This window comes from Luteimonas sp. A611 (assembly GCF_054072715.1).
On sequence record NZ_JBSVRP010000001.1, the window covers coordinates 621,867 to 850,100 of the forward strand.

198 protein-coding genes, 1 tRNA gene, 1 pseudogene and 2 riboswitches (2 of these 202 running past the window's edge) are annotated in these 228,234 nt (G+C 69.1%); of the genes and pseudogenes, 106 read left to right on the forward strand and 94 right to left on the reverse strand.

Annotation, left to right across the window (positions count from 1 at the left end):
- The 7 genes from ACW5EG_RS02730 to ACW5EG_RS02760 form a co-directional block, all read left to right on the forward strand.
- A protein-coding gene (locus ACW5EG_RS02730; RefSeq protein WP_457017234.1) for a D-alanyl-D-alanine carboxypeptidase family protein crosses the window boundary here: on the forward strand, positions 1-464 show its 3' end. Its footprint begins 763 nt before the window's first position; 464 of the gene's 1,227 nt are visible here — the last part of the coding sequence; its start codon lies off the left edge, out of view; the stop codon is at positions 462-464.
- Between the two features lie 173 nt (positions 465-637).
- A complete protein-coding gene (locus ACW5EG_RS02735) occupies positions 638-1,600 on the forward strand; it encodes a CsgG/HfaB family protein (RefSeq protein ID WP_457017236.1) in 963 nt (320 codons plus the stop codon).
- A gap of 104 nt (positions 1,601-1,704) precedes the next feature.
- Entirely contained in the window at positions 1,705-1,983 is a 279-nt protein-coding gene (locus ACW5EG_RS02740; protein WP_457017238.1) for a DUF493 family protein, read from the forward strand.
- On the forward strand, positions 1,971-2,663 hold the full coding sequence (lipB, locus tag ACW5EG_RS02745) for a lipoyl(octanoyl) transferase LipB (protein ID WP_457017239.1): 693 nt from the start codon (positions 1,971-1,973) through the stop codon (positions 2,661-2,663). Before ACW5EG_RS02740 ends, lipB begins: the two co-directional genes overlap by 13 nt.
- A 6-nt stretch (positions 2,664-2,669) precedes the next feature.
- A complete protein-coding gene (gene lipA, locus ACW5EG_RS02750) occupies positions 2,670-3,677 on the forward strand; it encodes a lipoyl synthase (RefSeq protein WP_457020787.1) in 1,008 nt (335 codons plus the stop codon).
- A 208-nt stretch (positions 3,678-3,885) separates the two neighbouring features.
- Positions 3,886-6,072: a carboxy terminal-processing peptidase gene (locus ACW5EG_RS02755; RefSeq protein ID WP_457020788.1), complete on the forward strand. Its 2,187-nt coding sequence runs from the start codon at positions 3,886-3,888 to the stop codon at positions 6,070-6,072.
- A 74-nt stretch (positions 6,073-6,146) separates the two neighbouring features.
- Positions 6,147-6,833, forward strand: a complete 687-nt coding sequence (locus ACW5EG_RS02760; RefSeq protein ID WP_457017244.1) for an ion channel — start codon at positions 6,147-6,149, stop codon at positions 6,831-6,833.
- Positions 6,834-6,854: 21 nt separating this feature from the next.
- Here ACW5EG_RS02760 and ppa read toward each other — a convergent pair whose 3' ends face one another.
- A complete protein-coding gene (gene ppa / locus ACW5EG_RS02765) occupies positions 6,855-7,400 on the reverse strand; it encodes an inorganic diphosphatase (protein WP_457017245.1) in 546 nt (181 codons plus the stop codon).
- A 205-nt stretch (positions 7,401-7,605) separates the two neighbouring features.
- On the opposite strand from ppa, the gene ACW5EG_RS02770 reads away from it, so the two are divergent.
- Positions 7,606-9,186, forward strand: coding sequence for a M91 family zinc metallopeptidase (locus tag ACW5EG_RS02770; RefSeq protein WP_457017246.1), 1,581 nt, complete (start codon positions 7,606-7,608; stop codon positions 9,184-9,186).
- Between the two features lie 197 nt (positions 9,187-9,383).
- Positions 9,384-9,947, forward strand: coding sequence for a hypothetical protein (locus tag ACW5EG_RS02775; RefSeq protein ID WP_457017247.1), 564 nt, complete (start codon positions 9,384-9,386; stop codon positions 9,945-9,947).
- A 524-nt stretch (positions 9,948-10,471) separates the two neighbouring features.
- Here the strand turns inward: ACW5EG_RS02775 and ACW5EG_RS02780 are convergent.
- From ACW5EG_RS02780 to rph, 7 genes are all read right to left on the reverse strand, one after another.
- The gene (locus ACW5EG_RS02780; protein WP_457017248.1) at positions 10,472-12,502 is read right to left on the reverse strand and encodes a sodium-translocating pyrophosphatase; all 2,031 of its coding nucleotides are present in this window, start codon (positions 12,500-12,502) and stop codon (positions 10,472-10,474) included.
- A gap of 459 nt (positions 12,503-12,961) precedes the next feature.
- Complete coding sequence (gene pepQ, locus ACW5EG_RS02785) at positions 12,962-14,290, reverse strand: Xaa-Pro dipeptidase (protein WP_457017249.1); 1,329 nt, start codon at positions 14,288-14,290, stop codon at positions 12,962-12,964.
- 160 nt (positions 14,291-14,450) lie between these two features.
- Entirely contained in the window at positions 14,451-14,798 is a 348-nt protein-coding gene (locus tag ACW5EG_RS02790; protein WP_457020789.1) for a PilZ domain-containing protein, read from the reverse strand.
- On the reverse strand, positions 14,795-17,107 hold the full coding sequence (locus tag ACW5EG_RS02795) for a DUF1631 family protein (protein WP_457020790.1): 2,313 nt from the start codon (positions 17,105-17,107) through the stop codon (positions 14,795-14,797). Before ACW5EG_RS02795 ends, ACW5EG_RS02790 begins: the two co-directional genes overlap by 4 nt.
- A gap of 61 nt (positions 17,108-17,168) precedes the next feature.
- The gene (gene hemW / locus ACW5EG_RS02800; RefSeq protein WP_457020791.1) at positions 17,169-18,452 is read right to left on the reverse strand and encodes a radical SAM family heme chaperone HemW; all 1,284 of its coding nucleotides are present in this window, start codon (positions 18,450-18,452) and stop codon (positions 17,169-17,171) included.
- Positions 18,430-19,080, reverse strand: coding sequence for an RdgB/HAM1 family non-canonical purine NTP pyrophosphatase (gene rdgB / locus ACW5EG_RS02805; protein WP_457020792.1), 651 nt, complete (start codon positions 19,078-19,080; stop codon positions 18,430-18,432). The genes hemW and rdgB overlap by 23 nt, the downstream gene beginning before the upstream one ends.
- Positions 19,077-19,802 (reverse strand): ribonuclease PH, encoded by a 726-nt coding sequence (gene rph / locus ACW5EG_RS02810; RefSeq protein ID WP_457017254.1) that lies wholly within the window; start codon positions 19,800-19,802, stop codon positions 19,077-19,079. The genes rdgB and rph overlap by 4 nt, the downstream gene beginning before the upstream one ends.
- Before the next feature lie 82 nt (positions 19,803-19,884).
- Here rph and ACW5EG_RS02815 point away from each other — a divergent pair, with 82 nt between their 5' ends.
- The 9 genes from ACW5EG_RS02815 to ACW5EG_RS02855 all read left to right on the forward strand — a co-directional run bounded on the left by ACW5EG_RS02815 (position 19,885) and on the right by ACW5EG_RS02855 (position 30,282).
- A complete protein-coding gene (locus tag ACW5EG_RS02815) occupies positions 19,885-20,733 on the forward strand; it encodes a YicC/YloC family endoribonuclease (RefSeq protein WP_457018381.1) in 849 nt (282 codons plus the stop codon).
- Positions 20,734-20,842: 109 nt separating this feature from the next.
- Positions 20,843-21,460 carry a guanylate kinase gene (gmk, locus tag ACW5EG_RS02820; RefSeq protein ID WP_457017255.1) on the forward strand — a complete coding sequence of 206 codons (618 nt, stop codon included), beginning with the start codon at positions 20,843-20,845 and terminating at the stop codon, positions 21,458-21,460.
- Positions 21,461-21,598: 138 nt separating this feature from the next.
- Positions 21,599-21,901, forward strand: a complete 303-nt coding sequence (rpoZ, locus tag ACW5EG_RS02825; protein WP_457017256.1) for a DNA-directed RNA polymerase subunit omega — start codon at positions 21,599-21,601, stop codon at positions 21,899-21,901.
- 666 nt (positions 21,902-22,567) lie between these two features.
- Entirely contained in the window at positions 22,568-24,739 is a 2,172-nt protein-coding gene (locus ACW5EG_RS02830; protein WP_457017257.1) for a RelA/SpoT family protein, read from the forward strand.
- Positions 24,740-24,808: 69 nt separating this feature from the next.
- Complete coding sequence (locus ACW5EG_RS02835) at positions 24,809-25,192, forward strand: RidA family protein (RefSeq protein ID WP_457017258.1); 384 nt, start codon at positions 24,809-24,811, stop codon at positions 25,190-25,192.
- Positions 25,193-25,205: 13 nt separating this feature from the next.
- Positions 25,206-27,314, forward strand: coding sequence for an ATP-dependent DNA helicase RecG (recG, locus tag ACW5EG_RS02840; RefSeq protein ID WP_457017259.1), 2,109 nt, complete (start codon positions 25,206-25,208; stop codon positions 27,312-27,314).
- Between the two features lie 145 nt (positions 27,315-27,459).
- On the forward strand, positions 27,460-28,398 hold the full coding sequence (locus tag ACW5EG_RS02845; RefSeq protein WP_457017260.1) for a nucleoside hydrolase: 939 nt from the start codon (positions 27,460-27,462) through the stop codon (positions 28,396-28,398).
- A 74-nt stretch (positions 28,399-28,472) separates the two neighbouring features.
- On the forward strand, positions 28,473-28,721 hold the full coding sequence (locus ACW5EG_RS02850; protein ID WP_457017261.1) for a type B 50S ribosomal protein L31: 249 nt from the start codon (positions 28,473-28,475) through the stop codon (positions 28,719-28,721).
- A 277-nt stretch (positions 28,722-28,998) separates the two neighbouring features.
- Positions 28,999-30,282, forward strand: a complete 1,284-nt coding sequence (locus ACW5EG_RS02855) for a citrate synthase (protein ID WP_457017262.1) — start codon at positions 28,999-29,001, stop codon at positions 30,280-30,282.
- Between the two features lie 99 nt (positions 30,283-30,381).
- Here ACW5EG_RS02855 and ACW5EG_RS02860 read toward each other — a convergent pair whose 3' ends face one another.
- Entirely contained in the window at positions 30,382-31,014 is a 633-nt protein-coding gene (locus tag ACW5EG_RS02860; RefSeq protein ID WP_457017263.1) for a hypothetical protein, read from the reverse strand.
- An 85-nt stretch (positions 31,015-31,099) separates the two neighbouring features.
- Positions 31,100-33,628 (reverse strand): penicillin-binding protein 1A, encoded by a 2,529-nt coding sequence (locus ACW5EG_RS02865; protein ID WP_457020793.1) that lies wholly within the window; start codon positions 33,626-33,628, stop codon positions 31,100-31,102.
- Positions 33,629-33,870: 242 nt separating this feature from the next.
- Between ACW5EG_RS02865 and ACW5EG_RS02870 the strand changes: the two genes are divergently transcribed.
- From ACW5EG_RS02870 to tkt, 13 genes are all read left to right on the forward strand, one after another.
- Positions 33,871-34,929: a pilus assembly protein PilM gene (locus ACW5EG_RS02870; protein WP_457017265.1), complete on the forward strand. Its 1,059-nt coding sequence runs from the start codon at positions 33,871-33,873 to the stop codon at positions 34,927-34,929.
- The gene (locus ACW5EG_RS02875; RefSeq protein ID WP_457017266.1) at positions 34,929-35,648 is read left to right on the forward strand and encodes a PilN domain-containing protein; all 720 of its coding nucleotides are present in this window, start codon (positions 34,929-34,931) and stop codon (positions 35,646-35,648) included. The genes ACW5EG_RS02870 and ACW5EG_RS02875 overlap by 1 nt, the downstream gene beginning before the upstream one ends.
- Positions 35,645-36,316, forward strand: coding sequence for a type 4a pilus biogenesis protein PilO (locus ACW5EG_RS02880; RefSeq protein WP_457017267.1), 672 nt, complete (start codon positions 35,645-35,647; stop codon positions 36,314-36,316). The genes ACW5EG_RS02875 and ACW5EG_RS02880 overlap by 4 nt, the downstream gene beginning before the upstream one ends.
- Before the next feature lie 29 nt (positions 36,317-36,345).
- Complete coding sequence (locus ACW5EG_RS02885) at positions 36,346-36,852, forward strand: pilus assembly protein PilP (protein WP_457020794.1); 507 nt, start codon at positions 36,346-36,348, stop codon at positions 36,850-36,852.
- Positions 36,853-36,868: 16 nt separating this feature from the next.
- The gene (locus ACW5EG_RS02890) at positions 36,869-38,764 is read left to right on the forward strand and encodes a type IV pilus secretin PilQ (RefSeq protein ID WP_457017269.1); all 1,896 of its coding nucleotides are present in this window, start codon (positions 36,869-36,871) and stop codon (positions 38,762-38,764) included.
- Between the two features lie 150 nt (positions 38,765-38,914).
- Positions 38,915-39,907: an AAA family ATPase gene (locus ACW5EG_RS02895; protein ID WP_457017270.1), complete on the forward strand. Its 993-nt coding sequence runs from the start codon at positions 38,915-38,917 to the stop codon at positions 39,905-39,907.
- A gap of 29 nt (positions 39,908-39,936) precedes the next feature.
- Complete coding sequence (locus ACW5EG_RS02900) at positions 39,937-40,875, forward strand: DUF58 domain-containing protein (protein ID WP_457017271.1); 939 nt, start codon at positions 39,937-39,939, stop codon at positions 40,873-40,875.
- On the forward strand, positions 40,872-41,330 hold the full coding sequence (locus tag ACW5EG_RS02905; RefSeq protein WP_457017272.1) for a DUF4381 domain-containing protein: 459 nt from the start codon (positions 40,872-40,874) through the stop codon (positions 41,328-41,330). The genes ACW5EG_RS02900 and ACW5EG_RS02905 overlap by 4 nt, the downstream gene beginning before the upstream one ends.
- On the forward strand, positions 41,327-42,388 hold the full coding sequence (locus ACW5EG_RS02910; RefSeq protein ID WP_457020795.1) for a vWA domain-containing protein: 1,062 nt from the start codon (positions 41,327-41,329) through the stop codon (positions 42,386-42,388). The genes ACW5EG_RS02905 and ACW5EG_RS02910 overlap by 4 nt, the downstream gene beginning before the upstream one ends.
- Complete coding sequence (locus ACW5EG_RS02915) at positions 42,385-44,172, forward strand: VWA domain-containing protein (RefSeq protein WP_457020796.1); 1,788 nt, start codon at positions 42,385-42,387, stop codon at positions 44,170-44,172. The genes ACW5EG_RS02910 and ACW5EG_RS02915 overlap by 4 nt, the downstream gene beginning before the upstream one ends.
- Entirely contained in the window at positions 44,169-45,818 is a 1,650-nt protein-coding gene (locus tag ACW5EG_RS02920; protein ID WP_457020797.1) for a BatD family protein, read from the forward strand. The genes ACW5EG_RS02915 and ACW5EG_RS02920 overlap by 4 nt, the downstream gene beginning before the upstream one ends.
- 114 nt (positions 45,819-45,932) lie before the next feature.
- Positions 45,933-47,249: a dicarboxylate/amino acid:cation symporter gene (locus ACW5EG_RS02925; RefSeq protein WP_457017276.1), complete on the forward strand. Its 1,317-nt coding sequence runs from the start codon at positions 45,933-45,935 to the stop codon at positions 47,247-47,249.
- A 147-nt stretch (positions 47,250-47,396) separates the two neighbouring features.
- Complete coding sequence (gene tkt, locus ACW5EG_RS02930; RefSeq protein WP_457020798.1) at positions 47,397-49,385, forward strand: transketolase; 1,989 nt, start codon at positions 47,397-47,399, stop codon at positions 49,383-49,385.
- A gap of 117 nt (positions 49,386-49,502) precedes the next feature.
- Here tkt and ACW5EG_RS02935 read toward each other — a convergent pair whose 3' ends face one another.
- The 9 genes and pseudogenes from ACW5EG_RS02935 to ACW5EG_RS02975 form a co-directional block, all read right to left on the reverse strand.
- Positions 49,503-49,820 carry a BolA family protein gene (locus ACW5EG_RS02935; RefSeq protein ID WP_457020799.1) on the reverse strand — a complete coding sequence of 106 codons (318 nt, stop codon included), beginning with the start codon at positions 49,818-49,820 and terminating at the stop codon, positions 49,503-49,505.
- Between the two features lie 109 nt (positions 49,821-49,929).
- Positions 49,930-51,885, reverse strand: a complete 1,956-nt coding sequence (locus ACW5EG_RS02940; protein WP_457021392.1) for an acetyl-CoA hydrolase/transferase C-terminal domain-containing protein — start codon at positions 51,883-51,885, stop codon at positions 49,930-49,932.
- A gap of 20 nt (positions 51,886-51,905) precedes the next feature.
- Positions 51,906-52,463 carry a flavin reductase family protein gene (locus tag ACW5EG_RS02945; RefSeq protein ID WP_457020800.1) on the reverse strand — a complete coding sequence of 186 codons (558 nt, stop codon included), beginning with the start codon at positions 52,461-52,463 and terminating at the stop codon, positions 51,906-51,908.
- Positions 52,464-52,525: 62 nt separating this feature from the next.
- Positions 52,526-53,341: a hypothetical protein gene (locus ACW5EG_RS02950; RefSeq protein ID WP_457020801.1), complete on the reverse strand. Its 816-nt coding sequence runs from the start codon at positions 53,339-53,341 to the stop codon at positions 52,526-52,528.
- A 106-nt stretch (positions 53,342-53,447) separates the two neighbouring features.
- Entirely contained in the window at positions 53,448-54,068 is a 621-nt protein-coding gene (locus tag ACW5EG_RS02955) for an ATP-binding cassette domain-containing protein (protein WP_457020802.1), read from the reverse strand.
- Entirely contained in the window at positions 54,068-54,754 is a 687-nt protein-coding gene (gene modB / locus ACW5EG_RS02960) for a molybdate ABC transporter permease subunit (protein ID WP_457017283.1), read from the reverse strand. The genes ACW5EG_RS02955 and modB overlap by 1 nt, the downstream gene beginning before the upstream one ends.
- Before the next feature lie 12 nt (positions 54,755-54,766).
- Positions 54,767-55,582: a molybdate ABC transporter substrate-binding protein gene (gene modA, locus ACW5EG_RS02965; protein ID WP_457017284.1), complete on the reverse strand. Its 816-nt coding sequence runs from the start codon at positions 55,580-55,582 to the stop codon at positions 54,767-54,769.
- A 144-nt stretch (positions 55,583-55,726) separates the two neighbouring features.
- Positions 55,727-57,406 (reverse strand): annotated as a pseudogene (locus ACW5EG_RS02970) (type IV secretory system conjugative DNA transfer family protein); the annotation flags it as partial.
- A gap of 40 nt (positions 57,407-57,446) precedes the next feature.
- Positions 57,447-58,172, reverse strand: a complete 726-nt coding sequence (locus ACW5EG_RS02975) for a hypothetical protein (protein WP_457017285.1) — start codon at positions 58,170-58,172, stop codon at positions 57,447-57,449.
- A gap of 408 nt (positions 58,173-58,580) precedes the next feature.
- Between ACW5EG_RS02975 and ACW5EG_RS02980 the strand changes: the two genes are divergently transcribed.
- From ACW5EG_RS02980 to ACW5EG_RS03040, 13 genes are all read left to right on the forward strand, one after another.
- The gene (locus ACW5EG_RS02980; protein ID WP_457018382.1) at positions 58,581-58,976 is read left to right on the forward strand and encodes a TcpQ domain-containing protein; all 396 of its coding nucleotides are present in this window, start codon (positions 58,581-58,583) and stop codon (positions 58,974-58,976) included.
- Positions 58,977-58,988: 12 nt separating this feature from the next.
- A complete protein-coding gene (locus ACW5EG_RS02985; protein ID WP_457017286.1) occupies positions 58,989-59,891 on the forward strand; it encodes a virB8 family protein in 903 nt (300 codons plus the stop codon).
- Entirely contained in the window at positions 59,888-60,673 is a 786-nt protein-coding gene (locus tag ACW5EG_RS02990; protein ID WP_457017287.1) for a TrbG/VirB9 family P-type conjugative transfer protein, read from the forward strand. Before ACW5EG_RS02985 ends, ACW5EG_RS02990 begins: the two co-directional genes overlap by 4 nt.
- Positions 60,673-61,884 (forward strand): TrbI/VirB10 family protein, encoded by a 1,212-nt coding sequence (locus ACW5EG_RS02995; RefSeq protein ID WP_457017288.1) that lies wholly within the window; start codon positions 60,673-60,675, stop codon positions 61,882-61,884. The genes ACW5EG_RS02990 and ACW5EG_RS02995 overlap by 1 nt, the downstream gene beginning before the upstream one ends.
- On the forward strand, positions 61,881-62,912 hold the full coding sequence (gene virB11 / locus ACW5EG_RS03000; protein ID WP_457017289.1) for a P-type DNA transfer ATPase VirB11: 1,032 nt from the start codon (positions 61,881-61,883) through the stop codon (positions 62,910-62,912). Before ACW5EG_RS02995 ends, virB11 begins: the two co-directional genes overlap by 4 nt.
- Before the next feature lie 126 nt (positions 62,913-63,038).
- On the forward strand, positions 63,039-63,827 hold the full coding sequence (locus ACW5EG_RS03005; protein WP_457021393.1) for a transglycosylase SLT domain-containing protein: 789 nt from the start codon (positions 63,039-63,041) through the stop codon (positions 63,825-63,827).
- 64 nt (positions 63,828-63,891) lie between these two features.
- On the forward strand, positions 63,892-64,269 hold the full coding sequence (locus ACW5EG_RS03010) for a TrbC/VirB2 family protein (protein ID WP_457020803.1): 378 nt from the start codon (positions 63,892-63,894) through the stop codon (positions 64,267-64,269).
- On the forward strand, positions 64,262-64,579 hold the full coding sequence (locus tag ACW5EG_RS03015; RefSeq protein ID WP_457017291.1) for a type IV secretion system protein VirB3: 318 nt from the start codon (positions 64,262-64,264) through the stop codon (positions 64,577-64,579). Before ACW5EG_RS03010 ends, ACW5EG_RS03015 begins: the two co-directional genes overlap by 8 nt.
- Positions 64,580-64,584: 5 nt before the next feature.
- The gene (locus tag ACW5EG_RS03020) at positions 64,585-67,113 is read left to right on the forward strand and encodes a VirB4 family type IV secretion/conjugal transfer ATPase (RefSeq protein WP_457021394.1); all 2,529 of its coding nucleotides are present in this window, start codon (positions 64,585-64,587) and stop codon (positions 67,111-67,113) included.
- Complete coding sequence (locus tag ACW5EG_RS03025) at positions 67,110-67,886, forward strand: hypothetical protein (RefSeq protein ID WP_457020804.1); 777 nt, start codon at positions 67,110-67,112, stop codon at positions 67,884-67,886. Before ACW5EG_RS03020 ends, ACW5EG_RS03025 begins: the two co-directional genes overlap by 4 nt.
- 65 nt (positions 67,887-67,951) lie before the next feature.
- On the forward strand, positions 67,952-68,944 hold the full coding sequence (locus tag ACW5EG_RS03030; RefSeq protein ID WP_457020805.1) for a type IV secretion system protein: 993 nt from the start codon (positions 67,952-67,954) through the stop codon (positions 68,942-68,944).
- 140 nt (positions 68,945-69,084) lie between these two features.
- Positions 69,085-69,408, forward strand: a complete 324-nt coding sequence (locus ACW5EG_RS03035; RefSeq protein WP_457020806.1) for a hypothetical protein — start codon at positions 69,085-69,087, stop codon at positions 69,406-69,408.
- Positions 69,409-69,509: 101 nt separating this feature from the next.
- Positions 69,510-70,022 carry a DUF4189 domain-containing protein gene (locus tag ACW5EG_RS03040; RefSeq protein ID WP_457020807.1) on the forward strand — a complete coding sequence of 171 codons (513 nt, stop codon included), beginning with the start codon at positions 69,510-69,512 and terminating at the stop codon, positions 70,020-70,022.
- Positions 70,023-70,074: 52 nt separating this feature from the next.
- Here the strand turns inward: ACW5EG_RS03040 and ACW5EG_RS03045 are convergent, their stop codons facing one another.
- Together ACW5EG_RS03045 and ACW5EG_RS03050 are read right to left on the reverse strand one after the other, a co-directional pair.
- Positions 70,075-70,878 carry a S1/P1 nuclease gene (locus ACW5EG_RS03045; RefSeq protein ID WP_457020808.1) on the reverse strand — a complete coding sequence of 268 codons (804 nt, stop codon included), beginning with the start codon at positions 70,876-70,878 and terminating at the stop codon, positions 70,075-70,077.
- Between the two features lie 145 nt (positions 70,879-71,023).
- Positions 71,024-71,662 (reverse strand): OmpW/AlkL family protein, encoded by a 639-nt coding sequence (locus ACW5EG_RS03050; protein WP_457017298.1) that lies wholly within the window; start codon positions 71,660-71,662, stop codon positions 71,024-71,026.
- A gap of 169 nt (positions 71,663-71,831) precedes the next feature.
- Here ACW5EG_RS03050 and gap point away from each other — a divergent pair, with 169 nt between their 5' ends.
- The 7 genes from gap (at position 71,832) to ACW5EG_RS03085 (ending at position 83,104) form a co-directional block, all read left to right on the forward strand.
- The gene (gene gap, locus ACW5EG_RS03055) at positions 71,832-72,833 is read left to right on the forward strand and encodes a type I glyceraldehyde-3-phosphate dehydrogenase (protein ID WP_457020809.1); all 1,002 of its coding nucleotides are present in this window, start codon (positions 71,832-71,834) and stop codon (positions 72,831-72,833) included.
- A 120-nt stretch (positions 72,834-72,953) separates the two neighbouring features.
- On the forward strand, positions 72,954-75,791 hold the full coding sequence (locus ACW5EG_RS03060) for a DUF2339 domain-containing protein (RefSeq protein WP_457020810.1): 2,838 nt from the start codon (positions 72,954-72,956) through the stop codon (positions 75,789-75,791).
- Positions 75,788-77,137, forward strand: a complete 1,350-nt coding sequence (locus ACW5EG_RS03065; protein WP_457020811.1) for a DUF3999 domain-containing protein — start codon at positions 75,788-75,790, stop codon at positions 77,135-77,137. The genes ACW5EG_RS03060 and ACW5EG_RS03065 overlap by 4 nt, the downstream gene beginning before the upstream one ends.
- Before the next feature lie 54 nt (positions 77,138-77,191).
- Complete coding sequence (locus tag ACW5EG_RS03070; protein ID WP_457020812.1) at positions 77,192-77,395, forward strand: hypothetical protein; 204 nt, start codon at positions 77,192-77,194, stop codon at positions 77,393-77,395.
- Between the two features lie 129 nt (positions 77,396-77,524).
- Positions 77,525-78,700, forward strand: coding sequence for a phosphoglycerate kinase (locus ACW5EG_RS03075; RefSeq protein WP_457020813.1), 1,176 nt, complete (start codon positions 77,525-77,527; stop codon positions 78,698-78,700).
- A 265-nt stretch (positions 78,701-78,965) separates the two neighbouring features.
- Complete coding sequence (locus tag ACW5EG_RS03080; protein WP_457021395.1) at positions 78,966-80,813, forward strand: DUF3857 domain-containing transglutaminase family protein; 1,848 nt, start codon at positions 78,966-78,968, stop codon at positions 80,811-80,813.
- Positions 80,810-83,104 carry a tetratricopeptide repeat protein gene (locus ACW5EG_RS03085; RefSeq protein WP_457020814.1) on the forward strand — a complete coding sequence of 765 codons (2,295 nt, stop codon included), beginning with the start codon at positions 80,810-80,812 and terminating at the stop codon, positions 83,102-83,104. Before ACW5EG_RS03080 ends, ACW5EG_RS03085 begins: the two co-directional genes overlap by 4 nt.
- A 117-nt stretch (positions 83,105-83,221) precedes the next feature.
- Here the strand turns inward: ACW5EG_RS03085 and ACW5EG_RS03090 are convergent, their stop codons facing one another.
- Positions 83,222-83,809, reverse strand: coding sequence for a GNAT family N-acetyltransferase (locus tag ACW5EG_RS03090; RefSeq protein WP_457020815.1), 588 nt, complete (start codon positions 83,807-83,809; stop codon positions 83,222-83,224).
- 84 nt (positions 83,810-83,893) lie between these two features.
- Here ACW5EG_RS03090 and pyk point away from each other — a divergent pair, with 84 nt between their 5' ends.
- The 7 genes from pyk (at position 83,894) to ACW5EG_RS03125 (ending at position 94,592) form a co-directional block, all read left to right on the forward strand.
- Positions 83,894-85,360 carry a pyruvate kinase gene (pyk, locus tag ACW5EG_RS03095; protein WP_457020816.1) on the forward strand — a complete coding sequence of 489 codons (1,467 nt, stop codon included), beginning with the start codon at positions 83,894-83,896 and terminating at the stop codon, positions 85,358-85,360.
- 136 nt (positions 85,361-85,496) lie between these two features.
- On the forward strand, positions 85,497-86,507 hold the full coding sequence (locus tag ACW5EG_RS03100; RefSeq protein WP_457017306.1) for a class I fructose-bisphosphate aldolase: 1,011 nt from the start codon (positions 85,497-85,499) through the stop codon (positions 86,505-86,507).
- A gap of 135 nt (positions 86,508-86,642) precedes the next feature.
- Positions 86,643-87,746, forward strand: coding sequence for an efflux RND transporter periplasmic adaptor subunit (locus ACW5EG_RS03105; RefSeq protein WP_457020817.1), 1,104 nt, complete (start codon positions 86,643-86,645; stop codon positions 87,744-87,746).
- 6 nt (positions 87,747-87,752) lie between these two features.
- Positions 87,753-90,887: an efflux RND transporter permease subunit gene (locus tag ACW5EG_RS03110; protein WP_457020818.1), complete on the forward strand. Its 3,135-nt coding sequence runs from the start codon at positions 87,753-87,755 to the stop codon at positions 90,885-90,887.
- 256 nt (positions 90,888-91,143) lie between these two features.
- Positions 91,144-92,637 (forward strand): alanine/glycine:cation symporter family protein, encoded by a 1,494-nt coding sequence (locus tag ACW5EG_RS03115; RefSeq protein ID WP_457017309.1) that lies wholly within the window; start codon positions 91,144-91,146, stop codon positions 92,635-92,637.
- Positions 92,634-93,512 carry a TrmH family RNA methyltransferase gene (locus ACW5EG_RS03120; protein WP_457020819.1) on the forward strand — a complete coding sequence of 293 codons (879 nt, stop codon included), beginning with the start codon at positions 92,634-92,636 and terminating at the stop codon, positions 93,510-93,512. The genes ACW5EG_RS03115 and ACW5EG_RS03120 overlap by 4 nt, the downstream gene beginning before the upstream one ends.
- A gap of 129 nt (positions 93,513-93,641) precedes the next feature.
- Entirely contained in the window at positions 93,642-94,592 is a 951-nt protein-coding gene (locus ACW5EG_RS03125; protein WP_457020820.1) for a carbohydrate kinase family protein, read from the forward strand.
- A 212-nt stretch (positions 94,593-94,804) separates the two neighbouring features.
- On the opposite strand, the gene ACW5EG_RS03130 is transcribed toward ACW5EG_RS03125, so the two are convergent.
- The 5 genes from ACW5EG_RS03130 to ACW5EG_RS03150 form a co-directional block, all read right to left on the reverse strand.
- Positions 94,805-96,013 (reverse strand): AGE family epimerase/isomerase, encoded by a 1,209-nt coding sequence (locus ACW5EG_RS03130; protein ID WP_457020821.1) that lies wholly within the window; start codon positions 96,011-96,013, stop codon positions 94,805-94,807.
- A 94-nt stretch (positions 96,014-96,107) separates the two neighbouring features.
- Positions 96,108-97,508, reverse strand: a complete 1,401-nt coding sequence (locus ACW5EG_RS03135) for a M28 family peptidase (RefSeq protein ID WP_457020822.1) — start codon at positions 97,506-97,508, stop codon at positions 96,108-96,110.
- Positions 97,509-97,583: 75 nt separating this feature from the next.
- Positions 97,584-97,988 (reverse strand): large-conductance mechanosensitive channel protein MscL, encoded by a 405-nt coding sequence (mscL, locus tag ACW5EG_RS03140; protein ID WP_457017314.1) that lies wholly within the window; start codon positions 97,986-97,988, stop codon positions 97,584-97,586.
- A 52-nt stretch (positions 97,989-98,040) separates the two neighbouring features.
- Entirely contained in the window at positions 98,041-98,754 is a 714-nt protein-coding gene (locus tag ACW5EG_RS03145; protein WP_457020823.1) for a fumarylacetoacetate hydrolase family protein, read from the reverse strand.
- Positions 98,755-98,758: 4 nt separating this feature from the next.
- Entirely contained in the window at positions 98,759-99,049 is a 291-nt protein-coding gene (locus ACW5EG_RS03150) for a hypothetical protein (protein WP_457017316.1), read from the reverse strand.
- A gap of 82 nt (positions 99,050-99,131) precedes the next feature.
- Between ACW5EG_RS03150 and ACW5EG_RS03155 the strand changes: the two genes are divergently transcribed.
- The gene (locus ACW5EG_RS03155) at positions 99,132-99,491 is read left to right on the forward strand and encodes a Rieske (2Fe-2S) protein (RefSeq protein ID WP_457017317.1); all 360 of its coding nucleotides are present in this window, start codon (positions 99,132-99,134) and stop codon (positions 99,489-99,491) included.
- A 6-nt stretch (positions 99,492-99,497) separates the two neighbouring features.
- Here the strand turns inward: ACW5EG_RS03155 and ACW5EG_RS03160 are convergent, their stop codons facing one another.
- The 4 genes from ACW5EG_RS03160 to thiS all read right to left on the reverse strand — a co-directional run bounded on the left by ACW5EG_RS03160 (position 99,498) and on the right by thiS (position 103,774).
- Positions 99,498-101,336: an SLC13 family permease gene (locus ACW5EG_RS03160; protein ID WP_457017318.1), complete on the reverse strand. Its 1,839-nt coding sequence runs from the start codon at positions 101,334-101,336 to the stop codon at positions 99,498-99,500.
- Between the two features lie 115 nt (positions 101,337-101,451).
- Complete coding sequence (gene trmB, locus ACW5EG_RS03165; protein WP_457020824.1) at positions 101,452-102,201, reverse strand: tRNA (guanosine(46)-N7)-methyltransferase TrmB; 750 nt, start codon at positions 102,199-102,201, stop codon at positions 101,452-101,454.
- A 3-nt stretch (positions 102,202-102,204) separates the two neighbouring features.
- Positions 102,205-102,999, reverse strand: coding sequence for a thiazole synthase (locus tag ACW5EG_RS03170; RefSeq protein ID WP_457017320.1), 795 nt, complete (start codon positions 102,997-102,999; stop codon positions 102,205-102,207).
- A gap of 574 nt (positions 103,000-103,573) precedes the next feature.
- Positions 103,574-103,774: a sulfur carrier protein ThiS gene (thiS, locus tag ACW5EG_RS03175; RefSeq protein WP_457017321.1), complete on the reverse strand. Its 201-nt coding sequence runs from the start codon at positions 103,772-103,774 to the stop codon at positions 103,574-103,576.
- Between the two features lie 184 nt (positions 103,775-103,958).
- Here thiS and ACW5EG_RS03180 point away from each other — a divergent pair, with 184 nt between their 5' ends.
- The 7 genes from ACW5EG_RS03180 to ACW5EG_RS03210 all read left to right on the forward strand — a co-directional run bounded on the left by ACW5EG_RS03180 (position 103,959) and on the right by ACW5EG_RS03210 (position 110,600).
- On the forward strand, positions 103,959-105,764 hold the full coding sequence (locus ACW5EG_RS03180) for an autotransporter domain-containing protein (RefSeq protein ID WP_457021396.1): 1,806 nt from the start codon (positions 103,959-103,961) through the stop codon (positions 105,762-105,764).
- Between the two features lie 76 nt (positions 105,765-105,840).
- Positions 105,841-105,914, forward strand: a tRNA-Gly gene (locus ACW5EG_RS03185).
- A 62-nt stretch (positions 105,915-105,976) separates the two neighbouring features.
- Positions 105,977-106,933, forward strand: a complete 957-nt coding sequence (gene rimK / locus ACW5EG_RS03190) for a 30S ribosomal protein S6--L-glutamate ligase (protein ID WP_457017322.1) — start codon at positions 105,977-105,979, stop codon at positions 106,931-106,933.
- A 326-nt stretch (positions 106,934-107,259) separates the two neighbouring features.
- Positions 107,260-107,733 (forward strand): hypothetical protein, encoded by a 474-nt coding sequence (locus tag ACW5EG_RS03195; RefSeq protein ID WP_457020825.1) that lies wholly within the window; start codon positions 107,260-107,262, stop codon positions 107,731-107,733.
- Positions 107,734-108,417 (forward strand): response regulator transcription factor, encoded by a 684-nt coding sequence (locus ACW5EG_RS03200; protein ID WP_457017324.1) that lies wholly within the window; start codon positions 107,734-107,736, stop codon positions 108,415-108,417.
- A complete protein-coding gene (locus ACW5EG_RS03205; RefSeq protein WP_457020826.1) occupies positions 108,404-109,774 on the forward strand; it encodes a sensor histidine kinase in 1,371 nt (456 codons plus the stop codon). The genes ACW5EG_RS03200 and ACW5EG_RS03205 overlap by 14 nt, the downstream gene beginning before the upstream one ends.
- 193 nt (positions 109,775-109,967) lie before the next feature.
- Positions 109,968-110,600, forward strand: coding sequence for a protein-L-isoaspartate(D-aspartate) O-methyltransferase (locus ACW5EG_RS03210; protein ID WP_457017326.1), 633 nt, complete (start codon positions 109,968-109,970; stop codon positions 110,598-110,600).
- A gap of 202 nt (positions 110,601-110,802) precedes the next feature.
- Here ACW5EG_RS03210 and ACW5EG_RS03215 read toward each other — a convergent pair whose 3' ends face one another.
- From ACW5EG_RS03215 to metF, 3 genes are all read right to left on the reverse strand, one after another.
- Positions 110,803-111,714 carry a branched-chain amino acid transaminase gene (locus ACW5EG_RS03215; protein ID WP_457020827.1) on the reverse strand — a complete coding sequence of 304 codons (912 nt, stop codon included), beginning with the start codon at positions 111,712-111,714 and terminating at the stop codon, positions 110,803-110,805.
- A 100-nt stretch (positions 111,715-111,814) separates the two neighbouring features.
- Positions 111,815-112,495 carry a hypothetical protein gene (locus tag ACW5EG_RS03220; protein WP_457017328.1) on the reverse strand — a complete coding sequence of 227 codons (681 nt, stop codon included), beginning with the start codon at positions 112,493-112,495 and terminating at the stop codon, positions 111,815-111,817.
- Between the two features lie 118 nt (positions 112,496-112,613).
- Positions 112,614-113,438: a methylenetetrahydrofolate reductase [NAD(P)H] gene (gene metF, locus ACW5EG_RS03225; RefSeq protein ID WP_457017329.1), complete on the reverse strand. Its 825-nt coding sequence runs from the start codon at positions 113,436-113,438 to the stop codon at positions 112,614-112,616.
- Between the two features lie 127 nt (positions 113,439-113,565).
- Here metF and ACW5EG_RS03230 point away from each other — a divergent pair, with 127 nt between their 5' ends.
- Positions 113,566-114,129: a DUF3228 family protein gene (locus ACW5EG_RS03230; RefSeq protein ID WP_457017330.1), complete on the forward strand. Its 564-nt coding sequence runs from the start codon at positions 113,566-113,568 to the stop codon at positions 114,127-114,129.
- Positions 114,130-114,131: 2 nt separating this feature from the next.
- On the opposite strand, the gene pcaD is transcribed toward ACW5EG_RS03230, so the two are convergent.
- The 11 genes from pcaD to ACW5EG_RS03285 form a co-directional block, all read right to left on the reverse strand.
- Positions 114,132-114,905, reverse strand: a complete 774-nt coding sequence (gene pcaD / locus ACW5EG_RS03235; protein ID WP_457020828.1) for a 3-oxoadipate enol-lactonase — start codon at positions 114,903-114,905, stop codon at positions 114,132-114,134.
- A gap of 3 nt (positions 114,906-114,908) precedes the next feature.
- Complete coding sequence (gene pcaF, locus ACW5EG_RS03240) at positions 114,909-116,114, reverse strand: 3-oxoadipyl-CoA thiolase (protein ID WP_457020829.1); 1,206 nt, start codon at positions 116,112-116,114, stop codon at positions 114,909-114,911.
- Entirely contained in the window at positions 116,111-116,764 is a 654-nt protein-coding gene (locus ACW5EG_RS03245) for a 3-oxoacid CoA-transferase subunit B (protein ID WP_457017333.1), read from the reverse strand. The genes pcaF and ACW5EG_RS03245 overlap by 4 nt, the downstream gene beginning before the upstream one ends.
- On the reverse strand, positions 116,761-117,432 hold the full coding sequence (locus tag ACW5EG_RS03250; protein ID WP_457017334.1) for a 3-oxoacid CoA-transferase subunit A: 672 nt from the start codon (positions 117,430-117,432) through the stop codon (positions 116,761-116,763). Before ACW5EG_RS03250 ends, ACW5EG_RS03245 begins: the two co-directional genes overlap by 4 nt.
- A 49-nt stretch (positions 117,433-117,481) precedes the next feature.
- A complete protein-coding gene (gene benD / locus ACW5EG_RS03255; RefSeq protein ID WP_457017335.1) occupies positions 117,482-118,255 on the reverse strand; it encodes a benzoate diol dehydrogenase BenD in 774 nt (257 codons plus the stop codon).
- Entirely contained in the window at positions 118,252-119,277 is a 1,026-nt protein-coding gene (gene benC, locus ACW5EG_RS03260) for a benzoate 1,2-dioxygenase electron transfer component BenC (RefSeq protein WP_457020830.1), read from the reverse strand. The genes benD and benC overlap by 4 nt, the downstream gene beginning before the upstream one ends.
- Before the next feature lie 28 nt (positions 119,278-119,305).
- The gene (gene benB / locus ACW5EG_RS03265; protein WP_457020831.1) at positions 119,306-119,794 is read right to left on the reverse strand and encodes a benzoate 1,2-dioxygenase small subunit; all 489 of its coding nucleotides are present in this window, start codon (positions 119,792-119,794) and stop codon (positions 119,306-119,308) included.
- Positions 119,791-121,149 carry a Rieske 2Fe-2S domain-containing protein gene (locus ACW5EG_RS03270; RefSeq protein ID WP_457020832.1) on the reverse strand — a complete coding sequence of 453 codons (1,359 nt, stop codon included), beginning with the start codon at positions 121,147-121,149 and terminating at the stop codon, positions 119,791-119,793. Before ACW5EG_RS03270 ends, benB begins: the two co-directional genes overlap by 4 nt.
- Positions 121,150-121,221: 72 nt before the next feature.
- Positions 121,222-122,160, reverse strand: a complete 939-nt coding sequence (catA, locus tag ACW5EG_RS03275) for a catechol 1,2-dioxygenase (RefSeq protein WP_457020833.1) — start codon at positions 122,158-122,160, stop codon at positions 121,222-121,224.
- A gap of 64 nt (positions 122,161-122,224) precedes the next feature.
- On the reverse strand, positions 122,225-122,515 hold the full coding sequence (gene catC / locus ACW5EG_RS03280) for a muconolactone Delta-isomerase (RefSeq protein WP_457017340.1): 291 nt from the start codon (positions 122,513-122,515) through the stop codon (positions 122,225-122,227).
- Positions 122,516-122,519: 4 nt separating this feature from the next.
- Positions 122,520-123,707: a muconate/chloromuconate family cycloisomerase gene (locus tag ACW5EG_RS03285; protein ID WP_457020834.1), complete on the reverse strand. Its 1,188-nt coding sequence runs from the start codon at positions 123,705-123,707 to the stop codon at positions 122,520-122,522.
- A 146-nt stretch (positions 123,708-123,853) separates the two neighbouring features.
- Here ACW5EG_RS03285 and ACW5EG_RS03290 point away from each other — a divergent pair, with 146 nt between their 5' ends.
- Positions 123,854-124,822 (forward strand): LysR family transcriptional regulator, encoded by a 969-nt coding sequence (locus tag ACW5EG_RS03290; protein ID WP_457020835.1) that lies wholly within the window; start codon positions 123,854-123,856, stop codon positions 124,820-124,822.
- Positions 124,823-124,982: 160 nt separating this feature from the next.
- Here ACW5EG_RS03290 and ACW5EG_RS03295 read toward each other — a convergent pair whose 3' ends face one another.
- The 6 genes from ACW5EG_RS03295 to metK form a co-directional block, all read right to left on the reverse strand.
- Entirely contained in the window at positions 124,983-125,759 is a 777-nt protein-coding gene (locus ACW5EG_RS03295; protein WP_457020836.1) for a DUF2894 domain-containing protein, read from the reverse strand.
- Positions 125,749-126,399, reverse strand: a complete 651-nt coding sequence (locus tag ACW5EG_RS03300) for an OmpA family protein (protein ID WP_457020837.1) — start codon at positions 126,397-126,399, stop codon at positions 125,749-125,751. The genes ACW5EG_RS03295 and ACW5EG_RS03300 overlap by 11 nt, the downstream gene beginning before the upstream one ends.
- Positions 126,396-128,492 carry a DUF802 domain-containing protein gene (locus ACW5EG_RS03305; protein ID WP_457020838.1) on the reverse strand — a complete coding sequence of 699 codons (2,097 nt, stop codon included), beginning with the start codon at positions 128,490-128,492 and terminating at the stop codon, positions 126,396-126,398. The genes ACW5EG_RS03300 and ACW5EG_RS03305 overlap by 4 nt, the downstream gene beginning before the upstream one ends.
- Positions 128,489-129,196 (reverse strand): DUF3348 family protein, encoded by a 708-nt coding sequence (locus ACW5EG_RS03310; protein ID WP_457020839.1) that lies wholly within the window; start codon positions 129,194-129,196, stop codon positions 128,489-128,491. The genes ACW5EG_RS03305 and ACW5EG_RS03310 overlap by 4 nt, the downstream gene beginning before the upstream one ends.
- 70 nt (positions 129,197-129,266) lie before the next feature.
- Positions 129,267-130,712 (reverse strand): adenosylhomocysteinase, encoded by a 1,446-nt coding sequence (gene ahcY, locus ACW5EG_RS03315; protein WP_457017347.1) that lies wholly within the window; start codon positions 130,710-130,712, stop codon positions 129,267-129,269.
- A gap of 35 nt (positions 130,713-130,747) precedes the next feature.
- Positions 130,748-130,827, reverse strand: a riboswitch (S-adenosyl-L-homocysteine riboswitch).
- 308 nt (positions 130,828-131,135) lie between these two features.
- On the reverse strand, positions 131,136-132,353 hold the full coding sequence (metK, locus tag ACW5EG_RS03320; RefSeq protein WP_457020840.1) for a methionine adenosyltransferase: 1,218 nt from the start codon (positions 132,351-132,353) through the stop codon (positions 131,136-131,138).
- A 194-nt stretch (positions 132,354-132,547) separates the two neighbouring features.
- On the opposite strand from metK, the gene ACW5EG_RS03325 reads away from it, so the two are divergent.
- Positions 132,548-133,573, forward strand: a complete 1,026-nt coding sequence (locus tag ACW5EG_RS03325) for a metal-dependent hydrolase (RefSeq protein ID WP_457020841.1) — start codon at positions 132,548-132,550, stop codon at positions 133,571-133,573.
- Between the two features lie 48 nt (positions 133,574-133,621).
- On the opposite strand, the gene ACW5EG_RS03330 is transcribed toward ACW5EG_RS03325, so the two are convergent.
- The 7 genes from ACW5EG_RS03330 to ACW5EG_RS03360 form a co-directional block, all read right to left on the reverse strand.
- A complete protein-coding gene (locus ACW5EG_RS03330; RefSeq protein WP_457017351.1) occupies positions 133,622-134,563 on the reverse strand; it encodes a phosphatidate cytidylyltransferase in 942 nt (313 codons plus the stop codon).
- Positions 134,560-135,171 (reverse strand): lysophospholipid acyltransferase family protein, encoded by a 612-nt coding sequence (locus ACW5EG_RS03335; RefSeq protein ID WP_457020842.1) that lies wholly within the window; start codon positions 135,169-135,171, stop codon positions 134,560-134,562. Before ACW5EG_RS03335 ends, ACW5EG_RS03330 begins: the two co-directional genes overlap by 4 nt.
- Positions 135,168-135,806 (reverse strand): CDP-alcohol phosphatidyltransferase family protein, encoded by a 639-nt coding sequence (locus ACW5EG_RS03340; RefSeq protein WP_457020843.1) that lies wholly within the window; start codon positions 135,804-135,806, stop codon positions 135,168-135,170. Before ACW5EG_RS03340 ends, ACW5EG_RS03335 begins: the two co-directional genes overlap by 4 nt.
- Positions 135,807-135,889: 83 nt before the next feature.
- A complete protein-coding gene (dusB, locus tag ACW5EG_RS03345) occupies positions 135,890-136,888 on the reverse strand; it encodes a tRNA dihydrouridine synthase DusB (RefSeq protein ID WP_457020844.1) in 999 nt (332 codons plus the stop codon).
- 59 nt (positions 136,889-136,947) lie between these two features.
- Entirely contained in the window at positions 136,948-137,913 is a 966-nt protein-coding gene (locus tag ACW5EG_RS03350) for a ribokinase (protein ID WP_457021397.1), read from the reverse strand.
- 24 nt (positions 137,914-137,937) lie between these two features.
- Entirely contained in the window at positions 137,938-139,236 is a 1,299-nt protein-coding gene (locus tag ACW5EG_RS03355; protein ID WP_457020845.1) for a NupC/NupG family nucleoside CNT transporter, read from the reverse strand.
- A 243-nt stretch (positions 139,237-139,479) separates the two neighbouring features.
- On the reverse strand, positions 139,480-140,604 hold the full coding sequence (locus ACW5EG_RS03360; RefSeq protein ID WP_457020846.1) for a diguanylate cyclase: 1,125 nt from the start codon (positions 140,602-140,604) through the stop codon (positions 139,480-139,482).
- Between the two features lie 115 nt (positions 140,605-140,719).
- Between ACW5EG_RS03360 and ACW5EG_RS03365 the strand changes: the two genes are divergently transcribed.
- From ACW5EG_RS03365 to ACW5EG_RS03400, 8 genes are all read left to right on the forward strand, one after another.
- A complete protein-coding gene (locus tag ACW5EG_RS03365; RefSeq protein ID WP_457021398.1) occupies positions 140,720-141,685 on the forward strand; it encodes an aldo/keto reductase in 966 nt (321 codons plus the stop codon).
- Positions 141,686-141,822: 137 nt separating this feature from the next.
- Positions 141,823-142,020 carry a hemin uptake protein HemP gene (hemP, locus tag ACW5EG_RS03370; protein ID WP_457017357.1) on the forward strand — a complete coding sequence of 66 codons (198 nt, stop codon included), beginning with the start codon at positions 141,823-141,825 and terminating at the stop codon, positions 142,018-142,020.
- Between the two features lie 333 nt (positions 142,021-142,353).
- The gene (locus ACW5EG_RS03375; protein ID WP_457017358.1) at positions 142,354-143,331 is read left to right on the forward strand and encodes an SPFH domain-containing protein; all 978 of its coding nucleotides are present in this window, start codon (positions 142,354-142,356) and stop codon (positions 143,329-143,331) included.
- 9 nt (positions 143,332-143,340) lie between these two features.
- Entirely contained in the window at positions 143,341-143,799 is a 459-nt protein-coding gene (locus ACW5EG_RS03380; RefSeq protein WP_457021399.1) for an NfeD family protein, read from the forward strand.
- Between the two features lie 58 nt (positions 143,800-143,857).
- Positions 143,858-144,802, forward strand: coding sequence for a cation diffusion facilitator family transporter (locus ACW5EG_RS03385; protein WP_457017359.1), 945 nt, complete (start codon positions 143,858-143,860; stop codon positions 144,800-144,802).
- Between the two features lie 73 nt (positions 144,803-144,875).
- Entirely contained in the window at positions 144,876-145,970 is a 1,095-nt protein-coding gene (gcvT, locus tag ACW5EG_RS03390) for a glycine cleavage system aminomethyltransferase GcvT (protein ID WP_457017360.1), read from the forward strand.
- Positions 145,971-146,062: 92 nt separating this feature from the next.
- Positions 146,063-146,458: a glycine cleavage system protein GcvH gene (gene gcvH, locus ACW5EG_RS03395; RefSeq protein ID WP_457017361.1), complete on the forward strand. Its 396-nt coding sequence runs from the start codon at positions 146,063-146,065 to the stop codon at positions 146,456-146,458.
- An 855-nt stretch (positions 146,459-147,313) separates the two neighbouring features.
- A complete protein-coding gene (locus tag ACW5EG_RS03400) occupies positions 147,314-147,844 on the forward strand; it encodes a hypothetical protein (protein WP_457020847.1) in 531 nt (176 codons plus the stop codon).
- Between the two features lie 267 nt (positions 147,845-148,111).
- Here ACW5EG_RS03400 and ACW5EG_RS03405 read toward each other — a convergent pair whose 3' ends face one another.
- Positions 148,112-149,506, reverse strand: a complete 1,395-nt coding sequence (locus ACW5EG_RS03405; protein ID WP_457017363.1) for a serine hydrolase domain-containing protein — start codon at positions 149,504-149,506, stop codon at positions 148,112-148,114.
- Between the two features lie 105 nt (positions 149,507-149,611).
- Between ACW5EG_RS03405 and ACW5EG_RS03410 the strand changes: the two genes are divergently transcribed.
- Positions 149,612-150,193 carry a LemA family protein gene (locus ACW5EG_RS03410; protein WP_457018388.1) on the forward strand — a complete coding sequence of 194 codons (582 nt, stop codon included), beginning with the start codon at positions 149,612-149,614 and terminating at the stop codon, positions 150,191-150,193.
- Positions 150,194-150,249: 56 nt separating this feature from the next.
- Positions 150,250-152,139 carry a M48 family metallopeptidase gene (locus ACW5EG_RS03415; protein WP_457020848.1) on the forward strand — a complete coding sequence of 630 codons (1,890 nt, stop codon included), beginning with the start codon at positions 150,250-150,252 and terminating at the stop codon, positions 152,137-152,139.
- A 142-nt stretch (positions 152,140-152,281) separates the two neighbouring features.
- On the opposite strand, the gene ACW5EG_RS03420 is transcribed toward ACW5EG_RS03415, so the two are convergent.
- Entirely contained in the window at positions 152,282-161,050 is an 8,769-nt protein-coding gene (locus tag ACW5EG_RS03420; protein ID WP_457020849.1) for a GH36-type glycosyl hydrolase domain-containing protein, read from the reverse strand.
- A 183-nt stretch (positions 161,051-161,233) separates the two neighbouring features.
- Positions 161,234-162,847 carry a GMC family oxidoreductase gene (locus ACW5EG_RS03425; protein WP_457020850.1) on the reverse strand — a complete coding sequence of 538 codons (1,614 nt, stop codon included), beginning with the start codon at positions 162,845-162,847 and terminating at the stop codon, positions 161,234-161,236.
- Between the two features lie 99 nt (positions 162,848-162,946).
- On the opposite strand from ACW5EG_RS03425, the gene ACW5EG_RS03430 reads away from it, so the two are divergent.
- A complete protein-coding gene (locus ACW5EG_RS03430) occupies positions 162,947-164,332 on the forward strand; it encodes an NTP/NDP exchange transporter (RefSeq protein WP_457020851.1) in 1,386 nt (461 codons plus the stop codon).
- A gap of 23 nt (positions 164,333-164,355) precedes the next feature.
- Here ACW5EG_RS03430 and ACW5EG_RS03435 read toward each other — a convergent pair whose 3' ends face one another.
- The 3 genes from ACW5EG_RS03435 to ACW5EG_RS03445 all read right to left on the reverse strand — a co-directional run bounded on the left by ACW5EG_RS03435 (position 164,356) and on the right by ACW5EG_RS03445 (position 167,828).
- Positions 164,356-164,736: a hypothetical protein gene (locus tag ACW5EG_RS03435; protein ID WP_457017368.1), complete on the reverse strand. Its 381-nt coding sequence runs from the start codon at positions 164,734-164,736 to the stop codon at positions 164,356-164,358.
- A gap of 78 nt (positions 164,737-164,814) precedes the next feature.
- The gene (locus ACW5EG_RS03440; RefSeq protein ID WP_457017369.1) at positions 164,815-165,285 is read right to left on the reverse strand and encodes a hotdog fold domain-containing protein; all 471 of its coding nucleotides are present in this window, start codon (positions 165,283-165,285) and stop codon (positions 164,815-164,817) included.
- A 65-nt stretch (positions 165,286-165,350) separates the two neighbouring features.
- Positions 165,351-167,828, reverse strand: a complete 2,478-nt coding sequence (locus ACW5EG_RS03445) for an acyl-CoA dehydrogenase (protein WP_457020852.1) — start codon at positions 167,826-167,828, stop codon at positions 165,351-165,353.
- A 159-nt stretch (positions 167,829-167,987) separates the two neighbouring features.
- Between ACW5EG_RS03445 and ACW5EG_RS03450 the strand changes: the two genes are divergently transcribed.
- From ACW5EG_RS03450 to ACW5EG_RS03475, 6 genes are all read left to right on the forward strand, one after another.
- A complete protein-coding gene (locus tag ACW5EG_RS03450) occupies positions 167,988-168,614 on the forward strand; it encodes a TetR/AcrR family transcriptional regulator (RefSeq protein WP_457020853.1) in 627 nt (208 codons plus the stop codon).
- 60 nt (positions 168,615-168,674) lie between these two features.
- The gene (locus ACW5EG_RS03455) at positions 168,675-169,415 is read left to right on the forward strand and encodes a helix-turn-helix domain-containing protein (RefSeq protein ID WP_457020854.1); all 741 of its coding nucleotides are present in this window, start codon (positions 168,675-168,677) and stop codon (positions 169,413-169,415) included.
- 245 nt (positions 169,416-169,660) lie between these two features.
- Entirely contained in the window at positions 169,661-170,929 is a 1,269-nt protein-coding gene (locus ACW5EG_RS03460) for an aspartyl/asparaginyl beta-hydroxylase domain-containing protein (protein WP_457020855.1), read from the forward strand.
- Between the two features lie 68 nt (positions 170,930-170,997).
- A complete protein-coding gene (locus ACW5EG_RS03465) occupies positions 170,998-171,426 on the forward strand; it encodes a hypothetical protein (RefSeq protein WP_457020856.1) in 429 nt (142 codons plus the stop codon).
- A gap of 7 nt (positions 171,427-171,433) precedes the next feature.
- Positions 171,434-173,122 carry a putative 2OG-Fe(II) oxygenase gene (locus ACW5EG_RS03470; RefSeq protein ID WP_457020857.1) on the forward strand — a complete coding sequence of 563 codons (1,689 nt, stop codon included), beginning with the start codon at positions 171,434-171,436 and terminating at the stop codon, positions 173,120-173,122.
- Between the two features lie 129 nt (positions 173,123-173,251).
- The gene (locus tag ACW5EG_RS03475; protein ID WP_457020858.1) at positions 173,252-173,593 is read left to right on the forward strand and encodes a hypothetical protein; all 342 of its coding nucleotides are present in this window, start codon (positions 173,252-173,254) and stop codon (positions 173,591-173,593) included.
- A gap of 217 nt (positions 173,594-173,810) precedes the next feature.
- Here ACW5EG_RS03475 and ACW5EG_RS03480 read toward each other — a convergent pair whose 3' ends face one another.
- From ACW5EG_RS03480 to hslO, 4 genes are all read right to left on the reverse strand, one after another.
- Positions 173,811-176,735, reverse strand: a complete 2,925-nt coding sequence (locus ACW5EG_RS03480) for a TonB-dependent receptor domain-containing protein (protein ID WP_457017377.1) — start codon at positions 176,733-176,735, stop codon at positions 173,811-173,813.
- Between the two features lie 229 nt (positions 176,736-176,964).
- Positions 176,965-179,859, reverse strand: a complete 2,895-nt coding sequence (locus ACW5EG_RS03485) for a TonB-dependent receptor plug domain-containing protein (protein WP_457017378.1) — start codon at positions 179,857-179,859, stop codon at positions 176,965-176,967.
- 229 nt (positions 179,860-180,088) lie between these two features.
- Positions 180,089-180,907: an XOO1806 family protein gene (locus tag ACW5EG_RS03490; protein ID WP_457018389.1), complete on the reverse strand. Its 819-nt coding sequence runs from the start codon at positions 180,905-180,907 to the stop codon at positions 180,089-180,091.
- Positions 180,908-181,050: 143 nt separating this feature from the next.
- Complete coding sequence (gene hslO, locus ACW5EG_RS03495; RefSeq protein WP_457020859.1) at positions 181,051-181,959, reverse strand: Hsp33 family molecular chaperone HslO; 909 nt, start codon at positions 181,957-181,959, stop codon at positions 181,051-181,053.
- Positions 181,960-182,041: 82 nt separating this feature from the next.
- Here hslO and mtgA point away from each other — a divergent pair, with 82 nt between their 5' ends.
- The 3 genes from mtgA to ACW5EG_RS03510 are packed head-to-tail and all read left to right on the forward strand — an operon-like array spanning position 182,042 to position 184,258.
- Positions 182,042-182,803 carry a monofunctional biosynthetic peptidoglycan transglycosylase gene (gene mtgA / locus ACW5EG_RS03500; RefSeq protein WP_457020860.1) on the forward strand — a complete coding sequence of 254 codons (762 nt, stop codon included), beginning with the start codon at positions 182,042-182,044 and terminating at the stop codon, positions 182,801-182,803.
- Positions 182,804-182,841: 38 nt separating this feature from the next.
- On the forward strand, positions 182,842-183,870 hold the full coding sequence (locus ACW5EG_RS03505; RefSeq protein ID WP_457017380.1) for a glycosyltransferase family 2 protein: 1,029 nt from the start codon (positions 182,842-182,844) through the stop codon (positions 183,868-183,870).
- Positions 183,830-184,258 (forward strand): CBS domain-containing protein, encoded by a 429-nt coding sequence (locus tag ACW5EG_RS03510; protein ID WP_457017381.1) that lies wholly within the window; start codon positions 183,830-183,832, stop codon positions 184,256-184,258. The genes ACW5EG_RS03505 and ACW5EG_RS03510 overlap by 41 nt, the downstream gene beginning before the upstream one ends.
- A 62-nt stretch (positions 184,259-184,320) precedes the next feature.
- On the opposite strand, the gene ACW5EG_RS03515 is transcribed toward ACW5EG_RS03510, so the two are convergent.
- The 5 genes from ACW5EG_RS03515 to ACW5EG_RS03535 form a co-directional block, all read right to left on the reverse strand.
- Entirely contained in the window at positions 184,321-186,276 is a 1,956-nt protein-coding gene (locus ACW5EG_RS03515) for an AsmA family protein (protein ID WP_457020861.1), read from the reverse strand.
- Between the two features lie 76 nt (positions 186,277-186,352).
- Positions 186,353-186,985, reverse strand: coding sequence for a PAQR family membrane homeostasis protein TrhA (trhA, locus tag ACW5EG_RS03520; RefSeq protein WP_457018391.1), 633 nt, complete (start codon positions 186,983-186,985; stop codon positions 186,353-186,355).
- 120 nt (positions 186,986-187,105) lie between these two features.
- On the reverse strand, positions 187,106-188,707 hold the full coding sequence (locus ACW5EG_RS03525) for a peptide chain release factor 3 (RefSeq protein ID WP_457020862.1): 1,602 nt from the start codon (positions 188,705-188,707) through the stop codon (positions 187,106-187,108).
- A gap of 96 nt (positions 188,708-188,803) precedes the next feature.
- Complete coding sequence (locus ACW5EG_RS03530; RefSeq protein WP_457020863.1) at positions 188,804-189,715, reverse strand: M23 family metallopeptidase; 912 nt, start codon at positions 189,713-189,715, stop codon at positions 188,804-188,806.
- Positions 189,712-190,806, reverse strand: a complete 1,095-nt coding sequence (locus tag ACW5EG_RS03535) for a phytase (protein WP_457017385.1) — start codon at positions 190,804-190,806, stop codon at positions 189,712-189,714. The genes ACW5EG_RS03530 and ACW5EG_RS03535 overlap by 4 nt, the downstream gene beginning before the upstream one ends.
- A 95-nt stretch (positions 190,807-190,901) precedes the next feature.
- A riboswitch (SAM riboswitch) is annotated at positions 190,902-191,029 on the forward strand.
- Between the two features lie 99 nt (positions 191,030-191,128).
- Here ACW5EG_RS03535 and metX point away from each other — a divergent pair.
- From metX to ACW5EG_RS03550, 3 genes are read left to right on the forward strand one after another with little or no spacing between them, the layout of a single operon-like run.
- Complete coding sequence (gene metX / locus ACW5EG_RS03540) at positions 191,129-192,172, forward strand: homoserine O-succinyltransferase MetX (RefSeq protein ID WP_457020864.1); 1,044 nt, start codon at positions 191,129-191,131, stop codon at positions 192,170-192,172.
- Positions 192,169-193,404 (forward strand): O-succinylhomoserine (thiol)-lyase, encoded by a 1,236-nt coding sequence (locus ACW5EG_RS03545; RefSeq protein WP_457020865.1) that lies wholly within the window; start codon positions 192,169-192,171, stop codon positions 193,402-193,404. Before metX ends, ACW5EG_RS03545 begins: the two co-directional genes overlap by 4 nt.
- On the forward strand, positions 193,401-194,477 hold the full coding sequence (locus ACW5EG_RS03550; RefSeq protein ID WP_457020866.1) for a homoserine dehydrogenase: 1,077 nt from the start codon (positions 193,401-193,403) through the stop codon (positions 194,475-194,477). The genes ACW5EG_RS03545 and ACW5EG_RS03550 overlap by 4 nt, the downstream gene beginning before the upstream one ends.
- 9 nt (positions 194,478-194,486) lie before the next feature.
- Here the strand turns inward: ACW5EG_RS03550 and ACW5EG_RS03555 are convergent, their stop codons facing one another.
- Positions 194,487-195,869: an L-serine ammonia-lyase gene (locus ACW5EG_RS03555; RefSeq protein ID WP_457020867.1), complete on the reverse strand. Its 1,383-nt coding sequence runs from the start codon at positions 195,867-195,869 to the stop codon at positions 194,487-194,489.
- Between the two features lie 121 nt (positions 195,870-195,990).
- Between ACW5EG_RS03555 and ACW5EG_RS03560 the strand changes: the two genes are divergently transcribed.
- Together ACW5EG_RS03560 and ACW5EG_RS03565 are read left to right on the forward strand one after the other, a co-directional pair.
- Entirely contained in the window at positions 195,991-196,218 is a 228-nt protein-coding gene (locus ACW5EG_RS03560) for a glutaredoxin family protein (RefSeq protein ID WP_457017390.1), read from the forward strand.
- A gap of 32 nt (positions 196,219-196,250) precedes the next feature.
- Positions 196,251-196,658 (forward strand): hypothetical protein, encoded by a 408-nt coding sequence (locus ACW5EG_RS03565; protein WP_457020868.1) that lies wholly within the window; start codon positions 196,251-196,253, stop codon positions 196,656-196,658.
- Here ACW5EG_RS03565 and ACW5EG_RS03570 read toward each other — a convergent pair whose 3' ends face one another.
- The 3 genes from ACW5EG_RS03570 to ACW5EG_RS03580 are packed head-to-tail and all read right to left on the reverse strand — an operon-like array spanning position 196,659 to position 198,512.
- A complete protein-coding gene (locus ACW5EG_RS03570) occupies positions 196,659-197,225 on the reverse strand; it encodes a YceI family protein (protein ID WP_457017392.1) in 567 nt (188 codons plus the stop codon).
- A complete protein-coding gene (locus tag ACW5EG_RS03575; protein ID WP_457017393.1) occupies positions 197,215-197,805 on the reverse strand; it encodes a cytochrome b in 591 nt (196 codons plus the stop codon). Before ACW5EG_RS03575 ends, ACW5EG_RS03570 begins: the two co-directional genes overlap by 11 nt.
- Positions 197,802-198,512 carry a YceI family protein gene (locus tag ACW5EG_RS03580; RefSeq protein ID WP_457017394.1) on the reverse strand — a complete coding sequence of 237 codons (711 nt, stop codon included), beginning with the start codon at positions 198,510-198,512 and terminating at the stop codon, positions 197,802-197,804. Before ACW5EG_RS03580 ends, ACW5EG_RS03575 begins: the two co-directional genes overlap by 4 nt.
- Positions 198,513-198,685: 173 nt before the next feature.
- Between ACW5EG_RS03580 and ACW5EG_RS03585 the strand changes: the two genes are divergently transcribed.
- Together ACW5EG_RS03585 and ACW5EG_RS03590 are read left to right on the forward strand one after the other, a co-directional pair.
- The gene (locus ACW5EG_RS03585; protein WP_457020869.1) at positions 198,686-202,219 is read left to right on the forward strand and encodes a two-component regulator propeller domain-containing protein; all 3,534 of its coding nucleotides are present in this window, start codon (positions 198,686-198,688) and stop codon (positions 202,217-202,219) included.
- Between the two features lie 127 nt (positions 202,220-202,346).
- Complete coding sequence (locus tag ACW5EG_RS03590; protein ID WP_457017395.1) at positions 202,347-203,204, forward strand: DNA ligase; 858 nt, start codon at positions 202,347-202,349, stop codon at positions 203,202-203,204.
- Between the two features lie 58 nt (positions 203,205-203,262).
- Here the strand turns inward: ACW5EG_RS03590 and hemE are convergent, their stop codons facing one another.
- From hemE to ACW5EG_RS03610, 4 genes are all read right to left on the reverse strand, one after another.
- Complete coding sequence (hemE, locus tag ACW5EG_RS03595; protein ID WP_457020870.1) at positions 203,263-204,336, reverse strand: uroporphyrinogen decarboxylase; 1,074 nt, start codon at positions 204,334-204,336, stop codon at positions 203,263-203,265.
- Between the two features lie 73 nt (positions 204,337-204,409).
- Complete coding sequence (locus ACW5EG_RS03600) at positions 204,410-204,664, reverse strand: WGR domain-containing protein (protein ID WP_457017397.1); 255 nt, start codon at positions 204,662-204,664, stop codon at positions 204,410-204,412.
- Positions 204,665-205,054: 390 nt separating this feature from the next.
- Positions 205,055-206,161 (reverse strand): 3-dehydroquinate synthase, encoded by a 1,107-nt coding sequence (aroB, locus tag ACW5EG_RS03605; RefSeq protein WP_457020871.1) that lies wholly within the window; start codon positions 206,159-206,161, stop codon positions 205,055-205,057.
- A complete protein-coding gene (locus ACW5EG_RS03610) occupies positions 206,158-206,721 on the reverse strand; it encodes a shikimate kinase (protein ID WP_457020872.1) in 564 nt (187 codons plus the stop codon). Before ACW5EG_RS03610 ends, aroB begins: the two co-directional genes overlap by 4 nt.
- 105 nt (positions 206,722-206,826) lie before the next feature.
- Between ACW5EG_RS03610 and ACW5EG_RS03615 the strand changes: the two genes are divergently transcribed.
- Entirely contained in the window at positions 206,827-207,030 is a 204-nt protein-coding gene (locus ACW5EG_RS03615) for a dodecin family protein (RefSeq protein ID WP_457017400.1), read from the forward strand.
- Positions 207,031-207,422: 392 nt separating this feature from the next.
- On the opposite strand, the gene ACW5EG_RS03620 is transcribed toward ACW5EG_RS03615, so the two are convergent.
- A complete protein-coding gene (locus ACW5EG_RS03620; RefSeq protein ID WP_457020873.1) occupies positions 207,423-208,253 on the reverse strand; it encodes a kinase in 831 nt (276 codons plus the stop codon).
- Between the two features lie 17 nt (positions 208,254-208,270).
- Between ACW5EG_RS03620 and pdxH the strand changes: the two genes are divergently transcribed.
- Positions 208,271-208,873 carry a pyridoxamine 5'-phosphate oxidase gene (gene pdxH, locus ACW5EG_RS03625; RefSeq protein WP_457017402.1) on the forward strand — a complete coding sequence of 201 codons (603 nt, stop codon included), beginning with the start codon at positions 208,271-208,273 and terminating at the stop codon, positions 208,871-208,873.
- The gene (locus ACW5EG_RS03630) at positions 208,870-209,685 is read left to right on the forward strand and encodes a cobalamin-binding protein (protein WP_457020874.1); all 816 of its coding nucleotides are present in this window, start codon (positions 208,870-208,872) and stop codon (positions 209,683-209,685) included. The genes pdxH and ACW5EG_RS03630 overlap by 4 nt, the downstream gene beginning before the upstream one ends.
- Positions 209,686-209,732: 47 nt before the next feature.
- On the opposite strand, the gene ACW5EG_RS03635 is transcribed toward ACW5EG_RS03630, so the two are convergent.
- Together ACW5EG_RS03635 and proC are read right to left on the reverse strand one after the other, a co-directional pair.
- Entirely contained in the window at positions 209,733-210,233 is a 501-nt protein-coding gene (locus tag ACW5EG_RS03635; protein ID WP_457020875.1) for a DUF4426 domain-containing protein, read from the reverse strand.
- Positions 210,226-211,071: a pyrroline-5-carboxylate reductase gene (gene proC, locus ACW5EG_RS03640; protein WP_457020876.1), complete on the reverse strand. Its 846-nt coding sequence runs from the start codon at positions 211,069-211,071 to the stop codon at positions 210,226-210,228. Before proC ends, ACW5EG_RS03635 begins: the two co-directional genes overlap by 8 nt.
- A gap of 376 nt (positions 211,072-211,447) precedes the next feature.
- Between proC and ACW5EG_RS03645 the strand changes: the two genes are divergently transcribed.
- The 3 genes from ACW5EG_RS03645 to ACW5EG_RS03655 all read left to right on the forward strand — a co-directional run bounded on the left by ACW5EG_RS03645 (position 211,448) and on the right by ACW5EG_RS03655 (position 214,446).
- The gene (locus ACW5EG_RS03645; protein ID WP_457017406.1) at positions 211,448-212,485 is read left to right on the forward strand and encodes a type IV pilus twitching motility protein PilT; all 1,038 of its coding nucleotides are present in this window, start codon (positions 211,448-211,450) and stop codon (positions 212,483-212,485) included.
- Positions 212,486-212,610: 125 nt separating this feature from the next.
- Positions 212,611-213,741, forward strand: a complete 1,131-nt coding sequence (locus ACW5EG_RS03650; protein ID WP_457017407.1) for a PilT/PilU family type 4a pilus ATPase — start codon at positions 212,611-212,613, stop codon at positions 213,739-213,741.
- Positions 213,742-213,861: 120 nt separating this feature from the next.
- The gene (locus tag ACW5EG_RS03655; protein ID WP_457017408.1) at positions 213,862-214,446 is read left to right on the forward strand and encodes an alpha-ketoglutarate-dependent dioxygenase AlkB family protein; all 585 of its coding nucleotides are present in this window, start codon (positions 213,862-213,864) and stop codon (positions 214,444-214,446) included.
- 282 nt (positions 214,447-214,728) lie between these two features.
- On the opposite strand, the gene ACW5EG_RS03660 is transcribed toward ACW5EG_RS03655, so the two are convergent.
- The 4 genes from ACW5EG_RS03660 to ACW5EG_RS03675 all read right to left on the reverse strand — a co-directional run bounded on the left by ACW5EG_RS03660 (position 214,729) and on the right by ACW5EG_RS03675 (position 218,365).
- Complete coding sequence (locus ACW5EG_RS03660) at positions 214,729-215,448, reverse strand: ABC-type transport auxiliary lipoprotein family protein (protein ID WP_457017409.1); 720 nt, start codon at positions 215,446-215,448, stop codon at positions 214,729-214,731.
- The gene (locus ACW5EG_RS03665; RefSeq protein ID WP_457017410.1) at positions 215,448-216,371 is read right to left on the reverse strand and encodes an MlaD family protein; all 924 of its coding nucleotides are present in this window, start codon (positions 216,369-216,371) and stop codon (positions 215,448-215,450) included. Before ACW5EG_RS03665 ends, ACW5EG_RS03660 begins: the two co-directional genes overlap by 1 nt.
- Entirely contained in the window at positions 216,371-217,126 is a 756-nt protein-coding gene (locus ACW5EG_RS03670; protein ID WP_457018393.1) for an ABC transporter ATP-binding protein, read from the reverse strand. The genes ACW5EG_RS03665 and ACW5EG_RS03670 overlap by 1 nt, the downstream gene beginning before the upstream one ends.
- A gap of 138 nt (positions 217,127-217,264) precedes the next feature.
- Complete coding sequence (locus ACW5EG_RS03675; protein WP_457018394.1) at positions 217,265-218,365, reverse strand: MlaE family ABC transporter permease; 1,101 nt, start codon at positions 218,363-218,365, stop codon at positions 217,265-217,267.
- 107 nt (positions 218,366-218,472) lie between these two features.
- Between ACW5EG_RS03675 and ACW5EG_RS03680 the strand changes: the two genes are divergently transcribed.
- Positions 218,473-219,723, forward strand: coding sequence for a threonine/serine ThrE exporter family protein (locus ACW5EG_RS03680; protein WP_457017411.1), 1,251 nt, complete (start codon positions 218,473-218,475; stop codon positions 219,721-219,723).
- Between the two features lie 179 nt (positions 219,724-219,902).
- Here ACW5EG_RS03680 and ACW5EG_RS03685 read toward each other — a convergent pair whose 3' ends face one another.
- The 4 genes from ACW5EG_RS03685 to ACW5EG_RS03700 all read right to left on the reverse strand — a co-directional run bounded on the left by ACW5EG_RS03685 (position 219,903) and on the right by ACW5EG_RS03700 (position 222,905).
- The gene (locus ACW5EG_RS03685; RefSeq protein ID WP_457017412.1) at positions 219,903-220,286 is read right to left on the reverse strand and encodes an H-NS histone family protein; all 384 of its coding nucleotides are present in this window, start codon (positions 220,284-220,286) and stop codon (positions 219,903-219,905) included.
- Positions 220,287-220,437: 151 nt separating this feature from the next.
- A complete protein-coding gene (locus ACW5EG_RS03690; protein WP_457017413.1) occupies positions 220,438-222,138 on the reverse strand; it encodes a proline--tRNA ligase in 1,701 nt (566 codons plus the stop codon).
- Positions 222,139-222,203: 65 nt separating this feature from the next.
- Positions 222,204-222,506 carry a DUF4124 domain-containing protein gene (locus tag ACW5EG_RS03695; protein ID WP_457017414.1) on the reverse strand — a complete coding sequence of 101 codons (303 nt, stop codon included), beginning with the start codon at positions 222,504-222,506 and terminating at the stop codon, positions 222,204-222,206.
- Between the two features lie 3 nt (positions 222,507-222,509).
- Positions 222,510-222,905, reverse strand: coding sequence for a DUF4124 domain-containing protein (locus ACW5EG_RS03700; RefSeq protein ID WP_457017415.1), 396 nt, complete (start codon positions 222,903-222,905; stop codon positions 222,510-222,512).
- A 166-nt stretch (positions 222,906-223,071) separates the two neighbouring features.
- On the opposite strand from ACW5EG_RS03700, the gene pssA reads away from it, so the two are divergent.
- Genes pssA through rimI form a run of 3 tightly spaced genes read left to right on the forward strand, consistent with a single transcriptional unit; the run spans position 223,072 to position 224,674 of the window.
- Complete coding sequence (gene pssA / locus ACW5EG_RS03705; protein ID WP_457017416.1) at positions 223,072-223,845, forward strand: CDP-diacylglycerol--serine O-phosphatidyltransferase; 774 nt, start codon at positions 223,072-223,074, stop codon at positions 223,843-223,845.
- Positions 223,842-224,171, forward strand: a complete 330-nt coding sequence (locus ACW5EG_RS03710) for a hypothetical protein (protein ID WP_457017417.1) — start codon at positions 223,842-223,844, stop codon at positions 224,169-224,171. The genes pssA and ACW5EG_RS03710 overlap by 4 nt, the downstream gene beginning before the upstream one ends.
- Entirely contained in the window at positions 224,168-224,674 is a 507-nt protein-coding gene (rimI, locus tag ACW5EG_RS03715) for a ribosomal protein S18-alanine N-acetyltransferase (protein ID WP_457017418.1), read from the forward strand. The genes ACW5EG_RS03710 and rimI overlap by 4 nt, the downstream gene beginning before the upstream one ends.
- 65 nt (positions 224,675-224,739) lie before the next feature.
- Here the strand turns inward: rimI and ACW5EG_RS03720 are convergent, their stop codons facing one another.
- Positions 224,740-227,718, reverse strand: a complete 2,979-nt coding sequence (locus ACW5EG_RS03720) for a valine--tRNA ligase (RefSeq protein WP_457017419.1) — start codon at positions 227,716-227,718, stop codon at positions 224,740-224,742.
- Between the two features lie 133 nt (positions 227,719-227,851).
- On the reverse strand, positions 227,852-228,234 hold the 3' portion of the coding sequence (locus tag ACW5EG_RS03725; RefSeq protein ID WP_457017420.1) for a DNA polymerase III subunit chi. It continues 43 nt past the right edge of the window; the window shows 383 of its 426 coding nt (coding positions 44-426); its start codon lies beyond the right edge, outside the window; its stop codon occupies positions 227,852-227,854.

Consider the following 228,234-nt stretch of genomic DNA (forward strand, 5'->3'; position numbering starts at 1 on the left):
CCGGCGCGGGCTACTGCCTGCTGGCCTCGGCCAAGCGCGGCGACCAGCGCCTGATCTCGGTGGTGATGGGCTCCAGCGGCGAGGCGCAGCGCGCCACCGACTCGCTGGCCCTGCTCAACTGGGGCTTCCGCTTCCACGAAACCCATCGCCTGTACGACGCGTCCAAGCCGGTGTCCACGCAGAAGGTGTGGAAGGGCGCGGTCAACGAAGTGCAGCTTGGCGTGGCGGCACCGCTGCTGGTCAGCCTGCCGCGCGGCAAGTACGACCAGCTCAAGCCGTCGATGGACGTGCCCGAGACGCTGGAGGCGCCGATCGCCAAGGGCCAGGCCATCGGCAAGGTGCGGGTGACCCTGGACGGCAAGGTCGTGGCGGAGCGGCCGCTGGTGGCGCTGGAAGCAGTGGAAGAGGCCGGCTTCTTCAAGCGCCTGTGGCACGAGTTCCTGATGTGGTGGAACTCGGTCTGATTCCCGCCGCGAAAGCGGCCTGATCGCGCTGATGTCCCGTGGCTGTCCGGTCCCGGGGCTGCAGTGCGTGTCTGTTAAGATCCGCGCGTGCGCGGCGCTGGGTGTGCCGGAGCACACCGGGGGGTGGGTGCGTCTGCACCCGCACAGACAACTCAGGGAGAAGGGGAATACAGATGTCCGGATTCAACGGCAGGCGCGTCCTTGCGGTCGCGCTTTCGACGGTTGCCATGCTCGCCGTGGCTACGCCCGCGCTGGCCCAGCGCCAGAGCGTGCAGGAGCGGCGGCAGGAGCAGGTGGCACAGATCCCGGTGTGCGCGCAGCCGCTGGGCGCGATCTCGGTGATCGAGCCCGAGGACGGCGTGCACTGGTGGAGCGGCCAGCAGCTGCCCGCGCCATCGCGGCTGATCAAGGTGTTCGTCAACAAGTCGCGCTGCTTCACCCTGGTCGACCGCGGTGCGGGCCTGGGTGCGGCAATGCGTGAGCGCGATCTCGGCGCCGACGGCGAGCTGCGTAACCGCTCCAACATCGGCAAGGGCCAGATCAAGGCGGCCGACTACGTGATGGTGCCCGACCTGATCGGTGCCAACAGCAACGCCGGCGGCAACGCCGTGGGCGGCCTGCTCGGCGGGCTGATCGGCGGCCGCGCGGGCGCGCTCGTCGGTGGGCTGAACTTCAAGAGCAAGACCGCCGACGTGGTGCTGACCGTCACCGACGTGCGTTCCTCCGAGCAGCTGGCGATGGCCGAAGGCCACGCCAAGAAGACCGACATCGGCTGGGGCGCCGGCGGCGGCCTGTTCGGCGGCAGCGGCCTCGGCGCCGCGGGCGTCGGCGGCTATGCCAACACCGAGCTCGGCCAGGTCATCACCCTGGCCTACCTGCAGGCCTATACCGACCTGGTCGCCCAGCTCGGCGGCTTGCCGGACAACGCCTCGGCGGCCAACGCCCAGCAGGCGGTGTCCGTCACCAAGCCCGCGCGCCTGTTCACCGGCGCCGACGGCAAGGGCGTGGTCCGCGACCTCGATGTGGGCATGATGCTGTATCCCACCGGCGCCAAGCAGGGCGTGATGTGGGAGGTCGAGGACGAGCTGGGCAACAAGGGCTGGGTGTCCTCGAGCCTGCTGCAGCTCTCGCGTTGAGTCGCCGTCAAGGCAGAGCGCACGCAAAAGGCCGCCGCGAGGCGGCCTTTTGCATTCCACGTTGGGCGGTTTGGGATCGCGCTGGCTGGCCCCATAATCAGATGATGGAGATCAAATCCGACAACCCTGACCACGGCTTCCAGTTCCCCGGTGTTTTCGAGATCACCGCAATGGGAGCGGCCAGCATTGGACTGGAGAGCGAGATTCCGCGCCTGCTCACCGCCGCCGGCCTCGAGGTGCTGGACGAAACCATTTCCTGGCGTGAATCCAGCGGTGGTCGCTATGTGTCGGTCAAGCTGAACTTCCGCGCCCTGGATCGCGAGCAGTACGAGGTCGCGCACAGTGCGCTGCGCAACCACCCGGAAGTGAAGTGGACGCTGTAGCACCGTCGACCTGCCTGGTCCGCGACCTTGGTCGCCAGCCCTACGAACCGGTCTGGCGCGCAATGCAGCGTTTCACCGATGCGCGCGACGAAGGCTCGCTCGACGAGCTGTGGGTGGTCGAGCACGATCCGGTGTTCACCCTGGGCCAGGCCGGCAAGCCCGAGCACGTGCTGGTGCCGGGCGACATCCCCGTGCTGCAGGTCGATCGTGGCGGGCAGGTGACCTACCACGGGCCGGGCCAGCTGGTGGTGTATCCGCTGCTCGACCTGCGGCGGCTGAAGCTGGGCGTGCGCGACTACGTATGCCGCATCGAGCAGGCGATCATCGACACGCTGCTGGAGTGGAACATCATCGCCACGCGCCGCGATGGCGCGCCGGGCGTCTACGTGGCCGATGCCAAGGTCGCCGCGCTCGGTATCCGCGTGCGCCGCGGCCGCAGCTTCCACGGCCTGGCTTTCAACATCGCCATGGACCTGGAGCCGTTTGGCCGGATCAATCCCTGCGGCTACGCGGGGCTGCGGGTGACCTCGATGCTAGACTTGGGCGGTCCGTCGGGCATGGATGCGGTCAAGCCCGTCCTGCTGGACGAACTGGCCCGGCAGTTCGGGCTGGCGCTGCGTCCGGCGCCCGCGCCCGACCTGGCCAATCCCCTTCCCATCGCCGCGGCGCAGGCCGCCTGAGCCGACATGTCCGAGTCCAGCCCGCGTTCCATCCCGCTGCAGGTGATGCAGTCCGCTCCGCCGGCGTCGCTGGAAGAGGGCGCGAAGCAGGTGGCCGGCGACAAGATCGCGCGATCGCCGGTGCAGTTCGCCGATGTGCCGGTGCTGCGCAAGCCTTCGTGGATCCGGGTCCGCATCCCGTCCAACGGCGCGGTTGCAGCGCTCAAGTCGAAGCTGCGCGCAAACCGCCTGGTCACCGTGTGCGAGGAAGCCAGCTGCCCCAATATCCATGAGTGCTTCGGACATGGCACCGCCACGTTCATGATCCTCGGCGAGGTGTGCACGCGGCGCTGCAGCTTCTGCGACGTCGCCCACGGCCGGCCGAAGCCGCCGGACGCATCCGAGCCGCTCAACCTGGCCAACACCATCGTCGACATGGGGCTGAAGTACGTGGTCATCACGTCGGTGGACCGCGACGACCTGCGCGATGGTGGCGCCCAGCATTTCGTCGACTGCATCCGCGAGGTGCGCGCGCAGTCGCCGGCGATCCGCATCGAGATCCTCACCCCCGATTTCCGCGGCCGCGGCCGCATGGAGCGCGCGCTGGAGATCCTGGCCACGGCGCCCCCGGACGTGTTCAACCACAACGTCGAAACCGTGCCGGAGCTGTACCGCAACGTGCGTCCCGGTGCCGACTACCAGTGGTCGTTGACCCTGCTGCAGAAGTTCAAGGCGCAGCATCCCGGCGTGCCGACCAAGTCCGGCATCATGCTCGGCCTCGGCGAGACCATGGAGCAGGTGCAGGGCACCCTGCGCGACCTGCGCGCGCACGACGTGGAAATGGTCACCATCGGCCAGTACCTGCAGCCCTCCGCGCACCATCACCCGGTGCTGCGCTACTGGACGCCCGACGAGTTCAAGGCGCTGGAGGAGTACGGCATGTCGCTGGGCTTCAGCCACGTCGCGTCGGGACCGCTGGTGCGCTCGTCGTACCACGCCGACCGCCAGGCGATGGAGGCCGGCGTGCCCGCCTGAGGCGGCGCACCGCGTGCAAAACCCTGCGGGTTGGCGGGATTGGTGGACAGGCGGCGCGGCTCGGGCCGCGGCCTTCGCATTCACGTAGCCTGCAGCCCAGCCCGATAGAGTGGACCGCGCTGCGCAACTTTGTGCACTTGCGCGGGGTCAGAGCATGGCGGCATCGTTGGCGCAGCGCCCACGGACCGCATTCCCAGGATCGTTCTCGATGAAATTGAATCGCCTCACCGCCGTGACCCTGATCGCCCTGGTGCTCGCCGTGCCGCTTGGGCTGATGGCGCGCAGCGAGGGCGATGCGCTGCCGGGTGCGCCCACCGCCGAGCAGGTGACCACCTCCAAGCTTGTCTACGGCCTGCTTTCGGACAGCCGTTATGCCTACCGGCCGCGTCCGCTCGACGCGACCATGTCGGTCGAGATCTTCGACCACTACCTGGAGGCGCTGGACGGTTCGAAGCTGTTCTTCACCGCCCAGGACATCGCGGGCTTCCAGGCTTACCGGGCCTCGATGGGCGAAAACGTGCGCAGCGGCAACCTCGAACCCGCCTACACGATGTTCGCCATCTACAAGCAGCGCGTGGCCGACCGTGTCGCCTCCGCGCGCAGCCTGCTCGAAGAGGACATCTTCGACTTCACCGGCGAGGATCGCTGGGAGTACGACCGCGAGGATGCGCCCTGGGCCAGCGACGCCGCCGCGCTCGACGTGCTGTGGAAGCAGTCGGTCCGCAACGACTGGCTGCGCCTCAAGCTCGCCGGCAAGAATGCCGACGAGATCCGCAAGACGCTCGACCGGCGTTACCTCAACCTCGCCAACAATGTCGCCGCGCTCAAGCAGGAGGATGCGTTCCAGACCTTCCTCAATGCCTACACCTCGACGGTCGATCCGCACACCGACTACCTGAGCCCGCGCACGGCAAAACTGTTCACGCAGAGCATGTCGCTGTCGCTCGAAGGCATCGGTGCGCAGCTGCAGAAGCAGGACGACGTGGTCGTGATCCGCGAGCTGATCGCCGGCGGGCCGGCGGCGCTGAGCGGCAAGTTCAAGCCCGGCGACCGCATCGTCGGCGTGGGACAGGGCGCCAGCGGGCCGATGGAAGATGTAGTCGGCTGGCGCCTCGATGACGTGGTCGAGAAGATCAAGGGCCCCAAGGAAACCAAGGTGCGCCTGGACGTGATCCCCGGCGAGGCGACGCTGGACAGCACGCCGGTGCGCATCGTGCTCAACCGCGCGCGCATCAAGCTCGAGGAACAGGCGGCCAAATCCGAGATCATCACCATCCCGGGCGTCGAGGGCGGTGCCGAGCAGCGCATCGGCGTGATCAAGCTGCCGGCCTTCTACCAGGATTTCGAAGGCCGCCGCAGCCGCGATGGCGAATACACCTCGGCCACGCGCGACGTGGCCAGGCTGCTCGGCGAGTTCCGCGCAGACGGCATCGATGGCGTGGTGCTGGACCTGCGCAACAACGGCGGCGGCTCGCTCAACGAGTCGATCGAACTCACCGGCCTGTTCATCGACAAGGGCCCGGTGGTGCAGGTGCGCGAATCCGGCGGCCGCATCAGCGTGGAGAGCGACCGGACCGCGGGCGTGTCCTGGGACGGTCCGCTGGCCGTGCTGATCAACCGCGGCTCGGCTTCGGCGTCGGAGATCTTCGCCGGCGCGATCCAGGATTATGGCCGCGGCCTGGTCATCGGCGAGACCTCGTTCGGCAAGGGCACGGTGCAGAACATCGTCCCGCTCGACCGTTGGCCAGCGTCCGAGGGCGACCGCTATGGCCACGTCAAGCTGACCATCGCGCAGTTCTTCCTGCCCGGCGGCAGCAGCACGCAGAACCGCGGCGTCGTGCCCGACCTGGCCTTCCCGGTGACGGTCGACGCCAGCGAGTTTGGCGAGAGCACCTACGACAACGCATTGGAGTGGCGCCAGATCGCGGCGGTGCCGCATCAGCGCTACGGCGATTTCGCGCCGCTGCTGCCCAAGCTGCAGACCCTGCATGACCAGCGCGTGGCCAGCGACCACGAGTTCCGCTGGTGGTCGGAGGACGTGGCCGAGTTCCGCGCCGAGCGCGAGAAGAAGTACGTCTCCCTCAACGAGGCCGAGCGCCGCGCCGAGCGCGACCGCGACGAGGCCAAGCGCAAGCGTCGCCAGGAAGAGCGCAAGACCCTGGGTCTGGCGCTTGATCCGCTGGCCGAGAGCAGCAACGATGACGGCCTGCAGGCGGGCGAACGCAATGTGGCCGAGGACGCGGCCCGCGAGAAGGCCGCCGAGAAGCGCCCGGATCCGCTGCTGAATGAATCGGCCGCGATCCTGTCCGATGCGGTCAGGTTGCTCGACCAGGACCGCCCCCTGGCGGCGCAGGTGCTGCCAGAGTCGACCGGCCCGGGGCGCTGGACGCAGTAGCCCTGACGAAGGGTTTGCGGATGACCGGTGCGCACATGGCGGCGCGCCGGTCGCCGCACGGATAATCCCGGCCCATGCCCTCATTCCGTTCATTGCGGCTGCTGGTGGCAGCCAAGCGCCATCCCTCGGCCTGGCTGCTGCTGGTGCAGCTGGCCGGTGTGCTGCTGTACCCGGCCATGGAGGGCACCCCAGCGGGTCGCGCGGTCTTCGGTGCGTTCGGGATACTGGTGCTGGTGCTGGCGCTGTGGGTGGTCAACCGCAGCGCGGCCAGCAACCGGATCGCCTTGTGCCTGGCGGCGGCGTCCGTCCTGCTGTCGGTGTGGTCGGTGCTCTCGGGCCAGCCCGGCGTGCTGGTGTACGCCTATCTGCTGGAGGCGGCGCTGTACTTCTATACGGCCGCGGCTCTGATTGCATACATGCTGCGCGACCACAAGGTCACCAGCGACGAGCTGTATGCGGCCGGCGCGACGTTCACCCTGCTGGCCTGGGGATTCGCGTTTGCCTATGCGGCCTGCCAGTACTGGTTCCCCGGCAGCTTCCTGGCCGCGGTGGATCCGCATCTGCCGCGCAGCTGGACGGAGCTGCTTTTCCTGAGCTTCAGCACGCTCTCGGGCGTCGGGCTGACCGACATCCTCCCGATCCGGCCGGCGGCGCGCGCGCTGGTCATGCTGGAGGCGTTTGCCGGCGTGATGTATATCGCGCTGGTGGTGTCGCGGCTGATCGGGCTGACGATCCTCGGGCGGCCGCCGGCGCGGCCCTGAGCGCGCGGCGCGCCCGATGCATCAGGCCCTCGCCGCGACGTCCGCGTTGTGGCGTTCGATCGCGTACACGAGGATCTTCTTCGCTTCCTCGGCGCCGCCCCAGCCTTCGAGCTTGACCCACTTGCCCTTCTCGAGATCCTTGTAGTGCTCGAAGAAGTGGCCGATGCGTTCGAGCCAGTGGGTGCTCACCTGGTCGATGTTCTCGACGTGGGCATAGCCCTGGAACACCTTGCTGATCGGCACCGCCAGCAGCTTCTCGTCACTGCCGGCCTCGTCGGTCATCTTCAGCACCCCCACCGGGCGGCAGCGGATCACCGAGCCAGGCACCAGCGGTAGCGGCAGCACCACCAGCACGTCGGCCGGGTCGCCGTCGCCGCAGAGCGTGTTGGGGACATAGCCGTAATTGCAGGGGTAGCGCATCGGCGTGGACAACACGCGATCGACGAAGATCGCGCCGCTCTCCTTGTCGACTTCGTACTTGACCGGCTCGGCGTCCTTGGGAATCTCGATGATGACGTTGATTTCGTCCGGGGGATTCTTCCCGGTGGAGACGTGGCCGAGACCCATGGGGCGCAACTCCTGCGGCGCGGGCGCACGGCCCGCATGGTGGGAGCGGCATTCTACGCGAGCACATGCTGCGATGCAGTAAACGCCGCCGGCAGGGCAGCAGCGCGGATACAGGGTTTTCCCGAGGCAGGGTACGCCCCAGCTGGGCGATGGCCATACGCAGGCGTACATATGACCCCGTCATCCGGTCCTGCGAGTCCCCGCCATGTCCATCACCGATACCTCCCGCGTTGCCGACGCCGCCCTGCCGCGTACCGACGGTTACTGGGAAGACCCCTCCGTGGACAGCAACCGCCTGGCCTCGCCGACGGACCTGGAGTTCGACCCGATCGATCCCGGCACCGTCGAAGACACCTCATGGCTGTCGTTCCTGCCGAGCTTCGGGGCGACGGAGATCGACGGCACCCGCAGCAACCCGGCCGAGCTCACCCTGGGACAGACGCCGGACGGCAAGCAGGTCCGGATCGAGCCGCTGCACCGCGACGGCGACATCCAGATCGCCCGCGAGCGCACCATCGGCGATGCCGGCGCCGGCCAGACCTATGTCAGCGCCGACCAGCTGGTGCTCTCCACCGGCAGCGCCAACGACAGCATCGGGGTGAGCCAGCGCGACGACGGCACCCTCGACGTCAGCGTCAACGGGCAGTCCTATGCCGTGACCATGGCGGAAGGACAGGAGCTGACGATCCGCACCGGTGCAGGCGATGACGTGATCGAAGTGGCGTCCAACGTCACCGTCAACATCGTCGCCGACACCGGCGAGGGCGACGACAAGGTCGACATCGCCGGCAGCGGCGATAACCGCATCGACGCCGGCGTGGGCAACGACAGCGTTACCCTGACCGGAGGTGGCCGCAACGACGTGTTCGGCGGCAGCGGCGACGACGTCATCCAGGGCGGCCGCGGTGTCGACGTGATCCACGGCGGCGACGGCAACGACACCATCGACGGCGGCGCCGGCCGCAACTTCCTCGAGGGCGGCGCAGGCAACGACACCATCCGCAGCCGCGGCACCGGCGACATGGTCTCCGGTGGCCTGGGCGACGACACCCTCCATGCCGCCAGCGGCGCCAGCAGCATCCATGCGGGCGCCGGCCGCGACACCATCGAAGGTGCCGGCGATCGCACCACCGTCTACGCCGAGTCCGGCGACCTGATCAATGCCGCCACCGGCACGCGGCCGACGGTGATCAATGTCGAGATCGATCCGCAGGCGGGCAGCAGCCTGCGCGTCGAGGGTTCGGATGCCTTCGTGCAGCGGGTGCAGGCCGAGATCGAGTTCCTGCGCGGCTCGCCCAACGGCCAGCGCATGCTGGCCGAGTTCGATGCCACCGCGGCCGGCAAGGGCAACACGGTCACGATCAAGGAACTCTCGAACGAACACAACGGTTACGCGATGCCGGCCAACGATGGCGCCACCTGGCCTGACGTGCAGATCACCAACGGCGTCGCCGGCCCGGGCGTGCAGACCGACATCCGCTACAACCCGTCCTTCCACATGGACGCGTTCCCCGCACCGGTGGTGGTGCTGTACCACGAGATGTCGCACGCCTACAACTTCGCCAACGGCACGTTGCAGCCGGGCAACTACAGCGGGCCCGACGCGGCCGACCGCGGCATTTCCAACTCCGAGCGGCAGGCAGTGGGGCTGGAGACCACGGCCCCCGCCTTCGACTTCGACGGCAATCCCGCCACGCCTTCCACCACGGCCAATCCGGATCACCTAACCGAGAACGGCCTGCGCGAGGAGCTGGGCCTGCCGGATCGTCCCAGCTACAGGTTGTGATCGTGGCAGGGAGCCGTGATCACGCGCTCCAGGGATGGAGAGGGCAGCCTGCGTCCAGCGCAGGCTGCCCGTTTTTCGTAGGCCGGGCTGACAACGGCAGGGCTCTCGCCAGGCGCACCCGCGCGGCATGGCTGCCGTGCCTGCTGCTGGCCGCTGCCATGATGACCGGCCTGCCCGCGGCCGCCGAGAATGCGTCCATGCCCACGCAGCCGAGCAAACCCATGCGCCCGACGATCTCCGATTCCACCAGCGTCGAAAGCGGAAATCTGCGTCTGGAGGTGCAGCTGTCCATGCCCTCGGCCGATACGGTCGAGCTGCGTTACCGGCTGCGCAACGCCGGCGAGACTGCGATGGTCGTTTTCGATCGCGGCGATCGGCATGCGGTCCTGAGCGGACGACAGACCAAGGGCGCGGTCGCTGCGCCAAGCTTCGAGGACACCGGCGATGGTGCCGTGGTACTGCGCCATGTCGCGCGCCCGGCGCCGGCTGGGCCGACCGGCCCCGCCAGCCCGCATACGCCACTGGCGCTGAAGCTCGAGGCCGGCGCGGTGCTCGAGGACGGCTTCCGCTTTTCGATCCCATCGTCGGCACCGCAGCGCCTGCGCTGGTGCCTGGGCGTGGCGCCGTTCGAGCAGGACCGGTTCTTCGCGCCGGAGCGCGGCGCTGGGGTCGAGGTCTGGCAGACGACCGACGCCAGCGCGCAGCGGGAACTGTGCACGCCCTGGTTCGACTGCGCGCGCGGTGCGTTCGCGGAGCGATGAGCGGACGGTCTTGCGGTTGCGTTGCGTGTCGGGTGACGCGCATGCCAGTGACCTGGTCGTGTGCGTCGATTCGCCCTCTGCAGGCGCGGCGCGATGGCCCGCGGTTTCGATTGGCCGCCGCGCCCTGTCGACCGGGGGTCGCTCTTCGCTCGGTCAGGGCATCCTGCCCTGACTCGCGCGCAAAACATCCATGTTTTGCTTTCCGCGACCCCCGGTCGCCAGGGCACGACTCACTGCGACTGCTGCCGTGATGCTTCGATGGCCAGCTTTTTCGAAGCCACGCCAGTGACTGGACGATAGTCGTTTCGGGGCGGGGGTTGCGGAAAGCAGCGCATGGATGCGCTGCGGCGGCGAGTCAGCCATGGATGGCTGACCGAGCCGGGGAGCAACCCCCGGTCCGGGGCGGCCCCTGCCGCAGGCTCGATCCAGTCGCTTGCAAGTCGGCCGACTCCTTCGACTGGGAGAAGGACCAAAGAAAAGGGCGGCCGCAAGGCCGCCCTTTTCATGTCGTGGCTACGCCCCCGCTACAGCAGCGGCACCATCAGCAGCGCGACGATGTTGATGATCTTGATCAGCGGGTTGATCGCCGGGCCGGCGGTGTCCTTGTAGGGATCGCCCACCGTGTCGCCGGTGATCGAGGCCTTGTGCGCCTCCGAGCCCTTGCCGCCGAAGTTGCCGTCCTCGATGTACTTCTTGGCGTTGTCCCAGGCGCCGCCGCCCGTGGTCATCGAGATCGCCACGAACAGGCCCGTCACGATCGTGCCGATCAGCAGCCCACCCAGCGCCTCCGGCCCCAGCAGCAGGCCGACGACGACCGGAACCGCGACCGGCAGCAGCGAGGGCACGATCATTTCCTTGATCGCCGATTTGGTCAGCATGTCCACGGCCCGGCTGTAGTCCGGCTTCGCGGTGCCCTGCATGATCCCCGGGATCTCGCGGAACTGGCGGCGCACTTCCTCCACCACGCTACCCGCTGCGCGGCCCACTGCTTCCATCGCCATCGCGCCGAACAGGTAGGGGATCAGGCCGCCGATCAGCAGGCCGATGATCACCTTGTGGTCGGACAGGTCGAAGGCGTAGGTCACGCCCGGGTTGGCCGCCTCGAGGTTGTGCGTGTAGTCGGCAAACAGCACCAGTGCCGCCAGTGCAGCCGAACCGATCGCATAGCCCTTGGTCACCGCCTTGGTGGTGTTGCCGACTGCATCGAGCGGGTCGGTCACGTCGCGCACCTCGGGCGGCAGTTCCGCCATCTCGGCGATGCCGCCGGCGTTGTCGGTGATCGGGCCGTAGGCATCAAGCGCCACGATCATGCCCGCCATCGACAGCATCGCCGTCGCCGCGATCGCGATGCCGTACAGGCCGCCCAGCGCGAAGCAGGACCAGATCGCCGCGCACACCGCCACCACCGGCAGCGCGGTCGACTTCATCGATATGCCGAGGCCAGCGATGATGTTGGTGCCGTGGCCGGTGGTGCTGGCCTGCGCCACGTGGCGCACCGGCGCGTACTGGGTGCCGGTGTAGTACTCGGTGATCCACACGATCGCGCCGGTCAACGCCAGGCCGATCAGCGCGCACCAGTAGACGTTCATCGCACCATGGCTGTTGTCGGCCATCAGCTCCTGCGTGATGGGGAAGTAGGCGATCGCCGCCAGCACGCCCGAGACGATCACGCCCTTGTACAGCGCGCCCATGATCGAGCCGCCCGCCTTCACCTTGACGAAGAACGTGCCGATGATCGAGGCAATGATCGACACGCCGCCCAGCACCAGCGGGTACAGCACGCCGTTGCTGCCGACCTCGCCGACCATCAGGTAGCCCAGCAGCATCGTCGCGATCACCGTGACCGCGTAGGTTTCGAACAGGTCGGCGGCCATGCCGGCGCAGTCGCCGACGTTGTCGCCCACGTTGTCGGCGATCACCGCCGGGTTGCGCGGGTCGTCCTCGGGGATGCCGGCCTCGACCTTGCCAACCAGGTCGGCGCCGACGTCGGCGCCCTTGGTGAAGATGCCGCCGCCCAGGCGCGCGAAGATCGAGATCAGCGACGAGCCGAAGGCGACGCCGACCAGCGCGTGCAGCACCTCGGAAGTCGGCAGGCGAAAGCCGAAGTTGAGCACCGCCCAATAGCCGGCCACGCCCAGCAGGCCCAGGCCCACGACCAGCATGCCGGTGATCGCGCCGCCCTTGAAGGCGACGTCCATCGCCGGGCCGATGCCCCTGCGCGCGGCTTCGGCGGTGCGCACGTTGGCGCGTACCGAGACGTTCATGCCGATGTAGCCGGCCGCCCCGGACAGCACCGCGCCGAGCAGGAAGCCGATCGCCGTGTACCAGTCCAGGAAGATCCCGACCAGCACGAACAGCACCGCGCCGGCGATGCCGATCGTCAGGTATTGCCGGTTGAGGTAGGCGCGCGCGCCTTCCTGGATCGCGCCTGCGATTTCCTGCATGCGCTCGTTGCCGGCCGGTTGCCGGTTGATCCACTGCGCCTGGATGATGCCGTAGACGATCGCAATCACTGCACACACCAGTGCCAGCGCCAATCCGTACTGCTCGAGCATGAATCCTTCCCCGAAAAGTGGAGCGTGAAAAGAACACGAATTCCGGGCGGGGCTCGACCATGACGGCCGGCCCGGCCGGTGAACCGATTCTTACCGATTTTGGGCGCAGGGAATGTTGCAGCACGGCAACGGGTCGTCGTATGGCTGGATTTGAGCGGTTCCGGCGTGGTGTCCCGGCTGTTCTGGCCATCCGGAGTCAGTGGGCAGCGTCTGCTCCACTTGCTGCGGGCCGGATCCCATGGCTGCGCTCGGCATGGCCGTGCGGCATGAGCGTGCGGCCGCACGGCAAATGTCATCCCGAGCGCAGCGAGGGGTCTGCTCTTCATCATCGTCGCGCGGCTTGGGCGAGATCCCTCGCTACGCTCGGGATGACAAACCAAGGGCGCAGACGTCGCCGCAAGCGACCACGCCTGCCCAGCCCTGGCCAGGCGCCCAGGCCAGTCCATCGACAGCTGCCGATCAGGCCGCGGCGAATGCCTCGCGCGTGAGGTTGAGCGGATCGCCGTCGGTGCACACCACGTTGTCCTCGATGCGGATGCCGCCGTAGGGGCGGAACGCCTCGACGCGGTCCCAGTTCACGCTGCCGCCGCGGCCTGCGGCCTTGAGGTCTTCCAGCAGCATGTCGACGAAGTAGATGCCCGGCTCGATCGTGACCACGAAGCCCGGCTCCAGGCTGCGGGTCAGGCGCAGGTAGGGATGGCCTTCGGGCTTGGGGATGGTGCCGCCGCGATCGGAGGCCGCGAAGCCGGCGACGTCGTGCACCTGCAGGCCAAGCCCGTGACCGATGCCGTGCGGGAAGAACGCGCTGCTGACGCCTGTAGCCACTGCTTCCTCGGCCGACACGGTGCTCACGCCTGCGTCCCTGAGGATGCCGGCCAGCGCCAGGTGCGCGTCCAGGTGCAGCTGCCGGTAGTCGACGCCGCTGCGCACCTGCGCGCACATCGCCTGTTCGGCCGTGTCGACCGCATCGATCAGCGCCTGGAAATCGCCGGCGGTGTCCTGCGCGTGGGTGCGGGTGATGTCGCAGGCGTAGCCGCCGTGGCTGGCACCGGCATCGAGCAGGAAGCTGCGTATGGGCTTTGGCGGCACGCGATCGAGTTCGGTGTAGTGCAGCACCGCGCCATGCTCGTTGAGCGCGACGATGTTGGAGTAGGGCAGCTCGCCCGCGTCCTGGCCGGCCGCCTGGCAGTACGACAGGTGGATGCCGAACTCGCTGGAGCCGGCGCGGAAGGCACGCTCGGCCGCCTGGTGCGCGCGCACGCCGCGGCGGGTCGCCTCGCGCATCATCTCGATCTCGTACGGCGTCTTGAAGGCGCGGTGGTATTCCAGGTAGTCGAGCACCGGCTGCGGATTGTTGGGCTGGAACGCGCCGTACTTGCCCAGCGCGCTCTGCGCCTCGCCCAGCACCGCGCAGCGCTGCGCATTGCGCGGCAGGTGCTTGAGTGCGTCCTCGGGCTTGCGGACCACCACGATGTCGAAGTGCTCGACCCAATAGCCTTCCGGCGCCTGCGGCACCACATGCCAATAATCACGCGGCTGCAGGTAGACCAGTTTCGGCTTCGCGCCCGGGGTGGCGACGATCCAGCTGCCCGGGTTGCGCGTCAGCGGCAGCCAGTGCTTGAACTGCGGGTTGGCGGCATAGGGATAGTCGCGGTCGTCGAAGACCTGGTAGTGCAGCGTGCCGCTGGGCACCACCAGATGCTCGAAACCGCCGCGCTCGAGCGCGGTCGCGGTGCGGGCCTGCAGGGTGGCCAGATGGTCGGCGTAGAGGGAGGCGGCAGTGGGCATGGTGGGGGAATTCCGCGTGAGAACGTGGCGTCATTCTGCCGCAAGGCCCCGACCACTGCAGGCGCCGCGCCACGTCAGGTCCCTCGCTGCGCTCGGGATGACAGCTTCCGGCCGCGCCCATCCCAGCGTCCGCGCCTGCGGATGCCGAGTGCAATCCCAGCTACTCGTAATGACTCCCCGGCGCCTCGATCCAGCTGCGCAAGCGCCGCGATTGCTCGGCGCCCAGCGCGATGAAGCGGAGGCCCGCCCACAGCTGCGAGCGCGCGCTGGCGTGGTCCATCCACAACAGGTGCGCGCCGACGTCGACCGCGACCGACCCCTGGTCGTGGGGCAGGGTGAACTGCAGCTGGTACAGCGCGTCGTCGACCAGCGGTTCGCTGGCAATCAGCAGCATGCCGCTCTGGGACACGTTGCCGATGCGGCCGATCACATGCCCGGTCATCGTGTCGGTGACCAGGATGGTGTCGGAGGCCTTGCGCCGCTTGGCGCGCCGGAACTCTTGCGTCATGGCTGCGCCTCCGGGGCTGCGTCGCCGCGTTCGCCCAGCCCGGCGAAACTGCGCAGCGCGTGCATCGCCGCCTGCCAGGCGCGGTCGACCAGGCGCGCCTGGCCACTGGTGACGATCTTCGCCTGTCCCGAAGCCAGCAGCCGCGCCACGCTGTCGAGCGATTGCTCGCCCATGCGCTGGCCGCGATTGTTGACGAACAGGGCGTTGCCGGTGAGCAGGCTGTACCAGGACAGTCGGCGCCGCACCACGTCGCCCTGCTGGTTGGTGGTGAACTCGATCCAGGTGCCGAACGGCAGCACCCGCAACTGCTCGTAGCGGGCCTGCTCATCGGGCGTGCGCGGCGGCAACACCGGCTTCTTGCGCTCGGCGTCTTCACCCAACCGGGTGCGCGCCTTGAGCTTCATCGCCAGCTCGGTGCGCGAAGCCGGATCGCCGTCTTCCTCGTCCGACCGGCTGCTGGTCAGCCGCTGCGCGATGACGCTGGCCTCGTCGCCGTGGTAGCCGACCTGGGCCAGCGCCGATTCGATGTGCGCGACCAGCTCCGGGTCGCGCTCGGCGTCGTCGCGCGTGCAGGCCTCGGTGATGCGGCGGGTGGCGTCGACCTGCCGGGTCCAGGCTTCGGAGCCTTCGCCCTGGCGCAGCAGGGTCAGGGTCAATACGTCGGCCCAGGCCTGGTTGAGCAGGGCGCGGCTGAAGCGCGGCAGGCGCTGGTCGCCGACCACTTCGGCCATGACCTCGGCGGCGCGGAGCTTGGCGACTTCGAGCTTTTCCTTGCCGCGCGCGGCCTCGGTGTGCCGCTTCTCCAGCAATTCGGACTTGCGGACCTGCGCCTGCAGGTGGGTCTGCAGCTGCTCGTTGGAGGCGCTGAAGACCTCGATGTCGCCGTCGTACTTCTCCACGATCTGGTTGACCGCGCCCTGCAGCGGTGCCAGGAAGTTCGGGTCGAAATCGGCATCGTCGAGCCACTTGGCCGCGCTCTCGGCGACCGTGTTCAGCAACTGCCGCGCGGGATGGCGGCTGCGCACGAAGAACGCGCTGTCCTGCAGCGCGACGCGCAGCAACGGCACCTGCAGCCGCTTGACCAGGGCCGCAGCCGGCGCCTCCGCACGGATCTCTTCCTCGAGGTTGCTGAACAACATGCCCAGCAACTCGAAGGTGTCGTTGTCGCGTGGCGACAGTTCCGCGTGCACGCCGCCGCGCTGGCGCGCCTGCGCAAGCAGGGTCTGCTTGACGTCGGCCAGGGTCTGCGGGGCGCCGGCCACCGACAGTGGCTGCGCCTGCAGGTGACCGAGTGCGGCGTGCATGTCCTCGCTGCTGATCACCGCGCCAGCGGCCATGCGCCGGGCGGGGCGGAGCTTGCCGAGCAGCTCGCGGCGGCTGTGCAGCAGTTGCTGCAGCTGCTCGGTCTCGACCTGCTCGTCGACCTCGCGCGCCTCGATCGGCTCGCCAGGCCATCCGGTATGCGGGCGCTGCGGGCCACGGGCAGGGGCTTGCCGTCCAGCGTCGGCGGCTGTTGCCGCGCCTTCGCCCGAGCCACCCGAAGCGCCACGATCGCCGCTGCCAGCACCTGCTCCCGGCGCACGTACGTCTTCGGTCCGCTGCGGCGAAGGCCGCACACGCACAGGCACATGGGTCAGGCCGCTGAGGATGCCCTCCTGGTCGAGCAGCCTGTCGAGCCCCTCCAGCACCTGCGGGTAGCCCGACATCACGTGCCGGTCGAAGATGCGGTAGAGCAGCAGGCGCGAATCGTGTTCGATGTCCAACGCCTTGGCCACCGCGCCGATTGCGCGGCAGACCGAGTGCGGGCCGAGCGGCAGCCGCTCTGCGTCGAACGCCGGCGCGCCGGCGAGCACGCCGAAGCGCTGGCCAAGCAGGTGCAGCGCCAGGCTGGCGCGCCCTTCCTGGCGGCTGGCGATCTCGCGCAGCACCATGCCCTCGTCCATCACCGTCTCGTCGACCAGGCTCAACTTGCCGAAGCCGGACTGGGCCGGGCGGCCGGAATCCGAAGCGCCGGACGCGAAGGGCGCGGTCGCCGGGCTGCGGATGGTCGCCACCGACGCCTCGACCTCGAGGATGAAGCGCGGCACCAGATCGGACCGGTTGAGGCGGAAGGCCCGCAGCGTCTGCATGTAGCCCGACTCCATCCCGGGGCTGCGCGCCTGGTCGGCCAGTCGGAACAGTTCTTCCTCGAACTCGTCGAGCATCGATCCCAGCTTCGGCTCGAGGGCATCGGTGACCGTGGTCAGTGCGGCTTCCAGCGCGGCGCGCACCCGGCGCGGCAGCCCTGCGGTGGCAATCGACCGAGGCATCGCGGAGTCTCTGGAAGTGTGTGTCGGCATCGCCTGTGACCGGCCCGAGGTGCGCGAATACTTACACGACTGCGACGGATTGCCCACTTGCGGGCGCGGGGCCTTCATCGAGGAACAGCGCGATGACGTCGTTGCCGAAGCGGCGTCCCAGCGCGGTGGGCACGACGCGCGCGCCATCGCGCAGCAGCCAGCCCTTGTCCACGGCCTCCGCCAGCGGGGCCTCGATCGCAGCCAGGGGCAGCCCGCAGCGCGCCTCGAAATCCGAGATGGCAAAGCCGTCCACCAGCCGCAGCGCGTTGAGCATGAACTCGAAGGGGCGCTGCGCCGGAGCGACACGCTCGTCGCCGCCGATGGCGGCTTCAGTGCCAGCGGCCGCCAGCCATGCCGTCGGATGGCGGAGCTTCCAGCGGCGCAGGATCGCCTGCTCCGCGCCCAGGGTGAGCTTGCCGTGCGCGCCGGCGCCGATCCCCAGGTAATCGCCGAAGCGCCAGTAGTTGAGGTTGTGCGCGCACTGGCGCCCCGGGCGGGCGTAGGCGGACACCTCGTATTGCGCGTAGCCCGACTGCGCCAGCAGCGCCTGGCAGTGCTCCTGCATGTCCCAGGCCAGGTCTTCGTCGGGAACGCCTTCAGGCGGCCGCGCGGCGAATACGGTGTTCGGCTCCAGGGTGAGCTGGTAGTGCGAGACGTGCGCGGGCGCCAGGGCGACGGCGCGTTCCACATCCGCCAGCGCCATCGGCAGCGACTGGCCGGGCAGGGCGTACATCAGGTCCAGGTTGAGATTGTCGTATCCGGCGTCCTGCGCCAGCTTCACCGCCGCCTCGGCCTGGGCGGCATCGTGGATGCGGCCCAGCCGCTGCAGACAGCCGTCATCGAAGCTCTGGATGCCGAAGCTGATCCGGTTCACGCCGGCGGCCAGGTAGTCGTTGAAGCGGCCGTGCTCGGCCGTGCCCGGGTTGGTCTCCAGGGTGATCTCCAGCCCGGGCGCGAAGCGCAGGCGCGCCGACGCCCCCTGCAGGAAGCGATCGATCGCGGCGGCCGGGAACAGGCTTGGCGTGCCGCCTCCGAAGAACACCGAACGCACGGTGCGGCCCCAGACCAGCGGCAGGTCATGGTCAAAGTCGGCGAGCAAAGCGTCGACGTAGCCCTCGAACGGCAGTGGCCCGCGCGCCTGGTGCGAGTTGAAATCGCAGTAGGGACACTTGCGCACGCACCAGGGCAGGTGCACGTAGAGCGAGAGCGGCGGCGGGTGAAGCAGCGCGTTTGCGGGCCACTGGCCCGCGCGCTGCTGAACGCCCGGCCATGGATGGCCGGGCAGGTGGTCGTCAGGGCGAGCGTCTTGCGCCATGGATGGCATCGCCAGCATGTGTGGAAACCGTGGAAAGCCGTTCGCGCAACAGCACGAGCGCCTGGCCGCGATGGCTCAGCCCGTTCTTCAGGCCCAGCGGCATTTCCGCCGCGGTCTGGCCGTGCGCAGGATCCAGGAACACCGGGTCGTAGCCATGGCCGCCGCTGCCGCGGCGCTCGCGCAGGATGCGCCCAGGCCAGCGCCCTTCGACCACGATCGGCTGCGGGTCGTGCTCGTGCTGCAGCAGCGCCAGCGCGCACACGAAGTGCGCACCGCGGCATTCGTCGGGCACATCGACCAGCTCGTGCAGCAGCTGGTCGATGTTGCGTTCGGCGTCGCCGTGGCCACCGGCGTAGCGCGCCGAATACAGGCCGGGCGCACCGTCGAGCGCATCCACGCACAGGCCCGAGTCGTCCGCCAATGCGGGCAGCCCGGTGGCGCGGCAGGCGTGGCGGGCCTTGAGGATCGCGTTCTCGATGAAGCTCAGGCCGGTTTCATCGGCGTCGGCGACACCGAACTCGGTCTGCGCGCGCACCTCGAAGCCATCGGCGGCCAGCAGCGCGCGCAACTCCTCCAGCTTGCCGGCGTTGCTGGACGCCAGCACCAGCGGCCGCGGCGCCGTGCTCATTGCGCCAGCGCTTCCCGCTGGCGTTCGAGCAGGGTCGCGATGCCGCCTTCGGCCAGACCGAGCAGGGCGTCAAGCTCGTCGCGGCGGAAGGCGTGGCCCTCGGCCGTGCCCTGCAGCTCGATAAAGCCGCCACCGTCGTTCATCACCACGTTCATGTCGGTGTCGCAGTTGCTGTCCTCGGCGTAGTCCAGGTCCAGCACCGGCACACCGCGGTAGACGCCGACCGACACCGCGGCCACCGCGCCAAACACCGGGTCGCGGGTGATCTCGCGGCGCTTCTGCAGCCAGCGCACCGCGTCCACCAGCGCGACGTAGGCGCCAGTGATGGCCGCGGTGCGGGTGCCGCCGTCGGCCTGCAGCACGTCGCAGTCCAGGGTGATGGTGCGCTCGCCCAGCGCGCCGCGATCGATGCAGGCGCGCAGCGTGCGGCCGATCAGGCGCTGGATCTCCAGCGTGCGCCCGCCCTGCTTGCCGCGCGAGGCTTCGCGGTCGCTGCGGGTATGGGTGGCGCGCGGCAGCATGCCGTATTCGGCGGTCACCCAGCCCTCGCCCTTGCCGCGCAGGAAGCCGGGGACCTTGTTGTCGACGCTGGCGTTGCACAGCACGCGGGTCTGGCCGAAAGAGACCAGCACCGAGCCCTCCGCATGACGTGTGTAGCCGCGCTCGATGCGGACTTCGCGCAATTGATCGGGCGCGCGGCCGCTGGGGCGGGCAATGCTCATGCGTGGATTTCCGGCAGAAAAAGGGGTCCCAGATTACCATTGCCTCCCCGCACGCACTGGATGCCCGATGTCGATCCGCAGCATGACCGCCTACGCCTCGGGCGAGCGCAACACCCCGTGGGGCACGCTCGGCTGCGAGCTGCGCGCGGTCAACCACCGTTTCCTCGAGCTGGGCGCGCGCCTGCCCGACGAGTTGCGCGCGCTGGAACCCGCGCTGCGCGAACGCGTGTCGACACGCGTCTCGCGCGGCAAGCTCGACCTGACCCTGCGCCTGCGCGCTAGCGAAGGCGCCGTGTCGCTGCAGGTGGACGAGGCGCTGGTCGATCGACTGGGCGAGCTTGCCGGCGGACTTCGAAGCCGCTTCCCGGAGCTGCGCGTGGGCCTGGTCGAGCTGCTGCAGTTCCCGGGCGTGCTGCAGTCGCAGGCCGGCGATCCAGCCGAACTGCAGGCGCAGGCGCTGGCCTTGCTCGACGTGGTGCTCGCCGACTTCATCGCCGCGCGCGAGCGCGAGGGCGGCAAGCTGGTGACCGCGATCCTGGAGCGCGTGGACGGCATCGAGCGCATCGCCGGCGAAGTGCGCGGCCTGGTGCCGCTGATCCGCGACGGCCAGCGCGCCAAGCTGCAGGCGCGCCTGGCCGAGCTTGCCCAGGCCGCCGATCCCGCGCGCGTGGAGCAGGAGCTGGTGCTGTCGCTGCAGAAGCTCGACGTGGACGAGGAGCTCGACCGCCTGTCCAGCCACATCGACGAGATCCGCCGCGTGTTCCGGCAGAAGGAACCGGTCGGGCGCCGCCTGGACTTCCTGCTGCAGGAGTTCAACCGCGAGGCCAACACGCTCGGCTCCAAGTCGGTCGACGCCCGCACCAGCAATGCCGCGGTCGAGCTGAAGGTGCTGATCGACCAGATCCGCGAGCAGGTGCAGAACATCGAGTAGCCGCGAGGGCGGAATTCGGGATCGGACGCCAAGCCGGTACGATTGCGCACCGACCCAGGCCGAATCCGCCGTGTCCAATCCCCAGACCGCAATCAAGAATCCCGGCCCGATGCGCGGAACCCTTTTCATCGTTGCCGCGCCCTCCGGCGCCGGCAAGTCGAGCATCGTCAACACCTGCCTGGCGCGGGATCGCAACATCTGCCTGTCGATCTCGTTCACCTCGCGCGCGCCGCGGCCGGGCGAGCGTCACGCCGAGCACTACCACTTCGTCGATGCCGACGAGTTCAAGGCGATGATCGGCGCCGGCGATTTCTTCGAGTACGCGCAGGTGCACGGCGACTGGAAGGGCACGGCCCGGCAGTCGGTCGAGCCGCAGCTGGCGGCCGGGCGCGACGTGCTGCTGGAGATCGACTGGCAAGGCGCGCAGCAGGTGAAGTCGCAGGTGCCCGATGCCGTCAGCGTATTCATCCTGCCGCCCTCGCGCGCCGCGCTCGAGGAGCGCATGCGCAAGCGCGGCCAGGACAGCGAGGAGGTCATCGCGCGGCGCATGGCCAACGCCCGCGAGGAGATGTCGCACCACGCCGAGTTCGACTACGTGATCGTCAACGAGGACTTCGAGGTCGCGGTGGACGAGATGTGCGCGATCTTCCTGGCCAGCCGCCTGCGCCGCACGATCCAGGTGCAGCGCCACGCCGGCCTGATCGCCGCGCTGCTGGTCGAGGGCTGAAGCCAGTCTCGGCCGCAAGCGCGGTTTCTGCCGCAAGTCACTGATTCCAAACGTTGGTATTGCGCCAGCGGCGCGAATTCCTATAGAATACGCGGTCCTATCCGAATTGATCGACGGCCGCAGGCCGCCGGGAGACCTATGGCCCGCATCACCGTGCAAGATTGCCTGGAAGTCGTCGACAACCGCTTCGAACTCGTCATGATGGCCGCCAAGCGCGCGCGCCAGCTTGCCAATGGCGTCGAGCCGCAGATCGACAACGCCGAGGCGCAGGACAAGCCGACCGTGCTGGCGCTGCGCGAGATCGCCGCGCGCCGCATCGACCAGCCCTTCATCGACGCCGTCGACAAGGCCGAGCGCCAGCGCAAGGAGCGCGAAGCGCTGGAATGGGCCGCCGCCGAAGTGGTTGCCGGCGATGACGACATGAAGGGCGACGACGCCTGAGTACCCGAGCGGGACCCGGGAATGGGCAGCCGGAACACCGGTTCGCCCGTGGCAGTCCCGCGACGTGACTCGACATGGCCCCGCTTCGGCGGGGCTTTTGTTTGATCCTTCTCCATTCGAGGGGAGGCGGCCGGATTGCGAGGGGCTGGGTCAGGCCTGCGGCTGGGAGTCGTCCCGGGCCGGGGGTTGCTCCCCGGCTCGGTCAGCCACTAGGTTGGCTTCGAAAAACGCTGCCCATCGAAGCATCGCAGACCCAGTCGCAGTGAGCCGTGCCCTGGCGACCGGGGGTCGCGGCAAGCAAAACATGGATGTTTTGCGCGCGAGTCAGGGCAGGGAGAGCGTGGGTGGCTTGCGCGGCATGCCGCGCATCCACGCGAGCGCCCGGCATGCTGTGCCGGGCCGGGCCGGACCGCGTAGCGGCCCTGACCGAGCGGAAAGCGATCTCCGGTCGCCAGGGCGCGGCGTCCAATTCGAAGCCCGCGCGGGACGTCCAGAAACCGTGTCCACCTTCCTCCCGATTGGGAGAAGACCGTGTGCTATTTCGCGGCATTCACGTACGCGACGCGGGCGCAGGCGAGGGGCCACGCGAGGGGTCACGCCTGTCCCCACCCCGATTCGCGGTGCCTCCCCATTCCCTATTTCCTGCCTTCCAATTAGGCTCAGGGGATGACTTCCGACGCTCCCGTCCTGATCCAGCCCGTGCCTTCGTCCGAGGAGGACGTGCCGGACTACGTGCGTGTATTCGAGCGCGCGGCGGGATATCTGCCGGCCGACCAGCGCGTGCTGCTGCGGCGGGCCTGGGCGGTGGGCGCGGCGGCGCATGCGGGGCAGACGCGCAGGTCGGGCGAGCCCTACATCACCCACCCGGTGGCGGTGGCGCAGGTGCTGGCCGAACAGAAGGTCGACGTTGAAACCCTCGTCGCGGCGATCCTGCACGACACCATCGAGGACACGCCGCTGACCCGCGCGCAGCTGGCCGAAGAGTTCGGCGAGACCGTGGCCGAACTGGTCGACGGCGTCACCAAGCTCGACAAGCTGCCCTTCAGCAACCGCCAGGAGGCGGCCGCCGAAAGCTTCCGCAAGATGATGCTGGCGATGGCGCGCGACCTGCGCGTGATCCTGATCAAGCTCAGCGACCGCCTGCACAACATGCGCACCCTTGGCGCCCAGCCGGGTCCTGCGCGCGAGCGCATCGCGCTGGAGACGCTGGAGGTCTACGCGCCGATCGCGCAGCGCCTGGGCATGAACCTGATCAAGGCCGAGCTGCAGGACCGCGGCTTCCACGCGCTGCATCCGCTGCGCCACCTGATCCTGGAAAAGCACATCCGCGGGCAGCCGATGCTGCGGCGCGAGGCGATGGCCAAGATCGAGGCGCAGCTGGCGCAGCGGCTGACCAGCGAAGGCCTGGAGTACCGGCTGGTGAGCCGGGTCAAGTCGCCGTGGAGCATCTACAACAAGATGCGCTCGGAGGGGAAGACGTTCGCCCAGGTGATGGACGTGTTCGGCTTCCGTGTCGTGGTGGGCTCCGTGGCGAACTGTTACCACGCGCTTGGGGTGGCGCATTCGGTGTACAAGCCGCTGGACGGGCGCTTCCGCGACTTCATCGCGATCCCCAAGGCCAATGGCTACCAGTCGCTGCACACCGTCCTGTTCGGCCCGTACGGCTCGCCCATCGAGGTGCAGATCCGCACCGAGGAGATGGACCTGATCGCCGAGCGCGGCATCGCCGCGCATTGGGCCTACAAGCACGGCACGGCCCCCAGCGGGGCGCAGGCGCGCGCGCATTCGTGGATCGCCAACCTGCTCGAATCGCAGCGCGCGACCGGCTCGTCGCTGGAATTCCTGGAGAACGTGAAGGTCGACCTGTTCCCGGACGAGGTCTACCTGTTCACGCCCAAGGGCGACATCCTCTCGCTGCCGCGCAACTCCACCGCGCTCGACTTCGCCTACGCCGTGCACACCGATGTGGGCAACACCGCGGTGGCCGCGCGCCTGGACCGCAAGCTGGTGCCGCTGCGCACCAAGCTGGTCAGCGGGCAGACCGTGGAGATCGTCACCGCGAAATCCTCGCTGCCCAAACCGCAGTGGCTGGAGTTCGTGGCCACCGGCAAGGCCCGCACCGCGATCCGTGCCCAGCTCAAGCAGCTAGAGCACGAGGACGCGGTGACGCTGGGCCATCGCATGCTCGACCGTGCGCTGGAGGACATGGGCACCCCGCTCGATCGACTGCCGCAGGCGCGCCTGGATGCCTACCTGGGCGAACTGCGCTATCCGCGCCTGGAAGAACTGCTGGCCGACATCGCACTCGGCAACCGCATGCCCTCGCAGGTGGCCATGGCGCTGGCGCAGACGGATGCGACGGGCACGGTCCCCGCCGGCGAGCACATGCACCCCCGCGGTGAGCGCATCCTGATCACCGGCCACGAGCGCGGCGTGATCAGCTTCGCCAACTGCTGCATGCCGATCCCCGGCGACGAGATCATGGGTTACCACACCGCCGGCAAGGGCATCGTCGTGCACCGGCTTGACTGTCCCAACGTCGCCGAATACCGCAAATCGCTGGACCGATGGGTGGCGATCGGCTGGGACCGCGAGGTCATCGGCGAGTATCCGGTCGCGCTCATCATCGAAACCGAGAACCGGCCCGGTTCACTGGCCGAAGTGGCTGCGGCGATCGCCAAGGCCGACTCCAACATCGAAGGCGTGGAGTACCTCGAGCGCGACGCCAGCGTCGCCGTGATCCGCTTCGGGATCCAGGTCCGCAACCGCCAGCACCTGGCCGACGTCATCCGCCGCACCCGCAGGCTTGCGGTGGTGCACGGAGTGCGGCGCCTGTAGCGAGGACGGGCGCCGTCGTGCGCCGCGTTGCCGACCTATAATCGGATCCATCCCGAACCGAGACGCCCGATGCCCCGTACCCCGATCCAGACCGACCAGGCCCCTGCCGCGATCGGCCCCTACTCGCAGGCCACGCGCGCAGGCAACATGGTGTTCTTCTCCGGCCAGATCCCGCTCGACCCCGCCAGCGGCGAAGTGGTCGAAGGCGGTATCGACGCGCAGGCCCGCCGCGCGTTCGACAACCTGCGTGCGGTGGCGGAAGCGGCCGGCGGTTCGATGGCCGACATCGTCCGCGTCGGCCTGTACCTCACCGACCTGTCGCAGTTCGCTGCGGTCAATGCGGTGATGGCCGAGTACTTCGAGGCGCCGTATCCCGCGCGCTCGACCATCGAGGTGTCCGCGCTGCCCAAGGGCGTGCTGTTCGAGGTCGATGCGGTGATGGTGCTCGGCTGATCCCCGCGACGGGATGGCGAAGCCAGCGCCCGCACTCACGGCCAGCGGCGATGTCGCACTGAAGACGCTGTCGGGCGTCGGCCCGGCGGTGGCGGAAAAGCTGGCCGCCCGCGGCCTGCTGTCCTTGCAGGACCTGTGGCTGCACCTGCCGCGCCAGTACGAGGACCGCACGCGCATCACGCCGGCCCGCCAGCTGCAGCCGGGCGTGGCGGCGCAGGTGGAGGGCCGCGTCGAGGCGGTCGAGCGCGGCTTCCGCTACCGGCCGATGCTGCGCGTGGCGATCGCGGACGACTCCGGGTCAACGCTGGTCCTGCGCTTTTTCCACTTCCGTTCGCAGCAGGTCAACCAGTTCCGCGTCGGCGCGCGCGTGCGCGCCTACGGAACGCCGCGGCCCGGGCAGCAGGGGCTGGAAATCGTGCATCCGAGCTATCGCGTGCTGGCCGAAGGCGAGGACGGCGAGCTTGGCGATGCGCTCGATCCGGTGTATCCGGCGGTCGAAGGCATCGGGCCGGCGACGCTGCGCCGCCTGGTCGGGCAAGCGCTGGACCGGCTCCCCGGCGACGATGTGCTGGAATTGCTGCCCGCGCCAATGCTGCTCGCGTGCGGGCCGGGAATGCCGACGCTGCGCGAGGCGTTGCTCACGCTGCACCGGCCGCCGCGCGGCGCTGATGTCGGCGCATTGCTCGCCGGCACCCATCCGGCGCAGCGGCGCCTGGCGCTGGAGGAGCTGCTGGCGCATCACCTGAGCCTGCGCCGCCAGCGCATCGCGCTGCAGTCGCACGCCGCGCCTGCGCTCGCCGACGACGGCGGGATGCTGCAGCGCCTGCTTGAATCGCTGCCGTTCGCGCTGACCGGCGCGCAGCAGCGCGTGTTCGCCGAGATCCGCGCAGACCTGCGCAATGCGATGCCGATGCTGCGCCTGGTGCAGGGCGACGTGGGCAGCGGCAAGACCGTGGTTGCGGCGCTGGCTGCGCTGGTCGCGATCGGCAGCGGCCGCCAGGCGGCGCTGATGGCGCCCACCGAACTGCTGGCCGAGCAGCACCTGGCCAACCTGCGCGCGTGGCTCGAACCGCTGGGCGTGCGCGTAGCCTGGCTCGCGGGCAAGGTGTCCGGGCGCGCGCGCCGCGCGGTGCTGGCCGATGCCGCGAGCGGCGCGGCGCAACTGGTGGTGGGGACGCATGCGCTGATGCAGGAGGGCGTGCTGTTTCGCGACCTGGCGCTGGCGATCGTCGATGAGCAGCATCGCTTCGGCGTCCACCAGCGCCTTGCGCTGCGCGACAAGGGCGCGGCTGCCGGCATCGTGCCGCACCAGCTGGTGATGACCGCCACGCCGATCCCGCGCACGCTGGCGATGGCCGCCTATGCCGACCTCGATGTTTCTGCGATCGACGAGCTGCCGCCCGGCCGCACGCCGGTGCAGACGGTCGTGCTCGGTGCGGGGCGGCGGCCGGAGCTGATCGAGCGCATCCGCGCCGCCTGTGCCGAAGGCAGGCAGGCGTACTGGGTGTGCACGATCATCGACGAGAGCGACGAGGTCGTCGCACAGGCGGCGCAGACCACCTGGGAGCAGCTGACCGCGGCGCTGCCCGGACTGCGCGTGGGTTTCGTCCACGGGCGCATGAAGGCGGGCGAGAAGCAGGCGGCGATGCTCGCCTTCAAACGTGGCGAGATCGACCTGCTGGTGGCGACCACCGTGATCGAGGTTGGCGTCGACGTGCCCAATGCCTCGCTGATGATCATCGAGAACGCCGAACGCTTGGGCCTGTCGCAGCTGCACCAATTGCGCGGACGGGTGGGGCGGGGCAGCCAGGCCTCCAGCTGCGTGCTGCTCTACCAGGCGCCGCTGTCGCAGATGGCCAGGCAGCGGCTGGAAACCATGCGCGCCACCAGCGACGGATTCTTGATTGCCGAGAAGGATCTCGAGCTGCGCGGTCCCGGTGAACTGCTGGGTACGAGACAGACCGGGCTGGTCGGCTTTCGCATCGCGGACCTGGCCCGCGATGCCGACCTGCTGCCGGACGCGCACCGCATCGCAGACGCGTTGATGCAGGCGTCGCCCGAGGTCGCCGACCGTGTAGTGGACCGCTGGATCGGCAGCGCGGCGCGCTACGCTGGCGCCTGATCGCCATCTTCCGATGCCATCCCCTTCCCGATGTCATCCCGAACGAAGTGAGGGATCTGCTTTTGCCTGTATGGGATCCCTCGCTCCGCCCGGGATGACAAGGCCTCAGGCCGTCCGATTCCCGATTCCCGATTCCGGTGACGCCATGAACACCTCCGTCCCACTCCTCATCGACACCGATCCCGGCGTCGACGATGCACTCGCCCTGCTGATGGCATTCGATGACCCGGCCCACGAGATCGTCGGCCTGACCATCGCGGCTGGCAACGTCGGCCTGCGCCATACCGTGGCCAACGCGCTGAAGCTGTGCGAGGTGGCCGGTCGCGGAGACGTGCCGGTGTTCGCCGGCTGCTCCGCTCCGCTGCTGCACGCCGCGCCGGACGCGGCCTATGTCCACGGCCAGGACGGTTTCGGCGATACCGGCTACACACCAGCCACGCGCGCGGCAGCGCAGGAACACGCGGCGCTGGCGATCCTGCGCCTGTCGCACGCGCACGCCGGACGCCTGCTGCTGGTCGCCCTCGGCCCGCTGACCAACCTGGCGCTGGCGCTGAAGCTCGATCCGACCCTGCCCGAGCGCGTGCACCGCCTGGTGGTGATGGGCGGCTCGGTGGCCGGGCGCGGCAACATCACCCCGGCGGCCGAGTTCAACGTCTACTTCGACCCCGAGGCCGCGCACCTGGTGTTCGAGGCCTTCCCGCGCCTGGACCTGGCCGACTGGGACGCCACCCTGGCGCATGGCCTGCCGCATGCGCAGGTGGAAGCCTGGCTGGCCACCGGGTCTGCCGCCGGCCGCTTCTTCGACGGCATTTCCAGGCAGACGCGCGAATGGTCGGCGGACCGGCGCGGCGACCGCTGGTTCGCCGCGGATGCGCTGGCCATGGCCTGGGCGCTGGCGCCGGACGGCGCCGTGGAGCTCGCCGAGCGCCCGCTCCAGGTCTGCATGGAGCAGGGCCCCGGCCGCGGCGCCACCGTGGTCGACTGGAACCGGCAGACCGGGCGCCCCGACGCGGCGCGGATCCTGCTGCGCTACGACCAGGCGGCCTTCGAGACCCGGGTCCGGCGTGCGCTGGGGGCCGCTTGAAGGGCCGCTTGCGCGGGGTAGGGGCTGCCGCTACAATGCCGGGCTTCCCTGCGCAATGTCACGGTGTTACCGCCATGAAGGCCGACATCCATCCCGTATACCGCGAAGTCGTCTTCCAGGACGTGACTTCCGATTTCAAGTTCCTGACCCGCTCCACGCTGGCCGCCTCCACCAAGGAGTCGATCAAGTGGGACGACGGCAAGGAATACCCGCTGGTCAAGGTCGAAGTCTCTTCGGCCACGCATCCGTTCTACACCGGCCAGAACAAGGTCATGGATACCAGCGGTCGCATCGACAAGTTCAAGCGTCGCTACGCGAAGTAAGCGCAGCGGGAACGTTCCGTTCCCCGTCACGCATGCAGACGGCCGCCTTCGGGCGGTCGTCGTCGTTTCAGGCCCCCGTTTTCCGGCGCTCCGTGCCGGATGCCGCCTGCCGGCTGCGCATAGCTCCGGCCGTCGCCACGCCATGACGGACAGGACCAAAGTCCGAGTCGGTGCTCAAACCGCCTGTGCGATAATTGCTGCGCTGCGGTAGCCGCTGTACCGCCGTCGCCGGGCTCCACGGGCCCGTCCGTACGTCAGAACCACGAGGAGCACATCCGTGTCCGACAAAGTCGTGTTGAACGCCGGCGGCAAGTCCGTCGACCTGCCCATCCTGAAACCCACGCTCGGCAACGACTGTGTCGACGTCTCGAAGCTGACCAGGGAAACCGGGCTCTTCACCTACGACTCGGGTTTCACCGCCACGGCCAGCTGCAAGTCCGCGATCACCTACATCGACGGCGACAAGGGCGTGCTGCTGTATCGCGGCTACCCGATCGAGCAACTCGCCGAGCATTCCAGCTTCCTGGAAGTGGCCTACCTGCTGATGAATGGCGAACTGCCCAACCAGGCGGAGTTCGCGAAGTTCGAGCATGAGGTGACGCATCACACGATGATGCACGAGACGCTGAAGAACTTCCTGCACGGCTTCCGCTACGACGCGCATCCGATGGCGATGCTGGCCGGCACGGTGGCTTCGCTGTCGGCGTTCTACCACGACACCCTGGACCTGGATGATCCGGCGCAGCGCCGTCAGGCCGCGATCCGCCTGCTGGCCAAGGTGCCGACGCTCGCGGCAGCCGCCTACCGCTATTCGATCGGCTGGCCGATCCGCTATCCGCGCAACAACCACGAGTACGTCGACCGCTTCCTGCACATGATGTTCGAGGTGCCGAGCGAGCCGCTGGAACTGAACCCGGTGGTGTCCAAGGCGCTGGACCTGTTGTTCATCCTGCACGCCGACCACGAGCAGAACGCCTCGACCTCGACCGTGCGCCTGGTCGGTTCCACCGGCGCCAATCCCTATGCCTGCATCGCCGCCGGCATCACCGCGCTGTGGGGCCCCGCACACGGTGGCGCCAACGAGGCGGTGCTGAAGATGCTCGAGGAGATCGGCGATCCGAAGAACGTCGCCTCGGCCGTCGCCAAGGCCAAGGACAAGGAGTCGGGGTTCCGCCTGATGGGCTTCGGCCACCGCGTCTACAAGAACTTCGATCCGCGCGCCAGGATCATCCGCGAGATGACCCACAAGGTGCTGGGCGAGCTGGGCGTCGACGATCCGCTGCTGGAAGTGGCGATGCGCCTGGAAGAGGCCGCGCTGCAGGACGATTACTTCATCGAGCGCAAGCTGTACCCGAACGTCGATTTCTACAGCGGCATCATCTACAAGGCGCTGAAGATCCCGACCGAAATGTTCACTGTCATGTTCGCCATCGGCCGCACCGCCGGCTGGGTCGCGCATTGGCTGGAACAGCAGGTCGACCCGGAAGCCAAGATCGGGCGCCCGCGCCAGATCTACACCGGCAGCGACGTGCGCGACTACGTGCCTTCCGGCAAGCGCTGAGCGCGTCGGATCGGCCACAGGACGCCCCGCATCGCGGGGCGTTTTTTCTGTTGTGTTCTTCACGGGCTGGGCGTTTCAGCGCGCAGCTGGAGACGCGATTTACTCCGCGACCTCGTCCCCGGCCAGCAGCTGCCGCAGCTGCGTGGCCGAGGCGCGTTTCATCGGCTTCTCGTCCACGGCCGACAGCGGCGCCTGGCGCAGCGCGAGCGCCGGCAGCACGGTCAGTTCGAAGCCCAGATCTTCCGCGCTGAACATCCACGCCGGAAACTCGCCCTCGCGCATCCGGTCCAGCCGCAACCGTCGGCTGCGCAGTTCGGCGGGGATGCCTGCCTCCTCGAGGAAGCGTGCCACCGCGTCCGCATCGTCGCAGTAAAGCTGCAGGCTGACCGGCGCGCGCGCATCGGCGGTACCGTCGAGCACCGGTCCGACCAGGCGCGGATCGAAACGGGCGAAGAACTCCAGTGCGTGCAGCGCGGCCTCGCGGCGGGTGCGCAGGTCGTCGGTGTGGCTGTCGCCGAGGAACAGGCGCTGGTACTCGCGCAGCGCGTCCTCGACCTCGCGGTTGCGCGGCAGCGACGCGTCGTCGTGGAAACCAAGCCGCTCTGCCGCCTTGCGCTTGGCCTGGTGGTAATCGCGGATGCCGCCTTCGGCCATCAGCCGCGCGGCCTCGTGGGCAAGGCGGTGCCGGCGCTCGCGGGTGCGGGTTTCGGCGTGCTGGCGGGCGCGGTGCATCACGGTCCCCCGATCCTGCGACGTCCCGACTGTAACCCAGCCCCGGAAAACGTCAACGTCAAGCGCGCCGGCGGCGGCGTCCGGATCAGAAGATGTCGAACGCCTCTTCGGCGGGCACGTCGTCGAACTCGAACGGGTTCAGCGCTTCCATGCGTTCCAGGTCCTCGACCTTCACGTACTCGCCGATGCCGCCGCCAGCAGTGGTCGGGAGCAGCTGGCCGCCAGCGGTGACCGCGACCTTGACCATGCCCGGCGGCGGATCGTTGCTCGCCACCGGCACGCCTTCCAGCGCCACCCGCATGAAATCGATCCAGATCGGCAGCGCGGAGCGGCCACCGTATTCGCGGAAACCGAGCGAACGGTTGTCGTCGCGGCCGACCCAGACCGAGGTGACCAGGTTGCCGCCGAAGCCGGAGAACCAGGCGTCGCGATGGTCGTTGGTCGAGCCGGTCTTGCCGCCCACGTCCTCGCGCCCCAGCACCTTGGCCGCCGCGCCGGTACCGCGCTGCACGACGTCGCGCATCATCGACACCAGCTGGTAGGCCACGCGCTCGTCGATTGCGCGCGGCGCCAGGACCGCGTCCTCGGGCAGCTCCACGGGAGCTTCCGCGGCCGTTTCGTCACCTTCGGCCGCAGCGGTGACCGGTCGCGCGGGCCCGAGGTTGAAGCCGTCGACCACGTTCGCGCGCGCCACCTGGACGCCGCGCTCGTTGGCCGCGCAGCCGCGGCAGGCGACGGCGGGATTGGCCTTGTACACCAGCTCGCCGTTGCGGTCGCGCACCTCGTCGATGAACCAGGGATCGATGCGGAAGCCGCCGTTGGAGAACACCGCGTAGCCACGCGCAACCGACAGCGGCGTCAGCGACGGCGTGCCCAGCGAAATCGACAGGTTGGGCGGCAGCTCCGATTCCTCGAAGCCGAAATGGCTGATGTAGCGGCGCGCATAGTCGACGCCGACCGCGTCGAGCAGGCGCACCGACACCAGGTTGCGCGAACGCACCAGCGCCTCGCGCAGCCGCATCGGACCGAGGAAGCGGCCATCGGAGTTCTGCGGGCGCCACTCCTGGCCGCGGCGCATGCGGAACACGACCGGTGCATCGAGCACGATCGAGGCCGGATTGAAGCCACGCTCGAACGCGGCCGCGTAGATGAAGGGCTTGAAGCTCGAACCGGGCTGGCGGCGGGCCTGGGTGGCGCGGTTGAACTTGTTGCCGGCGTAGCTGAAGCCGCCGACCAGGGCGCGCAGCGCGCCGTTGCCGGGCTCCAGCGACACCAGGGTGGCCTGGCCGCGCGGCAGCTGGTCGAGCTGCCAGGTGACCGTGGGCGGTACGACCGCGTCGCCCGCGGGCTTGCCCGCCTTCTCGATCCGCGCCACCCGCACCAGGTCGCCGCGCTTGACCAGGGCGGCCGGATTCTTGCCCGTCCAGCGGCTGGACGCCGCATCCAGGGTGAGCGTGATGCCGTCGGCCAGCACCACATCGGCCGTGCCCGTGCCCGTGCCGAGCACGACGGCCGGCAGCAGCCCGCCCTGCGCTGGAATGCCGCGCAGCCGCGCGCTCGCGGTGGCCGCATCCTCGTCCGCCGCCAGCTCGAAGCTCTGCTCGGCGCCGCTCCAGCCGTGGCGGTGGTCGTAGGCGGCCAGGCCGCTGCGCACGGCGTGGTCGGCCGCGGCCTGCATCACCGGGTCGATGGTGGTGGTGACGTGGTAGCCACGGCTGAGCACGTCGCCGCCGAAGCGCGCCTCCATCTCCAGGCGCACCATTTCCGCCACGTACGGTGCATAGGACTCGACCGGACGCTCGTGCGGCTTGGCGTGCATCGGCGTCGCGCGCGCCTGCAGGAACTCCGCTTCGCTGATGAAGCCGAGCTCGTGCATGCGCGCCAGAACGTAGTCGTCGCGCCGCTCGCGCGCGCGCTCGGGATTGCTCAGCGGATTGCCGCTGGATGGGAACTTCGGGATCGCGGCCAGCGATGCGATCTCGTCGAGCTCGAGCTGGTCGAGCGCCTTGCCGTAGTAGAACTCCGCCGCCGCCGCGATGCCATACGAGCGGTTGCCGAAGAAGCTCTTGTTGAGATACAGCTCGAAGATCTCGTCCTTGCTCAGCTCCTGCTCCATCTTCCGCGCCAGCAGCATCTCGGCGAACTTGCGGGTGAAGCTGTACTCGGTGCTCAGGTAGAACTGGCGTGCGACCTGCTGGGTGATGGTCGATCCGCCGGGCACGCGCTCCTGGCCGCGGGTCTTGGCCAACAGCCAGACCGCGCGCGCCACGCCCTTGTAATCGATGCCGCCGTGTTCGTAGAAGCGCGCGTCCTCGGTGGCGAGGAAGGCCTGCTTCAGGCGCTCGGGCACGTCTTCGATCTTGACCGGGTAGCGCCGCATCTCGCCGAACAGCGCCATCAGCTTGCCGTCGCGTGCGTACACGTACATCGGCTCCTGCATCTCGATGTCGCGCAGGCTGTGCACCTCCGGCAGCTTCGAGGACACCGTCTGGTAGACGATCGCGGCAGCCGCGCCGGCGGCGATGGCGAGGACAATGCCGGCCAGCAGTGCCCAGCGCAGGACGCGGAGCAGCAGGCGGGGTTTCTTGCGGGGAGGGGAGGTGGGCGCTGGCATAGGGGCCCGATTATAGAGGTCGGGCGGGGTTGTCCCGTGGGTCCATGCGCATCGGCGCGGCCGGCCGGAGGGGAGGCTGGCGGGAGGCGCGTCCAGGGCGGCGGGCCACCCCCGGCGGACCCCTCAAGGCGGGCAGTCCGGCACGCAACGGAGAGCCAGAGGTTGCCAGCGGATGAAAAGTCCGTTATTTAATGCTCCGGGGCACGTTGCGCACGTAAGCGCCCGTGGCAAAGGGGAAAAACGTGGGGCTGATCACAAAAAGTCAAGCGCCGCTTGTCGGGGTCGACATCAGTTCGACCGCGGTCAAGCTGCTGCAACTGTCGCGATCCGGGGACCGCTACCGGGTCGAGCATTACGCCGTGGAACCACTTCCACCCAACGCGGTGGTCGAGAAGAACATCGTCGAGGTCGAGGCCGTGGGCGAGGCGATCCGCCGCGCCATGTCGCGCTCGGGCAGCAAGGCGAAGTTCGCCGCGGCCGCGGTGTCGGGTTCGGCGGTGATCACCAAGATCATCCCGATGCCGGCCGACCTGGACGACGACGACATGGAATCCCAGGTCGAACTCGAGGCGGTCAACTACATCCCGTACCCGATCGAGGAAGTGAACCTCGACTTCGAGGTGCTGGGCGGCATGCCCGGCAATACCGAGATGGTTCAGGTGCTGCTGGCGGCCTCGCGCTCGGAGAACGTGGAGATGCGCGCGTCGGCGCTGGAGCTGGGCGGATTGACCGCGAAGGTGGTCGACGTCGAGGCCTTCGCCATCGAGAACGCCTTCGGCCTGATCGCCAATACGCTCAGCATCCCGCGCGACGGCATCGTGGCAATGGTCGATGTCGGCGCGACGATGACCACGCTCAACATCCTGCGCAACGGCCGCAGCCTGTACTCGCGCGAGCAGGTGTTCGGCGGCAAGCAGCTCACCGACGAAGTGATGCGCCGCTACGGCCTGAGCTACGAGGAGGCGGGCCTGGCCAAGCGCCAGGGCGGCCTGCCCGAGAGCTATGAGATCGAGGTGCTCGAGCCCTTCAAGGAGGCGCTGGTCCAGCAGATCAGCCGCCTGCTGCAATTCTTCTATGCGGGCAGCGAGTTCAACCGCGTCGACCAGATCGTGCTGGCCGGCGGCTGCGCGTCGATCCCGGGCGTCTCCGAGATGGTCGAAGAGCAGCTCGGCGTTCAGACCGTGATCGCCAACCCGCTTGCACAGATGACGCTGGGCTCGCGGGTGCAGGCGCACGCGCTGGCCCAGGACGCGCCGGCCCTGATGATCGCCTGCGGCCTCGCCCTGAGGAGCTTCGACTGATGGCCCGGATCAACCTCCTTCCGTGGCGCGCGGAGCGCCGCAAGCTTCGCCAGAAGGAATTCGGCGTCATGCTCGGCATGGCCGCGCTGGCCGGCCTGCTGCTCTGGTTCCTGTTCAACATGTACTACAACGCGCAGATTTCCGGGCAGCAGGAGCGCAACAGCTTCCTGGAGCAGGAGATCGCCACGGTCGACCAGAAGATCGTCGAGATCGAGGTGCTGGACCGGCAGCGCGCGCGCCTGCTGGCGCGCAAGGACGTGATCGAGCAGCTGCAGGCCAACCGCTCGCAGATGGTCCACCTGTTCGACTCGCTGGTGCGCACCATCCCCGATGGCGTGATCCTCACCGGGATCAAGCAGGAGGGCGAGAAGCTCACCCTGGAAGGCCGCTCGCAGTCCAACTCGCGCGTCAGTGCCTACATGCGCAACCTGGAAGGCTCGGGCTGGATGACCCGGCCGGACCTGTCGATCATCGAGGCACGCGACGGCGTGGCCGGACTGCCCTACGCCTTCGTGCTGTCGGTGCAACTGGCCAATCCGAACGCGCCGAAGGACGAGGACGGCGATGGCATTCCGGATCCGGTGCCGCCGGTCAACGCCGAGCCGGCCGCCGCCGCGCCCGTGGCCGCCGCGACGCCCGAGGGCGAGCCGGCCGTCGCGGACGAGCCAGCGCTGGAGTCCGCGGCCGAGTCCGCGCCTGTCCAAGGAGCTGCCCAGTGAGCAAGAAGAAGGTGTCGCTGCGCGAGCTCGACTTCAACAACATGGGCTCGTGGCCGCGTGAGTACAAGATCGGCTTCTGCGTGCTGCTTGCGGCCTTGATCTTCGGCCTGCTCTGGTACGTGGTGACGCGTCCCAAGGGTCCGGAACTCGAGAACCTGGAGCGCAGGGAAACCGAACTGCGGAGCGATTTCGAGACCAAGCAGGGGCGTGCAGCCAACCTCGAGCCGCTCAAGCAGCAGCTCGCGCAGATGGAGCAGCAGCTGCAGCAGATGCTGCGCCAGCTGCCCAGCCGTACCGAGATGCCGGCGCTGATCAACGACATCTCGCAGACCGCGCTGGCCACGGGCATCCACAACGAGCTGTTCAAGCCCGGTCCGGAAGCGCCCAAGGAGTTCTACGCCGAGAAGCCGATCGAACTGAAGATGGTGGGCACCTACCACCAGTTCGGCGCGTTCGTCAGCGGCGTGGCGTCGCTGCCGCGGGTGGTGATCATGACCATGCACGACATCTCGCTGCGTCCGCGCGGTAGCGGCACCAACGCATTGGCCGGCATCACCCCCAATTCAAGCCTGGAGCTGGCGGGAACGGTCAAGACCTACCGCTACCTGGACGAGGAAGAGGCGGCTGCCCAGGAGCAGGCTGCGGTCGCTGCCGGGGGGGCTCGCTGATGGGAATTTCCAGGAACACGGCCGGAGCCATGGCATGCGTGCTGGCGCTGGCGCTCGGCGGCTGCGTCCGCGGCATCGGCAGCACGCCCGGCGAGGCGCCCAACCTGCACGAATGGGTGGCCAACGTGAAGGCGCGTCCGGCGCCGCCGCTGGATCCGCTGCCGGTGATGCAGCAGTTCGAGACCTTCGAATACGCGGCGCAGGACCTGCGCGATCCCTTCAGCGCCGTGTTTGGCGATGACGGCAGCGGTAGCGGCCCGCGGCCCGACTCCAATCGACGCAAGCAGATCCTCGAGCAGTACCCGCTCGACAGCCTGGACATGGTCGGTACCTTGCATACCGGCGCGTCCATGCTTGCGCTGGTGATGGCGCCCGACAAGGTGACCTACCGCGTGGCACCCGGCGCCTACATGGGCCAGAACGATGGCCGGGTGACCGGTGTGCAGGGCGATAGAATCGATCTCGTCGAACTAGTGCCGGATGGCGCTGGCGGCTGGCTTGAACGGTCGGCCTCGGTTGCGCTCGAAGACAATTGATCAGGGGAAGTCAAAGATGACCGTCACCACAGTGCGTAATCGGCAGCCTGTCCGGCCAGCCATCCCGGTCCAGGCCCTGGCTATCGGCCTCTTCGCCGGCCTGCTTTCGGCCTCGGCTGCAGCAGGCGCTCCTGACCTGCGTGCATTCGCACCCGGCGGGCTGGCGATGGCCCAGGCTGCTGCCGCCCTCGACCCGGCCAAGCAGGTCCCCGGCGTGGTCTCGGTCTCGGCCGTGGACTTCAAGCGCGGCGACGGCGGCGCCGGCAAGCTGATCCTGCGTTTCGACGGCGACGGCGCGAACCCGGACCTCCGTACCCAGGGCTCCAGCATCGTCGTCAACATCGGCAACGCCACGCTGCCTGCATCGCTGCAGCGCCCGTTGAACGTCACCGACTTCGCGACGCCGGTGCAGCGCATCGACGCCCGCCAGAGCGGCGAGGGCGCGCAGCTGGTGCTCAGCACCCAGGGCAACTTCGAGTCGATGGCCTACCAGACCGGTCGCGACTACGTGGTGGAGATCGTGCCGCGCGCCGCGTCGTCCGAGCGCGCGGTCGGCGCCAGCAGCCCGTCGGCAACGGCCACGACTGCACAGGCCTCGGCCGCCCGCGCCTACACCGGCCGGCCGGTGACCTTCAACTTCCAGGACGTGCCGGTGCGCACCGTCCTGCAGCTGATCGCCGAAGAGTCCAACCTCAACATCGTCGCCAGCGATACGGTCACCGGCAACGTCACCCTGCGCCTGATCAACGTGCCCTGGGACCAGGCGATGGACATCGTCCTGCAGGCCCGCCAGCTCGACAAGCGTCGCAACGGCAACGTGGTGTGGGTTGCCCCGCAGGCCGAGATCGCCTCGTTCGAGAAGGCCAAGGAAGATGCGCGCCTGGAGCTCGAGGAGCGCGCCGAGATGGTCACCGAGTACATGCCCATCAGCTACGGCAACGCCGAAGACATCGCCAAGCTGCTGACCGAGGAAAGCAAGAACAGCATGGGTAGCGGCGGCGGCGGATCGTCGGGTGCCAGCCAGCAGAGCCGCGGCTTCCTCTCCTCTCGCGGCAGCCTCAGTTTTGACCGGCGCACCAATACCCTGCTGGTGATCGACATCCCGCAGCGCGTGACCGAGATCCAGCGCCTGGTGATGATGCTCGACAAGCCGGTCGACCAGGTCGTGATCGAAGCGCGCATCGTCATCGCCAACGAGTCGTTTTCGCGCGACATCGGTGCGAGGTTCGGTATCCACCGGCCAAGGAATGGTGATTTTGGCCCATCTTTGGGCGGTTCGATTCCCGGCGCCATCGGCGGCGAGACTGGCGGACTTAATTTCAACGGACCTGCTGGTGAGGGTGCAGGATCCCTGGCTCTGACCATTCTCGGCGGCAGCATCGACTGGTCCTTCGAGCTTTCGGCTATGCAGGAAGACGGCCGGGGCGAGGTCGTGTCGAACCCGCGCATCGTCACCAGCAACCAGAAGGAAGCGGTGATCCGGCAGGGCCAGGAAGTGGGCTACCTGACCGTGACCGGCGGGCAGAGCAACAGCATCCCGACCGTGGAGTTCAAGGACGTACTGCTGGAGCTGAAGGTCACCCCGACCATTACCAACGACGGCCGCGTGTTCCTGAACATTGCGCTGAAGAAGGACGAGATCGACAGCTTCATCTCCGTCGGTGTCGGCCTGGGCCAGGTGCCGCAGATCAACAAGCGCGAGATCACCACTGCGGTGCTGATCGAAGATGGCCAGACCGTGTCGATCGGCGGCGTGTACGAGTTCCGCGATCGCAGCGACATCGCGAAGGTCCCGTTCCTTGGCGACCTCCCGATCCTCGGCAACCTGTTCAAGAGGCGCGGCCGCGACCGCGAGAAGGCCGAGCTCCTGATCTTCATCACACCCAAGGTGCTGCGGGTCGCGCAGCGCTGACGGCAGCGATCATTCGCGCAGACGGGGCCTTCGGGCCCCGTCTGCGTTTGGCGTGCCGTCATCGCGGACGGGTTAGCGTGGCCTCCGGCACTGAACCTACCCGTCCGGGCCTGGTCCAATGCCCTTCGACGCTCGCAGCCAAGGCGGTCCATGGATACTTCCCGCGACGACACCCCACGCCTGCACGCGGCCTTCGCCGCGCTGCGCGACGACCTGGCCAGTGGCATCCTGGGCCAGGCCGCGCTGGTCGAGCGACTGCTGATCGCGCTGCTGGCCGACGGCCACCTGCTGGTGGAGGGCGCTCCGGGGCTGGCCAAGACCAGCGCCGTGCGCGCGCTGGCCGAACGCGTCGAAGGCGACTTCGCCCGCGTCCAGTTCACGCCCGACCTGCTGCCGGCCGACCTCACCGGCACCGAGATATGGCGCCCGCAGGAAGCACGATTCGAGTTCGTCCCCGGGCCGATCTTCCATTCGCTGCTGCTGGCCGACGAGATCAACCGCGCGCCGGCCAAGGTGCAGTCGGCGCTGCTTGAGGCGATGGGCGAGCGGCAGGTGACGGTCGGGCGGCAGACGTATGCGCTGCCGGCGCTGTTCCTGGTGATGGCGACGCAGAATCCGATCGAGCAGGAGGGCACGTTCCCGCTGCCCGAGGCGCAGCTGGACCGCTTCCTCATGCACGTGCGCGTCGACTACCCGGATCCGGGCACCGAGACCGAGATCCTGCGCCTGGCGCGCGAGCGTGCCCGCGACGGCCTGCGTGCAAAGGTGCACGAGCCGACGCGGATGCCCCAGGCGGACGTGTTCGCGGCCCGCGCCGCGGTGCTGGACCTGCACCTGGCGCCAGCGGTCGAGCGCTACCTGGTGGAGCTGGTGCTGGCCTCGCGCGACCCGTCCCGCTATGACGCCGAGCTGACCCGACGCATCGCCTGGGGCGCGAGCCCGCGCGGCTCGATTGCGCTGGAGCGCTGCGCCCGCGCGCGCGCCTGGCTGGCGGGGCGCGATTTCGTGACCCCTGATGACGTGCGCGAGGTGGCCCCCGATGTGCTGCGCCATCGCGTGCTGCCCAGCTACGAAGCCACCGCCGAGGGCTGGGACGGCGAGCGGCTGGTCGCGGCGCTGCTTGCCCGGGTGCCGCTGCCCTGAAGCAGCCACCCCAGTCCCCGAACGCGCCGATGCCTGCCCACCCCGCCGATCACGCCAACGAACCCCCGCAGGATCGCGCGGACGGCGTCGTGCCGACGCTGGCCGAGCTGGTCGCCCTGCGCGGTGTCGCGCAGGCGCGGCGGCCGCCGCAGCGCGGCCGCCATGGCGTCAACGGCCCGGCGCCGTCGCCGATGCGCGGCCGCGGCATGGAGTACGCGGAGTCGCGCGAATACGCCCGCGGCGACGATGCGCGGCACGTGGACTGGCGGCTGACCGCGCGCAGCGGCCGCATGCACACCAAGCTGTTCCAGGCCGAACGCGAGCGCCTCACCCTGATCGTGGCCGATACCTCGCCTGCGCTGTATTTCGGCACGCGCGTGCGCTTCAAGTCCGTGCAGGCCGCGCGTGCAGGTGCGGTGGCGGTGTGGGCTGCGATCGCCGACGGCGACCGGGTCGCGGCGCTGCGCGGCAGCGATGCCGAAGCGCCGGTTGCGCCGGCAGGCGGAACCCGCGGCGCCCTGCACGTACTCGACGCGCTCGCGCGCTGGTACGCGCGGACGCCTCCAGATGACGCCGGGCTGGCCGATGCGCTCGCGCGTGCGCGACGCCTGCTGCGGCCAGGCTCGAGGCTGCTGGTGCTGGCCGACGCCGGCAGCCTGGACGCCGTGCCCGACGCGACGTGGCCGGCGCTGACCATGCACCACGAGGCCACCGTCGTGCTGATCGACGATGCGCTGGAGCGCAATCCACCGCGGCAGCGCCTGCCGCTGCTCGGCGCCGGACGGCGCGTGGAGCCGGACCTGGGCAGCGCCTTGCTGCGTCGCGGCTGGCGCGATGCGTTCTCGGGTGCAGCCGAGCGTGCCGCAGTACGACTGCGCGCGCGCGGCGTGCGCGTCATCCTGCTCGGGGCTGATGCCCCCAGCCAGTCCTGGCTGGTCCCCGGCGGGCGCGCCGAGGCGCGACCATGAGTCCGCTGCAGCTGCCGCTGCGCGACGTGCACGAGCCGGTCGCGCCGCCGTGGTGGCCGCTGGCGCCGGGCTGGTGGATCGTGGCGGGCGCACTGCTGCTCGTCGCGCTCGTATTGGCCTGGCTGCATTGGCGCCGGGCGCGACGTCGCCGCCTGGTCGCCCGGCTGTTCGACGACACCCTTGCCGCTGCGCCCACGCGCCCCGGACAGGTGGTCGCCATGTCCGAGCTGCTGCGCCGTGCCGCGGCCCGGCGCGTGCCGGAGGCGGCCACGCGCGACGGCGATGCCTGGCTGCTTCTGCTTGACGAAGGGCTACCCGAACCCGTGTTCTCGGCTGGCGCTGGCGCCATCCTGCGCGATGGTGGCTTCCGGCAGGACGTGGATGCCGCCGAGGTCGAGGCGCTGCGCGTGATCGCGCGCGCGCGCTTCATCGACTGGATGCAGGTGCGTCGATGATCGATGCGTTGAGCGCCTGGGCCGACCTGCTGCCGCGCCTGGCCTGGCCGTGGATGCTGCTCGCGCTGCCCGCGCCGTGGCTGGCGCGCAGATGGCTGCCGCCGGCGCGACATGCGCTGCCGGCGCTGCGCGTGCCGTGGAGCCGGCGGATCGAGGATCTGGTCCTGCGGGGCGAGGGCGTTGCGGTGCGCGGCATGCCGCCGCTGGCGCTGCTGGCCTGGTGCCTGCTCTGCGTCGCGGCCGCCAGGCCGCAGCAGCCCGGCGAACTGCTGCAGCCGCCGGCGTCCGGTCGCGAGCTGATGCTGGCGGTCGACCTGTCCGGCAGCATGGGCGAGCAGGACATGCGCCTGGGTGCGGACGTGGTCGACCGCCTCACTGCAGCCAAGGCGGTGATCGCGGACTTCCTGGACCGGCGCGAGGGCGACCGCGTCGGCCTGATCGTGTTTGGCCAGCGTGCCTATGCACTCACGCCGCTGACGCTCGATCGCGAAAGCGTGCGCCTGCAGCTGCTCGACAGCGTGGTCGGGCTGGCCGGCCGCGAGACCGCGATCGGCGATGCCATCGCGCTGGCGATCAAGCGCCTGCGCGGAACCGAGCAGCGCGCGCCCGGCACGCAGGTGCTGGTGCTGCTGACCGATGGCGTGAACACGGCCGGGCAGGTCGAACCGATGAAGGCCGCCGAGCTGGCACGCGACCAGGGCGTGCGCATCCACACCATCGCCTTTGGCGGCGACACCAGCCGGACGATGTTCGGGATCCAGCTGCCCAGCGATGAGGCGGAAATCGACGAGGACGCGCTGCGCAGCATCGCCGAGGTCACCGGCGGCCGTGCGTTCCGCGCCCGCGATGCCAACGAGCTTGCCGGCATCTATGCCGAGATCGATCGCCTGGAGCCGGTGGTCCGGCCAGGCCCGTCGCTGCGACCGATGGTGGAACGTTATCCCTGGCCGCTGGCGGGCGCGCTGCTGGCGGCGCTGCTGGCGATGGCGCCATGGCCGTCGGCGCGCCTGCCCGGCAGGCTGCGCCAGCGCGACGACGCCAGCGGGGAAGGCGCATGACCGACGCGCTCGCCCAACTGCAGTTCCTGCGCCCGGACTGGCTGTGGGCGCTGCTTGCGCTGCCGCTGCTCGCCGCAGGGTGGTGGTGGCGACGGCGCCAGGCCAGCGTCTGGCACAGGCATGTCGATGCGCACCTGCTGCCGCACCTGCTCGAGCCAGGCACGACACGCAGCAGCCTGGGCGGCCTGCTGCTGCGGCTGCTGGCGTGGACCCTGGCCGTGCTGGCCCTGGCCGGCCCAAGCTGGCGCCATGGCGAGGTGCCGCTGCACCCGCAGGGCCGCGCGCTGGTCATCGCGATCGACCTGTCCGACGCCATGCTCGCGTCCGACCTGCCGCCCTCGCGCATGCTGCAGGCGCGCGCCAAGCTGGCGACGCTGCTGCGAGAGCGTGGTGGTGGCGAGGTGGCGCTGGTCGCGTTCGCGGACGATGCCTACACCGTTGCGCCGCTGACCGCGGATGCTGCAAACGTTGCGCTCTTCCTCGACGCCCTGGCGCCGGAGGTGATGCCCGCCGAAGGACACCGCCCCGACCGCGCCGTGCTCGCCGCGATGCGACTGCTGGAGCAGGCCGGCCATTCGGCGGGCGACATCCTGCTGCTCAGCCACGCCGCGGACGCGGCCACGATGGCGGCCGCCCGGCGCGCGGCGGCGGCCGGATTCCGGGTGTCCGTGCTGGGCCTGGGCACGGCGGCGGGTGCGACCTACCGCGCACAGGACGGCAGCCTGCGCCCGACGCGCCTGGACGCTGCGTCGCTGCAGCGCGTGGCGACCGCGGGAGGCGGCCGCTACGCAGCCCTTTCCGCCGGCAACGAAGACCTTGTCGCGCTGCAGGTGCTGTCGGGCGAACCGGCACCCGGATCGGCGGCGGGGTCGCGCAGCGAAGCCCGGATCGCGCGCGACGAGGGCTGGTGGCTGCTGCCGCCGCTGATGCTGCTGGCGCTGCTGGCGTTCCGCCGCGGCGCGGGGATCGCGGTACTCGCCGCCTGCCTGCTGTTGCCCTTGCCGCAAGTACAGGCGCAGACGCAGCTTCCGGACGCGCCAGCCGGCACGCCCTGGCGGCGCGCCGACCAGGTCGGGCATGCGCGCATGCGCGAGGCGCTGGACGCCTATCGCGCAGGACGCTTTGCCGAAGCCGCGCAGACGTTCCAGGCGTTGCCCGGCGACGAGGCCGCCTACAACCGCGGCAATGCACTGGCCCGGGACGGACGGCTCGAGGCGGCGCTCGAAGCCTACGACGAGGCGCTGCGCGTCCAGCCGGAAATGGCCGACGCCATCCACAACCGCGCGGTGGTCGAAGCTGCCCTGCGCCGCAATCCGCCGCCCGGCGACGGCCAGTCGCGACAGCAACAGGACGCGGACAACGAACGCAAAGGCGCCGGCGCAGCGGGCGACGAAGACACGCCCGACGCGCCGCCAGCGCAAAGCCAGGGCGAGCCAGGCAGCGACGCGCCGCAGACGCCCCCGTCGACGCCGCCGGACGATCCGCCGGAGCGCGACGCCTCGCCTGCGCAGACACCCACAGGCAGCGACGCGCAGGCGCAGGACCAAGCCGACGCGGCGCAGCGGCAGCGCATGGAGCAGGCGCTGGCGGAGGACGGCCAGCCCGCGGAGCAGGGCGAGCGCGCGCCCGGCGATCCCGAGCAGGCCGAGAGCGAAGCCGAGCGCGAGCGGCGCCAGGCCGGCGAAGCCTGGCTGCGGCGCGTGCCCGACGATCCGGGTGGACTGCTGCGCGCCCGCTTCCGCCTGGAACACCAGCGCCGCCACGGCGGGGGACCCATACCATGAGCCTGCACATCGCCCGCGCGCTGGCCTGCGCACTTGTCCTGTCGTTCGCGGGCGGCCTCACGACAGCGCACGCCGCCACGCGCGCCTGGCTCGACCGCGATCGCATCGAGGTCGGCGAGACCACCACGCTCAACATCGAGACCGACCAGGCCGATGCGCGAATGCCCGATTTCAGCGCGCTGGTTCCGGACTTCGTACTCAGCGCGCACAGCAGCAGCCGCGGGTCGGACCGGGTCAACGGGCAGCTGCGCGAGCGGGTGCTGTTCGCGGTGGCGCTCAAGCCGCGCCGCGAGGGCTTGATGACGGTTCCGGCACTGCGCGTGGGCAACGAATCGACCGGCCCGCTGCAGCTGACCGTGACGCCCGCATCGACCGCACCCGCACGTGCCGGCGAGCCGGTGTTCATCGAGGGCGAGGCCGACAGCCAGTCGCCCTACGTGCAGCAGTCGATCGGCTACACGCTGCGCCTGTACTACGCCACGCCGCTGGTCTCGGGCCAGCTAGACCAGCCCGAACCCGACGGTGCATCGATCCAGCGCATCGGCAGCGACCTGCAGTACACGCGCGAGCTGGACGGTCGCCGCTACACCGTGGTCGAGCGTCGCTTCCTCATCGTGCCCGAACGCAGCGGCACGCTGACCATTCCCGGCGCGCGCTTCGAGGGCACCGGCGTGGGCGGGTATTTCGACGACATGTTCGGCAGCGGTCGCCGTGCGCTGCAGGCCAACGGTCCGCCGCGCATCCTGGATGTGCGGCCGCTGCCCGATGGCGCGCCGCAGCCTTGGCTGCCGCTGCACGGGCTGGAGCTGCGCTACGTGGCCACGCCGCAGCAGGCGCGCGCAGGAGAGGCGGCAACCATCGATGTGGAGCTGGTCGCCGACGGCGCTGCCGCCAGCCAGCTGCCCGAACTCGTGCTGCCGCCGGTCGAAGGCGCGCAGGTGTTTCCCGAGCCCGCGCAGGTGGACGAAAGTTTCGAGCGCGGGAGGCTGCGCACGAAGGTGACGCGCCGCTTCTCGCTGGTGCCTGCGCGCGATGGCAGGCTGCACGTCGCCGCGCCGCGCGTGACGTGGTGGGACGTGCGTGCCGGTGTGGCCCGCACCGCATCGCTGCCTGCGCTGGAGCTGGAAGTGGCGGCTGGCAGCGCCGCGCCGGCCGCCGCGTCGGTCGAATATGCAGCCGGCCCCGCCAGCGTGCGCGGGACCAACGCCTGGCCATGGATCGCGCTCGGGTTCGCCCTGCTCTGGCTGGCGACGCTGGCCTGGGCGCTGCGACGTCGCGCGCGCGCCGACGAAGCGGCAATTCCGCAGCAACAACCGTCGCCGCCGGGGCCGGCCACCAGTCCGCGGACGCTGCAGCGCGTGCTGTCCGCCGGCGACCCGTCCGAGGTCGAGCAGGCGCTGTGCGCCCTGGCGACCCCGCCAGCGGCGAGCCTGGAGGCGCTGTCGCAGCGGATTGCCGACCCGCGGCAGCGTGATGCGCTGTTGCGCCTGCAGCAGGCGCGCTGGGCCGATGGCGATATCACCGGTGCGCGCGAGGCGCTGCGCGAGGCCTTTGCCCAGGGGCCGATCTGGTCCGGTGACGCCACGCCTGTCGGCCCCGCGCCCGAGCTGCTGCCACCGCTGTATCCCGGTCTACGAGGGCATTGAGCGGCGCGGCCGCGATGGTCCGGGGTCAAGCGCTGCAGTGATCGCACCTGCGCGGGCAAGACGCCGCGGCGGTTTGTTAAGCTGCCGCGATTCGTTGCAGCAGAGACAGAGCCGATGAGCGAACCAAACCGCGCGACCCGCAAGTCGATGCCGCTGCACTGGAAGATCGGCATCGGCTTTGTCGTCGGCCTCGTGCTGGGGATGTTCGTCCACTACGGCATCGGCGAGGAAACCCGCTGGGTGGAGGCGCTCACGCGCTACCTCACCACGCCGTTCTCGCAGCTGTTCCTGAGCCTGATCTTCATGCTGATCGTGCCGCTGCTGTTCTCGGCGCTGGTGGTCGGCGTGTCGGAGATGGGCGACGTGCGCGCGCTGGGGCGCATCGGCTGGCGCACGCTGGCCTGGACCATCGCGCTGTCGGGCATCGCGGTGCTCCTGGGCCTGGTGATGGTCAACGTGTTCCAGCCCGGGGCGGGCGTGGATCCCGCGCTCGCGGCGCAGTTGCTCAGCGAAGGCGCCGAGCGCGCGCAGGCGATCGTGCGCGACAGCGCCGACCAGCCCAAGGGCATGGAGATGCTGCTGTCGATCGTGCCGCAGAACGTGATCGGCGCGGCGAGCAACAACGCCAACATCCTGGCGTTGATGTTCTTCGCGCTGATGTTCGGCGTCGGCCTCGTGCTGACCCCGTCGCCGCAGACCGCGGTGCTCAAGCGCGGCATCGAAGGGCTGTTCGAGATCTCGATGACCCTGATCGGGCTGGTGATCCGGCTCGCGCCCTACGCGGTGTTCTGCTTCATGTTCAACCTGGCCGTGCTGTTCGGCTGGGACCTGCTGATGAAGCTCGGGCAGTTCGTGCTGGTGGTGGTCGGCGCGCTGGCGATCCACATGCTGGTGGTCTATTCGCTGGCGCTGCGGTTCGTGGGCGGCTGGTCGCCGCTGGCCTTCTTCCGCGGCGTGCAGGAAGCGATGCTGATGGCGTTCTCCACTGCCTCGAGCAACGCCACCCTGCCCACCGCGCTCAAGGTCGCCGACGAGAACCTCAAGCTGCCGAAGAAGGTGTCGCGCTTCGTGCTCACCATCGGCGCCACCGCCAACCAGAATGGCACTGCGCTGTTCGAGGGCGTGACGGTGATCTTCCTGGCGCAGTTCTTCAACGTCGACCTGACCCTCGGCCAGCAGGTCATGGTGATGCTGGTGTGCATCCTCGGCGGCATCGGCACCGCGGGCGTGCCCTCGGGTTCGCTGCCGGTGGTGGCGCTGATCTGCGCGATGGTCGGCGTGCCGCCGGAGGGCATCGGCCTGGTGCTGGGCGTGAACCACTTCCTCGACATGTGCCGCACCACGGTCAACGTGACCGGCGACCTCGGCATCGCCGCATTGGTGTCGCGCGGGGAAACGGACGGCGAACCCGACATCGCGGCCGCACGCTGACGCGCTGCGGGCTGGGCGAAGGTTGCAGCGGTACCGGTTGCCGGTGAAAACACCGGCAAGCCAGGCGTCGCTGCCAAACGCCGGGCGCGGCATGGGACAATGGCGCCCCCCGGTTCCGGGGCCACTCCCCTCGCTTCCCGTGCGCACATGACCACTCCCAGCCGCAGAGAGCTCGCCAACGCCATCCGTTTCCTCGCCATCGACGGCGTGGAAGCCGCCAAGTCCGGCCATCCCGGCATGCCGATGGGCATGGCCGACATCGCCGAGGTGCTGTGGAACGACTACCACAGCCACAACCCGGGCAATCCGAAGTGGAGCAACCGCGACCGCTTCGTGCTGTCCAACGGCCACGGCTCGATGCTGCAGTACGCGCTGCTGCACCTGTCGGGCTACGACCTGTCGATCGACGAGCTCAAGCGCTTCCGCCAGCTCGATTCGAAGACGCCGGGGCACCCGGAAAACTTCATGACACCGGGCGTGGAGACCACCACCGGTCCGCTCGGCCAGGGCTTCGCCAACGCGGTCGGCTTCGCGCTGGCCGAGAAGCTGCTGGCGCAGCGCTACAACCGCCCCGGTTTCGACGTGGTCGACCACCGCACCTGGGTGTTCATGGGCGACGGTTGCCTGATGGAAGGCATCTCGCACGAGGCCGCCTCGATCGCAGGGACCTGGGGCCTGGGCAAGCTGGTCGCGTTCTGGGACGACAACGGCATCTCGATCGATGGCCAGGTTGAAGGCTGGTTCACCGACGACACGCCGGCCCGCTTCGAGGCCTACGGCTGGCGCGTGATCCGTGACGTTGACGGCCACGATGCGGACAGCATCAAGGCCGCGATCGACGCTGCGCTCGAGCACGACGACCGCCCGACCCTGGTCTGCTGCCGCACCACCATCGGCTACGGTTCGCCGGCCAAGGCAGGCAAGGAATCCTCGCACGGTGCGCCGCTGGGCAAGGACGAAGTCGAGGCCACGCGCCTGGGCCTGGCCTGGTCGCATGTTCCATTCGACGTGCCGCAGCCGATCGCCGACGCCTGGCGCGCAAACGAGTCGGGCGCCGAGCGCGAGGCGAAGTGGAACACGCTGGTCGAACGCTATGCCGCGGAGTACCCCGAGCAGGCCGCCGAACTGCAGCGGCGCATGCGCTGCGAGCTGCCGCAGGGCTTCGCCGCCGCGGCCGATGCCTACATCGCCAAGCTGCAGGCAGACGGCCCCGTGGTCGCCTCGCGCAAGGCTTCGCAGATGGCGATCGAGGCCTTCGCGCCGCTGCTGCCGGAACTGATCGGTGGCTCGGCCGACCTGGCCCATTCCAACCTCACCCTGTGGTCGGGCAGCCAGCCGGTGACCGGCGGCTCGCCGGACGCCAACTACATCAACTACGGCGTGCGCGAGTTCGGCATGACCGCGATCGCCAACGCGCTGTCGCTGCATGGCGGCTTCCTGCCCTACGACGCCACCTTCCTGGTGTTCAGCGATTACGCGCGCAACGCCGTGCGCATGGGCGCGCTGATGCAGTCGCCGGGCATCCACGTCTACACCCACGACTCGATCGGCCTGGGCGAGGACGGTCCCACCCACCAGCCCATCGAGCACCTCGCCTCGCTGCGCTACATCCCCAACAACGACGTGTGGCGCCCCTGCGACGCGGTCGAGACGGCGGTGGCGTGGAAGTCGGCGATCGAGCGTCGCGACGGGCCGTCGTGCCTGGTGTTCTCGCGCCAGAACCTGCAGCACCAGCCGCGCGGCGAGCAGCAGGTGCGCGACATCGCGCGCGGCGGCTACGTGCTGCGCGATTCGAATGGCGCGCCGGAGATCATCCTGATCGCCACCGGTTCGGAAGTGGAACTCGCGACCCAGGCCGCCGACCAGCTCGGCGACAAGGTGCGCGTGGTGTCCATGCCGTCCACCGACGTGTTCGACCGCCAGGATGCCGCGTACCGTGAGTCGGTGCTGCCCAACGCCGTGCGCAAGCGCGTTGCGGTGGAAGCGGGCGTCACCGGCTTCTGGCGGCAGTACGTCGGCCTGGATGGCGCCGTGATCGGCATCGACACCTTCGGCGCCAGCGCGCCGGCAGGCGAGCTGTACAAGCACTTCGGCATCACGGTCGATGCCGTGGTCGCGGCGGCGAAGGCGCTCTAACCGCGCATCGCGCCCCGCAATTGCGGAATGAACAAGGGGCGCTCCGGCGCCCCTTGTTTCATTGGGGCTCTGTCAGTGGCATCGCACGGGGCGGGCGCTGGCCCGGCTGCATGCGCCTCAGGGGTCGACGCGGTCGTGCTTGCTGCCGCCGCGGCAGGTTGGCGAATCCGGCGCGCCGCCGGCCTGCGCCCATTCCTCCGGCGTGTAGGTGTGCAGGGCCAGCGCGTGGATCTCCTGCATCAGCGGCCCCAGCGTGCGATAGACCAGCTGGTGGCGCTGCACTGCGCGCTTGCCTGCGAACGCCTCGCCCACGATCACGGCCTTGTAGTGCGTTTCCAGCCCGCGGCTGTGCATGTGGCTTTCGTCCAGCACATCCAGGTGAGCGGGATCGAGCGTCTGCAGGGCTGTTTGGAGGCGGTCGGCTTTGCTGGTCATGCGTCGATGATACGCGCGGGGCCGATCCGGGGTTGCTCCCTCCCCCGCGTGCGGGGGAGGGTTGGGGTGGGGGCCAGCCCGCCGCAACCTGCGCACCGCATCGTTGCGTTCACGCCGCCGGCCGTGCGGTGCGCGCCAGCGCAAGCCGCAGCAACCTGGCCTGCAGCCATTCGCCCACGCCCCGCGGCCGCGCCAGATCCATGCGTGCCAGTGCATCGCCGTCATCCCCGCCCCGTTCGAGCAGGGCCGAGACGACTGTCGCCAGCTTCGCGCGCCGCGACCCGGTGCGCCGCTTCAGCCACGCCAGGGCGCGTACCAGGCGCTGCTCGGTGTCGTCGAAATCGCTGCCGAGCGGGTAGTCGGGCAGGGTGCCATCGGCACGGAACGGGGCCAGCGCGGCGCGCACCCGCGCTGCGCTGTTGCGCGACCATGCTTCCGGCATGCGGTACTCCGCGTGCAGTTTGTGGCTGCGCGTGGCTTCTTCCAGCAGCGCCGGCGCTGCGGTCGCATCGGCGATCGCGGCCATCGCGATCACGCAGTCCTCGTCGGTCTTGCCGCGCAGGTCGGCGATCCCGTATTCGGTGACATAGAGGTCGCGCAGGTGGCGCGGAATGGTCACGTGCCCGTAGTTCCAGCGGATGTTGGATCCGGCGCGCCCGCCCGCCTCGCGCGTGGCGCGCAGCAGCAGCACCGAACGGCCGCGCGGCAGCGCATGCGCCATCGCGACGAAGTTGTACTGCCCGCCGACGCCCGATACCACGCGCCCGTCGTCGAGTCCGTCCGAGACCGCCGCGCCAAGTGCAGTAGCCATCATGCAGGTGTTGAAGAAGCGCCCGTCGCGTCGCTGCATCCGCTCGAGTGGTTCGTCCTGGCCGTACAGCGCATTGACGTGGCTCACCCGCTTCATGCCGATGCCGCTGCGGGTGGCGTCGTCCAGGCCGTGCAGCCAGTCGTAGAACGCCTGCGAACCCAGGTAGAACGCGCCGTGCAGGAACTGCCCGTCGCGCTCGACCAGGGCGCGCTCGGATGGGTCGGCGCTGCCGTCGTTCATGCGCTGCATCAGCGCGGCCTTGTCCACGACCCGGCGCCGGATCACGCCCGCTTCGACTAGGCGTTTGAAGCCCTCGTTGATCATCTCGCTGCAGCCGTACAGGCCCTGCTCGAACGGACCGAGCCCGCCGCTGGCCAGTACCGCCGGATGCGTGGGCAGGTCCGGGTCGAGCGCGGCCAGCACGCGACGGTAGGCGGCGTTGTCGGTGTGGCGCAGCGCAAGCGCATGGCACAGCGCGTCGGACAGCGCGCCAATGCCGATCTGCAGCGTGCCGCCATCGCGCACCAGGGCGCTGGCGTACAGGCCGATGGCGTGTTCGGCGTCGCCCACCGGCTCGCGCGGCAGTGCGAACAGCTTGGGGTAGGGCGGTGGCGGGGCCACCACCAGGTCGAACCAGCCGGCATCGACCGCCGCCTCGCCGCCCATCCACGGCAGCTGCGGGTCGATCTCGGCAACCAGCAGCGGACGCGGATGGCCGGCATCGACGATCGCGTCGATCGCGTCGAAGGTCAGGTCGGTATTGCTCGACAGCGACAGGCGCGAGGCGTCCGCGTTCGCCGCCACCTTCTGCACGATGCAGTTGACCCCGCGATCGGCCAACGCGCGCGCAACATGCGTGTAGTTGAGGCTGGCATAGCGCCGCTGCGCCTGCCGCGAGCCGAGCAGGGCGCCCGACTGCAGGTAGAACTCTTCCACGCAGACATGCGCCGGCAGCGCATCGCGACGCTGCGCGTCGACATAGGCCAGCCGCGGGAAATCCGCGCCGAAATGGCGCTCCGCGAAGGGCGCCATGAAGCGACCCTCCAGCCCGCGCGTGGCGCGTGGCGGATCCAGCGACAGCGCCGTATAGAGATTCGTGGGGCGCGACGCGTCCGCTGCCACGCGCGCGTACAGCGCATTGAGCAGGCGGTGCGGCTTGCCGATGCCCAGCGGCGCTGCGATGTGCAACTCGCGCGGCAGGCGCTCCAGCATCCACGTCACCGCGTCCTCAAGGTCGCTGCAGGCGTGTGCCATCGGGCGGGTTCCGGTTGTGCTCATTGCGCCAGCATGTCCGGCCGGAACAGCCGCCGCCGCGAGACCTCGTCGCCCGAACACATGAAGCGCCCTTCGCCGCGGTAGTGCACCGTGCGCGGCCACTTCGGCGAGCGCGCCACCCGCGCGTGCACGATGCGCCACACGAACAGCGGGTACTCGCGGGTGATGCGCGTCTCGTGCAGGCGGCATTCGAAGCTGGCGTGACACTGCCCGATCGATGGCGCCGCCACTTCGCGCGACGCCTCCGCGTCCAGCCCGAAGCGCTCGAACTTGTCGCCCTCGCGGCTGGAGCAGTTGCCGATGCGCACCACCGTGTCCAGCATTGCGGCGGTGGGCAGGTTGAGCGTGCATTCGCGGCTGCGCCGCGCCAGCGCATGGCTGCGGTTGGCATCCCAGATGTAGGTGCCCACCAGGTCGTAGCCGAGCATCATGTGCCAGCCCAGGGTCATGATCGCGCGTTCGTCCTTGGACTGCGTGCACAGCAGCAGCACCGGCCCCGGCTCGAGCCAGCGGCGGGCCTTGTCGACGGGGAATGCAGCTTTGCGGACTGGCTTCATCGGCGCCTCTCGATTCGGTGACGGCCAAGAGGATGCCGCCCCGTGCGCTAACACGGTGTGCTCTACGGCCCGTCGCCGGCGATGAGCAGATATTTACGCGCCGTCAGCGTGAAGCCACGTGAATCCTCGCCTTGGGCCTTGAGCACCAGTCGCTGGCCGGTGTAGGGGAGTAGGGCCACCCGCAGCGCTGCAATATCCACCGGCTGCATGTTGCCGTTCGCATCGACGGTGAACGAGTTGCTCAGCGGGAGCAGGAGGTTGCCGGACTCGTCCTCGATCGCGATCTCCGAAATGTACCGCACGGGTCGATGTGCGCCGGCATCCAGCAGCCTGATCCCGAACGTGTGGAAGTCGTGGGGAAGCAGGTCGCCGCTCATGCTATCGACGACGGCGGTGGCCGGGGAGACGACCTCCTTCGAGTCGTCCAGGACCAGGTCGATGGCGCGCGTCTGCCCGGGGTCGATCGACACGGTGACTGTCGCGATCGCCGTCGAGGGTATGAGCGCCGTCAGCTCGAACTCTCCGGCAGGTACTCCGAACGAAGCCCGTCCGGCGTCGTCGGCGCGCGCGACGAGCTGGTTGTCCACGTAGATGCGGACATCGGCGTCGGCAGACTCGCCCCGGAGATCCGGCTCGGTTTCATCGAGCAAGTAGGTGCTCAGGTCGATCCGTGCGGTATTGCCTGGCCGTTCCGCACTTGATGATGCCGGCGGCAGGATCTCGCCAGGCAAGGTGCCCTGCGCGTCGGCATGGGCCAGCTGACAATGGTGCCTGCTTTCATCGCCGTGCGGTGGCTCGCCGCCCCATGCTTGTGCCAGCAACAGCCATGCAGCCAAGACACAGCACAGTTTGGCAGTCGATATCCGTGGCTGTTTCATGCGCATCTCCTTCAGCCTTGATTGACCCGGGCGGAGACTGGATCCATGCGGTGGAAGGGATGATGCATCGAACGCGTACCAGACGAAAATCCAGAGCGCTGCACGCTCAAGCCAGCACGTGCACCGCCTCGGCGATGCGGCGCACGTCGTCCTCGGTGTGGCTCACGTAGACCATCGGCAGGCGCACCTCGTCGCGCACTCGCTGCAGCCAGGGAATCAGCTCCTCGCGCCGCGCCTGGTCGAGCGCCGACAGCGGCTCGTCGAACAGCAGGATCGCCGGCTGCGACAGCAGCGCCCGCCCGATCGCCACCCGCTGCGCCTCGCCCCCCGACAGGTTGGCGGGCCGCCGCAACAGCAGCGCACCGATGCCCAGCAGATCGACCACGGCATCCAGTTCGAACGCCGCCGTCGCGCCGCGCACCGCATGGCGCCCGTACAGCAGGTTGGCGCGCACGTCGCGGTGCGGGAACAGGCGCGCGTCCTGGAACACGTAGCCGATGCGGCGCCGGTGGGTGGGCACGTCGATGCGCGCGACGCTGTCGAACAGCACCCGCCCGTCGATCGCGATGCGCCCCGACACCGGCCGCTGCAGCCCGGCGATGGCGTTGAGCACCGAGGTCTTGCCCGCGCCCGAGGGCCCGGTGAGCGCCAGCACGCGCGCGTCCTCGGCGATGCGCACCTGGCGCTGGAAGCCGCCCCGGCGCAGCAGCACGTCGATGTCCAGCATCAGTCGTGCTCCTCGCGGCGGCCGCGGCGCACCAGCCACTCCGAGGCCAGCAGCGCCGCCAGCGAGATGGCGACGGCCACCAGCGCCAGCCGCCAGATGCCGGACTCGCCGCCGGGCACCTGCATCAGCCCGTAGATCTCGGACGACAGCGTGCGGGTTTCGCCCGGGATGCTGGAGACAAAGGTGATGGTGGCGCCGAACTCGCCCAGCGCCTTGGCGAACGCCAGCACCATGCCGGCCACCAGGCCCGGCCAGGCCAGCGGCAGGGTGATGGTGAAGAACACCCGCAGCGGGCTGGCGCCCAGCGTGGAGGCGGCGCGCTCGAGCCGGCGGTCGACCGATTCGATCGCCAGCCGGATCGCCCGCACCATCAGCGGAAAGCCCATGATCGCGCTGGCCAGCGCCGCGCCCGTCCAGCGGAACGCAAGCGTGATGCCGAAATGCTCCGACAGCAGCCGGCCCAGCGGCCCGCCGTGCCCAAACGCCACCAGCAGCGCATAGCCCACCACCACCGGCGGCAGCACCAGCGGCAGGTGCACCAGCGCATCGACCAGCCCCTTGCCCACGAAGCGCCGCCGCGCCAGCAGCCAGGCCACGGCCACGCCCAGCGGCAGGCTGCCCAGCGCGGCGGCCACCGCCACCTTCAGGCTCAGCGCGATGGCCGTGGTTTCTTCCTGCGAGAACACCTGGGCGGGCCGTCAGCGCGTGCTGAAGCCGTGGCGGCGGAAGATCGCCGCCGCCTCCGGCGAGGCCAGCCAGTGCACGAAGGCGGCGCCTTGCGCATGGGTGGACGCCTGCACTCGCGCCGCCGGATAGACGATCTGCGGGTGCGAGCCTTCGGGGAAGGTCGCCAGCACCTTCGCCCGCGGCTCGGCCTGCGCATCGCTGGCGTAGACCACGCCCAGCGGCGCCTCGCCGCGCGCCACCAGCAGCAGTGCCGCGCGCACGTTCTCGGTTTCGGCCACGCGCGGCTGCAGCGTCTGCCACAGCCCCAACGATTCGAACCCGGCTTTCGCGTACTTGCCGGCCGGCACGCTGCCGGTGAGCGCCAGCGCCAGCCGGCCGTCCGCGCCCAGCAGCGGCAGCAGGTCGGTGCCCGGCGCCAGCGTGAGCGGCGCCGCATCGCCAGCCGCCGGTGCCACCAGCACCAGCGTGTTGCCGAGCAGGTCGATGCGCGAGGCCGGATCGACCAGCCCGCGTTCGCCCAGCCAGTCCATCCACTCGCCATCGGCCGAAACGAACACATCGGCCGGCGCGCGCTGCTCGATCTGCCGCGCCAGCGCCGGGCTGCCGGCATAGGTCACCTGCACCGGCAGGCCATTGGCCGCGCGATAGGCGGCAGCCGCCTCGTCCATCGACTCCTTCAGGCTGGCGGCGGCGAAGACCTGCAGTGGGCGCAGCTCATCAGTGTCGGGTCCTGGCCCTTCGCTTGCGCTGCAGGCGGCCAGCAGGGCAGACAGGGCCAGGGCAGCCAGGCGGAAGGCAAAGCGCACGGTCGGGCGGTTCGGATCCATGCGGCATCCGGGGAAGGGGGAGGCGCACTATAACGGCGGCCCCGTCGCCGCGGCTGGCAAGGGCGGCTGCGGGGATCCCGCGCATGCCATGACTGGCCCGTCTCCGGACCGTCCGCCTGCCCAGGCCTGCGCAGATGCGTCCTGCAGTCGCGGCACCTCTACCTTTGGCAACAGACGTCGGGTGAAGTAGCTGTCCTTGTAATAGCGGATCTTGCGGCACAGCACCGGATGCGCAAGGCCTTCGTAGAGCAGAATCTGCTCCTCGGACCCCATCGCCTTGAGTTCCTGCGGCAGCATCAGTGCGCGGCGCTCCAGCACCTCGTTGTCGGACACGCTGCGACCCTGGCCGTGGGCACGGGTGCGCGCGCGACGCCGCACGGTGGTGTAGCCGAGCATCTCTGAATAGTCGTTGGCGTCCTGCTGCTCGCGGGGCGCGAAGACGATCTGCAGGGCGTGGTTGGTGAGGATGGTGCGCGAGAGATCCTTGCCGTAAACCGAATCGAGCTGCGCCATCGACTGCACGATCGGCAGCAGCCGCAGGTTGTAGCCGGCCATGTAGGCCACTGCCCTGGAGATGATGTCGACCTTGCCGATCGAAGTGAACTCGTCCATCAGCAGCAGGCACTGGTGGCGCAGCGTTGGATCGCTCGACGGCAGCACCTTGGTGTTGGCGTTGATCAGCTGGCTGAAGAACAGGTTCACGATCAGCCGGCTTTCCGCGAGCTTGTTGGGCTGGATGCCGACATAGATCGTCATGCGCCGGCGGCGCACGTCGTCGAGGCGGAAATCGTCGGCGCTGGTGGCCGCATCGAGCAGCGGATTGAGCCAGGCATTGAGCGGCTCGCGGAACGAACCCATGATCGAGGCGAAGGTCACGTCGGCCTGCGAGAGCAGCCCGGAAAACGCGGTGCGTGCGGGCTGGCCGAGAAACGGCGCCTCCGACAGGCGCTGCAGGAAGGGCCGCGGCTCACCGCCGTCGCCAGCGGACAGGCGCAGCACGCCGCCCAGAGTCGGCGTCGCAGAAACTGCAGCGGTTGCCGAGCGCGCGTCGTGATCCATGCGCTCGAACAGGTACAGGGTGAAGGCGAGGAAGGCATTGCGCGCCTGGCTGATCCAGAAGCGGTCGCGATCATCGCTGTCGGGATAGAGCATCGCTGCGATGGCTTGCAGATCGGATACGCGCATCGCCGGGTCAGTCGACACATACGACATCGGATTCCAGCGGTGCGTGCGGCGATCCTCGGCAAACGGGTTGAACAGGTAGACCTCATGGCCGATCGACTTTCGCCAGCCGGAGGTGAGGTCGAAGTTCTCCTGCTTGATGTCCAGCACCACCGCCGATTCGCGATAGTCGAGCAGGTTGGGCACGACCACGCCAACACCCTTGCCCGAGCGCGTGGGCGCGGCAAGGATGGCGAATTGCTGCCCGGACAATCGCAGCAGCTTGCCGTTCATGCTGCCGACGACGATGCCGTCGTCCCTGTGCGCCAGAAGTCCCTTGCCGGCCAGGTCCAGCATGCCGGCGAAGCGCGCGCGCCCATGGATGTTGCGATGGCTGCGCAGCTTGTACAGCATCACCAGCACCGCAGCCCAGGCCAGCGTCGTCAGGCCGAAGCCGAGCGCGCCGGCGGTGCGGATGCGCCAGGCGTAGGGCGCGACCTTCGAATGGTCCAGGTGGCGCAGGTAGGCGAACCACGTGGTCGGGCCCGCCGAGCCGGTATCCAGGCCCAGGAACAGCAACGCCAGGCACCCGGAGAGGTATGCGCCCGCGAGCAGCGCCAGTGCGGTGGCCAGCACGGCAGCGAGATGTCGATGGTCGGTCACGGGATCCTTCCTGTTGCCGGTGGTGGTTGCCTGCAGCCCCTCAGGGCGCGCTGCCGCGCTGGCCGGAGAGTGCGGCTGTGCGATGCACCAGCACGTACTCGTCGTTCTTCGGCCAGCGGGGAATCCCGTCCTCGAGCTTGAGGCAGGGCTGCCCATCGCAGGATGTGATCGTGACCTGCGCCAGCGCTTCCATGACTTCCGCCCGCACCTGCGCCTGCCCCGCCCGCTGCATGTTCTTCCACGCCGCATACGCGCTGCCGCCGACCATCACCGTCGCGGCGAACGCCAGCGACAGCATCGTCTTCCAGCCGAGCACGCGCATCCGCAGCGACGTCAAGGCTTGCTCGCGCTGCAGCTGTGCTGCCATCTGCTGGAGCTGCATGGCCGTATCGCGCAGGGAGCGCGCGGCGGCAGGTATCTCTTCGGCCAGCGCCTCGCGGATCGCGATCTTCGCCTGCTGCTGCAGTTCGGCGTTGGCGCCGAGTACGCGCTGTCCAATCGCGTCCGTGCTACGACGCAGGTCATCAGCCGCGTTGCGCTGACTGGAAATCGATTCTTCGCACTGTCGCGTGAGGTGCGCGGCCAGCAGGGCGGCGCTCGCGACGAATTCCTCCAGCTTTGCCCGTTCCATCGGTGCTTCCCCCGGCGCGCCTTCCTGGCACGGCTGCATCTTGCCAGAGGCGCGCGGGCCGCGCGAGCGCGTATCTCGCGGCACACGATGGCGCAGTTGCGTGATCGCCTCCGCGGCCGTGACGCGTGCAGACATCCCATCAACGTTCGGGACTCCACGCGGCAGCCAGCGTGTCGGCCACCGTTTCTGCTGAAACCTGCCCGTGGCACGAGCCGCTTGACGCGGCTACGGAACCGGGATTATGTTTCGGCGCAAGCGCTGCAGTGAGCGGCGTGGGATACCGGCCATTCGCGCCATCAGGTATCCGCGGGGATCAAGGAGCGTCATGCAATGGAATTTGCGCCCGGGGCCGGAGCCCGTATCCGGTGTTCGTCCGTCATCGATCAGCAGCGCGTGCCGCATATCGGGCCGGCGCATCGTTTGTACGCGAGCTTGTGTTCGCTCCCCGTCGCCAGACCGGGTGCCGGTCGCTGCGTTTCCCTCCAGCGCGTGACCGTCCCCCGCAACGGCTGGCTGCGCGCGACCACCGCCGGCGTCGCGCTGATGGCGGCGGTAATGCTGTCCGCGTGCGCCACGCCGGAGGCTGCGGATTTCGGCGGACGTTGGCGCGCGGTGAACCGGTTCGCGGACACGCCTCAGCCCATCCCCCTGCAGCAGGCCTATGTATTCCAGGCCTCGCCTGCGGACGGCACGCTCAAGACCATGCTGTCGCGCTGGGCGCGGGATGCGCGGATGACGCTGTCCTACCAGCATCCCAACGATTACACCCTGCACGGGCCAGTCGGTGGCATCCGCACCACCAGCCTGGAGCATGCCGCGTCTGCGCTGTCGTCCGCGTATGCCGCCCACGGCGTCCACGTGCTGGTGGACCGCACGCAAATCGTCGTCAGCCAGGGATTGCCTGATGACTCACCGGCTGCAGCGGGCCGGGACGGATAGGAACCCCTGCCCATGTTCGGCAAACGGAATGCCGCCGCGCCCGGGATCGAAAGGGCCATCGACCAGGGCGTCAGCTACGAGCTGACCCTGGCAGATCGCATGCGCCGCAGCGAGCGTCGTGCCTGGATTGTCGCGTCATGTGCGGTTGCGATGTCGCTGATCCTGGCGGGCGGCTACTTCGTGTTCCTGCCGTTGAAAGAACGCGTCCCTTACCTGGTGATGGCAGATCCGTACACGGGAACCGCCACCGTCGCGCGCCTTGTCGGCAATTTCCACGACCGTGATGTCACTGCCGAGGAGGCGATCAACAAGAGCAACGTCGCCCGGTTCGTGCTTTCGCGGGAAGCTTACGACTCGGGACTGGTGGGCCAGCAGAACTGGCGCACGACCCTGGCCATGGCCGACAGCGGCGTCGCCCCGGCCTATATCGCGCTGCATTCGGAAAGCAACCTTGAGCGGCCGAACCGGATCTACGGCACGGCGCGTGCGATCCGCGTGCGCATCCTGAGCATCGTGCTGATCGGCAGCGGTGCCGGCCGGCGGCCCACCGGCGCGACCGTGCGCTTCCAGCGCAGCATCTACGACAAGGGCCGTGGCCGCGCCGAGCCGCTAGACAGCAAGATCGCCACGCTCGAGTTCAAATACGACCAGGACCTGCGCCTCGGTGAAGAGGATCGCCTGCTCAACCCGCTCGGCTTCCGCGTTACTAACTACCGGGTCGACAACGATTACGCGCCGGGGCCGACGCCGGAGCCGGAGTTTCCGGTTCCTGTGTCGGAGTCAGCGGCCTCCGCGGCGCCCGCACTTCCGCCTTCCCCGCCTGCGACGGACGTCGCCACGACCTTGCCACTGCCGGCCACCGATGCACCGTCCGCGCCAACGCCCGCAGTCCAGGACGGGATGACCGCCGAATGAGGAGCCTGTCCGCAATGATGCGCCTGCACCGGATGCTGTCGAACATCGTCCTTGTGATGCTGCTTCCCGCAGCGGCCTCGCATGCGCAGGTGGTCGAGGAGTACGAGTACCGGCCCGACCAGGTGTATCCGGTGCGCACGGGTCTGGGCATCACCACCCAGATCGAACTCAGCCCGCACGAGGAGATCCTCGACTACAGCACCGGCTTCAGCGGCGGCTGGGACCTGAGCCGCCGCGACAACGTGTTCTACCTCAAGCCGAAGAACGTCGACGTCGACACCAACCTGATGGTGCGCACCGCGGCCCATGCCTACATCTTTGAACTGAAGGTGGTCGCGACCGACTGGCGCCGCCTGGAACAGGCCAAGGCGGCCGGCGTGCAGTACAGGATCCGCTTCAGCTACCCCGGCGACACCGCGTTCCGGCCGCAAGCTGCGGAAGAAGACGTCGAGCCGCTCACCGAACTCAGCACGCGCCTGCATCCCGATCGCCAATACCACTTCGGCTACGAGTACGCCCACCGCAAGCGCAATCCTGGGTGGCTGATCCCCGCCACCGTCTATGACGACCGGCGTTTCACCTACATCAGGATGGGCGACCGCAGCCGCTTTCCGAGCGGCAACTTTCCGGCGGTATTCGCCCGCGACAGCGAACGTGGCGAGGAGTTTGTCGTGAACTCCACGGTGGAGGGCAACACCATCGTCGTCCACGGGACCTACCCCTACCTCGTCATCCGCCATGGAGACGGCGCCGTCGGGCTGCGCAGGAGTCCCGAACCGTGATGCATACGCCCCACGACGAACACGACGAGGCGGCCCGCGAGCGGACGCCGCCCAATCCATACCAGGAGCGGCAGGCACCGGCCAGGCCGGACCTTGATGCCGGCACGCCACACCTGCAGGCGTCGGAGATGCAGCGCCTCAACCGCAAGGCGCTGCTCTTCCTGGGCGGCATCGTGGTACTGCTGCTGTGCGTGGCCTTCTGGATATTCAGCGGCGCGATGTCGCAGGCCGACGAGCGTGGCCCACGGACCCGCAGCGAACAGGTGGTGATCCCGGCAGCGCCGCGCGACCTGCCGGAGCTTCCCCCCGAGCGGCCGATGCCACCCCCACTGCCAGAACTGCCGCCCCTGCCGGTATATGAGGGCGCCGCGTCGTCACCGCCTCCATCGATGTCCATGCCTACGCCCGGATGGGCGGAGCGTCCTGGCCTGTCGCTGCAGGAGCGACGGATGATGGATGTCGCGGGCGTGGCCGGTGCCGGTGGCGCGGGGGGTGGGGTGCCGGGGATGCTGCCGCCCGATGAATACGCGCGCCTGATGATGGCCGCCGGAAACCCGGCTGCACCGTCCGTGATCGAACAATCCCCGCAGGGTGAGGCGGGCGCAAAACCGCTGTACAACCCGGACACCTTGCTGCTGCGTGGCACCTACATCCGCTGCGTGCTGCAGTCGCGGGTGATCTCCGACTTCCCGGGCTACACCTCGTGCATCGTGACCGAGCCGGTGTACTCGGTGACGGGCCGACGCCTGCTGCTGCCCAGGGGCTCCAAGGTCCTGGGGAGCTACGAGCCGGACATCGTCGGCGACCGCGTGGCCGTGGTCTGGGACCGGATCACCACCCCCACCGGGCTGGACGTGAACATGCGCAGTCCCGGCGTCGACATGCTCGGCGCCGCGGGCGTCCCGGGAAACTACAGCGCCCACTGGGCCCAGCGGATCGGTTCGGCCCTGCTGATCAGCATGCTCAGCGACGCTTTCAAGTACGCCGGCGCCAAGCACGGCCCGCAAGAGACCTCGATCGCAAACGGCGTGGTGGTGCAGAGCCCCTACGAGAGCAGCACCGCGCGCACCATGGAGCGCCTGGCCAACATGGCGCTGGAGCGGAACATGGCTCGCCCGCCGACCGTCACCATCAACCAGGGCTCGATCGTAAACGTGTATGTCGCGCGCGACGTCGACTTCTCGTCCGTGCTGCGCCAGGCCGTGCCATGAGTGCAGTCGCCCTACCCGCTGCCGCGTCGAACGACTTCCTGGACTACCAGTACCGCCTGCTGGGGATCGGGCAGCACATGGATTCCAGCGACGTTACCGAGATCTGCATCAATCGGCCGGGCGAGCTGTACCTGGAAACCCGGGAGGGCTGGCGGCGCAACGACGTGCCCATGCTGACCTTCGAGCGCGCGCGCCAGTTCTGCACCGCGGTGGTCAACGAAAGCAACACCGGCCAGCGGATCACCGACGCCGACCCGATGGTGTCGCTGACCTTCCCGACCGGGCAGCGCGCCCAGTTCGTCATTCCGCCCGCCTGCGATGCCGGCAGGGTGTCGATCACCATCCGCCTGCCGGCCAAGTTCGGCAAGAGCCTGGACGAGTACGAGTCCGACGGCTTCTTCGCGGAAATACTGGAGCAGGCCGAGGACATCGGTGAGCTCGACCGCGAGTTGCTCGCGCTGCAACGCGAGCGGCAGTACGCGGAGTTTTTCCGCAGGGCCGTGCAGTACCGCAAGAACATCGTGGTCGCCGGCGCGACCGGCAGCGGCAAGACCACCTTCATGAAATCGCTGGTCAACCACATCCCGGACGACGAACGCCTGGTGACCATCGAGGATGCGCGCGAGCTCTTCCTGCGCCAGCCCAACGTCGTCCACCTGCTTTACTCCAAGGGCGGACAGTCGATCACCAACGTCAGCGCCCGCAGCTGCATGGAAGCCTGTCTGCGCATGAAGCCGGACCGCATCATCCTGGCCGAGCTGCGTGGCGACGAATCGTTCTATTTCATCCGCAACTGCGCCTCGGGCCATCCCGGCTCCATCACCAGCTGCCACGCCGGCAGCACCACCCAGACCTGGGACCAACTGGCGCTGATGGTGAAGGCCTCGGCCGAGGGGGCGGGCCTGGAATTCGAGGTCATCAAGCGGCTGCTGCGCATGACCATCGACATCGTCGTGCACATCAAGGCGCACGCCGGCAGGCGTTTCATCACCGGCATCGATTTCGATCCCGCCCGCATGCGGGCCTAGCAGGAGCATTGGTCATGACCCAGGGAAGCGGTCGCAGGCAGATCAGCATGGAATTCGCAGGCAGCCCAACGGCCAAGCTGGCGACACCGGGCGTGGCGGGACGGGGCTGACGCCATGTTGCCCGGCATGGAGCTGATGGGATGCGCGGAGCTGGCCGTTCCGGTGGACGTGATGCACCACGTGGTCCGCGTCGAGTCCTCGTTCAACCCGTACGCGATCGGCGTGGTCGGCGGCCGGCTTGCGCGGCAACCGCGCAACCTGCCCGAAGCGGTGTCCACCGCACGCATGCTTGAGCGCGAGGGCTACAACTTCTCGCTTGGGCTGGCGCAGGTGAACCGGCACAACCTCGCCAGCCAGGGGCTCGACTCCTACGAGCACGCGTTCGACGTCTGTCCGAACCTGCGTGCCGGCGCGAGGATCCTGGCCGACTGCTACCGCCGCGCGAAGGACGACTGGGGCAGGGCGCTGAGCTGCTATTACTCGGGCAACTTCGTCACCGGCTTCCGCCACGGCTACGTGCACAAGGTGCTTGCCTCGTGGAACGGGGAGGCAGGGGCAGCTGCCACGCCTGCAATCCGAGTGCTCGAACGTCGCGCGGACGCTCCCGCAGGGACGTCCTCTAGGTCGACAGGTCAAGGCTCGCTGATGCATCGCCGGATGCAAGACCAGACAGGCGTGCGGGTTCCGGAGACGATGCGGCCCCAGCAGGTCGGTGCCCTGGATCCAGGCATCCCCAGCAACCCCGAACTCGTGCATGCCACGCCGATGCCTGCGGTGCCGCGGCAGGACGACGCACCGGTCCTCGTCCAGCCCATGCAGGCGGCGACGCATCCGCAGACGCCCGCGACGAGGACTGAGCCGCCACCCCGGCAGGCAGCGCCGTCAGCCGATGCAGCCTTCGTGTTCCAGCAGTAAGCGCGCCCAGCGGCGCGTGGCAGTACCAGCAAACGCAGTGCCCAATCCACCACTGGAGTCCGTCATGAACCACACCTCACACAACCGTCTTCTCTGCAAGGCCGCCGGCCGCGGGACCCGCGCCCTGGTCGCAGTCTCGATGCTTGTCCTGCCGGTGCTCGCACTGGCCCAGGACGGCACCGGCGCACGCGGGCGCGTCGAGACCTTCTTCATCAACATCAACTCGCTCCTCAACGTCGCGTCGATCGCGGTGGTCACCATCGCGGTGATCTTCGCCGGCTACCAGATCGCCTTCAACCACAAGCGCATCGGCGACGTCGCGCCGGTCCTGATCGGCGGCTTCCTCATCGGCGCGGCCGGCCAGATCGCGAAGATGCTGCTGCCCGACGACGTGACCTCTACGGCGATGGCGATCGGGCAGCTGCTGCTCCAGCATGCATAAGGATCCGCTCTTCCGAGGCTGCACGCGCCCTGCCATGTTCATGGGGGTGCCCTACGTGCCATTCGCGATCGGCGCGGGCGCGTGCATCCTGATGACCTTCTACTTCAACATGTTCTTCCTGGCCCTGCTGCCGGTGGTGATCTTCGTCATGCGCCAGATGGCGAGACGCGACGAGATGATCTTCCACCTGCTGGCCCTCCGATGGCAGTTCCGGAGCAAGGTGCGCAACGTCGGCCTCCACGACGGCGCGTGGGCCTTTTCCCAGAACAGCTATCGCAAGGACCTGCGAAGCCCGGTCGGGAAGGGATGAACACCATGCGTGTCGCAGACACCGCCATCTCGGAGTTCATTCCGCTTTCATCGCATGTCGCCCACAGCGTTGTGAAGACGACCGGAGGCGATTTCCTGCTGACCTGGCGGCTGGACGGGCTGCCGTTCGTGGGCCGGGAGGAGTGGGACCTCGAGCACCGCCACAACGCCTTCAACCGGATGCTGCAGACACTGCGCGCGCCTGACTTCGTCAACGTGGCGTTCTGGGTGCACGACGTGCGTCGCAAGGGCCGGATCCGGATGGGGGGCACCTATGCCCAGGCGTTCAACCAGCAGCTGTCGGACGAGTATTACCAGGCGCTGTCTGCACAGAAGCTCATGCAGAACGAGCTGTACCTGACCATGATCTACCGGCCCGTCGTCGCCGGGAAACGTTTCGTCGAACGGTCGACGAGCCTCGTACGCCTGCAGGCCGAGCAGGACCAGGCCGTTGCAAAGCTGCTGGAACTCGCCGGCAACCTGGAGGCCGTGCTCAAGGACCATGCGCCTGTGCGCCTGGGCATGTACGAGGGCGCCAACGGCGTGGTGTTCTCCGAAACGCTGGAGTTCTTCGGCTACCTGCTCAACAGGATCAGCGAGCCGGTGCCGGTGCTGCGCGCGCCGGTCTGCGACTACCTGCCTGTCAGTCGCCATACCTTCTCCGCGCGTAGCGGCGACTTCGTGGTCACCACCCCCGGGGGCGAGAACCGGTTTGGTGCGATCCTCAACGTCAAGGAGTACGCCGACGCGACCTGGCCGGGCGTGCTCAACGGGCTGAAGTACCTGGATTTCGAGTACGTGATCACCCACTCGTTCAGCCCCATGGGGCGGCAGGACGCGCTGAAGGTCCTGGACCGCACCAAGGGGATGATGATCTCCTCGGGCGACAAGGCGGTCAGCCAGATCGCCGAGCTGGACCAGGCGATGGACCAGGTGGCGTCGGGCAACTTCGTGCTGGGCGAGTACCACTTCATCATGGCCCTGTACGCGGAGGGCCAGCAGTTGCTGTCGCGCAACCTGGCGACGGCCCGCGCCGAGCTGTCCAACGCCGGCTTCGTATCGGCCAAGGAGGATCTGGCGGTGTGCGCGTCGTTCTACTCGCAGTTTCCCGGGAACTGGAAGTACCGGACCCGAATCGCCAACGTGAGCTCGCTCAATTTTCTGGGTCTCTCGCCGCTGCACAACTTCGCCATCGGCAAGCGCAGCAACAATCCCTGGGGCGATTGCGTCACCGCCTTGCAGACCACCAACGGGCAGCCCTACTACTTCAACTTCCACGCCACCCATCCGGCCGAGAACTCGCTGGGCGAGAAGGCGATCGCCAACACGATGGTGATCGGCAAGTCGGGTACCGGCAAGACCGCGTTGATCAACTTCCTGCTCAGCCAGGTGCAGAAGTTCGATCCGGTGCCCACGATCTTCTTCTTCGACAAGGATCGCGGCGCGGAGATCTTCGTCCGCGCCTGTGGCGGCAACTACCTGGCGCTGGCCAACGGCGAGCCGACGGGCTTCAATCCGTTCCAGTGCGAGCGCACCGATGCCAACGTCCAGTTCCTCGGCAACCTCGTCAAGGTGCTTGCGGGCAAGGGGCACTACACCGCGCGCGAGGACGAGGACATCTATCGGGCAGTCGAGGCGATGCTCGACATGCCGCTGCATCTGCGCTCGATGACAAATTTCCAGAAGAGCCTGCCCAACATGGGCGACGACGGGCTGTTCGCTCGCATGCGCAAGTGGACGGCCGGCAATGCGCTGGGCTGGGTGTTCGATAATCCGGCCGATGTCATCGAACTTGGCGGCGCCAGCATCATTGGCTTCGACTACACCGACGTCATCGACAACGCCGAGGTCCGCGTGCCGGTGGTCAGCTATCTGCTGCACCGCCTCGAGGAGCTGATCGACGGCCGTCCGCTGGTCTATGTGATGGACGAGTTCTGGAAGATCCTGGCCGGCGGCGGCGAACTGAAGGAGTTCGCCAGGAACAAGCAGAAGACCATTCGCAAACAGAACGGCTTCGGGATCTTCGCCACGCAAAGCCCCGAGGATGCACTGGGCAGCGACATTTCCGCAGCCCTGGTCGAGCAGACCGCCACCCTGATCCTGCTGCCCAATCCCGGCGCCGGGCGTGAGGACTACATCGAGGGACTCAAGCTCACCGAGGCCGAGTACCAGGTGGTCAAGAACCTCGATGAGCGCTCGCGCAGCTTCCTGGTCAAGCAGGGTCATGTCTCGACGGTCTGCCAGCTCAACCTTCGCGGATTGGAGGATGCGCTGGCGGTGATCTCGGCCAGCACCGACAACATCGCGGTCATGCACCGGGTGCTCGCTGAGGAGGCCGGGCACAGGGGCGTCAGCGCGGATGAGCTGACGCCGGAACAGTGGCTGCCCAGGTTCCAGCAGGAACGTAAGGGCGCTCGGGACAGCGGCGCTTCCGGCAACGGCGGGAGCACGGTGCGGGACAACCAAACCGGCAGGGTCATGGGCGGCGACAGGGCCCCACAGCGGCCGCCGACTATCAAGGAGGAGTTGAGATGAGCTGGGCAAGGATGAAGGGTGGCGGGCGTGTCCCGGCGGTGCTCGCGGCGCTGACAGTGGGCCTGGTGACGTCGACGGCCGCCCTCGGTGTGGACGTGGTCACCGATCCGATCCACACCATCACCAACAAAATCGCATGGATCGCGCAATACCAGCAGAAGTACGACCAGCTGCGCCGCCAGATCCAGCAATACGAGGCCCAGATCCGCGACCTCGAGCAGAAATACGTGAAGGGCCAGGCCTTCAAGGGTGGCGCTGGCTATCGAGAGACGCTCGCCGAGCGCGGCCTGAACGACTTCGTCGAAGAGACTTGCGGGAACTCCGATGCGCTGCCGAAGGCTCCGCACAGGATCGCCAAGATCTCGCAGCGGCAGCTCCAGAACTGCATCGCGATCGTGCAGACCGAGAACACCCGGTACAACGTGATGGTCAAGATCCTCAGTCGCCTGTCCGAGCGGGATCGCGAGATGGACGTGATCCGCCGTCAGGCCGAGAACGTGCCCGAGGACCAGCCCGGCGCGCTCGACCGGGTGGACAACAACATCGCGCAGCTCGAGGCGCGGCTGACCACGGACGTGCAGAACGCCAGCACCCTGCTGGGTGCGTACGACGCGGCGCTGCAGGCACTGCATACCGAGCAGGTCCGGCTGGGGCAGGCTGCATTCAGCGACGACGCGGCCCGCAAAGGTGGCATCGCCGGCCTGCTCGACACCACGATCCAGTACGGAACCTTGAAGGCGGCGCTGGGTGTGGCACGTAGCCGCGAGCGCTGACGATCCGGCTCGCCGGCTGCATGCGTGTGGCCGGGCGCGAGGAACAGGAAAGGAAGGCAAAGCAAATGGACGTTGTTGGCCCGGCATTGGCGAGTGCGATGTTCGACTGGCTTCCTGCACAGGCGGGACTGCCGAACATGATCTTCTTCAGCGAGATCAACGATTTCCTCGACGACGAGCTGATTGGCGAGTACCTGCCCAATCTCGGTGCGCGGGTGATGCGGGTGCTGGGTGGTCTCGGCGTCACCCTGCTGACGCTGTGGATCATGCTGCAGGGCTACCGGGTCGTGACCGGCCAGTCGCGTGAATCGATGATGGCCCTGGTGGTCAGTTCGCTCAGGGCGACCTTCATCGTCGGGATCGCGCTGGGCGTCGCGGTGTCCTGGGGCTCGATCTACCAGACGCTGACCGATGGCCTGAGCCGCACGATCAACGAAACCATGACCGGAGAGGAAGACGCCGGGGGCGCGTACGACGACATCGACCGGACCCTGGCGATCATGCAGGTCGCACTGGAGGCGATCGACGCAGTGGACGTCCGCGACAATGTCGTCACCCAGTCGCAGAAGGAGCGGGCCTTGACCCTCACCGCCGTCGGACTGGGCGCCCCCGCCATGATGGCGGCCACGGCGCTATTGCTGAACAAGATCGCGATCGGCCTGATCGTCGCCCTCGGCCCGCTGTTCATCCTGTGCCTGCTGTTCGAGCAGACGCGATCACTGTTCCAGCGATGGCTGTTCTATGGCATCGGCACCCTGTTTTCCATGGCGCTGCTGAGCGTGATGGTGACGCTGGCCTTGGACATGGTGATTGCGGTGGGAATGGCGTTCTGGGTGACGTCGTTCTTCGGGGTCGGCAGCGAGAGCGTCACCGCGATGGCGATGCAGCAGGGCGGCCTGGGCCTCATCCTGACCGCGCTGATTGTCAGCGCGCCCCCCATGGCGGCCATGCTGTTCCAGGGCACGCTCGGCCAGTTCAATCCGTACAGCGCTTTCAACCAGCCGATGTACGGTGCGCCGGGGCAGCCGGGGTCCCCTGGGGCGGGGGGAGGGCGTTGACGCGACTGCATCTGGCCTCCTTCGTGCAGAGGGACGACTGGAGCAGTTGTGCGTGCGAGTAGCTGATCTTCCCGGCGCGGATGGTGCGGTCCGCCCGTCCTGCGTCATATTTCCAGCGGACCAGACAAAGGAATATTTCGATGAATGGAATCACCCTGTGCGGAGTCCTCGCCACGCTGACATTCGGCCTTGCCGGATGCTCGACCCTTGCGTCGAGCACCAACTCCCTCACCGACGAGAGGATCAGATCAGAATCCGCAGGAGCCCTGGGCTATGACCCTGCCGAATTGACTCTGGTTGGTCGTCGCACGGAAGGAACCAACACCTACGCCAACCTCAAGGCCGCAGATGGAAAAGAGTTCACCTGCATCATCAATGGCGGAAACATGTTGAGTTTTGGCATGACCAACCCGCCCTCATGCGGCAAGAAGGGGGAGGCGATCAACGCCAACCCCTTCAGATAGGTAGGGCACACGTCCCGTCCATGCCGGCGTTCCAATGACGCTGGCTCGATGGCATGCCCGGCGACGTGCACGCGGGCGCGCCTCAAACGACATATCGGTTCATGGATATCCAGATGCGCAGACTAGTCTTGCTTGCGGTTGTCCTTGTTGCTGCTTGGGGCCCCGTGCTGGCGCAGACGGCGTGCCCCCAGGGCGTGGCGGTAGGTTCGGCGCGCTGCGGCCCGGGTGGCGGGGGAATCCCGTGGAGCATCGGGTTCGTCAAGCCGAAGCCGACGTGGCGCCCCGGATGGGGTGCGTTTGCCAGGAATGATTCGCAGTCGATCATCGGCACCTCGACAAGCACCCGGTCCCCCAAGGCTGCGGCTCGCGGCGCCATGAGGGGCTGCAGATCCGGCGGTGGCCAGGGCTGCGAGGTGTTCTTCACCTATCGCGACAGCTGTGCCGTCATCGTAAAACTGAGTGGGACCGAACCCGTCATGCCGACCTACCACGTTGTGGCCCCATCCGTGGAAGAGGCCAGCAGCCTGGCCCTCGAGACCTGTGGCCACGCCAACAAAGGACGCGCCTGCGAGGTCATCTACAGCAATTGCTCGAAGGGCTTCTACAGGAACTGAAGACGGGAGCGGCCGCACGACAGTCCGGGCGGCTGCAATCCCCGTGCGACCGTCAACGCAACACGTCGTCGAGCAGGCGCGCCAGCCTGGCGCCTCCCAGCTGCACCTGCTGCTCGGCCGTTGGCCGATGCCGCTCCAGGTAGGACTTGCCGATCTTCGCCCTGTCCGGATACACGCCGGGCGTGGTCGCGATCCGGCATGACTGCTCGGCCCAGACGGCCGGGGCCGATGGCGTGTAGGGGCCGACCTCGGGCGTCAGCTGGTCAGGGGTGATCTGCAGTTTCGCGGCGTACTCGGCCTCATCCAGGCCGGCAGACGCGAGCAGGTCGCCGTCCCACAGCGCGTGCAGGTTGCTGCCCTTGCCGTGCACGCGCACCTGCAGCCGGTTGCCGCCGCGGTCGTGGCCGTAGCCGGCGTGCATCGGCTGGTGGGCGTCGCCCACGAAGTGGATCACGAACTTCAGCGCCTGCAGGCGTTCGGTGTCGGGGCGCTCGCGGTCGGCCAGGATCGCGGCCTGGTCGCGGATGGCGGCCACCACGCAGTTGCCGTCCGGGCAGTGGCGCGCGGCATCGTAGGCGCAGCCGTCCTCGGCCATGTTGACGAAGTGCCAGTTGGACGAGCGCCGGGCGAGGTCGCCGCTGGTGCCGCGCAGCTCGTCGGCCCAGCTGGCCACGTCGGCCATGCTGGACGCGCCTTCCAGGGCAAGCAGGCGTTGCACTTCGGCGCGGGTCTGTGGGCTCAGGTGGGGCTCGGCGAGGTTGGCGACCAGGCGGTGCCCGGCGCCGTTCCAGGCGTGGGCGACGCTGGTGCAGGCCAGCAGGCAGAACAACAGCAGGGAGGCGGACGGCAAACGCATGCGGTGCACTCTACCTCTCGGGCTGGACGTCGGTCCCGGGCCAAAGGTCGTGGCCACGGCTGCGACCGCAAAGAAAAAGACGCCCGGGCGGCGGGTGGCCGGCCGGGCGTGCATTCGGGCAGCGGCATGCGCCGCGCCCGCGGGCTCAGAACTTCATCACCCAGGCCGCGCCATAGACCAGCGGGTCGATGTTGGCGGTGCCGACCTTGATGCCGTTCACCTTGACGTCGCTGTCGATGTCGGCCCAGCGCGCATCGATGCGGATCGCGCTGCGCTCGCTGATGGCGAAGTCCACGCCCACGTGCCCGGCCAGGCCCCAGGAATTGCCCAGCTTGAGCTCGGTGCCGGCCAGGGCGCCGGTGGTCTCTTCGCTGAAGAAGGTGGTGTAGTTCACGCCCACGCCCACGAACGGGGTGGCCTTGCTGGCGTTGGCGAAGTGGTACTGCAGCGAGACCACCGGCGGCAGGTGCTTGGTGCTGCCCACCTTGCCGACGCCGCGCACTTCGATGTCGTGCTGGAACGGCAGGGCGGCCAGCACCTCGATGCCGAGGTTGTCGGCGATGAAGTACTCGGCGGTGATGGTCGGCCGCACGCTGTTGCCGACCTCGGTGGGCGGCAGCGGGCCGAGGCCGAGCGCGGTGGCATCGAGGCTGCCGTTGTCGGACTTGGGGTCGACGTTGTGGACGCCGATGCCGAGGGTCCAGTCGCCCTTGGACTGGGCGGCGGCGGGGAGGGCGGCGGCCGCGACCAGGGCCGCGAGCAGCAGGGTGGACGTGCGCTTCATGTGGTGCTCCGTGTGGGGTGGTGCCAGTGTGTCCACGGCCCGCCCGCGCCACCTTGATCCGGATCATTGCAAGCGCAACCAGCTGGCGGCGGCCGGCGCAACGGAACGCTCCGGTGGGCCTGTTAGAATCGGGGCCTCATTTCCAACCCTGTCCAGGAGTCCGCGCACCATGGCGATCAAGGTAGGCATCAACGGGTTCGGCCGCATCGGCCGCAACGTGCTGCGTTCGGCGGTCGAGAACTTCGACGACATCCAGATCGTCGCGATCAACGATCTGCTCGAGCCGGATTACCTGGCCTACATGCTGCGCTACGATTCGGTGCACGGCCGCTTCAAGGGCGAGGTGTCGGTGGATGGCAACACCCTGGTGGTCAACGGCAACCGCATCCGCCTGACCCAGGAGCGCGACCCGGCCAACCTGAAGTGGGACGAGGTCGGTGCCGATGTCGTCATCGAGTCCACCGGCCTGTTCCTGGACAAGGCCAGCGCGCAGAAGCACGTCGATGCCGGCGCGAAGAAGGTGATCCTGTCGGCGCCGTCCAAGGACGACACGCCGATGTTTGTCTTCGGCGTCAACCACGAGACCTACAACGGCGAGGCGATTGTTTCCAACGCCTCGTGCACGACCAACTGCCTGGCGCCGCTGGCCAAGGTGCTGCACGACAAGTGGGGCATCAAGCGCGGCCTGATGACCACCGTGCACGCTGCCACCGCCACCCAGAAGACCGTCGACGGTCCGTCCAACAAGGACTGGCGCGGCGGCCGCGGCATCCTCGAGAACATCATTCCTTCCAGCACCGGCGCGGCCAAGGCGGTGGGCGTGGTGATTCCGTCGCTCAACAAGAAGCTGACCGGCATGAGCTTCCGCGTGCCGACGTCCGACGTGTCGGTGGTCGACCTGACCGTCGAGCTGGAAAACCCGGCCAGCTACGAAGAGATCAAGGCCGAGATGAAGGCGCAGAGCGAAGGCGCGCTCAAGGGCATCCTCGGCTACACCGAGGACAAGGTGGTGGCCACCGATTTCGTCGGCGAAACCTGCACCTCGGTATTCGACGCCGACGCCGGCATCGCGCTCGACCCCACCTTCGTCAAGCTGGTGGCCTGGTACGACAACGAGTGGGGCTATTCCAACAAGTGCCTTGAAATGGTGCGCGTGGTCGCCGGCAAGTAAGCCGGCGGTAGCCGCAGGCGATACCCGAAGCCCCGCGTCAGCGGGGCTTCCTTTTATGGCGATGCGGCCCGCTAAGGTGGCCGCCACTGCGCCCCTTGCGGCGCTCGACGGGATGGCGGAATGGAAGGTCTCCTGAGTCTGCTGGTGTTGGTCGTGCTTGCGGTACCGGTGCTGCTGGTGATTGCGCTGGTGTCGATCAACGGCCTGAAGCGGCGTGTGGGCGAGCTGGAATTCGAAGTTGGGGAACTGAAGTACGGTGCGGCGCGCGTGGATGTCGCAGCGCCGCAGGCTGTCCGCGAGCGCGCGCCGGCGGTGTCGCAGGTCGAACCTTCGCAGGCCGGGCAGGCGCCGTCGGATGCGCGCGGTCCGGCAGCTGACGCAACCGGCGGACACGGCCGCGATACCTGGAACACGGCTGCGCCAGGATCGGTGCAGCGGCCGGACGCTGCGCCCGACACGCGCGAGATGGAAGGCGCGCGTGACCCCTCAAATGCCGGCGTCGCGCCGGGCCTGTCGCCGCTCGCGAGCGCTGCAGCGGACCTGTCCGGCGCGCAGGCCGCTGCGGTTCCGCCACCGCTCCCCGACCCAACGCAGCAAACGCCTGCGCCGCCGCCTCGTCCGGCCGCGCCGCCGCCGCCCGCGCGTCCGGACTTTGCCGAGGTCGCGCTGCGCGCGGTCAAACGCTGGTTCACCGTCGGCAACGTCCCGGTCAAGGTCGGCATGCTGGTGCTGCTGGCCGGCGTGGCCGCGCTGCTCAAGTACGCCAACGAGCAGGGCTGGCTGCAGCTGCCGGTCGAATTGCGCCTGGCCGGCGTGGCTGCCGCGGCGATGGCGGGCCTGGTGTTCGGCTGGCGCCAGCGCACGGCCAAGCCGGCGTTCGCGCTGGCGCTGCAGGGCGGCGCGATCGGCGTGCTGCTGCTGGTGGTGTTCGCCGCGTTCAAGCTCTACGGCCTGATGCCTGCAGGCGCGGCGTTCGGGCTGAGCGTGGTGCTGGTGGCCGGGCTGGGCGTGCTGGCGGTGCTGCAGGATTCGCGCACGCTGGCCGTGCTCGGCATCCTCGCCGGTTTCCTTGCGCCGATCTGGCTGTCCACCGGCAGTGGCAGCCATGTTGCGCTGTTCTCCTATTACGCGGTGCTCAATGCCGCGATCTTCGCCATCGCCTGGGCGAAGTCGTGGCGGGTGCTCAATCTGCTGGGTTTCGTGTTCACCTGGGGCATCGGCATCGCTTGGGGCGTGCTGGCGTATTCGCCGGCGCAGCAGGCCAGCACGCAGCCGTTCCTGCTGTTGTTCTTCGTGTTCTACCTGCTGCTGCCGATCCTGTACGCGCGTCGCCGGCCGCCGGGACGGCGCGACCTGATCGACGGGTGCCTGCTGTTCGGCACGCCGCTCATCGCGTTCTCGCTCCAGGCCGCGCTGCTCGATGGCGACCGGTTGCCGCTGGCGTTCTGTGCACTGGCGCTGGCGGTCGTGTACGCGGCGCTGGCATGGGCGCTGCGCCGTCGCGAGGGCTACGCGGTGCTGGCGCAGGCGCATGCGCTGCTGGCAATCGGCTTCGCAACGCTGTCGGTGCCGCTCGCGCTGTCGGCGCACGCCACCGCCTGCGTGTTCGCGCTCGAAGGCGCGGCGCTGACCTGGCTGGGGCTGAAGCAGCAGCGCCTGCTGCCGCAGCTGGCGGGCGTGGGCCTGCAGCTGGCGGCGGCGCTGGCGTATGCGCTGGGCATGTCCGCGCTGGCATCGCCCGACGTGCAGACGCTGGCCAATCCGGCGTTCATGGGCGCACTGCTGATCGCGCTGGCGGGCTTCGCCAGCGCCTGGTCATACCGCGACCACGACGAACCGCCTGTCGCGCTGATGTATTACGCGTGGGGCCTGGCGTGGTGGGGCGGCAACCTGTTCCACGAGATCGAGGCCTTTGTCGCGCGTGATGCGCAACTGGCCGCGATGTTGGCCGCGACCGCGCTGACCGGCTGGCTGGCGGCGGAAGTACATCGCTGGCGGCCGGCCCGCGCGCTGGCGGCGACGACCTTGCTCGCACTCGCCTCGGCGATTCCGTTCGCGCTGGCGCAGAGCGCGGTGCACGGGCATCCGTTCGAGGGCATGGGTCTGTGGGCCTGGCTTGCCTACGCAGCGTTCGGCGTGCGCAGCCTGCTGTGCCTGCGCGGCGATGAAGACTGGATCGGCAACTGGGCGCAGTTCGCATGGTGGCTGGCGTGGCCGTCGGTGCTGGCGCTGTTCGCCGGCTGGATGTCCAACCACATGGGCTTGGCGCAAGGCTGGATGCTTGTGGCAATCGCGTTGCCGTGGGTTGTCCTGCTGGCCGTGTCGATGTGGCGCTGGCGGTTGCTGCGCGCGCCCCGGGGCGCGCGGTTCGATGCCCTGCGCCTGCCGATGCAGCTGGTGGCGTTCGCGCTGCTCGGGCTGTGGTGGCTGTTGGGCCTGCTGGCCGCCGGCAGCGCTGATCCGTTGCCGTGGCTGCCGCTGCTCAATCCGCTCGAACAGATGCAGACGCTGCTGCTGGTGCTGCTCGCGCGCTGGCTGTGGTCGGACCAGGCGCCTCGCGCGCTGGCGTCGATGCGTGTCGTGCTGCTCTCGGTCGCCGGCTTCACCCTGCTCACCAGCGTCACGCTGCGTGCCGTGCACCACTGGGGCGGCGTGCCCTGGGACGCGGGCCTGGTGGAGAGCAAGCTGGCGCAGACCAGCCTCACCCTGGTCTGGAGCCTGCTTGGCGTGATCGGCTGGATCGCCGGCTCGCGCCGCGGCCAGCGCATGCTGTGGCTGGCCGGTGCGGTGCTGATGGGCGTGGTGCTGGCCAAGCTCGTCCTGGTGGATCGCCAGCACCTGGGCGATCTGCTCGGCATCGGCTCGTTCATCGCCTACGGCCTGCTGTGCACGCTGGTGGGCTACTTCGCTCCGGCACCGCCGCGTGATGTGGCCGTGGCGCAGGAGCAGGCGGCATGAGCCGGCTCGGGGCAATCCTCGGGCTGGCGCTGCTGGCCGGCGGCGCGTCCGCCGCGCCGGCGGATGACTACGCCATGCAGTGGCCACTCATGCTGGCCGACGAGGGCGCGGGCGCCCATGCGGTCGTGCTGGACGATGCGGTCTATCGGCAGGCGCGCTCCCCGGCACTGCGCGACCTCGATGTGCTCAATGCCGACGGCGCATCAGTGCCCGCGCAGCTGATGCGCACGGGCGATGGCGCTCGCACCCAGGCGCCGCGCGTGCCGGTGCGCTGGTTCGTGCTGCCGCGTGCGGCCGATGTGCAGGGCGGCTGGTCGATGGCGGTCGAGCGCGGCGCCGACGGCAGCGTGCTGAGCGTGCAGGCAGGCGCCAGCGGCGCCGAGGCGGGCGATGGCCCCGCGGCCTGGCTGGTGGATGCGAGCGGAGTTGACGCCAGCATCGAGGCCCTGCACCTGGAATGGGCCGCAGGCGAAGAGGGCATCGACCGCGCCTACCGCATCGAAGCCAGCGACGACCTGCGGGAGTGGCGGCCGGTGCAGTCGCAGGCGCAGTTGATCGACCTGTCGCGCGGCGGCGAACGGCTGGTGCAGCGCCGCGTTCCCGTGGCGGCCCGCGCGCGCTACCTGCGCCTGCTGCCTGCGCAGGGGCACGGCACCCCTCGGCTGCAGGCGGTGCACGCCGAACTGGCCGCACCCGACCGGCGCGCGCCGCTGCAGTGGCGCGAGCTCGCCGGCACGCCGGTGCAAGAGCGCGGCGTGCAGGCACGGGTCTTCGACCTCGACGCGCGCTATCCGGTCGAGGCCGCCGACCTGCAGTACGACGGCAATGGCACCGGGCAGTGGCGCCTCTACAGCCGCGAACACGCCGACGCGTCATGGGTGCTGCGCGCCGGTCCCTGGGTCGCGTACGCGATCGGCAATGGCGGCGGCGCCAACCGCTCCGCGCCGCAGCCGCTGACCGGCATCACGCGGGACCGGCAATGGAAGTTGGTCGGCGCCGAAGGCATCGGCCTGGCGCCGCTGCTGCGGCTGGGCTGGCGGCCCGAGGCGCTGGTGTTCATCGCGCAGGGTGCGCCGCCGTATCGCCTGGTCGCGGGCAGTGCACGAGCGCAGCGCGAGGATGCGCCGGTGGCGCAGTCGCTGGAGGCGATCCGTGGCGTGCAGGGGCCGGACTGGCGGCCCGGCGCCGCGGCGCTGGCGGACATGCAGCCGCTTGCCGGCGAACGCGCGCTGGTGCCCGCGTCGGCGCGCGACTGGCGTACCTGGCTGCTGTGGGCGCTGCTGATCGGCGGCGCGCTGCTGGTCGCCGGTTTCGCCGCGAGCCTGTTGCGCAAGCCTTCCGGTTGATCGCGCGGTTCGTGGCAGCTGCAACGTTTGCCTGCCGCGCTGGCGCCGTCGACAATGCGCGTCGAAGCGGCATCGCCGCGCGCGCCAGCGCCGCGCAGCAGCACATGTACTGCCTGGCCGCGCTCCCAGCGCCTTCGCGCCGCGCCACCGCACCCCGATCACAGCAAAACAGGCCACGACTCCATGACCATCCTGCGAATGACCGACCTCGATCTTGCCGGCAAGCGCGTGCTGATCCGGCAGGGCGAGCGGCATTAGACGGACTGCCCTATCGGCAGTCCGTCGCCGCGAGCGCCCGGCCATGGATGGCCGGGCTGGACCGTCTGGAGCCACGCGAGCCGCGCCATGGATGGCACACCGAACCCCAATGAACCAAGCGAGTATTCGATGACCATCCTGCGAATGACCGACCTCGATCTTGCCGGCAAGCGCGTGCTGATCCGGCAGGACCTCAACGTCCCGATCGACAACGGCCAGATCACCTCCGAACAGCGCATCACGGCCTCGATCCCGACCCTGCAGCTGGCGCTGGAGAAGGGCGCGGCGGTGATGGTGACCTCGCACCTGGGGCGTCCGAAGGAAGGCGAGTGGAGCGAGGAGAATTCGCTGGCGCCGGTGGCCAGGCGCCTGGGCGAACTGCTCGGCAGGCCAGTGCCGCTGCTGCGCGACTGGGTGGACGGGGTCGAAGTCGAACCCGGCCAGATCGTGCTGCTGGAGAACTGCCGGATGAACCCCGGTGAGGGCAAGGACGACGAGACGCTGTCGCGCAAGTACGCCGCGCTGTGCGACGTGTTCGTGATGGACGCCTTTGGCACCGCGCACCGCGCGCAGGCCTCGACCCATGGCGTGATCCGCTTCGCCGCGCAGGCCGCGGGCGGCCCACTGCTGATGGCCGAACTCGATGCGCTGGCCAGTGCGCTGGACAAGCCGGCGCGGCCGCTGCTGGCGATCGTGGCCGGCAGCAAGGTCTCGACCAAGCTCGAACTGCTCTCCAACCTGGTGGGCAAGGTCGACCAGTTGATCGTCGGCGGCGGCATCGCCAACACCTTCATCGCCGCGCAGGGGCTGCCGGTGGGCAAGTCCCTGCACGAACCCGACCTGCTCGACACCGCCCGCGACATCCTCGCCAAGGCGAAGGCGCGCGGCGCCGACATCCCGGTCCCGACCGATGTCGTGGTCGCACAGCAGTTCCATCCCGACGCCGAGGCCACGGTCAAGGCGGTGGCCGATGTGGGCGCCGATGACCTGATCCTCGACATCGGCCCGGACACCGCCGCGCGCTACGCCGAAATGATCGCCAGCGCCGGCACGGTGGTGTGGAACGGGCCGGTGGGCGTGTTCGAGTTCAACGCCTTCGGCAAGGGCACCGAAACCCTGGCGCGCGCGATTGCTGCAAGCGCCGCGTTCTCGATCGCCGGCGGCGGCGACACCCTGGCCGCGGTCGACAAGTACGGCATCGCCGACGAGGTGTCGTACATCTCCACCGGCGGTGGCGCCTTCCTCGAGTTCCTCGAGGGCAAGACGTTGCCGGCAGTGGCTGCGCTGGACGCGAGGGGGGGATGAACCTGCACCACCGGACGCGGTCTGCTGGTGTACCTTTCCCGTCGGGGAAAGGGGTGGAACGACAATGGGGATGCGAGTCTGGGCGTGGACGTTGTTCCTGCTTGCGGGGACGGCGCAGGGTGCCGTAGCCGAACACGAACGGGGCGAATACCGTTTCGAGACGGGGCCGGTGCCGGCGTTTGTCGAACGCGCGACGCTGCCGGCGCAGTGGCCTGGCGATGCACCGGGTGCGGACGACGAGCGCTGGCGCTACTGGTTGTACGACGTGCAGTCCGATCGTCGCAAGGCGAACGATGAACTGTTCGTCGACTATGCCTACGAGGCCCGCGGTGCGTCGCTCGTCAGCGACGCGGGCCGCTTCCAGGTCAGCTTCAACCCCGAATACCAGCGGCTGACGATCCACAACGTCGAATTGCGCCGTGATGGCAGCTGGCACGACCGGTTTTCGCCCGAACGCGTTTCGCTGGTCCGGCGCGAGGACGGTTTCGAGCAGGACCTGGCCGACGGCGCCGTGACCGCACTGATCGTGCTGGACGACGTCCGTCCGCGCGACGTGGTCCGGATCGCGTACACCATCGCCGGCAGCAATCCGGTGCTGGCCGGCCAGGGATCGGATTGGCTGCGTTTCGGCTGGCAGCATCCGATGTTGCGCGCCCGGTTGCGGGTGCTGATGGATCCGGGCGCGGAGCCGCGTGTCTATCGCGAGCACAGCGCGCCGGAGGCCGTGGTGCGCCGTCGTGGCGACGCGGTCGAGACGGTGCTCGACGCGCGCGCGCTGCCGCTGGTGGTGGACGATGGGCAGTATCCCGCTTGGTACCAGCCGTATCCGAGCGCGCAGGTGAGCGAGACGCGCAGCTGGGCCGATGTGGTGGCCTGGGCCTTGCCGCTGTACCCGTCAATCGAGCGCCTGCCCGAGGATCTCGAGCAGAAGCTCGCCGAATGGCGCCGACTCCCGGACCAGCGTGCGCGCGTCACCGCCGCGCTGCGGCTGGTGCAGGACGATGTGCGCTATTTCGGCGTCGAAATGGGCGAGAACACCCACCGGCCGACAGCGCCGGCGGACACCTGGCGACGGCGATACGGCGACTGCAAGGACAAGGTGTATCTGCTGGCCAGCCTGCTGACCCGTCTGGACCTTCGTGCAGTACCGGCATTGGTGAGCAGCGGCCGCGGCAAGGCGATCTCGGACTTCGCGCCGTCGGCGGCGGTATTCGACCACGTGATCGCGCGCGTCGAGGTGGATGGCGATACGCTGTGGCTGGACCCCACCTTGACTCTGCAGGGTGGTCGCGCGGGCGACTACGACCTCAGCGTTTATGGCGTTGCCTTGGCGGTCGCGGGTGGCACTACGCGTCCCGAACCGATCTCCCCGCCGCCCGGGGGCGCCGGGCGCAATGGCATCACCGTTGTCGAGCGCTACTTCCCGCAGGTCGACGCGCGCGATGTCCGGCTCGAGGTCGAGACGCACTACCGCGGCGACCTCGCCGACCAGCGCCGGCGGTCGCTCGCCAGCGAGCGCAGTGGCGACCTGTCGCGACGCTACGCGGACTATTACCGTCGCCGGCTCGGCGAGTTGGACGCGACGGCCGTCCCCCGGCTCGACGACGACCGGGAGGCCAACACGCTCAAGGTGGCCGAAAGCTACCTGCTCAAGGCGCCGTTCGACGACGAGCCAGGCGCGGTCAAGGCCCTCGATGTCTATGCCGATGCGCTGCAGGACGTCACGCGGCTACCGGCTTCGATGTCGCGCACATCGCCGCTGGCCTATGCGGTGCCCGGCGGCTACCGGCACGAAATCGAGGTGGTCGTGCCGGAACGTTGGACCGCCGTCTTCGGAAAGGAGGACCGCCAGGTGGCAGCGTCCGCATTCGACTACGCCCGCGACGTGACGGTGGATGGGCGCAGCGCCCGTGTCGTCTACCGGCTCGACGTCAAGCAACCCGAGGTTGCGTCGCACGACGCGACCGGTCATCTAGGCCAGATCCGGAAGCTCCAGGACGAGTTGTCGGCCACTCTGCGCTTCCGGATGCCGACAAGCGTCGCCGCCGATGAACGTCAGCACCGCCTGCAGCAGTTGCTGCGCAACGCCATGGACGAAGGATCAGCCCAATGAGCCCAATTGCCCTCCGTGTGCCGCTGGCGCTGTTTGCGCTGTTGTGCGCCTTGCCCGTACTGGCGGAGCAGCCCCGTTTGCATGTGCGCGACGTGATCGAAGCACCGCAGGCCGCGTGGGATAGTTTTCTGTCCGACCCCGCATACGGCAAGGCCTACGATGCGTACGAGGTGCTCGGCGAGGTTGGCTACGACCTGACGCAGGTCGATGCTGCGGCCTGCAAGGAGCGAAGCGAGGCATTGGAGGCTGCTGTACTGCAGGCGCCGGTCAGCATTGCGCTGCACAGGGCCCGAATGCTTTGCGCCGAAGCACTCGATGACGACATGGCGGCGGAGGAAGCGATGCTGGCCACTGGCGCGCTGGCGCGGCTCGCGCTCGCCGAGCGTCGCGATGGATTCTGGCCGGAGCCGGTGCGGGTGATGGGACCCGCCGACATCTATGCGTTGCTTGCCTCCAGCGGCCTGGAGTTCCGGTACGAGTACTTTCAGCATGCCGGCCCGCAGCGCCATTACCCGCTGGTCGTCGCGGCATGGGACGAAGAACTCGGGGTCGAGCGACACCTGTGGTTCGATTACGTCGACACGGCCAACGCTATCGTGCGTGGAGATCCGTTTTCGGGCTATCCCGTGCAGCGCCGCCAGCTTGCCGACATCTTCCTGGAAGCGCAGGCGGCGCGCGGCGAAGTGGCGGCGCGCGACATCCTGGCGATCCGGTCCTTCCAGCTGGCTGGCGGGACCGCGGCTGCGGTGGAGATGTTGCGGTCCGCGGCGGAGGCAGGGGGACTGCAGTCCGCGGGCGCCTGGTTGCTGACCTGCGCGCGGCAACCGGGTGACGGATGTGCGGACGGCTTGGTGGATGCCCTGCTGCCACAGGCCGAGGAAGAGCGCGCTGCACACACCGCACTGCTGGCGCTGGCGTATGCGTTGGGGGTGGGGGTCGAACGGGATCCGGGGTCGGCTGCGACGCTGCTGGATGCGGTGGACGCGCGCTGGCACCGCAACGGCGGCACGGTGATGCTGGCGGGCCTGTGGCCCACGCTCGGCGGCGTGGAGCCGCCGCCGGCATTCCTGCTGCAGCGGATGCAGGCTGCCCAGGAGCGGGGGAATGCCGTAGTTCCCGCAATGAACGCCGTTTGGAAACTGTCGCGGGAAGGGGCGCTGCAACTCGAGCCCGCGGAACTGCGTGCGCTGGCCGATCCTGTCAACAATGGCATCGGCAAGGGCTATTCACTGCTGGCCAGCTATCACCACCGGCGCGACGAGGCGCCGGTTGCCAATGCCTGGATGAAGTCCGCCGCGGATTCCGGCGATGCGAATGCCCAGGCCGCCATGGGCAACACCCTGTACGCCGCGGCGACCACCGACGCGCAGCGGCGCCACGCGATGGACCTGGTCGAACTCGGGGCACAAGGGGGCAGTGCGTTCGGCGCGCGCAGGCGGGCATACCAGAGCATGCGCGCGCAGGAATGGCCGCAGGCGGAAGGCTGGCTGCTCGGTGCGGCGCAGGCAGGCGATCTGGGGGCGATGCTGGCCCTGTCTCTGATGTACGAACAGGCCTATCCGGGCGTGCACGGAACGCCGCAGCAGGCGATCGACACCTACCAGGCGCTGGACACCAATGCGGATAACGCCGAGGCACGGCGCCGGCTCGCCGATATGGCGTTGGCGGGCCGTGCCATGGCCAAGGATCCGGTGCGCGCCATGGGCTGGCTGCGCGCCGATGCCGAAAAGGGCGACGGCGCTTCGGCGGTTCGGCTTGGCCATGCCTACATGGCCGGCGAGCTGGGAGCGCCCGACGAAGTCGAAGGGGCGCTCTGGATGGAGCGCGCGATTGCGGACGGCCACGTGGCCGCGTATGTGGATTACGGCGGCTGGTATTTCTACCGGCACGGCAACACGCTGGACGCCCGCCGACGCGGAATCGAACTCTGGCGTAAGGGCGCGGAGGCGGGTGCGGCCATGGCGCGGAACAATCTGGCATGGGCGCTGTGTACGGCGCCGGAGCCTGAACTGTTCGACGCGGCTTCCGGCCTCGAGGCGGCGCTGCCCTTGCTGGAGGATGGCGGCCGTTCGGCTTGGCTCGACACTGTCGCCGCCTGCCATGCCGCAGCAGGTGATTACGGTCGCGCGGTGGAACTGCAGACCGGGGCAATGTCTTCCCTCATGCCCGCGGAGATCGCCAGCGACGCCGAGCGCGACGACGGGTACGCTGCACGTCTGGCTCTGTACCGCCAGCACAGACGTTACCTCGAACGGCACCGGACCGAGGCCGATTTCGCGGGCTCACCCTGAAGCCCGGCGGACACGGCGCCACCATGCTGGCGTGTCCGCGCGTGCTGGATTGTGGCGGTGCCGGGGAAGCCTTGCCGCCGTGCGACCCTGTGGCCTGCCGGAAAGCCGGGCGCGGCTTCAGCGGCGCTCATTCCGCCAATCGGACGCGAGCAGGCCGAAGATTTCCGAATCGCTGGCGCTGCCGTCGATCAGGAAGCGCTGGCGCAGCAGGCCCTCGCGGCGGAAGCCGAGCCCGGCGAGCAGGCGTCGCGAGGCTTCGTTGCGCGGGTCGATGTCCGCCTCGATGCGGTGCAGCCCGAGGCGGTGGAAGCCCCAGTCCAGCGCCAGCGCGACCGCCTCGGTCGCCAGCCCGCGGCGCCACCAGTCCGGGTGCAGTGCGTAGCCGACTTCCGCGCGGCGATGCCGGGCATCGAATCGGTACAGGGTGCAGCTGCCGATCGCGCGGTCGTCGCGACGCGCGGCGATCAGCCAGTTGAGCGACTCGCGACGCGCGAATCCGTCGAGCATCTCCTCGATCTTGCCCTCGGCCTGCATACGCACGCGCATGGGCGCGCTGCTCCAGAAGCGCATCACGTCCGCATGCGAGAACAGTGCGAACACGTCGTCGATGTCCTGCACGCGTGGGCCGCGCAGGCACAGACGTTGTCCGGTCAGGACAGGAAAACCGGGCAACCCGGCAAGACGTGCGTTGATGTCGGTGGACATGTGCGATATCGCCATCAGGCTCGGCTAGGATAACGGGCTCACGCGACACCGTCGCGTTCCTTACTCATGCAACGGATCCAGTCCATGTCCGAACACCGCCGCCGCACCCGCATCCTCGCCACGCTTGGTCCCGCGACCGACCCGCCAGGCGTGCTCGACGCGATCCTGCGCGCGGGCGTCGACGTGGTGCGCCTGAACTTCTCGCATGGCGACCCGGCAAGCCAGATTGCGCGCGCCGAGGCGGTCCGCGAGGCGGCGGCGCGCGTGGGCGTCGAAGTCGGCATCCTCGCCGACCTGCCTGGCCCGAAGATCCGCGTCGAGCGCTTCGTCGAAGGCAAGGTGTCGCTGAAGGCCGGCGACCGCTTCGACCTGGTGGCCAGCGAGGATGCGCCGCCGGGGACGCAGCACGAGGTGGGCGTGAGCTACATCGACCTGCCGCGCGACCTGTCGGCCGGCGACGTGCTGATGCTCGACGACGGCATGGTGCAGCTCAAGGTCGAGCGCATCGAGGGCCAGCGCATCATCACCACCGTCCTCAACGACAGCGTGCTGTCCGATCGCAAGGGGCTCAACAAGCTCGGCGGCGGGCTGTCGCTGGGCGCGCTCACCGAGCGCGACCGCGAGCTGATCGGCGTCGCCGCGCAGATCGGCGTGGACTACATCGCGGTGTCGTTCTGCCGCAACGCAGCCGACATGGAGGAGGCGCGTGCGATCGCCCGTTCGCACGGCTCCGATGCCGCGATGGTGTCGAAGGTCGAGCGCGCCGAGGCGATCGAGAACCTGGCCGAGGTGATCGACGCCAGTGACGTGGTGATGGTGGCGCGCGGCGACCTGGGCGTGGAAATCGGCGATGCCGAGCTGCCGGGCCTGCAGAAGAAGATCATCCGCGAGTCGCTGGCGCGCAACAAGGTGGTGATCACCGCGACCCAGATGCTGCAGTCGATGGTCGACTCGCCGATCCCGACCCGCGCCGAAGTGCTGGACGTGGCCAACGCGGTCATCGACGGCACCGACGCGGTGATGCTCTCGGCCGAGACCGCGGCGGGCAACTTCCCGCTGCGCGCGGTCGAGGCGATGGCGCGCATCTGCATGGGCGCCGAGCGCCAGTTCGCGCACGACACCGACTTCGAGAAGGCGCAGCGCGGGCTCCAGCACGCCGACCAGGCGATCGCGATGGCGACCATGTTCATCAGCGAACACATCGGCGTGGCGGCGATCGTGGCCATGACCGAATCGGGCGGTACTGCGCGCCACTTGTCGCGCTTCCGTGCCGGCCCGCCGATCTACGCGTTCTCGCGCCACGCGGGCGTGCGCCGGCGCATGGCGCTGATGCGCGACGTGTATCCCACCGACTACGACAGCCGCGGGCAGACCCCACGCGAGGCCGCGCGCGGCAGCGTGCGCCTGCTGGTGGAAGCGGGGGTGCTGGACCCGGGCGACCGCGTGGTGTTCACCAGCGGCGAGCACATGGAAACCCACGGCGCCACCAACACCATGCGCCTGCTGCAGGTCGGCAAGGACGGCCTCGCCGAAGGCCTCGGCGAGCTGTAGGAGCGGCTGCAGCCGCAACCACGCGGCCGCTGGCAATCCAACGCCGAAGGCGGCCGCACCACGCGCGCGGCAAACGGGAAATGAAGGGACGGGCGCTATACTCCGCCCCCTTTTCCCGCACGGCCCACTTCCCGACATGAGCATCGAAACGCTCGCTGAAACCGCACAGGCGATGGTTGCCCCCGGCAAGGGCATCCTGGCGATCGATGAATCGACCAGCACGATCTCGAAGCGTTTCGAGATCGTCGGCGTGCCGAGCAACGAGGCCAATCGCCGCGCCTACCGCGAACTGCTGCTGGCCACGCCGAACCTGGGCCAGCATGTCAGCGGCGCGATCCTCTACGACGAAACCATCCGCCAGGCCAACCGCGACGGTGTGCCGTTGGCCCGCTTCATGGCCGACGCCGGCATCATTCCCGGCATCAAGGTCGACAAGGGCACCCAGCCGCTGGCCGGTTGCCCGGGCGAACTGGTCACCGAGGGCCTGGACGGCCTGCGCCCGCGGCTGGAGGAGTACTACAAGCTCGGCGCGCGCTTTGCCAAGTGGCGCGCGGTGATCAACATCGGTGACGACATCCCGACCGGCACCTGCATCGAATCCAACAGCCACGCGCTGGCGCGCTTTGCCGCGCTGTGCCAGGAGCAGGGCCTGGTGCCGATGGTCGAGCCGGAAGTGCTGATGGAGGGCACGCACGACATTGAATCCAGCTACGAAGTACACGAGGTGGTGCTGCGCTCGCTGTTCGACGCGCTCTACCAGCACAACGTGAGCCTGGAGGGCACCATCCTCAAGCCCTCGATGGTGCTGCCGGGCCGTGACAGCGGCGAAACCGCGACGGTCGAGGAAGTGGCCGAGGCCACGCTGCTGTGCCTGAAGTCGACCGTGCCGGCGATCCTGCCGGGCATCGTGTTCCTGTCGGGCGGCCAGGGCGACCAGGCCGCGACCGCGCACCTGGACGCGATGAACCGCATGGGTCCGCATCCCTGGCCGCTGTCGTTCTCCTACGGTCGGGCGATGCAGTCCGCGGCGCTGGAAATCTGGTCGCAGGACCTGCAGGGCAACGTGGGCAAGGCGCAGGACACGGTGTTTGCCCGGGCCCGCGACAACGGCGAGGCAGCCCTGGGCAGGTGGCGCGGCACTGCCTGAGTTCCGCAGCGCGCCGGTAACGCGCGCGCGCGGCCGCGGTTGACAGGTTTCCGGAGGGGATCGCCCCCTCCTATGGCATGGGCGGCCTTCACCGTCGATCGATAGAATCGGGCGGTTTCCCCCCGCCGTGTCGACATGCCCGCCGATTTCCGTTTCCCGTCGTTCCCGATCCTGCTGTTGTCGGGCCTGTGCCTGCTGCCGGCCGCCTGTGGCCGCGATGCCGCGTCCACCGGTGCGGGCGAGGCCGCACCCGTGGCGGTGGTGACCACGCAGGTCGCCGCTATGCAGCCCTGGAGCGACACGATCTCGGCGCTGGGCACGGTCAAGGCGCGCGAGTCGGTGTCGATCACGGCCAAGGTCAGCGAGACCGTCGAACGCGTGCATTTCGAGAGCGGCGACGAGGTGGCGGCCAACGCGCCCCTGATCACGCTGTCCGGCAACCAGCAGCAGGCGGCGCTGCAGGCGGCCGAGGCCGAGGCCAAGGAAGCCGAGCAGCAGTACCGCCGCGGCAGCGAGCTGGTCGGGCAGCAGCTGATCGCGCGCTCCATGGTCGATACCCAGCGCGCCACGCGCGACGCCACGCTGGCACGCGTGGTGCAGATGCGCGCCGACATCGGCGACCGCCGCATCCGCGCGCCCTTCGCCGGCGTGCTTGGCATGCGCGAGGTGAGCCCCGGCGCGCTGGTCACGCCGGGCACGGTGATCGCCACGCTCGATGACCTCTCGCGCGTGCATGTCGACTTCCCGGTGCCCGAAGTGCACCTGGCGCACCTGGCCGCCGGCCAGCCGCTTGCCGGCAGCAGCGTTGCATGGCCCGGCGTGACCTTCGAAGGCGAGGTGTCCAGCGTCGACGCGCGTGTCGATCCGGCCACGCGCGCGGTCATGGTGCGCGGCGACTTCCCGAACGATGGACGCAGCCTGCGCCCGGGCATGCTGATGCAGGTGCAGCTCTCGCGGCCGCAGCGGCAGGCGCTGGTGCTGCCGGAGATCGCGGTGGTGCAGGTGGGCCGCGACACCTTCGTGTGGCGGGTGAAAAGCGACGACACGGTCGAGCGCGTCCCCATCCAGGTGGGCGAGCGCCGGGTCGGGCAGGTCGAGGTGCTGCGCGGCGTGGACGCGGGCGAGCGCATCGTCATCGATGGCACCGGCAAGCTGCGCCCGGGCCTGATGGTCAGCGACACGGCCGGCGCCGACGTGCCGGTGCAGCCGCCAGCGGAGCCTGCGGCGCAGGACGGCTGACCGGCAATGAAGCTTTCCGACCTCTCGATCAAGCGCCCGGTCTTCGCGATCGTCATCAGCCTGCTGCTGGTGGTGCTGGGGCTGATGTCGTTCATGCGCCTGACCCTGCGCGAGCTGCCCAACATCGATCCGCCGATCGTCTCGGTGGAGGTCAACTATCCCGGTGCGTCCGCGGCGGTGGTGGAAACCCGCGTCACCCAGATCCTCGAGGATGCGCTGTCGGGCATCGAGGGCATCAACACGATCCAGTCGAGCAGCCGCAACGGCCGCGCCGACGTGACCATCGAGTTCAACCTCACGCGCGACATCGAGGCGGCCGCCAACGACGTGCGCGACCGCATCAGCCGGGTGATGGACCGCATGCCCGACGAGGCCGATCCGCCAGAGATCTCCAAGGTCGAGGCCGATGCCGAGGTCATCGTCTGGCTCAACATGCGCTCCACCGCGATGGACACGATGGCGCTGACCGACTACGCCGACCGCTACGTGGTAGACCGGCTGTCGGCGCTGGATGGTGTGGCGCGCGTGCAGCTGGGCGGCTCGCAGCGTTACGCGATGCGCATCTGGCTCGACCGCGACGCCATGGCTGCGCGCGGGATCACCGCCGGCGACGTCGAAGCCGCGCTGCGCAGCGAGAACGTCGAGCTGCCGGCCGGGCGCATCGAGTCCGAGTCGCGCGACTTCACCTTGCGCGTGGAGCGCGGCTACCGCGAGCCCGAACAGTTCGCGCAGCTCCCGCTGCGCCGCGGCGACGATGGCTATGTGGTGCGGCTGGGTGACGTGGCGCAGGTGGAGGTGGGCCCGGAAGAGCGCCGCTCCTACCTGCGCAGCAACGGCGTGCCGAACGTCGGCCTTGGCATCGTGCGCACCTCCACCGCCAATGCGCTGGACGTGGCGCGCGCCGCCCGCGTCGAGGCCGAGGTCATCCAGGAGACACTGCCCGAAGGCACCGACATCTACGTGTCCTTCGACAGCACCACATTCATCGACGCCTCGATCAAGCGCGTGTACTGGACGCTGGCCGAGGCGATGGCCCTGGTGTTCCTGGTGATCTGGCTGTTCCTGGGCAGCCTGCGCGCGGCGCTGATCCCGGCGGTCACGGTGCCGGTGTGCCTGATCGCGGCCTTCATCGCCCTGTACGCGTTCGGCTTCTCGATCAACCTGCTCACCCTGCTGGCGCTGGTGTTGTGCATCGGCCTGGTGGTGGATGACGCGATCATCGTGCTGGAGAACGCGCAGCGACGCGTCGACCTGGGGGAGCCGCCCCTGGTCGCGGCGCGCCGCGGCACCGCGCAGGTCGCTTTCGCGGTGATCGCCACCACCGCGGTGCTGGTGGCGGTGTTCCTGCCGGTCGGCTTCATGGAAGGCAACACCGGACGCCTGTTCCGCGAACTGTCGGTGGCGCTGGCCGGCGCGGTGGCGCTGTCGGCGTTCGTCGCGCTGACGCTGACGCCGATGATGTGCTCCAAGCTGCTGCGCCCGCACGTCAAGACCACCGGCTTCAACGCCTGGATGAACCGGCAGCTGGGCCGCGTGAGCAAGGGCTACGGCTACCGCGTGTCGAGGCTGGTGGCCTTGCCCGGTGGCCGCCTGCTGGCGATGGTGGTCGCGGCGATGGTGCTGTGTGGCCTGGTTGCCGCGCTGCTGTTCCTGCGCGTGCCCAGCGAGCTGGCGCCGGCGGAGGATCGTGGCCGCTTCTTCCTGATGATCGACGGGCCGGAAGGCGCGGGTTTCGACTACACGGTGCAGCAGGTCCAGCAGGTCGAGGAGATCGTGCTCAGGCAGGTGGGCGAGGGCAAGCCGATCCAGCGCGCCAACTCGCGGGCCCCGCGCAGTTGGGGTGGCGGCGAGGAGATGCACACCGGACAGATCATCGTCTTCCTGGAGGACTGGGGCACGCGCGAGCAGAGCACCGACGAGGTGGTGGCCGGGCTGCGCCGCCAGTTCACCGACGTACCGGGCGTACAGGTGCGCGCAAGCGTGCCCGGCGGCCTGGTCGGCAGCCGTGGCCAGCGCTACCAGCTGGTGCTTGGCGGGCCCGACTACGCGGAGCTGGCCGAATGGCGCGACCGCGTGCTGGAGCGCATGGAATCCAACCCCGGCATCCAGGATCCGGATTCGGACTACAAGGAAACGCGTCCGCAGATGCGCGTGCAGATCGACCGCGCGCGCGCGGCCGACCTGGGCGTGTCGGTCACCGAGATCGGACGCACCCTGGAAACGATGATGGGCTCGCGCCACGTCACCACCTACGTCGACAACGGTGAGGAATACGAGGTGGTGGTGCAGGCCGGCCGTGAAGCGCGGATGACGCCCGCGGACCTGGGCAACACCTACGTCCGCGGCAGTGATGGCGGGCTGATCCCGATGTCCAACCTGGTCACGCTCGAGGAAATCGCCGAGCCGGGCAACTTCAACCGCTTCAACCGCCTCCGCGCGATCACCATCAGCGCGGGCCTTGCGCCGGGCTACAGCATGGGCGAGGCGCTGGACTGGACGCGCCAGGTCATCGACGAGGAACTGCCCGACTACGCACAGATCGACTGGAAGGGCGAAACGCGCGAATACCAGCGCGCCGGTGGCGCGGTGCTGGTGACCTTCACCATGGCGCTGCTGATCGTCTACCTGGTGCTGGCCGCGCAGTTCGAGAGCTTCATCCATCCGCTGGTGATCATGCTGACGGTGCCGTTGGCGGTACTCGGTGCACTGATCGGGCTGTGGGCGACCGGCGGCACGCTCAACCTGTTCAGCCAGATCGGCATCGTGATGCTGGTGGGGTTGGCGGCAAAGAACGGCATCCTGATCGTCGAGTTCGCCAACCAGCTGCGCGACGAGGGCATGAGCGTGCGCGAGGCGATCGCCGAGGCGTCGGCGGTGCGACTGCGCCCGATCCTGATGACCTCGGCCGCGACGGTGATGGGCGCGGTGCCGCTGGTGGCGGCGGGCGGACCGGGCTCGGCCAGCCGCGCGACCATCGGCGTGGTGATCATCTTCGGCGTGTCGTTCGCGACCCTGCTGTCGCTGTTCGTGGTGCCCGCGTTCTACGCGCTGCTGGCGCCGTTCACGCGCTCGCCCAATGCGCTGGCGAAGAAGCTGGAGCAGATGGAGGCGGAGACGGCGCCGGTCAGCGGGCACGCCTGAGCGTGCCTGCGGTGGCACGCAGTGGCGACGGCGGGTGCGGCTCGCAGTCCCGGCACCTTGTGGCTGTCATCCCGAGCGCAGCGAGGAGGGATCTTGCCTGAGCAGGCACCAGGCCCGGATCCCTCGCTGCGCTCGGGATGACAGCTTGGAGGCGGCCCGATGAGGGCGGCAACCTGGCGGAAATCAGTTATCGTGCCGCCTTCCGTGCGCCCGCCGTCCCGGCCGGAGCGTCGAACCGAACCGGAGGCAGAGTTCCGTGGAAGCAATTCTCGGCTGGGTGAACGGCATCATCTGGAGCAAGGCGCTGATCGCGCTGTGCCTGGGTGCCGGACTGTGGTTTTCGTTCCGCACGCGCTTCATGCAGGTGCGCGGCCTGGTCGAGATGACGCGGCTCACCTTCTCGGGCCAGAAGTCCGACGCCGGCGTGTCCTCGTTCCAGGCGCTGGCGCTGTCCATGTCAGGACGCATCGGCATCGGCAACATTGCCGGCGTGGCGACCGCCATCGCCTTCGGCGGGCCGGGTGCGATTTTCTGGATGTGGGTGATGGGCTTCCTTGGAGCCTCGACCTCGTTCGTCGAGTGCTGCCTTGCGCAGATATACAAGGAAAAGGACAACGAGGGCCGCTATCGCGGTGGCCCGGCGTACTACATCGAGAAGGGCCTGGGCCTGAAGTGGTATGCGGTGCTGTTCGCGATCGCGACCATTGCGGCGGCCGGCGTGCTGATGCCGGGCGTGCAGGCCAATGCGATCGCCGACGGCATCGCCAATGCCTGCCAGGGCGGCGCGCTGTGCGGTTCGCTCGAGGGCCAGGTGTTGGGCATGGAGACGCGCGACGCGCTCAAGCTCGGCATCGGCGTCGTCGTGGCCCTGCTGCTGGCCACGATCATCTTCGGCGGCGTCAAGCGGATCGCCGCGTTCGCCGAACTCGTGGTGCCGTTCATGGCGGTGGGCTATATCCTCACCGCGCTGCTGGTGATGGCGCTGAACTACGAGTACGTGCCGGAGATGTTCAACATCATCTTCTCCAGCGCCTTCGGCATGCACGCCGGCTTCGGCGCGATGCTGGGCCTGGCGGTGGAGTGGGGCGTGAAGCGCGGCGTCTATGCCAACGAGTCCGGCCAGGGCACCGGTCCGCACGCTGCCGCCGCGGCCGAGGTCTCGCATCCGGCCAAGCAGGGTTACGTGCAGGCCTGGGCGATCTACTTCGACACCATGCTGATCTGCACTTCGACCGCGTTCCTGGTGCTGGCCACCGGCATGTACAACGTGGTGGGGCCGGACGGCGCGATGCTGCAGGAGGCACTGCCCGGCATCGAGGCGGGCGCCGGCTTCGTGCAGCACGGCATCAATACGGTGCTGCCGGGCTGGGGCGCGGGCTTCGTGGCGACGGCGCTGTTCTTCTTCGCATTCACCACGATCATGGCCTATTACTACATGGCCGAAACCAACCTGACCTACATCAACGGCCACAAGACGCGGCCACTGGCGACGCTGCTGCTGCGCGTGACGCTCGTGGGCATGGTGATTTTCGGCGCATTCAACAACGCGGGCATGGCCTGGGCGCTGGGCGACCTGGGCGTCGGGCTGATGGCCTGGCTCAACCTCATCGCCATCCTGCTGCTGCAGAAGCCAGCGCTGCTGGCACTGCGCGACTACGAGCGGCAGAAGAAGCAGGGCGTGGAGCCGGTGTTCGACCCCGACGCCCTCGGCATCCGCAACGCCGAGTTCTGGCGTGGGCGGCTGAAATGAGCAGGCGTCCGCCGCCTCCGGGCCCCGGCAGGGATTCGCCGTGGGGCGCGCGCGGACGCGAAACGGCGGCGCCTGGGCGTGAATCGCGGGCACCGCGCGAACCCGCGCGCATTCCCGCGGACGCGCCGACTGCGCCGGCGCGGAGCGCGGAACTGCGCCTGCACGGGTTGAATGCGGTCCGCGCGGTGTTCGCGCGGCGTCCGCAGGCGATCCGCAAGCTGTACCTGTCGCCCGATCGCATGGGGCAGCTGCAGCCGCTGCTGAAGTGGTGCGTGGCCAACCGCATCGGCTACCGCGTGGTCGAGGACGAGGACGAGCTGCGCCGCCTGTCGGCAAGCACGCATCACGAAGGCGTGGTGGCCGATGTGCTGCGCGAGTCGCAACTGGCATTGTCCGACTGGCTGGCGGCGCTGCCGGCGGGGCCGTGCTGCGCGCTGTGGCTGGATGGCGTGGGCAATCCGCACAACCTGGGCGCGATCCTGCGCTCGTCCGCGCACTTCGGCGTGTCTGCGCTGTTGTTGCCGGAGGACGCGTCGCTGACGCTGTCCGGCGCTGCCGCACGCGTGGCCGAGGGTGGCGCGGAGATCGTGCCGCTGGTGCGCCCGGGCGCCGCGGACGAGGCGATGGCGCAGCTGCGCGCGGCGGGGTTTGTGTTGGCCGCGACGGTCGTGCGCGACGGCGAGGATCTGTTCAAGGCAGCGCTGCCGCCGCGTGTGGTCTACGTGATCGGTGCCGAGGGTGCAGGCATGGGGGATGCGCTCGCCGCGGCCTGCGACCTGCGCCTGTCGATCCCGGGCACCGGCGCGGTGGAGAGCCTCAACGTCGCCGCGGCGACCGCGGTGTTGCTTGCGCAGTGGGCGGGCAGCCGCCGCTAGTCATCCGCGGCGCAGCGATGGCTGCGCCGCGCCCTGTCCGCGCCAGGACGCCGCGAAGCTGGCGCCCGCGGGACTCCACGCGAGCCAGATCGATGACATGCTTGGGTGACCTCCTCACGGTATCCGTCCATGCAGCAGCCGTCTCCCGCACAGCACGAAATCCCGCGCGCCCTGCCGAAACTGGTCGTCTTCGGCGAGGCATTGACCGACTTCGTGCGCACGGACGAGGACCAGTGGCGCAGCGTGCCGGGTGGCGCCTGCTGGAACGTCGCACGCGTGGCGTCGACGCTGGGCGTGCCGACCGGCTGGGGCGGGTCGGTGGGCAACGACCTGTTTGGCGATGAGCTGATGCGCAGGTCGGCCGAGGCGGGCCTGGACCTGCGCTTTGCGCAGCAGGTTGGACAACCGCCGCTGCTGGCGATCGTGCATGCGCTGGATCCACCGCAGTACTTCTTCGTCGGCAGCGCCGACCAGAGCTTCGACGCGGCGCTGCTGCCGGAGGGTTGGCGCGAGGCCTGCGAGTACGCGCACTTCGGCTGCATCAGCCTGGTGCGCCAGCCGCTGGGTGCGCGCCTGCTGGCGCTGGCCGAAGAGCTGCATGCGCGCGGCGTGCGGATCAGCTTCGATCCCAACTGCCGCAACCTGATGGGTGCGGACTATCCGCCGCTGTTCGAGCGCCTCGCCGCCATTGCCGACCTGGTCAAGCTGTCGGACGAAGACCTGCGCCAGATCTACCCGCCGCTTCCGGCCGGCGAGGCGCTGGGCCGTGTGCGCGGGCGGATGAAGCCCGGGGCGCTGCTGCTGTACACACGTGGCGCGGACGGCATGACCCTGCATCTTGAGGGGCGTCGCATCGAGCAGCCGGCGCTGGCGGTCGCGGTACGCGACACGGTCGGCGCCGGCGACGCTTGCGTAGGCGGCTTCCTCGCCAGCATGTTGCAGCAACCGGAGCAGGGCTGGGAGCAACACCTGCGCTTTGCGGCCGCCGTGGCCGCCGCGGCATGCACGCGCGCGGGCGCGCATGCGCCGGACCGGCGCGAGGTCGAGGCGTTGCTGGCCGCGGATGCGGAGAAGGTCTGACGGTGTAGCGTGCGGTTGCCGGCGGGCATCCGTGGCGCGTTGCTATCCATCGCGGCTGAAGCCGCTCCTACAGGCATCGCAATCGCAGGAGCGGCTTCAGCCGCGATGGACAGGCGTCGCACTTGTAGGAGCGGCTTCAGCCGCGATGGACGCCCGCACCAGCGCCGACTCCTTTCCCCGGGCAAGGATCCGCCAGACGCTTCCGCCCCCCGTCAGGCTCCTTCAGGCAGCACGTTCAGCACTTCGTGGCAGGCACCCATCGTGTGGTAGTCGGTCTTGCCCGCCGGACTCTTCTCGTCGCTGTAGCTGCGGTTGTCGCGGCTGAGGATGCGGTACCAGGCGCCGTGCGCGTGGTCGACGAAGTGGGTCCAGCTGTAATCCCACAGCCGCTCGTACCACTGCCAGTACGCGGCATCGCCGCTGCGGTCGGCGAGCAGGACGGCCGTTGCGATCGACTCGGCCTGCACCCAGAAGTACTTGTCGGCGTCGTAGATGCCGCCGTCCGGGTCGTTGCCGTAGACCACGCCGCCATGCACGGGGTCCCAGGCCATCGCCATCGCGCGGTCGAACAGTTCGCGTGCGCGCGGCAGGCGCCATTCGGCCGGCGCGTGCCGGTCGAGGATCAGCAGCAGCTTGGCCCATTCCACCTGGTGCCCGGGCTGGAAACCCCAGGGGCGGAAGATGTTGCTGCGGTCGCCGCGGTTGTAGTCCGGGTCCACGCGCCAGTCGGTGTGGAAGTGCTCCCAGACCAGGCCGCCGGTGAGCGCCGCGCGGCCCTGCACCATGCGCTCGGCCAACAGCGCCGCACGCTCGAGGTAGCGTCGCTGACCGGTGGCTTCGAACGCCGCCAGCCAGGCTTCGCAGGCGTGCATGTTGGCGTTCTGCCCGCGATAGGGCGACAGCCGCCAGTCGCCGTCGGCTTCGTCGGCATACAGGCCGTGCGCCGGCTCCCAGAAGTGGCGCTCCATCAGCTCCCAGGTTTCGTCCAGCCAGGCTTCGGCCTCTGCGAACCCGGCTTCGATGCCCTTGGCATAGGCCAGCGCGACGAAGGCCAGGCCGTAGCAGTGGTTGGTGTCGTCCACCGCCACGCCGTCGCGCAGCAGCCAGGCATAGCCGCCGGTGTCCGGATTGCGGTGCACGCGCCGCAGGTAGTCCAGGCCATGCCCGACCGGTGCGCGCCAGCGCTCGTCGCCAAACGCGCGCAGCGCCATCGCGTAGTTGAAGACGAAGCGCGTGCTGCTGACCAGGTGGCGCGTGGCCGCGTCGTAGACCGTGCCGTCGTCGCGGAAGAAGTGGAAGAAGCCGCCGGCCGGATCGATGCAGCGCGGGTGGTAGAAGCGCATGGTGTCGGCGACGTGGCCGAGCAGGAAGGCGCGGGAGCGGAAATCAGGTGCTGCGGGCGCGGTCGAGACTTCGGGCATGTGCATGTTTCCTGTCGAGGTCCGGTGGATCGCGGCTGAAGCCGCTCCTGCGGGAATAGAAACTGTAGGAGCGACTTCAGCCGCGATGCTTTGCCTATTCGCCCGCACCGAGCCCGGGCTTTGGCGCGCTGCCGAAGCCCTCGTCCGATTCCGCCGCCAGCCATGCGAACACGGCGTACGCGGCAAGGTTCTGCGCCAGGTCGGCCGGATCGATCTTGTCGAGCGTGTCGTCTGCGTTGTGGTGCAGGTCGAAGTACTGCGTGCCGTCCTGGCCCAGCCACGCCCAGGCGCCGCCAATGGCCGCCAGCGGCGAGATGTCCGGCCCCGGGCCGCCCTTGCCCGGCATGTGCACGATGCCGAGCGGCGCCAGCGCTTCGGCGATCCGCGCGACGGCCTGCGCTTCGCCGCCGCTGGTGTTGAAACCGTAGATGCGGCCGGCGCCGAAGTCGCTCTCCACCGCGATGACGTGGTTGGCCACGTCGGCCGCATGCCTGCGCGCGTATTCGCGTCCGCCGAGCAGGCCCTGCTCCTCGTTGGCGAAGGCGACCACGCGGATGCTGCGCCGCGGCAGCTGCGGCAGCTGGCCGATCAGCCGGCCGGCGGCCATGGTGATGCCGATGCCCGATGCGTCGTCGATGGCGCCGGTGCCCAGGTCCCACGAGTCCAGGTGCGCGCCCAGCAGCACGACTTCCTGCGGCGCTTCGCGCCCGGTGATCTCGCCGATCACGTTGTGCGAGGTGTATTCGCCGTCCCAGCCGCAGTCCAGCGCCAGGCGCACGCGCACCGGGCCGCGCTGCAGCAGGCGCACGAGCTGGTCGGCATCGGGCAGCGACAGCGCCGCCGACGGGATCGGAGCGAGCCCTTGGTCGAAGCGGGTGATGCCGGTGTTGGCGACGCGCTGCGGGCTGGTGCTGGCCGAACGCATGAGGAAAGCGACCGCGCCCTTGCGGATCGCCTCGGACGGTCCGCGGCTGCGGATCGCGCCGCCCGTGCCGTAGCCGCTGCCGTTGCGCGCGCGCTGCATGCGGTAGTCGACGAAGGCGATCCTGCCGCTCAGCGAGCCGGCAGGCGCGGCCTGCAGCGCCTCGAGGCTGTCGAAGCGCACGATCTCCGCATCGACCGTGCCGCCCGGGCTGCCGCCCAGCGCGGTCACCACCAGCGGCTGTGCGTGGATACCCAGCACCTGCGCGGATTCGCTGCGCCGCTCCCACTTGGGGAACGTCACCGGTTCGGTCCAGACCCGGTCGTAGCCCAGCTCGCGGAACTTCGCTTCTGCCCAGGCCACGGCACGCGCGTCGGCTTCGCTGCCGGCCAGTCGCGGTCCGATTTGGGTGGTCAGCGATTCGACCAGCTTCCACGCGGTCCCGTCGGCCAGCGCGCGTTCGCGCAGTGCTGTGGCTGTTTCGATCATGTCGTCGGGCGCTTGCGCCGATTCGGCAGCGCCGGCGAGTGCGGGCGTCAGGCAGGACAGCAACAGCAGCTTGGCCAGGCGCATCAGGGCATTCCGGAAAAACGAAGAAGCCGCGAGCCTAGCAGGCCCGCGGCTTCGCGTGCAGCGGCTGCCGGCGCGCTACTTCTGCAGCGAGTCGCGGATCTCGCGCAGCAGCAGCACTTCTTCCGAAGGACCTTCCGCCGCGGCCTCGGGCTTGCGGTGGATGCGGTTGATCAGCTTGACCAGCATGAAGATCGCGAACGCGATGATCACGAACTGCACCATCGTATTGAAGAATTCGCCGATGCCGATCACGACCGCCGGAACGTCCTCGCCGGCCGCATCGACCGTTGCGCCGCGCAGGGTCCAGCCGATGTCGGCGAAGTCCACGCCGCCCAGCAGCAGGCCGATCGGCGGCATGATGATGTTGTCCACCAGCGAGGTGACGATCTTGCCGAAGGCGCCGCCGATCACCACGCCCACGGCGAGGTCGATGACGTTGCCGCGCATCGCGAATTCCCTGAACTCACTGATCATGCCCATCGGCCTCTCCTCGAAATGTACGGGGCGCGGCGGCGGTCGCCGCGCGCGGCCACTATGCCGAGCGCGGCTGCAGCTGGCAACGCAGCTCCAGCACCTCGTCCAGGCGCGCCACGCAGGTGTCGCCCGACTGCAGGGCAGCCACACCGGCGGGGGTGCCCATGAACACCAGGTCGCCGGCGCGCAGGGCATGGAGTTTCGACAGTTCGTGCAGGATTTCCGGCACGTCCCAGATCAGCTGGTCGAGCGTGGACTGCTGGCGGATCTCGCCGTTGACCTCAAGCGACAGCCGCCGCGGCGCGAGTGCGCCAATCGCTCCGGCCGGCACGATCTCGCTCACCGGCGCGGACTGGTCGAAACCCTTGGCCGCGTCCCAGGGCAGGCCCTTGGCCTTGGCCGCGGCCTGCAGATCTCGGCGGGTGAGGTCGAGGCCGATGCCGTAGCCGAACACCAGCGCCTGCGCGGCATCGACCGGCAGCACGCCGTATGGCGCATCGCTGCCGAGCGCGACGACCAGCTCGACCTCGTGGTGCAGGTCCTGCGTAGCTAGCGGATAGGCGACGCGGCCGTCGGTGACGATCGCGTCGGCCGGCTTGTGGAAAAAGATCGGCGTGCCGCGTTCGGCCTTCGACGCAGGCGCTGACGCACCCATTTCGCGCGCATGGTCGGCGAAGTTGCGTCCCACGCAATAGATCCGGCGTACCGGGAACGTGCCGCCACCGCGCACGGGAATGCGCGGAATCACGGGTGCCTCGATGACGTCCCGCATCGGATCAGCGCAGGATGGGCTGGCCGGGCTTGGACACGACGCGGTACTCGGCATCGAGCACCCCGGCGCGCGGCTTGCCCGGACGGGCGCGCAGCACGCTGCGCAGCAGGCCGAACGACAGCATCGCCGCGCCCACGAACAGGCCGATCACCAGCAGCACCGCCAGCACCGCCACGCCCACCAGCCCCAGCGCCACCCGCAGCAGCGGATTGCGCGGCTTGCGCGGCGTGAACAGCCCGCGCACGCCGGAGGCGTCGAAGCGGGCATGGAGCGAGCGGAAGGAGACAAACGACATCGGCAGTGGGTGCGACAATGTGGAGGCGCCAGTATCGGGCGCGGACGCAACCAAGTTGTAACGGGAACGTTAAACCCTCGACATGAGCACAGCGTATAACCAGCCGCCGTTGATCGCACTCGACGCCATTCCCGACGGCGGCTTGGCCGAGGTCGAGGCGCTGGTCGACGACAATGCCGAATCGCTGATCCTGCACCGCGACGGCGACCAGGTGCGCGCCTGGTTCAACATCTGCCCGCATGCCGGTCGCCGCCTCGACTGGGCGCCGGGGAAATTCCTCAAGTCGAAGGAAGGCCTTCTGGTCTGCGCAGTGCACGGCGCGAGCTTCGAGCTGCGCGGCGGCGAATGCGTCGCCGGGCCCTGTCGGGGCGAATCGCTGCGCGCGGTGGACGTCACGATCGTGGACGGCGCGGTGTCGCTCGGCGCCGCCGACGGCGCCTGAGGCGCGCTAGAACATCAGGTTCACCGCCAGCACCACGATGCAGGTGTACACCAGCGACAGCGGCAGGCCGATGCGCCACAGCTCGCGCGGGCGATAGCCGCCGGGTCCGGTGATCATCGACATCACCGGGTTGGACTGGGTGACGAAGTTGTTGGAGGCCGACAGCGCGACGATCAGCGCGAACGAGGTCGGATTGCCGCCGGTCGCCAGCGCCAGGTTGACCGCGATCGGTACCACCACGATGGTCGCGCCGACGTGGCTGATGACCATCGAGAACGCCGCGGTGAGCAGGGCCACGGAGAACTCGAGCAGCCACACCGGCAGCCCGCCCGGCAGGCGCTCGATGGTGTTGCCGGCGACCCAGGCCGCGGCGCCGCTGCCGTCCATCGCCCAGCCCAGCGGGATCAGGCAGGCCATCAGGAACACCGTCTTCCAGCTGATCGCCGAATAGGCCTCGTCCATCTTCAGCACGCCGAACACCAGCATGCCGGCCACGCCGGTCATCAGCGCGATCGAGGTCGGCACGCGCCCGGACAGGGCGATCAGCATGGTCACCGCGAAAATGATCATCGCGATGCGGAACTTGTGCGGCCGCTGCTCGCCCTTGGGATAGTCGGTGACGGTGACGAAGTCGCGCTTGGCGGCGGCCAGGGCCAGGTCCTGCCAGATGCTGTGCAGCACCAGCATGTCGCCCGCGCGCAGCGCGGTGTCGCGCAGGTTCTCGCGGATCACGGTCTTGTCGCGGTTGATCGCCAGCAGGCTGATGCCGTACTGGCGGCGCAGCTGCAGTTCGGCCGCGGTCTTGCCGATGAACTTCGACGTCGGCGGGATCACCGCTTCGGAAATGCCGGCGCGGCTGGGGTTGAACAGGTCGGCGAAGTTGCGCAGCCGCGAGTTCATGCGCAGGAACTGGTTCTGCGCGAAGTCCGCCACCTGCTGGCGCGGGCCCATCGCGCCGAGCACGCTGCCCACCCAGATGCGGGCATCGGGCGGCGGCGCCAGGCGAGATTCGTTGCCGGTCTGCAGGGCCAGCAGCAGCGGCGCGTTGTGCAGCGCCTCGGCCTCGCCGAAGGTCATGCCCACCATCGGGCTGTCGGCGGTGACGATCAGCTCGTGCACCTCGCCCTCGATGCCGTAGGTGCGCGAGAAGTAGCTCTCGGTACGCGCCGGGGTGACGTTGGCGTCGCCGTCCTCGCGCAGCCGGCGCTTGCCCTGGAAGTGGAAGTAGAGCAGGCCTGCGGCCAGCAGCGACAGGCCGATCGGCATCGGCGCGAACATGTTCAGCGGCTCGAGCGTCGCCGCGCCGGAAGGCAGGTTGGCATTGGTCGCCACCAGCAGGTCGTTGAGCAGGATCAGCGGCGAGTTGCCGACCATGGTCAGGGTGCCGCCCAGCACGATCGACACCGCTACCGGCAGCAGCAGCCGCGACAGGCTGATGCCGGTGCGCGAGGACAGGCGCGAGACCACCGGCAGGTACAGCGCCATCACCGACGGGTTCTGCATCACCGACGAATTGAGCCCGGCGATGCCCGAGACCAGCAGCAGCAGCCGGTCCTCGGCTCCGCGCGAACGTCGCAGCAGCCACGCCGCCAGCCGGTTGAGCGCGCCGGTGCGGTCCAGGCCCATGCCCAGGATCATCGTGGCGATGACGCTGATCACCGCATTGGACGAGAAGCCGTTGAACAGGTCTTCCGGCTGCACCAGGCCGGTCAGGCCCAGCATCACCAGCACCACCAGCGCCACCAGGTCGGCGCGCACGCGCTGGAACACGAACAGCACCATGGTCAGGCCCACCAGCCCGAGCACGATCTTCATGTCCGTCGTGAGCGCGAGCTGGGGGTCCATCAGGGTCGGGATCCGGGATGCGAGTGCCGGGAGCCGGACCCGTCCGCCATCGGGACCGGCGCAGCCGGCTCAAGGCCCGGCGGCAGCAATCGCGGCGTCGGTCGCGGCAGGAGGGTCATGTCGCCAGCGTTCCCTGCCGGTCGTACAGCAGGTCCCAGACGCCGTGCCCGAGGCGCTGGCCGCGGGTTTCGAAATGGGTCTGCGGGCGCCATTCGGGGCGCGGGACGTGGCCGCGTGGACCGGCGCGGTTGGTGAGTCCCGCGGTGGCGTCAAGCACGTCCCACATCTGCTCGGCGTAGTCCTGCCAGTCGGTGGCCAGGTGCAGGCGACCGTTCGCCGCAAGCTTGCGCACCAGCAGCTGCGCGAACGCGGGCTGCACCAGGCGGCGCTTGTTGTGGCGCTTCTTGTGCCAGGGGTCGGGGAAGTAAATGCGCACTTCGTCGAGGCTGGCGTCGGCGATCTCGTTGGCCAACACCTCGACCGCATCGTGGTGGTAGACGCGCACGTTGTCCGCATCGTCGGCGGCCAGGGCGTTGAGGAGGCGGCCGACGCCCGGTGCGTGCACCTCGATGCCGACCAGGTCGCGGCCGGGATCGTTCGCCGCGGCAAAGCGCAGCGCATCGCCGTTGCCGAAGCCGATCTCCAGCACGCGCGGCGCGCTGCGCCCGAATGTCGCGTCGAAATCGCGCGGCTGCCCGCTGTAGTCCAGGCCGTAGCGCGGCCACTGCGCATCGAACGCGCGCTGCTGCGCGTCGGTGAAGCGGCCCTGGCGCAGGACGAAGCTGCGGACCTCGCGGCGGCCTTCGACGACGGTGAACGGCTTGGGTGGGACCTTTGCGCCGTCACTGGCGAACGGATCGGTCATCGCTCAGCCGACCAGCCCGTCCACCGGCGAGGACGCGCTGGCGTAGCGCTTGCGCGGGATGCGGCCGGCGAGGAAGGCATCGCGCCCGGCCTCGACCGCCAGCCTCATCGCACGCGCCATGCGCACCGGATCCTTGGCGCCGGCGATGGCGGTGTTCATCAGCACGCCGTGGCAGCCGAGCTCCATCGCGATCGCCGCATCGGAGGCGGTGCCCACGCCAGCGTCGACGATGATCGGCACTTTCGCGTTCTCGATGATCTCGAGCAGGTTGTAGCGGTTCTGGATCCCTAAGCCCGAGCCGATTGGCGCGGCCAGCGGCATCACCGCCACGCAGCCGATCTCCTCCAGCCGCTTGGCCAGGATCGGGTCGTCGCTGGTGTAGACCATGACCTCGAAGCCGTCGGCCACCAGCTGCTCGGCCGCCTTGAGCGTCTGCACCACGTCCGGGTACAGCGTCCTCTGGTCGCCCAGCACCTCGAGCTTGGTCAGGTTGTGGCCGTCCAGCAGCTCGCGCGCCAGGCGGCAGGTGCGCACCGCATCCTCGGCGGTGTAGCAGCCGGCGGTGTTGGGCAGGATGGTGTAGCGCTCGGGCGGCAGCACGTCGAGCAGGTTGGGCTCGCCGGGGTTCTGGCCGATGTTGGTGCGGCGGATCGCCACGGTGACGATCTGAGCGCCGGCGGCCTCGGTGGCGCGGCGGGTTTCGTCGAGGTCGCGGAACTTGCCGGTACCGGTCAGCAGGCGCGAGCGGTAGGACTTGCCGGCGATGACGAGGTCATCGGAAGTGGTGTGCGTGGTCATCGCCCGATTATCGCGCAAAGGGCGTGGGATGCGGGCGGCGGGTGGGGCTGTGGTCAGGGACGGGCGCGAATGGGTGTGGGAGCGCGGAGTGGGCAGGGGCAAGGCCATCGGCGAAACGCAGTGCTGTGGGCGCACGCGAGGGCGGTGCGACGGCCCGGATCATGCATTGCGGCTTCCGATTGCCATCCCGAGCGCAGCGAGGGACCTGCTTGCGCCACCGCAGATCCTTCGCTGCGCTCGGGATGGCATCAGTGCTGGCGGCCGCCTTCCTGGGCGGTGTGCGGCGTTCGCGAACGCAGCCGATGCCGATAGGGCATCGCGATGCGTCGGTCAGTGGTTTGATGCCGTCCATGGCGGGACGGCGGGGGCTTCGGGTCGGTCCGGCCCGCACATCCATGTGCGGGCGTTCGCGAACGCAGCCGATGCCGATAGGGCATCGCGATGCTTCGGTCAGTGGTTTGGTGCCGTCCATGGCGGGACGGCGTGGGCTTCGGTCCGGTCCGGCCCGCACATCCATGTGCGGGCGTTCGCGAACGCAGCCGATGCCGATAGGGCATCGGCTAAGCGCGTTCGCTCACCCCCCTCCCAATGCGTGGACGATTTCGATGTGGTCGCCGTCGTGCAGGAGATGGTCCTGGTGGTGGCTGCGGGGCACGATCGTGCCGTTGACCTCGACCGCCACGCGGCGGCCGCCCAGGCCCTGTTGTTCGAGCAGGGCCTGCACCGTGGTGTTGTCCGCGACGGTCAGTGCGTCGCCGTTGAGCTGGATGTCCATGCCTGGATTGTCGCCCGCTGTGCTGCGCAGTGCACGTCGGCCGTGCCGCAGTGCGGCGTGAGCCGAGGGCGTGATTCGTGGACACTTGCGAACCATGCGGCCCCGTACTGTGGCCGTCGTCACTTTATCCCGGAGCCGCTGCATGCACCGTTCCAAGCCCCGTTCCACCCCCGTGATCGCGATGCTGGCCGCTGCCCTGGCGCTTGCCAGCGCGCCGGCGCTGGCCGAAGACACTTTCTCGCGCACGGTGTTTTTCGGCGACAGCCTGACCGACGCCGGCTACTTCCGGCCGCTGCTGGTGCAGCAGAATCCGCAGGCGGCGGCGCTTGGCCGCTTCACCACCAATCCGGGCCTGGTCTGGGCCGAATGGCTGGCGCTGGCATACGGCACCGACGCCAGGCCCAACGGCAACGGCCAGTCGGGCGACAACTACGCCGCCGGCGGCGCGATGGTCGCCACCGACCGCATGGGGCCGCCGTTCGGGCTGACCCCGTCGCTGGCCACGCAGGCAGGCAACTACCTTGCCGCCAACGGCGGTCGTGCCGATCCCGATGCGCTCTACACCGTGTGGGGCGGCCCCAACGACCTGTTCTCGATCGCGGCCAACCCGGCCCAGGCGCAGCAGATCATCGGCGCGGCCGTGACCGCCCAGGTCGGCATCGTCGGCGCGCTGCAGGCGGCTGGCGCGCAGTACGTGCTGGTCCCCAACATCCCCGACATCGGCATCACCCCGAGCTTCCTGGTGCAGGGGCCGACCGCTGCCGCGCAGGGCACGGCGATCGCCGCGGCCTACAACGACGCGCTGTACGGCGGACTGGCGGCCAGCGGGCTGCGCGTGATCCCGCTCGACACCTTCACCTTCCTGCGCGAGGTGGTGGCGACACCGTCGGCATACGGCCTGGCCAACGTCACCGGCACCGCCTGCCAGCCGCAGATCACCGCGCAGTCGATCACCTGCAGCCCCGCCACCTATGTCACGCCCGGCGCCGACCGGACCTACCTGTTCGCCGACGGCGTGCACCCGGGCTCGGTCGCGCACCGCGCCATCGCCGACCTCGCCCTTTCGATGATCGAGGGGCCACGCCAGATCGCGGTGCTGCCGCATTCGGCGGCGATGACCGGCCGCGGCCGCGCCGAGCGCGTCGGCGCGCAGCTTGCGGTCGCGCCTGCGCAGGACGGACGCCGCTGGTGGGTCGACCTGCGCGGCGATTTCCAGCGCTACGACCACGGTGACGACTACGACGGCGCCGGCCCGGCACTTACTGCCGGCCTGGGCTGGGCCAGCGGCGAGCTTGTGTTCGGCGGCTTTGCCGGCTACGGCCGCCAGGCCAACGACTGGGGCCAGCGCCGTGGCGAGTGGGACCAGGCCGAGGCGACCCTGGGTGGCTTCGTCGGCTGGCATTCCGAGGGTGGCGCCTGGGTCAACGGCCAACTCAGCTACACCAGCCTGGATTTCGACATCGAGCGCCAGGTGCCGATCGGACCGGCGCTGCGCGTGCACCGCGGTTCCACCGACGGCAGCAACCTCACCGCCGCGCTGCAGGCCGGCTGGAACCTGGGCGAGGGTGCGTTGAGCCACGGCCCGGTGCTGGGCGTGGTCGCGCAGCGCATCGAGGTCGACGGTTTCGCCGAGGGCGATGCCGGCAGCTCGAGCTCGCTGGCCTTCCCCGACCAGGAGTTCGATTCGCTCATCGGCAGCATCGGCTGGCAGGCCAGCTACACGATCCATGCCCGGTTGGCGCCCTACGCCCGGCTCACCCTGGACCGTGAGTTCGAGGACGGCGCGGCCGAGGCCTTCGCGCGTTCGCAGAGCACCGGCCTGGACTACGCGGTGCCGGGCCGGAGCTATGACGATGGTTACGCAACGCTGACCCTCGGCGCGCGTACCTCGCTGTTCGGCCTGGACGCCAACCTCGGCGTGAGCCTGAACGCCGGCGAGAAGGGCGGCAAGCAGAGCACCGCCTTCGCCACCCTGGGCGGCGGGTTCTGAGCCCGCGCGGGGCGCCGGCTGCGTCGGCGTCCCGCGTTGCCAACCCGGGCGCGGCGCGCATAGACTGGTGCCGCATGCGGGTGTAGTTCAATGGTAGAACTGCAGCTTCCCAAGCTGCTAGCGTGGGTTCGATTCCCATCACCCGCTCCAGACTCCAGGCGGCGGCATCATCGACACGGTGATGCCGCCGTTTTTCGCTTCCAGGCCAGCCGATGAAGCTCGCGATCCTCTCCCGCAACGGCAAGCTCTATTCGACGCGCCGACTGGTCGATGCCGCGCGCGCGGCCGGCCACAGCGTGCGCGTGCTCGACCCGCTGCGCTGCTACATGCGCATCGGCGACGACGGCTTCGCGATGCGCTACAAGGGCCGCGCCATCGACGGCTACGGCGCGGTGATCCCGCGCATCGGCGCCTCGATCACGCGCTACGGCTGCGCGGTGCTGCGCCAGTTCGAACTGATGGGCAGCCACACACCCAATCCGGCCGCCGCGATCGCGCGGGCGCGCGACAAGCTCGCCTGCCACCAGCTGCTGGCGGCGCAAGGCATCGGCCTGCCCGCGACCGTGTTTGGCGACAACCCCGACGACACCGCCGACCTGCTGGCCCTGCTCGGGCCACCGCCGCACGTGGTCAAGCTCAACGAGGGCACCCAGGGCGCAGGCGTGATGCTGACCGAGAAGCTGTCGGCCTCGCGCAGCGTGGTCGAAGCGCTGCGCGGGCTGTACGCCAACTTCCTGGTGCAGGAGTTCATCGCCGAGGCCGAGGGCGCGGACCTGCGCTGCTTCGTGGTTGGTGATCACGTGGTCGCGGCGATGCAGCGCCAGTCGGCGCCCGGCGATTTCCGCTCCAACCTGCACCGCGGCGGCACCGCGGTCGCGATCGAAGCCACGCCAGACGAACAGGCCGTCGCGGTCCGGGCGGCGCGGGCGGTCGGGCTGGGAGTGGCGGGCGTCGACCTGATCAGATCGCACCGTGGGCCGCTGGTGCTGGAGGTCAACGCGTCGCCGGGGCTGGAGGGTATCGAGGAGGCTACCGGCATCAATATTGCCGGCAAAATCATCGAACTTGCAGTCAAGATCTCGCAAGATGCAGGTTGGGTAGAGGTCGGTCGGGTCCGCCGGCAGCGCCGCGGCGGCAAGCCCGGGCGGCGCGATTTAACAAGTGCTTAATCGGCCCGGGAATACCGTAGCGACACCGGATTCCGCGCTCGCCCCTGTCTCCTTGTCCAAGGGTCGACCAACGGATTACGGTGATCGGGGCAGTACTTTTGGGCCCAGGCGATGGCATCGCCTGGGCTCTTTTGTGCGTGTCTATCCGACTTCCCCGCCCGTCATACGGCTTTGACGCGCCATCGATACAGTCCGGTATCGTGTGGCGCCTTCAGGGTTCTGTATGCTCTGTTTTTATGCGCCTCCGCTTGTGAGCTGGGGCAGTTCAGGCAGGACTCCTTTGATTAGGACTTGCCTTCGACTTTTTTCTTGGAGCGTGCGCGGTGATGAAGCGACCCTTTGCAGCAGCGATTGTCGTAGTTGGCTTTATGCTCGTTTTTCAGGCGTATGCGAAGGATGAAGTTGTTCTGACCGAGCCGGCCACCTTCGATGCGCAGAAAGCGAAGATCGAGGCGGAGATGGGGCAAGGTGGGGAATATGGCGAGATCAGCGCCGACAGGCGCGCCGAAGTCCGACGGCGGCTGGACAGCATTGGACTGGCGTTGGAAGCAGGCGGCGGGACCGCGAGCCGCATTTCCCCGGACCGGCAGGTGGATGTCTTCAATCACCAGGCGGCCATCAACCAGATTTTGACTGAAGCTCAGGCAGACAGCCGTGTGGTTTGCTCTCGTGAACGCAAGACAGGTTCCAAATTCCCGACCAATCGCTGCGTCACGGTGGCTGAAGCCAGGCGTGAACGCGAGGCTGCGCGCGAATGGTCCAGTACCCTCAACCGTGGCATGGAAAAAAAGGTGCCCTGAGTGCGCATTCTCGTCATCGAAGACAACCAGGACATCGCGGCCAACCTCGGGGATTACCTTGAGGACCGCGGTCATACCGTCGATTTCGCCGCCGATGGCGTGACCGGCCTGCACCTCGCCGTCGTCCACGACTTCGATGCGATCGTGCTCGACCTCAACCTGCCGGGCATGGACGGCCTGGAGGTCTGCCGCAAGCTGCGCAACGACGCGCGCAAGCAGACCCCGGTGCTGATGCTCACCGCCCGCGACAGCCTCGACAACAAGCTCGCCGGCTTCGATTCCGGCGCCGACGACTACTTGGTCAAACCCTTCGCGCTGCAGGAAGTGGAAGTGCGCCTGAATGCGCTCTCGCGCCGTGGCAAGGGCGTGCAGACGCGGGTGCTGGACGTGGGCGACGTCGAGTACAACCTCGACACGCTGGAAGTGCGCCGCCAGGGCAAACTGGTCCAGCTCAACCCGACCGCGCTCAAGATCCTGCAGGCGCTGATGGAAGCATCGCCGGCGGTGGTCACGCGCCAGGACCTCGAAACCCGCGTCTGGGGCGAGGAACTGCCTGACTCGGATTCGCTGCGCGTGCATATCCACGGCCTGCGCGCGGTGATCGACAAGCCCTTCCCGGTGCCGATGATCCAGACTCGACACGGCATCGGCTACCGCATCGCCGCGCCTGATGGCGCAGCCTGAGGAAACGGCGCCGGACGACAGCGTCCGCAGCCACCGGGGGCGACGCTACCGCAGGCGGCTGCGGACCCGGATCATCCTGTCGTTCGTGCTGCTGGGGCTGGGGCTGACCACGCTGTTCGCGGTGGCCACGCTGTACGTGCGCAGCAAGCTCGAGAAGCAGCTGATCGAGCAGACGCTCGAGCGCGAGGTGAGCAACCTGGTCGAGCAGGTCGAGCGCAATCCGGACGAGCCACCGTTCTTCCTGATCTTCGATGCGCGCACCTGGAGCCCGCAGAACGCGTTCAAGGTCGATCCGCTCTACCGCGACCTGTCGGCCGGCATCCACGATGTCCAGCAGCAGGCGCCCGACGGCGGCTGGCACGACTACAAGGTGGCGGTCCGCCAGGGCGTGAGTCCCACCGGCACGCCGTTCACCAGCCTGGTGCGCTACGACGTCACCGGTGCGTCGGAAACCGGCGCCAAGCTCATGCGCGCGCTGGTGCTGTCGGTGGTGCTGTTCTCGATCCTGTCGCTGGTGCTGGGCTGGTGGTCTGCGTCGCGGGTGATGAGCCCGGTGTCGGAACTGGCGCGCCGGCTTGGCAGCTCCGGCGGAACCACGCGGCCAGAGGCGCTTGCGGGGCACTTCCCGGACGACGAAGTCGGTGAGCTGGCCAAGGCCCTGGACGACTACGCCGCACGCCTGACCGAGGTCGTGCAGCGCGACCGCGAGTTCAACGCCGACGTGAGCCACGAGCTGCGCACGCCGCTGGCCGTGATCCGCGGTGCGGTCGAGCTGCTGCTCTCGCGCCCCGAAATCGACGCCAAGACCCGCGACCGCCTGCAGCGGATCCAGCGCGCCGAACAGCAGTGCACCGACCTGATCAGCGCGCTGCTGCTGCTTTCGCGCAACGAGCGCGGGCACGGCGCGACCGACGTGGCCAAGGTCGTCGAGCAGCTGTTCGATGCGCACCGCGGCCAGCTCGGCAGCAAGCCGCTGCAGCTGCGGGTGGAGGGCGTGCACGGCCAGGTCGTGGTCGACGCGCCCGAATCGGCGGTGACCGTTGCCCTGGGCAATCTGATCGGCAACGCGGTGAAGTACACGCGCGAGGGCGAGGTGGTCGTGCGCCTGCGCGGCAACAGGGTGGACGTGATCGATTCCGGCCCCGGGCTGAGCGCGGAGGACGCGGCACGTCTGTTCGAGCGCGGCTACCGCGGCACCCACGCCGAACATTCGCAGGGCGGCGGCATCGGCCTGTCGATCGTGCGCCGCCTGTGCGCGCTGTATGGCTGGAATGTGCGGGTGGTACCGGGCGAGGGGCGCGGCGTGGTGGCGACGCTGGCGTTCGAACCCGACCAGGACGGCGGCGTAGCGCGCTGAGCGGCGGGCCGTTGACGGCCACGCAACCCGATGCCCGGCATGATGGCCGTCCGGCCCTGCTTCGGAGGTGGCGATGTCCATGACCAGCAAGCTCGCACCGCGGTGGCGGGCAGTCGCACTTGGCCTGTGCGTCCCGGCCGCGGCCTGTGCCGGACAGGATCCGCCGGCAGGTGATGCCGCGCTACGGCAGCAGATGGTTGAACAACAGCTGGCGCCGCGCGGCATCGACGATGCCCGCGTGCTCGAGGCCATGCGCAACGTGCCGAGGCATCGCTTCGTACCCGATGCGGTGGCGCCTGATGCATACGACGACGGCCCGCTGTCGATCGGCTATGGCCAGACCATCTCGCAGCCCTACATCGTCGCGCTGATGACCCAACTGGCGCGGCCGGCGCCCGGCGACCGGGTGCTCGAGGTGGGGACCGGCTCGGGCTACCAGGCCGCGGTCCTGGCGGGCCTGGTGGAGCACGTGTACAGCATCGAGATCGTCGCGCCGCTGGCACAGCACGCGGCCGGGCTGCTGGGCGAACTCGGCTACGACAACGTGACCGTGAAAGCCGGCGACGGCTACGCCGGCTGGCCCGAACACGCGCCGTTCGACGCCATCGTGGTGACGGCCGCGCCCGAGCGCATTCCCGCGCCGCTGCTGGAGCAGCTGCGTCCCGGCGGACGACTGGTGATTCCGGTTGGGCCGGTGCATGCGACCCAGCAGCTGCGCGTGGTGGAGAAGGATGCGCAGGGAAGGCTGCACGAGCGCCACATCACGCCGGTCCGGTTCGTGCCGCTGACCGGCGAAGCGGCGGAGCGCGACCGGGGCGGGCGCTAGGGGTCGAGAGTTCGTCGCTCGGGCTGCCCCCACCCCAGCCCTCCCCCGCAAGCGGGGGAGGGGGCGAAAGCGCGGAGTTGCTCGCGGGAGGGTGCTGCAGGAAGGAGCGGATACCGCGACCGCTTCGTTCCGACTCCCTCCCCCGCCTGCGGGGGAGGGTTGGGGTGGGCGCCTGCCGCAGCAACACCCCCACCGAAGCGCGCTACACCGCTTCCAGCCAGCCGTGCGTGTCCGGGGTGCTGCCATCGAACAGCCCGAAGAACAGCGCCTGGATGCGGCGCGTCACCGGCCCGGCCTTGCCGGCGCCGACCTGGCGGCCGTCAACCGAGCGGATCGGAGTGATTTCCGCCGCCGTGCCGCACATGAACAGCTCGTCGCACAGGTACAGGTATTCGCGCGGCAGGTCACGCTCGACGACCTCCAGGCCCGCGCCGCGCGCCAGCGTGATGATCGAGTTGCGGGTCAGGCCATTGAGCAGGGCGGCGCTGACCGGCGTGGTGTGCAGCACGCCGTCGAACACCAGGAACAGGTTCTCGCCCGCGCCTTCGCTGAGCAGGCCGGTCGAGGCCAGCGCGACGCCCTCGCCGAATCCGAGCCTGCGCGCCTCGCGCGCGACCAGGGTGCCGGAGAGGTAGTTGCCGCCGGCCTTGGCGCCGGCCGGGATCGTGTTCGGCGCGAAACGCTGCCAGCTCGACACGCAGGCGTCGATGCCGTTCTCGAGCGCCTCGTCGCCGAGGTACTTGCCCATCTTCCAGGTCGCCACCGCCACGTCGACCGGCGTTTCCGCCGACAGGCCGAAGCCGCCGAGGCCGCGGTAGGCGACCGGGCGCAGGTAGTCGGTGGTGTTGCCGTTGGTCGTGATCACCTCGCGGCAGGCGGCGTTGATCTCGTCAAGCGAGTACGGGATGTCGATCTCGTGGATCTTCGCCGACTGGTACAGGCGCTTGTTGTGGTCGTTCAGGCGGAAGATCACCGGGCCGCTGGGAGTGTCGTAGCAGCGGATGCCCTCGAACACCGACGAGCCGTAATGCAGCGCGTGCGACATCACGTGGGTGGTTGCCTCGGCCCATGGCTTGACGCGGCCGTTGTGCCAGATCCATTGCGGGTACTGCATGGAGCGCCTCGATACGTTTGAAACCGTCATTCTGCCCGATCGCGGCGTATCGCCGTGCATCGCGCCTCCGGGCCACGTGGAAAGGGCGTCGCGATGCGCGCTACAGGCTCACCCACCAGCAGTCCAGGTGGCGGCGCAGCGACAGCACCGTCTGCATCGGGGTGATGCGGCCGCGCATGCTCTGCTCGACCACGAGTCCGGTCGGGGCACGTCGCGCGCTGTTGTTGCGCCCGGCCGCCGCCACGACCGACGGCGGCAGTTCCGCCTCAGGTGCCGCCGCTGCGGTCGTCTCCGGCGTGAGGCCCGGATTCTGCGCCATCGCCGCCCGGTCCGCGGTGCGCCAGGTCAGCGCCCCGGCGGCGGCGGTGTCGTCCGGCGCGCGGGCCGGCGCGTGCGGCTGCACGGGCACGATGCCGACCAGGGGACGATTCACGATGCCGTCCAGCCGGCCCATGATCGCGTGGGCGCCGCGTGTCGAGGTGCCGGGCCAGTGGTAGATGCCGGCCAGCCGGTTCACGTCGCGGTTGTCGATGGACGCGGTCAGCTCGAACACCAGGTCCTGCAGGTTGCGGCTGCAGTCGCGGCGGATCAGCCGCCCGCCCTGCTGCACCATGCTCTGGCGCGGGGCGCGCTCGGTGGCGCCGAGGTCGCTGCACTGGCGGTCGGTGTAGACGTGGCCGCCGTCTGCGGTCACGCAGCGGCGGATCTGCGCCTGCGCTTGGACGCCGGCCAGCGCGGCGGAGGCAAGGAGGGCGAGGCAGACGAGGAGAACGGGACGCATCGGGCCAGCCTAGCGCCGGCGCCGGAATGCGGGAAGGGCAGGCCGTCGCGCATTCAGCGGCGTGCCGGCACCGCCCCGCGCAGCGCCTGGGCGCAAGCGCCTGCGCCCAGGCGCTGCCTCATCCCAGTCGCGCGAGCACGGCCTGGGTGGGGCGGGCGAGATTGAGCGTGTAGAAGTGCAGTGCCGGCGCGCCGCCGGCGACCAGGCGCTCGCACAGGCGCGCGACGACGTCGGCACCGAACTCGCGGATGCTGTCGGCGTCGTCGCCCAGGGCCTGCATCTTGCGGGTGATCCAGCGCGGGATCTCGGCGCCGCACTGCTCGGAGAAGCGGCGCAGCTGGGCGAAGTTCGAGATCGGCATGATGCCGGGCACGATCGGCACCTCCACCCCGAGCGCGCGCACCGCGTCGACGAAGTGGAAATAGGCGTCGGAGTTGTAGAAATACTGCGTGATCGCCGCATTGGCGCCGGCGTCGACCTTGGTCTTGAAATGGCGCAGGTCGGCGAGCGCATCCTCGGCCTGCGGATGCGTCTCGGGATAGGCGCCGACCTCGATGTGGAAGTGGTCGCCGTGTTCGCCGCGGATGAAGGCGATCAGGTCCGAGGCGTAGCGCAGGTCGCCGGGCTGGCCCATGCCCGAGGGCAGGTCGCCGCGCAGCGCGACGATGCGGCGGCAGCCGAGTTCGCGGTATCTGTGCAGGAGTGCGGCGATCTCCGCGCGGGTGCCGCCGACGCAGGACAGGTGCGGCGCGGCATCGAGCCCGTGTGTCTCCAGCAGGCACTGCACGGTATCGGCGGTGTAGCTGAGCGTCGAGCCGCCGGCACCGAACGTGCACGACACGTACTCGGGCGCGTGCGCCTTGAGCCTGCCGACGGTGCGGTCGAGCTGTGCACGCTGTTCGTCGGTCTTGGGCGGATAGAACTCGAAGCTGATCGGAGTCATTGTTCGGCGCGGCCCGGCGGAGTCGGCGGATTATATCTCTATATCGCGATGGATGAGTAGAGATGGCAGATGCCAAGGACATGGCCGGGTAAGCTGCCCGCCTTTATCCGCGATGCCGCCTTTCCGCATGCAAATCACCCTCACCCCCTTCGCCCGTGCCCGCCTGTTCCCGCGCCAGCGGCGCGGCAACGCCGTCCAGGACTGCACCCCGCAGGAGTTCGAGCGACGCCTCAACGACGAGCCGCCGCTGCAGGTGCTCGAGGGCTACGCACCCTTCTGCCGCCTGCATGTGCACCGCAACTGGACCTCCACGCGCTGCCTGACGGTGCCGGTCGAGGATGCCAACCGCCACCTGCTGCGCTCGGCCTACGAGGCGCGCACGAAGGCCGAACTGCCGGTGCTGGTGCGCTGGTTCGAAGGCGTGGAGTCGCCGGTGGCGGGGTACCTCGTGGTCATCCTCTACAGCGCCGAGCAGCTGGCGAAGGAGGACGCGCCGATCGACGGCGACTGGGGCATCGTCGGCTGTCTGTACACCGCGACGCCCGAGGAAATCCCCATGGCGCCGGTCACCATGATGCGCAATGCATTGGGCGTGGACGAGGGTGGCTCGGGCGTGCCGCTGGACCGCGCGGCGTACGCGCGCAGCGTTGCGTTCTGGGAGGCCAACGCCAACTGGCGGCCACCGGCCTGAGCTCAGCGCAGGAAGTCGAGCAACAGCGCGTTGAACGCGGACGCGGATTCGATGTTGACGATATGGCGGCCGGGCAGGGCGACGTGCCTGCCGTTGGCGACGCCGTCGGCGATGGCCTGCAGCTCGGCGGGCGGGCAGACCGGGTCGTCGTCGCCGGATACCGCCAGCAGCGGCCGTTCGATCCGCGCGATGTCGCCGCGCAGGTCCGCTTCGGCGAGCGCAGCGCAGCAGCCGATGTAGGCCTCGGCCGAGACTTCCGTGAAACGCTTGAGGATTGCCTCGACCGCGTCCGGGTGCGCGGCGATGAAGCCGGGCGTGAACCAGCGTTCGGCGGTCGCGCTGATGACCGGCGCCAGTCCGCCGGCCTGTACCTGGGCAATGCGTGCGTTCCAGCCCTCGGCCGTGCCGATCCGGGAAGCGGTGGCGCATACGACCAGCCGGTCGATCCGTTCGCCGGCGTGGACGCCCAGCCACTGCCCGACCAGGCCGCCGATCGACAGCCCGCAGAAGTGCGTGCGTTCGATGCCCAGCGCATCCAGCAGCGCCAGCGCGTCGCCGCCAAGTTCGGCCAGCGTGTAGGGCGGCGGCGGCGCGGACGAGGCGCCGTGCCCGCGGCGGTCGTAGCGCAGCACGCGGAAGTGCTCCGACAGGGCCGCGGCCTGCGCGTCCCACATCTGCAGGTCGGTGCCCAGCGAGTTGCACAGCAGCAGCCACGGGCCGGCGCCGCCGTCGATGCGGTAGTGCAGGCGATGCCTGGGCAGGTCGAGGAAAGACACGGCTCAGACCCGCTCGACCGCCAGCGCCAGGCCCATGCCGACGCCGATGCACAGCGTGGCCAGGCCGCGCCGCCCGCCGCTGCGCTCGAGCTGGTGGACCAGGGTCAGCGCCAGGCGCGCGCCGCTCATGCCCAGTGGATGGCCAAGCGCGATGGCGCCGCCGTTGGCGTTGACCTGCGGCGCGTTGTCCGGCAGGCCGAGCGCGCGCAGCACGGCCAGCGACTGGCTGGCGAAGGCCTCGTTGAGCTCGATCGCGTCGAAGTCGGCGATCTCCAGACCCAGGCGCGCCATCAGCTTGCGCGTGGCCGGCTCCGGGCCCATGCCCATCACCCGCGGCTCGACGCCGGCGGACGCCATGCCGAGGATGCGGGCGCGCGGCGTCAGGCCGAACGCCTTGACCGCCGCTTCGCTGGCGACGACCAGCGCGGCCGCGCCGTCGTTGATGCCTGATGCATTGCCGGCGGTGACCGTGCCCTCCGGAAACAGCGGGCGCAGCTTCGCCAACGCCTCGGCGGTGCTGCCTGCGCGCGGATGCTCGTCGACAGTGAACTCGACGGTCTCGCCGCGCTTCGCGCCGGGCACCGTCACCGGCACCATTTCCTCGGCGTAGAAGCCGGAGGCCTGCGCGGCGGCGGCGCGCTGCTGGCTGCGCAGGGCGAACGCGTCCTGATCCTCGCGCGTGATGCCGTGCTCGCGCGCCACGTTCTCGCCGGTCTGCGGCATGCTCTCGGTGCCATGCAACTCTTGCAGCCGCGGGTTGACGAAGCGCCAGCCCATGGTGGTGTCTTCCAGCTGCTGGCCACGGCCGAACGCCGTGTCCGGCTTGCCGATGACAAACGGCGCGCGCGTCATCGACTCTACGCCGCCGGCGATGGCCAGCGACAGGTCACCGCTGCGGATGCCGCGCGCGGCCTGGCCCACTGCTTCCAGGCCCGAGGCGCACAGGCGGTTGAGCGTCACCCCCGGCACCTGGACCGGCAGCCCGGCCAGCAGCAGGCTCATGCGCGCGACGTTGCGGTTGTCCTCGCCGGCCTGGTTGGCGCAGCCGTAGAAGACGTCCTCGATCGCGGATGGATCGAGGTTGGGGTTTCGCGCCAGCAGCGCGCGCAGCGGAACCGCACCCAGGTCGTCGGCACGGATCGCGGACAGCCCGCCGCCGTAGCGGCCGATGGGCGTGCGTACCGCGTCGCAGATGAAGGCTTCGCTCATGTCGTTTCTCCTTCGGCCATCTCCAGAGGCAGGCCGGTCATCTTTCGCAGGTCGTCGAGGCTCACGCCCTCGACCAGCTCGAGCACGCTTGCGCCGTCGCGGCCCACGGCAATCACGCCGACGTCGGTGTAGACGCGGGAGACGCAGCGCAGGCCGGTGAGCGGATAGCTGCATTCGGCGACCAGCTTGCTGTCACCATGCTTGGTCAGCAGGTCCATCATCACGAACACCTGCTTGGCGCCGATGGCGAGGTCCATCGCGCCGCCGACCGCGGGAATCGCACCGGGCGCGCCGGTGCTCCAGTTCGCCAGGTCGCCGTGCACCGACACCTGGAACGCGCCGAGCACGCAGATGTCGAGGTGGCCGCCGCGCATCATCGCGAACGAATCGGCGTGGTGGAAGAACGCGCCGCCGGTGAGCAGCGTCACCGGCTGCTTGCCGGCGTTGATCAGCTCCGGATCCTCCTCGCCGGGCGCCGGTGCCGGGCCCATGCCGAGCAGGCCGTTCTCGCTCTGCAGGAAGATTTCCTTGTCCTTGGGCAGGTAGTTGGCGACCGTCGTGGGCAGGCCGATGCCGAGGTTGACGTAGGCGCCCTCGTGGATGTCGCGGGCGACGCGCGCGGCCATCTGTTCGCGGCTCAGTCCGTTCATGCGGCAACTCCCACCTGGACCACGCGCTGCACGAAGATGCCGGGCGTGATGATGTGTTCGGGATCGAGCGCGCCCAGCGGCACCACCTCGCTCACCTGGACCACCGCGGTCGCCGCGGCCATGGCCATGATCGGACCGAAGTTGCGCGCGGTCTTGCGGTAGACCAGGTTGCCCCAGCGGTCGCCCTGCTGCGCCTTGATCAGGGCGAAGTCGGCGTGGATCGGATACTCGAGCACGTACTGCCTGCCGTTGATCTCGCGGGTTTCCTTGCCTTCCGCCAGGTCGGTGCCGTAGCCGGTCGGGGTGAAGATCGCGCCCAGGCCCTGTCCCGCGGCCTGGATGCGCGCGGCGAGGTTGCCCTGCGGCACCAGCTCCAGTTCGATCTCTCCGGCGTGGTAGGCCTTGTCGAAGTGCCAGGAGTCGCTCTGGCGCGGGAACGAGCACACCACCTTGCGCACGCGCCGGTTGGCGATCAGCGCGGCCAGCCCGGCGTCGCCGTTGCCGGCGTTGTTGTTGACGATGGTCAGCTCACGCGCGCCGTGGTCGATCAGCGCGTCAATCAGTTCGTCGGGCATGCCCGCCGTGCCGAAGCCGCCGACCATGACGGTTGCCCCGTCGGGGATATCGGCCACTGCGGACTGCAGGGTCCAGGTCGTCTTGTCGATCATGGCTGTCTTGCCTCTGCTGTCGGTGGGGCTTCGGGCGATGCGGCGATGTTCATCCCAGATCGCCGCCTGCCACCGGCAGCACGCTGCCGGTGATGTAGGACGCCTCGTCGGAAGCCAGGAACAGGATGGGCGCGGCCTGCTCTTCGATGCTGCCGTAGCGCTTGAGCAGGCTGGACGCCTTGACCTGCTCCACCACCTCGGCCATCCACCCCCGTTCGGCATCGGTATCGCCGGCGGCGTTGCGCGGGATCCGTCGCGGTGGTGCCTCGGTGCCGCCGGGCGCGGTCGCGACCACGCGGATGCCGCGCTGCGCGACCTCCATCGCCAGCGATTGGGTGATCGCGTTGATCCCGCCCTTCGCCGCCGAGTAGGGCACGCGGTGGATGCCACGCGTGGCGTTCGACGACACGTTGACGATGGTGCCGCCGCCGCGCGCGAACAGGTGCGGCAGCACTGCGTGGCAGCAGTACAGCGTGGGCATCAGCGAGCGGCGGATCTCCGCGTCGATGTGGTCCGGTTCGAACTCCGCGTAGGGACGCATGCGGATCGCGCCGCCGACGTTGTTCACCAGGATGTCGATCCCGCCGAAGCTTGCCGCGGCGAAGGCCATCGCCGCTTCGGCGCCAGCATGCGTCTCCAGGTCTGCCTCGAACGCTGCGCTTTCGCCCTGCGCCTCGGCAGCCACTTCGGAGACGAAGTCCGCGCGATCCACGAACACGACCTTGCCGCCCTCGGCCGCGGCGCGCAGCGCGACCGCGCGACCGATGCCCTGGGCCGCGCCGGTGACCACCAGCACCCTGCCGGCGAAACGGAGCGTGTTCATGCGGCCTTGTCCCGCGCCGGCGCGTTCGGCGTGAACTTCTCGTAGTGGAAGCTGGCCGGCTTCACCCCGGTCTCGTCGAAATGCCGGCGCACCGCGTCGACCATTGGCGGCGGGCCGCACAGGTACACGTCGACGTTGCCGCCGTGCAGCACGTCCGCCGGCATGTGCTGGGTGACCCAGCCCTTGCGCGGATGGCTGCTGGCCTCGTCGGCGATCACGGTGGTGAAGCTGAAGCCCGGCAGCCTTGCCGCATAGGCCTCGAGTTGTTCGACCAGCACCAGGTCGCTGTCGCGGGTCACGCCGTAGATCAGGTGCGCCGGCTGCGATGAACCGGACCGCAGCATCGCCTCCAGCATCGACAGGAACGGCGCCAGTCCGGTGCCGCCGGCGAGGAACAGCAGCGGGCGTTCGACCTTGCGCAGGTAGAAGCTGCCAAGGGGGCCGGTCAGCTCCAGCGCCTGGCCAGGCTGCACCGTGCCGAGCCATTCGCTCATCAGGCCACCGGCAATGCGCTTGATCAGGAAGCCGATGCGGCGTTCACCCGGTGCCGAACTGAAGCTGTAGGAGCGGGACTGGCCGCTGCCGGGCACTTCGATGTGGACATACTGGCCCGGCAGGAACACCGGCGCGACGTCCGCCACGTCCAGCTCCAGCACGATTGCCGCATCGTTGTGCTGCTCGACCCGCGTCACGGTCGCGCCGAACTTCGCGTTGCCGGTCTTGCAGGCGGTGGAGTCTGCAGGCACCGAGATCACGCAGTCCGACGCGGGCACCATCTGGCAGGTCAGTACCATGCCGGCCTGCTTCTCGCCCTCGCTGAGCGCGTCCTCGATATAGTCGTCGCCCAGGTCATAGCTGCCGCTCTCGGCGTGACACTTGCAGGTGCCGCACACGCCGTCGGAGCAGTCCATCGGCAGGTTGATCCGGCTGCGGTACGCGGCATCCAGCACCTTCTCGCCTTCATGGCACTCGATGAAGCGGGTGACGCCGTCCTCGAAGTTCAAAGCGATCTGGTAACTCATGGGCTCTCCAGGCGGGCAGCGACGCCGGTCAGACGTGGTAGATGTCGATGACCTGGCGGATGTAGTCGTTCTTCAGCACGATCTTCTTGCTGCCGATCAGGAACCCGTCGCCTGCCTTGCGCAGGGTCAGGAACATGGTCCCGAAGTACTGGTCGGTGGCCTTGTAGCGATGGCTGAGGGTGTGGAAGTTGTAGCGGACGTCGACCTCGTCACCGCGTTCGGCCAGCACCTCGACGTTGTGCACGCCGTGGCTGGTGCGCGGTTCGGGCATGGACGCGCTGGAGCGTTCGGTCTTGATGCGGAAGATGCGGTCTTCCAGGCCGGAACGATCCGGGTAGTAGATCAGCGAGATCTGCGACTGCGGATCCTCGGTGATCTGGTCGTCGTCATCCCAGGCGGGCATCCAGTAGCTGGCGTCCTCGGCGTAGGTCGCCAGCCATTCGTCCCATTGGCGCTCGTCGAGCAGGCGCGCTTCGCGGTAGAGGAAGGCGCAGATCTTCGGATAGTCGGCGCTCATGCCGGCACCTCGTCGCGCTGCCGCTGCAGCGCGTCGCGCATGACCTTTACCCAGTACTCGTGCTGGCGCACGAACAGGCCCTCGTCCTCGCTGCGTTCGCCCGACAGCGTGGGCTTGAGGCCCATGCGCCTGGCGTTCTCGTCCGGGCCGTCGATCCACAGCGGCGCGCCGCGACTCATGTCGTTCCACAGCGCGGTGGTGGCGGCATAGCCGGCCTGGCAGGCGCGGAACTCCTCCAGGTCATCGGCGGTGCCCATGCCTGAGACGTTGAAGAAGTCCTCGTACTGGCGGATGCGCGTGGCGCGATCCTCGGCGCTCTCGCCCTTGGGCGCGAAGCAGAAGATGCTGACCTCGGTCTGGTCGACGCTGATCGGGCGCACCACCCTGATCTGGGTCGAGAACTGGTCCATCAGGAACACGTTCGGATACAGGCACAGGTTGCGGGTCTGGTTGACGATGAAGTCGGCGCGTTCCTCGCCCACGCGCGCGCTGATTTCGTCGCGCCGTCCGTACACCGGCCGCACCTCCGGGTTCATCGTGCGCGTCCACAGCAGCATGTGGCCGTTCTCGAAGCCGTAGACGCCGGCCGTACTCTTGCTCCAGCTGTTGGCGTCGACGGCCTTGGTGCCCTCTTCGCTGCGCCGGCTCATGGTCGCCGCATAGTTCCAGTGCACGCTGCTGACGTGGTAGCCGTCGCAGCCGTTCTCCATCTGCAGCTTCCAGTTGCCGTCGTAGACGTAGGAAGAATTGCCGCGCAGCACCTCCAGGCCATCGGGGGACTGGTCGACGATCTGGTCGATGATGACCCGGGTCTCGCCGAGGTAATCCTCCAGCGGCGCGACGTCCGGATTGAGGCTGCCGAACAGAAATCCACGGTAGTTCTGGAAGCGGGCGACGCGGCGCAGGTCGTGCGAGCCTTCCTGGTTGAACTGCGGCGGGTACTGCGTGGTCTTCGCGTCCTTGACCTTGAGCAGCTTGCCGCTGTTGGCGAAGGTCCAGCCGTGGAACGGGCAGGTGAAGCTGCCCTTGTTGCCGTGCTTGCGCCGGCACAGCATGGCGCCCTTGTGCGCGCAGGCGTTGATCACCGCATGCAGCTCGCCGGCCTTGTCGCGGGTGACGATGATCGGCTGGCGGCCGATATGGGTGGTGTAGTAGTCGTTGTTGTCCGGGATCTGGCTTTCGTGCGCCAGGTAGACCCAGTTGCCCTCGAAGATGGCCTCCATCTCGAGTTCGAACAGATCGGCATTGGTGAAGATGTCGCGGCGGCAGCGGAACACGCCTGCGTCCTTGTCGTCCTGCACCGCGGTGGCGAGCAGGCGGTCGAGCTCCTGGGTGTTGTCGATGACGGCGGACATGACAGGTCTCCCGATGGGGGTTCGATGTCGCCCGGAACGGGCGGCGGATGCGGCGGAGGCGCGGGGCCACGGTCAGGCGGCGGCGCGCACCCGGAGGTCGTTGATCTGGTTGTCGACGCCGTCGACCAACGCGGTCACGGTGAAGTCGAATGCGATCTCGGCGAAGGGCCCATCCATGCCGGCCTCGCGGATGGTGTCGGCATCGCTGTGTTCGACGGCTTCGGCCACCAGGTCGTCGCGGGTGGCGTAGGCGAAGTCGTCGTTCACCAGCGGATCGCCGGCCAGGTTGATCTGGGTGGTCAGCTTGCGGTGGCCGTCGGCGGTGATGAAGAAGTGGATGTGCGCCGGGCGCAGGCCGTGCCGGCCGAGCGAGGACAGCAGCTGCTCGGTCGGGCTGCCCGGTGGCACGCCATAGCCGCTGGGCACGATGCTGCGGAAGCGGTAGCGCCCCTGGTCGTCTGCGACGATGGTGCGGCGCATGTTGAACGGCGCCTGCCTGCCGGTCGGATCGAAGTGCGAATAGAAGCCGCGGGTATCGCAGTGCCAGACCTCGACCGTGGCGCCGGGCAGGGGACTGCCGTCGGGCGCGCGCACCGTGCCGTGCATCACCAGCGGCTGGCCGTCGGTGTCGCTGCCGTCATCCAGGCGCGCGAAGCCCTGTTCGACCGGCGCGCCGGCCACGTACAGCGGGCCTTCGATGGTGCGCGGCGTGCAGCCGCTGACGCCGGCCTGTGCGTCGATCGCGTCCAGGCGCATGTCGAGGAAGTGGTCCAGGCCCAGGCCGGGGGAGATCAGACCCGCCTGTCCGGCAGCGCCGAGCGCGTTGAGCCAGGCGATGCCGGTCCAGTATTCGTCGGGCGTGATGTCGAGATCGTCGATCGCCCGGAACAGGTCCGACATCAGGCGATGGATGATCTGCTTGCTGCGCGGGTCGCCGCCGTCCTTGTCCAGTCCGCTGACGGTTTTCAGGAAGTCCTGGACTTCAGGCGTATCGAAGATCTTGACGCTCATGGTGCCGCTCCTGTCGTGGTTGCGTTGGCTGCCCGGTGAGCCCGGGCTGCGTGGCGGAAGTCTGCTAGCGGTCGTCCTCGCGGATCGACGAGGGGTGCCGGCACAGCGGCGCCACCGAGATGTCCATGTACGGAAACAGCGGCAGGCCGGTGAGCAGCTCGTGCAGCTCCTGGTTGTCGGCGACGTCGAAGACGCTGTAGTTGGCGAACTCGCCGGCGATGCGCCAGATGTGGCGCCACTTGCCGCTGCGCTGCAGCTGCTGCGAGTAGGCCTTTTCGGTTGCCTTGAGTTCGGCGGCCCGTGCCGGGTCCATGTCGACCGGCAGGTTCACGTCCATTCGCACATGGAAGAGCATGGCGTCAGTTCCCGGTTGCGGAAGGGGGGAGGGAGGTGGTCCGGCGCGACGCGTCGCGCCGGAAGAACTGCACGCGGTCCTCGTCCAGGGCGATGCCGAGGCCGGGGCCGTCGGGAACCGTCAGGTGGAAGTCGCTGTAGTCCAGCGGCGTGGCAAGGATTTCTTCGGTCAGCAGCAGCGGCCCGAACAGTTCGGTGCCCCACTGCAGGTTGGCGAAGGCGGCGAAGGCGTGCGCCGAGGCGATCGTGCCGACCGCACCTTCGAGCATCGTGCCGCCGTACAGTTCGATGCCGGCCGCGTCGGCGATCGCCGCCACCCGCAGCGCATTGAACAGGCCGCCGGACTGCTCGACCTTGACCGCGAACACGTCCGCGCCCGCCGCCTTCGCGATCGCGAACGCAGACTCCGGCCCGTGCAGCGATTCGTCGGCCATCAGCGCAAGCGGGAAGCGACGCATCAGGCGCGCCAGCCCGGCGGCGCTGGCCACCGGCTGTTCGACCAGCTCGCAGCCGGCGTCGGCCAGCGCGGCCATGCCCCAGGCGGCCCGGGTTTCGCTCCAGGCCATGTTGACGTCCACGCGCACCGCGGCGCGGTCGCCCAGCGCACGCTTGATGGCGGCGACGTGGGCGATGTCCTCGTCGATCGGCCTGGCGCCGATCTTGAGCTTGAAGACGTTGTGCCGGCGCAGGTCGAGCATGCGTTCGGCTTCGGCGATGTCGCGCGCGGTGTCGCCCGAGGCCAGCGTCCAGGCGACCGGCAGCCGCTCGCGACGGCGGCCGCCCAGCAGCTCGGACAGCGGCAGACCGGTGCGCTGGCCCTGGGCGTCGAGCAGGGCGGTCTCGACCGCACTCTTGGCGAAGCGGTTCTCCTTCACCGCGCGGCCCAGGCGCGCCATCAGCGCCTGCACCCGGCTCGCGTCCTGGCCGAGCAGGACCGGCGCGAAATAGGTGTCGACGGCCAGCTTCATGCCTTCCGGGCTCTCGCCGCCGTAGGCCAGCCCGCCGATGGTGGTGCCCTCGCCGACGCCGACCACGCCATCGGCGCAGTGGATGCGCACCAGCATCAGGGTCTGGCCGTCCATCGTCGCCACCGACAGCTTGTGGGGACGGATGGTGGGCAGGTCGATCAGGAGCGTCTCGATCCGCTCGATCGAATGGGCGCTGGACGGGACGGGGGTCAGGACTGCGTTCATGGCTGTTGTTATGCGCCGCCATGGATGGTGCGTCCAACACGATTTTCGTGTAATTCGATACCCTGAAGGTATGATTACGCCGTAACTATTGATTCCGTTGGGTTGTGCGGTCGCACAATTCGATCCATCGCCAGATCGAGACTGTCATGGACCTGCGGCAGCTCCGCTACTTCCTCGCCGTGGCCCGCGAGCGCAACTTCACCCGCGCCGCGGAAACGCTGCACATCGCGCAGCCGCCGCTGAGCCGCCAGATCCAGCTGTTGGAGGAAGAACTCGGCGTCCTGCTGATCTCCCGCAGCAGCCGCCCGCTGCGCCTGACCGACGCCGGCCGCCTGTTCCGCGAGCAGGCGCTGCAGATCCTCGGCCGCGTCGAGCAGATGAAGGCCGCGACGCAGCGCGTGGGCAAGAACGAACGCAGCGTGTTCACCATCGGCTTCGTCGCCTCGACCCTCTACGGCGGCCTGCCGATGCTGGTACGCAAGCTGCGCGAGCATGCGCCGGAGCTCGACATCAGGCTGCTGGAAATGATGTCGCTGCAGCAGATCGAGGCGCTCAAGGCCGGCCGCATCGATGTCGGCTTCGGCCGCGTGCGCAGCAATGATCCGGCGGTCGAGCGCATCGTGCTGCGCGAGGAGCGCCTGCTGCTGGCGATCCCGCCCGGCACGCCGCTGGACGCCAGCACCGATCCGGTCGCCATCGCCGACCTCGCCGGAACCCACCTGATCGTCTATCCGAAGGAACCGCGCCCGAGCTTCGCCGACCAGGTGCTGACCCTGCTGCACGACCACGGCGTGCGCCCGGCCGAGGTGCAGGAAGTGCGCGAACTGCAAACCGCGGTGGGGCTGGTCGCCGCCGAGGCCGGCGTCTGCGTCATTCCCGCGGCCGCGCGCTCGCTGCGCACCGACCTGCACTATCGGCTGATCGACGACGAGCGTGCGACCTCGCCGATCATCCTGAGCCATCGCGTAAACGATGGCTCGCGCCACGTCGAACTGGTCAAGCAGCTGCTGCGGGAGATCTACGCCGAGAAGCCGTCGTGGCTGGATGCCGCGCACAACCGCCTGCCCGAGCAGGCTGTGGAGGTGGCGCCGGAGCGTCCACGCCGGGGCGATTGAGACCGGCTTCGGCGCCGATATCGCCGCAGGCGTTGCAGCCGCTGTCGGCGGATATCCCCGGCACCGCCCTCGCCGGCGCTCACGCCACCGCCAAAAGGGCTGAGCGGGGTCATGCGTCGCGCGGCGTTCCGCCGCAGCGAGAACGACCTGCGGCACTGGCTCATGCTGGTCGCGGCCGACCGCGTGAACGTCGTCGAGGGGCTTTGCGAGGACGTGAAGCGTTCGCCGGTGAAGCTGGCCGCGGTGGGCGTGGGGATCGTGGCGCTGGTGTGGTGGCTGGCGTCGGACTGATCCGCTCCAGCCCCGCCAGCGCATCCGCGTAGCCCAGGAAGTGCTGCAGGTAATCCGGCGCGGTGTCGTGCATCAGCGCGATGGCGCGGTGCACCAGGACGGTGGAGTGCATGGGACCGGCATCCTCCGGGACGTCGGCCATGATGTGCTGCAGATGGCTGGCGGTGCGCAGGCGCGCCCAGGTCCGGCGGATGGCGTCCAGGGCCGGGAGTGACTGGAACCCGCCGTCGTCCGGGTCCTGCGCTTGGTTCGTCGCGCCGCTGGCCGCGATCGTGTCGGCGTCGCCGTCGACAGTTGATGTAGTGGCAGCGCTGTCCAGCGTCGCTGAATCGCCACGCATGGTCCGGATGCCGGACAGCCGCAGCACCAGTGCCGACAGCTCCGCCGTGGGTGAAGGGGGTTCGTCGAGTGCGGACGCGTCGCGGTCGGCTGGCGGGGCGTCGTCGTCGCCGGCCTGCGCAGGCAGATCCTGCTCCATGAGCAAGCGCAGCCTCGCGTCCAGCACGTCGCGCGCGCTCCCTTCCAGCCGAACGGCGCGTGCGGCGAGCGCCTCGATGCGATGCCAGCGCATCCCGTCCCGCTGCCCGATACCGCATCGGCGCCAGGCGTCGAGGAGTCCGACCAGATCGGGCAGGCTATCGGTCATCGTCCGCAGTGCCGTCCTGCTGCGGTCGCGGCATCGGCGCGATCTCGACGCGCCGGTTGCGCGCGCGGCCGGCTTCGTCCTGGTTGGAGCCAACCGGCTGCTGCGCGCCGAATGCCGCAGCAAAGATCGAATCGGCCGGCAGGCCGGCCTCGATCAGGGCGCGGGTGACGGTGAGCGCGCGCTGGGCGGACAGCTCCCAGTTGTCGGCATAGCGGCGATTGCTGCCGAGCACCGGGCGATCGTCGGTGAAGCCGCTCACCATCAGGATCTCCTCACGCGCGCCGAGGTAGTCGGCCAGGGGCGTCGCCAGTTCCACGAGCAGGTCGCGGCCTTCGTCCTGCAGTGCGTCGGAGTTGAGCGCGAACAGCACGTTGCCGCGGATCCCGATGCGTCCGTCGACCAGGGTGACGCGCCCGGCCGCGAGCGGCACCGCCAGCGCATGTTCCAGTGCCTGCCGCTGCGCGGCCGCGCGCGCCTGCTCGCGCTCGATCCCGTCCAGCTGCGCCGCCGTGTGCAGGTGCATGCCGACCACGCCCAGCAGGATCAGCACGAACACGCCCAGCATCACCGCCATCAGGTCGCCGAACGCGGCCCAGATGGTGGCGGTGTCGCCGTCGCCGGCATCGAGTCCGGCGCTCATGCCTCGGCGACCTGCCCGGCGTCGGCAACGCGCTGCAGCTCGGCGATGATCTGCTGCTGCGACAGCACGCTCAGCTCGACCACTTCGCGCGCCTGCGCCACGTAGTAGGCGAGCTGCTCGTCGCTGCGCGCAAGCGAGCCGTCGAGCGCGCCGGCGACCTGCTGCAGGCGTTCGAGCAGCGCCTCGTTGGCTTGCCCGAAGCTGTCCACCGCCGCGCCGAAAGCATCGCCCAGGCTGGCCACGTCGACCGCGCTGGCGGTGAGCTGGCCGGCGGCGGCATCCAGGCGTCCGGCTTCGGCATCGATGCGCTCGACCAGCTGCGTGCTGGTGCGTTCGAGCAGGTCGGCCGAGGTCGTGACCAGCGCATCCACCGCGGCGCGCTGCTCGCCCGAGGCGTGATTGACCGCGTCGAGCAGGGTTTCAAGCGTGGCCAGCAGGCGCGTGCGCTCTTCCAGCATCGCGGTGTCGCGCACCATGCTCTCCGACAGCGACTGGCGCAGCTCGCCGATGACCTCGGCGGCCGCGCGCGGGGCCTCGGATGCGGTCTCCACCAGGCGTGCGACCTCGGCGATGGTTGCACCGGCATGGGCCTGGGCCTGCGACGCGATTTCGCCAGCGGTGCGCTCCAGCGCGTCGCAGATGGCCTGCTGGCGGCTGGCGACCTGTTCACCTGTCAGCTCCCAGCGGCGCGCGAGTTCGCCGGTCATGGATTCGAGCGTGCCGGTCCAGGTGACCAGGCGTGCCTCGTCGCGCGAGGCGAGGGCGGCCTGCAGTTCATCGTGCGACTGCCGCAGGGTGCCGGCCAGTGCGGTGGCGTGCTGCTCGAAGCCGGTGGCGGCGATGGCCAATGCAGCTTCGTTGCGGGACGCCAGCGCGTCGTTCGCCGTCTGCTGGCGAGCAAGCGCCTGGGTCCACGCTCCGGCCACGGAGTCGCCCGCAGCGGCCAGGCGGGTGGCGACACCGTCCAGGAGTTCGGTGGCACGCTGCTCGTGCGCCTGGCTGGAGCGTTCGAGCGTGACGCGCAACTCGGACGCCAGGCCGGCGTTGGCGCGCTGCTGTTCGACCAGCGCTGCGCTCCAGCTGTCAGAGGCGCGGCTGCTCGCCGTCTCGAAGCCGGCGGTCAGGGCCTGCAGCTGCTGCTGCACGGCTTGGGCCACGGTCTCGCGCAGCGTCGCGGCCTCGCGCGCCATGCCGGCAAGCGTGGTTTCGATCGCGGGCTGCAGCGCGCCGGTCACCGCGCGGCTGCTTTCGGTCACGCTCGCTTCCAGCGATTGCCCGACCGACGCGGCCAGCTGCGTGTACGCGCGCCCGGCGTCCGCATGGAAATCGTCCTGGCGCGCCTGCAGCTGCGCGTTGGCCGAGGTGGCCTGCGCTTCGATGGCGACGCTCATGGCCTGCAGCCGGTCGACCAGCGCCGGCATCAGTTCGGTCTGCCGCTGCAGCAGGCGGAACGCCTCTTCGCGCTGGTGTCCCTGCGAGTGCAGGCGCAGCGGGCCGGCGATGGCGGCGTCCAGGCGCTGCACGACCTGCAGGCGTTCGCGCCGCACCAGGGTGGACAGCAGGCCCAGCGTCGCGGACGCGCCGACGCCCGCGATCGAGGTACCGAAGGCGAGCGCCAGCCCGCGCACGGGCGTGGCCAGTGAATCGCGGATGGCGGCGAGGTCGAGCGCACTGTCGAGCGCCATCCCGGTGCCGCGCAGCGTGGCCATCATGCCGAGCAGGGTGCCGAGCATGCCCAGCAGCACCAGCAGCGCGGCCAGCGAAGGCGCAAGCACCGGAGCGGGCAGCGCGGCGTTCCCGCCCGCGATGCGCAGCCGCACCGGATTGCGCAGGGACGGCTGCAGGCGGCCGAGCCAGGCCGTCAGGTCCGCAGCGGCCGTGTCTGCATCGTCCAGCGCCTGCGCCAGGCTTGCGCTGCCCTGGCGGTAGCGGTGCAGTTCCAGTGCGCCCGCCGCGTAGCAGGCAACGATCAGCCCGACCACGGCAATGCCCAGCAGGCTGCTGCCGAGATAGCCCGCGCCGATCCAGCCGACAACGATCAGGCCGGCGAGGAACACGATGGGCGCGAGGAAATCGAGGGGGCGTCGGGTCATGGCGTCGGATCAGTGGTGCGAAGCGCGGCAAGCAGCGCCTCGACGGGTGAGAAACGGACATCGAGTTCGGCGAGCAGCAGTTCGCGCATCTCGAGGCGGAAGCGGTCGAGCCAGGGTCGCGGCGGGGACGGCGTCGTGGCGTCCTGCGACGCAGCCGTTGCCTGCGCCTGCAGTCGTTCGAAATGCCGGCCGAGCAGGTCCGGCACGGTCGACAGCAGCGTATGTTCGCGCGGCCCCAGCACCTGCTCCATCGCCGCATCGACCTCGGCCAGCCGTGCGCCATCGGGTCGGGCCGCGAGCATGTCGCGCAGGCGCCCGCGCAGGCGGCCGGTGGCGGCGAGGATGGCGCGCTGGTGAGCGAGATGGCGTGCGCGCAACGGCGCGAAGTCCACCTTCGCTTCGGCTGGCATCTGGCCCGGCACCGCAAGCAGGGCATCGGACTGGATCGCCCCGCGCAGCTGCGCCCGTATCTGCACGCAGGCGGCGTCCTCTGCGGCATCGAAGCGCGGACCTTCGGTGGTTGCAGCCACCGCGCCATCGAGCGCGCCGGCCAGGGTCACCGCGCGCGGCCAGTCGATCCACTGCGCGAGCGTCGCGGCCAGTGGCGGGCCATCGCGGCCGCCAGCGCCAGCGCCCGCCACGCGCGCCAGCAGGCGCACGAATACCGGGCCGGCGGCCGGGGCCGGAGAGGACACGCTGGTCATGCAGTCGGGATCCTGAAAAAGAACCGGGCGCCATTCGGCGCCCGGTGTTGTGCCGCGCGTGGGCGCGGACTCAGTAGCGGTAGTGCTCCGGCTTGTAGGGGCCGTCGACCGATATGCCCAGGTAGTCGGCCTGGTCCTGGGTCAGCCTGGTCAGCCTCACCCCGATCTTCTCCAGGTGCAGGCGCGCCACTTCCTCGTCCAGCTTCTTGGGCAGGATGTAGACCTTGGCCTCGTAGCTGTCCTTGTTGGCCCACAGGTCGATCTGCGCCAGCGTCTGGTTGGAGAACGAGTTCGACATCACGAAGCTCGGATGGCCCGTGGCGCAACCCAGGTTCACCAGGCGGCCTTCGGCCAGCAGGAAGATCGCGTTGCCGTTGGCGAAGGTGAACTTGTCCACCTGCGGCTTGATGTTGATCTTGACCGCGCCGGAGGCGTACAGCGCATCGACCTGGATCTCGTTGTCGAAGTGGCCGATGTTGCAGACGATCGCCTGGTCCTTCATCGCCTGCATGTGCTCGAGGCGGATGATGTCCTTGTTGCCGGTGGTGGTGACGTAGATGTCGGCCTCGCCGAGGGTGTCCTCGATCGGCTTGACCTCATAGCCTTCCATCGCCGCCTGCAGCGCGCAGATCGGGTCGATCTCGGTGACGATCACGCGCGCGCCATAGGCGCGCAGCGATGCCGCCGAGCCCTTGCCCACGTCGCCGTAGCCGCACACGACCGCGACCTTGCCGGCCAGCATCACGTCGAGCGCGCGCTTGAGGCCGTCGGCCAGCGACTCGCGGCAGCCGTAGAGGTTGTCGAACTTGCTCTTGGTGACCGAGTCGTTGACGTTGATCGCCGGCACCAGCAGCTGGCCGCGCTCGGCAAGCTGGTAGAGGCGGTGCACGCCGGTGGTGGTTTCCTCGGACACGCCCTTCCAGTCGGCGACGACCCGGCTCCAGTAGCCCGGACGCTCCTTGGCCACGCGCTTGAGCAGGTCCTTGATCACCTGCTCCTCGTGGCTGCCCGAGGCCGAGTTGACCCAGCTCTCGTCGCCCTTTTCCAGCTCGTAGCCCTTGTGGATCAGCAGGGTCACGTCGCCGCCGTCGTCGACCACCATCTCCGGGCCGGTCAGGGTGCCGTCGGGCAGGGTGAAGGTCAGCGCCTCGAGCGTGCAGTCCCAGTATTCCTCCAGCGTCTCGCCCTTCCACGCGAATACGGGAGTGCCAGAAGCGGCGATCGCGGCGGCGGCGTGGTCCTGGGTGCTGAAGATGTTGCACGAGGCCCAGCGCACGTCGGCGCCGATGTCCTTGAGCGTCTCGATCAGCACCGCGGTCTGGATGGTCATGTGCAGCGAGCCGGTCACGCGCACGCCCTTGAGCGGCGCCTGCGTGGCGTGCTTGCGGCGGATCGACATCAGGCCCGGCATCTCGTGCTCGGCGATGTCGAGTTCCTTGCGGCCCCAGTCGGCCAGGGAGATGTCGGCGACCTTGTAGTCGCCTTCCTGGGAGAAGGTCTTCACTTGTGCGTTCATGGTGGTGCTCCGTCTTGGGACCCGGTGCGGATCCGTGGTGACGGGCGCCGTTGTCGCGTGTTGATCCTGCCGAGCCTGGCCGTGCTGATCCACGGTCGCAGCGCCCCTCGGCGGGGGCGAATTATATCGCTTCCCGCCGCGGCGAGGCTGAATCCGGGCGCGCACGAGGGCGGTCCTCCGGCAGCCATGACCAGTCATCACGGGGATGACCCGGTTCGATGCGGATGCCCTGCGAGGTTGAGCCAGAAGGTCGGCGGCCAGGGCAACTGGCCTTCGGCGGCGTTTGCGCCGTTGTTGGCCCCACCTTGCCCGTGACGCGACCATCCCGTGACAGCGAGCTGTGCGCGATGAAATGAAAACGGGCCGCTTTCGCGGCCCGTCCACTGTCCCCGTGTCCCACCCGATCGGGCGGGAATGCCTTGCTTATTTGAGCTTCGCGGCCTTGCGCAGCTCGTCGGCGCGGTCGGTCTTCTCCCACGAGAACGCGGTGGCGGTGTGCTTCTTGCCGGCGCCGTCGACGTAGGAGATCTCCTTCGGCTTGCGGCCGAAGTGGCCGTAGGCCGCGGTCGCCTGGTAGATCGGGTGCTCCAGGTCGAGCATCTGCATGATGCCGTAGGGGCGCAGGTCGAAGTGCTTGCGGATCAGCTTCTCGATCACATCGTCGGCGACCTTGCCGGTGCCGAAGGTGGTGACCGAGATCGATGTCGGCTCGGCCACGCCGATCGCGTAGCTCACCTGCACCTCGCAGCGGTCGGCCAGGCCGGCGGCGACGATGTTCTTGGCCACGTAGCGCGCGGCATAGGCGGCCGAGCGGTCGACCTTGGACGGATCCTTGCCCGAGAACGCGCCGCCGCCGTGGCGGGCCATGCCGCCGTAGGTGTCGACGATGATCTTGCGCCCGGTCAGGCCGCAGTCGCCCACCGGCCCGCCGATCACGAACTTGCCGGTCGGGTTGATGTGCACCTTGTTCTTGGCCAGCGCCTCGAGCCACTTCTTCGGCAGCACCGGCTTGAGGATGTGCTCGCGCACCGCCTCCACCAGGTCCTTCTGCTTGATGTCCGGATCGTGCTGGGTGGACAGCACCACCGCGTCCAGGCCGAGGATGTCGTTGCCGTCGCCGCTGTAGCGCAGCGTGACCTGGCTCTTGGCGTCCGGACGCAGCCACTTGAGCTTGCCGCTCTTGCGCACCTTGGCCTGCTGCTCCACCAGCCGGTGGCTGTAGTAGAGCGGGGCGGGCATGTACTCGGGCGCCTCGTTGCAGGCATAGCCGAACATCAGGCCCTGGTCGCCGGCGCCCTGCTGCTCGGGCTTCTTGCGGTCCACGCCCTGGTTGATGTCGGGCGACTGCTTGCCGAGCATGTTGATGATCGCGCAGGTGTGACCATCGAAGCCGACGTTGGAATTGTCGTAGCCGATGTCGTTGATCACCTTGCGCGCCAGGCCCTCGATGTCGACCCACGCGCTGGTGGTGACCTCGCCGGCCACGATCGCCGCGCCGGTCTTGACCATCGTCTCGCAGGCCACGCGCGCGCGCTTGTCCTGGGCCAGGATCGCGTCCAGCACCGCGTCGGAAATCTGGTCGGCGATCTTGTCCGGATGGCCTTCCGAGACCGATTCGGAGGTGAACAGGTAGCTCGACATCGATATATCCTTCAATTCGGATGAAAAGATGGGTCGGAATGATACACGCCGCCGGGCGGTGGCGCATCTTGCCGTGGAGGAAGTTGCAGGGCGGTTAACCCTGCCACTGCCGCTCGGCCTCCTGGAGCGCATCGGCAGGTGGCAGGACGGCCCGGACGATTCAGGGTTGCCCGGACCTTCCCTAGAATGGGCGCATGGATTCGCTCTCCCAGCTTCTGCTCGGCGCCGCGGTTGCCGCCGCCGTTGTGCCTGCCGGGCATCGTCGCGCGGCCATGCTCGCCGGTGCTGCGCTCGGCACGCTGCCCGACCTCGATTCCTTTCCGATCGCCCTGTTCACCGACGATCCCGTTGCGCTGATGACGCTGCATCGCGGCTTCAGCCATTCGCTGTTCGTGCTGCCGCTGCTGGGCTGGGCGATCTGGGCCTTGTTCCGGCGCCGCGATGGGCGCGTGGCGCAGGCGCCACTGGCATGGTTCTGGGCGATCCAGCTGGCGCTGGTCACCCATCCGCTGCTGGACGCGTTTACCGTTTACGGCACGCAGCTGCTGTGGCCGCTGGCCACGCCGCCGGTGATGTGGTCGAGCGTGTTCATCATCGATCCGGGCTACACGCTGTGGCTGCTGCTGGGCGTGATGGTGGCGCTGTTCGCGGGTGCGAGGCCGCTGGCGCGACACGCGCTGCTGGCCGGGCTGGTGCTCAGCACGGCCTACCTGGGCTGGTCGCTGCTGGCCAAGGCCATGGTGGAGCGCGAGGCGGAGCGGTCGCTTGCCGCACTCGGCCTGCAGGACGCGGCGCGGTTCTCGGTGCCGATGCCGTTCAATACGCTGCTGTGGCGGGTGGTGGCGATGACGCCGGACGGCTTCGTCGAAGGCGAACACTCGCTGGTCGCGGATTCGCGGCCAATCGCCTTCCGCCACCATCGTTCCGATGTGGAGGCACTCGCGCAGGTCGGCGAGCTACCCGCGGTGGCGCGGCTGCAGTGGTTCAACCGCGGCTTCATGAAGGCGCAGGTGCGCGAGGACAGGCTGGTGCTCAGCGACCTGCGCATGGGCGCCGAACCCGACTACAGCTTCAACTTCGTGGTGGCGCAGCGCGATGGCGAGCAGTGGCGCGCGATTCCACCCGAGCAGCTGTCCTGGCCCTGGGAGGCGCGCAGGCGGCTGGGACAGATGTGGCATCGGATCTGGAACGAGCCGGCGGCTGGCCCCGGGGATCCGTAGGCGACGGGCCGGCTGGTCCCCGGGCGCGTTTCGCTTGCCGGGTCAGACCTAGCCCGGGAACCAGTAGCGGGTCAGGTGGAAGAACACCGGCGCGGCGAAGACCACCGAGTCCATCCGGTCCATCATGCCGCCGTGGCCTTCGATCATCCGGCCCCAGTCCTTGGCGCCGAGGCTGCGCTTGACCGCCGACAGCGCCAGTCCGCCGCAGAAGCCCGCGAGCACGATCACCGCCGACATGCCGGCCGCCTGCAGCGGCGTGAAGGGCGTCATCCACCACAGCGCGGTGCCGATACCCACCGCGGCCAGCCCGCCGCCGACCAGGCCTTCCACGGTCTTGGATGGGCTCACCTGCGGCGCCACCTTGTGCCGGCCCAGCAGCTTGCCGAACACGTACTGCATCACGTCGCTGATCTGCACCACCAGCATCAGGTAGAGCAGCAGCAGCTGGCCGGTCCCGGCAGGCGCATCGGGATGCAGGATCATCAGCGCCGGCGCATGGCTGATGCAGTAGATGGCGATCATCACGCCCCACTGGATCTTGGTGCTGCGCTCCAGGAAATCGGTGGTGTCGCCGCCGAACACGGCCAGCACCGGCAGCGCGAGGAAGGCGTAGACCGGGATGAAGATCGCGAACAGGCCATACCACTGGTCGAAGATCAGCCAGTACTGGATCGGGATCAGCAGGTAGAACGCGGCCACCAGCGGCAGGTGGTCGCCGGCGCGCGTGGGGGTGAGGGTGATGAACTCGCGCAGCGCGAAGAACGAGATGAAGGCAAACACCACCAGCGTCGCCACCGGCCCGATCGCGAAGCAGGCGCCCAGCACGCCCACCATGCCCCACCAGGCGCGCACGCGTGCATTGAGGTTGCGCACGCTCGCGCCGCCGCCGTCCGGGCCTCGGCGGGACAGCAGCCAGCCGACGATCGAGGCCACCAGCAGCAGGGCGACGATGCCCGAGAACACGTAGATCATCTTCGTCTGCGGGCTCATGCCATCGCCTCCACCGCGGCGCGCGCGCGCTCGAGGAAATCGTCGCGGCTCTCGCCGGGCGCCAGCGCCAGCGGCGCGCCGAAGTTCACGTTGCAGTACAGCGGCAGCGGCAAGGGCAGCAGCGCGCCCTTGGGCAGGCTACGGTGCAGGGTGTCGAGGTAGACCGGCACCAGTTCGACGTGGGGATACTCGCTGGCCAGCTTGAACAGGCCGCCCTTGAACTTCTGCGGCAGCCGCTCGTTGCTGCGCGTGCCTTCCGGGAACAGGACCAGCGAGTCGCCCTGGTCGAGCGCATCGCGCACCGGGGCCAGCGGGTCGGCATCGGGCGATTCGCGCTGCCGGTCGATCAGGATCGCGCGCAGCACCTGGCCGGACAGCCAGCCGCGCAGGCCCGGCTTGTCCCAGTAGTCGCGCGCGGCCACCGGGCGCACCGTGGCCCGCAGGTGCGGCGCCAGCGCCGACCAGATCGCCACCGTGTCCAGGTGGCTGGTGTGGTTGGCGAAGTAGATGCACTGGCCCTGCGGCGGCGCGACCCGCCACTGCGCGCGTGCGCCCACCATCGTGCGGGTGAAACCGACCAGCGCGGCCGCGCCGAGGCGCGCGATCAAGACGCGCGCTCCAGTCGCCGGGCGATCGCGCTCAGCCGTGTGCCGCAGGTCAACAGCGAGCCGATCGCAATCACCGCAACCGCCACGACCAGCACGTGGCGGCTGCCTGCGAGCATCGCCTCGGCCGGCGCCAGCACGCAGGCCAGCGTCATCAGCGCCATGCGGTGCTGCTTGGCCATCGGCCCGCGGAAATCCTGCGCCTGCCCCAGCGCGCCGCCAAGGGTGCGGACGTAAGCGGTCGAAGCGGCGAGCAGCGCCGCCAGCCATCCGGCCCACGGCAGTCCTGCCGCGTAGCCGAGTGCGACCAGCAGCAGACTGTCGGCGACACGGTCGGGCACCTCGTTGTAGAGCGCGCCGGTGGGCGTGGACTTGCCGCCCTCCACCGCCACCATGCCGTCGAACAGGTTGCACAGCAGCCGCAGCTGGATGCCCAGCGCGCACAGCCAGGCGCCCCACACCGGCAGCCACAGCAGCGCCACCGCGCCTGCGGCGGCGAACACGATGCTGAGCACCGAGATGGCATTGGGCGTCAGCGCCGAGCGCGCGAGTGCCGCGGCGATGCGCTGGACGAGTAGATTGCCGCGCGCCCTGATCGGCCGGCGCGATGCGTCCGGGTCGTGTTCGTGCAATTCCATGTGCCGCTCCCCGTGCCGGTCCAGTCCGTCCGGCGCGCCGCGAATCTTGGGTGCCGGCGCGCGCGCTGGCAAGCCCGCCGTGCTCAGGCGGCTGCGGACAGCTCCGGGACGACGCCGGCGACCAGCGCGTCGAAGTAGTCGCGGGTCAGCCGCCGCTGCATGTCCGCGCTCTCGGCGCGGTTGACCACGCTGCGGAAGGCCGCATTTTCCGGCCGGTCCTTCGCGTACCAGCCCAGGTGCTTGCGCGCGATGCGCACGCCGGACTGCTCGCCGTAGAAGTCATGCAGCGCCTGCAGGTGGCCCAGCAGGATGTCGCGCACTTCGGCAGGCGAGGGCTCGGGCAGGATGGCGCCGGTGGCGAGGAAGTGCGCTACTGCGGCGAAGACCCACGGCCGGCCCTGCGCCGCGCGTCCGATCATCACCGCATCGGCGCCGGTCTGGCGCAGCACCTGCAGCGCCTTGTGCGGCGAGTCGATGTCGCCGTTGGCGATCACCGGGATGCGCAGGTCGGTCTTGATCGCGGCGATGGTGTCGTACTCGGCCTGGCCGCTGTAGTGCTGATCGCGGGTGCGGCCGTGCACGGTGAGCGCGGCAATGCCGCTCTCCTGCGCGATGCGCGCGATCGCGGGTGCGTTGCGATGCGCGGTGTCCCAGCCGGTGCGGATCTTGAGCGTGACCGGTACATCCACCGCCGCCACCACCGCCTCGAGGATGCGCGCCACCAGCATCTCGTCCTGCATCAGCGCCGAGCCGGCCCAGGCGTTGCACACCTTCTTGGCCGGGCAGCCCATGTTGATGTCGATGATCTGCGCGCCATGGCCGGCGTTGTGGCGCGCGGCTTCGGCCATCACTTCGGGCACCGTGCCCGCGATCTGCACGCTGATCGGGTCCGGCTCGCCGTCGTGATCCATGCGGTGCACGGATTTGCGCGTGTTCCAGAAACGCGGATCGCTGGTGGTCATTTCCGACACCGCCAGCCCCGCGCCCAGCCGCTTGCACAGCTGCCGGAACGGCTTGTCGGTGACGCCCGCCATCGGGGCGAGGATCACGCGCGGTTGGATGCGGTGGGGGCCGATCTGCATCGCGCAATTGTAGCGGTGGTGGGGCGGAGCGCCGTCTACAGGCTTCACGGCCGTTGCCGTTACCGCAGCCCGGATGCGGACAGGCGCGGCATCGAGGCGGCCGCGCCTTCGTGCTCGGTCGACAGCGCGGCGTAGTGGGCGGCAAAGCGCACGTGGTCGGCGAAGGCCCGGTTGGGCACCGTGGCCAGGGAAGATGCCAGTGCCCCGTTGAACGCGTCGCCGGCGCCGGTGGTGTCGATCGTCTTCGCCTCGAAAGCCGCGACGCGGTAGTGCGGAATCTCGTCGCCGCGGCACTTGTCCTCGCGGTGGGACACGAAGGCACCGGCGGCGCCCAGCGTGATCACCACCGTGCCGCGCGGCAGCAGCATCCGGCACAGCCGGTGCAGGCGCGCATCGTCCAGCGCGGCGACCTGGGCTGGATCGACAGCTTCGCCGGCATGCCGCGCCAGCAGCGCAGCAAGCTCGGTTTCGTTCGGGGTGAGGATGTCGGCCACCGCGAGCAGCTCGCGCGTGCTCGGCGCATTGGCCGGCGCCGGATTGAGGATCGTGCGGATCCCCGCCGCGCGCGCCAGCCGCATCGCCTCGAGCACGCTGTCGACCGGCGACTCCAGCTGCGCCAGCACGATCCGTGCAGTGGCGATGGCCTCGGCCTGGCGCGCGACGAATTCCGTCGACAGCACGCCGTTGGCGCCCGCGCCGATGACGATGGTGTTGATGCCGGCGCGGTCCACGTGGATGCCGGCGGTGCCGGTGGGCTCGTCGCCGGTTTCAGCGCGCAGGTCGATGCCGTCGCGCGCCGCCAGGCTGCGCACCAGCTGGCCACCCGCATCATCGCCGATCGCGCAGATGAACACCGTCGCCGCGCCGCTGCGCGCGCAGGCCGTGGCCTGGTTGAAGCCCTTGCCACCGGGCCCGGTGGCGTAGCTGCCAATGAGTGTCTCGCCCGGGCGCGGCAGCGTTTCGCAATGCCAGACGTGGTCGACGTTGAACGAGCCGACCACGACCACCTGTGCTGGAGCGGGGATGGACACGGCGCGTCGGTTCCCTGCTCAGGCGCCGAGGTTGATCAGCACGCCGGCGATGGTCGCCGTCATCAGCGTGGCGACGGTGCCGCCCAGCACCGCGCGCAGGCCGAAGCGCGCCAGGTCCTTGCGGCGGTCGGGTGCGAGCCCGCCGATGCCGCCGATCTGGATCGCGATCGAGCTGAAGTTGGCGAAGCCGCACAGCGCGTAGGTCGCGATCAGCCGCCCCTGGTCGCTCAGCACCACGCCATCGACGCGGCCGTTGACGATGTCGGCCAGCTGCAGGTAGGCGACGAACTCGTTGATCACCACCTTCTGTCCGATCAGCGATCCGACCACGCCCGCGTCCTGCCACGGCACGCCGATCAACCAGGCGATCGGCGCCAGCACCCAGCCGAAGATCGTCGCCAGGTCCAGCGGCCGGCCGATCGCGGCCTGCAGGCCGGTGATATCGCCCAGCCAGGTCAGCGGCGCGTTGATCATCGCGATCAGGGCGATGAAGGCCAGCAGCATCGCGCCGATGTTCAGCGCCAGGCGCAGGCCGTCGCCGGCGCCGGCGGCGGCCGCGTCGATCACGTTGCTGGTGGTCTTCTCGACCTCCATCTTGACCGTGCCGCGGGTCAGCGGTTCGCCGGTTTCCGGGATCAGGATCTTGGCGATCACCAGCGTCGCCGGCGCGGCCATGATCGATGCGGCCAGCAGGTGCTTGGCGTAGAAGGCCTGCTCGACCGGGTCTCCGCCGCCGAGCATGCCCACATAGGCCGCCAGCACGCCGCCGGCGATGTGCGCCATGCCGCCGATCATCATCGTGATCAGCTCGGATTCGGTCATGCGCGAGATGTAGGGGCGCACGGTCAGCGGCGCCTCGGTCTGGCCGATGAACACGCTGGCGCAGACGCTGGTGGTCTCGGCGCCGGATACGCGCATCACCCTGGTGATCGCCAACGCCATGATCCGCACCACGTACTGCATGACGCCGAGGTGGTAGAGCACGCTCATCAACGCGGCGAAGAAGATGATCGTCGGCAGCACCTGGAAGGCGAAGATGAAGCCGTAGGTCTCCACGTTCATCAAACTGCCGAAGATGAACTCCGAACCGGCGTTGACGAAACCGAGCAGCCGCACGAAGCCGTGGCCGAGCCAGTCGAACACGTCGCGCCCACCCGGCACCAGCAGCACCAGCGCGGCAAAGGCGATCTGCAGGGCGATGCCTGTGCCGACAAGGGGCCAGTCGACACGCCGCTTGTTGTTGGAGAACAACCAGACCAGGCCGATCAGCACCGCCAGTCCGAACAGGCCGAAACCGACGCGCAGCAGTGCTTCCATCCCGTTTCCCCGCATCGATTTCGTGCAAAACAGACGCGGCAGCCTAGAGCAGCGGGCAGGCTGCGGCAACCGCGGGCGGCCTGCGCTCGGCTGTCGTTCGACCTGTCCCCATCCGTGGGATGCCGTCCCGGCCCTGTCCACGTCACCTGGGTTGCCCAGTCCCTGTCATTTCGACCGAAGGGAGAAAGCCGCTTCCTCGCGCGCTGGATGGGATTCCTCCCGACGGTCGAAATGACAGGTCCCTTACACGTCGCGCGCGATCACCCGGTTGCGTCCGGCGCGCTTGGCCTCCTGCAGGCGCCGGTCGGCGCTGCCGAGCAGGGCCGAGGCGCTGGCGCCGTCCTGCGGGAACGCCGCCAGCCCGGCGCTGAAGGCCAGGCTGACCGGTTCGGCGCGATCGGCGTGGAAGGGCTGCGCGGCCAGGCTGCGACGGCTGCGGTCGATCCGCTCCCAGGCGCTGCCGATCGGGCACAGCAGCACCAGCACGAACTCCTGCCCGCCAATGCGCGCCAGGTGCTCGTCCTCCTCGAGCATCCCACCCAGGTGTTCGGCAATGTGCCGGATCGCGCGGTCACCGCCGAGGTGACCGATCTCCTCATAGACGCGGCGGAAGTGGTCCACGTCGACCAGTCCGATCGTCACCGTGCGACCATCGCGGCGCGCAGCCTCGAACATGCGCGGCAGGCGCTGCAGCAGCCAGGCGCGGTTGGGCACGCCGGTCAGGCCGTCGCGTCCGGACAGCTCGATCAGGCGCTGCATCCGGTAGACGATGGTGCTGCTGAGCAGGGTCATCATCGCTAGCAGCAGCAACCGTCCGCATTGCGGGACCAGCGACGGCGCGCTGCCGTCGATGGCCGGCGCCGCGGTCGTGGTGAAGGCCAGCACGGCCGAGGCGAACACCGCGTACTGCACGATCGCCAGGGCGCCGACGAAGGTGGTCAGTCGCCCATCGCTGCGCAGCGCGGTGAGCGCGATGGCGAACAGGTAGAAGCACCACACCACCATGCTGTGGAGCCCGGCCGCAGGGTCGTCCAGCGAGAGCATCACCAGCACGCCGGTGGTGGCGGTGATGTCCCAGGCGCCGGTGGCATAGGGCAGCCAGTGGTGCCGGCGCGGGTTGCGGGCCAGCGCCAGCCAGACCTGGGCGATCAAGTTGATCAACACCGCTGCGGCCAGGCCGACCAGGGTGCGGCTGGTGGCGGCGCCGCCAAGCGCTGCGGCCAACGGCAGCACCAGCACCAGCAGCGACAGCAGCGCTCGCACCTTGGCCACCAGCAGCTCACCGCCGGCGCCAAGCTCGAGCATCACCTCGTCGGGGCGCCCGAACAGGGTGGCCAGTACGCGCTTGAGTGGAACGGGTTCGTGCATCCGGGCGGTGTCGGCGGGCGGGATCGCCGCGCGAGGATACCCCGCGCCGCAACGCGGCGCGGCTCGCCGCGTCGCATAGACTGTTCGCCCGAATCGCATGCCGGAGCAAGACGTGATGCGCTATCGCCGCCTTGGAAGTTCGGGCCTGCAGCTGTCGGCACTGTCGTTGGGCGCCTGGCTGACCGCGGGCACGCGCCTGGGCCGCGGCGAGGCGCGCGAGCTGGTCGCGTTGGCCTGGGACCATGGCGTCAACTTCTTCGACAACGCCGAGAACTACGCCCGCGGCGAGGCCGAACGGGTGATGGGCGACGTGATCGCCGACCTGCGCCTGCCGCGCGACGGGTTCTGCGTGTCGAGCAAGGTGCGCTTCGGCTCGGTCGCCGATCCGCGTCCGACCCAGCTCGGACTGTCGCGCAAGCACGTGCGCGATGCCTGCCACGATGCGCTCAGGCGCCTGCGCGTGGACTACCTGGACCTGTTCTTCTGCCACCGCCCGGATCCCGACACGCCGGTCGCCGAAACCGTGTGGGCGATGGACGCGCTGATCCGGCAGGGCAAGGTGCTGTACTGGGGCACGTCCGAATGGCCGGCGGCACTGATCCGCGAGGCGATCCAGGTCGCCCGCAGCCATCACCTGCATGCGCCGACCATGGAGCAGCCGCAGTACAACCTGCTGCACCGCGACCGCGTCGAGCTCGAGTACGCGTCGCTGTACGCCGAGCATGGTCTTGGCACCACGGTGTGGTCGCCGCTGGCTTCGGGGCTGCTGACCGGCAAGTACAACGACGGCGTGCCAGAGGGCAGCCGCCTGGCGCACCTCGGCGAGTCCAGTCCGCTGCACGACCGCGAACGCGGCGAAGCACGGCTGGAGCGCGCACGGCGCTTCACCGCCCTGGCCGAAGAGCTCGGTGTCGCTCCCGCGCAGCTGGCGATCGCCTGGTGCCTGCTCAATCCACACGTCTCCACCGTCCTGCTCGGCGCCAGCTCGACGCAGCAGTTGCGCGAGAACCTCGGCGCGCTGGAGCTGGTCGACCGCTTCGAAGAACCTGTCTGGAGAAGGCTGGAAGCGGCCACGCGGTAGCGAAGGTTGCACGGGGGTTGCGTCCGCCAGGCGGCGGTACCGTTGCATTGAGCTGGCCGGCATTCCGCCGACAAACGGCTGTTGACAGGCTAATGAGAATCATTAGCATCGCTACTCCCCGCAAAGGAGTCCCCAAGATGCTGCTCAGTCCTGAAGCCGCCGTGCACTCGACCGCGACCGAACCGGGCCATGACCACGGCCGCGCGCCAGTGCCGTCGATCGAGATCGACAGCCTGCGTCTACTCCAGGGACAGCGCGAACTGCGCATCCGCCATGGCAACGAGTGCTACCGGCTGCGCCACACCCGCAACGACAAGCTGATCCTCACCAAGTAATACCCGCCGCGGTGCGCCCGCGCCGCATGGGTGCAGCGCTGGCTTGGTACAGCCGAGCACGCTTTGGGTCAGCGCCTCGTTGACCGCGATCTGCCCAGCCATCCCGGAACGGCTGTCGCCGCGAAAGCCGTGGATCCGGCCGATCACCTTCGGCATCGTGCCTGCGGCACTCGGATGTCTCGCGATCGCCGCGGGTGCGCAGCGCAAGCGTGACCACCGGACGCTCGAACCAGCGGTAGAGCTGTTCGAGCGCTGCCTGTACGCCGGTCACACCCGGCCTGCCGCCGTCGTCACCGACCTATACTGGAAACCACGCAGGCGAAGGGGAATTCCATGGGCGGAGGCATGTTTTTGGCGGCGGTGCTGCTGGTGGCGGGCATCGTGATCCTGTTCAAGACCGTGCGGATGGTGCCGCAGGGCTATGAGTGGACGGTCGAGCGCTTCGGTCGCTACACCCACACCATGAGCCCGGGCCTGCATTTCCTGGTTCCAGTGGTCTACGGGGTGGGGCGCAAGGTCAACATGATGGAGCAGGTGCTGGACGTGCCCAGCCAGGAAGTCATCACCAAGGACAACGCCGCGGTGAAGGTCGACGGCGTGGTGTTCTTCCAGGTGCTCGATGCCGCCAAGGCCGCGTACGAGGTCTCCAACCTCGAGATCGCGATGATCGCGCTGGTGCAGACCAACATCCGCACCGTGATCGGTTCGATGGACCTGGACGAGTCGCTGAGCCAGCGCGAGACCATCAACGCGCAGCTGCTGAACGTGGTCGACTCGGCCACCAATCCCTGGGGCATCAAGGTCACCCGCATCGAGATCCGCGACATCCAGCCGCCGCGTGACCTGATCGACTCGATGGCAAGGCAGATGAAGGCCGAACGCGAACGCCGGGCCGTGATCCTCGAGGCCGAGGGCCATCGCCAGTCGGCGATCCTGCGCGCCGAGGGCGACAAGCAGGCCGCGATCCTGGAGGCGGAAGGCGAGAAGGAAGCCGCGTTCCGCGAAGCCGAGGCGCGCGAGCGCCTGGCCGAGGCCGAGGCCAGGGCCACGCAGATGGTGTCCGATGCCATCGCCCAGGGTGACGTGCAGGCGATCAACTACTTCATCGCACAGAAGTACGTGCAGGCGTTCGAGAAGCTGGCGACCGCACCCAACCAGAAGTTCGTGCTGATGCCGATGGAGGCCACCGGCATCATCGGCTCGATCGCAGGCGTGGCCGAACTGGCCAAGGAGGCGCTGGCCAAACAGCAGTCGGCGCCGCCGCGCAGCCCGCCGCCGACGCGCGCCGTGTTCCCGAGCGGCGAGGGCTGAGTGATGGACCTGCGCTGGGACGTGGTCGCATGGGCGGCGGTCGCGCTGCTGCTTTTCGCCGCCGAAGCGATTGCGCCGGGAGCCTTCATGCTGTGGATGGGCTTTGCCGCGGTCGCGGTGTTCCTCGCGGTGCTGGCGGTGCCGGGCATTCCGCTGCTGGCCCAGGTCGCGGCCTTCGTCGTGCTGAGCTTCGTCTCCATCCAGGTCTACCGGAAATGGTTCCGCAGCCGCGCCCGCGAAAGCGACCGTCCGACGCTGAACCGGCGGGCGTTCCAGCACATCGACCGGGTGATTCCGCTCGAGCAGCCGATTGTCGCCGGGCGCGGCCGGGTCAAGATCGGCGATGCGTTCTGGATCGTCGAAGGCACCGACCTGCCGGTGGGCACACCGGTCAAGGTCGTCGGTACCGACGGCGTGATCCTGCAGGTGGAAGCAGCGCCTGCGACGGCGGCGCCCTCGCTGCAGTAGCAACCCTGACTGGTCCGCGATTGTGTAACAGCGCCCACCGCGGCCAGCATGCCGCGCCATGGGACACGATCACGACCACGCCAGCGCCGCCAGCATCCGCCACGAGAAGCCGCTGTGGTGGGCGCTGGCGCTCATCGTGGCCTTCATGCTGGTCGAGCTGGCGGCCGCGTTCGCGACCAACAGCCTGGCCCTGCTCTCGGACGCGGCGCACATGGCGACCGACGCGCTGGCGCTGGGCATCGCCCTGGTCGCGGTGCGGCTGTCGCGGCGCCCGCCCGACGCGCGCCGCAGCTTCGGCTATGTGCGCACCGAGGCGATGGGGGCGATGCTCAATGGCCTGCTGCTGTTCGCGTTGGCCGGATACATCCTGTGGGAGTCGGCGCACCGCTTCATGCAGCCGCCCCAGGTCGCCTCGATCGGCATGCTGGTGGTCGGCGTCGCCGGCCTGGTGGTGAACCTGGTCGCGATGCGCCTGCTGCATGCAGGCAGTGGCGAAAGCCTCAACGTCAGGGGCGCCTATCTGGAAGTGTGGGCCGACATGCTCGGCTCGGTCGGCGTGATCCTCGCCGCGCTGGTGATCCACTTCACCGGCTGGCAGCTGGCCGATCCGATCATCGCGGTCGCGATCGGGCTGTGGGTACTGCCGCGCGCCTGGACGCTGATGCGCCAGGCCGGCAACGTGCTGATGATGGGCGTGCCCGACGGCATCGACCTGGCCGAAGTGCGCGCGGCGCTGGCCGGCCTGCCCGGAGTGGCCGACGTGCACGACCTGCACGTCTGGGCGCTGGCGTCCACCCGGGCCGCGATGACTGCGCACCTGGTGGTCGACGACAGCGTCGATGCGCGCGAGCTGCGCCACCTGGCGGCGGCCGCGCTGCGTGAGCGTTTCGACATCGGCCACGCCACCCTGCAGATCGAGGGGACGGATGACTGCCACGGGGGCGACTGCGATGACAGCGGCGCGGACGCTGGCGACGGCGGCCACGCCCACCACCATCACTGAACGGCCCGCGCGCGCGGGCCCGCGCCGGATCGATCTGGGATAATCGGGCCACCCCCGCACCAAGGATCGCGCCATGACCCGCAAAACCGTTCTCAACGACAGCCACCGTGCGCTTGGCGCCAGGATGGTCGACTTCGGCGGCTGGGACATGCCCATCCATTACGGCTCGCAGATCGACGAGCATCACCAGGTGCGGCGCGACGCCGGCATGTTCGATGTCAGCCACATGACCGTGGTCGACCTGCACGGCGACCAGGTGCGTCCGTTCCTGCGCAAGCTGGTCGCCAACTCGGTCGACAAGCTCAAGCAGCCCGGCAAGGCCCTGTACGCCTGCATGCTCAACGCGCAGGGCGGCATCATCGATGACCTGATCATCTACTACCTGGGCGAGGACTGGTTCCGCCTGGTGGTCAACGCTTCCACCCGCGACAAGGACATGGCCTGGATCGACGCGCAGGCCCAGGCCTTCGGTGTCGAGGTCCGCGAGCGGCCCGAGCTGTCGATGATCGCGGTGCAGGGCCCCAACGCACGCGAGCGGATGCTGGGCCTGATCGAAGGCGACGATGCCGCGGCGGTCGCGGCGCTCGGCAAGTTCGCCGCGTGCGACGTGGCCGGCGCGCGCTTTGGCGAGCTGTTCATCGCCCGCACCGGCTACACCGGCGAGGACGGCTTCGAGGTCATCGTGCCAGAGGCGCACGCGGTCGCCCTGTGGGACGCGCTGCTGCAGGCGGGGGTGAAGCCGGCCGGTCTCGGTGCGCGCGACACGCTGCGCCTGGAGGCGGGCCTGAACCTCTATGGCCAGGACATGGATGACACGGTCTCGCCCTTCGAGGCGGCGCTGGGCTGGACGGTCGCGCTCGACGCGGGACGCGACTTCATCGGCCGCGACGTGCTCGAGCGGCACAAGCGCGACGGCGCGCCGCGGCAGATGATCGGCCTGGTCATGGAAGAGAAGGGCGTGCTGCGCCACGGCCAGCGCGTGCTGACCGCCAACGGCGACGGCGAGATCCTGTCGGGCACGTTCTCGCCCACGCTCGGCAAGGCGATCGCGTTTGCGCGCGTGCCGGCGGGCAATGTCGCCTCGGACGTGCGCGTGGACATCCGGGGGCGCGAGGTGCCGGTGCGGGTGGTCCGGTTCCCGTTCGTGCGCGACGGCAAGGCGCTCTGACCCCTTCCGACCGGCGGCGCTTGCGGCAGCGGCGCCGGGCTTGGCTACACTAGCCGTCCTTTCCCCAAGCCCGTACGAGAGCGGAGTCCACGATGAGCGAGATCCCCGGCGACCTGAAGTTCCTGAAGTCCCACGAGTGGGCGCGTGTCGAAGGTGACGGCAAGGTCACCGTCGGCATTTCCGACCACGCCCAGGGCCTGCTTGGCGACCTGGTCTACGTCGAGCTGCCTGCGGTCGGCGACACCATCGAAGCCGGTACTGCCAGCGCCGTGGTCGAGTCGGTCAAGGCGGCATCGGACGTGTACGCGCCGGTGTCGGGCACCGTCACCGCGGTCAACAGCGCGCTGGCCGACAAGCCCGAGACGATCAACGAAGACGCCTACGGCGAAGGCTGGCTGTACGTGGTCGAGGTCAACGGGCTCGACCAGTTCAACGAGCTGCTCGCTCCTGACGACTACGCCGACCTGCTCGAAGAAGACGATCATTGATTCGTCACGCGACGGGCACGATGCCCGTCGCCCTCGCGGACGCTGCCAACCATCGCGGCGTCCGCTTCCGGCAAACGCCGGAACGCGTCATCGCCGCACCTGTCGCACTGTCGACTCTGGCCTGGGCACACCCACTTTCCGGACTTCATGTCGCGTCTCCAAAGGCGTCGGCACGGCGGAAAAGTTTGCGCACTTTGGGCGCAATCGGTCTTTGTGCGCCGCGCAACGCGGTCTTCCGATAGCGTCCGTTCAACCGCCGCGCCGATGGCGTGCGGGCTGTTTGAAGCGACGCGATGCACATGCCTCGATGACCGCGGTGGCAAGCGGCAGTGCGAGGCGATCATTCAAAACACACTTGTTTTGCGCGCTTTCGTCTTGATGCCGCGCGGCATCGACGCGCGCGTCGCCGTGTTTTGCACGACATGCCGGCGCGTCGGTTCGCACGCGCGTGGTCGACGCCGGTGCACGTACTGCGAAGAATTCGAAACGCCGGGTGTTGACAGCTGAAAAAACCGTGATTAGGTTTCGCCCAACAGACGTGGCCGCAGAAGCGAGTGAGTCAGCACACAGCGAAAACGCGCAGCACAAAAAAGACCTCCGCCCCGGACTTCTACAAGGTGGATGAAGGCATCGTCTCCGCTGCGAAAACCAGACCACCTCTTTCCAGACACCTGCGCCGCTCCGGGCCGCAGGTGTTTTCGTATCACCGGGACCGCGTTCCCCCGACCGCGTTGTCCCTGCCGAATCCGTTCCGGCGCGCGTGGCGCGCCGGCGGTGTGCACGGGTCCGATACCCGCGCGCTGCTTGACCACTGGGCAGTAGTACTGCAAGTCAACTGACGAGGAGAGCCATCTCATGGCCGCGAAGAAAGCTGCAAAGAAAAAGGTCGCCAAGAAGGCGACCAAGGCACCTGCCAAGAAGACCGCCAAGGTCGCGAAGAAGAAGGTAGCCAAGAAGGCGACCAAGAAGGTCGCGAAGAAGACGGTCCGCAAGGCCGCCACCAAGAAGGTAGCCAAGAAGGCGACCCGCAAGACCGCCAAGAAGGCGGCCAAGAAGACCACGAAGAAGGCTGCCAAGAAGGTAGCCAAGAAGAAGGTAGCCAAGAAGGTTGCCAAGAAGACCACGAAGAAGGCTGCCAAGAAGGTTGCCAAGAAGAAGGTAGCCAAGAAGGCGGCGAAGAAGACCGCCCGCAAGGTCGCCAAGAAGGCCACCAAGCGGCCTGCCAAGAAGGTCGCCAAGAAGGTCGCGAAAAAGGCCACCAAGAAGGCCACCAAGAAGACCGCCAAGAAGGCGGCCAAGAAGACCACGAGGAAGGTAGCCAAGAAGCGGGTCGCCAAGAAGAGCGCCACCCTGGCCATGCCGCCGATGCCGACACCCTTGATCTGATATCCCGATCAGCCGTAACCGAAGCTCCTTCTCCGTTGCCCAGGCGGAGAGGGAGTTTTTTTTTGTGGGATCCCAAGCGCACGACGTACTGCCGTGTCGCGCGCAGTCGTGAGGTCCGGTCGCGGCTGAAGCCGCTCCTGCGGGGCGTGGCTGTAGGAGCGGCTTCAGCCGCGATCACCGCCGACCAGCCCCACCGCCCACAGCAAGCCCGTGCGAGCACCGACTGTCCCTTCACCGCCCCCTATGTCGCAGCGTCCGGCGCAGCCTTCAGCGCGGGCGCGCTTCAGCCTTCCCCGACTGCGGGCCGCCGTTTGCCGGCGCGTCCGCGCCGTCGGATGCGTAGAGCGCTTCCATGTCGATATCGACGTCCAGCCACTGCTGCGCAGGCAGGCCGATCGCGCGGTCGAGGATCGTCGGCAGCAGGCCCGAGGGCAGCGAACTGTTGCTGTTCCAGAGCACCACCACGCCCACGTCGCGCTCGGGCAGCATCGCCATCAGGCCGCGGTAGCCCTGCACCGCACCACCGTGGAAGACCAGGCGATGGCCCGCGTAGTCGTACACGCGCCAGCCCAGGCCGTAGCCCGCGGAGTTCAGGCGCTCGCGTCGCCACGAGCTGCCGCGGATCTCGCCGGGGGTGCCGACGATCGGCGCCTGCAGCGTGGCCAGCAGCGGCGCAGGCAGCACGTCCGGGCGATGTCCGCCCTGTGCGAGCAGCCACTGCGCCATGTCGGCGATGCTGGCGTTGACGCCGGCGGCAGGCGCGAGGCGATAGTAGGTGGGCTTGGGCGTCAGCGATTTCCAACCGGCGCCGGCGCGCACGTGGGGCCTGGCCCAGCGCGAACTGGCGGTGATGCCGTCCAGGCCGAGGCTGGCGTCGTTCATGCCCAGCGGTTTGAAGATGCGGCGCGCCACCGACTCGCTGTAGAACTGCCCGCTGGCCGCGAACACCACGTCGCCAACCAGGCTGAAGGCGACATTCTGGTAGCCATAGCAGTCGCCCGGGGCGCAGGCCATCGGCGCCGCTGCGAACCGCTGCACCAGGCTGTGGTAGTCGGCGTTGCCCTCGATGTCGCGGTCGTAGGTGTGGTGGCGCAGGCCGACCCGGTGGCTGAGCACGTCGGCGACGGTGAGCTGCTGCGCGGCGGACGGATCGGCGAACTGCAGGCTCGGCATGAAGTCGGCGACGCGGCTGTCCCAGCGCAGCGCGCCCTCGGACACCAGCATGCCGGTCACGGTGCCGGCGAAGGATTTGGACAGCGAGGCCAGGCGGAACACCGTATGCGCGTCCACCGGTTCGGCATCGGATACGTCGGTGATGCCGTAGCCGCGCGCGCTGAGGATCCGTCCGTCGTGGACGATCGCCATCGCCAGGCCCGGCACGCGCTGGTTGGCGACCAGGTCCTGTGCCATCGCCTCGAACAGGCGCACGTCGAAGCCTTCCGCGAGCGGCTGCCGCTTGACCTCGGCCGGCAACGGCACGGGGCGGTCCGACGGCACCACCGGCACGATCGGCGCTGGCGTCACATCCGCCGCGGCGGGCGCGTCACTGGTCCACGGCAACGGAGTCTGCGCGGCGACGGTCAGGGCGATCGCCGGCAGCAGGCCGAGCAGCAGTGCGCGATGCAGGCGTGTGCTGCGCGGCCGGGGGAGGTTCGCTTTCATCGGGACTGTCCCCTGCGTATGCTCTGCTTCAGGCGATCATATGCGCCTGTTTCCGCACTTGCATGAACAAGGGGAGGAATCTTCGTGAGTGGACTGATTCTGCTGATGATCCTGATCGGACTTGTCGTCGTCTTCGGCGCCTGGGCGGTGGGCATCTACAACGGTCTGGTGACCGCGCGCAACGTATTCAGGAATGCCTTCGCACAGATCGACGTGCAACTGCAGCGGCGCTTCGACCTGATCCCCAACCTGGTGGAAACCGCCAAGGGTTATCTCTCGCACGAACGCGGCACGCTCGAGGCGGTGACTGCCGCCCGTACCGCCGCGCAGGCCGGGCTGTCGGCGGCCAAGGCAGCGCCTGGCGACCCGGCTGCGATGGCCGAGCTGTCGCAGACGCAGGGCGCCCTGAACGGCGCGCTGGGTCGGCTGATGGTCGTGGTCGAGGCCTATCCCGACCTCAAGGCCAGCCAGAACATGATGCAGCTCACCGAAGAGCTGACCAGTACCGAGAACAAGGTCGCCTTTGCCCGCCAGGCCTACAACGACTCGGTGATGGCCTACAACACCAAGCGCGAGGTGTTTCCGTCCAGCATCGTCGCGGGCATGTTCAACTTCGCCCCCGCCGCCCTGCTCGACATCCCCGCCGACCGTGCCGAAGTGCGCGAAGCTCCGAAGGTGCAGTTCTGAACGCCCGTGCTTCGTGATGACTCTTCGCCTGTTGTAAAGCGCATCGCCGCCCTTCCATGAACTTCTTCGAACGCCAGGCGCAGGCGCGCCGCAACACGTCACGGCTGGTGCTGCTGTTCGCGCTGGCCGTCGTCGGGATCGTGGTGGCGGTGGACCTGGGCGTGCTGCTGGTGTTCGGCGCCGATCCGGCGCTGCTGGCGATGTCGACCCTGCTGGCGCTGGGCGTGGTCGGGGTGGGTTCGCTGTACCGGGTCGCATCGCTGCGCGGCGGCGGTGAAGCGGTGGCGCAGCAGATGGGCGGCGTGCCGGTCCCCGAGGACACCACCGACCTGCACCTTCGTCGCCTGCGCAACGTGGTGGAGGAGATGTCGATCGCCTCGGGCGTGCCGGTGCCGAAGATCTACGTGATGGAGCACGAGCCGGGGATCAATGCGTTCGCCGCGGGCTATTCGACCTCCGACGCGGTGATCGCGGTCACCCGCGGCGCGCTCGACCGGCTCAACCGCGATGAGCTGCAGGGCGTGATCGCGCACGAGTACAGCCACATCCTCAACGGCGACATGCGCCTGAACATCCGCCTGGTCGGCGTGCTGTTCGGCATCCTCATGCTGGGCCTGATCGGCCGCAAGATCCTGCAGCACGGCGGCAGCGTGCGCGGCCGCGGCGCGATGCCGGTGCTGGTGGGCGCGCTGATCGTGCTGCTGGTCGGCTACGTCGGCCTGTTCTTCGGGCGCATGATCAAGGCCGCGGTCAGCCGCAGCCGCGAGGTGCTGGCCGATGCTTCGGCGGTGCAGTTCACGCGCCAGCCCGGCGGCCTTGCCGGCGCGCTGAAGAAGATTGCCGGCCTGCACGACGGCTCGCGGCTGGCCGAGCGCGCCGACGCCGAAGAGGTCAGCCACATGCTGTTTGGCGACGGCACCGGATTGAGCGGGCTGTTCGCCACGCACCCGCCCGTGCTGCAGCGGATCCAGGCGCTGGAGCCGTCGTTCCGCGCGGAGAGCCTGGAGCGCCTGAAGTCGCAGTGGCTGGCCATGCCGCCCAGCGGACTGGACGAGGACGTGCAGATGGGCCTGGTCGGACCGGGGCACGGCGTGCTGCCGCAGGCGTCGGCGCGGATCGACCTCACGCCGCCGATGGTGTCGTCCCAGGTCGCCGACCCGCGCGATGACGACTATCGCCGCGCCGACACGATCGTGGCCACGATGCCGCAAGAACTGCGCACGATGGCCGGTCGCCGCGATGGCGCCGGGATGCTGCTGCTGGGCCTGCTGCTGGACGGCGACGCCGAGGTGGCCGACCGGCAGCGCAGCGAGATCGTCGCCAGGCTCGGCGTGCAGGTGGCCGCCGAAGCGCGGCGCCTGCGCGAGGAGCACCTGCAGGCGCTGCATCCGATGCTGCGCATGCCGCTGGCGGCACTGGCCTTCCCGGCCATGCGCCTGCGCCCGCGTCCGGAACTCGCGACCTTCCTGGACACCGTGCACGCGGTCGTGCATGCCGATGGTCGCGTGAGCCTGTTCGAGTACTGCCTCGGGCGCCTGCTGGAGGTACAGCTGCGCGAGACGCTCGACCCCGGCCGTTACGCGCGCTTCGGCCGGCGCAAGCCCGGCAACGTGCGCCAGGAATTCGCCACCCTGCTCGCGGTCGTCGCCCATGCCGGCAATCCGCAGGATCCCGATGCCGCGCGCCGCGCCTATCTTGCCGGCATGCAGCGCGTGCTGCCGCGTGACCACCTGCCGTACGCGCCGCCTGCCGAAGGCGTGCTGGCGCTGGACGCGGTGTGGGAGCCGCTGGACGCGCTCGACCCGCTGGCCAAGCAGGTCACGGTCGAGGCGATCACCGCTGCGGTGTCCCATGACGGCCGCGTGTCGGTGGCCGAATCCGAGCTGCTGCGCACCATCTGCGGCGTGCTGCATTGCCCGCTGCCGCCGATGCTGGAGCGCCACTGAACCCTGCCCGGGCGCGCACGCGGCCCGGGCGGACACGCTGACTGTCCAACATGGTCCGGCCCGGGTCCGCGGTGGGCCGGGGCGGCCAGATGCAGGCACGAGGCATCACCGATAGAGGCTGGCACCGGCAACGCCCGCCCGGTCATTCCGGTTCGATGACGGCTACGTGCGCGGCGTCAGGCGTATGCACGATCTCGACGATGTGTTCGGCGTGGTCGTCCATCAGCGCGATGACGAAGCCCTGTTGCTCGACGCCGTCCACCCGCAGCCCGACCGGCGTCATGCCGGCCGGCTGCTGGCGCACATGGATCCGGTAGACGGTATCGCCGTAGCGGTAGCGCAGTGAGTACTCGGGCCAGTCCGCCGGGATGCACGGCGCAAGCTGCAGCGTGTCGCCGCGGCGCTGCAGGCCCAGCAGCGATTCGACGATCAGCCGGTACATCCAGCCGGACGAACCGGTGTACCAGCTCCATCCACCGCGGCCCACGTGCGGCGCGACCGCGTAGACGTCGGCCGAGACGACGTAGGGTTCGACCTTGTAGGTCGCGATCCCTGCGGCGTCGCGGGCATGGTTGATCGGGTTGATCATGCCCAGCAGTTCCCAGGCCTTGGCGCTGTCGCCCACCTTGGCAAAGGCCATCGTCGCCCAGATCGCGGCATGCGTGTACTGACCGCCGTTCTCGCGCACGCCGGGCACGTAGCCGCGGATGTAGCCCGGATCCTGTGCGGTCTTGTCGAACGGCGGATCGAGCAGCTGGATCAGGCCGGCGTCGCGTCGCACCAGGTGTGTGTCGAGCGAGGCGAGAGCCTGTTTCGTGCGTTCCGGTGCACCGGCGCCCGAGAGCACCGACCAGCTCTGCGCGATCGAGTCGATGCGGCATTCGTCGCTTTCGGTCGAGCCCAGCGGGGCGCCGTTGTCGAACCATGCGCGCCGGTACCAGGCGCCATCCCAGGCATGCATCTCCAGCGCTTCGCGCAGGCGTTCGGCGGCGGCCTGGCACTCAGCGGCGAAGGCGTGGTCGTTGCGCATCCGCGCCAGGGGATCGAAGCGCCCGAGTGCGTCGTACAGGAAGAAGCCCAGCCACACGCTCTCGCCGCGCCCGCGTTCGCCGACGCGGTTCATGCCGTCGTTCCAGTCGCCCGTGGCGATCAGCGGCAGGCCGCGCTCGCCAAGCAGGCGCATGCCGCGCCGCAGCGAGCGCACGCAGTGCTGGTACAGGTCCTCGCTCAGGCCCGAGGGCAGGGGCAGGTCGTAATACGACTCCTCGTCGGGGTTGACCGGGCGCCCTTCGATGTAGTGCACGCGCTCGTCGAGCACGCCGGCATCGCCGGTCACCTCCACGTAGCGCGCCGTCGCCACCGGCAGCCACAGGTAGTCGTCCGAACAGCGCGTGCGCACGCCTCGGTCCTGCGGCGGATGCCACCAGTGCAGCACGTCGCCTTCGGGGAACTGGTGGGCGGCGCTGCGCAGCAGGTGTTCGCGCGCCAGCGCGGGCTGCGCGTGCAGCATCGCCATGATGTCCTGCAGCTGGTCGCGGAAGCCGAACGCGCCGCCGGACTGGTAGTAGCCGCTGCGTGCCAGGTAGCGGCAGCCGATGGTCTGGTACAGCAACCATCCGTTGGCGAGCACGTCCACGGCGGGGTCGGGCGTTTCCACGCGCACCGCGCCGAGCGTGCGCAGCCAGTGGATGCGCACCACGTCGAGCGCGTCGTGCGCCGCGCCGGAGCCGCGTGTGCGGCGTGCCAGGGCGATCGCCTCCCCCCAGTTGCGCCCGATCCCGAGGCGGAAGACCGTCTCGGTCTCGCCGCCGATCGCGATCAGGATCGGGACCTGGATCGCCGCGCACGGGTCCAGCCCCGCGCCGAGCCGGCCCGACAGCCGCTGGCGCTGCAGGGCGGCGGGGGCCTGCATGCTGCCGTTGCGGCCGAGGAATTCGACGCGGTCGGCGGTGATGCTGCGGCCCTCGTGGCCGACGCCATGGGTGTCGGCATCGAAGAACGCGACCCGGTCGGCGAATTCGGTGTTGTAGCTGTTGCGCGCGGTGAGCACGCCGCTGTCGCCGTCGACCTCGCTGATCACGTGCATCCGCGTCCTGGCGCCGAGGTCGCCGAGCACCCATTCCACATAACCGGTGGCCGACAGGCGCCTGGGCCGGCCGGACCGGTTGCGCAGCCGCAGGACGCTGTACTTCACTGCCTGCTCCAGGTCGACATAGACCCACAGCTCGCTGGCGATGCCGTCCTCGACGTGCTCGAACACGCTGTAGCCGAAGCCGTGCCGCGTGCGGTAGCTGCCCTCGCCGCGGACCGGCCAGGGCATGGGCGACCACACCTTGCCCGTGTCCTCGTCGCGCAGGTAGAACGCTTCGCCGCTGGTATCGCCGACCGGATCGTTGTGCCAGGGGGTGAGCCGGAACTCGTGCGCGTTCTCGGTCCAGGTGTAGCCGGGCGCGCTGTCGCTGACCACGCAGCCGAAGTCGGCGTTGGCCAGCACGTTCGACCACGGCGCCGGCGTCACTCCGCCAGGGCCGGGCTCGATGATGTACTCGCGGCCGTCGGCGGAGAACGCGCCGAGGCCGTTGTCGAGGATCCGATCCTCCGAGACGGCGTCGAACGGCCATGGGTCCACGACGTCGCTCGCCGCGTGCGGGTCCTCGTCTGCATCACCGATCAGGTCGTACTGCACCGGATTGGCCACCAGCAGTGGGCCTGGCGCGGGCGCGGGCGGCCTGCGCGCGACCTGCTCGGCAAGCGATCCGTCGGTATCGCTGACGATCACCCGGGCCACCGACTGCAGCAGGATGCGTTCCTCCTGCGACAGCTGCTGCGCGGGGCGCACGAAGATGCCGCCGGGGCGATCGATCACGTTGGCTTCGATGCCGGCGGCGACCAGGCCCATGATCTGGTCCTGCAGCTGCTGCCGGTAGCCGGCGTGGTCCTCGTTCCAGATCACCAGGTCCACGGCCAGCCCCTTGAGCCGCCAGTACGCGTGGGCTTGCACCATCTGCCGAACCAGTTCGATGTTGGCGCCGTCGGCGATGCGGACCAGCGCGATGGGGTGGTCGCCCGAGATCGCCTGCCCCCACAGACCGGACTGGCCGCGCCGGTTCTGCAGCAGCACCGCGGGTTCGGCACGCAGTGCCGAGTTGGCGAAAACCATGTGTCCGGCGATCTGTTCATACAGCTGCGCGTCGGCCTCGCTGGCGTTGATCTGGCGACGCACCACCTGGCAGTGGGTCCAGGCCAGGTCGAACACGCGGTCGGCCAGCCGGCGGTCGCGGTACTTGTCCACCAGCGCAACGCAGGCGTCCCTCGCATCGGCCACGCCGGTGACCATGTCGATGGTCGCCGAACGTCCTGGCTGCAGGGTGATCCGGCAGCGGATCGCGACCACCGGATCGAGCACCGATCCCGATGCGTTCGACAATGCCTCGGCGTCCGTCAGCGCATGCGGCGCCACAAGCGTGCGACCGCGCCCGATGAATCGAGACCGGTCGGTCTCGTACGAAATCGCGCCGATGTCCGCGTCGTGGACCGCGAGCAGGTGGAACATCCAGGGCGGTGTCTCGCCAAGTGCGCGCGGTCGCCGGGTGCAGACGATCGCCTGGCTGGCTTCGACCAGTTCGGTCTGCACGAACAGGTTGCTGAAGGCCGGGTGCAGTTCGTCCGAGATGGCCGGGGCCAGCACCACCTCGGCATAGGTGGTGACTTCGATGGTGCGCGCGGTGCGCGAGAGGTTGGTGAGGCGCAGGCGGCGCAGCTCGATGTCGTCCTCGGGCGACACCGCGATCTCGGTGTGCGACTCGACGCCATGCTTGCGGCCGCGGAACTCGGCCTTGGCATCGGAGAAGATCGCCTCGTAGCCGTCGACCGGCACGGCCGTGGGCTGGTAGGCGGTGGACCAGAACGCCCCGCTCTCCACGTCGCGCAGGAAGCAGAAGCTGCCCCAGTGGTCGCGCGTGCCGTCCTCGCGCCAGCGCGTGACCGCGATGTCGCCGACGCGGCTGTAGCCGCCGCCGGCGCCGGTCAGCAGCACGTGGTAGCGGCCGTTGGACAGCATCTGGATCGTGGGCCGGGCCGTGTCGGGCGTGCGGAACACCCGCAGCTGGCCACCGTCGACCTCGCCGACCGGCGCCGCCGAAGCGACCTCGGCCGAGTGCGGATGAAACGCGCCCGTGCGCGGGATGCGCTCCTGCAGCAGCAGCAGGGTCGCCTGGAACTCCGGATCCTCGACAAAGCGCTTCTGCATCGGCTGGTCGCGCAGCACGTAGTCCAGCGCCAGCAGGCCCATGCCCTGGTGGTGGGACATGAACGAGCGGACCACCGCATGGCTCTGGCCACGCGGCAGGCGGGCAGGCGTGTAGTCGATGGCCTCGTACAGGCCGAACATTCCGCCGAAGCCCGCCGCTGTCAGCCGCTGCAGGTTCGCGCACGCCGCCTCGGGGGCGACCATCAGCGCCATCATGCTGGCGTAGGGTGCGATCACCAGGTCCTGCGACAGGCCGCGCTTGAGGCCCAGGCCCGGGACGCCGAACGCGCGGTACTGGTAGTTCATGCGCGCGTCGACGAGGTTGTAGCCGGACTCGGAAATGCCCCACGGCACGTTGCGCTGGCGCCCGTACTCGATCTGGCGTTGCACCGAGTGCTTCGCGGTCTGGTCCAGTAGCGTGCCCGCGTAGCTGGGCATCACCAGCTGCGGCATCAGGTACTCGAACATCGATCCGCTCCACGACAGCAGCGTGGAGGCCCCGTCGACCTCGGTCAGCAGCCGCCCGAGCGCAAACCAGCTTTCCTTCGGCAGCTGGCCCTGGGCGATCGCGACGAAGTTGGCGAGCCGTGCCTCGGACGCGAGCAGGTCGTAGTAGCCGGCGTCATGACGGTGGTCGTCGACGCTGTAGCCGATCGACAGCAGGTGGCGGCTGCGATCGTAGAGGAAGCGATGGTCCATCAAGGCGCATTGGCCTGCGATGTGGGCCAGCCGCTCGAGCTCGGTGATGCGAGCCCGGGCCGCATTGCGGGCGCTGGCCCGGAGCGGATCGGCGGGTGCGACGCCCGAGGCCACCTCGCGCAGCGTCGGGATGCGCGCGGATGGATCGGCCGTTGGCGCATGCGTGGCCGCAGCCTGCGCGGCTGGCGCGAAGAGCTGCAATTCCTCGCGCGCAGCTGCGCACTGTGCGGCAAGCGCACGCGACCAGTACCCGATCTCTTCCGGCGCGGCTGCCTGATCGGCTGCAACTGCGGTGGACAGCGCCTCCAATTCGGCCAGCACGCGGTGCGCCTCGGCCACGGTGCGCGGTGGAGCGCTGCGGGCGACTGCAAGGCGGTCGGCGATGGTGCGCATCGTCTCGCCCATCGGCTGGCCTGCGGTCGTTTCCACGACCAGGCCGAACGTATCCGCCATGCCCTGGAATACGTTTGGCGACAGCACCGGCGCCTCGCGCAGGGCCAGCAGCCCCTGGCGCAGGGTCAGCAGGTGGCCGGCCAGGTTGCCGCTGTCGACCGCGGAGACGTACTTGGGCGGCAGCGGCTCCAGGGTCGCGGTGTCGTACCAGTTGTAGAAATGGCCGCGGTGGCGCGGCATCGACTCGAGCGTGCGCAGCGTGTTGCCGGTGCGCTGGACCACCCCGGCCACCGGCAGGTAGCCGAAGTCGTACGCGGCCAGGTCGGCCAGCAGAGACAGGCCGATGTTGGTCGGCGAGGTGCGGCGCGCGACCACCAGGGTCGGGTGTTCCTGCACGTTGTCCGGCGGCAGCCAGTGGTCCTGTTGGGTGACATGGGTTTCGAAGAATGCCCATGTGCGCCGTGCGAGGCGCCCGAGGAACTGCAGCTGCGATGCGTCGAGGTTGGACCCCGGATGCGCACGGGGACGCCCCAGCCACCACATCAGCGCTGGCGACGCGGCCCAGAGCGCCAGCACCGGCGCCGCCACCCACAATGCCGCCGGCTCCACGCGAAGCAGCAGCACGACGGTGGCGACGGCCAGCGCGGGCGCGAACCACATCGTGCGCAGGGAATCGGCGAGGGTGTTGCCAAGCGTGCGCTCCACTTCGCTCGACGGACGCCACTGCAGCAGCTTCCGCCGCGTGATGCACATGCGCCACAGCGTCCGCATGATCGCATCGAGGCTGAAGAACGCCTCATAGGGCAGGCACGCCAGGCTCACCGGTGCGTGCGCGAAGCTGCGCCCCATCGCCGCCCAGGCCTGGCGCAGGTGTGCCGCCAGCGGCATGTCGGCCGGACGCTTGAACAGGTCGACCAGCGAGGCCAGCAAGGGCGGCAGCAACAGGATCGACAGCAGCCACAGCGTCCAGGCCAGCGGATCGGCGGCCAGCGCCCAGCCCAGCACCAGCAGGGCGGTGAGCGCGGTCGGAAACAGGCTGCGACGCAGGTTGTCGAGCAGCTTGCCGCGCGACAGCATCGACAGCGGGTTGCGCTCCAGCGTCTTCGCAGGCGCCGCACCCGCGGCGGCAGTCTGCAACGGCACCAGCGGCAGCAGCCACGGCAGCAGCTGCCAGTCGCCGCGGATCCAGCGGTGCCTGCGCTTGACGTCGGCGGCGTAGCGCGCCGGGTAGTCCTCGTACAGCTGCACGTCGCTCACCAGCCCTGCGCGCGCGTAGCAACCCTCGAGCAGGTCATGGCTGAGGATGCGGTTGTCCGGCATCCGCCCTTCCAGCGAATGCTCGAATGCATCGACGTCGTAGATGCCCTTGCCGACGAACGATCCTTCGCCGAACAGGTCCTGGTACACGTCCGACACGGCCCGGGTGTAGGGATCGATGCCAGGCTCGCTGCCATACAGGTTGGCGTAGCGGGAATGCCGCTCGCCGCTCATGCTGATCCCCACGCGCGGCTGCAGGATTCCATAGCCGCGGGTGACCACCCGTCGGCGCGCGTCGAAGCGCGCACGGTTGATCGGATGCGCCAGGGTGCCGACCAGTTCCCGCGCGGCATCGCGCGGCAGTTGGGTGTCGGTGTCGAGCGTGATCACATAGCGCACCTCGCCGAGCAAAGCGGTGTTGCCCGCCACGCGCACGAAGGCGTTCCCCGCATCGCCGCGGAGCAGCGCATTGAGCGCCGCGAGCTTGCCGCGCTTGCGCTCCAGGCCCATCCACGCCCGTTCGCGCGGGTTCCAGCTGCGCGGGCGATGGAACAGGAAGAAGCGGTCATGGTGTTCGGGCGCGTAGCGCGCGTTGAGCACGTCGATCTCGCGCTGCGCCGCATCCATCAGCGCTTCGTCTTCGGGAAGGTGCTGCTCGGCGGCGTCGAAGAAGTCGGTCAGCAGCGCAAAGTGGACGTGGTCGTCGCGATTGGCGAGGAAGCGCACCTCCAGCGCCTCGGCCAAGGAGGCGATGCCGCTGGTGCTGCCGAACATCGTCGGCACCACGACCAGGGTGCGCATGTCCGCCGGCACGCCCGCGGAGTAGTCGAGCCGCGGCAAGGCGTCGGGCCGGACCAGCCAGGTGGCGACCCGGTTGACCAGTGCAACCGCCAGCTCGCTGTAGGCGATCACGCACAGCCCCAGCGCCAGCCAGACCCAACCGCGCTCGGCCGGCGACAGCGCACCGCGCAGGGTCGCCCAGGTGAACAGCGCGACCACCAGCGCACCGGGCAGGGTGTAGGCCAGCAGCGGCAGGCGGCGGGCGGTCCGGCGCACGCTTCGGGTGACGCCGCGCAGCGCCAGCGCGTTCTCCAGCGCGCTGCGGCCCTCGTCGATCAGGTAATAGCCGACATGCGCGGCGAGCTCGTGGCTGCCCGCTTGCGTGGCATGCGCCTGTGCCAGTTCCAGCACCTGCGTGGCCACCGCGTCCTCGGACAGTCCGCCGCGGCGCGCGATCAGTTCGATGTTCTGCCGGTAGTTGTCGCGTGTGGCGAAGTCCATCGCCCCATAGGTGTCCGAGGGGTCCTGCCGCAGCGTGGCGTCGACCACGCTCAGGGCCTCGACGAACTCGCGCCAGTCCATCATCGCCAGGAACCGCAGGCTGGAGATGCTGTTGCTGATCGAAACCTGGGCCGCTGCCTGCTGCTGGGCCTCCGCCTGGACCATCTGCTCGATGCTCTGGCCGGCGTCGGCCAGCCACTGCTCGACCCAGGTCAGGGGCAGGGCCAGTTCCGAACTCCTGCCCTGCAGGCGCCGTGCGAACTCGGCGACGAAGGAACTGCTGGCAGGTGGCTGCGAGCGCACCATGTCCGCGATCACCAGCACCAGATGCCTGGGATCTGACTCGGCGATGTCGGTCAGCCGGTCCGCCCAGTCCTCGGCGAGGCTGCGGTCGACGCGGTCTTCGATGATGCGTGTGCTGATGCGGCGCAGGTTCTCGATCAGCGCCAGGCGCAGCATGATCGGGATCGCCCAGAGCTCGCCGAGCTTGAGTGGCGTCACCGTCTGATAGGCGCCGACGAAACGGACCAGGCTCTCGCCATCGACGCGGCCGTCGCCATGGGAGATGGCGTTGAGCGCCAGGTCGTACACGCGGGGCAGGCCCGTGGACGGGCCCTGGTCTAGCTGCGGCAGCTCGCGGCTGTAGCCCTTGGGCAGGTGGCGGCGGGCGATCGCGATCTGCTCTTCGACCAGGTAGAGGTTGTCGAGCAGCCACTCGCTCGCCGGCGTCGGCGTCCGGCCGGCGTGCACCGCTTCGATGAGCAGGGTGCAGGCGCGGTCGAGCAGCTTCTGGTTCTCGTCGAGCCGCGCCAGCAGCAGGTCTGGTCCCGACTTGCGCCTGACGCGGTGGGACTTCGCCAGTACGCGGCCGTGCACCTCCATCTGCTCGGCGCTGAACAGCTGCGCGCGCAATGGCGGTTCATGCGTGGTGGCCCGCGCTCGCGCCGTTACACGCCGCTGGACCTTCCGGAACCACCGCAGGCTCCTGCGAAACCAGAGGGAAAGTCGGTCTACCTGAGGGTCATTGCGCATTCGTCATGGTAGGTCACGGGCACGCGGTTACCGTGAAAGGCGCGAGCACTGCGTTTCCGGTGTCCCGCCGCGTCGGCCGACACGCTGTGCGCAGGCCAACCGGGAAGGGAACGCAACGAATGGAGCAACCGGGCACGTCGCGGCTCCGCTGTCGGCGCGCCAGCGCGACAGTGGCCCGCGAGGTCAGGCGCGGTTGCGGATCAACGCGGCAGCGCGTTCGGCGATCATGACCGTGGGAGCGTTGGTGTTGCCGCCCGGCAATGTCGGCATCACCGAGGCATCGACCACGCGCAGGCCGTCGACACCGCGCACGCGCAGTCCGGGGTCGACCACGGCGGCATCGTCGCTGCCCATCCGGCAGCTGCCGACCGGGTGGTAGACACTTTCGGCACGGGCGCGGATGAAGGCGGCAAGCTGCGCGTCATCCAGCCCGTCGCGCGCCGGGAAGATCGGTGCGCCGCGGTATGGATCGAACGCAGGCCGGGCCAGGATCTCGCGCGAGACCTTCGCACACTCGACCATCATCTCCAGGTCGAAGCCTTCCGCATCGGAGAGGTAGTTCGGCTCGATCATCGGTGCGTCGCCGCCACGGTTGCTGGCCAGCGCGATCCGACCGCGGCTGCGCGGCCGCAGGAAGCAGGCGTGCAGGGTGTAGCCGTCTCCGGGCAGGCGGCGCCGGCCGTGGTCGTCGAGCATCGCCGGCACGAAATGCAGCTGGATGTCGGCGCGCTCGTCGGTCGCCAGCGCGGAACGCACGAAGCCCCCGGCCTCGGCGAGGTTGCTGCTGCCGGCGCCGCGACGGCCGCGCAGGTAGTAGTCGAAGGCCAGGCGCAGCTCGCTGGCGCGGTCGTATGACACCCGCTGCGTGGAATGCCACAGCGTGCAGATGTCGAGGTGGTCCTGCAGGTTGGCGCCCACGCCCGGCGCGTCATGCTGCACGCGGATGCCGTGGCGTCGCAGCTCCGCCGCCGGGCCGATCCCCGACAGCATCAGCAGCTGCGGTGAATTGATCGCGCCACCGGACAGGAGCACCTCGCCTGTCGCCGGCTGGTGGAAGGCGCGGCCGCGCGCGGTGTAGACCACGCCGGTCGCGCGGCCATGTTCGAAGGTGATGCGCTGGGCCTGCGCGCCGGTGACGACTGACAGGTTCGGGCGCGGCCTGGCCGGTGCCAGGTAGGCGGCCGCCGCCGAGCAGCGCGCACCCTTGCGCTGGCTGACCTGGTACAGCCCGACGCCGTCCTGCACCGGGCCGTTGAAATCCGGGTTGCGCGGATGGCCTGCCTGTTGCGCGGCTTCGACGAACGCGTGCGAGAGCGGATTGACGTGGCCCAGGTCGCACACCGACAGCGGGCCGTCGCCGCCGTGCAGCGCATCGCCGCCGCGGGCGTTGGCTTCGCTGCGGCGGAAGTACGGCAGCACGTCGTCCCAGCCCCAGCCGCTTGCGCCCATCGCTGCCCAGTCGTCGTAGTCGCGCCGATGGCCGCGGGTGTAGCACATCGCGTTGATCGAACTCGATCCGCCCAGCACCTTGCCACGCGGCCACCACAGGCGCCGGCCTTCGAGCTGCGGCTCCGGTGCGGTGTGGTAATTCCAGTTGATGTCGGTGCGGTGGACCAGCCGGGCCAGGCCGGCGGGCATGTGGATGAACGGGTGCCAGTCGCGGCCACCGGCCTCCAGCAGCAGCACGCGCACGTCCGGATCCTCCGACAGCCGATTGGCCAGCACGCAGCCGGCCGAGCCGGCGCCGACCACGATGTAGTCGAAGCCTGCGTTGGGGTTGGCGGGTCTGGCGCGCATCGGCGCACTGTAGGTGCGGGGCCTGGAGCATATGCTCGGCGCGCTGGAACGCGCAGGCGCATTCGGCTACCGTTTGCGCGCCCCACGCGTGGAATCCAGATGAGCAGCGCACCCGAACACCAGGTTCCCGCGGGTCGGGCCGCGCGCTTTCGTGCCGTGTTCTCCGAATCGCCACCGCTGCTGTGGTCGTTCCTGTACTTCTTCTGCCTGCTCAGCGGCTACTACGTGCTGCGGCCGGTGCGCGAGGCGATGGCGGCCTCCAGCGATATCGAGGCGGTGTTCCCACCGGCGCTGATCGGCTTCTTCGCCGATCGCGGGGTGGCACTGGGCGAGTTCACGCTGCAGTTCATCTTCACCGCGGTGTTCCTGATCATGCTGCTGCTGCAGCCGGTCTATGGCTGGCTGGTCAGCCGCTTCGCCAGGCGCGTGTTCCTGCCGGTGATCTACGGATTCTTCATCGCCACGCTTCTGCTGTTCTACGCGATGTTCGACAGCGGCATGGCCGGGCGCGGGCTGGCCTTCATCCTCTGGATCACGGTGTTCAACCTGTTCGCGGTCGCGGTGTTCTGGAGCTTCATGGCCGATGTCTACAGCAACGTCGAGGCGAAGAAGTACTACGGCTACATCGGTGCGGCCGGCACGGTCGGCGCCTTCGTCGGCCCGGTGCTGACACGCAGCCTGGTGGAGCGGGTCGGGATCCCGAACATGATGCTGGTCTCGGCGGTACTGCTGACCCTCTGCGTGGCTTGCATCCTGCGCCTGCGCCGCTATGCGGTGGCGCGCGAGGTGGAACGCGGGCAGGTGAGCGGCGAAAAGCCGATGGGTGGCGAGGTGCTGGCCGGCCTCAAGCTGGTCGCGAAGGAGCCGCTGCTGCGCTGGCTGGCGCTGATGGTGGTGCTGGGGGTGGGCATCGGCACCCTGCTGTACAACGAGCAGAACCGGATCGCGCGCACCGCTTTCGCCACCGCGGAGGAGCGCGCGGCGTTCTTCTCAACGCTCGACCTTGCGGTCAATTCGCTGACCCTGGTCGTGCAGCTGCTGGTCACCCGCGCGCTGATGTCGCGCTTCGGCATCGCGCCGGCACTGCTGGTCCCGGGCGCGGCGATCATCCTGGGCTTCTCGATCCTGTCCGCCTCGCCGCTGCCGGTGATGGTGGCGATCGTGCAGGTGGTCACCCGCGCCAGCGAATTCTCGCTGGCCAAGCCCGCACGCGAAAGCATCTACACGCGCGTGGGCCGTGAGTGGCGCTACAAGGCCGGCGCGGCCATCGATACGGTGATCTACCGCGGCGGCGACCTCACCTTCGTCTGGTTGCACAAGTTCCTGGCCGCATTCGGCTCGAACGTGGTGTTCGGTGCCGGCTTGCTGATCGCATCGGCGATGACCTTCAGCGCCTGGCGGCTGCTGCGCGAGGAGGCGAAGCTGCCACCCGAACGCGAGCCGCGACCTGCAGACGGTCGAACGCAAGGCACCGAGCGGATCTGAGCCGACGCGCGCGCGCAACCGCGTCAGCCGGCCAGCAGCGGCCAGGCGAACAGCAGGGCGCCGCAGGCGAACAGCACCGTCAGTGCGTGCACCAGCGGATGGTTGACCCGCAGCCAGAGCAGTTGCGCGACGATGCGGATGATCCAGAACGCGGACATGCCCGCCAGCACGGCGCGGCCCAATGGTGTGTCGGCCAGCGCGGCCGGATGCAGCAGGCACAGCAGGCCCACGCCGGTGAACACCCATACCAGCTGCAGGTTGGCGATCTGCACGATCGCGCGGTTGGGCAGGGTCGTGCGTTCGAGCGTGCGTGGCCAGCCGAACAGGCGCCAGAACCCGAGATGGAACAGCGCGAAGCCGAAGCTGTGCGTGGCGCAGAGCAGCAGGATGGTGTGGGTGTCCATGAGGCGATCCTCGCAGTACGAAAAGAGCCGGCGGCTGCATTGCGCCAGGCATGGACCAGACGTTGCAGGAGCGGGCTGTCAGGTTCGGCGCGCCGACACCCACATGCGGATGGTGGCGCGGAACACCGTTTCGCCAGCCGCGTCGAGGACCTCGACGCGCACGGGCAGTTCATAGCCTTCGGCAGATTCGCGAGCCGGCTCGTGCAGGGTGGCGACCGCTCGCATGCGGCCCTTGGCCTTCTTCAGGTACTCCACGTCCATGCCGCGCGGGATCCAGCGCATCGACGAGGGGATGCTCACGTCGGTGGTGAGGCCGCCGATGAACTCCGCCAGGTTGCACAGCGCGATCGCATGCACGGTACCGAGATGGTTGCTGACGCGCCGGCGGTGGCGCAGCGTCGCCTCGCCGCGCCCGGGCTCCAGCGACACGATCCGTGGCGCGATGCTGGCGAAGTAGGGCGCCTTGAAGCACACGAGGCGCGAGAACAGCCACTTGCCCAGGGGCTTGCGTTCGAAAGCGCGGTAGAGGTGGAGGACTCGTGAGGTCATGCGATCGGGCGGATTGTGCTCCCTCCCCCGCAGGCGGGGGAGGGAGCAAGAAGGCAGCTTGGCCGTCAGGCGGCTTCGCGCGGCAGCCGTGCGTGCTGCGGCAGGTCGTAATAGCTTGCCGCACGCAGCTCATGCGTGTCGAAGTCGTCGACGGTGATCGTGTCGAGGGTCAGCTCGCGCAGTTCCTCGAGCTGCTGGCGCTCGTCGGCCGTGATCCAGCCCTCGCGCACGCCCTCGTCCAGCTGCGAGCTGAAATCCAGCGCTTCGATGTTGCTGGTCTTGAGCGCCTTGAGGAACTTGCGCTCCACCGGCTCGGCCGCGATCGCCTTGGCCAGGTAGCTGTCGATGCGGCCACCCATGTTGTTCGCGCAGGGCGTCAGGAACACGCCGTCGCCGAGGCGGTCGCGCGCCTCGTTGGGCGCCATCAGCGACAGCGCCACGCGATGGACCAGGCGGTCGCCCGGCGGCACGGCGCGACGGCCGAGCGGGAACACCACCGGCCACAGCAGCCAGCCCAGCGGCTTGATCGGGAAGTTGCGCAGCGCCTGCGACAGCGCCAGTTCGATCTGGTGGGCGCTGTTGTGGAAGGCCCAGGCCAGCAGCTGGTTGTCCGATTCGGGCGCACCGTTGTCGTGGTGGCGCTTGAGCACCGCGCTCATCATGTACAGGTGGCTGAGCACGTCGCCCAGGCGGCCCGACAGCGACTCCTTGAACTTCAGCTTGCCGCCCAGCGCGCCCAGCGACACGTCGGTGAGCAGGGCCAGGTTGGCGGCGTAGCGGTCCAGCCTGCGGAAGTAGCGGCGGGTGTTGTCGTCACCCGGCGCCGCGCCGATCCTGGAGCCGGTCAGGCCGAACCAGAACGAGCGCACCGCGTTGGAAACCGCGCCGCCGATGTGGCTGTACAGCGCATCGTCGAGCGCATCCAGGCCGGCCTTCTCGTCCGGATTCTGCGCCGCCTTCATCTCCTTCATGATCCAGGGATGGCAGAGGATCGAACCCTGACCGAAGATCAGCAGGCTGCGGGTCATGATGTTGGCGCCTTCCACCGTGATCGCGATCGGCGAGGCCTGCCAGGCGCGGCCGCCGAGGTTGCGCGGCCCCAGGATGATGCCCTTGCCGCCGATGATGTCCATGAAGTCGCTGGCGACTTCGCGGCCCATCGAGGTGCAGTGGTACTTCGCGATCGCCGAGGGCACCGACGGCACGTCGCCGCGGTCGACCGCAGCCGCCGTCGCCTGCGACAGCGCACTGATCGCATAGGCCTTGCCGCCGATGCGCGCGAGCGCCTCTTCCACGCCTTCGAAGCGGCCGATCGAGAGGCCGAACTGCTTGCGGATGCGCGCATAGGCGCCGCCCACCACGGCCGCGAACTTCGCGCCGCCGCTGGCGGTGGAGGGCAGGGTGATCGAGCGGCCCACCGCCAGGCACTCGTTGAGCATGTTCCAGCCCAGGCCGGCCTTCTCGACGCCGCCCACCAGGTGGTTGAGCGGCAGGAATACTTCCTTGCCGCGCACCGGGCCGTTCTGGAACGGCGAGTTGAGCGGGAAGTGGCGGCGGCCGACCTCCACGCCGTCGGTATCGCGCGGCAGCAGCGCCAGAGTGATGCCGATGTCGCGCGTGTCGCCGATCAGCCCGTCCGGGTCGTACATGCGGAAGGCCAAACCAATGATCGTCGCCACCGGCGCCAGCGTGATGTAGCGCTTGTCGAAGGTGAGCTTCACGCCCAGCACCTGCGCGCCATTCCACTCGCCCTTGCAGACGATGCCGAAGTCGGGGATCGAGGTCGCATCCGAGCCGGCGAACGGACCGGTCAGGCCAAAGCAGGGCACTTCCTGTCCAACCGCCAGGCGCGGCAGGTAGTAGTCCTTCTGCTCGGGCGTGCCGTAGTGCATCAACAGCTCACCCGGGCCCAGCGAGTTGGGCACGCCGACGGTGGAGCTGACCACGCTGCTGGCCGAGGCCAGCTTCTGGATCACCTTGTGGTGCGCCAGCGCGCTGAAACCCAGGCCGCCGTATTCCTTCGGGATGATCATGCCGAAGAAGCGGTTGCTCTTGATGAAGTCCCATAGCGCCGGTGGCAGGTCGGCGTGGACGTGGTTGATCTCCCACTCGTTGGTCATCCGGCACAGTTCTTCGACCGGGCCGTCGAGGAAGGCCTGCTCCTCGTCGGTGAGCTGCGGCTTGGGATAGGCGAGCAGCGTGTTCCAGTCGGGGTCGCCGGAGAACAGTTCACCCTCGAAGCCGACCGACCCGGTTTCCAGCGCGATGCGCTCGGTCTGCGAGAGCGGCGGCAGCGCCTTGCGCAGGAAGCCCAGCGCCGGCGCGGTGATCAGCGGCTTGCGCACGAAGGGGAGCAGCAGCGGCACCGCGACCAGCGCGAGGATGGCGCCGGCGACGACCGTCGCGATGCGGTCCGCGCCAAGGAACCAGCAGGCGACCAGCAGGGTGGCGCTGATCGCGACCCAGGTCGCGAGGCGGAAGCGGTGGTAGGCCGCGAACGCGCTGGCAAGCAGCAGTGCGATGAAGGGAATGGCGACGCTCATCCGATGGTCTCCAGATAGGGGATGGTGGTCCGCGCACGGGCAACCAGCCGTGATGCAATACCGTACGGTCGAGTATGGTGAGGCCGTCCAGACTTGTCAACGCACCGCGTCATCGGCGACGATACGCTTCCCGACGGCAGCGTATGGACAACGATCGACATGGCCAGACCCGCCAGCAAGACCGCCGTGAACGCGTCCGCGGCCGCAACCAACGAGGCGAAGCCGGAGCGGACCGGACGCCTGAGCGCCGACGACTGGGCGCAGGCAGCGCTCGAACTGATCGCCGAGCAGGGCGTGGCCGCCGTCGCGGTCGAGCCGCTGGCGCGCCGGCTGGGCGTGACCAAGGGCAGCTTCTACTGGCACTTCCCCTCGCGTGAGGCGCTGCTGCAGGCGGCGCTGGAGCGCTGGGAAACGGTCGAACAGCAAGCCGTGTTCGGCACGCTCGAGCGCGTGCCCGACCCGCGCGAGCGCCTGCGCTCCCTGTTCCAGATGGTGGCGCACGAATACCAGTCGCACGTGATCTACAGCGCGCTGCTCAAGGCGCTCGACCACCCGGCCGTGCAGCCGGTGATCGATCGCGTCTCCAAGCGTCGCCTCGACTACCTGACCGCCTCGTTCCGCCAGACCGGCCTGGGCCGCGAGGATGCGCTGCACCGCGCGCGGCTGACCTACGCCGCCTACGTCGGCTTCCTCCAGCTCAACCTGCAGTTGCACCAGGCGCGGATGCCGCAGGAGGAGTTCGAGGCCTACGTCGAACACCTGACCGCCACGCTCGTGCCAGCCTGACGCAGGCGTGCCGAGCGCCGTCGCCAGTCCGCCCGTCTGGATCGCCGGAGATCTGGCGCGGTGAGCGTCTCAGTCGACCTGGTCAATGCACTCAAGCGCAGCCTGCGCGCGCAGGGGCTGACCTATCGCGAACTGGCCCAGCGGATCGGCCTGAGCGAGGCGGCGGTCAAGCGCATGTTCTCGCGTCGCGCGATGAGCCTGCTGCGGCTTGAGCAGATCTGCCAGGTACTGGGCATCGGCCTGGCCGAACTTGGCGCCGAGGCCGGGCGCGGCGCCGAACCGATGGCGCGCCTGAGCCAGGCGCAGGAGCAGGCGCTGGTCGACGATCCAGCGCTGATGCTGGCGATGTTCCTGAGCATCAACCGCTGGCGGCAGGACGACGTGATGGCGCATTTCGCCTTTGGCCTGCCGCAGTGGACCGGGCTGCTGGCCAGGCTCGACCGCTTGGGCATCATCGAGCTGATGCCCGGCAACCGCGCCCGTGCGCTGACCGCGCGCAATTTCCGCTGGCTGACAGACGGCCCGATGGAGCGCCATTTCCGGACCACGCTGCTGGGCGACTATTTTGCCGATCCCTTCGACGGCGAGCAGGACCGGCTGCTGCTGCTCTCCGGCGCGCTCAGCCCGGACGGGGTGAAGCAGATCAAAGTGCGGCTGGAAGAAGTCGCGCGCGAGTTCGACGGCCTGCTCGCGCGCGATGCCGCACTGCCGGCAGAACAGCGCGTCGGCGTGAGCCTGGTGCTGGCGCAGAAGCCGTGGCTGCTGAAGCTGTTCGCGCCGTATCGCCGTGCGCGCGATTGAGTCGTCTCCAGTCGGCGACGAACGCAGCACGCGCTCCGTCCCATCGCCGTATGCGGTGGCGAACATGCGCCTGATCCTGTGGGCCGGGGTTCGGCGAGAACACGCGGGTGCTTGAGTGGGTCGTCGGGCGCGTGGACCTATCGCGGCCGGCTGTCGGCGCAGGTGGTTCTTGACGCCGGACGACGTCCGTGGCTACTGGCCGATAGAATGGGCCCACGCCGGTCCGGCCAAAACGGAACAGGTTCGTGAACACACAACTGTCGTCTTTGGTAAACGCCGCCGGGGCCGCTGCTGCCGGCGGACGCTGGCAGGAGGCCGAGCGCCTCTGGGGCCAGGTGCAGGCGCTGGACCCGGGTAACGTGCAGGCGCTCTACAGCTTGGGCGTCCACGCATTCCAGCGTGGCGACCCGCAGGCCGCGCTGCAGCTCCTGCAGCATGCGCAAGCCCGCGCGGCGCGTGACCCGATGATCCTGCTGACCATCGGTCGGGTCCATCGCGAGATCGGACGGCCGGAGCAGGAATGGGGCGCGATCATCGGCGCGCTCGAGATCGATCCCTATTTCCTGCCGGCGCTGCTGGGCAAGGGCGAATTCCTCGAGCAGCAGCGCAAACACCGCGCGGCGGCGGGCGCCTACCGCGATGTGCTCAAGGTCGCGTCGGGTGAGTCCGAGTGGCCGCCTGCGCTACGCCGGCGTCTCGCACATGCGCGCGAAGTGGTCGAGCGCGATACCGAGGAACTCGTCCACTACCTCGGCCACCGGGTGGCGGCGAAGCGCAGCTGCGTGGACCAGGCGTTGGCTGGACGCTGGGACGAAGCGGTATCGATCCTGGCGAGGCGCACCCGGCCCTACCATTCGCACTGCAACCAGCTGCAAGTGCCGCGGCTGCCGGCGATCACCTTCTACGACGACGCGCTGTTCCCGTGGATGCGCGAACTCGAATCGCGTACCGACCAGATCAAGGCCGAGCTGCAGGAGATGCTGGCCAGCCGTGGCGAGGAGTTCGTTCCCTACATCCAGTACAGGCCCGGGGATCCGGTCAACCAGTGGGACAAGCTCAACCACTCGCGCAACTGGAGCGGCTTCCATCTGTATGCGCATGGCGAACCGGTGCCGGAACACCTGGCACAGTGCCCGCGGACGGCGGAGGCGCTGGCGCTGGTGGATGCGGTGGAGATCGCGGGGCTATGCCCGAATGCAATGTTCTCCGCGCTTGCCCCGGGCGCTCACATCCCGCCGCACACCGGCGAAACCAACGCGCGGCTGGTCGCGCACTTGCCGCTCGTCGTCCCGGAAGAATGCCATTTTCGAGTCGGTTTCGACTGGCGGCAGTGGCGTGAGGGCAAGTGCTGGGTGTTCGACGACACGCTGGAGCACGAGGCGCGCAACGACAGCGACCAGGTACGCGTCATCCTGATGTTCGACGTGTGGAACCCGCTGCTCAGCCTGGAGGAGCGGGACATGGCGACAGCGCTCGCAGGTGCGATGCGCGACTGGCACACCGAAAGCGAGTAGTTTGAACTTGCAGATTTCCCTGGGAGTCGACGATGCGGATGCGCTGTCTTTTGCTATCGCCTTTGTGGTTGCTCGCGCTGCCGCTGGCCGCGCAACAGCCTACCCATGCTTGCGCCAGCGTGGCCCAGGCCGAGGACAGACTGGCTTGCTACGACAAGGCGTTTCCGCTGTCGCTGGAAGTAAGCGAGGCAGCGACAGAAAAGGCACAGGCCGATTTCGGTTTGGACAGGCCGCGGGAGCCGTTGCGCAATCCGGGGCAGGCGGCCGAACCGGCCGACGCCGACCGAATCGAGAGCCAGGTAATCAAGGTTGATTACGAGCGCAACGGGCAACGCAGTTTCAGTCTTGATAACGGACAGGTCTGGACACAAGCCGAATCACGCAGTAGCGGCCATGTGGCAGCCGGCGATGTCGTGCAGGTCCGCAAGGGTTTATTGGGAAGCTATCAGCTTGTAACGCCGGCCGGGGTGCTCCTGCGCGTGCGCCGCGCGCGTTGAGCGGAAGGTGTCGGCCACCCGCAACCTGCCGTTGACTGCGGCGCAGGCGGAACGCTTCAGGCAGGCGCTCGGTCTGTTGCAATCCGGGCAGCGTGCGCAGGCCCTGCCCATTGCCGAAACCTTGGCAGAGCAAGCACCGCAGGCTGCGGATTCGTGGCAATTGCTGGGAATGTGCCTGGCGGACAATGGTCGTCAGGAGCAGGCCGATGCGGCATTTGAACGCGCATTGGTCTTGCTGCCGGGTAACGCCGCGGTGTCGCGCAATTATGGCGTGTGCCTTGCCCGGCACGGCAAGGCGTTGCGCGCGCAACGCCAATTTCAGGCAGCCGAACCCGTTCTCCGCAAGGCGCTTGCGCTATCGCCTGGACAGGCGTCAGCCTGGGTCGACCTGGGCGTGGTGCTGCGTTTGCTGGGGCGCGTAGAGGAGGCGCTGGCCGCGCTCCGGCGGGCAGAGGGCATGCTGCATCAACGTGGCATCAGCCAGCCTGAAGTGCAGGACGCCATCAACGGCGTATTGGCCGATGCAGGCCGGCCGTTGGAAGCTCTGACGGGTGCGCGCAATCTCGTTGCCTTGTATCCGGCCCATGCGCCGGCTCATGAAACCCTGAGCAACCTCCTGTGGGAAAACGGTGCGGAACTTGCCCCGGGCGAAGACCCGCTGGGTGGCTTTCGTGCCGCGGCGCGGGCGCAGCCGGAAAATCGTGCACTGCAGCTGGCTTTCGCACGAATGTTGCTCGCGGCAAAGCGCGCCGACGAAGCCTTGGCGCTGCTGCACCCGCTGCGCCAGCGCGAACCTGGCAACGCAATGCTGGATTGGTTTGCCGCCGACGCGTTGGACGCGCTGCAACAACACACAGAGGCCGCGCCGCTGTACGCGACGGCGGCGCGTGGTGAGTTGGGCCAGCTGCCGGAATTCCTCAATGCGCGTGCGCGGCATGCGTTTCGCACGCGGGACTTCGACCTGGCCGCAATTTGCGCAGAAAAGGCGGTTGGAATCGATCCAGACAATCAGGAAGGCTGGAGCCATCTGGGTACGTCGTGGCGCTTGGCTGGCGATGAGCGCGAGCACTGGCTGTGCGACTACGAACGGCTGGTGGGTTATGTCGAAGTAGCGCCGCCGACGGGCTTTGGAGACCTGTCCTTGTTCCTGCAAACACTGGCAGCCACCCTGGGAAGCATGCACAAAGCCAGGCAGGAGCCCTTGAATCAAAGCGTGCGTGGCGGAACGCAGACGGCCGGCCGGCTGTTCGGACGCGACGATGCGGTCATCCTGGCGGCGGAGGACGGCCTACGCGCAGCGGTCGAGAATTGGCTGCGCACGCTGCCCGATGACGTCGCCCACCCATTCCTGTCGCGTAAACAGCGCAGCGTTTGTTTTGTCGGTTCATGGTCGGTGAGGCTCAGCTCATCGGGCCGTCATTCCAACCACATCCATCCCAGGGGCTGGGCGAGTTCCGCTTTCTACGTCGCGTTGCCAGGCACGGTGCTTGATTCAGGGGACGGATCCCGCGCTGGATGGCTCCAGTTCGGACAGCCACTGGAAGAGCTGGGACTTGAGCTGCCACCGCGCCGGGTCATCCAGCCAAGGCCGGGTCACCTGGCGCTGTTTCCTTCCTATATGTGGCATGGCACCGTGCCGTTCGATGCGCGGGAGTCGCGACTGACTGTCGCCTTCGACATGCAGCCCGAATCATAGGGTGGGGTACGGCCCTTCGCGACCAAAATGAAAGCTGGGTTATGGGTATAAAGTGGTCGTGGATACACTGGATGCGACCATATCGTGGTCCCACGATGGCAGTAGTTCCACCCCACCGAGGAAACTTCCATGCGCACCTCTTGCCTGAGTTCCATCCGTCGGTATCCCGTCTTAGCGGTTGCGGAATGGCAGCGGCACACCCGTCACGCGCTGCTCGCGGTTGCAGCTGTGGGCTTGCTGTTCCTCGGGCAGGCAACGGCGCAGGAACCGGCGGCCGATTCTGCGCAGACTTCCGCGCCCGTAGGGCCGGGCAAGAATGGCAAGGTGTGCAAGCAGGAAGATGTCACCGGCAGCCGGATGAAGAAGAGGGTTTGCCACACGCCGGAACAATGGGAAGCACGCGAAAGAGCGTCGAGGGATCTGGTGCGGGAGCTCGATCGAAAGCCGGCAGGCGGCCACAGCGGCGACTGAAGGCAAGCAGATTGGAGCACCGATTCAGCGCCGCACCGAGCGCTGAATTGTTTTAAAACCTCTCCGCATTTGCAGGAGGATGCCTGCTGACATCTGGACCCGCGCCGCAGGGCTGTGGAAGTCCGGATGATTGTGCGAACCTCGGATGCAGGTAGCAAAAAGGCGGCGGGCCTGAGCCCGCCGCCTTTCTTTTGCCTTGTAACGCTTTCTGCTTCGATCAGAACTTCAGGGAAATGCTGCCGAACACGTAACGGCCCACCTGGTCATAGCCGCCCAAGGCGTTGGCATTGGCCGCAAGGCCGCTGTCACCCACGAACGGCGGTTCCTTGTCGAGCACGTTGTTGACGCCCAGGGTCACGACGGCTTGGCCGAAGCTCAGGCTGCCGTTGAGGTCCAGGTAGCTGTAGGACGGGACGCCCCCCTCGATCCAGATGACGTCAGTCAGCGGGCTGCCGTCCACGTCGTTGTAGTCCATGCTGTTGATGAAGCGCCAACGCAGACCCAACGCGTACCGATCCCACGCATACCGCGCCGAGGCGACATGACGCCACTTCGGCGTCTGGCACAGGAAGGTGTCGTTGACCAGTCCCTTGCAGTCGAAGCCGGTGCTCGATTCGGCGGCCAGCGTCTGGGTGTAGTCATCCAGGACGTAGTTGCCCACCAGGCTGGTGCTGATACGGCCCGGCCCAACGGCGAAGGAATAGTCCGCGGCCAGGTCGAGACCCGAACGCTTGTAGATGCCGATGTTGTCGGGCAGGTTGTTGACGTGGCCAGTCGCGGGGTCAGACGCCAGACCAATCCAAAGATCATGGTCACCCGCGCGTGCGTCGCGGTTGATCCGGTTGCAGTACAGGCTCTGTTCCATGCAGAGGATCTGGATGGTGTTGTAGCCAATGCCGCCAATCGCGCCCTCGATCTCGATGTTGTACCAGTCCAGGGACAGGTTGAGGTCTTCGATAGGCTCGACCGCAAAGCCGACGGTGTAGGTATCAGCCACTTCCGGCGCGAGGCTGGGGTTGCCGCCCGTCATCATGTTGTACTGATTGGCCGGGTTGCTCGGCACGTTGCCATAGGCCGCAGTCGGGACACCCGTGAGTGCGCATTGTGCCGCCGTGTACGCAGGCGTCGGGCCGGCGCAAAGGTCGGTGCCGCCGGCGTTCAGGGCGATGCGCTGCGAGTAGTACAGGTCATTCAGACCAGGCGCACGCACGGCGCGGTTGTAACCGGCACGTACCAGCAGCTTGCTGTCCCAGAGCATGCTGCTCAGGCCCACCTTGTAGGTGTCGTAGTTGCCCGAGGTTTCGTCGTCCGAATAACGATAGCCCAGCGAAGCATCGAGGCGGTTGAACGCACCTTCACCCACGTAGATCGGCAAAGCGGCTTCGAAGAAGAAGTCGTTCACGGTGTTGGACGCATCCACCGGCAGGCTGGCGGCACCGGCACCGGCAAAGTTGCCAGCGGCGGAATCGCCGTCGTACTCGGTGGTATAGGAATAGTCGCGGCGCTCCATGCCCACCGCCAAACCGATTTCCTCGCCGTCCGCAGACGGGAAGCCCCAGCCAACGTAGCCGTTGGCTTCCGCAGCAAATGCGCGGTAGCTCGTCTTGTAGATGCCGAAGCTGGTGCCGGCCATCGCGTTGGCGGCTTCCGGGCTGATGTTGTCAGTCCAGATGTCGTACGGCGTACAGCCCGGGAAAGTGCCATAGACGGGGTCATTGCATCCCAGCGCAGCGGCGGAGATCCTGGTGATCAGGAAGTCGTTCTTGCCGATGTCGATGGTCTTGGTCTTGCCCGAAAGCAGCGACACATCGTAGGTCCAGGACGAGTCGAACAGGCTGCCGCGCACGCCCGCGGTGAGGCGGTGGGTGCTGTCATCGCTGGTGGCGATGCGGGGGCCGCCCTCCACGTTGCGCTTGTACATGGTGATGCGCGCGATATCGGTGGTGACGCCTGCATCGGCGCACAGGGTGCCAATCAGCGGGTTGCCGCAGTCCACGTTGATCGGCACGCCGAAGGCGCCGGATTCAGCGATCTGCATGTCGGAGCTGCGCTCAAGGAACATCGCCTCGATATACGGCTCGAAGTGCTCGTTGATCTCGTAGCTGCCCATGAAGCCGGCAGTGACGCGCTTGTCGGGGCGCTGGTAAAAGTTGATCGGCGCGTAGTTGTATACATACGAGCCGTTCTCGTAGCCAGTACCGTTATAGACGTAATTGGCGTCGGTGCCTGGCGGCCACGGAATCACTCCGATTCGGGGCTCACCGGTATCGGGATCGACAAACGGACCGTACTCATTGACCGCGAAGCGGGCCGGGTCGGCCGTGCCGGAACCACCACACTGTGCGAGGTCGAACCACACTGCGCAGGTGGAGTAGTCGCGCTGGCCGTGGTACAGGGCATCGTTCTCGCGCCAGGTCAACCAACCCACCGCGTGGCCCCTGTTTTCGGCGAAGCTGCCACCCACCACGAGGTCGGCACTGCGGCTGATGCCGTCAAAGCCGGAATTGCCCGTCGGGTAGGGGAAGCCTGCAGCCTCGTTGAGGCCCTGCATCTGCTCGTTGTCGTTGTCGTGCTGGTAGGCGGAATAGCCGAAATTGAGACTGACGCCCTCGAACTTGTCGTCGAGCACGAAGTTGACCACGCCCGCCACGGCGTCGGCGCCGTAAACGGCCGAAGCGCCGCCGGAGAGGATGTCCACGCGCTTGATCATGGCAGCGGGGACGATCGAGGGGTCGGTGACCTCGTTGCGGCTGGCCGGCAGGCGACGGCCGTTGACCAGGGTCAGCGTGCGCTCGGGACCCAGGCCGCGCATGGAAATGGTCGCATGACCGTAGGAGCCGTTGTTCTCGAAGTTGTCGAAACTCAGGTCGATCTGGGGGTACTGGTTGACGAGATCCTCAACCGTAGTGGCGCCGAAGTGGGTGAATTCCTCCGCGCTGATTTCCGTGATCGGGCTGGAGGCGGTGAAAGTCTGACTCTGGATTCGCGTACCCGTGACGGTCACCGTGTCCAGGCTGGTGGCCGTGGGCTGGTCTTGCGTTGCTTCCTGGGCCAGCGCCGAGCCGGAGCCGGTAACGGCGACTGCACTAATGGCGAGCGACAGCGCGATCGCATCGCGCAGCTTGTTTCGCTTCAATCTCATCTCTCTCTCCAGTGAGCTTCTAGGGAAACCTCACCGGAGGAGTCAACTGAACTGCCAAAACCGGCAAAGTCAAGGCCGATACTACCCGCGGGCGGCGGACAATTAAAGCGCCGTTAAAGATATGTGCGTCAAGTGTTATTGGGCACCCGCGGGCAAGCGTCCCGCTCCTACGGCCCAAAAAAAACACGGCCCCTTGCGGGGCCGTGTTTCTGCGACCGATCAACCTAGATCAGAAGCGCTGCTGGTACTTCATGTACACCGTACGGCCGAAGTCGAAACCGCCGTAGTAAGCGAACTGGTTGTTCGGGGCCGTGAACATGAGCGGGCCCTTGTGGTCCGTCACGTTGTTCGCGCCGACCGACACCGTGCCGTTCCAGGGCGTGTTGTAGCGGACCTGCACGTCGTGGAACGTGTTGGAACCGACCTTGCGGAGCGGGTAACCGTCCGGCACGTCCGGAGCAGCGTAGTCCGGAATGTTGCAGTATTCGGCGTCGAAATCGTCCGTGACGACGCAGCCTTCCTTCATGGACGAGTAGTAGCGGGCCGTCCACGTGGCGCCGAGATCACCGTGCTGCCAGTTCACGCCCAAGTTCGAGCGCGTACGGAAGGTGCCGGCGAACGAGACCGACGGCTGGGCGACGGTTTCGGGGTTGTTGTTCGACCAGATGTTGTACTCGGAGATGTAGGACACCTGCCAGTCGAAGTCGAAGTTGCCGAATGAGGTCTCGGGCAACTTGTAACGGACACCCAGGTCATAGCCTTCCGTTTCCAGGCGACCCTTGTTCGTCAGCGCGAAGCTCAGCGAGTTGATGTGGAAGTCGCTGGCATCGCGGGTAAACAGGGTGCAACGCTCGGAGATCCCACGCAGATAGCAGTCCTGCAGGATATCCGTGACGCTGTCGGTGGCGATCAGGTTCTCGATCTCGACCCTGTACCAGTCCAGGCTGATGTCCAGCCCCGCGACCCACTGCGGGCTGTACACGATGCCAGCGGTCCTGGATTCCGCCGTTTCCGGCGTCAGGTTCGGGTTGGAACCGGACAGGAACTGGTCAGGAGTCTGGCACGGGAAGCTTGTGCACGGAATCAGGCCCTGGCCCAGCTGCACGTAGTCAGCCGGGACGCCCGACGCGGAGCACGTGGCGCCGCCGGCAACGTTGCCCGCACCCGTCGAGCCGCAGGGATCGATGTAAGACTCGAAGCTGCCGCCAACGCCGCCGTAGAGGTTGTCGACGCTCGGAGCGCGGAAGCCTTCAGCGAAGGTCGCACGGACCAGCAGTTCCTCGATCGGACGCCACACCAGGCCGAACTTGTTGTTGATGGTGTCGCCGAAGGTGCTGTAGTCCGAGTAGCGGCTGGCGAGGCTGAGCGACAGCTCATGTGCGAACGGGACTTCACGCAGCAGCGGCACAGCGAGTTCCACATAGACCTCGTCGAGCTTGTAGCCACCCGCCGTCGTGGTCGCCGGAAGACCGGTGCTCAGGCCCGCCTGGTTGAAGGCGTCCGGAACGAAGCGGCCCTGCTCGTTGCGGTGCTCGTAGCCGACTGCGACGCCCAGGTCGCCGGCGGGCAGTTCGACCACCGTGCCCGAGATGTTGGCGAAGTAGGTGGTCGACTCGGTCAGGCCGCGGTCATGGTAGAACGGGAACAGGAAGGCCTGGACGTCCGCATTGGACAGCGAGCCGCTACCGGCCACGCCGTACGGCAGCAGAGGGTTCACCGGCGTGCACTCGCCCGCACCGAGATTGGTGCCCAGCGCGATCGGGTCGGCAGCGGTGCCGCATTGCGCGACGCCAAGGCCATTGACGAAGGACGGGCCCATCGCGCCTTCCATTGCCACCAGGCTCGCGTCGCCGCGGCCGGTCTTCAGCATGTCATTGCGGTTCCACGTGCCACCCACGTCCCAGTCCCACGTGGTGCTGCCCAGTTCGAAGAAGCCCTCGAACGCCGCGGTCAGGCGGTACGTCGACAGTTCGCTTTCGGTGGTGCGCGGCACTTCCCACAGACGACGGCGGATGGTGAGGTCGGTGCCCGGGGTCGGGTTGAATGCACTGTCGCCCGACAGGGGGATTCCGAACGCAAGGCTCTGGAACGGATAACCCGCAACCGTCTGGGTGGTGGTGCGGTTGTTGTACAGGGCGTCGCTGACGAAGCGGACGTTGTCCGTGACGTCATAGTCGGCGGCCACGAACACCGAGCGGCGCTCGATGCCGGTGCGCGCCATCATCTGCTGGTTGCTGTTCGCGTTGAAATCCGCGGTGTGCAGCTCGTAGCTGGCACGGTCGGTCGGATCCTGACCCGGGGTCAGGGTCCACCAGCGGGCGGCAGCGGCAGGGCTGCACGGATCGCAGAACGAGCCGTTCTGGCTGACCGGGCTGAAGCCGGCGCCCGGGAAGTCCGGACCAAGGTTGCCGGAGGCGGAGTACCACAAATCGCGCGCCCAGATCGGGTCTTCCTTGCCGTACTCGACGCTCATCGTCACGCCACCGCGCTCGCCAGCAGTGCCGATCGTGAAATCGACGGTCTGGTTGGTGCCGTTGCCTTCGTTGAGCTGGCCGAAGTAGGCGTTGAGTTCAGCGCCCTCGAAGCGGCGACGGGTAATGACGTTCACCACGCCGGCGATCGCATCGGAACCATAGATGGACGAAGCGCCGTCCTTCAGCACCTCGACGCGCTCGATTGCCGAAGCCGGAATCTGGCCCAGATCCTGCAGGCCGGTGGTGTTGGCGCCCAGGCGCTTGCCGTTGACCAGGATCAGGGTGCGGGAAGCGCCAAGGTTACGGAGGTCGATGTAGTAGCCACCGACGTTCTCGCCCGAAGCCAGCACGTCGCCGCGGGAGATTGCAGGCGAACCGGCCGAAGTCAGGTTCTGGAGGATGTCCGCGACGCTGGTGACGCCCATGTGTTCGATGTTTTCGCGGCTCAGCACCACAACCGGCTGGGACGTTTCAACGGACGCCTGGCGGATGCGCGAACCCGTCACTTCGATTCGGTCCAGGGTGGTGGTGCTTTCGCTGGGGGCTTCTGCCTCTTGCGCGAACGCAACGCCGGTGCCGGTGATCGTGGCAGCGCCTGCGACTAGCGCGAGACCAATCGCGTCGCGGAGCTTGTTGGTTTTCAGGGTCATTTGATTCTCTCTCCAACTGTGTCTTCGTGTGTATCGCACGGGAACCTCCCCGCCGGAGCCAACATAGGCGCCAAAGCCAGCAAGGTTGCGGCCGATACTAGCCGGCCTTCGCCAAAAATTAAAGTGTCGTTAACAAATCAGTCGGACTTTGTGATGGCGGGCACCGCCATCCGGCCGGAACCAGAAGAGACAGGGTTCGGCGAGGAGCAAAAAAGCCCCTTCCGCAGGGTCAGAGATCCTGCTCGTACCGCACGTAGGGCACGGCGCCCTCGTCGTTCGTCTCACCGCTTGGTGAGAACGGGTTGCGGCCGCGGGTGACGACGTTTTCGGCGCCGACGGTGAGCTGGCCGCTCCATGGCGTGCGCCATGTCACGCCAAGGCCGAGGCCCTCGAACCGGGGCTGGCCGGGGGTTTCGATGACGCGACCGATGACGTTGGCGCTGAAGGCGCCATAGCCGCCGCCGACCGAGACACTCTTGCTGCTCCAGCGGTCGCTGATGTCGGCCGGGGCCTCGGAGAACGGAATCAGCGTGGCCTTGGCCACGGTGCCGGCGATGGTCACGTACGCGGCGTCGCCGATGTTCTTCTGGGCGAAGACGGTGAGGTCGTTGAGGTCGAGCTGCGGGTTGTCCTGCGCCGATCCGGCGCGGCTGAGCCAGGCCGGCAGGCGCTCGTTGCCTTGGCCGACGCTGACACCGAAACCGCCGCCGGGACGGTGGAAGGCGGCTGTGGCGCTGGCGTGCCGGTTGCCGTCGGCCTCGCCCAGCGACGCCAGCTGGCAGTTGTCGACCAGGCTGCCGACCGCGCTGAACACGCCGCTGCGCTGGTTGCACAGCAGTGCCAGCGAGTTGCCCGCTTCAAGTCCGAAGGTGGCGTCGAGCGAGCTGCCGCCAGCGCGCCAGCGCGCACCGGTGCGATTACCCTCGGTGGTCGGCTCGAGCAGCAGGTAGGCCTGCACCTTGCCGCTGCTGTGGTCGACGACCGGAAGCACCGTCTGGTCCCGCTTCACCTGCGCATGCGCGCCAGCCGCAAGGCCAAAGGCCAGCAGCAGGGCGGTCATTACTCGGGCGGGGTGGGGTGCCATGGAATTCAATCGACCTGCCGGAGTGGCGGGAGTTCCTTTCAGCGTGGAAACGATCGTAGCCGGTTTATGTTTATTTAACAATCCCGTGCCACGGGCTTGCTGCACCTCTACTGAATGCCCGGGGCCGGCGCCAATGGTTCAGGCGCAACCAGCAGGCCCTCGACCTCTTCGGCGGTGAACTCGTAGCGTTCGCCGCAGAATTCGCAGCGGACCCGCGCTGCTCCATCGATAACGGCAGCGCGGGCCTCCTCTGGACCCAGCGAGCCGAGCATCCCGGCCACGCGCTCGCGCGAACAGGAACAGCCGAAGGCCAGCGACCGGCCTCCGACCAATTCCACGCGCTCCTCGTGGAACAGGCGGGTGAGCAGGGTGGCTGTCGCGGTGTCGAGCAACTCGCCCGGCGCCAGGGTGTCGAACAGGGCGCCGGCGCGGGTCCAGCCGTCGGCGTCGCCCTCGTCGCCGGGGAGCTTCTGCAGCATCAGGCCGGCGGCGCGATCCGCGTCGGCGGACAGCAGCAGGCGCGTGGGCAACTGTTCGGACTGGCGGAAGTAGTCCTCGAAGGCCTCGCCCAGCGAGTCGGACTCCAGCGGCACCAGTCCCTGATAGCGGGCCGGGTCGCGCCCGCGGCTGCCGGGGTTTTCGATGGTGATGGCGAGGATGGCGCCCGAACCCAGTTCGCGCAGGTCGCGCGAAACCGGCGTCGGGTCGCCTTCGGCCAGCTGCACGATGCCGCGCAGGGTGCCGTTGGCGGAGCATTCGGCAAACAGCGTGCGCAGGCGATGCTGCCCGCGCAGTTGCACCGACAGCCGCCCCTCCACCTTGGCATGGCCGGTGAACAGGGCGGCGGCCGCGACCGCCTCGCCGAGCAGTTCGGCCGCGGCGGCAGGATAGTCGTCGCGGCTGCGGATTTGATGCCAGGCCTGGCGCAGCTGCACGTGCACGCCGCGTACGCCCGCGTCGGGGAGCAGGAAGCGGGTCAGCCGGTCGTTGTCGGCGGGAGGTGCGATATCGGTCATCGGGTTCGCTTTGCCGGGCTGGCGTGGTCGAATAAAGGAGGCGCAGACGTCGCGCCTTCATCGAGATAGGGACGAACAGATGATGGCGCAAGCCTTGCCCGCAGACCGCGCTCCCGGCCCGGTGCCCGTCCCGCCGCGGCGCCGCTGGCTGCGGCGGGTGCTGATGCTGCCGCTGTGGCTGCTGCTGTTGACGGTGCTGCAGGTGGCCACGCTGCGGTTCGTGGATCCACCGTTCTCGAGCTTCATGGCCATCCGCCAGGCCGAAGCCTGGATGCAGGGGGAGGGCGCGTTCCGCATCGCGCACGACTGGCGCGACCTGGATGCGATGGCGCCGTCGTTGCCGGTGGCGCTGATCGCCGCGGAAGACCAGAACTTCGCCACGCATTCGGGTTTCGACCTGGACGCGATCGACCAGGCCCGCAAGCGCAACGAGCGCGGCGGGCGCCTGCGCGGCGGCAGCACCATCAGCCAGCAGTTGGCCAAGAACCTGTTCCTGTGGCAGGGCAGCAGCCCGCCGTCGCGGTGGCTGCGCAAGGGCGTCGAGACCTGGTACACGATGCTGATCGAACTGCTCTGGCCGAAGCGTCGCATCCTCGAGGTCTACGCCAACGTCGCCGAGTTCGGCGACGGCGTCTACGGCGCGCAGGCGGCGGCGCGCAGCTTCTTCGGTCGCGATGCGTCCGCGCTCTCGACCGCGCAGAGCGCCCGGCTGGCGGCGGTGCTGCCGAGTCCCAAACGCTACAGCGCGTCCCGTCCCGGCCCGTACGTGCAGCGGCGCACGCAGGCGATTGAACGCAACATGCGCCAGATCGGCGGTGCCGCCTATGTCGAGGCGCTGGAGTGAGCACGTCGACCCTCGCCGTCTCCGCTACGATGCGCGCAATGGACCATGACCTGCTGACCGTCGTCGTCGCGGCACGAGACGAAGCCGAAGCGCTGCCGCTGCTGCACGTGCGGCTGGCGCGCGTGCTCGATGCGCTGGAGGCCGATCGGGTCGAGGGCCGGATCCTGTATGTGGACGACGGCAGCCGCGACGGCACCTGGGACGTGATGCGCGGCCTGGCCAACGGCGACCGCCGCGTGGGGCTGCTGCGCCTGTCGCGCAACTTCGGCAAGGAGGCGGCGCTGACCGCCGGCCTCGACCATGTGGTCGAAGGCGCCGCGATCATCCTCGATGCCGACGGCCAGGATCCGCCCGAACTGATCCCGCAGTTCGTGGCCCGCTGGCGCGAGGGCTACGACGATGTCTACGGCATGCGCGAGCAGCGTGACGGCGAGGGCTGGCTCAAGCGTTCCAGCGCACACGTTTTCTACCGCGTGATCCAGCGCCTGTCGAACACGCCGATCCCGACAGACACCGGCGATTTCCGCCTGCTTTCGCCGCGCGCCGTTGCCGCGTTGCGACAGTTGCGCGAGCGCCACCGCTTCATGAAGGGGCTGTTCGGCTGGATCGGCTACAACCGCATTGCGCTGCCGTACCGGCGCGAGCCGCGCGCGGCCGGGCACAGCAAGTTCAGCTTGTGGAAACTGTGGAACTTCGCGCTCGAGGGCATCACCAGCTTCTCGACCGCGCCGCTGCGGCTTGCGACCTATCTGGGGCTGGCGGTCGCGCTGCTGGCGTTCGTGTACGCGATCGTGATCGTGGCCAAGGCCGTGTTCCTCGGCGACCCGGTCGCCGGCTGGCCGACGATGATGTCGGTGATCCTGTTCCTGGGCGGCGTGCAGCTGGTGGCGCTGGGCCTGATCGGCGAATACCTCGGGCGCCTGTACGAGGAATCCAAGCAGCGCCCGCTGTACCTGCTCGACGACTGGCATCCCGCGGCCACGGGAGTATGCTCGGGAGCATCGCAACCATCGGGAGGGAAGCGCCATGCGCACGGTGCGTCAACTGCTGGAAGCCAAGACGCCTGAGGTGTTCGCGGTCGCCCCCGATGCCCCGGTCATCGACGCGATCCGCCTGATGGCGGCCAAGGGCATCGGCGCGGTGCTGGTGATGGACGGGTCCAGGCTGGTCGGCATCCTGTCCGAGCGCGATTACGCGCGCAAGATCGTGCTGGAGGGACGCTCGTCCAAGGACACGGCGGTCAGCGGGATCATGACTTCGCAGCTGATCACCGTGGGCCCGGACCACGTCGTGCCCGACTGCATGCAGATGGTCACGCGCAACCGGATCCGGCACCTGCCGGTGATCGAGAACGGCGCGGTCGTGGGCATGATCTCGATCGGCGACCTGGTGGCGGCGGTGATCGAGGACCAGCAGCACGAGCTGGACCAGCTGCAGCGCTACATCGCCGGCTGACCCACGCCGGGTCGTTGTTGGCCAAGCACGTTTTCTGCCCGCGCCCTCACTTCCCCGCAATCTCACTTCGCGTATTTGCCGCCGCAGTCGCTGTCCTCGCCGGGGCCCAGTTCGAGCGTGGCCAGCAGCGCCGCGGGCGGGGCGATGCTGCCCAGCGCCAAGGCGATCGCGCCGCGCAGGCCCAGGCGTGCCATGTCCGGCCGGAAGGACGGATCGGCGAAGGTCCCGCCGACATGCAGCGGTGAGCGGAGCGCGAGGATGCTGCGGTCCTTGGGCCGCGGCCGCAGTTCCAGGTCCAGGGTCTCTTCGCCCAGGTCGATCTGGCCTTCGCCGACGATGATCGTATCGGTGGTATCGAAGGCCAGCGCGCGCGAATCCATCACGCCCTGCTTGACCCCGAAGTCGGCGAACGCGCAGCGCACCGGCACCTTGCGGTCCTTGCCCAGCAGGTATTTCACCGATTCGTAGATGTCGATGCCGGCCAGCTCCACCAGCAGGTTGCTGATTTCGCCGCGGCCCATGCCCACGGCGACGTCGCCATCGGCGGTGGCCAGCATGGCCGCGACCGAATTGCCGGTGCCGGCCAGGTTGAAGTCTCCGGCCAGGCGCCCGACCGTGTCCTTGGCCAGTTCGACATCCGGGAACAGCTGCGACAGTTCCACCTGCCGGAGGTTTGCCTTGACCCGGGTATGGATCGTGTCGCGGCTTGCATCCATATGCACGTCGGCGCGGATGTCGCCACCGGCGACGCCGAAGTTGAGCGGATCGAGCCGCACGACGCCGGCCTCGAGCAGCAGGTGCGCGTCCATGTCGTCGAGAGGCAGCTTCGGCGAGTTGATGCGGCGCGCGTGCAGACGCACGTCCGCGTCCATCGAGCGCAGCTTGTGCAGTTCATAGGGCTGCGAAGGCAACACCTTTCCCTGCGCCGCCTGCTTCGCGGCCTGTGCAGCCAGTTGGGGATCGAGCTTTTCGCCCTCGGCATCCGGGGCGCCGCCGACGAAGCCGGCGAGATCGTCGAAGTCGAGGCGGTCGGACACCAGGTCGGCCTTGAAGAACAGGCGTTCGCCGCCGGTCGTGACCGCGACCGATCCACCCAGATCGCTCTGGCCCACTTCGCCCGTGAACGCGTCGTAGTGCCAGGTGTTGCCATCGCGGGTGAGCCGGCCGTCGACGGAGTACGGAGGCGAGTCGGGCAAGGCCAGGCCGAGCAGCGGATACAGATGCGCGAGGTTGCGCCCGGACAGCGCGAACTGCAGGTCGAAATCACGCAGGCGGAAGGGATCGATCAGGCTGCCGCGGGCGTGCGCGCGGGTCGCGCCGGCGCGCGCGCGAAGGTCGAGTCGGAATGGGCGTTCGGTGTCCTGCAGCTCGAGCGGCGATTCGGCCGTGCCCTCGAGGCTGAACTCGTTGCCGCTCCATTCGCCCTGTCCCTCCAGCTCGACGGAGGGTGCGGACCCGTCTTCTCCCTCGCGGCTGGCCAGCTGGATATCGATGGCGGTGCGGCTGCGCGCGTCGTCGAAGCGCAGGTGACCGTCGTCAACCCACAGCCGGCGCAGCTGCAGCGGCTCGCCCCCGTCGTCGTCGAAGCCGAAATCCCAGTTGCCTGGGCTGCCGTCGGGGCCTGTCTCCAGATGCACGTCCGGCTTCACCAGGCGCACCTCGGGCAGGCGCACCTTGCCGACCAGGAGCGGCCAGAACTCGAACTGCAGTGCGAGGCGATCGGCCGTGGCCATGTCCGCGTGTTCCGACCATTCGGCGTTGCCCAGCCTCAGGCCGTCGGCAGTGACGGTGGTGACGCGGCCAAGGTCGACGTCGAGGTCGCCGGCGATGTCGAACTCGCGGCCGGTGCGCGCTTCCACCAGGCGCTCGACCGGCCCCTTGAACCAGTTCCAGTCCCACACCAGCACCAGCAGCACGATCGCCGCGGCTACGACGCCGACGACGGCGAGCGTGCGTCGTGAAGGCCGGCGACGGCGGGGCGCAGTGGGCGAGTTGGCGTGTTCAGGGGTGCTCGGCATGCGCCAAGACTTGCGCGTGTCGCGTCACACCGGCGCGAAAGTGGTTCAAATGTTCAGCTTCGCGAAGCCGGCGTATTCAGGCCTGTGGCACAACCTGCGCCAGCACCGCCACGTAATGGCAGACGCTGCCGGCGATGCAGAACAGGTGCCAGATCGCGTGCGCGTAGGGAATCTTTTCGCGGTGGTAGAAGAACGTGCCGAGCGTGTAGAACACGCCGCCGGCGATCAGCCAGCCGAAGGTCCAGCCGTCGAGGTTGGCCATCACCGGCTTGATCGCGACCAGCACCAGCCAGCCCATCGCGACATAGATCAGGGTGGACAGCTTTTTGAAGCGGCCGGTGTAGAACAGCTTGAACACCACGCCGGCCAGGGCAAGGGTCCAGATCGTCGCGAACAGGCCCCAGCCCCAGGGGCCGCGCAACCCGATCAGGGTGAACGGGGTGTAGGTGCCGGCGATCAGCAGATAGATCGCGCAGTGGTCGAAGACCTTGAGCCTGCCTTTGGCGACCGGGTGCCGGGTCGAGTGGTAGAGCGTGGACGCCACGTAGAGCAGCAGCAGGCTCACGCCGAACACGATCGCAGCGCCGAGCTGCCAGCCATCGCCATGGATGGCGGCCAGCGTGATCAGCACTGCGCCGCCGGCCAGTGCCGCGGCCGCACCGAAGCCGTGGGTCAGGGCGCTGGCGATCTCGTCGCGAATACGCGCCAGGCGCGCGGCGCGCCGGCGAACGCGCACGTCGTGGCGTGCTTCCCGGAATTCGCTATGGGGGGTACTCACGCAGATACGTTACCGCATTGCCGGTGGAGGCGCCCTGTCGGCCGGCGCAGCTCAGTCCGCCACTGCGTGCGCATGCTCGCGCGTGGCCATGAAGCGCACCGCGGGCGAACGCTCCTGGGCCAGCTGCAGGTTGACCCGGGTCGGGGCGAGGTAGACCAGTTCGCCGGCGGCGTCGATCGAGAGGTTCATCGCGTGCTTGTCGCGGAACTCCTCGAGCTTGCGCTCGTCGTCGCACTTGATCCAGCGCGCCGTCGCGACCTGCACCTGCTCGAAGATCGCATCCACGCCGTACTCGTCCTTGAGCCGGTAGGCGACCACTTCGAACTGCAACACGCCGACCGCGCCCAGGATCAGGTCGTTGCTCATCAGCGGGCGGAAGAACTGCGTGGCGCCTTCCTCCGACAGCTGCGCCAGGCCTTTCTGCAGCTGCTTGAGCTTGAGCGGATCGCGCAGGCGCGCGCGGCGGAACAGCTCCGGCGCGAAGTTGGGGATGCCGGTGAAGCTCAACGACTCGCCCTCGGTGAAGGTGTCGCCGATCGAGACCGTGCCATGGTTGTGGATGCCGATGACGTCGCCGGGCCAGGCCTCCGCCGCGATTTCGCGGTCGCTGGCCATGAAGGTCAGGGCGTTGGCCAGCTTGTGTTCCTTGCCGGTGCGCACATGGAAGGCTTTCATGCCTGCGACGAACCTGCCCGAGCACACGCGCATGAAGGCGACGCGGTCGCGGTGCAGCGGGTCCATGTTGGCCTGGATCTTGAACACGAAGCCGGTGAGCTTGTCTTCCTGCGGCGCCACCTCGCGCCCGGTGGTCGCGCGCGGACGCGGCGACGGGGCGTGCTCGACGAAGAAGTCCAGCAGCGGCTGCACGCCGAAGTTGTTGACGCCCGAGCCGAAGAACACAGGCGTCTGCTTGCCCTCCAGATAGGCCTGCTTGTCGAAGGCATGGCTGGCACCCTGCACCAGTTCCAGTTCCTCGCGCAGCTGCGCCAGCACGCCTTCCCCGATCCTGCCGGCCAGCTCGGGCGCATCGAGCGCGGGGAAGATGGTCGAATCCTGGCGGGTGAAGTTGCGGCCCTGTTCGTACAGGTGCACTTCGCCGGTGAGCAGGTGCACCACGCCCTTCAGGCGCTGGCCCATGCCGATCGGCCAGGTCACCGGTGCGCACTGGATGCCGAGCACCGATTCGACCTCGTCCAGCAGGTCGATCGGGTCCTTGCCCTCGCGGTCGAGCTTGTTGATGAAGGTCATGATCGGCGTGTCGCGCATGCGGCACACCTCCATCAGCTTGATCGTGCGCTCCTCCACGCCCTTGGCCACGTCGATCACCATCAGGGCGCTGTCGACCGCGGTGAGTACCCGGTAGGTGTCCTCGCCGAAGTCGGCGTGGCCGGGGGTGTCGAGCAGGTTGATGATGCGGCCCTCGTAGGGGAACTGCATCACCGAGGACGTGACCGAGATGCCGCGCTCCTTCTCGAGCGCCATCCAGTCGGAAGTCGCATGGCGCGAGGTCTTGCGCGATTTGACAGAGCCAGCCATCTGGATCGCGCCGCCGAACAGCAGCAGCTTTTCGGTCAGCGTGGTCTTGCCCGCGTCGGGGTGCGAGATGATGGCGAAGGTGCGCCGGCGCGCGGCTTCTTTGGAAACGTCGGGCATGGCGATACCCGCCGCGGTGGCGCCGGGAGTGTGCGGAAAGCCGGAAATTATACGGGGTCCGGTGGGCGGGGGTGGCCAATCGCCGCCTCGGCGCGCTCACTCCGCGGCGGAGGCCTCGCCGAAACGCAGGATGCCCTCCGGCCCGAACATCCGGAACGGCACCGAAGCCAAGCGCATGCCGCGGTTGGCCTGGACCACGAAGTGCAGGTGCGGGGCGGTGCTGTGGCCGGTGTTGCCGGAGCGGCCGATGGCCTGCCCGCGGCGCACGAGCTGGCCGACGCGGACCAGCACGCCCCCGGCCTGCAGGTGGGCGTACAGCGCCATCGTGCCGTCGTCGTGCAGCACGCGGATGAAGTTGGCGCGCGCCAGCAGGGTGGCCTCGTCCTCGCCGGGTGCGGCCTCGTCAAAGCCGGCCTCGGCCTGCATCACCACGCCGTCGCGTGCGGCCACCACGGGCGTGCCCACCGGCGCGGCGAAATCCACGGCGTGGCGGTTTTCCGCGTCGTCATGGCTGAAGCCGCCGCCCCAGGCCTGTTGGATGCGCAAGGGCGCGGAGGGCAGCGGCCAGGCGTACTCGACATCGCGCGGCCGAGCGTTGGGAGAACCCGGCACGGCGATTACACGCAGCCGCGGGTTGCCATGGCCGATGCGCGCCAGCAGCGCGGCCGAATGCGGCTGCACCGTGCCGCGCGCGGGCAGCGCGGGATCGCTGGTGAAGGCGGCCCCGCCATCGGCATGCAGCATCACCTCGATCGGCCCGGCCAGCAGATTGTCGACCCAGGCCAAGGCGCCGCCATCGGCCGGCTCCACCCGCAGGCGCGCAACCGCCGCGGCCTCGGCCTGGGCGGCGATGCGCTCCACGCCGTGGGCCGGGGCGGCCTCGTCCACGCGGTCGGCGTAGTGGGCGCGGCCCTGTGCGTCGGTCCAGCGGTAGACCGTCGAGGCCTGCGTGGTCGTGGCGGCCAGCGCGAGCGCCGCGATGCCGGCCGTCAGCAGGCGCCGGTTCATTGCGCGCAGGCCGGGTCCAGGCCAAGTGCGCGGGCGACATCGCGCAGGTCGAAGGCGGCGACCGCGCGATCGCTGTGGACCGCGAACAGGACGCCGGCCGGGAAGCGCGCGGTCGGCGCGGCATGCAGGGCGACGCCGTCGGTCCAGGCGGTGACCTGCCCGCTGAAGGCGCCGCGCGGGGCCAGGCTGGCCCGGTCGAACACGCGGAACACGGTCAACGGACGCAGCTGGTCGGAAACGATCCAGTAGCCGGTGTCGGCGGTACAGGCCCACAGCGCAATGCCCTCGGGCTCGGCCTGGAAAGCGCCCGGGCGCACGCCGCCGCCGGTGAAGCGGCCGTCGAGCGTGTACTCGCGCAGGGCGGTGCCGGTGCGCGTGTCCTCGTCCGCGACCAGCAGGCGCCCGTGCGCCGGGTCCCCCAGCAGCGACTCGACCATGCGCAGCGCGCTGTCCTGGCCGGTGTCGCCGAAAGAGTCGATGTATTCGGGTACCGGCCGCCCACCGCCATCGAAGCCGACGCGGAAGCGGCGGACGCGCTGGGCGAGCTGCGGCAGCGGCGGCACGGTCTTGAAATCGGCGCCCTCCATGAAGCTGTCGGTCACGTAGACATGCAGCTCGCCCGGTTTGGTTTCATACGCCCACAGACCGTAGGGGCTGCGCAGCTGGCCTTCGCCGAAGCTGCCCAGCGGGCGGAATTCCGGCAGCGAGAGCATCTGCACGCGACGGTTGTCGCGCTCGGAGACGAACAGCATGTCGCCGTGCACGAACACGCCGTTGGGGCGCAGGAACGCGCCGTCGGCGGTGCCGCGGTGGCCGACGCTGCGCAGCTGCTCGCCGCTGTCCGCGTCGAAGACCACCAGCTCGTGGGTGTTCTTGGCCGTGGCGATCAGCCAGGTGCCACCGTCCTCGGTCGGCCAGGTGGCCAGCGAGTCGAGCTCGTCGTCGGGATTGTCGAGCGTGATGTAGCGCTCGGGCACGGTGGCGACATCCGCGGGCGGCGCAGCGGAAGGACCGGCCGGCATCACCGGGGCGTGCGGAGTCGCGCAGGCGGCCAGCAGCAGGGCCGCCATGAAGGGAAGGGCAAGGCGCATCGGCGGATTATCGCCGCAAGCGGTCGCCAAACATCGTATCGCTTCATCTGCATGAAGCGATTGACAAGCCGGCCGGGCGCTGGCAACCTGCGCGACATCCATCGAGACCGGCTGAGGGACAGGCCCGAAGAAGCCGGGGCAACCTGATGGAGACGACCGCAAGGTCGACTCTGTCGCGGTGCCAAGTCCTGCGGGGACCTGAGTGTCTACCGGAAGATGGTTGTGCAGCACCGCTCGCGGTGGATGCGCATCTGGCCGGTCCTGCCGGCAATCTTCCGATCCCTGCAAGCCTCGTTGGGCGTCCTTTCCAACGGATTGCGCCATGGGTCTTGTCCACGCCACCGCCAGCCCCTGTCCGTCGCCCGTCGCGGCGACGGTGGATACGCGCGCGCCCGTTGCCGATCCGGCGGGGCCGCGTCGCGGCGTGCTGGAGCTGGCGCTGCCGTTGCGCCATGCGGGATCGCGCCAGGTCCGCGTCGCCTGGGAGATCGCCGGTCCGGCCGGTGCGCCGGTGGTGCTGGTGGCCGGCGGCATTTCCGCCCACCGCCACATCGCGGCAAACGCGGAATTCCCCGAGGCCGGCTGGGCGAACGACCTGGTCGGGCCCGGACGCACGCTGGATCCCGCGCGCTGGCGCATCCTGGGTTTCGATTACCTCGGCGCCGATGGCCGCATCGATGCGCCGCTCGACACCGCTGACCAGGCCGATGCCGTGGCCGCGCTGCTCGATGCGCTGGGCATCGATGCGCTGCGTGGTTTCGTGGGCTATTCCTACGGCGCCCTGGTCGGGCTGCAGTTCGCGATCCGCCATCCGGCCCGCGTCGCGACCCTGGTCGCCGTGAGCGGCGCGCATCGTGCACATCCCTACGCCGCTGCCTGGCGCGCGCTGCAGCGCAAGGCGGTCGCGCTCGGCCAGCTGCAGTGCGCCGACGTGCAGGGGCTGTCGCTGGCGCGACAGTTCGCGATGCTCAGCTACCGCACGCCGGAAGAGTTCGAAGAGCGCTTCGATGCGCCGCCGGAAGTGATCAACGGGCGCGTGCGCGTGGCCGCCGAGGACTACCTCGACGCCGCTGGCGCGCGCTTCGTCTCGCGCACGCCGGTCAACGCCTGGCTGCGCCTGTCCGAATCGATCGACCTGCACCGCATCGACCCCGCGCAGGTGCGCGTGCCGACGCTGGTGGTCGCGGTCGAGGGCGACCGCCTGGTGCCGTTGTCGGACTCGGTGGCGCTGGTGGAAGGACTCGGCACCAACGGCCAGCTGCGCGTGCTGCGCTCGGCTTACGGCCACGACGCATTCCTGAAGGAAACCGACCGCATCGACGGCATCCTCGCCGGCGCGCTGCGCAACCCTGGAGAACCCGCATGACCGCCAGTTCCACGCCCGTTGCCAGCCACGGGGCCTGTCGCCCCGCCACCAGCGCGGTGCGCGCGGGCATCGACCGCGACACCGCCTACGGCGCGGTGACGCCGCCGATCGTGCTGTCGAGCAACTTCAGCTTCGACGGCTTCGGCAACAAGCGCGAGTACGACTACACCCGCAGCGGCAACCCGACCCGCGACCTGCTCGGCGAGGCGCTGGCAGAGCTCGAGGGCGGCGCCGGTGGCGTGGTCACCGCGACCGGCATGGGCGCGATCACCCTGGTGCTCAACGCGCTGCTCTCCCCCGGCGACAAACTGGTGGTGCCGCACGATGCCTACGGCGGCAGCTGGCGCCTGTTCAACGCGCTGGCAAACAAGGGCCATTTCGAACTGATCACCGCCGACCTCACCGACCCGCGTTCGCTGGCCGCGGCGCTGGCGCAGTCGCCGAAGCTGGTGCTGATCGAGACGCCGTCCAACCCGCTGCTGCGCGTCACCGACCTGCGCTTCGTGATCGAGGCCGCGCATCGCGTCGGCGCGCTCACCGTGGTCGACAACACCTTCCTGTCGCCAGCGCTGCAGACGCCGATCGCGTTTGGCGCCGACGTGGTGCTGCATTCGACCACCAAGTACATCAACGGCCACAGCGACGTGGTCGGCGGGGCGGTCGTGGCCAGCACGCGCGAGCTGCACGAGCAGTTCGCCTGGTGGGCGAACGCGCTGGGCATCACCGGCTCGCCGTTCGACAGCTTTCTCACCTTGCGCGGCCTGCGCACCCTGGACGCGCGCCTGCGCGTGCACCAGGAGAACGCGCAAGCCATCGCACAGCAGCTGGAAGCGCACCCGGCGGTGGCCAGGGTGCACTTTCCGGGCCTGGCGTCGCACCCGGGGCACGCGCTGGCCTCGCGCCAGCAGAGCGGCTTCGGCGCGATGCTGTCGCTGGAGCTCGAGGGCGGCGTCGACGCAGTGCGCGCCTTCGTCGACGGCCTGCAGCACTTCACCCTGGCCGAATCGCTGGGCGGCGTGGAAAGCCTGGTGGCGCACCCGGCCTCGATGACGCATGCGGCGATGACGGCCGAGGCGCGCGCGGCTGCCGGGATTCCCGACGGACTGCTGCGGCTGTCGGTCGGCATCGAGGCCTGCGAGGACCTGCAGGCGGACCTGGCCGCAGCGCTCGAGCGTGCGCTTGGCGCCGCCGCAGCCGTTTGCGACGCGGGCCTGCAGCAGGTGGACGCATGAGTACAGTGACACCGATCCGTCCCGCCGCGCCCGCGCGCAGTGGCCGCGTTGCGCTGCTGGGCACCGGCGTGGTCGGCAGCGCCGTGGTTGCGCGCTATCGCCAGCTGGTCGAACGCGGCATCGCGCTGCCGGCGTTCGCCTGGCTGAGCAACTCGCGCGTGCAGGTCAAGGCCGGCGATTCGCTGGACGAGGCCATCGCGCAGGCGCGGTCCGCGCCGCGGGCCACGGTTGCGGTGCCGCCATGGGCCGAGGGCGAGTCGCTGGTGCGCGGTGACATCGTCATCGACGCCACCGCCAGCGACACCGTCGCCGGCTGGCATCCGGAATGGCTGCTGCGCGGAATCCACGTCGTCACCGCCAACAAGCTTGGCAACGGCGGCGACCTGGCACGCGCGCAGGCGATCGTCGATGCGCAGCGCGAAGGCGCCCGCTACGGGGATTCGGCCACGGTGGGTGCAGGCTTGCCGCTGCTGCGGCTGCTTCGCGAACTGGTCGCGGGCGGCGACCGCATCCATGCCGTGGAGGGCGTGCTTTCGGGTTCGCTGGCCTGGCTGCTGTCGCGTTACGACGACACGCGTCCGTTCTCGGACCTGGTCCGCGAGGCGCGCGATGCCGGCTACACCGAACCGGACCCGCGCCAGGACCTGTCGGGCGAGGACGTGCGCCGCAAGCTGCTGATCCTGGCGCGCGCGGCGGGCCTGCCGCTGGAGGCGCGCGAGATCCGGGTGTCGTCGCTGGTGCCCGACGCGCTGCGCGACGTCGCTGCCGATGCGGTCGACGTGCAGCTGTCCGCACTCGACGCGCCGCTGCGCGAACGCTTCCTCAACGCCTACCGGAACGATGCGCGGCTGTGCTTCGTCGGCCGCTTCGACGCCGAGCGCGGCGCCAGCGTTGGGCTGCGTGCGCTGCCGCTGTCGCATCCCCTGGCCATCGGCAACGGCACCGACAACCGTGCCGCGATCTTCAGCGACCGCTACAGCGAACAGCCGCTGGTGATCCAGGGGCCGGGCGCAGGCGCGAAGGTGACGGCGGCGGCGCTGCTGGACGACGTGCTGCGGATTGCGAACGCCTGAGGGTGGAGCTCAACACTCGATGATGTTCACCGCCAGCCCGCCGCGGCTGGTTTCCTTGTACTTGTCCTGCATGTCGCGGCCGGTCTGGCGCATGGTGCGGATCACCTTGTCCAGGCTCACCTTGTGCTTGCCGTCGCCGCGCAGGGCCATGCGGCTTGCGTTGATCGCCTTGACCGAACCCATCGCGTTGCGCTCGATGCAGGGAATCTGCACCAGCCCGCCGATCGGGTCGCAGGTCAGGCCGAGGTTGTGCTCCATGCCGATCTCGGCCGCGTTCTCGACCTGCCCGGGCGTGCCGCCCAGCGCGGCGGTGAGGCCGGCGGCGGCCATCGAGCAGGCCACGCCCACTTCGCCTTGGCAGCCGACTTCGGCGCCAGAGATGCTGGCGTTTTCCTTGTAGAGGATGCCCACCGCCGCGGCGGTGAGCATGAAGTCGAACACGCCCTGTTCGCTGGCGCTGGGGCAGAAGCGGTCGTAGTAGTGCAGGACCGCCGGGATGATCCCGGCGGCGCCATTGGTCGGCGCGGTGACCACACGACCGCCGGCGGCGTTTTCCTCGTTGACCGCGAGCGCGTAGAGGTTGACCCAGTCGAGCACGGTCAGCGGATCGCGCATCGCCGCTTCCGGGCGTGCGAGCTGTTCCTTGTACATCGCTGGCGCCCGGCGCGGCACGTGCAGGCCGCCGGGCAGGGTGCCTTCCTCGCGCATGCCGCGCGCCACGCAGGCCTGCATCGCCGTCCACAGTTCGCGCAGGCCGTCGGCAATCTCGGCCTCGCTGCGCCAGCTCTTCTCGTTCTCCAGCATCAGCTGGGCGATGGTGAGACCATGCAGTTGCGCCTGCGCCAGCAGTTCATCGCCGCTGTGGAAGGGATACGGCAGCGGCGTTGTGTCAGCGACGATGCGGTCCTTGGCCGCCTCGTCCTGGTTGACCACGAAGCCGCCGCCGACCGAGTAGTAATCGCGCGTGGCCAGTACCTCCCCAGCCGCGTCGAAGGCGGTGAAGCGCATGCCGTTGGTGTGGTGCGGCAGCTTCTGGCGCTTGTTCATGACCAGGTCGCGCTTTTCGTCGAACGCGACCGGGTGCAGGCCGCCCAGGACGATGCGCTTCTCCCCGCGGATGCGCGCCAGTGCGCCGGGGATGATGTCCGGATCGATCAGGTTGGGCAGCTGTCCTTCCAGGCCCATCAACAAGGCCTTGTCGGTGCCGTGGCCGCGGCCGGTCAGTGCCAGCGAGCCGAACACCTCGGCGCGTACCTGCGCCACTTCGTGCAGGCGCCCCGGTTCCACCAGCCAGCGCTCGACGAAGCGCGCCGCCGCCCGCATCGGGCCCACCGTGTGCGATGAACTCGGTCCGATGCCGATCTTGTAGAGGTCGAAGGTGCTGACGGACATGGCGTATTCCTGATTCTGCGCAGCCATTGTATTGGTTGCGTCCGTAACACAGGCGGTACGGTGCGTCGCGCTGCGGCAGCCGCTACGCTGCGTTTCCCGTCCGGATCCGGCCCGCCACCGCATGTGCCGCTACATCCTCTACCAGCGCGACGACTGCCACCTGTGCGACCAGGCCATCGAACTGCTGGCGCGGGTCCGCTTCGCCGAGCCGCGCAGCGTCTTCATCGACGACGATGCCGACCTCGAGGCGCGCTACGGCATGCGCGTGCCGGTGCTGCTCGATACGGCCACCGGCGCGGAGCTGGACTGGCCGTTCGATCCGGCGCAGCTGCAGGCCGCGGCCAGGTGAAGGCCTCGGTCCTGGCGGCGGGGATGATGATGATGGCAAGCGCGACGGGCACGGACGTGCACCTGGGCAAGCCCGCCGCGGGTGGCGATCCGCAGCGCTGGCAGGGCATGGCGCTGGGCGTTTTGGTTGATCCAGCGCAGGTGGAGCGGATCATCCTGCTGCGCGCGGTGACCAGCGCCCCCCGCGAACTGGACCTGGCCAACCTGCGCCGCATCCTGGCCGAAGGTGCGGCCCTGCCGCTGCAGGTACCGGACGCACCGCCGCCGCCGCCGTGGCAGCCGCGCGACGGCATCTGGCATGCGCTGCTGCTGCTGATGCGTACCGGGCAGGTGTTCGACCTGGAGATCCACGCCGGGGATGGCGGACTGCGCGGCTGCCTCGCCGCCGAAGACGGCGCGCGGGGCTGTTTTGTGCTGCCGCAGGGGCCGGGCGCGCCCTGATCAGGGCGCCTGCGTGAGGAACACCCGCGTGCTGATCGCCACTTCGTCCGGGATCGCGCCGGTATCGGCCCAGTCGCCGCCGCCCACGCCGAACTCCAGCCGCCGCACCGTCGCGCGGCCCGCGAGCAGGGCGGGACTGCCCGGCGTCCAGGTGAACTCGAGCGTCACTGGCCGGCTCACGCCGCGCAGGCTGAGCGTGCCGTCGGCTGCATAGCGGTCATCGCCGAGTGCGCGGAAGCTGTCCGCCACGTAACGCGCCCTGGCGAACTTCGCCACGTTGAAGAAATCGCCGCTCGACAGGGTCGAATCGCGGTCGGCGTTGCCGGTTTGCGTGCCCGCCAGCTCGATGGTGACGTCGAGCCGCGCCGCATCGAGCTGCTGCGGATCGAAGCTGAGCTTCGTGTCGAAGCCGCCGAAGCGGCCGGTGAACACCTCGCCGTCGTACTTCGTGGCGAAGGCGAGCGAGGATCCGGGCGCCTGCACGTAGTCGGCGGCGTGCGCGGGCGTGGCCAGCATCGCCACCAGCATGGCGGCGACGGCGGCGGGTGTGGTGAGACTATTGGACATGGTCGGTGTTCCCGAGGGGGGCAGGGCGCGCGCCGCGGCGGGGCAGCATGCGCCGCAGGGTGTCGTCGCGCTGGAAGATGTGATGGTAGAAGGCGGCGCCTGCATGCACGGCCACCAGCATGGCCAGCACCCAGAACAGCAGCCCGTGCGCCTCGCGCGCCAGATCGGCCAGCCATTCGTTCGGACCCACCAGCTTGGGCATGTCGAACTGCCCGAAGTAGCGGAACGGGCGCAGGCCGCTGGCCGAATCGTAGAGCCAGCCCGACAGCGGCATCGCCAGCACCAGCGCATACAGCAGCCAGTGGGTGATGTTGGCGGTCGTCGACTGCCAGCCGGGCGTGCCCGCCACCGGCGCCGGCGCACCGGCATACAGCCGCCAGCCCAGCCGCGCCAGCATCAGCGCCAGCACGGTGATGCCCAGCGACTTGTGCGCGGTGTAGACCCAGAAGTATTTCGGTGTGCGCGGCAGCTCGCCCATGGTCAGGCCGACGATGGCAAGCACCAGGATCAGCAGCACGATCAGCCAGTGGAAGGTCTGGCTGACGTGGCCCCAGTGTTCGCGGGAGTTGCGCAGGCTCATGGTTCGGGTTCCGGTTCGGGAATGGGCGTTGGCTCGGCATCGTCGTCGGCATCGTCCTCGGGCGCCGGGGCGTCGGGCGCCTGCGCGTCGTCGGCATCGGTGCCATCTTCGGCAGCGACGCGCGTGCGCGTGGCCTCGGCTTCGATCCTGAGTTGCACGGTGTCGCCGATCATCGAGCGCCAGGCGGTGATGCCGAAATCCGAGCGCGCCAGGGTCGCGGTCGCCGAGAAGCCGACGGTGCGCCGGAATGGCGGCAGCGGATGGCGCCGGGCGCCGTTGAGTTCGACCTGCAGCGCCACCTCGCGGCTCATCCCGCGCAGCTCGAGCAGGCCGTGGACGATGGCCCGGCGCTCGTCCAGCGGCTCCACGCGGGTGGAGCTGAACGTCGCGACCGGATGGTCTTCCGCGTCGAGCAGGTTGCGCGCGAGCGTGGCGCGGTTCCAGGCCTCGTCGCCGAAGTCCAGGCGCTGCAGCGGGATCTGCACCTCCACGCGTGCACCGGACCAGTCGCCGGGCGTGAAGTGGAGGGTGCCGGTGCTGCCCGAGATCGTGCCCAGCGCGGTGGAGAACCCGGCGTGGTCGACCGCGACCAGGATGCGCGTATGCACCGGATCGAGCGCATAGGCCACCGGCTCCGCGCGCGCGATGCCGGCCAGGGCCAGCATCAGGCAGGCGCTCGTGCTCAGGCGGATGAGGATGCGCGGCATTGGCGGCTCGGCGGCGGGACGGGTTGCGTTGCCCGCATTCTAGGCTGCGGCGCCGGGCCGGGCCGGTCCGGGCTTGCGCCGGCAACGATGCATTGCGACGATGCGTGGCCGCGTGCCCCGGGTGCGCCAGGGACAGGCACGGCGAGCGGGGAGGCCGGGTGCGGGCGATCGCGTTGACAGCGTTGTGGTGGTGGCTGCTGGCCGCGTGCGCGCAGGCCGGGGCCGCGCCGCCTGCCGCGCCGCCGCAGCTGCCGATGCCGCGCCAGCTCAGCGTCTACGACGGCCTGCCCTCGAACCGGATCAACGCCCTGGCCGAGGACCGCCAGGGCTACCTGTGGATCGGCACCCGCGATGGCCTGGCCCGCTACGACGGCGTCGGCTACCGGGTCTGGCGCGTTGGCGACGGGCTGAACGACAACCACGTCTGGACCGTGTTCGTGGACGAGAGCGACCGGGTCTGGGTCGGCACCCAGAACGGCGGCCTGGCGATGCTCGACGCGCAGCGCCGTGGCTTCGTCCACTTCGACCGTGGCACCCACGCGCAGATCGGCAGCAACGACGTGTGGTCGGTGGCGCAGACGCCCGATGGCGCGATCTGGTTCGGCACCGCCGACGGCGGCCTGCACCGCATCGACGCCGACGGCACGATCCGGCGCTTCATGCCCGAGGTCGGCAACCCGCGCAGCCTACCTTCGCCCGCGGTCACCTGGCTGCGCGTGGATCGCCGCGGGCGGCTGTGGGTGGGCACCTACCAGGGCCTCGCGCGCTGGACCGGCGACGGTTTCGACCGCCTGCTGCAGGACGTGCGCCCCAGCCCCGCGGTGAACGCGCTGGTGCTCGACCAGGCCGGCGACCTGTGGATCGGCACATCGAGCAGCGCCTGGGTGTATCGCGACGAGAGCGGGCACATCGAGCCCGCGCCGTGGCTCGACCCGGTGCTCGGCCTGCCGGTGCTGAGCATGCTGGTCCAGGACGCACAGGGCGCGCACTGGCTCGATACCCGCAGCGGCCTGGCGGTGGAGCGCAACGGTCGCGTGGAGGACGTGCCGCTGTACAGCAGCACCAGTCGCGGCCTGGTGCGTCCGGCCTGGTCGGCCGCGCTGGAGGATCGCGAGGGCGGGCTGTGGCTGGCCAGCTCCGAAACCGGGCTCTGGCACCTGCCGGCCAACTGGCGCAATTTCACCGTGCTGCGGCGCCAGCTCGACGACCCGGACTCGTCCGGCAATGCCTTTGTCTACAGCGTTACGCCGGCCATCGACGGCGGCCTGTGGCTGGTCGGCACCGGCGGCGTGCTCGACTGGCTGGATCCGCAGACCGTCCAAGTCCAGCACCGCATCGACGGCGTCTGCGGCGACATGCTGCCCTACGTGGTGCGCGAGGTGCGCGACCGCAGCGTCTGGATCGGCTGCCACGGATCGGTGACGCGCTACGACCCGGCGAACGGCACCCTGCGCCGCTGGCACCAGGCCGACGCGGTCGATCCCGCACCGGCGGGCGTGATCACGCAGATCGCCGAAGAGCCGGACGGCGCGATCTGGCTGGGCGCAGCCGACTCGCTGCAGCTGCGTTCGCCGGACGGCAGCCTGCGCGAGGTGATGGCGGCGGGCGGGCCGGAGGGCTTCCCGGCCCGCAATGCGCTGCAGCAGATGTCGCGCGGCCCGGATGGCGCGCTGTGGCTGGCGACTGCCCAGGGCCTGCTGATGTGGAATGCCGGCGCGCGCCGCTTCGAGCCGGTCCCGGGCGGGCCGCCGTGGCAGGTGTTTGCCTTCGGCTTCGCACCGGACGACACGGTCTGGGTGGGCGGCAGCGGCATCCTGGTGTCCTACCGCTGGACCGGCGCGGAGCTGATCGCCGAGCGCACCGTGGATGCGCGCCACGGCCTGCCCGCGGTGGCGGCGGGCGGCCTGGCCGTGGATGGGCTGGGCGTGGTCTGGATGAGCACGCCACGTGGCCTGGTGCGCTACGACCCGCAGCGCGAGCGGCTGCGCGTGTACAGCGTGCTCGACGGCCTGCCGAGCCAGCAGTTCAGCGATTATCCGTTCGAAGCCTCGGCGCGCGGCTATATCGCGGTGGGGACCGCGGACGGGCTGCTGCTGTTCCACCCGCAGCACGTGCAGGTCAGCGACCGCGCGCCGACGCTGGCGATCGAATCGGTGCTTGCGCGCCGCGGCGAGGAACTGCTGGAGCTGCCGGCCGGCGCGCCGATCGTGCTGCGCCACGATGACCGCGACCTGCGCGTGACCGCCCGCCTGCTCTCGTTCACCGACGCGCATGCGCATCGCTACCGCTTCCGGCTGGAGGGCTACGACCCCGACTGGGTCGAGGTCGGCGCTTCGGGCGAGCGCATGTTCCCGAGCCTGCGCCACGGCGACTACGTGCTGGAAGTGCAGGCGCGCACCGCCGACGACGAATGGACCCCGGTGCAGCGCCTGGATTTCGTGGTCCAGGAGCCTTGGTGGCGCACCGGCACCGCGACCGCGGTCTGGGTGCTGGGCGCGCTGGCGCTGCTGGCGCTGCTGGCCAGCCAGTACCGCGCGCGGCTCAAGCGCCGCCACGCGTGGCAGCTGGCCGAACACAAGCGCGAGCTGGCCGAACAGGCCTCGCTGGCCAAGACCCGCTTCCTCGCCACCCTGGGCCACGAGGTGCGCACGCCGATGACCGGCGTGCTGGGCATGAGCGAGCTGCTGGCGGCGACCGAGCTGGACGCGCGCCAGCGCGGCCACGTCGAGTCGATCCGGCGCGCCGGCGAGCACCTGCTGCGCCTGGTCAACGACGCGCTCGACCTGGCCCGCATCGAGGCCGACCGCCTGCAGCTCGACCAGCAGCCGTTCGACCTGCACGCGCTGGTGCGCGAGACCGTCGCGTTCTGTGCGCCGCAGGCGCAGCAGCGCGGGCTGGAATTCCACGAGGACATCGCCGCCGACGTGCCGCGCTGGGTGCTGGGCGATGCCGGGCGCGTGCGCCAGATCCTGCTCAACCTGCTTGGCAACGCGGTCAAGTTCACCGAGCGCGGCAGCGTCGGACTGCAGGTGGCGGCGCTGCAGCCGTCGGGCGTGCGCCTGATCGTTCGCGATACCGGGCCGGGACTCAACGAGGAGCAGAAGCAGCGGCTGTTCCGCCGCTTCGAACAGGCCGAAGGCGCGCGTACCAGCGCACGCTACGGCGGCAGTGGCCTGGGGCTGGCGATCTCGCAGGAACTGGCCGCGGCCATGGGCGGCCGCATCGGGATCGAAAGCGCGCCGGGACAGGGCACCGCCTTCATCCTCGACCTGCCGCTGCCCGACGCCGAGCCGCCGGCCACCGCCGCACCGGCGCCCGCTGCCGCACCGGGCCGCGCGCTCTCGCTGCTGCTGGTCGAGGACGACGCCACCATCGCCCAGGTCGTGGCCGGGTTGCTGCAGGCGCAGGGCCACCACGTGACCCATGTCGCGCACGGGCTGGCGGCGCTGTCGGAGATCGCCGCGCAGGTCTTCGACGCGGCCCTGCTCGACCTCGACCTGCCCGGCCTCGACGGCCTGAGCCTGGCGCGGTTGCTGCGCCAGAAAGGATTCGCCCAGCCACTGCTCGCGGTCACCGCCCGCACCGATGCCGAAGCCGAGGCGGCCACGGCCGAGGCCGGATTCGACGGCTTCCTGCGCAAGCCGGTCACCGGGGCGATGCTGGCACAGGCGCTGGCCGCGGTCCTTCCCGCCGGGGCGGCCGACTAGCAGGCAGGCGGGCAATGCGGACCCCGGCACGCGGTGTTTTCCGACCCGCCGCGCCGACCCGGGCCCGATAGGCGAGGCCCCTGCGGGACGGGACGATGGCGCTCGTCATCCGCTGTGGAATCACGCCATGCGTGCATGTCTCGTGCTCTTGTGCTTCCTGCTGCTCGCGCCCGCCGCGCCCTGCGGCGCGCAGCCGCCAACGCTCATGCTGGCCATGGACTACGAGCCGGGCGTCGTCGTCGCCGACTACTGGGTCAGCGAGAAGCTCGACGGCGTGCGCGGGCGCTGGGACGGACGCGCGCTGTGGACCCGCGGCGGCAGCCGCATCGACGCACCGGGCTGGTTCGTCGCGGGTTGGCCGCCGGTGCCGTTGGATGGCGAACTCTGGATCGGTCGCGGCCGCTTCGACGAAGTGAGCGGCATCGTGCGCGCGCAGCGTCGGGACGAGGCGGCGTGGCGGCAGGTGCGCTTCATGGTGTTCGACCTGCCCGGGCACGCCGGAGGCTTCGGTGAGCGACTGGTGCAACTGCGCGCCCTGCTCGCCGGCGCGGGCGTCGCCTGGCTGCAGCCGGTGCCGCAGCAGCGCTTCGCCGATGCGGCGGCCCTGCAGGCGCGGCTCCGGGCCGTGGCCGCGGCCGGCGGCGAGGGCCTGATGCTGCACCACCGTGATGCGCGCTACCGCGCCGGGCGCAGCGATGGGCTGCGCAAGCTCAAGCCCCATGCCGACGCCGAGGCGCGCGTGGTCGGGCATACGCCCGGCCGCGGCAAATATGCGGGCATGACCGGCGCGCTGCTGGTCGAGCGTGCGGATGGCGTGCGCTTCCGCCTGGGCAGCGGACTTGACGATGCGCAACGCGCCGCGCCGCCGCCGGTCGGCAGCCTGGTGACGTATCGCTACAACGGCCATACCGGCAATGGCGTGCCGCGCTTCGCGCGCTTCCTGCGCGTGCGCGATGAGGCGCCGCCGCCCGACCCGGGGCGGTGACGGCGGAACCTACGGTCACGCGCCGCTCAAGCCGGCTCGAAACGTGCGCCGGAGCGGATCAGCGCGCGCTGTAGGCGTGGACCTCGTCAACCAGCGCTGCGACGTGGTCGGGGTCCATGTCCGGCGACATGCCGTGGCCGAGGTTGAACACATGGCCGTCGCGCGAGCCGCCGTTGCCGTCGCGGTAGCTGTCGAGCGCGCGACGCACCTCGCGGCGGACCGCCTCGGGCGAGCCGTACAGGGTGGTCGGATCGAGGTTGCCCTGCAGTGCGACCTTGCCTCCGGTGCGGCGCGCGGCCTCGCCCAGTTCCACCAGCCAGTCCACGCCGACGCCGTCGGCGCCGGTGGCGGCCAGTTCCTCGAGATAGGGGGCGGTGCCCTTGCCGAACAGGATCAGCGGCGTGCGCGCATCGCCTTCGCCACGCTCCAGCTCGCGCGCGATGCGCTCCAGGTAGGGCAACGAGAACTCGCGGTACATCGCCGGCGACAGCACGCCGCCCCATGTGTCGAACACCTGCAGCGCCTGCGCGCCGGCCGCGCGCTGCGCGGCCAGGTAGGCGATGACGGCATCGGTGTTGACAGAGAGCAGCGCGTGCAGCGCCTGCGGCTCGTTCAGCGCCATCGCCTTGATCCGTGCGAAGTCCTTGCTGCCGGCTCCCTGGACCATGTAGCAGGCCAGGGTCCAGGGGCTGCCGGAGAAGCCGATCAGCGGCACCGAGCCGTCGAGCTCGCGCCGGATTACCCGCACCGCGTCCATCACGTAGCGCAGTTCGGTCTCCATGTCGGGCACGCCGAGCCGCGCGACGTCGGCAGCGCTGCGCACGGGCCGCTCGAACTTCGGTCCTTCGCCGTCGACGAAATACAGGCCCAGGCCCATCGCGTCAGGGATGGTGAGGATGTCCGAAAACAGGATCGCCGCGTCCAGCGGAAAGCGGCGCAGCGGCTGCAGCGTCACTTCGCAGGCGATGTCCGGGTTCTTGGCCATCGCCAGGAAGCTGCCGGCCTGGCGGCGGGTTTCGCGGTATTCGGGGAGGTAGCGGCCGGCCTGGCGCATCAGCCAGACCGGCGTGTGGTCCACGGGCTCGCGGCGCAGCGCACGGAGGAAACGGTCGTTCTTGAGGGGACTGGTCATGGGGCTCCGTATCCGGTCATCGGGCCGGACAAGTGCAGAAGGTCGAGGGCAGCGCGGCCGCAGGGCGAGGTTGTCACCTCGGCGCGCCCGCGCCTTCGGCGTACATCAGCTGGAAGCCGCGCTTGAGCTGCGCGTCGCGCGCCTGCTCGAGCGCGGTCAGTGCGCTGGCGTGGTCCATGTGCTGCTCGCGGCGCAGGGTGCTGCGGCCGCCGGTCTGGCCGGTTTCGCGCAGCAGAGTCCACGCGCCCAGCAGGTCCTGCTGCAGGGTCAGCTGCACGAAGCGCGGGGCTTCGCGGCCATCGGGGCGTTGTTGCAGGAGCAGGCGCATGGGCCGGCCATTGTACGTCGCGGCACGGCTGGGCTCCGTCATGGCGATCAGATTCAGGGCTCCGGCTGGGTCGTTCCGGGCCGGGGGTTGCTCCTCGGCTCGGTCAGCCATCCATGGCTGACTCGCCGCCGCAGCGCATCCATGCGCTGCTTTCCGCAACCCCCGCCCCGGAACGACCATCGCCCAGTCACTGGCATAGCTTCGAAACGAAGCATCGCAGCACCAGTCGCAGTGAGCCGCGTCCTGGCGGCCGGGGATCGCGACAAGCAAAACATGGATGTTTTGCGCGCGAGTCAGGGCAGGAAGCCCTGACCGAGCGGAAAGCGATCCCCGGCCGACACGGCGCGGCGTCCACTCGAAGGCCGGGAAAGGACTTGCGCCATGGCCTCCTTAAAAGACCGCTTTGCAGGCCTGCAGCACGTCCCGCACAGTGTCTTCCGGCACGTCTGCCTGCACTCGGGCGCGGCCGGCGCCTTCCCAGACGATGAAGCGCAGGCCGCCGGCCTGGGTCTTCTTGTCCAGACGCATATGGGCGATCAGCGCATCCGGATCCAGGCCGGGCGGCGGGTCCACCGGCAGGCCGAAGCGCAGCAGCAGGTCGCGCAGGCGGCCGGTATCCGCCGCCGCGGCCAGCCCCAGTCGTTCGGACAGGCGCGCGGCCTGGACCATGCCCACCGCCACCGCCTCGCCGTGGATCAGGCCGCCGTAGCCCTGTTCGGTCTCCAGCGCGTGGCCGAAGGTGTGGCCGAAGTTGAGCAGCGCGCGCTCGCCGTGCTCGAAGGGATCGCGCTCGACGATCGCGGCCTTGTGCGCGCAGCTGCGCGCGATGGCTTCGGCCAGTGCGTCCTCGTCCATCGCCAGCAGCGCATCGGCATGGGCGTCGAGCCAGTCGAGGAAGTGCGCATCGACGATCGCGCCGTACTTCACTACCTCCGCCAAACCCGCGCGCAGTTCGCGCGGCGGCAACGTGCGCAGCGTGGCGGTGTCTGCCAGCACCGCGCGTGGCGGATGGAAGGCGCCGACCAGGTTCTTGCCCTGCGGCAGGTCCACCGCGGTCTTGCCGCCGACCGAGGAGTCGACCATGGACAGCAGCGTGGTCGGCAGTTGCACGCAGTCCACGCCGCGCATCCACGCGGCCGCGGCGAAGCCGGCCAGGTCGCCGACCACGCCGCCGCCGAGCGCGTATATCGTGGCGTCGCGGCGCGCGCCTGCACGCGCGATCGCGTCGATGGCCTCGCCGAAGTGCGCCAGCGTCTTGGACGCCTCGCCGGCGGGCATCGTCCAGTGCGCCAGGCGCAGGTCGGCGTGCGTGCCGCGCAGCGTATCCAGCACGCGCTGCAGGTACAGCGGTGCAACGGAGTCGTCGCTGATCACGAACGCGTCGCGCCCGCGCAGCGTGCCGGTGAGCAGGCCGCCCTCGCCAAGCAGGCCCTGGCCAATGGTGATTGCATACGGACGGTCGCCGCCGACGGCGACCTCGCGACGGTGCTGGCTCATGCGGTGGTGGTTTCCTGGATGCCGGATTGCGGGATGCGGTTCCACTGTGCCTGCAGCTGCCGCGCCAGCTGCGCGGTGGCCTGCGGTGGGAAGCGCTGGTCCGTGTCGAAGCACAGGTCGGCCACTTCGAGATACAGCGGTTCGCGCAACCCGGACAGGCGCTGCAGCACCTGCTCGCGATCGTCGCCGGCGATCAGCGGCCGGCTGCGATCGCGCGCAAGGCGCTCGACCTGGCGCGCGAGGCTGACCTGCAGGTACACGACGAAGCTGCGCGAGCGCATCCGCTGGCGCGAACCGGCATCGAGCACCGCGCCGCCGCCGGTGGCGATCACCAGGCCCTCGCGCTGCAGCAGGTCGGCCAGCGTCGCGGATTCGCGCGCGCGGAAGCCGGGCTCGCCCTCGCATTCGAAGATGGTGGGAATGGTGGCGCCGGTGCGCGTCTCGATTTCGCGGTCGACGTCGACGAAGACCAGGCCGAAGCGGCTGGCCAGGCGCTTGCCGATCGAGGACTTGCCCGCGCCCATTGGGCCGACGAGCACGAGGTTTGGCGCGGGATTCATCGCCCGGATCCTAGCAGGACACACGCTCTGGCCGCTGCGTTAACGTGCGCCGGCGCAGTCTGTTGCAACCGCGACGATTCCGTCGCCATTCCAGAGGCACACGCCATGGCCGTTGCGAAAGTCATCGAGATCAATTCGTCATCGAAGACCAGCGTCGAGGACGCGGTGAAATCCGGGTTGAGGAAGACAGCCGAATCCGTCAAGAACATCCAGGGTGCCTGGATCAGCGAAACCAAGGTCGTCACCGATCGCAGCGGTGAGGTGATCGAGTGGCGGGTGAACATGCGTGTGACCTTCGTGGTCGACTGACCGGACCGGTTGCCAGGCTGCGTTGGACCCTGCGGGCGCGGCCTTCCGGCCGCGCATTCCGGCCGGGGAAACGGCCCAAGACGGAGTCCGCGCATGGGCATGGGAATCCTCCCCTGCTGCTGACGCTCAACGCCGGCGAGCAGCCTGGCGTGCTGGCGATCGAGGGGTATGACCATGACTATCCGGGCGGGCCCACGCTGCCCGAGCGCTATCGCCCCTACATCGCAGCCTCGCCCTACCTCAGGTGCGCGGCCACGCCCTAGGCGCGATGTCTGTCGCCGCCCGGGCGGATCCAATGGCCGGCGCCCGCAGGATCGGTCGACGGGTGGAGCGGCCTGCCACGCAGGCGGGGCATAGGCGTTGTTCCGGACCGGACGCAGGTCGGGGCGGTGTCACGCACTGGCCCACGTCGAGGCCGGTGTCGGCCAGCGCCCTGCATCCAGCGTGAGCACGCGATCGGCGATCCGTGGCAGCGTGCGCAGCGCGTGGCGACTGACCCGTTCGTAGTGCTGCACGAAGCGCTCGAGCTGCGCCCGGCTCATGCCGCCGTGCGCCGGATCGCGCGCCTGCAGGGACTGCTCCTGCTGCCAGCGCCATTCCGGGACGACTTCGAAGCCCGGCGGCTGCAGGAACAGCAGCCGGTCGATCCGCCGCCACAGCGGCGGGTAGTCGCGGGTGAGTGCGTCGTTGCAGTGCCGGCGCCAGGTGCCGCCAACGTCCTCGTCGCGTTCGAGCGCATTGACTGGCGTGCGCAACGCCTCGTCCGTTTCCGGTGGCGTGCCGAGGAACCAGCCTTCGAAGACGACGAGGTCGATGCTGCGCACTTCGCGCCAGCGCTGCGGCGGCATGCGGCGGTCGCCCAGCTTGTCGAATGCGGGCAGCCGTGCATGCCCGCCGCTGCGCAGCGCATCCAGCGTCGTGCAGGCGAGCGGCAGGTCGTGCGTGCCGGGCGGGCCGCGAGTGGCGAGCAGCGGATGCACCTCGCGCGCGAGCCGCTGCCGCTCTGGCCGGTCGAGATAAAAGTCGTCCACCGACACCGCCACCGCGCACAGTCCGCGCGCCGAGGCCGCATCGACCAGCTGGGCGGCGACGGTGGACTTGCCGCTGCCCTGCAGGCCGGAGATGCCGTACACCTTCGTGCCGGCGGCCATGTCGTCGAGCAGCGACGCGACCAGATCGTCCGCGAAGCCATGCTGCGGAGCGGAGTGCGCAGTGGGGACCATCGCGCCACAATAGCCCAATGAACCGCGCAGACCTGCAGGCCGAGGCACTGGCCACCTTCGATGCCCTGTTCGCCGAGGCGCTGGCGAGCGGGGAGCCCGATCGCACCGCGATGACGCTGGCCACCGCCTCGCGCGAGGGCGCACCGTCCGCGCGCACCGTACTGCTCAAGGCGCATGACGCGCGCGGCTTCGTGTTCTACACACATCTGGACGGGCGCAAGGGCCGCGAGCTGCAGGCCAATCCGCAGGCCGCGCTGCTGTTCCACTGGCCGCGCGTGCGCAACGGGGTGCAGGTGCGGATCGAAGGCCAGGTCGAGATCGTCGAGGAAGCCGAGGCCGATGCCTATTTCGCTTCGCGTCCGCGCGTGAGCCAGCTGGGCGCCTGGGCGTCGAAACAGTCCGACACGCTCGAATCGCGCGAGGCCTTCGACCAGCGCGTGGCCGAACTGGAGGTCGAGTTCGCCGATCGCGAGGTTCCGCGCCCGCCGCGCTGGACCGGCCTGCGCGTGCATCCCGACCGCATCGAGTTCTGGTATGGCGCGCAGTTCCGGCTGCACGAGCGCTGGCTCTACGAATTCGACCTGACCGGGCAATGCAGCAAGCGGATGCTGTATCCGTGAATGTGGGCTCCCCGCGATACGGCCCCCGCCGCATCGTCTGCCTCACCGAAGAACCCACCGAGGTGCTGTACGCGCTGGGTGAGCAGGACCGCATCGTCGGCATCAGTGGCTTTACCGTACGGCCGCCGCGGGCACGCAAGGAAAAGCCGAAGGTCAGTGCATTCACCAGCGCGAAGATCGACGCGATCCTGGCGCTGCAGCCTGACTTCGTGGTCGGCTTTTCCGACATCCAGGCCGACATCGCCGCCGAGCTGGTGCGGCGTGGCGTGGAGGTGTGGATCAGCAACCACCGCAGCGTCGAGGACATCCTCGACTACGTGCGCCGGTTGGGCGCGCTGGTCGGCGCCGGCGCGCGGGCCGACGCGTACGCAGACCAACTCGAACGTGGCCTGGATGACATCGAACGCGACGCCGGCGCCTTGCCGCTGCGGCCGAAGGTCTACTTCGAGGAATGGGACGAGCCGATCATCACCGGCATCCGCTGGGTGGCCGAGCTGGTCCGCATCGCCGGCGGCGACGACGTGTTTCCCGAGCTGTCGGCGCAGCCGCTGGCGAAGGCACGGATCCTCGCCAGTGGCGACCCGGTGGTCGAACGCGCGCCGGACATCATCCTCGGATCGTGGTGCGGCAAGAAGTTCCGTCCCGAGAAGGTGGCCGCGCGCCCGGGCTGGGATGCGATTCCGGCGGTGCGCGACGGCGAACTGCACGAGATCCGCTCGCCGCTGATCCTGCAGCCCGGACCGGCGGCACTGACGGACGGGGTACGGGAGATCGCGGGGATCATCCGGCGGTGGGCGCAGCGGCGGGGGTAGGGATCGGGGGCACTGCCGCGAAGTGCCAAGTCAGGCTGTGGTCGCGCCTACAGGGGCACTACGTCGCGGCTGAAGCGCAGGATCTCCGGGGTCTCGGTGCCGGCACGGCGCACGGTGACCTCGAAGGCCAGCGTGTCGGGCGGCGCCACGCGCACGCTGCCGACGTAATCGATGAAGCCCTCGCTGCGCACCTCGCGCATGGCCACGTTCTGCCAGACGCCCCGCAGGTCGCGAACGCGGACGGTGACCTGCGCCTGCATCGACGTCTCGTCGTGCGCCGGCCCCTGCCGCAGGCCGACCAGCAGCAGCTGCACGCCCTGGTCCGGCGTCACGCCATAGCGATCGGCGATGATGGCGCTCAGCGCGGCGGTTGGCGCGACGCTGGCGCTGATGCGCAGGTCGCCCAGCGCCAGTTCGGCGGGCTGGCGCGAGGCCGTGGCCTGCGCCGCGCGATCGGCCTGGTCGCCGGGACTGTCGCCGCAGGCCGCCAGCAGGCACAGCGCCAGCAGGCCCGACGCCAATCGCGGCAGCTGCGTGCGCTCAGTCATTGTCGGCCGACAGTTCGGCGCCGCGTCGCGTCGCCGCATCGATCGCGCGCGCGACCAGTTCGCGCAAGCCCCCGGCTTCGAACGTCTCGATCGCCGCCTGCGTGGTGCCGTTGGGCGAGGTGACGCGACGTCGCAGCTCGGCGGGTGGCTCGCCCGACTCGGTGAGCATGCGTGCCGCGCCCAGGATGGTCTGCTGCGCCAGGGTGCGCGCCGCGTCCGGCGGCAGGCCCTGCGCGACGGCGGCATCTTCCATCGCCTCGGCCAGCAGGAATACGTAGGCCGGGCCACTGCCCGAGGTGGCGGTGACCGCGTCCATCAGCGCTTCGTCCTCGATCCAGACCGTTTGCCCGGCGCTGGCCAGCAGGCTTGCGGCACGCTCGCGACCGGCCGCGTCGACCTGCGCATTGGCGAACAGGCCGGTCACCCCGGCGCCGAGCAGGGCCGGGGTGTTGGGCATCGCGCGTACCACCGGCATGCGGCCGCCCAGCCACCGCTCCAGCTGCGAGGCGGTGACGCCGGCCGCGATCGACACCACCAGCGGACGCCCCGCCTGCGCGGCCGCCGCCAGCGGTTCGCAGACCTGGCGCATCACCTGCGGCTTGACCGCGAACACCCAGGTGCCCGCGCCCGGGGCCGCCTCCTCGGCGCTGGCGAAGCAGGCAACGCCGAAGTCCTCGGCCAGCCCGGCGCGGGTGCGCGCGTGCGGCTCGGCCACGCGGATGCGGGTGCGGTCGACGCCGGCGGCGACCAGCCCGCCGATCAGGCTGCGGGCCATGTTGCCGCCGCCGATGAAGGCGATCGGCGACGGGGAGGGTGCGGACGGCTTGGGCGTGGTCATGGGCGCTGGCGCGACATCGGGGACGACAACCCTAGCGCGAAGACGCGCCCCTGGCATGTCGCGGACGGGCAAGGGGCGGGGCCGAACGGGTCAGACCCCACGGAGGGGCCGGGGGCTGCCGCCGCGGCGGGCCTCCCGTGTGCGCGCCGTGTGGCTCGGGGCCACCGTGGACGCGGAGCCGGGCCAAAGGCAGGTGCACGGCTGCTTGCCCCGGCCCGATCGAGGCCCGCCGCCCGTCTGGGGCTGGGCACGCAAGCGGGCGTAATCGGCCTGAATTGTGAACCGCGTACATGGCTATACTGCCTGCCGGGGATAGGCTGTCGACAGCAGTCGTGGCGGCCGCATCACGACATACCGCAGCCGCAGGGGAGCTTGCATGGATATTGCCGAGCTATTGGCGTTCTCGGTCAAGAACAAAGCGTCCGACCTTCATCTGTCCGCGGGCCTGCCGCCGATGATCCGGGTCGATGGCGACGTGCGCCGGATCAACATCCCGGCGCTGGAGCACAAGCAGGTGCACGCGCTGGTCTACGACATCATGTCGGACAAGCAGCGCCGCGACTTCGAGGAATTCCTCGAGACCGACTTCTCGTTCGAGATCCCGGGCCTGGCGCGCTTCCGCGTCAACGCGTTCAACCAGAACCGCGGCGCCGGCGCGGTATTCCGCACCATTCCCTCCGAAGTGCTGACCCTCGAGGACCTGGCCTGCCCGCCGATCTTCCGCGAGCTGATCGACCAGCCGCAGGGCCTGATCCTGGTCACCGGCCCGACCGGTTCGGGCAAGTCGACCACGCTGGCGGCGATGATCGACCACATCAACAAGAACGAGTACGGGCACATCCTCACCATCGAGGACCCGATCGAGTTCGTGCACACCTCGCAGAAGTGCCTGATCAACCAGCGCGAGGTGCACCGCGACACCCACGGCTTCAGCGAGGCGCTGCGTTCGGCGCTGCGCGAGGATCCGGACATCGTGCTGGTCGGCGAGCTGCGCGACCTGGAAACCATCCGGCTGGCGCTGACCGCGGCCGAGACCGGCCACCTGGTGTTCGGTACCCTGCACACCAGTTCGGCGGCCAAGACCATCGACCGCATCATCGACGTGTTCCCCGCCGGCGAGAAGCCGATGGTGCGCTCGATGCTGTCCGAGTCGCTGCGCGCGGTGATCTCGCAGGCGCTGCTGAAGAAGGTCGGCGGCGGCCGCACCGCGGCCTGGGAAATCATGGTCGGCACCCCGGCCATCCGCAACCTGATCCGCGAGGACAAGGTCGCGCAGATGTACTCGTCGATCCAGACCGGCCAGCAGCACGGCATGATGACGCTCGACCAGCACCTGCAGGACCTGGTCAAGCGCGGCATGGTCACGCGCCAGCAGGCCAAGGAATACGCGAAGGAAAAGCGTCTTTTCGAATGACCGGAAAGACGCGGGAATCGACAACTTAGGAGCCGGGAGACGGGAGACAGGATGGAGATCGGAAAGATGTCGTTTCCATGATTCCCCGTCCGCATTCCCCATTCCCCGCGCCGCAGGAGCCACCCATGAGCAGCATCGATTTCACCTCGTTCCTCAAGCTGATGGCGCACCAGAAGGCGTCGGACCTGTTCATCACCGCGGGCATGCCGCCGTCGATGAAGGTGCACGGCAAGATCTCGCCGATCACGCAGAACCCGCTCACGCCGCAGCAGTCGCGCGACCTGGTGCTCAACGTGATGTCGCCGCCGCAGCGCGAGGAGTTCGAGAAGACGCACGAGTGCAACTTCGCGATCGGCGTGTCCGGCGTGGGCCGCTTCCGCGTCTCGTGCTTCTACCAGCGCAACCAGGTGGGCATGGTGCTGCGCCGGATCGAGACCAAGATCCCCAGCATCGAAGAGCTGAACCTGCCGCCGATCATCAAGACGCTGGCGATGACCAAGCGCGGCATCATCATCTTCGTCGGCGCGACCGGCACGGGTAAATCGACCTCGCTGGCGGCGATGATCGGCTACCGCAACCAGAACTCGACCGGCCACATCATCACGATCGAGGATCCGATCGAGTTCGTGCACAAGCACGAGGGCTGCATCATCACCCAGCGCGAAGTCGGCATCGACACCGACAGCTGGGAAAACGCGCTGAAGAACACCCTGCGCCAGGCGCCGGACGTGATCATGATCGGCGAGGTGCGCACACGCGAGGGCATGGACCACGCCATCGCCTTTGCCGAGACCGGCCACCTGGTGCTGTGCACCCTGCATGCCAACAACGCCAACCAGGCGATGGACCGCATCATCAACTTCTTCCCCGAGGACCGGCGCAGCCAGCTGCTGATGGATCTGTCGCTCAACCTCAAGGGCGTGGTCGCGCAGCAGCTGATCCCGACCCCGGACGGCAAGGCCCGGCGCGTGGCGATGGAGATCATGCTCGGCACGCCGCTGGTGCAGGACTACATCCGCGACGGCGAGATCCACAAGCTCAAGGAGATCATGAAGGAGTCGACCAACCTCGGCATGAAGACCTTCGACCAGGCCCTGTTCGAGCTCTACCAGGCCGGCGAGATCTCCTACGAGGACGCGCTGCGATTCGCCGACTCGCAGAACGAGGTGCGGCTGCGGATCAAGCTCGCCCAGGGTGGCGATGCGCGCACCCTGTCGCAGGGCCTGGACGGGGTGGAGATCGCCGAGGTCCGCTGACGGGCCACGTCCGCTGCTCTTGCTGCGACGCTTCGGTGGCTGGCGGCTTCGGAGCCATGGAGGCGGCGGAAGCCGCAAAACCCGGGCCTGCCCTTCGCACTCTGGCCCGGTTCCCCTCGAATGGGAAAAGAACCCACAAACGATCCGGACCTGGTGTTGGCCGTCGACTGGCTGGAATCCGGGCAGGCCGCCGCGCTCGCGGACAGGCTGCTGCACGAACTGCCCTGGCAGGTTCATCGGGTGCGGATGTTCGGGCGGGAGATCGATTCGCCGCGGCGCAGCTGCTGGATCGGCGATCCGCAGGCCGCCTACCGTTACTCCGGCGTCCGCCACGAACCGCATCCGTGGCCGTCGATCCTGGTTCCGCTGCGCGAGCGCCTGGCCCTTGAAACCGGCGTGCACTTCAACAGCGTGCTGGCCAACCTGTATCGCGACGGGCGCGACAGCATGGGCTGGCACAGTGACGACGAGCCGGAGCTGGGCGAGTGTCCGGTGATCGCTTCGGTGAGCCTGGGGGCGACGCGCAGGTTCGTGCTCAGGCACCGGCACGATCCATCGCGCAAGCGCACGCTCGAGCTGCCCGGCGGCAGCCTGCTGCTGATGCGCGGCCAGACGCAGGCGCAGTGGCGGCATGCACTCCCGCGGACGGCACAACCGGTCGGGCCGAGGATCAACCTGACGTTCCGGCGCATCCAGCGCGGCTGACGCGGGCGGCCTCCGGCAGAGCGGCGCCGGACCGTCCGCTGTCATCCCGAACGCAGTTCCGCTGTCATCCCGAACGCAGTGAGGGATCTGCGGGGGCGAGATCCCTCACTGCGTTCGGGATGACAGGCATGAGTCGACAGGCATGAGTCGGCAGGCAACGGGGGCACGCGCAGGGGCAGGGCTGACCGGCGCAGTGGACGACAACAGATGCGGTCGCCGACACAGGCGGCGCCAGCCGCGGCGCGTGACAAACGCAGTGATCGACCAGGCTGGTCGGCCGGATTATTCCTGGCGGTGGTGGGCGTCGCCCGTGACCAGGATCCAGTGCGCCAGTTCACCGGTCACGACCTCCAGCCCACGCGAGAAGGCCTGCACGACCACGCCGATATCGGTGCTTGCGGCGGACTCGACGTGGGCAAAGGTGCGCGAGCCGACGATGGTCTGGTCGTGCGAATGGATCAGCTTGGCGTTGAACTCGATTGCCGCGGAGGGAACCGCGTTGCCGGCGTAGTCCGCCTCGAAGCGGCGCAGGTCGATGACCAGCTTGTAGTCGGCCGAGATGCCCGACCCCTGGCGGGCCACCGCCGGGATCCGCCCCGAATCCTCCAGTGCGCGCAGCAGTGCGTCCTGCAGCATGTCGGTCGGCGTCTTGGCCCAGCTGGCGCCGCGGTACACCTGCAGCTCGCCAGGTGCCGGCCGCACGGCGATGCGCGAGCTGTCGATCATGCGCGCCGCCATTGGCGTGGCGAGCGAGAGCTGCCAGGACACCGTGGGCGCGGTCGCGTCCAGGGTCACGCGCGGATCCGGCGCGTAGATCGTGGCGCGCTCGCGCCCGTTGCCGCCGCCCAGCAGCGAGCAGCCCGCCAGGGCCAGCGCAAGCGTGGCGATGAGTGGAATGCGCCAGCGCGGGGCTGCATGGTGCGTCGCGCATGTTGCTGCCGAAGCGGATTCGCGGGTACTTTCCAACAGCCGCAGGCTGGTCTTCCCGATTGCCGGCTTCATCACGGTTCGAACTCCTTCGGCGCGTCGCGGCCAAACAGGTATTGGGCGGGATTGGCGTCGAGGCGGTCGCTGATGCGGCGCAGGTCGCGCACCAGGCCACGCAGTTCGCCCAGGGTGGGGCCGAGCTGCGACAGCCCGTCATTGGCGAAACTGTTGATCGCCGCGCGGTTCTCGTTGAGGATCGCGTCCGCGCCACCGGCGGCCGAGTCGAGCTTGGCCAGGGTGGTGTCGATCCTTGCCACCAGTGCCGGCAGCTTCTGGGCGAGTTCGCGGTCGAACGTGTCCAGGGTGCGGTTGGCGGTGGACATCGTGACCGTGAGCTGCTCGCTGGCGGTGCGGGCGTTGATCAGGATCTCGCGCATGTCCTGGCGCTGCCCGGCGATGGCGCCGGTCATGCTCTGGATGTTGTCGAGCGTGGCGGTGACGCGCTGCACGTTCTCCTCGCTGAGCATTTTGTCGAGCCGTTCGACCAGCCGGTTGGCGGTGTCGGCGATGTTCTGCAGCGCCGAGGCCTCGGTCTCGATCACCGGCGGCGCGCCATCGGGGCCGGCGACGAGCGGTGCGGCCTGGGGGCTGCCTCCGGTGAGCTGGATGATGGGCGGCCCGGTCAGGCTGGTCATCGACAGCCTGGCGCGGGTATCGGACCTGACCGGGGCGTTGGCCTGTACCTTCAGCCGCGCGATGACCTGGCGCGGATCGTTCGGCGCCAGCATCAGGTCATCGACGGTGCCGATCGCGATGCCGTTGTACTGCACGCTGCTGCCCTCGGTCAGGCCGGTCACCGGCTCGCGGAACACCACCAGGTATTCGTTCCAGCTGCGGTCGGAGGAATACTTGGCTGCCCACAGCGCGAACAGCAGCAGGAACAGCGTCACCGCGATGGTGAACGCGCCGATCAGCACGTAGTTGGCCTTGGTTTCCATCAGGTGTCCTCAGCGATGGCCGACGCTCGGCGGGCTGCGCGCCCGCGCGGGCCATGGAAATAGTCGTGTATCCACGGATGGTCGGTCCGCTCGATCTCGTCCAGCGGCGCCACCGCGACGACCTTGCGATCGGCCAGCACGGCAACACGATCACAGATCGCATACAGCGTGTCGAGATCGTGTGTGATCAGGAAGACGGTCAGCCCCAGCGCCTGCTGGAGGGTGCGGATCAGGCGGTCGAAGGCGGCGGCGCCGATCGGGTCGAGGCCGGCGGTCGGCTCGTCCAGGAACAGCAGCGGCGGGTCCAGCGCCAGCGCACGGGCCAGCGCGGCGCGCTTGCGCATGCCGCCCGACAGCTGCGAGGGCAGCTTGTTCAGCGCGTCGGCAGGCAGCCCGGCCAGGCGCACCTTGAGCAGGGCCAGCTCGTAGCGCAGCGATTCGGGAAGGTCCCGATGGTGCTCCTTGAGCGGCACCTGCACGTTCTCGCCGACGGTCAGCGACGAGAACAGCGCGCCGTCCTGGAACAGCACGCCGGTGCTGCGCTCGATGTGCAGGCGGTCTGCCGGGTCGTCCGAGCGCGGGTCGACGCCAAGCACCGCGATCTCGCCCGCGTCCGGCTTGCGCAAGCCGATCAGCGAGCGCATCAGCACCGACTTGCCGCTGCCCGAACCGCCGACCACGCCGAGGATCTCGCCGGGCCGCACGTCCAGGTCGAGGTCCTCGTGCACCGTCTGCGCACCGAAGCGGTTGAGCATGCCGCGCACGCGGATCACGGGCGCCGCATCCGTGGCGGCGTCGTTCCCGGACCGGGATTCGTGCGCGGCCGCGGGCAACCCCGTCGCCGCGTGGCCCGCTTGTTCCTGCCTGTTCGGATCACCAGTCACTAATCACCGTCACCAATCCATGTACATGAACCAGATCGCCGCGAACGCGTCGAACACGATCACTAGCGAGATCGTCTGCACCACCGACGACGTGGTGCGTTCGCCGACCGATTGCGCGGTGCCCTTGACCTGCATGCCTTCCAGGCAGCCGATCAGGCCGATCACCATCGCGAACAGCGGCGCCTTGGACATGCCGATCAGGAAGTGGCGGATCTCCATTTCCTGGTGCATGCGTGCCAGGTAGGCCTGCGGCGGGATGTCGAGGCTGAAGGCGCCGACCGACAGGCCACCGAGCAGGCCCGCGACCATGCCGATGAAGGTCAGCAGCGGCAGCATCACCAGCAGCGCGATCAGCCGCGGGATCACCAGCAGCTCGACCGGGTCCAGGCCAAGCGTGCGGATGGCATCGACCTCCTCGCGGCTCACCATCGCGCCGATCTGCGCGGTGAACGCGCTGGCGGTACGGCCGGCGAGCAGGATCGCGGTCAGCAGCACGCCGAACTCGCGCAGGAAGGCGATCGACACCAGTTCGACGACGAAGATCGTCGCGCCAAAATCGACCAGGATCTGCGCGCCGAGAAAGGCAATCACCGCACCGACCAGGAACGACAGCAGCGCCACCAGCGGCACCGCGTCCAGGCCGACCTGCTCCATGTGGTGCACGGTCGAGGTGAGGCGGAACCTGCGCCAATCGACCAGGGTGCGCCCGAGCTTGAGCAGGGTTTCGCCGAGGAAGCTCACCAGGGCGACGAACTCCCTGGCATTGTCGTGGACGGCATGGCCCAACCGCGCCAGCGCCGCGGCGAACCCGTACTCGCGCCTGGGCTTGGGGCGGTCGTCGTGGATGTCCTCGATCGCGGAAACCAGCGCGCGATGGTCCTCGCGGAAGCGGAAGTCCCCGTAGTCCAGCTCGCGCCGCTTGGCGTAGCGCAACAGCTGCAGCACGCCCAGCGAGTCGAGCCGGTCGATGCCGGTCGCGTCGATCGCGGTGATCGAGTCGGGCGCGGTGCGCAACGCCTGGCCTATGTCGCCGGCGTAGTCGAGCGTCCAGCTTCCGTCCAGGCGCAGCAGCGCGTCGTCGCCGGGCGCAGGGCCCGCGGTCGGCGGCATATGGTCCGGGGCACTCATCGGAGGCGAGGATACAGGCAAGCCCGTGCAACGGCAGCGTGAGGCCGCTGCAGCGGGACGCCCCGGCCGCGCCATGCGATCCTGTTGCAATGCCAGTTGCCAAGCTTCCCGCCACCGCCGCCTACGCCATCCGCATCGCGTTCATCGCCGAGCTGGCCGGGCACCTGCATCGCTACGGCACCACGGCGCAGCGGCTGGAAGGCGCGATCGTGTCGGTCGCGCGCCGGCTCGGGCTGGATTGCGAACCGTGGAGCAACCCGACCGGGCTGATCCTGAGCTTCAGCGACCCGCAGCGTCCGCCCGGCGAGAGCGATACCACGCGCGTGATCCGCCTGCCGCCAGGGGAGACCAACCTGTCCAGGCTGTGCGAGGCCGACCGCATCGCCGAGGAGGTGATGGCCGGGCGGCTCGACATCGCCCAGGGCCACGCCGCGCTGCGCGCGCTGGACCGTGCCGCGGACTGGCGCGCGAACCTGCGCCAGATCTTTGGCTTCGGGCTCGCGGCGGCGAGCCTGGCGGGTCTGCTGCGGCTGCCCTGGCTGGACATCGCCACGGCAGGCGTGATCGGGACCCTGATCGGCCTGCTGCTCGTGGCCAGCCGCAACAGTCCGCAGATGCGGGAGGCCGACGATGCCATCGCCGGCATCGTCGCCGGCGGGCTCGCGGCGCTGGTGGCCGTCTTCGTTGCGCCGCTCAACCTCAATACCGTGGTGATCGCATCGATGATCGTGCTGATGCCGGGAATGGCCCTGACCAACGCCTTCAGCGAACTCACCAGCCAGCACCTGATGTCGGGCACGGCGCGCTTCTTCGGCGCGATGACGACCCTGCTCAAACTCACCGTCGGCACGATGATCGCGCTGACCCTGGTGCAACTGGTCGGACTGGAGCCGCAGGTGCGGGCGTGGCGGCCGCAGCCGGCGTGGGTGGAGTGGGTTGCGGTGGTCACGGCGGCGTGGGCCTTCGCGGCGCTGTTCCGCGCAGCGCGCCGCGACTACCTGCTGGTGATGGCCGCGGCGATCGTGGGCTACCAGATCTCGCGCCTGGGCGGGCAATGGCTGGGCAGTCCGGTCGGGGTATTCCTGTCGGCGCTGGTGATCACCGTGGCCGGCAACGGCTACGCGCGCTGGAGGAACCGGCCCGGCGCGCTGATCCGGGTGCCCGGCATCATCATGCTGGTGCCCGGCAGCACCAGCCTGCGCAGCCTGCTGGTGGCGGTACAACAGCAGGATGTCTCGGCCGGGCAGGGTGCGGCCATCGCCGTGATCAACGTCCTGCTGGCGCTGGTGGCCGGCCTGCTGTTCGGCAACCTGCTGCTGACGGCGCGACGCGACCTCTGAACAGGCGCGGCTTCAGCCCCGCGCGAAATGACGACCAGGCTGTTACGAATATCGCGCAGCACGATCTGAAACCGCGACCCGGTCAATCAACGCTGCAGATTGACCGGGTTTCGCGCTGCACCCCAACAACGAGGGGTGCAGAGGAGTCCGATGTTCCGGGCCTCCTCCTTGCCATTGCCTTACTTCTTGATCAGGAAATCTTCCGGCTTCTTGCCCTTCTTGACCAGCGCCGCCATCCAGCGCGGGTGCTTGCCGCGGCCGGTCCAGGTTTCTTCCGGACTGGCCGGGTTGCGGTACTTGGGCGCGACCTTCCCGAGCTTGCGCCCCTTGCGCGTGGCCTTCTTCGCAGGCGCCTGCTTCGCGGTGCGAGCGGGCGTGCCGGTGGTGGCGCGCCCGCCGAACAGCTCATCGATGGAATACCCTTCCGCGGCAGCGAATTCGACGATCCGGCTGCGGATCGCGGTGATGGGCGTGCGCTTTTTCAGCGCGGTCTTGCGCTGCCGGGCGGCGCTGATAAGCGCATCGAGTTGCTGGGGCGAAAGTGTATTCAGATCGATTGCCATTCAGATACTCCGTAAAGGGAAAGGGGAATGGCCGGTCCGTGGCGCGCGGCCATGGTAGTGGAATGTGCCGCGCAATCAAAACAATACCTTCGCGCAACTGCGTGAAGGAGATTATCCCTGCGATATTGCGGCCGGATATCCGGCCCGGTTTTCAGCGGGCCGGAAGGCGCGACAGCAGTGCCTCGCGATCGAGATTCACCGATTCGGATTCGCCGCGCGCGCGGTATTCGAAAGTGCCCGCCGCCAGGCCGCGCTCGGACACCACGATCCGGTGCGGGATGCCGATCAGCTCGATGTCGGCGAACATCGATCCCGGGCGCAGTCCGCGATCGTCAAGCGCGGTGTCGATGCCGGCCTCGACGAGCTCGCGGTACAGCGCCTCGGCCGCAGCCGCCACTTCGGCGTTGTGCTTGGGATTGATCACGCACACCACCGCCTGCCATGGCGCCATCGGTGCCGGCCAGACGATGCCGGCCGCGTCGTGGTTCTGCTCGATCGCGGCGGCGACGATGCGCGACACGCCGATCCCGTAGCAGCCCATCGCCGGGTGCACGGCCTTGCCGGCCTCGTCGAGCACGGTGCAGCGCATGGCCTCGGAATAATTGCGGCCCAGTGCGAACACGTGGCCGACCTCGATGCCGCGCGCCAGCGCGAGCGTGCCGCGGCCGTCGGGCGAGGCATCGCCGGCGACGACGTTGCGGATGTCGGCCACCTCGTCGGCTTCGGGCAGGTCGCGGCCCCAGTTCACACCAGCGATGTGGAAGCCGCTTTCGTTGGCGCCGACGACGAAGTCCGCCATGGCCGCTACGCTGCGATCGGCGATGACGCGGATCGGCTTCTTCGCGCCGATCGGGCCCAGGAAGCCGGGATCGGCGCGGAGGTGCTCGCGGATCTCCGCTTCCGTGGCCAGCCGGTAATCGGCCATGCCCGGCAACTTGGCCAGCTTGATCTCGTTGACCAGGTGGTCGCCGCGCACCAGCGCCAGCACGAAACCGTCCTTGCCCCACAGCGCCACCGATTTCACCGTGCGCTGCAGCGCGACGCCGAGCAGGGCTGCGACGTCCTCGCAGGTTTTCTGCACCGGCGTGTCGACCTTGCGCAGGTCTTCCGATGCGGTGGCGCGCGCGCCTGGCGAGACCGCTTCGGCCAACTCGACGTTGGCGGCGTAGTCGGAGTCTTGCGAAAACGCCAGCGCGTCCTCGCCAGAATCGGCCAGCACGTGGAACTCGTGCGAGGCGCTGCCGCCGATCGCGCCGGTGTCGGCGGCCACCGCGCGGAACTTCAGCCCCAGGCGGGTGAAGATGCGCGTGTACGTGTCGTACATGTTGCGATATTCGCGGTCCAGGTCCTCGTCGGTGACGTGGAAGGAGTAGGCGTCCTTCATCAGGAACTCGCGCGCGCGCATCACCCCGAAGCGCGGACGGATCTCGTCGCGGAACTTGGTGCTGACCTGGTAGAAGTTGACTGGCAGCTGCTTGTAGCTGGCGAACTCATGGCGGAAGAAATCGGTCACCGCCTCTTCGGCCGTGGGCGTGAAGCAGTAGTCCTGCTCCTTGCGGTCGCGGATCTTGAGCAGCTGCGGCCCGAACTTTTCCCAGCGTCCGGTTTCCTCCCACAGTTCCTTCGGCTGCACCGATGGCATCGCCATCTCGATTGCGCCGGCGCGGTCCATCTCCTCGCGCACGATCGCCTCGACCTTGCGCAGCACGCGCAGGCCCAGCGGCGACCAGGTGTAGAGGCCCGCGGCGAGCCGGCGCACCATGCCGGTGCGGAGCATCAGCTGATGGCTGACGATCTCGGCGTCGGCGGGCGTTTCCTTTTCGGTACGGAGGTGGAACTGCGACAGGCGCATCGGCAAGCTCAGGGCGGCGGGATGCGCATTCTGCCATGCGTCCCGCGGCAAGCCGGCCGCGGTGCTCAGGGAGCGGCTTCGATCGAGGGATCCGGATCGATGATGTTGCGGCGTTCGAGCGCAGCGACATCGACCACGGTGTAGTCGCGTCCCTGCGGTGGGATGTCGGTGATCTGGACGATGCCGGCGGCGTCGCGCCAGCGATACAGGGAGGGGCCGGGTGGCGGGCCGGCGGTCCGTGCGGCTTCGTTGCCGGCCGGAGTCCCGCCCTCGACGGACGCCAGCGCGGGCGGCTGCTCGCGCGCCAGCCACCAGGCGAGCGCACCGGCGCCGAGGATGCCTGCTGCAATGGCCCAGGCCGGCCGCATGGCTCAGCTGGCCGGAACGCTGGTGCCGCTGCAGTAGGCCTTGACCGCCGCGTTCGCCAGTTCGGTCTGGCTGGCGCGCTCGGCGTCGTTCAATGCGCGACCCGGCTGGCCTTCCTCGCCGGCCTCGTGCACCGGACGACCGCTGGCCAGCGCGGCCACGTTGGCCTGCGCAGTGGCGCACCTGGGGTCTTCGGCGGCGGCCTGGGCGGCGACTGGCTGCACGCTGCCGGCGCGCTCGCCGCTGATCGCACGCTGCTGGTAGCTGCCCTTCGGCGGCGGGGTCTGCGAGTAGTGGGTGATGCCGTTGGCATCCTTCCACTGGTACACCTCGCCAGCGTGCACGGTGGCTGCGGCAAGCAGGCCGGCGGCGGCGAAGATCAGGATCGGAAGGCGGGGCATCGACTAGCTCCTGCGGGAGACGTTGGTTTCCACGGCGATTCCAGCACTGCGCGGCCCCTTGCGCAAGCAGGGCGCTGTGGAAACGTGAACCGGGCGCGGGCCACGGCAGCCAACGGCAGCGTCGCGCCCAGGACAGCGCCGCGCCGGCAGGCGCTACACTGCCCGGATGGAGCATCCGACCCCAGCGCCGCCACGCGGCCGCGGCATCTACCTGCTACCCAACCTGTTCACCACCGGGGGCCTGTTTGCCGGCTTCTTCGCGATCATCGCCGCCTCGCAGGGGCGCTATGGCGCTGCCTGCATCGCGATCTTCGTGGCCGCGATCCTCGACGGCATCGACGGGCGCGTGGCGCGGCTGACCAACACCCAGAGCGAGTTCGGCGTGCAGTACGACTCGCTGGCCGACCTGATCAGCTTCGGCATGGCGCCGGCACTGGTGATGTACCACTGGGCGCTGGTGTCGATGAAGCTCGACGGGCCCACGCTGGGCAAGATCGGCTGGCTGGGCGCCTTTCTCTACGCCGCCTGCGCGGCGCTGCGGCTGGCGCGGTTCAACAGCCAGGTCGGCACCGTCGACAAGCGCTGGTTCATCGGCCTGGCCAGCCCTGCCGCCGCAGGGCTGATGGCGAGCTTCGTGTGGACCTGCCACGAACTCGGCTTTGTCGGCGAAGAGCTGCGCTATGTGGCGTTGGCGGTGACGGTGGTGTCGGCCCTGCTGATGGTCAGCCGGCTGCGCTACAGCAGCTTCAAAGGCAGCGGCAGTGGACCGAAGGCCGAACGCGTGCCGTTCGTGGCGCTGCTGATCGCGGTGGGCGTGCTGATCGCGCTGTGGGTGGACCCGCCCAAGACCCTGCTTATCGCGGCCACGCTGTACGCGCTGTCCGGACCGGCGCTCTGGCTCTGGCGGCGCCGCGGGGGCGGACGCGCGGAGGTGGCGTGAACTGGGATCCGTTCCAGCGCGACGCACTGGAAGCGATGGGCTACCGGCTCTACGCGGTCCAGGGTGCGCCCGCATCGCCGATGGAAGAGCGGGACGCGCGGCCGGCGCCGAGACCTGATGCTGCTGTGGATATTGCAGCGGTCGATGCCACGGCGGGCGCGCCGCTGCTGCGCGCGCTGCTGCGCGCGGCCGGACGCCGTGCGGACGATGCCGCTGCGCTGGCGCTGTGCCGCGACCTGCTGCCATCCGGCCGGCTGCATGACGCGGCCTCGCGTCGCGCGCTGTGGCCGCGGCTGCGCGCACTGCGGGCCAGGCACTCGCGATGAGCGCGGTCGCCGTCGACGCAGGGCAGGCGCGCGCCGCGCTGCGGCCGATGCGCGATGGCGACCTCGACAAGGTGATGCGCATCGAGGTGCGCGCCTATCCCTTCCCGTGGACCGTCGGCATCTTCCGCGACTGCCTGCGCGCCGCGTACCCGGCCTGGGTGCTGGTCGAGGACCAACGCATCATCGGTTACGGCGTGCTGAGCGTGGCCGCAGGCGAGGCGCACGTGCTCAACGTCTGCATCGATCCCGATGACCAGGGCCGTGGCCACGGTCGCCGCCTGCTGCGCGCGCTGGTGCGGGCGGCGCAGGGACAGGGCGCGCAGCGCGTGTTCCTGGAGGTGCGCCCGTCCAATCCGAACGCGATCGCGCTCTACCACGACGAAGGATTCAACGAGATTGGCCGCCGCCCGCGCTACTACCCGACGCACGACGGTCGCGAGGATGCGATCGTGATGGCGCGCGAACTCGTCTCCGACGACATCAGCAGGATGCCGCCCCTGTAGCAGCGGCTTCAGCCGCGATCGCTTGCCCGGCCGTGTCGAACGTCCGGTCGCGGCTGAAGCCGCTCCTACGACAGCCGCGCGCGCTGGGCGCCCAGTGCCTCGTGCTGCGCGGTCCAGTCGGCCAGGCGCTGGCGCTCCTGTTCGACCACCGCGGGTGGCACCTTGTCGCTGAACTTCTCGAGCTTGGCCGCGCTCTTGTCCTTCTCGGCGGATACGCGCGTGATCTCCTTGTCCAGGCGCGTGCGCTCGGCATCAAGGTCGACCAGGCCCTCCAGCGGTACGAACAGCCGCAGCTCTCCGACCAGGCCGGCCGCGGCCGGCGGCGGGTCGCCCTCGACCGCCTCGATGCGCTCGAGCCGGTTGAGGAAGCGCAGCTGCGCATCGAAGCGCCGCAGGCGCGCGGCATCGTCGTCGGTGCCCGCCTGCACCAGCAGTGGCACCTGCCGCGAGGGCGACACGCCCAGCTCGCTGCGGATGCGGCGCAGGGCCGTGACCATCAGTTTGAGCCATTCGACGTCTGCTTCGGCGCGCGCGAAATCACCCTGGAAATCGGCGGCCTGCGGATAGGCCTGCAGCGAGATGGTGTCGCCTTCGATGCCCAGGCGCGGCGCAACCTGGCGCCACAGCTCTTCGGTGACGAAGGGAATGAGCGGATGCAGCAGGCGCAGCAGCGCTTCCAGCACGACCAGCAGGGTATGGCGGGTGCTTTCCGCGGCTGCCGCGTCGCTGCCCTGCAGGGCAGGCTTGGCCAGTTCCACGAACCAGTCGCAGTATTCGTTCCATGCGAACTCGTACAGCGTCTGTGCGAGCAGGTCGAAGCGGTAGCTGGCGAAGTGTTCATGCGCCTGCGCGGTGGCACTGGCCAGGCGCGACAGGATCCACTTCTCCGCGTCGGTATTAGGCTGGGTCGGGTTGCCCCCATCCGCCCTTCGGGCACCTTCCCCCGCAGGCGGGTGAAGGGATTGCGTGTTCATCAGCACGAAGCGCGTCGCGTTCCACAGCTTGTTGCAGAAGTTGCGGTAGCCATCGGCGCGACCGAGGTCGAACTTGATGTCGCGGCCCGGGCCGGCGAGCGCGGCCATGGTGAAACGCAGCGGGTCGGCGCCGTGTGCGGCGATGCCGTCCGGGTATTCCTTGCGCGTGGCCTTCTCGATCTTCGGCGCGTCGCCGGGCTTCATCAGCCCGGTGGTGCGCTTGGCGACCAGCGCATCTGCGCTGATGCCGTCGATGATGTCGAGCGGGTCGAGCACGTTGCCCTTGGACTTCGACATCTTCTGGCCTTCCCGGTCGCGGACCAGGCCGGTGATGTAGACATCGTCGAAGGCGACCTTGCCGGTCAGCGCGTCGGTCATCATGACCATGCGCGCGACCCAGAAGAAGATGATGTCGAAGCCGGTGACCAGCACGCTGGTCGGCAGGAAATCCTCGAACCCGCGCTCGCGCATCGCGTCCTGGTCCGGCCAGCCCAGGGTGCTGAACGGCCACAGCGCCGAGGAGAACCAGGTCTCCAGCACGTCGCTGTCCTGGCGCAACGCGACGTCGTCGCCGAGGTCTGCGCGAGCGCGCGCCTCGGCCTCGTCGCGGCCCACGTACACGTTGCCGGCCTCGTCGAACCAGGCCGGAATGCGGTGGCCCCACCAGAGCTGGCGGCTGATGGTCCAGTCCTGGATGTTCTCCATCCAGTGGCGGTAGGTGTTGATCCAGTTCGGCGGCACGAATTTGACGCTGCCGTTCTCTACCAGCTCCATGCCGCGGCGGCCCATCTGGTCCATGGCCACGAACCACTGGTCGGTCAGGAACGGCTCGATCACCTGGCCGCTGCGGTCGCCGAACGGCTGCATGATCGGCTTGGCATCGACCAGCGGCTGGCCCTCGACGTCGACGACCGCCAGGCCTTCGCCGGTGATCGCCTCGACCACGCGCTGGCGCGCCTCGTAGCGGTCCAGGCCACGCAGTTCCTCGGGCACCAGGTTGATCGCGCCGACGTCGTCGGGGTTGTGCTGGCCGCGCGCGATGCGTCCGGCAATGTCCGCGCTTTCGGCGTACGACAGCCCGTCGCTGCGCATGCGCGCCGAGCCGTCCATCAGCGCGTACAGCGGCAGGTTGTTGCGCTGGGCGACACCGTAGTCGTTGAAGTCGTGGGCGCCGGTGATCTTGACCGCGCCCGAGCCGAACGCCGGGTCCGGGTAGTCGTCGGTGATGATCGGGATCAGCCGCCGGTGCTGCTTCGGCCCGACCGGGATCTCGCACAGCTTGCCCACGATCGGCGCGTAGCGCGCGTCCGAAGGATGCACCGCCACCGCACCGTCGCCGAGCATGGTCTCCGGGCGGGTGGTGGCGATGGCGATGTAGTTGCGGGTCTCGCGCAGGGTGACGTTGCCGTCGGCGTCGCGCTCGACGTATTCGTAGGTCTCGCCGCCGGCCAGCGGGTACTTGAAGTGCCACATGTGGCCGGGCACTTCGCGGTTCTCCACTTCCAGGTCGGAGATCGCGGTGTTGAGCACCGGATCCCAGTTGACCAGGCGCTTGCCGCGATAGATCAGGCCCTTTTCGTGCAGCCGCACGAAGGCTTCGATCACCGCCTGCGACGGGCCCTCGTCCATGGTGAAGACCTTGCGCGACCAGTCGCCGGACGTGCCCATGCGTCGCATCTGGCGCTCGATGGTGTCGCCGGACTGCTGCTTCCACTCCCACACTTTGGCGATGAAGCCGTCGCGCCCGAGCGAATCGCGGGTCTGCCCTTCGCCGGCAATGGCGAGGTTGCGGCCGACCACCATCTCGGTGGCGATCCCGGCATGGTCGGTGCCCATCTGCCAGAGCGTGCGGTGGCCGAGCATGCGGTGGTAGCGGATCAGCGCATCCTGCAGGGTGTGCTGGAAGGCATGGCCCATGTGCAGGGTGCCGGTGACGTTCGGCGGCGGCAGCAGGATGGTGTAGGCGGGGCCATCGCCACGCGGCGCGAAGACGCCGGACGACTCCCATTTGGCGTAGAGCCGCGATTCGAAGTTGCCGGGGTCGTAGCTGGGGGCGAGTTGGTCGGTCATGGGATGCGGCTTGTCATTCCGAAAGGAGTGAGGAATCTGCTCCACGGGGCAGACGCGTCGACCAGAAGCGGATTCCTCACTGCGATCGGAATGACAGAGTGGGGAATGGTGTGGCGATGGTCCGGCTACGGGTTCACATGTCGTACTTGTTGAGCTCGAAGCCCTGTGCCTTGTAGTGCTTCCAGCGCTCGCGCAGCGGGCCGCGCGCGGATTCGTCCGCGGGCACCACCTCGAGCACGCGCTGGAAGTCGCCGGTGACCGGCGCGTCGCGCAGGTTGATCACCAGTGCGCGCATCGGCGCATCGGTCTGCGGGTCGGCGATCAGCACCGGCGTCACCTCGTCCTCGTCGTCGCGGCCGGCGATCTGGTGCGGGATGTAGTCATCCTCGCCCATGTCCCAGAGCAGGTCGTCGAGCGCCTCGGCCTGGGCGGTGTCGCGTGCGAGCACCAGCGTCCACAGATCGGCGCCATACGCCTTGCGCACCAGCTCGCAGACCAGCCGCAGCGGCTGCTCGC

Coding starts and splice junctions, on each gene's coding strand:
- ACW5EG_RS02735 (WP_457017236.1), top strand. CDS start 638: ATGTCCGGATTCAACGGCAGGCGCGTCCTTGCGGTCGCGCTTTCGACG.
- ACW5EG_RS02740 (WP_457017238.1), top strand. CDS start 1,705: ATGGAGATCAAATCCGACAACCCTGACCACGGCTTCCAGTTCCCCGGT.
- lipA (WP_457020787.1), top strand. CDS start 2,670: ATGTCCGAGTCCAGCCCGCGTTCCATCCCGCTGCAGGTGATGCAGTCC.
- ACW5EG_RS02755 (WP_457020788.1), top strand. CDS start 3,886: ATGAAATTGAATCGCCTCACCGCCGTGACCCTGATCGCCCTGGTGCTC.
- ACW5EG_RS02760 (WP_457017244.1), top strand. CDS start 6,147: ATGCCCTCATTCCGTTCATTGCGGCTGCTGGTGGCAGCCAAGCGCCAT.
- ppa (WP_457017245.1), bottom strand. CDS start 7,400: ATGGGTCTCGGCCACGTCTCCACCGGGAAGAATCCCCCGGACGAAATC.
- ACW5EG_RS02770 (WP_457017246.1), top strand. CDS start 7,606: ATGTCCATCACCGATACCTCCCGCGTTGCCGACGCCGCCCTGCCGCGT.
- ACW5EG_RS02775 (WP_457017247.1), top strand. CDS start 9,384: ATGCCCACGCAGCCGAGCAAACCCATGCGCCCGACGATCTCCGATTCC.
- ACW5EG_RS02780 (WP_457017248.1), bottom strand. CDS start 12,502: ATGCTCGAGCAGTACGGATTGGCGCTGGCACTGGTGTGTGCAGTGATT.
- pepQ (WP_457017249.1), bottom strand. CDS start 14,290: ATGCCCACTGCCGCCTCCCTCTACGCCGACCATCTGGCCACCCTGCAG.
- ACW5EG_RS02790 (WP_457020789.1), bottom strand. CDS start 14,798: ATGACGCAAGAGTTCCGGCGCGCCAAGCGGCGCAAGGCCTCCGACACC.
- ACW5EG_RS02795 (WP_457020790.1), bottom strand. CDS start 17,107: ATGCCTCGGTCGATTGCCACCGCAGGGCTGCCGCGCCGGGTGCGCGCC.
- hemW (WP_457020791.1), bottom strand. CDS start 18,452: ATGGCGCAAGACGCTCGCCCTGACGACCACCTGCCCGGCCATCCATGG.
- rdgB (WP_457020792.1), bottom strand. CDS start 19,080: ATGAGCACGGCGCCGCGGCCGCTGGTGCTGGCGTCCAGCAACGCCGGC.
- rph (WP_457017254.1), bottom strand. CDS start 19,802: ATGAGCATTGCCCGCCCCAGCGGCCGCGCGCCCGATCAATTGCGCGAA.
- ACW5EG_RS02815 (WP_457018381.1), top strand. CDS start 19,885: ATGACCGCCTACGCCTCGGGCGAGCGCAACACCCCGTGGGGCACGCTC.
- gmk (WP_457017255.1), top strand. CDS start 20,843: ATGCGCGGAACCCTTTTCATCGTTGCCGCGCCCTCCGGCGCCGGCAAG.
- rpoZ (WP_457017256.1), top strand. CDS start 21,599: ATGGCCCGCATCACCGTGCAAGATTGCCTGGAAGTCGTCGACAACCGC.
- ACW5EG_RS02830 (WP_457017257.1), top strand. CDS start 22,568: ATGACTTCCGACGCTCCCGTCCTGATCCAGCCCGTGCCTTCGTCCGAG.
- ACW5EG_RS02835 (WP_457017258.1), top strand. CDS start 24,809: ATGCCCCGTACCCCGATCCAGACCGACCAGGCCCCTGCCGCGATCGGC.
- recG (WP_457017259.1), top strand. CDS start 25,206: ATGGCGAAGCCAGCGCCCGCACTCACGGCCAGCGGCGATGTCGCACTG.
- ACW5EG_RS02845 (WP_457017260.1), top strand. CDS start 27,460: ATGAACACCTCCGTCCCACTCCTCATCGACACCGATCCCGGCGTCGAC.
- ACW5EG_RS02850 (WP_457017261.1), top strand. CDS start 28,473: ATGAAGGCCGACATCCATCCCGTATACCGCGAAGTCGTCTTCCAGGAC.
- ACW5EG_RS02860 (WP_457017263.1), bottom strand. CDS start 31,014: ATGCACCGCGCCCGCCAGCACGCCGAAACCCGCACCCGCGAGCGCCGG.
- ACW5EG_RS02865 (WP_457020793.1), bottom strand. CDS start 33,628: ATGCCAGCGCCCACCTCCCCTCCCCGCAAGAAACCCCGCCTGCTGCTC.
- ACW5EG_RS02875 (WP_457017266.1), top strand. CDS start 34,929: ATGGCCCGGATCAACCTCCTTCCGTGGCGCGCGGAGCGCCGCAAGCTT.
- ACW5EG_RS02885 (WP_457020794.1), top strand. CDS start 36,346: ATGGCATGCGTGCTGGCGCTGGCGCTCGGCGGCTGCGTCCGCGGCATC.
- ACW5EG_RS02890 (WP_457017269.1), top strand. CDS start 36,869: ATGACCGTCACCACAGTGCGTAATCGGCAGCCTGTCCGGCCAGCCATC.
- ACW5EG_RS02895 (WP_457017270.1), top strand. CDS start 38,915: ATGGATACTTCCCGCGACGACACCCCACGCCTGCACGCGGCCTTCGCC.
- ACW5EG_RS02900 (WP_457017271.1), top strand. CDS start 39,937: ATGCCTGCCCACCCCGCCGATCACGCCAACGAACCCCCGCAGGATCGC.
- ACW5EG_RS02905 (WP_457017272.1), top strand. CDS start 40,872: ATGAGTCCGCTGCAGCTGCCGCTGCGCGACGTGCACGAGCCGGTCGCG.
- ACW5EG_RS02910 (WP_457020795.1), top strand. CDS start 41,327: ATGATCGATGCGTTGAGCGCCTGGGCCGACCTGCTGCCGCGCCTGGCC.
- ACW5EG_RS02915 (WP_457020796.1), top strand. CDS start 42,385: ATGACCGACGCGCTCGCCCAACTGCAGTTCCTGCGCCCGGACTGGCTG.
- ACW5EG_RS02920 (WP_457020797.1), top strand. CDS start 44,169: ATGAGCCTGCACATCGCCCGCGCGCTGGCCTGCGCACTTGTCCTGTCG.
- ACW5EG_RS02925 (WP_457017276.1), top strand. CDS start 45,933: ATGAGCGAACCAAACCGCGCGACCCGCAAGTCGATGCCGCTGCACTGG.
- tkt (WP_457020798.1), top strand. CDS start 47,397: ATGACCACTCCCAGCCGCAGAGAGCTCGCCAACGCCATCCGTTTCCTC.
- ACW5EG_RS02935 (WP_457020799.1), bottom strand. CDS start 49,820: ATGACCAGCAAAGCCGACCGCCTCCAAACAGCCCTGCAGACGCTCGAT.
- ACW5EG_RS02940 (WP_457021392.1), bottom strand. CDS start 51,885: ATGGCACACGCCTGCAGCGACCTTGAGGACGCGGTGACGTGGATGCTG.
- ACW5EG_RS02945 (WP_457020800.1), bottom strand. CDS start 52,463: ATGAAGCCAGTCCGCAAAGCTGCATTCCCCGTCGACAAGGCCCGCCGC.
- ACW5EG_RS02950 (WP_457020801.1), bottom strand. CDS start 53,341: ATGAAACAGCCACGGATATCGACTGCCAAACTGTGCTGTGTCTTGGCT.
- ACW5EG_RS02955 (WP_457020802.1), bottom strand. CDS start 54,068: ATGCTGGACATCGACGTGCTGCTGCGCCGGGGCGGCTTCCAGCGCCAG.
- modA (WP_457017284.1), bottom strand. CDS start 55,582: ATGGATCCGAACCGCCCGACCGTGCGCTTTGCCTTCCGCCTGGCTGCC.
- ACW5EG_RS02975 (WP_457017285.1), bottom strand. CDS start 58,172: ATGTCTGCACGCGTCACGGCCGCGGAGGCGATCACGCAACTGCGCCAT.
- ACW5EG_RS02980 (WP_457018382.1), top strand. CDS start 58,581: ATGGCGGCGGTAATGCTGTCCGCGTGCGCCACGCCGGAGGCTGCGGAT.
- ACW5EG_RS02985 (WP_457017286.1), top strand. CDS start 58,989: ATGTTCGGCAAACGGAATGCCGCCGCGCCCGGGATCGAAAGGGCCATC.
- ACW5EG_RS02990 (WP_457017287.1), top strand. CDS start 59,888: ATGAGGAGCCTGTCCGCAATGATGCGCCTGCACCGGATGCTGTCGAAC.
- ACW5EG_RS02995 (WP_457017288.1), top strand. CDS start 60,673: ATGCATACGCCCCACGACGAACACGACGAGGCGGCCCGCGAGCGGACG.
- virB11 (WP_457017289.1), top strand. CDS start 61,881: ATGAGTGCAGTCGCCCTACCCGCTGCCGCGTCGAACGACTTCCTGGAC.
- ACW5EG_RS03005 (WP_457021393.1), top strand. CDS start 63,039: ATGGAGCTGATGGGATGCGCGGAGCTGGCCGTTCCGGTGGACGTGATG.
- ACW5EG_RS03010 (WP_457020803.1), top strand. CDS start 63,892: ATGAACCACACCTCACACAACCGTCTTCTCTGCAAGGCCGCCGGCCGC.
- ACW5EG_RS03015 (WP_457017291.1), top strand. CDS start 64,262: ATGCATAAGGATCCGCTCTTCCGAGGCTGCACGCGCCCTGCCATGTTC.
- ACW5EG_RS03020 (WP_457021394.1), top strand. CDS start 64,585: ATGCGTGTCGCAGACACCGCCATCTCGGAGTTCATTCCGCTTTCATCG.
- ACW5EG_RS03025 (WP_457020804.1), top strand. CDS start 67,110: ATGAGCTGGGCAAGGATGAAGGGTGGCGGGCGTGTCCCGGCGGTGCTC.
- ACW5EG_RS03030 (WP_457020805.1), top strand. CDS start 67,952: ATGGACGTTGTTGGCCCGGCATTGGCGAGTGCGATGTTCGACTGGCTT.
- ACW5EG_RS03035 (WP_457020806.1), top strand. CDS start 69,085: ATGAATGGAATCACCCTGTGCGGAGTCCTCGCCACGCTGACATTCGGC.
- ACW5EG_RS03040 (WP_457020807.1), top strand. CDS start 69,510: ATGGATATCCAGATGCGCAGACTAGTCTTGCTTGCGGTTGTCCTTGTT.
- ACW5EG_RS03045 (WP_457020808.1), bottom strand. CDS start 70,878: ATGCGTTTGCCGTCCGCCTCCCTGCTGTTGTTCTGCCTGCTGGCCTGC.
- ACW5EG_RS03050 (WP_457017298.1), bottom strand. CDS start 71,662: ATGAAGCGCACGTCCACCCTGCTGCTCGCGGCCCTGGTCGCGGCCGCC.
- gap (WP_457020809.1), top strand. CDS start 71,832: ATGGCGATCAAGGTAGGCATCAACGGGTTCGGCCGCATCGGCCGCAAC.
- ACW5EG_RS03060 (WP_457020810.1), top strand. CDS start 72,954: ATGGAAGGTCTCCTGAGTCTGCTGGTGTTGGTCGTGCTTGCGGTACCG.
- ACW5EG_RS03065 (WP_457020811.1), top strand. CDS start 75,788: ATGAGCCGGCTCGGGGCAATCCTCGGGCTGGCGCTGCTGGCCGGCGGC.
- ACW5EG_RS03070 (WP_457020812.1), top strand. CDS start 77,192: ATGCGCGTCGAAGCGGCATCGCCGCGCGCGCCAGCGCCGCGCAGCAGC.
- ACW5EG_RS03075 (WP_457020813.1), top strand. CDS start 77,525: ATGACCATCCTGCGAATGACCGACCTCGATCTTGCCGGCAAGCGCGTG.
- ACW5EG_RS03085 (WP_457020814.1), top strand. CDS start 80,810: ATGAGCCCAATTGCCCTCCGTGTGCCGCTGGCGCTGTTTGCGCTGTTG.
- ACW5EG_RS03090 (WP_457020815.1), bottom strand. CDS start 83,809: ATGTCCACCGACATCAACGCACGTCTTGCCGGGTTGCCCGGTTTTCCT.
- pyk (WP_457020816.1), top strand. CDS start 83,894: ATGTCCGAACACCGCCGCCGCACCCGCATCCTCGCCACGCTTGGTCCC.
- ACW5EG_RS03100 (WP_457017306.1), top strand. CDS start 85,497: ATGAGCATCGAAACGCTCGCTGAAACCGCACAGGCGATGGTTGCCCCC.
- ACW5EG_RS03105 (WP_457020817.1), top strand. CDS start 86,643: ATGCCCGCCGATTTCCGTTTCCCGTCGTTCCCGATCCTGCTGTTGTCG.
- ACW5EG_RS03110 (WP_457020818.1), top strand. CDS start 87,753: ATGAAGCTTTCCGACCTCTCGATCAAGCGCCCGGTCTTCGCGATCGTC.
- ACW5EG_RS03120 (WP_457020819.1), top strand. CDS start 92,634: ATGAGCAGGCGTCCGCCGCCTCCGGGCCCCGGCAGGGATTCGCCGTGG.
- ACW5EG_RS03125 (WP_457020820.1), top strand. CDS start 93,642: ATGCAGCAGCCGTCTCCCGCACAGCACGAAATCCCGCGCGCCCTGCCG.
- ACW5EG_RS03130 (WP_457020821.1), bottom strand. CDS start 96,013: ATGCCCGAAGTCTCGACCGCGCCCGCAGCACCTGATTTCCGCTCCCGC.
- ACW5EG_RS03135 (WP_457020822.1), bottom strand. CDS start 97,508: ATGCGCCTGGCCAAGCTGCTGTTGCTGTCCTGCCTGACGCCCGCACTC.
- mscL (WP_457017314.1), bottom strand. CDS start 97,988: ATGGGCATGATCAGTGAGTTCAGGGAATTCGCGATGCGCGGCAACGTC.
- ACW5EG_RS03145 (WP_457020823.1), bottom strand. CDS start 98,754: ATGCGGGACGTCATCGAGGCACCCGTGATTCCGCGCATTCCCGTGCGC.
- ACW5EG_RS03150 (WP_457017316.1), bottom strand. CDS start 99,049: ATGTCGTTTGTCTCCTTCCGCTCGCTCCATGCCCGCTTCGACGCCTCC.
- ACW5EG_RS03155 (WP_457017317.1), top strand. CDS start 99,132: ATGAGCACAGCGTATAACCAGCCGCCGTTGATCGCACTCGACGCCATT.
- ACW5EG_RS03160 (WP_457017318.1), bottom strand. CDS start 101,336: ATGGACCCCCAGCTCGCGCTCACGACGGACATGAAGATCGTGCTCGGG.
- trmB (WP_457020824.1), bottom strand. CDS start 102,201: ATGACCGATCCGTTCGCCAGTGACGGCGCAAAGGTCCCACCCAAGCCG.
- ACW5EG_RS03170 (WP_457017320.1), bottom strand. CDS start 102,999: ATGACCACGCACACCACTTCCGATGACCTCGTCATCGCCGGCAAGTCC.
- thiS (WP_457017321.1), bottom strand. CDS start 103,774: ATGGACATCCAGCTCAACGGCGACGCACTGACCGTCGCGGACAACACC.
- rimK (WP_457017322.1), top strand. CDS start 105,977: ATGAAGCTCGCGATCCTCTCCCGCAACGGCAAGCTCTATTCGACGCGC.
- ACW5EG_RS03195 (WP_457020825.1), top strand. CDS start 107,260: ATGAAGCGACCCTTTGCAGCAGCGATTGTCGTAGTTGGCTTTATGCTC.
- ACW5EG_RS03205 (WP_457020826.1), top strand. CDS start 108,404: ATGGCGCAGCCTGAGGAAACGGCGCCGGACGACAGCGTCCGCAGCCAC.
- ACW5EG_RS03210 (WP_457017326.1), top strand. CDS start 109,968: ATGGTTGAACAACAGCTGGCGCCGCGCGGCATCGACGATGCCCGCGTG.
- ACW5EG_RS03215 (WP_457020827.1), bottom strand. CDS start 111,714: ATGCAGTACCCGCAATGGATCTGGCACAACGGCCGCGTCAAGCCATGG.
- ACW5EG_RS03220 (WP_457017328.1), bottom strand. CDS start 112,495: ATGCGTCCCGTTCTCCTCGTCTGCCTCGCCCTCCTTGCCTCCGCCGCG.
- metF (WP_457017329.1), bottom strand. CDS start 113,438: ATGACTCCGATCAGCTTCGAGTTCTATCCGCCCAAGACCGACGAACAG.
- ACW5EG_RS03230 (WP_457017330.1), top strand. CDS start 113,566: ATGCAAATCACCCTCACCCCCTTCGCCCGTGCCCGCCTGTTCCCGCGC.
- pcaF (WP_457020829.1), bottom strand. CDS start 116,114: ATGAGCGAAGCCTTCATCTGCGACGCGGTACGCACGCCCATCGGCCGC.
- ACW5EG_RS03245 (WP_457017333.1), bottom strand. CDS start 116,764: ATGAACGGACTGAGCCGCGAACAGATGGCCGCGCGCGTCGCCCGCGAC.
- ACW5EG_RS03250 (WP_457017334.1), bottom strand. CDS start 117,432: ATGATCGACAAGACGACCTGGACCCTGCAGTCCGCAGTGGCCGATATC.
- benD (WP_457017335.1), bottom strand. CDS start 118,255: ATGAACACGCTCCGTTTCGCCGGCAGGGTGCTGGTGGTCACCGGCGCG.
- benC (WP_457020830.1), bottom strand. CDS start 119,277: ATGAGTTACCAGATCGCTTTGAACTTCGAGGACGGCGTCACCCGCTTC.
- benB (WP_457020831.1), bottom strand. CDS start 119,794: ATGAGCGCCGACTATCCGAAGATCTGCGCCTTCCTCTACCGCGAAGCG.
- ACW5EG_RS03270 (WP_457020832.1), bottom strand. CDS start 121,149: ATGTCCGCCGTCATCGACAACACCCAGGAGCTCGACCGCCTGCTCGCC.
- catA (WP_457020833.1), bottom strand. CDS start 122,160: ATGAGCGTCAAGATCTTCGATACGCCTGAAGTCCAGGACTTCCTGAAA.
- catC (WP_457017340.1), bottom strand. CDS start 122,515: ATGCTCTTCCATGTGCGAATGGACGTGAACCTGCCGGTCGACATGGAC.
- ACW5EG_RS03285 (WP_457020834.1), bottom strand. CDS start 123,707: ATGAACGCAGTCCTGACCCCCGTCCCGTCCAGCGCCCATTCGATCGAG.
- ACW5EG_RS03290 (WP_457020835.1), top strand. CDS start 123,854: ATGGACCTGCGGCAGCTCCGCTACTTCCTCGCCGTGGCCCGCGAGCGC.
- ACW5EG_RS03295 (WP_457020836.1), bottom strand. CDS start 125,759: ATGACCGATAGCCTGCCCGATCTGGTCGGACTCCTCGACGCCTGGCGC.
- ACW5EG_RS03300 (WP_457020837.1), bottom strand. CDS start 126,399: ATGAGCGCCGGACTCGATGCCGGCGACGGCGACACCGCCACCATCTGG.
- ACW5EG_RS03305 (WP_457020838.1), bottom strand. CDS start 128,492: ATGACCCGACGCCCCCTCGATTTCCTCGCGCCCATCGTGTTCCTCGCC.
- ACW5EG_RS03310 (WP_457020839.1), bottom strand. CDS start 129,196: ATGACCAGCGTGTCCTCTCCGGCCCCGGCCGCCGGCCCGGTATTCGTG.
- ahcY (WP_457017347.1), bottom strand. CDS start 130,712: ATGAACGCACAAGTGAAGACCTTCTCCCAGGAAGGCGACTACAAGGTC.
- metK (WP_457020840.1), bottom strand. CDS start 132,353: ATGTCGAGCTACCTGTTCACCTCCGAATCGGTCTCGGAAGGCCATCCG.
- ACW5EG_RS03325 (WP_457020841.1), top strand. CDS start 132,548: ATGGATTCGCTCTCCCAGCTTCTGCTCGGCGCCGCGGTTGCCGCCGCC.
- ACW5EG_RS03330 (WP_457017351.1), bottom strand. CDS start 134,563: ATGAGCCCGCAGACGAAGATGATCTACGTGTTCTCGGGCATCGTCGCC.
- ACW5EG_RS03340 (WP_457020843.1), bottom strand. CDS start 135,806: ATGGAATTGCACGAACACGACCCGGACGCATCGCGCCGGCCGATCAGG.
- dusB (WP_457020844.1), bottom strand. CDS start 136,888: ATGCAGATCGGCCCCCACCGCATCCAACCGCGCGTGATCCTCGCCCCG.
- ACW5EG_RS03355 (WP_457020845.1), bottom strand. CDS start 139,236: ATGGAAGCACTGCTGCGCGTCGGTTTCGGCCTGTTCGGACTGGCGGTG.
- ACW5EG_RS03360 (WP_457020846.1), bottom strand. CDS start 140,604: ATGCACGAACCCGTTCCACTCAAGCGCGTACTGGCCACCCTGTTCGGG.
- ACW5EG_RS03365 (WP_457021398.1), top strand. CDS start 140,720: ATGCGCTATCGCCGCCTTGGAAGTTCGGGCCTGCAGCTGTCGGCACTG.
- hemP (WP_457017357.1), top strand. CDS start 141,823: ATGCTGCTCAGTCCTGAAGCCGCCGTGCACTCGACCGCGACCGAACCG.
- ACW5EG_RS03375 (WP_457017358.1), top strand. CDS start 142,354: ATGGGCGGAGGCATGTTTTTGGCGGCGGTGCTGCTGGTGGCGGGCATC.
- ACW5EG_RS03385 (WP_457017359.1), top strand. CDS start 143,858: ATGGGACACGATCACGACCACGCCAGCGCCGCCAGCATCCGCCACGAG.
- gcvT (WP_457017360.1), top strand. CDS start 144,876: ATGACCCGCAAAACCGTTCTCAACGACAGCCACCGTGCGCTTGGCGCC.
- gcvH (WP_457017361.1), top strand. CDS start 146,063: ATGAGCGAGATCCCCGGCGACCTGAAGTTCCTGAAGTCCCACGAGTGG.
- ACW5EG_RS03400 (WP_457020847.1), top strand. CDS start 147,314: ATGGCCGCGAAGAAAGCTGCAAAGAAAAAGGTCGCCAAGAAGGCGACC.
- ACW5EG_RS03405 (WP_457017363.1), bottom strand. CDS start 149,506: ATGAAAGCGAACCTCCCCCGGCCGCGCAGCACACGCCTGCATCGCGCA.
- ACW5EG_RS03410 (WP_457018388.1), top strand. CDS start 149,612: ATGATCCTGATCGGACTTGTCGTCGTCTTCGGCGCCTGGGCGGTGGGC.
- ACW5EG_RS03415 (WP_457020848.1), top strand. CDS start 150,250: ATGAACTTCTTCGAACGCCAGGCGCAGGCGCGCCGCAACACGTCACGG.
- ACW5EG_RS03420 (WP_457020849.1), bottom strand. CDS start 161,050: ATGCGCAATGACCCTCAGGTAGACCGACTTTCCCTCTGGTTTCGCAGG.
- ACW5EG_RS03425 (WP_457020850.1), bottom strand. CDS start 162,847: ATGCGCGCCAGACCCGCCAACCCCAACGCAGGCTTCGACTACATCGTG.
- ACW5EG_RS03430 (WP_457020851.1), top strand. CDS start 162,947: ATGAGCAGCGCACCCGAACACCAGGTTCCCGCGGGTCGGGCCGCGCGC.
- ACW5EG_RS03435 (WP_457017368.1), bottom strand. CDS start 164,736: ATGGACACCCACACCATCCTGCTGCTCTGCGCCACGCACAGCTTCGGC.
- ACW5EG_RS03440 (WP_457017369.1), bottom strand. CDS start 165,285: ATGACCTCACGAGTCCTCCACCTCTACCGCGCTTTCGAACGCAAGCCC.
- ACW5EG_RS03445 (WP_457020852.1), bottom strand. CDS start 167,828: ATGAGCGTCGCCATTCCCTTCATCGCACTGCTGCTTGCCAGCGCGTTC.
- ACW5EG_RS03450 (WP_457020853.1), top strand. CDS start 167,988: ATGGCCAGACCCGCCAGCAAGACCGCCGTGAACGCGTCCGCGGCCGCA.
- ACW5EG_RS03475 (WP_457020858.1), top strand. CDS start 173,252: ATGCGCACCTCTTGCCTGAGTTCCATCCGTCGGTATCCCGTCTTAGCG.
- ACW5EG_RS03480 (WP_457017377.1), bottom strand. CDS start 176,735: ATGAGATTGAAGCGAAACAAGCTGCGCGATGCGATCGCGCTGTCGCTC.
- ACW5EG_RS03485 (WP_457017378.1), bottom strand. CDS start 179,859: ATGACCCTGAAAACCAACAAGCTCCGCGACGCGATTGGTCTCGCGCTA.
- hslO (WP_457020859.1), bottom strand. CDS start 181,959: ATGACCGATATCGCACCTCCCGCCGACAACGACCGGCTGACCCGCTTC.
- mtgA (WP_457020860.1), top strand. CDS start 182,042: ATGGCGCAAGCCTTGCCCGCAGACCGCGCTCCCGGCCCGGTGCCCGTC.
- ACW5EG_RS03505 (WP_457017380.1), top strand. CDS start 182,842: ATGGACCATGACCTGCTGACCGTCGTCGTCGCGGCACGAGACGAAGCC.
- ACW5EG_RS03510 (WP_457017381.1), top strand. CDS start 183,830: ATGCGCACGGTGCGTCAACTGCTGGAAGCCAAGACGCCTGAGGTGTTC.
- ACW5EG_RS03515 (WP_457020861.1), bottom strand. CDS start 186,276: ATGCCGAGCACCCCTGAACACGCCAACTCGCCCACTGCGCCCCGCCGT.
- ACW5EG_RS03525 (WP_457020862.1), bottom strand. CDS start 188,707: ATGCCCGACGTTTCCAAAGAAGCCGCGCGCCGGCGCACCTTCGCCATC.
- ACW5EG_RS03530 (WP_457020863.1), bottom strand. CDS start 189,715: ATGAACCGGCGCCTGCTGACGGCCGGCATCGCGGCGCTCGCGCTGGCC.
- ACW5EG_RS03535 (WP_457017385.1), bottom strand. CDS start 190,806: ATGCGCCTTGCCCTTCCCTTCATGGCGGCCCTGCTGCTGGCCGCCTGC.
- metX (WP_457020864.1), top strand. CDS start 191,129: ATGGGTCTTGTCCACGCCACCGCCAGCCCCTGTCCGTCGCCCGTCGCG.
- ACW5EG_RS03545 (WP_457020865.1), top strand. CDS start 192,169: ATGACCGCCAGTTCCACGCCCGTTGCCAGCCACGGGGCCTGTCGCCCC.
- ACW5EG_RS03550 (WP_457020866.1), top strand. CDS start 193,401: ATGAGTACAGTGACACCGATCCGTCCCGCCGCGCCCGCGCGCAGTGGC.
- ACW5EG_RS03555 (WP_457020867.1), bottom strand. CDS start 195,869: ATGTCCGTCAGCACCTTCGACCTCTACAAGATCGGCATCGGACCGAGT.
- ACW5EG_RS03560 (WP_457017390.1), top strand. CDS start 195,991: ATGTGCCGCTACATCCTCTACCAGCGCGACGACTGCCACCTGTGCGAC.
- ACW5EG_RS03565 (WP_457020868.1), top strand. CDS start 196,251: ATGGCAAGCGCGACGGGCACGGACGTGCACCTGGGCAAGCCCGCCGCG.
- ACW5EG_RS03570 (WP_457017392.1), bottom strand. CDS start 197,225: ATGTCCAATAGTCTCACCACACCCGCCGCCGTCGCCGCCATGCTGGTG.
- ACW5EG_RS03575 (WP_457017393.1), bottom strand. CDS start 197,805: ATGAGCCTGCGCAACTCCCGCGAACACTGGGGCCACGTCAGCCAGACC.
- ACW5EG_RS03580 (WP_457017394.1), bottom strand. CDS start 198,512: ATGCCGCGCATCCTCATCCGCCTGAGCACGAGCGCCTGCCTGATGCTG.
- ACW5EG_RS03590 (WP_457017395.1), top strand. CDS start 202,347: ATGCGTGCATGTCTCGTGCTCTTGTGCTTCCTGCTGCTCGCGCCCGCC.
- hemE (WP_457020870.1), bottom strand. CDS start 204,336: ATGACCAGTCCCCTCAAGAACGACCGTTTCCTCCGTGCGCTGCGCCGC.
- ACW5EG_RS03600 (WP_457017397.1), bottom strand. CDS start 204,664: ATGCGCCTGCTCCTGCAACAACGCCCCGATGGCCGCGAAGCCCCGCGC.
- aroB (WP_457020871.1), bottom strand. CDS start 206,161: ATGAGCCAGCACCGTCGCGAGGTCGCCGTCGGCGGCGACCGTCCGTAT.
- ACW5EG_RS03610 (WP_457020872.1), bottom strand. CDS start 206,721: ATGAATCCCGCGCCAAACCTCGTGCTCGTCGGCCCAATGGGCGCGGGC.
- ACW5EG_RS03615 (WP_457017400.1), top strand. CDS start 206,827: ATGGCCGTTGCGAAAGTCATCGAGATCAATTCGTCATCGAAGACCAGC.
- ACW5EG_RS03620 (WP_457020873.1), bottom strand. CDS start 208,253: ATGGTCCCCACTGCGCACTCCGCTCCGCAGCATGGCTTCGCGGACGAT.
- pdxH (WP_457017402.1), top strand. CDS start 208,271: ATGAACCGCGCAGACCTGCAGGCCGAGGCACTGGCCACCTTCGATGCC.
- ACW5EG_RS03635 (WP_457020875.1), bottom strand. CDS start 210,233: ATGACTGAGCGCACGCAGCTGCCGCGATTGGCGTCGGGCCTGCTGGCG.
- proC (WP_457020876.1), bottom strand. CDS start 211,071: ATGACCACGCCCAAGCCGTCCGCACCCTCCCCGTCGCCGATCGCCTTC.
- ACW5EG_RS03645 (WP_457017406.1), top strand. CDS start 211,448: ATGGATATTGCCGAGCTATTGGCGTTCTCGGTCAAGAACAAAGCGTCC.
- ACW5EG_RS03650 (WP_457017407.1), top strand. CDS start 212,611: ATGAGCAGCATCGATTTCACCTCGTTCCTCAAGCTGATGGCGCACCAG.
- ACW5EG_RS03655 (WP_457017408.1), top strand. CDS start 213,862: ATGGGAAAAGAACCCACAAACGATCCGGACCTGGTGTTGGCCGTCGAC.
- ACW5EG_RS03660 (WP_457017409.1), bottom strand. CDS start 215,448: ATGAAGCCGGCAATCGGGAAGACCAGCCTGCGGCTGTTGGAAAGTACC.
- ACW5EG_RS03665 (WP_457017410.1), bottom strand. CDS start 216,371: ATGGAAACCAAGGCCAACTACGTGCTGATCGGCGCGTTCACCATCGCG.
- ACW5EG_RS03670 (WP_457018393.1), bottom strand. CDS start 217,126: ATGCTCAACCGCTTCGGTGCGCAGACGGTGCACGAGGACCTCGACCTG.
- ACW5EG_RS03675 (WP_457018394.1), bottom strand. CDS start 218,365: ATGCCGCCGACCGCGGGCCCTGCGCCCGGCGACGACGCGCTGCTGCGC.
- ACW5EG_RS03680 (WP_457017411.1), top strand. CDS start 218,473: ATGCCAGTTGCCAAGCTTCCCGCCACCGCCGCCTACGCCATCCGCATC.
- ACW5EG_RS03685 (WP_457017412.1), bottom strand. CDS start 220,286: ATGGCAATCGATCTGAATACACTTTCGCCCCAGCAACTCGATGCGCTT.
- ACW5EG_RS03690 (WP_457017413.1), bottom strand. CDS start 222,138: ATGCGCCTGTCGCAGTTCCACCTCCGTACCGAAAAGGAAACGCCCGCC.
- ACW5EG_RS03695 (WP_457017414.1), bottom strand. CDS start 222,506: ATGCGGCCGGCCTGGGCCATTGCAGCAGGCATCCTCGGCGCCGGTGCG.
- ACW5EG_RS03700 (WP_457017415.1), bottom strand. CDS start 222,905: ATGCCCCGCCTTCCGATCCTGATCTTCGCCGCCGCCGGCCTGCTTGCC.
- pssA (WP_457017416.1), top strand. CDS start 223,072: ATGGAGCATCCGACCCCAGCGCCGCCACGCGGCCGCGGCATCTACCTG.
- rimI (WP_457017418.1), top strand. CDS start 224,168: ATGAGCGCGGTCGCCGTCGACGCAGGGCAGGCGCGCGCCGCGCTGCGG.
- ACW5EG_RS03720 (WP_457017419.1), bottom strand. CDS start 227,718: ATGACCGACCAACTCGCCCCCAGCTACGACCCCGGCAACTTCGAATCG.